Annotated in this window: 239 protein-coding genes, 4 tRNA genes, 4 pseudogenes and 2 CRISPR repeat arrays (2 of these 249 only partly in view); of the genes and pseudogenes, 122 read left to right on the plus strand and 125 right to left on the minus strand. The window is 71.6% G+C overall.

From position 1 onward, the window contains the following. The 3 genes from PSQ21_RS17060 to PSQ21_RS17070 all read left to right on the plus strand — a co-directional run. Positions 1-3,646 carry the 3' portion of an NACHT domain-containing protein gene (locus tag PSQ21_RS17060; RefSeq protein ID WP_274031378.1) on the plus strand. It extends 173 nt beyond the left edge of the window, so the window shows 3,646 of its 3,819 coding nt (coding positions 174-3,819); its start codon lies beyond the left edge, outside the window; the stop codon is at positions 3,644-3,646. Positions 3,647-3,742: 96 nt separating this feature from the next. Continuing rightward, positions 3,743-3,827, plus strand: a tRNA-OTHER gene (locus PSQ21_RS17065). Between the two features lie 118 nt (positions 3,828-3,945). Continuing rightward, positions 3,946-4,332 carry a hypothetical protein gene (locus PSQ21_RS17070; RefSeq protein WP_274031380.1) on the plus strand — a complete coding sequence of 129 codons (387 nt, stop codon included), beginning with the start codon at positions 3,946-3,948 and terminating at the stop codon, positions 4,330-4,332. Between the two features lie 23 nt (positions 4,333-4,355). On the opposite strand, the gene PSQ21_RS17075 is transcribed toward PSQ21_RS17070, so the two are convergent. Both PSQ21_RS17075 and PSQ21_RS17080 read right to left on the minus strand, forming a co-directional pair. Continuing rightward, on the minus strand, positions 4,356-5,351 hold the full coding sequence (locus tag PSQ21_RS17075) for a hypothetical protein (protein ID WP_274031381.1): 996 nt from the start codon (positions 5,349-5,351) through the stop codon (positions 4,356-4,358). A 234-nt stretch (positions 5,352-5,585) separates the two neighbouring features. Further along, on the minus strand, positions 5,586-6,539 hold the full coding sequence (locus PSQ21_RS17080) for a bifunctional DNA primase/polymerase (protein WP_274031382.1): 954 nt from the start codon (positions 6,537-6,539) through the stop codon (positions 5,586-5,588). A gap of 334 nt (positions 6,540-6,873) precedes the next feature. Between PSQ21_RS17080 and PSQ21_RS17085 the strand changes: the two genes are divergently transcribed. From PSQ21_RS17085 to PSQ21_RS17100, 4 genes and pseudogenes are all read left to right on the plus strand, one after another. After that, on the plus strand, positions 6,874-7,188 hold the full coding sequence (locus PSQ21_RS17085) for a hypothetical protein (RefSeq protein WP_274031383.1): 315 nt from the start codon (positions 6,874-6,876) through the stop codon (positions 7,186-7,188). 141 nt (positions 7,189-7,329) lie between these two features. Continuing rightward, positions 7,330-7,615: pseudogene (locus tag PSQ21_RS17090) on the plus strand (thiolase C-terminal domain-containing protein); the annotation flags it as partial. A gap of 169 nt (positions 7,616-7,784) precedes the next feature. Continuing rightward, the gene (locus PSQ21_RS17095; RefSeq protein ID WP_274031384.1) at positions 7,785-8,348 is read left to right on the plus strand and encodes a SigE family RNA polymerase sigma factor; all 564 of its coding nucleotides are present in this window, start codon (positions 7,785-7,787) and stop codon (positions 8,346-8,348) included. 156 nt (positions 8,349-8,504) lie between these two features. Continuing rightward, positions 8,505-9,203, plus strand: a pseudogene (locus tag PSQ21_RS17100) (AMP-binding protein); the annotation flags it as partial. A gap of 224 nt (positions 9,204-9,427) precedes the next feature. Here the strand turns inward: PSQ21_RS17100 and PSQ21_RS17105 are convergent. Genes PSQ21_RS17105 through PSQ21_RS17115 form a run of 3 tightly spaced genes read right to left on the minus strand, consistent with a single transcriptional unit; the run spans position 9,428 to position 10,592 of the window. Next, complete coding sequence (locus PSQ21_RS17105) at positions 9,428-9,691, minus strand: hypothetical protein (protein WP_274031385.1); 264 nt, start codon at positions 9,689-9,691, stop codon at positions 9,428-9,430. Positions 9,692-9,741: 50 nt separating this feature from the next. Continuing rightward, positions 9,742-10,227: a hypothetical protein gene (locus PSQ21_RS17110; protein WP_274031386.1), complete on the minus strand. Its 486-nt coding sequence runs from the start codon at positions 10,225-10,227 to the stop codon at positions 9,742-9,744. Then, a complete protein-coding gene (locus PSQ21_RS17115; protein WP_274031387.1) occupies positions 10,224-10,592 on the minus strand; it encodes an ATP-binding protein in 369 nt (122 codons plus the stop codon). The genes PSQ21_RS17110 and PSQ21_RS17115 overlap by 4 nt, the downstream gene beginning before the upstream one ends. Before the next feature lie 203 nt (positions 10,593-10,795). Between PSQ21_RS17115 and PSQ21_RS17120 the strand changes: the two genes are divergently transcribed. Then, positions 10,796-12,148: a transcriptional regulator gene (locus PSQ21_RS17120; protein WP_274031388.1), complete on the plus strand. Its 1,353-nt coding sequence runs from the start codon at positions 10,796-10,798 to the stop codon at positions 12,146-12,148. Between the two features lie 56 nt (positions 12,149-12,204). Here the strand turns inward: PSQ21_RS17120 and PSQ21_RS17125 are convergent, their stop codons facing one another. The 46 genes from PSQ21_RS17125 to PSQ21_RS17350 form a co-directional block, all read right to left on the minus strand. Then, positions 12,205-12,549, minus strand: coding sequence for a hypothetical protein (locus tag PSQ21_RS17125; RefSeq protein ID WP_274031389.1), 345 nt, complete (start codon positions 12,547-12,549; stop codon positions 12,205-12,207). Then, the gene (locus PSQ21_RS17130; RefSeq protein ID WP_274031391.1) at positions 12,546-12,785 is read right to left on the minus strand and encodes a hypothetical protein; all 240 of its coding nucleotides are present in this window, start codon (positions 12,783-12,785) and stop codon (positions 12,546-12,548) included. The genes PSQ21_RS17125 and PSQ21_RS17130 overlap by 4 nt, the downstream gene beginning before the upstream one ends. 64 nt (positions 12,786-12,849) lie before the next feature. After that, on the minus strand, positions 12,850-13,932 hold the full coding sequence (locus PSQ21_RS17135) for a peptidoglycan-binding protein (protein WP_274031392.1): 1,083 nt from the start codon (positions 13,930-13,932) through the stop codon (positions 12,850-12,852). 77 nt (positions 13,933-14,009) lie between these two features. Further along, entirely contained in the window at positions 14,010-15,614 is a 1,605-nt protein-coding gene (locus tag PSQ21_RS17140) for a collagen-like triple helix repeat-containing protein (RefSeq protein WP_274031393.1), read from the minus strand. Beyond that, positions 15,614-16,438 (minus strand): hypothetical protein, encoded by an 825-nt coding sequence (locus PSQ21_RS17145; protein WP_274031395.1) that lies wholly within the window; start codon positions 16,436-16,438, stop codon positions 15,614-15,616. The genes PSQ21_RS17140 and PSQ21_RS17145 overlap by 1 nt, the downstream gene beginning before the upstream one ends. Next, positions 16,438-17,538, minus strand: coding sequence for a hypothetical protein (locus PSQ21_RS17150; protein WP_274031396.1), 1,101 nt, complete (start codon positions 17,536-17,538; stop codon positions 16,438-16,440). Before PSQ21_RS17150 ends, PSQ21_RS17145 begins: the two co-directional genes overlap by 1 nt. 11 nt (positions 17,539-17,549) lie before the next feature. Further along, positions 17,550-18,551 carry a hypothetical protein gene (locus tag PSQ21_RS17155; RefSeq protein ID WP_274031397.1) on the minus strand — a complete coding sequence of 334 codons (1,002 nt, stop codon included), beginning with the start codon at positions 18,549-18,551 and terminating at the stop codon, positions 17,550-17,552. Positions 18,552-18,564: 13 nt separating this feature from the next. Continuing rightward, the gene (locus PSQ21_RS17160; protein ID WP_274031398.1) at positions 18,565-19,875 is read right to left on the minus strand and encodes a phage distal tail protein; all 1,311 of its coding nucleotides are present in this window, start codon (positions 19,873-19,875) and stop codon (positions 18,565-18,567) included. A gap of 2 nt (positions 19,876-19,877) precedes the next feature. Beyond that, positions 19,878-22,286, minus strand: coding sequence for a phage tail tape measure protein (locus tag PSQ21_RS17165; protein ID WP_274031399.1), 2,409 nt, complete (start codon positions 22,284-22,286; stop codon positions 19,878-19,880). A 256-nt stretch (positions 22,287-22,542) separates the two neighbouring features. After that, positions 22,543-23,058, minus strand: coding sequence for a hypothetical protein (locus tag PSQ21_RS17170; protein ID WP_274031400.1), 516 nt, complete (start codon positions 23,056-23,058; stop codon positions 22,543-22,545). Beyond that, positions 23,019-23,492: a phage tail tube protein gene (locus PSQ21_RS17175; RefSeq protein ID WP_274031401.1), complete on the minus strand. Its 474-nt coding sequence runs from the start codon at positions 23,490-23,492 to the stop codon at positions 23,019-23,021. The genes PSQ21_RS17170 and PSQ21_RS17175 overlap by 40 nt, the downstream gene beginning before the upstream one ends. Before the next feature lie 13 nt (positions 23,493-23,505). Beyond that, positions 23,506-23,919, minus strand: a complete 414-nt coding sequence (locus tag PSQ21_RS17180; protein ID WP_274031402.1) for a minor capsid protein — start codon at positions 23,917-23,919, stop codon at positions 23,506-23,508. Continuing rightward, positions 23,912-24,265 carry a hypothetical protein gene (locus PSQ21_RS17185; RefSeq protein ID WP_274031403.1) on the minus strand — a complete coding sequence of 118 codons (354 nt, stop codon included), beginning with the start codon at positions 24,263-24,265 and terminating at the stop codon, positions 23,912-23,914. Before PSQ21_RS17185 ends, PSQ21_RS17180 begins: the two co-directional genes overlap by 8 nt. Next, entirely contained in the window at positions 24,262-24,582 is a 321-nt protein-coding gene (locus PSQ21_RS17190) for a hypothetical protein (protein ID WP_337961673.1), read from the minus strand. Before PSQ21_RS17190 ends, PSQ21_RS17185 begins: the two co-directional genes overlap by 4 nt. Then, positions 24,579-24,968, minus strand: coding sequence for a hypothetical protein (locus PSQ21_RS17195; RefSeq protein WP_274031405.1), 390 nt, complete (start codon positions 24,966-24,968; stop codon positions 24,579-24,581). Before PSQ21_RS17195 ends, PSQ21_RS17190 begins: the two co-directional genes overlap by 4 nt. 3 nt (positions 24,969-24,971) lie before the next feature. Beyond that, positions 24,972-25,373, minus strand: coding sequence for a hypothetical protein (locus tag PSQ21_RS17200; protein WP_274031406.1), 402 nt, complete (start codon positions 25,371-25,373; stop codon positions 24,972-24,974). A gap of 2 nt (positions 25,374-25,375) precedes the next feature. Continuing rightward, positions 25,376-26,338, minus strand: a complete 963-nt coding sequence (locus PSQ21_RS17205; RefSeq protein ID WP_274031407.1) for a major capsid protein — start codon at positions 26,336-26,338, stop codon at positions 25,376-25,378. Positions 26,339-26,358: 20 nt separating this feature from the next. Next, positions 26,359-27,108, minus strand: a complete 750-nt coding sequence (locus tag PSQ21_RS17210; protein WP_274031408.1) for a hypothetical protein — start codon at positions 27,106-27,108, stop codon at positions 26,359-26,361. Positions 27,109-27,213: 105 nt separating this feature from the next. After that, a complete protein-coding gene (locus PSQ21_RS17215) occupies positions 27,214-27,375 on the minus strand; it encodes an Rmf/CrpP fold protein (protein WP_274031409.1) in 162 nt (53 codons plus the stop codon). A 10-nt stretch (positions 27,376-27,385) separates the two neighbouring features. Then, positions 27,386-29,596 carry a phage minor capsid protein gene (locus PSQ21_RS17220; protein ID WP_274035805.1) on the minus strand — a complete coding sequence of 737 codons (2,211 nt, stop codon included), beginning with the start codon at positions 29,594-29,596 and terminating at the stop codon, positions 27,386-27,388. A 35-nt stretch (positions 29,597-29,631) separates the two neighbouring features. Next, positions 29,632-31,119: a phage portal protein gene (locus PSQ21_RS17225; protein WP_274031410.1), complete on the minus strand. Its 1,488-nt coding sequence runs from the start codon at positions 31,117-31,119 to the stop codon at positions 29,632-29,634. After that, positions 31,106-31,285, minus strand: coding sequence for a hypothetical protein (locus PSQ21_RS17230; RefSeq protein ID WP_274031411.1), 180 nt, complete (start codon positions 31,283-31,285; stop codon positions 31,106-31,108). Before PSQ21_RS17230 ends, PSQ21_RS17225 begins: the two co-directional genes overlap by 14 nt. Next, positions 31,282-32,532 (minus strand): PBSX family phage terminase large subunit, encoded by a 1,251-nt coding sequence (locus tag PSQ21_RS17235; protein WP_274031412.1) that lies wholly within the window; start codon positions 32,530-32,532, stop codon positions 31,282-31,284. Before PSQ21_RS17235 ends, PSQ21_RS17230 begins: the two co-directional genes overlap by 4 nt. Positions 32,533-32,536: 4 nt before the next feature. Further along, complete coding sequence (locus PSQ21_RS17240) at positions 32,537-33,067, minus strand: helix-turn-helix domain-containing protein (protein ID WP_274031413.1); 531 nt, start codon at positions 33,065-33,067, stop codon at positions 32,537-32,539. Positions 33,068-33,215: 148 nt separating this feature from the next. Then, positions 33,216-33,638, minus strand: a complete 423-nt coding sequence (locus PSQ21_RS17245; protein ID WP_274031415.1) for a hypothetical protein — start codon at positions 33,636-33,638, stop codon at positions 33,216-33,218. Positions 33,639-33,695: 57 nt separating this feature from the next. Continuing rightward, on the minus strand, positions 33,696-34,340 hold the full coding sequence (locus PSQ21_RS17250; RefSeq protein ID WP_274031416.1) for a hypothetical protein: 645 nt from the start codon (positions 34,338-34,340) through the stop codon (positions 33,696-33,698). Positions 34,341-34,397: 57 nt separating this feature from the next. Further along, the gene (locus PSQ21_RS17255) at positions 34,398-34,724 is read right to left on the minus strand and encodes a hypothetical protein (protein ID WP_274031417.1); all 327 of its coding nucleotides are present in this window, start codon (positions 34,722-34,724) and stop codon (positions 34,398-34,400) included. 56 nt (positions 34,725-34,780) lie between these two features. After that, positions 34,781-35,134, minus strand: coding sequence for a hypothetical protein (locus tag PSQ21_RS17260; protein WP_274031418.1), 354 nt, complete (start codon positions 35,132-35,134; stop codon positions 34,781-34,783). A 55-nt stretch (positions 35,135-35,189) separates the two neighbouring features. Then, a complete protein-coding gene (locus tag PSQ21_RS17265; protein WP_274031419.1) occupies positions 35,190-36,053 on the minus strand; it encodes a hypothetical protein in 864 nt (287 codons plus the stop codon). 167 nt (positions 36,054-36,220) lie between these two features. Further along, positions 36,221-37,039: a hypothetical protein gene (locus tag PSQ21_RS17270; RefSeq protein WP_274031420.1), complete on the minus strand. Its 819-nt coding sequence runs from the start codon at positions 37,037-37,039 to the stop codon at positions 36,221-36,223. Positions 37,040-37,092: 53 nt separating this feature from the next. After that, entirely contained in the window at positions 37,093-37,896 is an 804-nt protein-coding gene (locus PSQ21_RS17275) for a hypothetical protein (protein WP_274031421.1), read from the minus strand. Then, complete coding sequence (locus PSQ21_RS17280) at positions 37,893-38,105, minus strand: hypothetical protein (protein WP_274031422.1); 213 nt, start codon at positions 38,103-38,105, stop codon at positions 37,893-37,895. Before PSQ21_RS17280 ends, PSQ21_RS17275 begins: the two co-directional genes overlap by 4 nt. Continuing rightward, positions 38,102-38,758 carry a hypothetical protein gene (locus tag PSQ21_RS17285; RefSeq protein WP_274031423.1) on the minus strand — a complete coding sequence of 219 codons (657 nt, stop codon included), beginning with the start codon at positions 38,756-38,758 and terminating at the stop codon, positions 38,102-38,104. Before PSQ21_RS17285 ends, PSQ21_RS17280 begins: the two co-directional genes overlap by 4 nt. Before the next feature lie 95 nt (positions 38,759-38,853). Continuing rightward, positions 38,854-39,351 carry a single-stranded DNA-binding protein gene (locus tag PSQ21_RS17290; protein WP_274031424.1) on the minus strand — a complete coding sequence of 166 codons (498 nt, stop codon included), beginning with the start codon at positions 39,349-39,351 and terminating at the stop codon, positions 38,854-38,856. 2 nt (positions 39,352-39,353) lie between these two features. Continuing rightward, the gene (locus PSQ21_RS17295) at positions 39,354-39,869 is read right to left on the minus strand and encodes an HNH endonuclease signature motif containing protein (protein WP_274031425.1); all 516 of its coding nucleotides are present in this window, start codon (positions 39,867-39,869) and stop codon (positions 39,354-39,356) included. Positions 39,870-39,988: 119 nt separating this feature from the next. Continuing rightward, on the minus strand, positions 39,989-40,159 hold the full coding sequence (locus tag PSQ21_RS17300) for a hypothetical protein (protein WP_274031426.1): 171 nt from the start codon (positions 40,157-40,159) through the stop codon (positions 39,989-39,991). Then, positions 40,156-40,635: a hypothetical protein gene (locus tag PSQ21_RS17305; protein ID WP_274031428.1), complete on the minus strand. Its 480-nt coding sequence runs from the start codon at positions 40,633-40,635 to the stop codon at positions 40,156-40,158. The genes PSQ21_RS17300 and PSQ21_RS17305 overlap by 4 nt, the downstream gene beginning before the upstream one ends. Next, positions 40,632-41,336, minus strand: coding sequence for a zinc finger domain-containing protein (locus tag PSQ21_RS17310; protein WP_274031429.1), 705 nt, complete (start codon positions 41,334-41,336; stop codon positions 40,632-40,634). Before PSQ21_RS17310 ends, PSQ21_RS17305 begins: the two co-directional genes overlap by 4 nt. Next, complete coding sequence (locus PSQ21_RS17315) at positions 41,333-42,283, minus strand: mucin-2 (RefSeq protein ID WP_274031430.1); 951 nt, start codon at positions 42,281-42,283, stop codon at positions 41,333-41,335. Before PSQ21_RS17315 ends, PSQ21_RS17310 begins: the two co-directional genes overlap by 4 nt. A gap of 222 nt (positions 42,284-42,505) precedes the next feature. Further along, a complete protein-coding gene (locus tag PSQ21_RS17320; protein WP_274031431.1) occupies positions 42,506-44,065 on the minus strand; it encodes a DNA cytosine methyltransferase in 1,560 nt (519 codons plus the stop codon). Further along, positions 44,062-44,763, minus strand: a complete 702-nt coding sequence (locus PSQ21_RS17325) for a hypothetical protein (RefSeq protein ID WP_274031432.1) — start codon at positions 44,761-44,763, stop codon at positions 44,062-44,064. The genes PSQ21_RS17320 and PSQ21_RS17325 overlap by 4 nt, the downstream gene beginning before the upstream one ends. Beyond that, complete coding sequence (locus PSQ21_RS17330; RefSeq protein WP_274031433.1) at positions 44,760-45,848, minus strand: ERF family protein; 1,089 nt, start codon at positions 45,846-45,848, stop codon at positions 44,760-44,762. Before PSQ21_RS17330 ends, PSQ21_RS17325 begins: the two co-directional genes overlap by 4 nt. Beyond that, positions 45,845-46,219, minus strand: coding sequence for a hypothetical protein (locus PSQ21_RS17335; protein ID WP_274031434.1), 375 nt, complete (start codon positions 46,217-46,219; stop codon positions 45,845-45,847). The genes PSQ21_RS17330 and PSQ21_RS17335 overlap by 4 nt, the downstream gene beginning before the upstream one ends. Next, entirely contained in the window at positions 46,216-46,590 is a 375-nt protein-coding gene (locus PSQ21_RS17340) for a hypothetical protein (protein WP_274031435.1), read from the minus strand. The genes PSQ21_RS17335 and PSQ21_RS17340 overlap by 4 nt, the downstream gene beginning before the upstream one ends. Before the next feature lie 70 nt (positions 46,591-46,660). Then, entirely contained in the window at positions 46,661-46,864 is a 204-nt protein-coding gene (locus tag PSQ21_RS17345; RefSeq protein WP_274031436.1) for a hypothetical protein, read from the minus strand. Continuing rightward, positions 46,861-46,995: a hypothetical protein gene (locus PSQ21_RS17350; protein ID WP_274031437.1), complete on the minus strand. Its 135-nt coding sequence runs from the start codon at positions 46,993-46,995 to the stop codon at positions 46,861-46,863. The genes PSQ21_RS17345 and PSQ21_RS17350 overlap by 4 nt, the downstream gene beginning before the upstream one ends. 367 nt (positions 46,996-47,362) lie before the next feature. On the opposite strand from PSQ21_RS17350, the gene PSQ21_RS17355 reads away from it, so the two are divergent. The 4 genes and pseudogenes from PSQ21_RS17355 to PSQ21_RS17370 form a co-directional block, all read left to right on the plus strand. Then, a complete protein-coding gene (locus PSQ21_RS17355) occupies positions 47,363-47,809 on the plus strand; it encodes a helix-turn-helix domain-containing protein (RefSeq protein ID WP_274031438.1) in 447 nt (148 codons plus the stop codon). Positions 47,810-47,840: 31 nt separating this feature from the next. Then, positions 47,841-48,242: a hypothetical protein gene (locus PSQ21_RS17360; RefSeq protein ID WP_274031439.1), complete on the plus strand. Its 402-nt coding sequence runs from the start codon at positions 47,841-47,843 to the stop codon at positions 48,240-48,242. After that, complete coding sequence (locus tag PSQ21_RS17365) at positions 48,239-49,951, plus strand: recombinase family protein (protein WP_274031440.1); 1,713 nt, start codon at positions 48,239-48,241, stop codon at positions 49,949-49,951. Before PSQ21_RS17360 ends, PSQ21_RS17365 begins: the two co-directional genes overlap by 4 nt. A 29-nt stretch (positions 49,952-49,980) precedes the next feature. Next, positions 49,981-50,946, plus strand: a pseudogene (locus tag PSQ21_RS17370) (AMP-binding protein); the annotation flags it as partial. A 95-nt stretch (positions 50,947-51,041) separates the two neighbouring features. On the opposite strand, the gene PSQ21_RS17375 reads toward PSQ21_RS17370, so the two are convergent. Together PSQ21_RS17375 and PSQ21_RS17380 are read right to left on the minus strand one after the other, a co-directional pair. Then, positions 51,042-55,271 carry a PAS domain-containing protein gene (locus PSQ21_RS17375; protein WP_274031441.1) on the minus strand — a complete coding sequence of 1,410 codons (4,230 nt, stop codon included), beginning with the start codon at positions 55,269-55,271 and terminating at the stop codon, positions 51,042-51,044. Positions 55,272-55,663: 392 nt separating this feature from the next. After that, a complete protein-coding gene (locus PSQ21_RS17380) occupies positions 55,664-56,248 on the minus strand; it encodes an SSI family serine proteinase inhibitor (protein WP_274031442.1) in 585 nt (194 codons plus the stop codon). 290 nt (positions 56,249-56,538) lie between these two features. Here PSQ21_RS17380 and PSQ21_RS17385 point away from each other — a divergent pair. Both PSQ21_RS17385 and PSQ21_RS17390 read left to right on the plus strand, forming a co-directional pair. Then, positions 56,539-56,629 (plus strand) — tRNA-Ser (locus PSQ21_RS17385). 269 nt (positions 56,630-56,898) lie between these two features. Beyond that, positions 56,899-56,971, plus strand: a tRNA-Arg gene (locus PSQ21_RS17390). Between the two features lie 98 nt (positions 56,972-57,069). Here PSQ21_RS17390 and PSQ21_RS17395 read toward each other — a convergent pair. Then, positions 57,070-58,263, minus strand: coding sequence for a tyrosine-type recombinase/integrase (locus tag PSQ21_RS17395; RefSeq protein ID WP_274031443.1), 1,194 nt, complete (start codon positions 58,261-58,263; stop codon positions 57,070-57,072). Positions 58,264-58,367: 104 nt separating this feature from the next. Next, positions 58,368-58,607: a hypothetical protein gene (locus PSQ21_RS37820; RefSeq protein WP_337961675.1), complete on the minus strand. Its 240-nt coding sequence runs from the start codon at positions 58,605-58,607 to the stop codon at positions 58,368-58,370. Positions 58,608-58,954: 347 nt separating this feature from the next. On the opposite strand from PSQ21_RS37820, the gene PSQ21_RS17405 reads away from it, so the two are divergent. The 21 genes from PSQ21_RS17405 (at position 58,955) to PSQ21_RS17505 (ending at position 68,841) form a co-directional block, all read left to right on the plus strand. Further along, the gene (locus tag PSQ21_RS17405; protein WP_274031445.1) at positions 58,955-59,188 is read left to right on the plus strand and encodes a helix-turn-helix domain-containing protein; all 234 of its coding nucleotides are present in this window, start codon (positions 58,955-58,957) and stop codon (positions 59,186-59,188) included. Continuing rightward, positions 59,185-59,394: a DNA-binding protein gene (locus PSQ21_RS17410; RefSeq protein WP_274031446.1), complete on the plus strand. Its 210-nt coding sequence runs from the start codon at positions 59,185-59,187 to the stop codon at positions 59,392-59,394. Before PSQ21_RS17405 ends, PSQ21_RS17410 begins: the two co-directional genes overlap by 4 nt. Positions 59,395-59,481: 87 nt before the next feature. Next, positions 59,482-60,009: a hypothetical protein gene (locus PSQ21_RS17415; protein WP_274031447.1), complete on the plus strand. Its 528-nt coding sequence runs from the start codon at positions 59,482-59,484 to the stop codon at positions 60,007-60,009. Next, positions 60,006-60,692 carry a hypothetical protein gene (locus PSQ21_RS17420; protein WP_274031448.1) on the plus strand — a complete coding sequence of 229 codons (687 nt, stop codon included), beginning with the start codon at positions 60,006-60,008 and terminating at the stop codon, positions 60,690-60,692. Before PSQ21_RS17415 ends, PSQ21_RS17420 begins: the two co-directional genes overlap by 4 nt. Before the next feature lie 4 nt (positions 60,693-60,696). Further along, positions 60,697-60,840: a hypothetical protein gene (locus PSQ21_RS17425; RefSeq protein ID WP_274031449.1), complete on the plus strand. Its 144-nt coding sequence runs from the start codon at positions 60,697-60,699 to the stop codon at positions 60,838-60,840. Further along, complete coding sequence (locus tag PSQ21_RS17430; RefSeq protein WP_274031450.1) at positions 60,837-61,253, plus strand: hypothetical protein; 417 nt, start codon at positions 60,837-60,839, stop codon at positions 61,251-61,253. The genes PSQ21_RS17425 and PSQ21_RS17430 overlap by 4 nt, the downstream gene beginning before the upstream one ends. Beyond that, a complete protein-coding gene (locus PSQ21_RS17435) occupies positions 61,253-61,594 on the plus strand; it encodes a hypothetical protein (RefSeq protein WP_274031451.1) in 342 nt (113 codons plus the stop codon). The genes PSQ21_RS17430 and PSQ21_RS17435 overlap by 1 nt, the downstream gene beginning before the upstream one ends. Beyond that, positions 61,587-61,820: a hypothetical protein gene (locus PSQ21_RS17440; RefSeq protein ID WP_274031452.1), complete on the plus strand. Its 234-nt coding sequence runs from the start codon at positions 61,587-61,589 to the stop codon at positions 61,818-61,820. Before PSQ21_RS17435 ends, PSQ21_RS17440 begins: the two co-directional genes overlap by 8 nt. Beyond that, entirely contained in the window at positions 61,817-62,032 is a 216-nt protein-coding gene (locus tag PSQ21_RS17445) for a hypothetical protein (protein WP_274031453.1), read from the plus strand. The genes PSQ21_RS17440 and PSQ21_RS17445 overlap by 4 nt, the downstream gene beginning before the upstream one ends. Then, the gene (locus PSQ21_RS17450; RefSeq protein WP_274031454.1) at positions 62,029-62,433 is read left to right on the plus strand and encodes a hypothetical protein; all 405 of its coding nucleotides are present in this window, start codon (positions 62,029-62,031) and stop codon (positions 62,431-62,433) included. The genes PSQ21_RS17445 and PSQ21_RS17450 overlap by 4 nt, the downstream gene beginning before the upstream one ends. A 17-nt stretch (positions 62,434-62,450) precedes the next feature. Then, positions 62,451-62,900 (plus strand): hypothetical protein, encoded by a 450-nt coding sequence (locus tag PSQ21_RS17455; RefSeq protein ID WP_274031456.1) that lies wholly within the window; start codon positions 62,451-62,453, stop codon positions 62,898-62,900. A gap of 141 nt (positions 62,901-63,041) precedes the next feature. Next, a complete protein-coding gene (locus tag PSQ21_RS17460; RefSeq protein WP_274031457.1) occupies positions 63,042-64,496 on the plus strand; it encodes a hypothetical protein in 1,455 nt (484 codons plus the stop codon). After that, positions 64,493-64,810, plus strand: a complete 318-nt coding sequence (locus tag PSQ21_RS17465; protein ID WP_274031458.1) for a hypothetical protein — start codon at positions 64,493-64,495, stop codon at positions 64,808-64,810. The genes PSQ21_RS17460 and PSQ21_RS17465 overlap by 4 nt, the downstream gene beginning before the upstream one ends. Then, positions 64,798-65,010 carry a hypothetical protein gene (locus PSQ21_RS17470; RefSeq protein WP_274031459.1) on the plus strand — a complete coding sequence of 71 codons (213 nt, stop codon included), beginning with the start codon at positions 64,798-64,800 and terminating at the stop codon, positions 65,008-65,010. Before PSQ21_RS17465 ends, PSQ21_RS17470 begins: the two co-directional genes overlap by 13 nt. Continuing rightward, on the plus strand, positions 65,007-65,537 hold the full coding sequence (locus tag PSQ21_RS17475) for a hypothetical protein (RefSeq protein ID WP_274031460.1): 531 nt from the start codon (positions 65,007-65,009) through the stop codon (positions 65,535-65,537). The genes PSQ21_RS17470 and PSQ21_RS17475 overlap by 4 nt, the downstream gene beginning before the upstream one ends. After that, positions 65,534-65,920 (plus strand): hypothetical protein, encoded by a 387-nt coding sequence (locus tag PSQ21_RS17480; RefSeq protein WP_274031461.1) that lies wholly within the window; start codon positions 65,534-65,536, stop codon positions 65,918-65,920. The genes PSQ21_RS17475 and PSQ21_RS17480 overlap by 4 nt, the downstream gene beginning before the upstream one ends. Further along, a complete protein-coding gene (locus PSQ21_RS17485; protein ID WP_274031462.1) occupies positions 65,917-66,144 on the plus strand; it encodes a hypothetical protein in 228 nt (75 codons plus the stop codon). Before PSQ21_RS17480 ends, PSQ21_RS17485 begins: the two co-directional genes overlap by 4 nt. Further along, the gene (locus PSQ21_RS17490; RefSeq protein ID WP_274031463.1) at positions 66,141-67,046 is read left to right on the plus strand and encodes a hypothetical protein; all 906 of its coding nucleotides are present in this window, start codon (positions 66,141-66,143) and stop codon (positions 67,044-67,046) included. The genes PSQ21_RS17485 and PSQ21_RS17490 overlap by 4 nt, the downstream gene beginning before the upstream one ends. Beyond that, positions 67,039-67,230 carry a DUF6011 domain-containing protein gene (locus tag PSQ21_RS17495; RefSeq protein WP_274031464.1) on the plus strand — a complete coding sequence of 64 codons (192 nt, stop codon included), beginning with the start codon at positions 67,039-67,041 and terminating at the stop codon, positions 67,228-67,230. The genes PSQ21_RS17490 and PSQ21_RS17495 overlap by 8 nt, the downstream gene beginning before the upstream one ends. Positions 67,231-67,256: 26 nt before the next feature. Further along, a complete protein-coding gene (locus PSQ21_RS17500) occupies positions 67,257-67,997 on the plus strand; it encodes a hypothetical protein (RefSeq protein ID WP_274031465.1) in 741 nt (246 codons plus the stop codon). A 130-nt stretch (positions 67,998-68,127) separates the two neighbouring features. Further along, positions 68,128-68,841, plus strand: a complete 714-nt coding sequence (locus PSQ21_RS17505) for a DNA-methyltransferase (protein WP_274031466.1) — start codon at positions 68,128-68,130, stop codon at positions 68,839-68,841. A 67-nt stretch (positions 68,842-68,908) separates the two neighbouring features. Here PSQ21_RS17505 and PSQ21_RS17510 read toward each other — a convergent pair whose 3' ends face one another. Further along, a complete protein-coding gene (locus PSQ21_RS17510; protein ID WP_274031467.1) occupies positions 68,909-69,178 on the minus strand; it encodes a hypothetical protein in 270 nt (89 codons plus the stop codon). A gap of 132 nt (positions 69,179-69,310) precedes the next feature. Between PSQ21_RS17510 and PSQ21_RS17515 the strand changes: the two genes are divergently transcribed. The 36 genes from PSQ21_RS17515 (at position 69,311) to PSQ21_RS17690 (ending at position 97,682) form a co-directional block, all read left to right on the plus strand. Then, positions 69,311-69,661: a hypothetical protein gene (locus PSQ21_RS17515; RefSeq protein ID WP_274031468.1), complete on the plus strand. Its 351-nt coding sequence runs from the start codon at positions 69,311-69,313 to the stop codon at positions 69,659-69,661. Next, entirely contained in the window at positions 69,661-69,825 is a 165-nt protein-coding gene (locus tag PSQ21_RS17520; RefSeq protein WP_274031469.1) for a hypothetical protein, read from the plus strand. The genes PSQ21_RS17515 and PSQ21_RS17520 overlap by 1 nt, the downstream gene beginning before the upstream one ends. Before the next feature lie 131 nt (positions 69,826-69,956). After that, positions 69,957-70,823, plus strand: coding sequence for a protein transporter Sec31 (locus PSQ21_RS17525; protein ID WP_274031470.1), 867 nt, complete (start codon positions 69,957-69,959; stop codon positions 70,821-70,823). Continuing rightward, positions 70,820-71,476 (plus strand): hypothetical protein, encoded by a 657-nt coding sequence (locus PSQ21_RS17530; protein ID WP_274031471.1) that lies wholly within the window; start codon positions 70,820-70,822, stop codon positions 71,474-71,476. The genes PSQ21_RS17525 and PSQ21_RS17530 overlap by 4 nt, the downstream gene beginning before the upstream one ends. A 13-nt stretch (positions 71,477-71,489) precedes the next feature. Continuing rightward, positions 71,490-71,939, plus strand: coding sequence for a hypothetical protein (locus tag PSQ21_RS17535; RefSeq protein WP_274031472.1), 450 nt, complete (start codon positions 71,490-71,492; stop codon positions 71,937-71,939). A gap of 1 nt (position 71,940) precedes the next feature. Then, positions 71,941-72,807 carry a hypothetical protein gene (locus PSQ21_RS17540; protein WP_274031473.1) on the plus strand — a complete coding sequence of 289 codons (867 nt, stop codon included), beginning with the start codon at positions 71,941-71,943 and terminating at the stop codon, positions 72,805-72,807. Positions 72,808-72,928: 121 nt separating this feature from the next. After that, positions 72,929-73,297, plus strand: a complete 369-nt coding sequence (locus tag PSQ21_RS17545) for a hypothetical protein (protein WP_274031474.1) — start codon at positions 72,929-72,931, stop codon at positions 73,295-73,297. A gap of 198 nt (positions 73,298-73,495) precedes the next feature. Beyond that, the gene (locus tag PSQ21_RS17550) at positions 73,496-73,762 is read left to right on the plus strand and encodes a MerR family transcriptional regulator (RefSeq protein WP_274031475.1); all 267 of its coding nucleotides are present in this window, start codon (positions 73,496-73,498) and stop codon (positions 73,760-73,762) included. A gap of 37 nt (positions 73,763-73,799) precedes the next feature. Further along, complete coding sequence (locus PSQ21_RS17555) at positions 73,800-74,141, plus strand: hypothetical protein (RefSeq protein WP_274031476.1); 342 nt, start codon at positions 73,800-73,802, stop codon at positions 74,139-74,141. 87 nt (positions 74,142-74,228) lie between these two features. Continuing rightward, positions 74,229-74,777, plus strand: a complete 549-nt coding sequence (locus PSQ21_RS17560) for a hypothetical protein (RefSeq protein WP_274031477.1) — start codon at positions 74,229-74,231, stop codon at positions 74,775-74,777. Beyond that, a complete protein-coding gene (locus tag PSQ21_RS17565) occupies positions 74,774-74,989 on the plus strand; it encodes a hypothetical protein (RefSeq protein ID WP_274031478.1) in 216 nt (71 codons plus the stop codon). Before PSQ21_RS17560 ends, PSQ21_RS17565 begins: the two co-directional genes overlap by 4 nt. Position 74,990: 1 nt before the next feature. After that, positions 74,991-75,275 carry an HNH endonuclease gene (locus PSQ21_RS17570; RefSeq protein ID WP_274031479.1) on the plus strand — a complete coding sequence of 95 codons (285 nt, stop codon included), beginning with the start codon at positions 74,991-74,993 and terminating at the stop codon, positions 75,273-75,275. 361 nt (positions 75,276-75,636) lie between these two features. After that, the gene (locus PSQ21_RS17575) at positions 75,637-76,044 is read left to right on the plus strand and encodes a hypothetical protein (protein WP_274031480.1); all 408 of its coding nucleotides are present in this window, start codon (positions 75,637-75,639) and stop codon (positions 76,042-76,044) included. 186 nt (positions 76,045-76,230) lie between these two features. Beyond that, positions 76,231-76,800 (plus strand): helix-turn-helix domain-containing protein, encoded by a 570-nt coding sequence (locus tag PSQ21_RS17580; RefSeq protein ID WP_274031481.1) that lies wholly within the window; start codon positions 76,231-76,233, stop codon positions 76,798-76,800. Continuing rightward, positions 76,763-78,331, plus strand: coding sequence for a terminase (locus PSQ21_RS17585; protein WP_274031482.1), 1,569 nt, complete (start codon positions 76,763-76,765; stop codon positions 78,329-78,331). The genes PSQ21_RS17580 and PSQ21_RS17585 overlap by 38 nt, the downstream gene beginning before the upstream one ends. A gap of 12 nt (positions 78,332-78,343) precedes the next feature. Beyond that, the gene (locus tag PSQ21_RS17590) at positions 78,344-78,535 is read left to right on the plus strand and encodes a hypothetical protein (RefSeq protein WP_274031483.1); all 192 of its coding nucleotides are present in this window, start codon (positions 78,344-78,346) and stop codon (positions 78,533-78,535) included. Continuing rightward, positions 78,532-79,716: a phage portal protein gene (locus PSQ21_RS17595; RefSeq protein WP_274031484.1), complete on the plus strand. Its 1,185-nt coding sequence runs from the start codon at positions 78,532-78,534 to the stop codon at positions 79,714-79,716. Before PSQ21_RS17590 ends, PSQ21_RS17595 begins: the two co-directional genes overlap by 4 nt. Further along, positions 79,713-80,543 (plus strand): HK97 family phage prohead protease, encoded by an 831-nt coding sequence (locus PSQ21_RS17600; protein WP_274031485.1) that lies wholly within the window; start codon positions 79,713-79,715, stop codon positions 80,541-80,543. The genes PSQ21_RS17595 and PSQ21_RS17600 overlap by 4 nt, the downstream gene beginning before the upstream one ends. A gap of 141 nt (positions 80,544-80,684) precedes the next feature. Next, complete coding sequence (locus PSQ21_RS17605) at positions 80,685-82,106, plus strand: phage major capsid family protein (RefSeq protein ID WP_274031486.1); 1,422 nt, start codon at positions 80,685-80,687, stop codon at positions 82,104-82,106. Positions 82,107-82,190: 84 nt separating this feature from the next. Then, complete coding sequence (locus PSQ21_RS17610; protein WP_274031487.1) at positions 82,191-82,505, plus strand: hypothetical protein; 315 nt, start codon at positions 82,191-82,193, stop codon at positions 82,503-82,505. A gap of 4 nt (positions 82,506-82,509) precedes the next feature. After that, a complete protein-coding gene (locus tag PSQ21_RS17615; RefSeq protein ID WP_274031488.1) occupies positions 82,510-83,109 on the plus strand; it encodes a phage gp6-like head-tail connector protein in 600 nt (199 codons plus the stop codon). Positions 83,110-83,120: 11 nt separating this feature from the next. Next, the gene (locus PSQ21_RS17620; RefSeq protein WP_274031489.1) at positions 83,121-83,564 is read left to right on the plus strand and encodes a hypothetical protein; all 444 of its coding nucleotides are present in this window, start codon (positions 83,121-83,123) and stop codon (positions 83,562-83,564) included. A gap of 3 nt (positions 83,565-83,567) precedes the next feature. Continuing rightward, entirely contained in the window at positions 83,568-84,302 is a 735-nt protein-coding gene (locus tag PSQ21_RS17625) for a hypothetical protein (protein ID WP_274031490.1), read from the plus strand. A 6-nt stretch (positions 84,303-84,308) separates the two neighbouring features. Further along, the gene (locus PSQ21_RS17630; RefSeq protein WP_274031491.1) at positions 84,309-84,719 is read left to right on the plus strand and encodes a hypothetical protein; all 411 of its coding nucleotides are present in this window, start codon (positions 84,309-84,311) and stop codon (positions 84,717-84,719) included. Beyond that, a complete protein-coding gene (locus PSQ21_RS17635; protein WP_274031492.1) occupies positions 84,719-85,228 on the plus strand; it encodes a hypothetical protein in 510 nt (169 codons plus the stop codon). The genes PSQ21_RS17630 and PSQ21_RS17635 overlap by 1 nt, the downstream gene beginning before the upstream one ends. Positions 85,229-85,245: 17 nt before the next feature. Continuing rightward, a complete protein-coding gene (locus PSQ21_RS17640) occupies positions 85,246-85,656 on the plus strand; it encodes a hypothetical protein (RefSeq protein ID WP_274031493.1) in 411 nt (136 codons plus the stop codon). Positions 85,657-85,823: 167 nt separating this feature from the next. Then, complete coding sequence (locus PSQ21_RS17645; protein ID WP_274031494.1) at positions 85,824-88,760, plus strand: hypothetical protein; 2,937 nt, start codon at positions 85,824-85,826, stop codon at positions 88,758-88,760. Further along, entirely contained in the window at positions 88,757-92,104 is a 3,348-nt protein-coding gene (locus PSQ21_RS17650; RefSeq protein ID WP_274031495.1) for a hypothetical protein, read from the plus strand. Before PSQ21_RS17645 ends, PSQ21_RS17650 begins: the two co-directional genes overlap by 4 nt. Positions 92,105-92,114: 10 nt before the next feature. After that, complete coding sequence (locus PSQ21_RS17655; RefSeq protein WP_274031496.1) at positions 92,115-92,558, plus strand: hypothetical protein; 444 nt, start codon at positions 92,115-92,117, stop codon at positions 92,556-92,558. Positions 92,559-92,625: 67 nt separating this feature from the next. Next, on the plus strand, positions 92,626-93,501 hold the full coding sequence (locus PSQ21_RS17660) for a peptidoglycan-binding protein (protein WP_274031497.1): 876 nt from the start codon (positions 92,626-92,628) through the stop codon (positions 93,499-93,501). Between the two features lie 37 nt (positions 93,502-93,538). Next, the gene (locus PSQ21_RS17665) at positions 93,539-93,775 is read left to right on the plus strand and encodes a hypothetical protein (protein WP_274031498.1); all 237 of its coding nucleotides are present in this window, start codon (positions 93,539-93,541) and stop codon (positions 93,773-93,775) included. A gap of 29 nt (positions 93,776-93,804) precedes the next feature. Further along, complete coding sequence (locus tag PSQ21_RS17670; RefSeq protein ID WP_274031499.1) at positions 93,805-94,083, plus strand: hypothetical protein; 279 nt, start codon at positions 93,805-93,807, stop codon at positions 94,081-94,083. Continuing rightward, entirely contained in the window at positions 94,080-94,763 is a 684-nt protein-coding gene (locus tag PSQ21_RS17675) for a collagen-like protein (protein WP_274031500.1), read from the plus strand. Before PSQ21_RS17670 ends, PSQ21_RS17675 begins: the two co-directional genes overlap by 4 nt. A gap of 84 nt (positions 94,764-94,847) precedes the next feature. After that, a complete protein-coding gene (locus tag PSQ21_RS17680) occupies positions 94,848-96,053 on the plus strand; it encodes a helix-turn-helix domain-containing protein (protein WP_274031501.1) in 1,206 nt (401 codons plus the stop codon). Positions 96,054-96,426: 373 nt separating this feature from the next. Further along, positions 96,427-96,585, plus strand: a complete 159-nt coding sequence (locus PSQ21_RS17685; RefSeq protein ID WP_274031502.1) for a hypothetical protein — start codon at positions 96,427-96,429, stop codon at positions 96,583-96,585. Continuing rightward, positions 96,582-97,682, plus strand: coding sequence for a methyltransferase domain-containing protein (locus PSQ21_RS17690; protein ID WP_274031503.1), 1,101 nt, complete (start codon positions 96,582-96,584; stop codon positions 97,680-97,682). The genes PSQ21_RS17685 and PSQ21_RS17690 overlap by 4 nt, the downstream gene beginning before the upstream one ends. Positions 97,683-97,719: 37 nt before the next feature. Here PSQ21_RS17690 and PSQ21_RS17695 read toward each other — a convergent pair whose 3' ends face one another. Beyond that, complete coding sequence (locus PSQ21_RS17695; protein ID WP_274031504.1) at positions 97,720-97,944, minus strand: helix-turn-helix domain-containing protein; 225 nt, start codon at positions 97,942-97,944, stop codon at positions 97,720-97,722. A 321-nt stretch (positions 97,945-98,265) separates the two neighbouring features. Then, complete coding sequence (locus PSQ21_RS17700) at positions 98,266-99,228, minus strand: LuxR C-terminal-related transcriptional regulator (RefSeq protein WP_274031505.1); 963 nt, start codon at positions 99,226-99,228, stop codon at positions 98,266-98,268. Positions 99,229-99,384: 156 nt separating this feature from the next. Between PSQ21_RS17700 and PSQ21_RS17705 the strand changes: the two genes are divergently transcribed. Continuing rightward, positions 99,385-99,573, plus strand: coding sequence for a hypothetical protein (locus tag PSQ21_RS17705; protein WP_274031507.1), 189 nt, complete (start codon positions 99,385-99,387; stop codon positions 99,571-99,573). 126 nt (positions 99,574-99,699) lie between these two features. Next, entirely contained in the window at positions 99,700-99,855 is a 156-nt protein-coding gene (locus tag PSQ21_RS17710; protein WP_274031508.1) for a hypothetical protein, read from the plus strand. 313 nt (positions 99,856-100,168) lie between these two features. On the opposite strand, the gene PSQ21_RS17715 is transcribed toward PSQ21_RS17710, so the two are convergent. After that, entirely contained in the window at positions 100,169-100,741 is a 573-nt protein-coding gene (locus tag PSQ21_RS17715) for a winged helix-turn-helix domain-containing protein (protein WP_274031509.1), read from the minus strand. Positions 100,742-100,818: 77 nt separating this feature from the next. On the opposite strand from PSQ21_RS17715, the gene PSQ21_RS17720 reads away from it, so the two are divergent. Continuing rightward, positions 100,819-101,553: a hypothetical protein gene (locus PSQ21_RS17720; RefSeq protein ID WP_274031510.1), complete on the plus strand. Its 735-nt coding sequence runs from the start codon at positions 100,819-100,821 to the stop codon at positions 101,551-101,553. A gap of 88 nt (positions 101,554-101,641) precedes the next feature. Here the strand turns inward: PSQ21_RS17720 and PSQ21_RS17725 are convergent, their stop codons facing one another. Then, positions 101,642-102,865, minus strand: a complete 1,224-nt coding sequence (locus tag PSQ21_RS17725) for an NAD(P)/FAD-dependent oxidoreductase (RefSeq protein ID WP_274031511.1) — start codon at positions 102,863-102,865, stop codon at positions 101,642-101,644. A gap of 93 nt (positions 102,866-102,958) precedes the next feature. Further along, positions 102,959-103,903 (minus strand): RNA polymerase sigma factor SigJ, encoded by a 945-nt coding sequence (sigJ, locus tag PSQ21_RS17730; protein WP_274031512.1) that lies wholly within the window; start codon positions 103,901-103,903, stop codon positions 102,959-102,961. Positions 103,904-104,008: 105 nt separating this feature from the next. On the opposite strand from sigJ, the gene PSQ21_RS17735 reads away from it, so the two are divergent. The 4 genes from PSQ21_RS17735 to PSQ21_RS17750 all read left to right on the plus strand — a co-directional run bounded on the left by PSQ21_RS17735 (position 104,009) and on the right by PSQ21_RS17750 (position 106,947). Next, on the plus strand, positions 104,009-104,254 hold the full coding sequence (locus PSQ21_RS17735) for a hypothetical protein (RefSeq protein ID WP_274031513.1): 246 nt from the start codon (positions 104,009-104,011) through the stop codon (positions 104,252-104,254). A 59-nt stretch (positions 104,255-104,313) separates the two neighbouring features. After that, complete coding sequence (locus PSQ21_RS17740) at positions 104,314-105,213, plus strand: DUF2797 domain-containing protein (protein WP_274031514.1); 900 nt, start codon at positions 104,314-104,316, stop codon at positions 105,211-105,213. A gap of 23 nt (positions 105,214-105,236) precedes the next feature. Continuing rightward, the gene (locus PSQ21_RS17745; protein WP_274031515.1) at positions 105,237-106,118 is read left to right on the plus strand and encodes an amidohydrolase family protein; all 882 of its coding nucleotides are present in this window, start codon (positions 105,237-105,239) and stop codon (positions 106,116-106,118) included. An 82-nt stretch (positions 106,119-106,200) separates the two neighbouring features. Further along, positions 106,201-106,947 (plus strand): response regulator transcription factor, encoded by a 747-nt coding sequence (locus PSQ21_RS17750; protein WP_274031516.1) that lies wholly within the window; start codon positions 106,201-106,203, stop codon positions 106,945-106,947. A 57-nt stretch (positions 106,948-107,004) separates the two neighbouring features. Here PSQ21_RS17750 and PSQ21_RS17755 read toward each other — a convergent pair whose 3' ends face one another. Next, complete coding sequence (locus tag PSQ21_RS17755; RefSeq protein WP_274031517.1) at positions 107,005-108,168, minus strand: serine hydrolase domain-containing protein; 1,164 nt, start codon at positions 108,166-108,168, stop codon at positions 107,005-107,007. A gap of 205 nt (positions 108,169-108,373) precedes the next feature. Beyond that, entirely contained in the window at positions 108,374-109,261 is an 888-nt protein-coding gene (locus tag PSQ21_RS17760; RefSeq protein WP_274031518.1) for an endonuclease/exonuclease/phosphatase family protein, read from the minus strand. 229 nt (positions 109,262-109,490) lie between these two features. Between PSQ21_RS17760 and PSQ21_RS17765 the strand changes: the two genes are divergently transcribed. Both PSQ21_RS17765 and PSQ21_RS17770 read left to right on the plus strand, forming a co-directional pair. Beyond that, on the plus strand, positions 109,491-110,999 hold the full coding sequence (locus PSQ21_RS17765) for an MFS transporter (RefSeq protein WP_274031519.1): 1,509 nt from the start codon (positions 109,491-109,493) through the stop codon (positions 110,997-110,999). A 322-nt stretch (positions 111,000-111,321) separates the two neighbouring features. After that, positions 111,322-112,212 (plus strand): TetR/AcrR family transcriptional regulator C-terminal domain-containing protein, encoded by an 891-nt coding sequence (locus PSQ21_RS17770; protein WP_274031520.1) that lies wholly within the window; start codon positions 111,322-111,324, stop codon positions 112,210-112,212. Between the two features lie 89 nt (positions 112,213-112,301). Here PSQ21_RS17770 and PSQ21_RS17775 read toward each other — a convergent pair whose 3' ends face one another. The 4 genes from PSQ21_RS17775 to PSQ21_RS17790 form a co-directional block, all read right to left on the minus strand. Next, on the minus strand, positions 112,302-113,285 hold the full coding sequence (locus PSQ21_RS17775) for an NAD(P)-dependent oxidoreductase (protein ID WP_274035806.1): 984 nt from the start codon (positions 113,283-113,285) through the stop codon (positions 112,302-112,304). Between the two features lie 250 nt (positions 113,286-113,535). Further along, positions 113,536-114,354 (minus strand): YceI family protein, encoded by an 819-nt coding sequence (locus tag PSQ21_RS17780; RefSeq protein ID WP_274031521.1) that lies wholly within the window; start codon positions 114,352-114,354, stop codon positions 113,536-113,538. A 289-nt stretch (positions 114,355-114,643) separates the two neighbouring features. After that, positions 114,644-117,253: an MFS transporter gene (locus tag PSQ21_RS17785; protein WP_274031522.1), complete on the minus strand. Its 2,610-nt coding sequence runs from the start codon at positions 117,251-117,253 to the stop codon at positions 114,644-114,646. A 31-nt stretch (positions 117,254-117,284) separates the two neighbouring features. After that, positions 117,285-117,797, minus strand: a complete 513-nt coding sequence (locus tag PSQ21_RS17790; RefSeq protein ID WP_274031523.1) for a MarR family winged helix-turn-helix transcriptional regulator — start codon at positions 117,795-117,797, stop codon at positions 117,285-117,287. A 223-nt stretch (positions 117,798-118,020) separates the two neighbouring features. On the opposite strand from PSQ21_RS17790, the gene PSQ21_RS17795 reads away from it, so the two are divergent. Then, complete coding sequence (locus tag PSQ21_RS17795) at positions 118,021-118,236, plus strand: hypothetical protein (protein ID WP_274031524.1); 216 nt, start codon at positions 118,021-118,023, stop codon at positions 118,234-118,236. Between the two features lie 855 nt (positions 118,237-119,091). Here PSQ21_RS17795 and PSQ21_RS17800 read toward each other — a convergent pair. The 13 genes from PSQ21_RS17800 to PSQ21_RS17860 all read right to left on the minus strand — a co-directional run bounded on the left by PSQ21_RS17800 (position 119,092) and on the right by PSQ21_RS17860 (position 135,879). After that, positions 119,092-119,958, minus strand: coding sequence for an RNA polymerase sigma factor SigF (locus PSQ21_RS17800; RefSeq protein ID WP_018958648.1), 867 nt, complete (start codon positions 119,956-119,958; stop codon positions 119,092-119,094). A 234-nt stretch (positions 119,959-120,192) separates the two neighbouring features. Further along, positions 120,193-121,062: an RNA polymerase sigma factor SigF gene (locus PSQ21_RS17805; protein WP_274031525.1), complete on the minus strand. Its 870-nt coding sequence runs from the start codon at positions 121,060-121,062 to the stop codon at positions 120,193-120,195. Positions 121,063-121,260: 198 nt separating this feature from the next. Continuing rightward, on the minus strand, positions 121,261-121,554 hold the full coding sequence (locus tag PSQ21_RS17810) for a Dabb family protein (protein ID WP_274031526.1): 294 nt from the start codon (positions 121,552-121,554) through the stop codon (positions 121,261-121,263). Between the two features lie 10 nt (positions 121,555-121,564). Beyond that, positions 121,565-121,729 carry a hypothetical protein gene (locus PSQ21_RS17815; RefSeq protein ID WP_274031527.1) on the minus strand — a complete coding sequence of 55 codons (165 nt, stop codon included), beginning with the start codon at positions 121,727-121,729 and terminating at the stop codon, positions 121,565-121,567. 356 nt (positions 121,730-122,085) lie between these two features. Then, positions 122,086-122,643 carry a Uma2 family endonuclease gene (locus PSQ21_RS17820; RefSeq protein ID WP_274031528.1) on the minus strand — a complete coding sequence of 186 codons (558 nt, stop codon included), beginning with the start codon at positions 122,641-122,643 and terminating at the stop codon, positions 122,086-122,088. Between the two features lie 242 nt (positions 122,644-122,885). Then, positions 122,886-123,218: direct repeats of the CRISPR family, unit length 29 nt; unit sequence GGGAACAACCCCGCACGCGCGGGGACGAC. A 123-nt stretch (positions 123,219-123,341) separates the two neighbouring features. Next, on the minus strand, positions 123,342-123,716 hold the full coding sequence (gene cas2e / locus PSQ21_RS17825) for a type I-E CRISPR-associated endoribonuclease Cas2e (RefSeq protein ID WP_274031529.1): 375 nt from the start codon (positions 123,714-123,716) through the stop codon (positions 123,342-123,344). Next, positions 123,713-124,672 (minus strand): type I-E CRISPR-associated endonuclease Cas1e, encoded by a 960-nt coding sequence (gene cas1e, locus PSQ21_RS17830; protein ID WP_274031530.1) that lies wholly within the window; start codon positions 124,670-124,672, stop codon positions 123,713-123,715. Before cas1e ends, cas2e begins: the two co-directional genes overlap by 4 nt. Then, positions 124,669-125,403, minus strand: coding sequence for a type I-E CRISPR-associated protein Cas6/Cse3/CasE (gene cas6e, locus PSQ21_RS17835; protein WP_274031531.1), 735 nt, complete (start codon positions 125,401-125,403; stop codon positions 124,669-124,671). Before cas6e ends, cas1e begins: the two co-directional genes overlap by 4 nt. Beyond that, complete coding sequence (gene cas5e, locus PSQ21_RS17840; RefSeq protein WP_274031532.1) at positions 125,403-126,182, minus strand: type I-E CRISPR-associated protein Cas5/CasD; 780 nt, start codon at positions 126,180-126,182, stop codon at positions 125,403-125,405. Before cas5e ends, cas6e begins: the two co-directional genes overlap by 1 nt. Beyond that, positions 126,179-127,438: a type I-E CRISPR-associated protein Cas7/Cse4/CasC gene (gene cas7e, locus PSQ21_RS17845; RefSeq protein WP_274035807.1), complete on the minus strand. Its 1,260-nt coding sequence runs from the start codon at positions 127,436-127,438 to the stop codon at positions 126,179-126,181. The genes cas5e and cas7e overlap by 4 nt, the downstream gene beginning before the upstream one ends. Positions 127,439-127,521: 83 nt before the next feature. After that, the gene (gene casB, locus PSQ21_RS17850) at positions 127,522-128,292 is read right to left on the minus strand and encodes a type I-E CRISPR-associated protein Cse2/CasB (RefSeq protein ID WP_274031534.1); all 771 of its coding nucleotides are present in this window, start codon (positions 128,290-128,292) and stop codon (positions 127,522-127,524) included. Continuing rightward, on the minus strand, positions 128,289-132,938 hold the full coding sequence (gene casA, locus PSQ21_RS17855) for a type I-E CRISPR-associated protein Cse1/CasA (RefSeq protein WP_274031535.1): 4,650 nt from the start codon (positions 132,936-132,938) through the stop codon (positions 128,289-128,291). Before casA ends, casB begins: the two co-directional genes overlap by 4 nt. Positions 132,939-133,260: 322 nt before the next feature. Next, positions 133,261-134,508: direct repeats of the CRISPR family, unit length 29 nt; unit sequence GGGAACAACCCCGCACGCGCGGGGACCAC. Between the two features lie 264 nt (positions 134,509-134,772). Beyond that, complete coding sequence (locus PSQ21_RS17860) at positions 134,773-135,879, minus strand: MarR family transcriptional regulator (RefSeq protein WP_274031536.1); 1,107 nt, start codon at positions 135,877-135,879, stop codon at positions 134,773-134,775. 425 nt (positions 135,880-136,304) lie between these two features. Between PSQ21_RS17860 and PSQ21_RS17865 the strand changes: the two genes are divergently transcribed. Next, positions 136,305-136,967, plus strand: a complete 663-nt coding sequence (locus PSQ21_RS17865) for an HAD family hydrolase (RefSeq protein ID WP_274031537.1) — start codon at positions 136,305-136,307, stop codon at positions 136,965-136,967. Here PSQ21_RS17865 and PSQ21_RS17870 read toward each other — a convergent pair. Next, a complete protein-coding gene (locus PSQ21_RS17870) occupies positions 136,948-138,174 on the minus strand; it encodes a helix-turn-helix transcriptional regulator (RefSeq protein ID WP_274031538.1) in 1,227 nt (408 codons plus the stop codon). The genes PSQ21_RS17865 and PSQ21_RS17870 overlap by 20 nt on opposite strands. Positions 138,175-138,607: 433 nt before the next feature. Here PSQ21_RS17870 and PSQ21_RS17875 point away from each other — a divergent pair, with 433 nt between their 5' ends. Beyond that, the gene (locus PSQ21_RS17875) at positions 138,608-138,907 is read left to right on the plus strand and encodes a hypothetical protein (protein ID WP_274031540.1); all 300 of its coding nucleotides are present in this window, start codon (positions 138,608-138,610) and stop codon (positions 138,905-138,907) included. 345 nt (positions 138,908-139,252) lie between these two features. Next, a complete protein-coding gene (locus PSQ21_RS17885; RefSeq protein WP_274031542.1) occupies positions 139,253-140,356 on the plus strand; it encodes a methyltransferase domain-containing protein in 1,104 nt (367 codons plus the stop codon). Between the two features lie 87 nt (positions 140,357-140,443). Here PSQ21_RS17885 and PSQ21_RS17890 read toward each other — a convergent pair. The 4 genes from PSQ21_RS17890 to PSQ21_RS17905 form a co-directional block, all read right to left on the minus strand. Beyond that, positions 140,444-140,531 (minus strand) — tRNA-Ser (locus tag PSQ21_RS17890). Between the two features lie 90 nt (positions 140,532-140,621). Next, positions 140,622-141,050, minus strand: coding sequence for a tRNA adenosine(34) deaminase TadA (tadA, locus tag PSQ21_RS17895; protein ID WP_274035809.1), 429 nt, complete (start codon positions 141,048-141,050; stop codon positions 140,622-140,624). Positions 141,051-141,238: 188 nt separating this feature from the next. Beyond that, positions 141,239-141,793 carry a tRNA adenosine deaminase-associated protein gene (locus PSQ21_RS17900; RefSeq protein WP_274035810.1) on the minus strand — a complete coding sequence of 185 codons (555 nt, stop codon included), beginning with the start codon at positions 141,791-141,793 and terminating at the stop codon, positions 141,239-141,241. 216 nt (positions 141,794-142,009) lie between these two features. Continuing rightward, entirely contained in the window at positions 142,010-142,276 is a 267-nt protein-coding gene (locus PSQ21_RS17905; protein ID WP_274031543.1) for a hypothetical protein, read from the minus strand. A 102-nt stretch (positions 142,277-142,378) separates the two neighbouring features. On the opposite strand from PSQ21_RS17905, the gene upp reads away from it, so the two are divergent. Continuing rightward, positions 142,379-143,014 carry a uracil phosphoribosyltransferase gene (gene upp / locus PSQ21_RS17910; RefSeq protein ID WP_030075862.1) on the plus strand — a complete coding sequence of 212 codons (636 nt, stop codon included), beginning with the start codon at positions 142,379-142,381 and terminating at the stop codon, positions 143,012-143,014. A gap of 106 nt (positions 143,015-143,120) precedes the next feature. Here upp and PSQ21_RS17915 read toward each other — a convergent pair whose 3' ends face one another. The 4 genes and pseudogenes from PSQ21_RS17915 to PSQ21_RS17930 form a co-directional block, all read right to left on the minus strand. Further along, positions 143,121-143,723, minus strand: a complete 603-nt coding sequence (locus PSQ21_RS17915) for a LytR C-terminal domain-containing protein (protein ID WP_274035813.1) — start codon at positions 143,721-143,723, stop codon at positions 143,121-143,123. A gap of 228 nt (positions 143,724-143,951) precedes the next feature. Next, entirely contained in the window at positions 143,952-144,248 is a 297-nt protein-coding gene (locus tag PSQ21_RS17920; RefSeq protein WP_003967677.1) for a type II toxin-antitoxin system VapB family antitoxin, read from the minus strand. 220 nt (positions 144,249-144,468) lie between these two features. Further along, positions 144,469-146,001 (minus strand): M28 family metallopeptidase, encoded by a 1,533-nt coding sequence (locus tag PSQ21_RS17925; protein ID WP_274035815.1) that lies wholly within the window; start codon positions 145,999-146,001, stop codon positions 144,469-144,471. 279 nt (positions 146,002-146,280) lie between these two features. Further along, a pseudogene (locus tag PSQ21_RS17930) lies at positions 146,281-146,907 on the minus strand (HhH-GPD-type base excision DNA repair protein); the annotation flags it as partial. Positions 146,908-147,153: 246 nt separating this feature from the next. Here PSQ21_RS17930 and PSQ21_RS17935 point away from each other — a divergent pair. After that, positions 147,154-148,107 (plus strand): eCIS core domain-containing protein, encoded by a 954-nt coding sequence (locus PSQ21_RS17935; RefSeq protein WP_274031545.1) that lies wholly within the window; start codon positions 147,154-147,156, stop codon positions 148,105-148,107. Between the two features lie 117 nt (positions 148,108-148,224). Here PSQ21_RS17935 and PSQ21_RS17940 read toward each other — a convergent pair whose 3' ends face one another. After that, positions 148,225-149,586, minus strand: a complete 1,362-nt coding sequence (locus tag PSQ21_RS17940) for a COG1470 family protein (protein ID WP_274031546.1) — start codon at positions 149,584-149,586, stop codon at positions 148,225-148,227. 212 nt (positions 149,587-149,798) lie between these two features. On the opposite strand from PSQ21_RS17940, the gene PSQ21_RS17945 reads away from it, so the two are divergent. From PSQ21_RS17945 to PSQ21_RS17960, 4 genes are all read left to right on the plus strand, one after another. After that, the gene (locus tag PSQ21_RS17945) at positions 149,799-150,425 is read left to right on the plus strand and encodes a response regulator transcription factor (RefSeq protein WP_274031547.1); all 627 of its coding nucleotides are present in this window, start codon (positions 149,799-149,801) and stop codon (positions 150,423-150,425) included. Positions 150,426-150,630: 205 nt separating this feature from the next. Next, positions 150,631-152,700: a VWA domain-containing protein gene (locus tag PSQ21_RS17950; protein ID WP_443334394.1), complete on the plus strand. Its 2,070-nt coding sequence runs from the start codon at positions 150,631-150,633 to the stop codon at positions 152,698-152,700. 31 nt (positions 152,701-152,731) lie between these two features. Beyond that, complete coding sequence (locus tag PSQ21_RS17955) at positions 152,732-153,529, plus strand: DUF4255 domain-containing protein (RefSeq protein ID WP_274031549.1); 798 nt, start codon at positions 152,732-152,734, stop codon at positions 153,527-153,529. Then, positions 153,526-155,604 (plus strand): AAA family ATPase, encoded by a 2,079-nt coding sequence (locus PSQ21_RS17960; RefSeq protein ID WP_274031551.1) that lies wholly within the window; start codon positions 153,526-153,528, stop codon positions 155,602-155,604. Before PSQ21_RS17955 ends, PSQ21_RS17960 begins: the two co-directional genes overlap by 4 nt. A gap of 29 nt (positions 155,605-155,633) precedes the next feature. Here PSQ21_RS17960 and PSQ21_RS17965 read toward each other — a convergent pair whose 3' ends face one another. The 4 genes from PSQ21_RS17965 to PSQ21_RS17980 form a co-directional block, all read right to left on the minus strand. Further along, entirely contained in the window at positions 155,634-156,032 is a 399-nt protein-coding gene (locus PSQ21_RS17965) for a DNA-binding protein (protein WP_097935685.1), read from the minus strand. Beyond that, on the minus strand, positions 156,032-156,313 hold the full coding sequence (locus tag PSQ21_RS17970) for a hypothetical protein (protein ID WP_274031552.1): 282 nt from the start codon (positions 156,311-156,313) through the stop codon (positions 156,032-156,034). Before PSQ21_RS17970 ends, PSQ21_RS17965 begins: the two co-directional genes overlap by 1 nt. Before the next feature lie 106 nt (positions 156,314-156,419). Continuing rightward, entirely contained in the window at positions 156,420-157,094 is a 675-nt protein-coding gene (locus tag PSQ21_RS17975) for a hypothetical protein (protein ID WP_274031553.1), read from the minus strand. A gap of 5 nt (positions 157,095-157,099) precedes the next feature. Continuing rightward, on the minus strand, positions 157,100-160,897 hold the full coding sequence (locus PSQ21_RS17980) for a phage tail protein (protein WP_274031554.1): 3,798 nt from the start codon (positions 160,895-160,897) through the stop codon (positions 157,100-157,102). Positions 160,898-161,214: 317 nt separating this feature from the next. Here PSQ21_RS17980 and PSQ21_RS17985 point away from each other — a divergent pair, with 317 nt between their 5' ends. From PSQ21_RS17985 to PSQ21_RS18000, 4 genes are all read left to right on the plus strand, one after another. Beyond that, entirely contained in the window at positions 161,215-162,792 is a 1,578-nt protein-coding gene (locus PSQ21_RS17985) for a phage tail sheath family protein (protein ID WP_274031555.1), read from the plus strand. Positions 162,793-162,854: 62 nt separating this feature from the next. Next, the gene (locus PSQ21_RS17990; RefSeq protein ID WP_018960795.1) at positions 162,855-163,298 is read left to right on the plus strand and encodes a phage tail protein; all 444 of its coding nucleotides are present in this window, start codon (positions 162,855-162,857) and stop codon (positions 163,296-163,298) included. Next, positions 163,298-163,759 (plus strand): hypothetical protein, encoded by a 462-nt coding sequence (locus PSQ21_RS17995; protein WP_274031556.1) that lies wholly within the window; start codon positions 163,298-163,300, stop codon positions 163,757-163,759. The genes PSQ21_RS17990 and PSQ21_RS17995 overlap by 1 nt, the downstream gene beginning before the upstream one ends. Then, positions 163,756-163,899, plus strand: a complete 144-nt coding sequence (locus tag PSQ21_RS18000) for a DUF6760 family protein (RefSeq protein WP_274031557.1) — start codon at positions 163,756-163,758, stop codon at positions 163,897-163,899. Before PSQ21_RS17995 ends, PSQ21_RS18000 begins: the two co-directional genes overlap by 4 nt. Positions 163,900-164,315: 416 nt before the next feature. On the opposite strand, the gene PSQ21_RS18005 is transcribed toward PSQ21_RS18000, so the two are convergent. Further along, positions 164,316-164,477, minus strand: coding sequence for a hypothetical protein (locus PSQ21_RS18005; RefSeq protein ID WP_274031558.1), 162 nt, complete (start codon positions 164,475-164,477; stop codon positions 164,316-164,318). Between the two features lie 916 nt (positions 164,478-165,393). Here PSQ21_RS18005 and PSQ21_RS18010 point away from each other — a divergent pair. From PSQ21_RS18010 to PSQ21_RS18050, 9 genes are all read left to right on the plus strand, one after another. Next, the gene (locus PSQ21_RS18010; protein WP_274031559.1) at positions 165,394-165,819 is read left to right on the plus strand and encodes a hypothetical protein; all 426 of its coding nucleotides are present in this window, start codon (positions 165,394-165,396) and stop codon (positions 165,817-165,819) included. Positions 165,820-166,007: 188 nt separating this feature from the next. Beyond that, positions 166,008-166,445: a phage tail protein gene (locus tag PSQ21_RS18015; RefSeq protein ID WP_097868117.1), complete on the plus strand. Its 438-nt coding sequence runs from the start codon at positions 166,008-166,010 to the stop codon at positions 166,443-166,445. Between the two features lie 5 nt (positions 166,446-166,450). Continuing rightward, positions 166,451-167,293, plus strand: coding sequence for a CIS tube protein (locus PSQ21_RS18020; protein ID WP_274031560.1), 843 nt, complete (start codon positions 166,451-166,453; stop codon positions 167,291-167,293). Then, on the plus strand, positions 167,293-169,281 hold the full coding sequence (locus PSQ21_RS18025; protein WP_274031562.1) for a VgrG-related protein: 1,989 nt from the start codon (positions 167,293-167,295) through the stop codon (positions 169,279-169,281). Before PSQ21_RS18020 ends, PSQ21_RS18025 begins: the two co-directional genes overlap by 1 nt. A gap of 38 nt (positions 169,282-169,319) precedes the next feature. Continuing rightward, positions 169,320-169,610, plus strand: coding sequence for a PAAR domain-containing protein (locus PSQ21_RS18030; RefSeq protein WP_274031563.1), 291 nt, complete (start codon positions 169,320-169,322; stop codon positions 169,608-169,610). 9 nt (positions 169,611-169,619) lie between these two features. Beyond that, positions 169,620-170,060, plus strand: a complete 441-nt coding sequence (locus PSQ21_RS18035) for a GPW/gp25 family protein (RefSeq protein WP_274031564.1) — start codon at positions 169,620-169,622, stop codon at positions 170,058-170,060. After that, positions 170,057-172,042 (plus strand): putative baseplate assembly protein, encoded by a 1,986-nt coding sequence (locus tag PSQ21_RS18040; protein ID WP_274031565.1) that lies wholly within the window; start codon positions 170,057-170,059, stop codon positions 172,040-172,042. The genes PSQ21_RS18035 and PSQ21_RS18040 overlap by 4 nt, the downstream gene beginning before the upstream one ends. Before the next feature lie 4 nt (positions 172,043-172,046). Further along, positions 172,047-172,658: a phage tail protein gene (locus PSQ21_RS18045; protein ID WP_274031566.1), complete on the plus strand. Its 612-nt coding sequence runs from the start codon at positions 172,047-172,049 to the stop codon at positions 172,656-172,658. Positions 172,659-173,134: 476 nt separating this feature from the next. After that, positions 173,135-173,869 carry a discoidin domain-containing protein gene (locus tag PSQ21_RS18050; protein WP_274031567.1) on the plus strand — a complete coding sequence of 245 codons (735 nt, stop codon included), beginning with the start codon at positions 173,135-173,137 and terminating at the stop codon, positions 173,867-173,869. Positions 173,870-173,965: 96 nt separating this feature from the next. On the opposite strand, the gene PSQ21_RS18055 is transcribed toward PSQ21_RS18050, so the two are convergent. Further along, complete coding sequence (locus PSQ21_RS18055; RefSeq protein WP_274031569.1) at positions 173,966-175,219, minus strand: RNA polymerase sigma factor; 1,254 nt, start codon at positions 175,217-175,219, stop codon at positions 173,966-173,968. A 20-nt stretch (positions 175,220-175,239) separates the two neighbouring features. Next, entirely contained in the window at positions 175,240-175,650 is a 411-nt protein-coding gene (locus PSQ21_RS18060; RefSeq protein ID WP_274031570.1) for a YciI family protein, read from the minus strand. Between the two features lie 297 nt (positions 175,651-175,947). Between PSQ21_RS18060 and cbiE the strand changes: the two genes are divergently transcribed. Then, positions 175,948-177,246: a precorrin-6y C5,15-methyltransferase (decarboxylating) subunit CbiE gene (gene cbiE, locus PSQ21_RS18065; RefSeq protein WP_274031572.1), complete on the plus strand. Its 1,299-nt coding sequence runs from the start codon at positions 175,948-175,950 to the stop codon at positions 177,244-177,246. Next, positions 177,243-177,992, plus strand: a complete 750-nt coding sequence (gene cobM, locus PSQ21_RS18070) for a precorrin-4 C(11)-methyltransferase (RefSeq protein WP_097868351.1) — start codon at positions 177,243-177,245, stop codon at positions 177,990-177,992. Before cbiE ends, cobM begins: the two co-directional genes overlap by 4 nt. Positions 177,993-178,005: 13 nt before the next feature. Here the strand turns inward: cobM and PSQ21_RS18075 are convergent, their stop codons facing one another. Continuing rightward, entirely contained in the window at positions 178,006-178,569 is a 564-nt protein-coding gene (locus PSQ21_RS18075; RefSeq protein WP_274031573.1) for a YrhB domain-containing protein, read from the minus strand. 242 nt (positions 178,570-178,811) lie between these two features. On the opposite strand from PSQ21_RS18075, the gene PSQ21_RS18080 reads away from it, so the two are divergent. Further along, positions 178,812-179,999 carry a hypothetical protein gene (locus PSQ21_RS18080; protein WP_274031574.1) on the plus strand — a complete coding sequence of 396 codons (1,188 nt, stop codon included), beginning with the start codon at positions 178,812-178,814 and terminating at the stop codon, positions 179,997-179,999. Between the two features lie 86 nt (positions 180,000-180,085). Here the strand turns inward: PSQ21_RS18080 and PSQ21_RS18085 are convergent, their stop codons facing one another. The 3 genes from PSQ21_RS18085 to PSQ21_RS18095 form a co-directional block, all read right to left on the minus strand. Next, positions 180,086-181,543: a flotillin family protein gene (locus PSQ21_RS18085; RefSeq protein ID WP_274031575.1), complete on the minus strand. Its 1,458-nt coding sequence runs from the start codon at positions 181,541-181,543 to the stop codon at positions 180,086-180,088. Between the two features lie 142 nt (positions 181,544-181,685). Further along, a complete protein-coding gene (locus PSQ21_RS18090) occupies positions 181,686-182,195 on the minus strand; it encodes a hypothetical protein (RefSeq protein WP_274031577.1) in 510 nt (169 codons plus the stop codon). 137 nt (positions 182,196-182,332) lie between these two features. Further along, the gene (locus PSQ21_RS18095) at positions 182,333-182,818 is read right to left on the minus strand and encodes a peroxiredoxin (protein WP_274031578.1); all 486 of its coding nucleotides are present in this window, start codon (positions 182,816-182,818) and stop codon (positions 182,333-182,335) included. 195 nt (positions 182,819-183,013) lie between these two features. Here PSQ21_RS18095 and PSQ21_RS18100 point away from each other — a divergent pair, with 195 nt between their 5' ends. Continuing rightward, the gene (locus PSQ21_RS18100) at positions 183,014-183,766 is read left to right on the plus strand and encodes an alpha/beta fold hydrolase (RefSeq protein WP_274031579.1); all 753 of its coding nucleotides are present in this window, start codon (positions 183,014-183,016) and stop codon (positions 183,764-183,766) included. Positions 183,767-183,808: 42 nt separating this feature from the next. Next, positions 183,809-185,578 (plus strand): SpoIIE family protein phosphatase, encoded by a 1,770-nt coding sequence (locus tag PSQ21_RS18105; protein WP_274031580.1) that lies wholly within the window; start codon positions 183,809-183,811, stop codon positions 185,576-185,578. A gap of 33 nt (positions 185,579-185,611) precedes the next feature. On the opposite strand, the gene PSQ21_RS18110 is transcribed toward PSQ21_RS18105, so the two are convergent. The 5 genes from PSQ21_RS18110 to PSQ21_RS18130 form a co-directional block, all read right to left on the minus strand. After that, positions 185,612-185,857, minus strand: coding sequence for a hypothetical protein (locus PSQ21_RS18110; RefSeq protein WP_274031582.1), 246 nt, complete (start codon positions 185,855-185,857; stop codon positions 185,612-185,614). Positions 185,858-185,951: 94 nt separating this feature from the next. Next, complete coding sequence (locus PSQ21_RS18115) at positions 185,952-186,569, minus strand: hypothetical protein (protein WP_274031583.1); 618 nt, start codon at positions 186,567-186,569, stop codon at positions 185,952-185,954. Positions 186,570-186,599: 30 nt separating this feature from the next. Further along, positions 186,600-187,871 (minus strand): MAB_1171c family putative transporter, encoded by a 1,272-nt coding sequence (locus PSQ21_RS18120; RefSeq protein ID WP_274031584.1) that lies wholly within the window; start codon positions 187,869-187,871, stop codon positions 186,600-186,602. A gap of 65 nt (positions 187,872-187,936) precedes the next feature. Then, positions 187,937-188,524 carry a toxin gene (locus tag PSQ21_RS18125; RefSeq protein ID WP_274031585.1) on the minus strand — a complete coding sequence of 196 codons (588 nt, stop codon included), beginning with the start codon at positions 188,522-188,524 and terminating at the stop codon, positions 187,937-187,939. Between the two features lie 10 nt (positions 188,525-188,534). Next, the gene (locus tag PSQ21_RS18130) at positions 188,535-189,065 is read right to left on the minus strand and encodes a hypothetical protein (RefSeq protein ID WP_274031586.1); all 531 of its coding nucleotides are present in this window, start codon (positions 189,063-189,065) and stop codon (positions 188,535-188,537) included. A gap of 438 nt (positions 189,066-189,503) precedes the next feature. Here PSQ21_RS18130 and PSQ21_RS18135 point away from each other — a divergent pair, with 438 nt between their 5' ends. The 5 genes from PSQ21_RS18135 to PSQ21_RS18155 all read left to right on the plus strand — a co-directional run bounded on the left by PSQ21_RS18135 (position 189,504) and on the right by PSQ21_RS18155 (position 192,994). Beyond that, positions 189,504-189,851, plus strand: coding sequence for a MerR family transcriptional regulator (locus PSQ21_RS18135; RefSeq protein WP_097868340.1), 348 nt, complete (start codon positions 189,504-189,506; stop codon positions 189,849-189,851). Positions 189,852-190,188: 337 nt separating this feature from the next. Next, a complete protein-coding gene (locus PSQ21_RS18140) occupies positions 190,189-190,392 on the plus strand; it encodes a cold-shock protein (RefSeq protein ID WP_015609674.1) in 204 nt (67 codons plus the stop codon). A gap of 245 nt (positions 190,393-190,637) precedes the next feature. Continuing rightward, on the plus strand, positions 190,638-192,215 hold the full coding sequence (locus PSQ21_RS18145) for a DEAD/DEAH box helicase (RefSeq protein WP_274031587.1): 1,578 nt from the start codon (positions 190,638-190,640) through the stop codon (positions 192,213-192,215). A 151-nt stretch (positions 192,216-192,366) separates the two neighbouring features. Further along, positions 192,367-192,729 (plus strand): SCO5918 family protein, encoded by a 363-nt coding sequence (locus tag PSQ21_RS18150; protein ID WP_056702005.1) that lies wholly within the window; start codon positions 192,367-192,369, stop codon positions 192,727-192,729. A gap of 64 nt (positions 192,730-192,793) precedes the next feature. Beyond that, on the plus strand, positions 192,794-192,994 hold the full coding sequence (locus tag PSQ21_RS18155) for a hypothetical protein (protein ID WP_274031589.1): 201 nt from the start codon (positions 192,794-192,796) through the stop codon (positions 192,992-192,994). Between the two features lie 58 nt (positions 192,995-193,052). On the opposite strand, the gene PSQ21_RS18160 is transcribed toward PSQ21_RS18155, so the two are convergent. Further along, positions 193,053-194,138: an acyltransferase family protein gene (locus PSQ21_RS18160; protein ID WP_274031590.1), complete on the minus strand. Its 1,086-nt coding sequence runs from the start codon at positions 194,136-194,138 to the stop codon at positions 193,053-193,055. A gap of 183 nt (positions 194,139-194,321) precedes the next feature. On the opposite strand from PSQ21_RS18160, the gene PSQ21_RS18165 reads away from it, so the two are divergent. The 3 genes from PSQ21_RS18165 to PSQ21_RS18175 all read left to right on the plus strand — a co-directional run bounded on the left by PSQ21_RS18165 (position 194,322) and on the right by PSQ21_RS18175 (position 198,056). Then, a complete protein-coding gene (locus tag PSQ21_RS18165) occupies positions 194,322-195,842 on the plus strand; it encodes an alpha/beta hydrolase (protein WP_274031591.1) in 1,521 nt (506 codons plus the stop codon). Between the two features lie 70 nt (positions 195,843-195,912). Next, on the plus strand, positions 195,913-197,139 hold the full coding sequence (locus PSQ21_RS18170) for a cation:proton antiporter (RefSeq protein ID WP_274031594.1): 1,227 nt from the start codon (positions 195,913-195,915) through the stop codon (positions 197,137-197,139). A 146-nt stretch (positions 197,140-197,285) separates the two neighbouring features. Beyond that, on the plus strand, positions 197,286-198,056 hold the full coding sequence (locus PSQ21_RS18175) for a peptidoglycan recognition protein family protein (protein WP_274031595.1): 771 nt from the start codon (positions 197,286-197,288) through the stop codon (positions 198,054-198,056). A 91-nt stretch (positions 198,057-198,147) separates the two neighbouring features. On the opposite strand, the gene PSQ21_RS18180 is transcribed toward PSQ21_RS18175, so the two are convergent. The 15 genes from PSQ21_RS18180 to PSQ21_RS18250 form a co-directional block, all read right to left on the minus strand. Then, positions 198,148-198,513, minus strand: a complete 366-nt coding sequence (locus tag PSQ21_RS18180; RefSeq protein WP_274031596.1) for a PH domain-containing protein — start codon at positions 198,511-198,513, stop codon at positions 198,148-198,150. Between the two features lie 128 nt (positions 198,514-198,641). After that, a complete protein-coding gene (locus tag PSQ21_RS18185) occupies positions 198,642-200,684 on the minus strand; it encodes an ABC transporter permease (protein WP_274031597.1) in 2,043 nt (680 codons plus the stop codon). A 109-nt stretch (positions 200,685-200,793) separates the two neighbouring features. Then, complete coding sequence (gene modA, locus PSQ21_RS18190) at positions 200,794-201,660, minus strand: molybdate ABC transporter substrate-binding protein (protein WP_274031598.1); 867 nt, start codon at positions 201,658-201,660, stop codon at positions 200,794-200,796. Between the two features lie 38 nt (positions 201,661-201,698). Continuing rightward, positions 201,699-202,094 carry a TOBE domain-containing protein gene (locus PSQ21_RS18195; protein WP_073867117.1) on the minus strand — a complete coding sequence of 132 codons (396 nt, stop codon included), beginning with the start codon at positions 202,092-202,094 and terminating at the stop codon, positions 201,699-201,701. 286 nt (positions 202,095-202,380) lie between these two features. Next, positions 202,381-203,181, minus strand: a complete 801-nt coding sequence (locus PSQ21_RS18200) for a VOC family protein (RefSeq protein ID WP_274031599.1) — start codon at positions 203,179-203,181, stop codon at positions 202,381-202,383. 182 nt (positions 203,182-203,363) lie between these two features. Next, positions 203,364-203,567 (minus strand): hypothetical protein, encoded by a 204-nt coding sequence (locus tag PSQ21_RS18205; RefSeq protein WP_274031600.1) that lies wholly within the window; start codon positions 203,565-203,567, stop codon positions 203,364-203,366. A gap of 81 nt (positions 203,568-203,648) precedes the next feature. Then, complete coding sequence (locus PSQ21_RS18210; RefSeq protein WP_274031601.1) at positions 203,649-204,623, minus strand: TerC family protein; 975 nt, start codon at positions 204,621-204,623, stop codon at positions 203,649-203,651. 24 nt (positions 204,624-204,647) lie between these two features. Further along, entirely contained in the window at positions 204,648-205,463 is an 816-nt protein-coding gene (locus tag PSQ21_RS18215) for an enoyl-CoA hydratase/isomerase family protein (protein WP_274031602.1), read from the minus strand. After that, positions 205,460-206,587 carry a cytochrome P450 gene (locus PSQ21_RS18220; protein WP_274035819.1) on the minus strand — a complete coding sequence of 376 codons (1,128 nt, stop codon included), beginning with the start codon at positions 206,585-206,587 and terminating at the stop codon, positions 205,460-205,462. Before PSQ21_RS18220 ends, PSQ21_RS18215 begins: the two co-directional genes overlap by 4 nt. 292 nt (positions 206,588-206,879) lie before the next feature. Then, entirely contained in the window at positions 206,880-208,289 is a 1,410-nt protein-coding gene (locus tag PSQ21_RS18225; protein ID WP_274031603.1) for a cytochrome P450, read from the minus strand. A 65-nt stretch (positions 208,290-208,354) separates the two neighbouring features. Further along, positions 208,355-208,945: a GTP-binding protein gene (locus tag PSQ21_RS18230; RefSeq protein WP_274031605.1), complete on the minus strand. Its 591-nt coding sequence runs from the start codon at positions 208,943-208,945 to the stop codon at positions 208,355-208,357. Further along, positions 208,920-209,294 (minus strand): DUF742 domain-containing protein, encoded by a 375-nt coding sequence (locus tag PSQ21_RS18235; RefSeq protein ID WP_050358393.1) that lies wholly within the window; start codon positions 209,292-209,294, stop codon positions 208,920-208,922. The genes PSQ21_RS18230 and PSQ21_RS18235 overlap by 26 nt, the downstream gene beginning before the upstream one ends. Then, the gene (locus PSQ21_RS18240) at positions 209,291-209,695 is read right to left on the minus strand and encodes a roadblock/LC7 domain-containing protein (RefSeq protein WP_274031606.1); all 405 of its coding nucleotides are present in this window, start codon (positions 209,693-209,695) and stop codon (positions 209,291-209,293) included. Before PSQ21_RS18240 ends, PSQ21_RS18235 begins: the two co-directional genes overlap by 4 nt. Next, entirely contained in the window at positions 209,692-210,939 is a 1,248-nt protein-coding gene (locus PSQ21_RS18245; protein WP_274031607.1) for an ATP-binding protein, read from the minus strand. Before PSQ21_RS18245 ends, PSQ21_RS18240 begins: the two co-directional genes overlap by 4 nt. A 377-nt stretch (positions 210,940-211,316) precedes the next feature. Continuing rightward, on the minus strand, positions 211,317-212,351 hold the full coding sequence (locus PSQ21_RS18250) for a LacI family DNA-binding transcriptional regulator (protein ID WP_274031608.1): 1,035 nt from the start codon (positions 212,349-212,351) through the stop codon (positions 211,317-211,319). A gap of 148 nt (positions 212,352-212,499) precedes the next feature. Here PSQ21_RS18250 and PSQ21_RS18255 point away from each other — a divergent pair, with 148 nt between their 5' ends. The 5 genes from PSQ21_RS18255 to PSQ21_RS18275 all read left to right on the plus strand — a co-directional run bounded on the left by PSQ21_RS18255 (position 212,500) and on the right by PSQ21_RS18275 (position 218,136). Beyond that, positions 212,500-213,444, plus strand: coding sequence for a carbon-nitrogen hydrolase (locus PSQ21_RS18255; protein ID WP_274031609.1), 945 nt, complete (start codon positions 212,500-212,502; stop codon positions 213,442-213,444). A 319-nt stretch (positions 213,445-213,763) separates the two neighbouring features. Continuing rightward, positions 213,764-214,795 (plus strand): endonuclease/exonuclease/phosphatase family protein, encoded by a 1,032-nt coding sequence (locus tag PSQ21_RS18260; protein WP_443334395.1) that lies wholly within the window; start codon positions 213,764-213,766, stop codon positions 214,793-214,795. A gap of 69 nt (positions 214,796-214,864) precedes the next feature. Further along, a complete protein-coding gene (cseB, locus tag PSQ21_RS18265) occupies positions 214,865-215,617 on the plus strand; it encodes a two-component system response regulator CseB (protein WP_274031611.1) in 753 nt (250 codons plus the stop codon). Positions 215,618-215,633: 16 nt separating this feature from the next. Continuing rightward, the gene (locus tag PSQ21_RS18270; protein WP_274031612.1) at positions 215,634-216,887 is read left to right on the plus strand and encodes a sensor histidine kinase; all 1,254 of its coding nucleotides are present in this window, start codon (positions 215,634-215,636) and stop codon (positions 216,885-216,887) included. A gap of 313 nt (positions 216,888-217,200) precedes the next feature. Next, positions 217,201-218,136: a D-alanyl-D-alanine carboxypeptidase family protein gene (locus PSQ21_RS18275; RefSeq protein WP_337961701.1), complete on the plus strand. Its 936-nt coding sequence runs from the start codon at positions 217,201-217,203 to the stop codon at positions 218,134-218,136. A 117-nt stretch (positions 218,137-218,253) separates the two neighbouring features. Here the strand turns inward: PSQ21_RS18275 and PSQ21_RS18280 are convergent, their stop codons facing one another. Beyond that, entirely contained in the window at positions 218,254-219,396 is a 1,143-nt protein-coding gene (locus tag PSQ21_RS18280) for an NADH:flavin oxidoreductase (RefSeq protein ID WP_274035821.1), read from the minus strand. Positions 219,397-219,772: 376 nt separating this feature from the next. On the opposite strand from PSQ21_RS18280, the gene PSQ21_RS18285 reads away from it, so the two are divergent. After that, entirely contained in the window at positions 219,773-220,546 is a 774-nt protein-coding gene (locus PSQ21_RS18285; protein ID WP_274031614.1) for a polysaccharide deacetylase family protein, read from the plus strand. Positions 220,547-220,593: 47 nt separating this feature from the next. On the opposite strand, the gene PSQ21_RS18290 is transcribed toward PSQ21_RS18285, so the two are convergent. Continuing rightward, a complete protein-coding gene (locus PSQ21_RS18290; protein WP_274031615.1) occupies positions 220,594-221,256 on the minus strand; it encodes a hypothetical protein in 663 nt (220 codons plus the stop codon). A gap of 191 nt (positions 221,257-221,447) precedes the next feature. Further along, positions 221,448-222,378, minus strand: the final stretch of a protein-coding gene (locus PSQ21_RS18295; RefSeq protein ID WP_274031617.1) for an AfsR/SARP family transcriptional regulator. The gene runs 2,057 nt beyond the window's last position; only the last 931 of its 2,988 coding nucleotides appear in the window; its start codon lies off the right edge, out of view; its stop codon occupies positions 221,448-221,450.

A 222,378-nucleotide genomic window follows, 5' to 3' on the forward strand; every position in this document is an offset into this window, starting at 1 on the left:
GTCCGGGTTCACGGTATTTCAGGTAAAACACAAGGAAGAGCTCACTCGGCGGACCGCAGATGCCCGGTGGCTGCTTAATGAACTCAAAACGGAAGTTGCCGCCTGGCTAAAGCGAGAAGAAAAACCTCGGCAGCTACTGATCATAACAAACGTGGCACTAACACCGGCCCCAGGGGGCGGCGAGGAGTTGATTAATCAATATCTTGAATCAATCACTCCAATCCTAAATCTTGAGGACTCGGACGTCTGGCACGCCGAAAAGATTTGCCGACTCCTAGATTCGCACACTGCGGTTAGGCAGCGGTTTCTAGGATCAGTAATGGGCGACCTTTTGACTACTTTGACAGAGTCAATTTCTGAGACCGAGACCGATATTAGCGATGCCGTGTCGGGGCACCTAGCAAAGGTCTTCAAGGCCGAAAGATACGCAGAACTCGATCAGGGTGGCGGGGTAGACGACCGAAGAGTCCCCCTAGCACGCGTATTCGTAGACGTGCCCTACACAGGAGATTCTACAGAAGACATATTTTCCTTCGAAGAGGAAACGGGAGAGGAAGAAGCTAGCGCAGCCACGATAGTCGACCTATTGAATCTCCATGCCACTCCGATCGATAGAGCCCAAGCCGCCTCACGAGGCCGAATTCTCGTTATTGGCGGCCCCGGGCAAGGTAAAAGCACACTTGGTCGCTTTATATGTCAAATTTACCGCTGCGAACTATTGGCTCGGCATAAATTCCTTGGAGTTCAAGAAGAAATTTCACTAGAGGTAAATCGCACCAGGCTAATTTGCGAGGAGGAAGGCATCCCATTGCCCACTTCTCTGAGATTCCCCATATTTGTTTCGCTACCCAAGTTCGCGAACTATCTGGCCGAAAACCCGGAAAGATCGCTGATGTCTTTCATTGCAGAAAGAGTGGGGGAGGGGGCAACAGTCGGAACAATGCGACGCTGGATGCGAAAGTATCCTTGGTTGCTCGTCCTTGACGGATTGGATGAGGTGCCCAGCACGGCAAATCGCGGCCCAGTGATGGACGCCATCAGTGCCTTCAATGATGCGGCAGATGCTTGCGGAGCCGACCTGGCGATAATCGGGACGAGTAGACCGCAAGGTTACAAGGATGAATTCACTTCATTCAAAACCATGTTTCTATCTCAGTTGCGCAATGAACAAGTGATCCGCTATTCACGTAGGCTAACAGCCATCCGCCACGGCGATGGGAGCGACAAAGCGAACGAGATTATGGAGCGCGTGGAGCGCGCTGCCGGCCAGGCAGAGACTGCACGTCTGATGACAACCCCGCTCCAAGTGACAATTCTTGTCCTTCTCCTGTCGCGTTCGAGTGTCGCACCCAGCCAGCGATACGTGCTGTTCTCTAACTACTATCAAGTGATCTACTCCCGTGAGCTGGAAAAAGATACGCCCCATGTTGTAACGCTAGACCGGTACAGAACTTTCATCGATCTCCTGCATTGGCGAATTGGCTTTCGCCTGCAATGCGAAGCCGCAATAGCCTCGCATACAGAGTCCTCACTCACTAGGGAGGACATGAAGATAGAGCTAGAGATAATTCTTGGAGGGGAGGGATACGAGGCGGAAGAAAAAACTCAGCTCGTTTCTCAAATAATGAATGCCGCCACAGATCGGCTAGTCTTTCTCGTGGCGAATACAGCAGAGCGTATGGGCTTCGAATTGCGCAGCCTTCAGGAATTTTGCGCCGCAAACGGCGTTCTAGAGGGGAACGACGAAGAGGTTTACGAAAGGCTTGCCTCGATCGTTTGCAGCGATCATTGGAGAAATACCTTTCTGCTTGCGAGTGGAGCAATATTTTCCAGGAATAACGCTCGTCGTGACATGATTACGTCCATTTGTCACGAGCTCAACTCTGGCGATGTCCCAGAATACCCTGGATCTGGCGGATCTCTCATGGGATCGCGTCTTGCAATTGACATTCTGGCCGATAGGGTCGCTGACACGGCGCCTCGTCATCAGAGAATGTTGACCGAAACTGCAATATTCATCATCGGAATGTGCGGCGGGGAATCTCTTTCGAAACTTTCGGAAGTAGATTTTACCGATGCGGCATCGCGGAAAAAGTTTTCAGAGGCGGTTGCTCGCGCGTCCTCTTCGGACAATTTTTTCGACCGTTTGGGGGCCCTACTAGTTGCGTCGTTCGAGGCCGATGCGGACGGCTCAGGAGCGTACGAGCGACTGCGCGATCTGCTAGATGGAAAAGTAGGTGCCGAAAGAAATCGGTTGATGAGCACAGGGCTCGGCATCAACCGTGGGCGCTATTCCATGACGCGCGTACTACTAGAATACCTGCCGTCATTGACGCCTGCTGAGGCAAAGCCACTACTGACACGGGCTCACCAAGCAAGTTGGATGGCACCTGATGAATGGCATAAGGACGCTACACTCCTTACCCGCTTGATAATGGGACTTACGCACTTTATGCGCAATCGGGCGACGCGAGTGGGCACGGCTGGCACTTACCGACCAGCGCTGTTCCAGATCAAGACGCCAACCCTGCAATCCGAATGGCTAGTGAGTGTCGGCAAAATTGCTAATTCTCTAGGTTTTTCCGGAGCGTGGGAGTTCCTTCGGCGTGCGGTTCTGTTCGCTCACGCACCTAGCCGTGAAAGTTGGGACCTTGCTCTGATCGCGCTGAGAACCGCAGATGCAAAAGACGTAAATGCCTGGTGGCAGGCACTGCCATGGCCTCTTGCTCTTTGGTGGGAGCAGGGGCAGCCAGCTTTGGGCGTTACCCCCGAGGCCGTCGGACAGTGGCAAGAGGTACAGGACCGATGGCTTAACGGCGTCGAACCCGAAGAACTTCTATGCGTACACCCTCAACTTATTCCTGAGGTCATCGGTGTACCCGCATATCGCTTGATGGTGTCCCCTCAAGAGTGTCAGTTCGAGCAACTGATGTCTATCTTCACCTCTCTCGCTGCCCTTCCACAGAGTCGTTTCAAAGAAGCGCGAATATCCTGGTTCTGGTCAATGCTGGAGAGCAGCACTCAGGGCTACGCGCTTCTAAGCTCTCTGCCCTTCGAATCCATCGAGCGAATTTCCGCATCATCGGTACCAGTGAGTCTCATAATGAAACTGGTTATGACCGGGGATGATGATCACATTGAGCTAGCGAACACGCTAGGCAAGAACGCCAAGATTTTGACTGTGAAGGCAGCCGCAAAGGCATCTCCGCGAGTCACTAGGTATATCTACGAGATATGGCGCAGGAAGCCGTCACGTTGGGGGCTGGCGAGGATGCTCCTGCGGCTTCCTCATATTGAAACAGGTGAATCATGGATCGAAGTGCGAGACCTTGAAGAGAATATGGAGAACAACTTTAGAAAACTGATTATTGCATGGGGTGGAAGTTGGGATGCAGATGATTGGTACACCATTTCCGAATGCCTATCTGACCTGACGATAGGGCACGACACGGCACCAATTGGATTTTTCAGGAAGTTTACCCAAGGCGGAGGAGGAGCGACTCTCGCAAAAATGCTTAAGAACCTCGAAGACGCACGGTATCTTTCTGTAGTTAATCACCTTCACCACCACTACTCCACGAAGACGATTCCCATAAAGGGAGCAGGGGGAGTCTCTTATGGGACCGAGTGGGGGGTTTCGCCGTAGAATAGGCCCGAGGACCAGCCGCGTCGCCAGGCATGGGCCATGTACGGGCCAGGCCGTAAGTCTGGAGAGCCGCATCGGGGATAAGTGCAGGTCGGCGCGTTGGCAGTTGACTGGGCTGCCCGGTCTTGAAAACCGTCGTGGCAGCGATGTCACCGTGGGTTCAAATCCCACACCCACCGCAGGCGAGAGGTGTAAGGCCCCCGACCAGGGGATTCGGTCGGGGGCCTTACGCATGCGCGCTTCTCGCCGGGGCGCCGGAGGAGGCGGTCTCCCCGGGTGTTTCGCCGTAGCGTGGCCGGATGTTCGATCATCTGGAGGTCGGTGTGCTGCCGCGAGGGCGCCGGTACTCGGCCCGTCTGCGGATCCTGGTCAATGGCGAGGACGTGGTGGCCGGCGCGGTCGGTGAAGGGGGGCGGGGGCCGCTCGTCGCCGACGCGCTGCCGGCCGGTGGCCCCGGTTTGCTGTGGGCCACCGGTGAGGCTCGGCGGGTCATGCTGGGGGAGCCGGAATGCGGGGGAGGCTGCTGCGGGTTTCTGTCGGTGGTCGTTCAGCGTCTCGGGGGCATCGTGCAGTGGTCCGGCTGGAAGGTTCCGTACGGGGAGGACGCCCCGTTGGAGTTCCACTTCGACGCCGAGCGGTACGACGCGGAGCTGGGCCGGTGGGGCGGCGGTCCGGTGAACGCGTAGGGGCGGGGGGAGCGGGCACGGGTCTACTCCGGCGCCGTCCTCGGCTCTAGCGCGCCGAGCACGGCGGGTACGTCCTTCTTCCGCGTGACGACGAGGACCGGTACGCCGTTGTCCTCGCACTCCACGACCACCGCCCGGCCGTCGTAGTCGGGGCGGCCCGCGGGGTCTGTCAGGTAGGGCGGGCGGACACGGAGCGGGGTCAGGGTGCGTGGGGCCGCTTTGCGGTGGAAGGCGCCCGTGGGGTCGGGGGTCGTGACCAGGGCGCCGGGGCCCGCGACCAGGTAGCCGGCGTTGCCCGCGTACGGGACCTCGCCCATGATCAGGCCGGGGAAGCATGTCTCCTCGGTCAGCACGGACGACTTCAGCACGATCGTGTCGTCGCCGCGATGGCGCCGGTGCAGGAACACGGCGGCCAGGACGCATGCCCCCAGGACCACCGCACCGGCCAGGCCCGTCAGTTCCAGCGCGTCGCCGATGTTGTCGCTGTTCCAGGCAGCCATCGCGCCGAACAGGGTCAGGAACGTGCCGCCGGTGACCGTGAGGCCGACCTGCCAGGGGAACGCCCGGGGCGAGCGCCTGCTGCTCCAGGCCGTCGCGGCCGCGGCGGTCAGGAACATGGCCCCGAGGATGCCGAGGAGCAGGCCGACGGCGAGGGGTATGCGGAAGGCCTCGCGCGGGTCCGCGTTCGTGTAGCGGCGGTCCGCTCCGAAGTCGACGTACCGGATCTGGTCCTGCCAGTACGTGACCTCGATGGTCGCTCCCGGACGGGTGGCCGGAAGCCGTTCCAGGTCGCCATCGATCCGGGTGCGCGTGGACGTTCCGTCGGCCTGGTTGAGGTACAGCCAGTACGACGGCGTCTTGCGCATCGTCTCCTCCTCGGCGCGGTCGATCACCGCCGTGACCGTCCGCAGACAGTCGGAATCGCCTTCGCCGGGGGCGGTGCACGCGGTCGCCGCGGTGAAGGCGCGCTCGTCGTCGCGGGCTTGCGGCGTGGTGAGCAGCAGCAGCCAGGCCGCCACGAGGGATAACAGGACGCCCGCTGCCAGGTGGGCGCGTACCGGCCCACGGCGTGCAGGGGCTGCCTCACGGTTCGGTTTCGGTGTCACCTGTGCATTCTGTGCCGGTGGGAACGGAAGCGACATGGGCGATGTCTGCAGGTCCTCAAGGCTGTTCCCTGCCAGGAGTCGGCAGTCGGCAGTCGGCAGTCGCCGGGCGGGAGCAGGAGCAGCCGGCTCTGCACCGTGAGAGCCCCGTCAAGCCGCGCCGTCCTTCTTCCCGCCCTGCCCCGAGGTCAGCCGTGCCGCTGAGGCGATCGCCGCGCGGGCCTCGTGTTCCGGGAGCCCGGTGCGGACGGCGGCGGCGGTGAGCGCGTCCGCCAGGGCGTCGCCGAAACCGTGTTCGTAGGCGCGGCAGGCCGCCCAGAACAGGCGGGTGTTGCGCTGGCCCTCGTGGGCGGCCAGGACGAACTGCACCAGGCCCTCCCCGCGACGGGCCGCGGTGGCCGGTGCGCCGGAGCCCGAACCGGTGGCCGGTCCGGACGCGGTGCCCGAGCCCGACCCCCTGCCCGTGCCGGGGGTGCGGGCCGGCGGCGGGGCCAGGAGGCGGAGCAGGGCGCGGGGGCAGGGGGCCGGGGTGAGGTGGGCGGTGCCGGGGGCCAGGCGGTAGCGGCCGCGGGCGGTGACCGAGCCGGGGCCGACCAGGTAACCGCCGCTGCCACGGATGTCGATGCCGGGGGCCAGGCGGCCGGCGGAGTTGGGGACCGTCGCGTCCGCAGGTCCGGTCAGCCAGAGGTGGCGGCCGCCGCTCGGGGTGAGCACCGTGACCGTCGGCGGGATGGTGAACAGGTGCTGCAGGGCCAGCTGCCGCAGCGCGCCCGCCGCGTCGCTGCCGTACGCGGGGTCGACGTCCAGATCGATGCCGATGAGGCGGTGCGGGGCCCGTCCGCAGGCTATGCCGTAGCCGGTGGCCCGGGGCGCGGCGGCGAAGAGGGCGCGGACGGCCGCGGGGTCGGTCGTGGCGTCGTGCACCCCGTGTCCCGGCAGGCCGCACTCTCCCCGGCAGTGCGGCGGCGCCTGCTCACCCCGGTGCGGCGAGCGCAGCGCGGGGAGCTTGGTGGCGGAGAGCGGGAAGACGGGGAGGCCGCGCCCGGCGGCGGCGAGGGCGTGGGCGAGGGCCAGGGTGGGGGTCTGCCGGTCGATGGTGGCCATGCCATCATTTTCGTACACGAGTTCGAATAAAGGAAGAGGGGGAGGCGAGAGGCGGGGCGGAGGCGTCCGGGAGGGCCGGTGGCGGAACGCTTCTTCCCGGGCGTGTCGACGGGTCGCTGAGGTCACCTCGCTGACCTGGACTTTCGCGCGGCTCAGGAGGTTTATCCGCTCTTCGTCATACGTGAGGGGGAATCGGGGGGTGGTGAGGGGTTCGCCGGGGAGGTGCTGGGCAACTCTGGTCTCGCGACGTTGTGAACAGCACCGGGGTGGTCGGCCAACTCCCCCGGGAACAGTCGAATATGAAGCCGCAATTCCGTTCCCTGGAGGACATGACATGGCACGTATCCGTACCGCTCGCGCTCTCGCCGCTGTCGCTGCTCTGCCCCTGGCCGTCGCCCTCTGCGGAGGGGTCGCCGTGGCGGACAACGGCTCCTTCGCGAACGACGGATCGAACGCGGCTGTGGCGACGGTGGGCGGCAGCGGCGTCGGCGGCAACAACGCCGGAAACTCGTCCACGACCCAGCAGCAGGCGGTCGGGGCGGGAGCGTCGAACCAGAACACGTCCGCCCAGGTGAGCGACTCGGCCTTCGTGCCGATCGACCAGTCGGACCACAGTGTCGCGGTGAACTTCACGCCCTTCTTCTGGTGATCCTCCTCGGGGGGCACGGGCGACGCGGATGACACGGTCGCGGTCGCGGACGTCGGGGCCTCCCGGGGGGCCCCGGCAGACCGAACGGCAGCCCGCGCGAAGGCACTTCGGAGCCTTTGTGCGGGCTGCCGCCGTCTGGACATCCTCTACGACCACTTCACGCCGTTCGTCCTGATGCACCTGGAGGAGTACGGTTTCTGCGGTCCCGGCGGGGCCGGGGAGTTCGCCGCGGCCGGACGCCCTGTCCCTGAACACCCACGGGGGCCAGCTGGGCCAGGCGTGCCTCCACGGGACGAACGGCATCGCGGAGGCCGTCCGGCAGGCCCCGGGGAGTGCGGTGAACCAGGTGGCGGGGGCGGCGAGGGCGCCGGTCACGGCCGGTACGGGCGTCCCGACGTCGGGCCTGGTCATCGGCGCGGACGGCTGAACGGCGACGCCCGGCCCCGGGGGCTCTCGGGGGTGGACCCTTACGGCCGGGCGGCGGCCCGTCCACCTTCAGGAGGTGCGGGGCGCACACCCCCTACAACCTGAGGCGGACGAGGCTTCGGGACCTGGGGGCGATCCCCTCGGCGGTGCTCGCTCCTAGCGTTGGGTACATGACCACGCCAGTCTGCACGGGCGCCTCCAGGGCGGCCTCTGCCACCGCCGCCGGCCACCCCCACGCGCCCTACGCGTCGTTCTCCTCGTACGTACGGGCCCGTGGGCCGGTCCTGCTGCGTACCGCGCGCTCGCTCACCGCGAACCCGTGCGACGCGGAGGACCTGCTGCAGACCGCGCTCGCCAAGACGTACGTCGCGTGGGAGCGGATCGAGGACCACCGTGCGCTCGACGGCTACGTGCGGCGGGCGCTGCTCAACACCCGCACCTCGCAGTGGCGCAAGCGCAAGGTCGACGAGTTCGCCTGCGAGGAACTGCCCGAGCGGGAGGCCCTTCCGGCGCCCGACCCGGCCGAGCAGCAGTCGTTGCACGACGCGATGTGGCGCGCGGTGCTCAAGCTCCCGGACCGTCAGCGCGCGATGGTCGTCCTGCGCTATTACGAGGACCTGAGCGAGGCCCAGACGGCGGAGGTGCTCGGCGTGTCGATCGGTACGGTCAAGAGCGCCGTCTCCCGTGCCCTCGGCAAGCTCCGCGAGGACCCGGAGCTGACGCCGGTCCGCTGACCGGCACCACCACCGGGGGCATCCGCACGGCCCCCGGGCCGGGTGCCCCCCAAGGCCCCGGTCAGGAATTTCTCCCGCGAGTAGTGACATACCGCGTGGTATGTGCGCAGAATCAGCGGAACCTTACTGCCGCGTAGCGCCCACCGGGAGGACGCCGTGCTGAGCACCATGCAGGACGTACCGCTGACTGTCACCCGCATCCTGCACCACGGGATGACGATTCACGGGAAGTCGCAGGTCACGACCTGGACCGGCGAACCCGAGCCGCACCGCCGTACCTTCGCCGAGATCGGCGCCCGCGCCACCCGGCTGGCCAACGCGCTCCGCGACGAGCTGGGCGTCGACGGCGACCAGCGGATCGCCACGCTCATGTGGAACAACGCGGAACATGTCGAGGCCTACCTCGCCATCCCCTCCATGGGCGCCGTGCTCCACACCCTCAACCTCCGGCTGCCGCCCGAGCAGCTCGCCTGGATCGTCAACCACGCGGACGACAAGGCGGTGATCGTCAACGGTTCGCTGCTGCCGCTCCTCGTGCCGCTGCTGCCCCACCTGCCGAGCATCGAGCACATCGTCGTGGCCGGCCCCGGCGACCGCTCCGCCCTCGCCGGGGTGACGCCCCGCGTGCACGAGTACGAGGAGCTGATCGCGGGCCGGCCCACCACGTTCGACTGGCCCGAGCTGGACGAACGCCAGGCCGCCGCCATGTGTTACACCTCCGGCACGACGGGCGACCCCAAGGGCGTCGTCTACTCGCACCGTTCGATCTACCTGCACTCGATGCAGGTCAACATGACCGAGTCGATGGGGCTGACCGACAAGGACACCACCCTCGTCGTCGTGCCTCAGTTCCACAACTGTGAGCCTAAAGGGGCATCCCCACCCTTGGGCGGCGACGACCTCGCCGAGCAGGACGCGGCCCCGGTACCTCGCGGAAGGTACCGGGGCCGTTCCTTATGGCCCACCGCGCCGCACGGGGGATGACGGCAGCGGTGGGCCCTTCCCCCCCCCTACCGGGTGTCGCGGCGGGGGAGGGCGGCGAGGGCGCACGCGTCGGCGCGGGCGCGCACCCCTGTGGTTTACAACAGGCGGGCGACCTCGGGCGGCATGAACAGGTCCCGCGTTCGGTGCTCCGCCCACACCCTGGCCGGGTCGTCGGCATCGTGGCGAGCGTACGACGGGCACAGCTCGCAGTCGGCAGGGTGCGGCGGGGGCACCTCTTCCGGATGCACCTCGGCTATGTGCCGGGCGACCTGTAGTTGTTCCCAGAGACACCCCTCGGGGGCGGCCCACATTTCGGCGAGCCGCCGCAGTCGCATCGTGCAGTCGGAGCATGCCCACATGAACGGTGGGGGGATAGGGCGGTCGCCGACCTCGCCCGGATCGCGGACCGTCATCGGACCCGGCGCGTTGTCGCGCCCATGTACGCGCGGCCTGTGGCGGCGACGCGGCTGAGGTAGGCATCGACGGCATCGGGCCCCGCGCCGGGCGGCAAGGGGTCAAGGCCGATGGTCACGCAGACCGGGCCGCCGGCGACGACGTGTCGACGCCAGTCGTCGCCAGTGGCGGGGAGCCGCAGAACAAACGTGGGATGCCCGTAGTCCAGGGCGGCGAAGCGGTCGCGCAAGAGCAGCCGAGGGCCGACGATCGGCACGCGTTCGGCGGCCGGGCGTAAGCGCATCGAGTCGACCATGCCCATGAGGCCAGCCTCGACCGACTCGGCCGATTCCCCAGGGCGACGCGGGGGCGCGTGGCCAATCAGGATGTAAGCGACTGGCGTCGAGAGGCCGCCGACATCGACCCACGTCGACACGGTGCAGCCAGCGGCGAAGCCAGGGCCGGGCACGGCCCGGAAGGACAAGGCGGGTTCGGTCGTCATCGCTTCACCTCTGCCCACACGGCCTTACCGAGTGGGCGGTCGTTGGTTCCCCATCGTGCCGCGAGTTCGTCAACGATGTGCAGGCCGCGCCCGCGGGCGCGTTCGTCCGACTCGTTCCGCATGCAGGGGCGCGTGCGGCTCGGGTCGTGCACCTCTACGCGCACAAGCTCACGCGTTGTCAGGACGGTAACGAGTACCGAGTCTCCTGGCTCGGTGCCGTACCTGTACGCGTTCGTCACCAGCTCCGAGACGATCAGTAAGACATCGTCGAGGCGGTCGGCGTCGAGCTGGTCGTCGTCGAACGCCAGGAGGTCACGCACGTACACGCGAGCCTGTGCGGGTGCCTCCTTGCTCTTGGGGAACACGGCCTGTGCGGGGGGCCCGGGTGGCGGCGCGCAGCAGGGCGCCGGGGCCTGCCGTCTTTCGTTCATGCCAACCCCTCTGGAGCTGCGGTCACGAGCGGATGAGTTTCGTTGACCAGGCAACACCCGTAACGAAAGTGCGGGTACCGTCGAGAGGGGTGTCGAAGGGTGTCGCTTTCGTTGCCCACAGTCGCGGAGGGTGCGGGATGAAGTCACCGAATGAGCAGCTTGGCTACTGGTTGGGGCGGTCCGGGTTCAGCCGTAAGGAACTCGCCCGGCGCGTGCAATCGAAGGCGCAGGAGTGGGGACAACCGAACGTTGCGCCCAACGCGACGCGCGTTCGGTGCTGGTTGGAAGGTGAGACGCCCCGCGCGCCGATTCCCGACGTGTTGGCTGGCGTCTTCTCCGATCACTTCGGGTGGCGCGTCACAACGTACGACCTCGGCCTCGGAGAGGGCAGTTCGGCCGACGCTGCGCTCATGTACGACCCCTCTTTCGCGGCTACGGTGGAAGTCGTCGCCGACCTGGGGAGAGCTGACGTGGATCGTCGTAAGTTCCTTGCAGCCGCGCCGTTCGCGGCCGTTGCCGGGGTCGGTCCTTCGCGGGACTGGCTGTTGGCCACCCTCGACCAGCAGCCAGAGCCGGGCCCTCGGGTGCACATCGAGGACGTACTCGCCGTGAAGAACATGTTCGCCACGTTTCAGAAGATGGACGTGTTGCAGGGCGGCGGGTCCGGGCGCCTGGTCCTCGCCGAGTACATGAACCACCACGTCTATCCCCTGCTTCGGCGGTCACACGACGACCGCGTACGGCGCGCTCTGTGCGAGGCCGCCGCAGAACAGACGTACCTGCTGGGGTGGATGGCCTACGACAACGGCGAACACAGCACCGCTCAGCGGTACTTGATTCAGTCGCTACGCCTCGCCGAGGAATCGCAGAACGCTCCGCTGGGTGCGCATGTCCTTGCGGGCATGGCGGACCAGGCGACGCTACTCGGCAACCCTGCCGAGGGGCGGCGCCTCGCACAGGCAGGGCGACAGGGGCTGTCGAGGGCGGAGTCGCCGGCGTGCCTCGCCGACCTGTGGTGCCTGGAAGCTCGGGCGCTCGCCCTGCTTGATGACAAGGTCGGTGCGGCCCGCGCGGTCGTTCAGTCGGAACGGGCGTACGAGCGGGTCGACCTCGCGACCGAACCAGACTGGGCGGCGTTTATCGACCCTGCTTACCTGCACGGCGAGCACGCGAACACCATGCGAGACATGGGCGACGCCAAGTCGGCCGAGCAGCACGCGCGCCGGTCCATCGAGCACGCGAAGAAGCAGAAGCGGGCCCGCCGGGGTGCCATGTCACAAGCGGCGCTTGCGGTGTCCCACCTGCAACGGCGCGATCTCGACGGAGCGTACGCGGCCGGTCTGCGGACGCTCAGCCTGTCGGGTCAGGTGAAGTCCTCGCGCGCGGTCGAGGCGGTACAGGACTTGCAGCGGCGCATGCAGACGTTCGGCAGTGACCGTCTGATCGCTGACTTCAACGAACGGGCGCGTGCGCTGGTCGCCGCAGCATAGGCGCAACGACAGAACGCCCCCCGTACGGCCATACGCGGCCGTACGGGGGGCGTTGCTCATGTGCGGGTGGCGATCTGCCACAGGGTGAGTGCGAGGCCGACCAGGGCGACCAGGGCGGCCACAGATGGCAGGGGCCACCGGGACCGTTCGAGGTCTGCGAGGCGGGTGTCGTTGCGCTTCTGGCGCTCGGTCTCGCCGCGTTCGAGGGTGTCGAGGCGGGCGTCGTGGTCGTCGAGGCGGCGCGCGTGTTCCTTGATCGCTTCGTCGGTCTGGTCGTGGCGTTGTACGAGCAGGGCGAGGGCGCCGTCGGTGCGCGTGAACCCGACCTCGATCGTCCGCCTGATCCGCTCCAGTTCAAGGGCGACTGCGGCCGGGTCGGACGGCGAGGGCTGGGTCGTCACGGCGCGGTGTGCTCCTTGTCGTCGTCGACCAGGCCGAGGCCGAACCGGTCGAGCAGGGCCTCGACGCTCGGCAGGGCCATGACGCGCGCGAGGCCGCCGGCTGCGGCGAGACCGGCGGCGACCCACGGCAGGGACTCGGGCACGCCGGACGCGTCCACGATGGCGGGCAGGGCGACGGCGAACCCGACGATGCCCTGTATGACGGTCCGCGCGGTGCGCTTGTTGGCGTCGGTCATGTGGTGGTGCTCCTGTTCCGGGTGGGCCCGCCCCGGTCGGGGCGGGCCGGGTGGGGGGGCGAGGTCACGCGGTGACGGTGAACCCGTGGTGCTTCGCGAGGATGTCGAGCGAGGCGCGGCCGGGCAGTCCGTCGGCGTCGGCGCCGTGGTACCCGCAACGGCGCTGCCACGCGGCGTACGCGGCCTTGGTCTGGGTGCCGAAATGGCCGTCTGCGTACTTCTTGGCGAGCAGTCCCTCGGCGGCGAGGGCGTCCTCGACGATCCGGGCGCCCGCGTACGAGACCGGCGTACCGGACTTGGCGGGGTCGGTCCGGGCGGCGGCGAGTAGCTTGGACAGGTCGACGACCTTCGCCGCCGGCTTCGGCTTGCTGGGCAGGGTGCCGAGCAGCTTCCGGAGAGTTGTTTCCCCCGGCACGCCGTCGGCGTCCGCTCCGGAGTAGCCGAGGCTGCGCTGATAGTCGGCGTAGTTCTCGGTGTCGGCGTCCGACCAAGTCGGGCCGGGGCCCTCGGCGTAGTGCTTGCCGAACCCCTTCGCGACCAGGGCGCGGCCGACCTTGGTCACGTGGTCGCCCTTGGCGCCGTAGCCGTAGGACAGGCCGCCGATCGTGACCCGGTAGCGGGCGACGGTCGGCTCGCTCGGCGAGGTGCTGCCGGTGAGCTTCTTCGCCCGGCGGACGATCTCGGGCAGCTGGGCGACGATCCGGGAGCCGGGGCACGACGTGTGCCCGCCCCACGCGCTACCGCCGAGGCCGTGGTACGCGAGGCCGCGGTCGCTGGTCGACGTGGCGACCTTGAGCGGCACGCCGTAGGTCACGTGGGCCCACGCCAGTACCTCGGCGTTGCGGTCGAGCTGGTCGTCGGTGAGGGTGTCGCCGCCTTCGCCCTCGTTCTCGACGGACAGCCACGACGTGTTGCCCGCGGCCTGAGCCCACGCGCGGTCGGACGTGTCGACCCACTGGTACAGGGCGCCGCCCTTGCCGGTGCCGAAGTGGCTCGACGCGCGGGCCTTGCTGTTGCGGAACCACGAATCGGTCCCGGCGAGGGTTCCGGCCATGATGTGCACGACGACGCCGCGCACTTCGGCCTGTCCGTTGTTGGTGAAGTTGACGGCGATCGGGCGCCACTGGGCGCCGGGCAGACGTGCCACGGTTGGTGTCTCCAGACATGAAGAAACGCCCGGCGCGGTGCGCTCGGGCGTGCGGTGTGGGGCGTGGTGCGGGGGCGTCAGACCATGGCGAGGGCCATAATCGCGGGGTCGAGGCCGACCTCGCCGGTCGCCTGGTTGACGGTCGTCGGTAGCGAGGTCTGTCCGCTCGGAATGCACCAATGGCGCTGAAAGGCGGTCGCGCCGAGGAAGAAGTTTCCAGGGTTGGACGGCGACTCGTTCTGAATGTGCATGTAGTAGAAATCCGTCGCGCCCCCGGCGGACATCAGGAAGGCCGCCCAGTACCGGCCCGGTTGCAGGGTCGCTGTCGCGGTGAGCGGGACGGGGACGGCGCCGATGTGGTTGTTCTTGGCGCCCGGCGCGGTGCCGGTGATCTGGCCGGCCTCGGGGAGGTTGGACACCTGGCCCGACGTGGCGACGCGCGTCCCGGACTCGTTGTAGATACCGGCGTAGAACCGCGCGGCCGGAACGAGCGTCGAGCCTCCCCACCCACGTGCGTGGATCACCACCCGGTTGACCGGCGTCGGCTCCGTGATGTTGATCCCGGACAGGTAGATGCGGCCCACGACCGCGGCTTTCAGAGCCGGGTTCGCGACGCTGGCGGGGTCGACCGACCATGCCTGAAAGCCGAGACTCTGCGGGGTCCATACGTTCTTGGCGACGGCCGTCGGCATCTGCGCAATGGGGAGCCTGGTCGAGGCGTCGAGGGACGCGACGCCGTTCGCTGCTGCTCGCGCGGTTGTGGCGAGGGCACCGACCTGGGCGGCGGTGTGCGTGTGACTGGCGGTCGCCGCGCCCACGTCGCCGGCCGCGAGGACGACGACGCCTGTTTGCCCGTTGACCGAGTCGACGGCGCCCCCGCCGGTCCCCTCGGGCAGCTGCTCGGCGGGGACCTTCCCGGACGCGTCCAGCTGGGCGACACCCCCCGCCGCGCCCGGCGCGGTGGCCGGGACGGCTCCCACGTCGGCGGCATCGAGGACGACCTCGGCGACGGACTGCCCGTTGACGGACTGCACGACGCCCGGCGCTCCGGGTGCGCCGTCCGCTCCGTTGGTGCCGGGCGTGCCAGGTACGCCCTGGTCGCCCTTGACGCCCTGGGGGCCGACCAGGGACGCGAGCCACTGGGCGCGGGTGCCGGTGAACCCGGCGGCGACGGCGACCTCGTACGCGTCGTCGCCCGCGATGCCGGTCGCGCCGGTGTCGCCCTTGACGCCTTGGGGGCCGACCAGGGACGCGAGCCACTGGGCGACGGTGCCCGCGAACCCGTTCTCGACGGCGACCTCGTACGCCGAGTCACCCCGTACGGCGACGTAGTTCGGCGTCGTCGGGTCGGTCGGCGCGATGTCGGCGAGGTCGACCTCGGGTGTCTCGGCCGGTAGCCACACCTGGTAGACGCGGTTCATGGTGACGCCCGCGAGCTGTTCGGCGACCGAGTACGACCAGTCGCTCGGGTTCATGCCGGGTGCGTCGTTGGCCGGTAGGACGACCTCGAACCGGCCTGTGGCGTCGAGCGGCGCGGTTACGGGCCCGCCGAGGATCACGTCGAACTCGCCGAAGGTGACCATGCCGGGGGCGCGGAAGATGACTTGCCCGGTCAGGGGCTTGCCCTCGGGCGTGAGGAACCGGCCGGACAGCCGGACAACGGGGATTCCCTCGGGCAGCATCACGCCTCCTGGTCGTTGTTGGGGTCGCCAGGAATGGCGCGGGCCTCGGCGGTCGCCGAGGCGGTGAGGCTTGCGGGCGGGTCGGGGACTTCGGACGCGCTGAACGTGTTTCGCGTGTAGCTCGCGAATACGCGCGTCTCGATCGCGCCCCCGGAAGCGCTGTTGCGGTGCTCGATCTGAATCGTGACTTCCTCGCCCCAGTCGGCGCCGTCGAGCGGCTGTGTGATCGTCCGGTTGACCCACGTTGAGCCGCTGGGGATCGTCCACGTGCCGAGGGTCTGTGAGTCGCTGCCGCGTACGTAGTTCACGCGGACCTGCCCGCCGTTCGAGCTGATCGTCGAGAAGGTGAGAACTAGTACGGCGTTCTGTGCGGGGCCCCGGCCGACCCACGCGAACCCCCACGCCGTGCCGCCCTCGTAGCCCTGTATCGCGGTGGGGTACATGGGGAACGGCATCCAGGGGCGGCCGAGCATCCAGTCGCACCAGGCGTCGTCCATCATGATCACTTTGCCGGACCGCGACCATGTCCGGATCATCTGACCGGCTCCGCTGCCGTTGTACTCGTCGCCGACGGTGAGCGCGGCCGTGCCCGACACCGACCTCGCCATGCCGACGGCCCAATCGCCTTCGGCATCCTGGCCGGTCATGAACACGCGGTTTCCGTTCGCGGCCTCGGCGATCAGTCGGCCCCCCTCGCCGATCCGCACGTCGCCGTTGAGGATTTGGTTAAGGGCGGGGCGCATCTGCGCGCGCCCGCGCAGCTGCCGTACCTCGCGCTCAAGGGCGGCGATGCGGTCGAGTACGTCCTGTGGGACGAACGGCATTACGGGGCCTCCAAGTACAACTGCGCGGTTTCGGGGCGTCCGCGCTCGGGCGGGCTCACGTTGATGCCGACTACGCGGTATCGGGCGTCGAGCGCGGTCGGGTGCCACAGGTCGCGGATGCGTAGGCGGATGGTCGAGCCGACCAGGCCGGGCGTGATCGCGCCGCCGAGCCGGACCGTGATTTCGGGGATGGTCACCGGGTCGCGGGCGGCGGTGTGGTCGGCGCGGGCGTAGGCGTCGAGGGTGTCCTGTCGCTCAACCGTGGTGTAGTCGCTCGATCCGTCGAGGCGCGGCCACCCGGCGGCGAGGTCGTCGTCGGCGACCAGGACCGGCGAGGTAAGCGGGTAGCTGTCGGCGGCCTGGTTGTCGTTGATGGACGCGCCGCGCGTCTGCCACGTGTTCGCCTTCTTGGTGGCGTCGACCGGCCACGTGTAGGACAGGACCGGCCCCGGGTGGTCGAGGACGACCTCGGACGCGCCCGTACGGATCGTCGGGTGTCCCAGCTGCAACCGCTTGATCCGGCGGCCGTCGCTGTCGCGGAAGCTCGCGATGCGCCACTCGAACCCGTTCTCGACGGCGGCGAGGTCGTCGAGCAGGTCGCCGATGCTCGGGAGGTCGTACCGCAGGAAGGTGCGGTCACGCGGGACGCCGGACGGGTCGGCGTCGTACGTGATGCCGATGTCGCCGCCGGTCGTGCTCTGCGCGTAGTCGACCAGGCCGCGCGCGATGTCGAATTGGTCGACCTGCTGCGCGATCTGCGTGTCGTACAGCAGGCGGCGGTACAGGTAGCTTTCCCACCCGCCGGCCTGAATCTGGGCGCCGAGGAAGCCGCGGGCATCCGAGGCGAGGGCGAGCGTCCACAGGACGCCGCCCCACCACAGGTCGCGTCCGCGCTCGACCCATATCCCCGTACGGCCGGGCAGGATCGCCCGGCGGGCCCGCTCGGCCACGGCGCGGTTGGGGATCGGCACGGTGCCGGTGAACCGGCCGGTTTTGCCGATGTAGTCGTCGAGGGCGACGCCCTGAACGGGCAGGGCGTCGAGCAGCTGGTCGGATCGCAGATCACAGAACAGGACCCGGTACGGGGGCGCGGCGCGCACGGCACCCCCCGTCACGGCAGCAGGAACGTGCACGACGCCCTGATGTTCCGGTCGTTGCGCAGCGCGCCACCCCCGGACCAGGTGCGCAGCGTGAGCACACCGGACGTGGACAGGCGGGCGGACCCCTCGCCGTACCCGTCGGACACGGATATGTCGGCGTCGATGTTCGGGCGCCACCCGCTCGGCAGGGTGCCGATTGTCTCGTCGTTGATGTTGCCCCCTGCGGGCACGTTGAGTTGTGCGCCCTTGCGGCTGACCTCGACGACGAACGAGCACACGCCCGCGTCGGGGTTGCGGCGCGCGGCGAAGGTGTTCAGCGTGTAGTTGGAGGAGACGGCGAACCCGGTCGCGGTCGACTCGGTCCGGCGCGGGGCCCGGTAGGTCTGCCATTCACCGGCCGTCGCGTTCCACCGTTCCAGCACGCTGCCGTTGTCGCGGTACTGGCCGTCGTACGAGCCGTTGAAGCCGAGGCCCCACCCGCGCGGGATGATGCCCCCGGCGGCGGTGGTGTAGCGCCGCCGGTCGGCGAGGGCGGACGCCCAGTTGATGCCGCCCACACCCGCCGAGGTGCCCGCGGGTACGGTCACGTCCCACAGGCGCAGACTCGCCGGCTCCAGGGTCGGCGCGGTTGGGGTCGCGTCGGGCTCGCCCTCGACGATCTCGATACGGGCGAGGTTCTGCCCTTCCCTGTCGAACAGGGCGTCGAGCACGCGCACGGCCACGGTGTCGATGCGGCCGAACTGCGCGTCGCCGTCGGTGAATGTGAGGGTGACCGGCCCGTCGTTGGCGATCGGGTACGCGCCCTGGGCGTCGGTCCCCTGTACGTACGCGCGCCCGGCGCCTATCTGGAGTTGCATTGCGGCGGCGCCGGTCGCGGCGAAGGGGTCGCCGCCCGGCAAGACGCCGTCGCGGACCCTGATCGGGGACTCGTGCGCGACGGGCGACACGGGGGCGAGGCGGGTGTCTTCACGGGTCTGCGCCTTGGGCAGCAGCCATGCGGAACGCACGGTCACGGGGGGTGTCTCCTTACCAGTAGGCCGGGCGGTACCGCACGGTCGCGGTCGCGGCGGGGTCGCCGGACGCTGCGCGGAATTGCAGCTGCGAGGGGCCCGGCGGAAGAGTCCATGTCTGCTCGGGGACCGAGCGCGCGGTCGCGGTGTAGATCCGCGAGGCAGTCGTGTTGAGCGTGACCGTGCCCGCCGCGGTGTCGACGGCGAGCACGTCCTCGGCGGCGAGCGGTAGGTCGTATTCGAGTACGTCGCCCGTGTCCACGTTGGTGATCGAGGGCCGTTCCACCGGGCCCCGGAACTCGATCAGTGGATGGGTCGCGGCGTCCCCGGCGTTGACGACCGACAACGTGCCGGTGCTGCCGGGGGTGCCGAAGTCGAGCGGCCACGACAGGCCGCCGGACGGCGAGCCGATCAGCAGCGACGACGTGCCGATCGGGACCGGCGCGGGGAGAGCGGCGGGCAGCAGTACGACCGGCTGCACCCACGCGGCCCCGGCGGGCGCCGTCGCGGCGAACGTGCCGTCGCCCTGGTCGCCGGTCGAGTCGGCGAGGTACGCGCCGGACGCGTCCCACCACCGGAGGACGATCGTCGCCCCCTGGGCGGCGGCGAGCGCCGACGTGAACGCGACCTCGGCCCCGACGGACACCGGCCACCCGTAGTCGCTCGACTCGGCCGACCAGACCAGTTCACCGCCATCTGTCTGGGGGTGAACGCTCACCGTGCCGACGCCGTCGCCGGCGAGGGCGGGGTCGCCGTCCGTCCACCAGCGCCAGAGTTCGCCGACGCCGGCGGCCTGCTCGCCGTCGAGAACCTGCTCGGGGTCGGTGTCCCACATCAGGCCGCTTTCCGGCGCGGGCAGGGTCGCGGGGGCGACCTGCTCGACCAGGCCGTACCGCCGTGGGTCGGTCGCGACGAACTCGACCGCGCCGCCCACGATGGTGCCGAGCCGGTAGCCGAGGCTCGCGGGTATCGCCCGGCGGGTCGCGCGGGCCCACACGAGCAGGGGCCCGCGTTCGTCGATCCACACGACGAGCGGTAGTTCGTCCTCGACCGGCACCGTGCCCCGGTTGAGGGCCGCCACGACCGCGCCGACGGACGCGCGCGGGGCCCGGATGACCAACCCGTCGAGGCCGATCGTCCGGGCCTGTGCGAGCAGGCCGCCGGGGAACGCGCCGTGCGCGTCGCTGCGCGGGACGGTTCCGGAGTCGAGCCCGGGGAGGTCTTCCCACCCCGTGAGCGTCCGCCACCCGTAGGGGGTGCCGGGGCCGAGCAACAGGTCGCCGTACTGGACGTGTCCGGGCCGGGTGACCTGGTCGCCGACAGCCATCGTCACCCCCTCGCCTTGGCAAGCCAGTTGAGGGCCCGCGCGTTGTCGTCCGGACTGCCGTTCTCAGCGGCGTGCCAGTGCTCGACGTGTACGGTCGGGCCGGACGACGGCGCGGCGGCGAACGGCGAGCCGTAGCCGGGCACGACCGCGCCCGCGAGGGCGGGCACGGCGGGGGGCTCGACCAGGTTTTGCATGGTGCGGGCGACCGCGCCCGCGCCGCTCTGGATTCCCTTGACCAGACCGGCGGGAATCCACCGGCCGACCTGCTTTGCCATGACCCGCGACGGCGAGTGAATTCCCAGAGCCTTTGCGATCGGTCCGGGAATCATGTTTTTCGCAAAGGAAATCAGCTGGTTTTTCAGCCAACTGCCCATCGAGCGAACGCCGTTGTAGAGGCCGCGAATCAAGTCGCGCCCCTTGTCCGACAACAGATCCTTGAGACTGCCGACGGCGGAAACGATCCTGCCGGGCAGGCCGCGCACCCAGTTGACGAGTTCCGTCGCCTTGCGAACGCTTCCATCCTTGATGGACTGCCAATGCTTGATGATCAGGCCGGGCAGCGTCCAGTTAAGAAAGAAGTTGATCAGCTTTTGCGGCAGGCCCTTGACCCAATCCACAATTCCGTTCCAAACCCGAACGGTTCCCGACTTGATCGAATCCCAATGCTTGATGATGATCCCGACAAGCGTGAAATTCAGGAACAGGTCGAGGAGGAACTGACCCACGGACTTGATCTTGTCCCAGATCCAGTCCCACGCCGCAGCAGTGGCGCTCACGATGGTGTCCCAGTTGGCGACGATGAGCGCGACCAGGGCGACCACGGCCGCGATGATGAGCCCCACGGGGCCCATCGAGAGAACCCACGCCGCAGCCATCCGCGCGGCCTGAATCATCGACTGTGTGCCCATGAGGACCCACGCCCCCACCACGCGGGCGGCGGCGGCGACGGCCCCCGCACCCTGGGCGATCCAGCCGGCGAGCATCGACGCGTTCGCGACCAGGAACGCGCCGACCGCGCCCGCCGAGGCGGCGCCCTGGGCGATCCACCCGGCGACGACCGCCGTCGAGGTGGCCCACGCCTGTGCGGCGAGGGCGACCAGCGTCGGGAGCAGAAAGGCCGTGATCAGCCCGGCGGCGACGGTAAAGGCCGTCGAGTGGTCGGAGACGAACCCGGCCGCCGTGGCTACGCCCTTGCCGAACTTGAGCGCGTACTCGGCTCCGGTGACCAGGGCCGGTACGACGTAGTCGCCCATGACGCCGACGAGTGCTTGCATGGCGCCGCGCTTGAATGCCTCGAATTTGGTCGCGGCATTGTCCCGCATCGCGTTTCCGGCCTTGTCGGTCGCGCCCTTGACATCGCCGAGTGCCTTTACTGCGGTGGACGGGTCGAGCTTGAAAAGCGCGCCTTGAAGGTCTTCCGCCTTGGTGCCGAAAAGCGCGACAGCGGTTGCGTTCCTCTTGGCCGGGTCCTCAATGGCCTTGATGCGCTGGAGGACATCGCCGAGCGCCTTACTGGCCTCGGGCCCGCCCTTAGTGAACGTCTTGGCCATGACATCGGCGTTAAGGCCAATATCCTTGAAAGCCGCAACACTTCCCGCAGACATGTCCTTACTGCGGATCGCGAATTCTTTCAGCGCGTCCGCGACGGTGTCCGCATCGCGTGCGCCACCCTGCAACCCCTGTTGCATAAGGCCCATCGCGGTTTGGGCGTCGAGGCCGAGGTCGCGGAACTGCGTCGGATATTCGGTGAAAGTGTCGAGCAAATCCTCGGCGGAATTGACGCCCTTCTGCGTTCCCTTTACGAGAACGTCCATTGCCTCATCCGCAGACGACGCAACGCCGGTCTTGAGCATCGTCCCGACGGCGCGGGACACCTTCCCCACGTCCTCGCCCATCACGGCCGCGGTGTCCGCGACCCGCTTGGACATGGTCTGTATCTGGGCCTGTGTCGCCTCGGGCGGCAGCAGGCCGTTTTGGGCAATGCCCTTGATGACCTCGGCGCCGTCCTCGACCGAGTCGACGATCGCGCCCGCGTACAGGTCGCCGGCGACCTTGCCGTACTTCGCGGCCACCGGCCCCGTGGTGCCGAGTTGGGCCTGTAGCTTGCCCTGCACCTTGCCCTGTTCGAGGGCTTGGCCGACTCCAGCCATGAGGGCCGCGCCGATCGTCGCGCCGACGGCGGCCCAACCGAACGCCGCGAGGGCGCTCGATCCCTGGTCGGCGGCGCTGTCTGCGCCGTCGGCCATGCCGTCGCCGATCGCGTTCCCGGCCTGCTGACCGGCGCGGTTGGCGTCGGCGATCATCGTGTCGCCGGTTGCACGCATACCGGCCTCGGCGCGCCGCATTCCGGCGGCGGCGGGGCCGTCATCGACAACGATCGTGGCGAGGAGTTCGCCGACGGTCAGGGACACGCCGGATCACCTCCTGTCGGGGGTCATCCGGCGCGGTGCCGGTGGTGCGGTTACGCGGCGGGTATGCCGGTGATAGCTGCGATCTCTGCGGGGTCGGTCACCTTGCGGGGGGTGCGCGACCAGGCGCGGGCGAACCGCGCGTCGCCGGACAGGCCAGAGATCAGGGCCAGGAACCGGCGGGTGGACAGGGCGGCGAGGTCATGGGCGGCGAGGCCGTACTCGCGGGCGAGGTCAGCCTCGACGGCGGTCCAGTTGATCAGGACCGAGCGCCAGAACTCCGCCCCTTCTTCCCCTTCTTCTTCGCGGTCGTCCGGCGCGCCGCCCTGTTCGGCGCGGCGGCTTTTCCCGCTTCCTGCTGCTCGTACAGCTCGGCGGCGCGCGCCATGGTGCAGCTGCCGGGCTTGCGGATGTTGGCGGCCGAGTAGATGAGCACGACGCCGAGTTGCCGGTCGGTCATGCCCGCTTCCGCCCACGTGTCGAGGACATCGGCCCCGTACAGGGTGGCGAGCATCCGCCGCACGTCGTTGGGGTCGCTGGACTCCTGCACGCGCTCCATCTGGAGTGTGAACATCAGGGGCAGGGACTCGGGCAGGGTGTACGTGCTCCCGAACAGGGTCAGCCGCTCGCGCGGCCGGGTGGCGGACTCCTCGGCGAAGAACGCGTCAAAGTCGGCCAGACCGGCGGCGTCGAGGTGCTGCTCGTCGTCCTGGTCGAGGGCGAGGTCGAGGTCGGTCACGGGCTCACCACCGAGGCGGTGGTCGGCGTCCCGCATCGCGTGATCGTGGCTGACCAACTGGTCTTGTCGTTGTTGCCCCCGCCCTGCTCGCCGGGCGTGACGGTGGACTCCCACACGACCCACTGAGTCTGTGACTCGTGACGCCACCGGACGCGCCCGCGCGACTCGAATCCGAGGCGGTTCGTCCACACGGTGTCGATGTACGCCTGTCCGGGGTCCTGGGCCTTGGTCGTCTTGTCGATGCGGTACTGACCCTCGATCGAGAGGGACGCGCCGCGCTGCATAACGTCCTGTTCAAACATGCCCTCGGACTCGAACACGGTCGTTTCGGTCGTCTCTTCGTTCTCGCCCGGATTGTGAGTAAACGTGTTGATACCGGCGATCGGGAGCCATGTTTCCGTACCGGCCTCGGCGTCCTCGACCTCGAAAATCCAGCCGCGGGCGTCGATGGGGCGCGAGTTGCCTGCCATCGGGGTGTTCTCCTTATGTGAGTGCGGGGCCGGACACGTCAAGATCGAAATTGACGACGTGCTCGTGTCGGCCGGTGGAATCGGGCCCCATCGGGCCGGGGGTGCCGCGCGCGGCGGCGAGGGTGAGCCACAGGCCACCGGGCAACTCCACACCCGCGAGGCCGTGTACGGCGCGGTACAGGGCCTCACACCGGGCGCGGGACAGACGCGGGTCGGGCCCGCCCCGTACGCGCACCTGTAGGCGCCGCTGTTCGGCGTCGTCGCGCGCCTCGGGCGCGGGCCCGTCGTACAGGGCGAGCGACACGGCGGCATCGGGCGCGGGCGGCATCGCCTCGACGAACAGGTCACCCGTGCGGCCGGTGGGGTCGTAGGTGACCAGGCCGAGGCCGTCGAGGTAGCGGGCGAGGCCGTCGAGCAGGTCAGCCACGGAGCGACCTCCGCACCTGCGCGGCGATGATCGCGGCGACGGCGCCGGCTTCCTCCGTGAGGGGGCCTTCGAGGTACTTCGCGGTCCGGCCCCCGTCGTGCCGGTAGTGCAGGTTCTCGTGTTGCCTGACCGCGTAAGGGGTGTCGTAGGACACGCCGGCGGTGAGCGCGCTCTCGTCGACCGAGGCGACCCCGCTCCGTTCGAGGGTTGCCTCTTCGATCGGCACACGGCGGCGGGAGCGTTCGAGGACGTGCTCGGCGGCGAGCCGTAGGCCGCGTACGGCCCCGGTGCGGGTGCCGCGCAGTGCGGCGGTGCCGTTCCATGTGAGGCGGGCACGGGCGGTCACTCGCAACTCACCTCCGTGCACGCGGGAACGGGGAGCCCCGGCGCGGTGTGCTGGGCGGTCGTGATCGCCGTGGTGGTCCGGCCGTCGGGGAGCGTGATCCGGGAGCCGGGCGGGCTGTCGAGGCCGGGCTCGGCGATCACCTGCGTGGTGCTGACGACCTCGCGGCCGTCGGTGGCCCGGCGTACCTGCCGGACGGCGGCCGAGACCAGGGCGGGCACGTCCTCGACGGCCGGGCCGTACTGCGGTCCGTACGCGCTGTCGCCGAGGTAGGGCTCGACCGTGATCCGGTGGCGCAGCAGGAAGCGGGGGACGTTCACCAGATCACCCCCGGCAGCAGTCCGGCGCGCGTCAGGGCGCGGTGCGCGCGGGGCGCGAGGTCCACGTCGCCCGCCGTGGCGGGCCCGCCCTTGCGCCCGGACAGGGACACGGGGCCGATGCTCACGGCGTCCCACCGGCCCGCCGCGCCCGTGCCGTCGTCGCCCGTGGCGAGCTGGTACTCGCACTGAGCGCAGACGGCGTCGGCGAGGGCCGACACGATGGCGGGGTCGGTCGGCATGCCGAGGTCGTCCGTCCCGTACACGGCGGTGAGTAGGGCGTCGTCGATGTCCTCGGACGCCCGCGCGAGCAGCCGCTCGGCACTCGGCGGGGCCGGGGTGCCGGTCCACGCGGCCAGTTGCTCGGGGGTGGCGTAGACGCGGCCCACCGGTCACCCCCCGTCGGTCGTGCCCTGCTCCGTCTTGCGGCGGGCGGCCGGGCGCGGCTTGCGCTTGGGGGCGTCGACCGGCTCGGTCGCGATGCCCGGGGCGACGGACTCGGGCCCGTGCGGGTTGGCCTCGCCGGCCCCGGACGGTGCGCCCGTGTCGCTCGGGCGCGGGTCGACCGCTGCATCGCGCAGCGCGGTGCCGACCTGCTCGACCTCGACCTCGCGCGGGTCGACCGGCTCGACCGGCTCGGGCGGGGGCGGCGCCGTCTTGTCGACGCCGTACCCCCGGCGGCGCGCGTACGCGATAACCGCCGGGTCGTCCGTGGTGGCCTTGCCGTTGCGGAACCGGAGACCGGCCGGGCCGTCGCCCGTGAACCCCTCAACGGGGCTGTGAAGCGTCGCCATGATCACGCCACCTTCACGCCACGGAGAACGGCGGCGGCCTTGGTCGCCTTGAGCGCGACGCCCACCGGCCCCATCTCGACCTCGCCCGTCTTGACGGCGCCCGCGCTGGTGAAGTCCGGGAGCCACTGACGGACCAGGGCGCCGCCCGTGGTGCTGATGCCGTGGAAACCGTCGAGGCCGAGGCGCACGGCGTAGATGTCCGTGGTGCCCGCCTCGGCGTCGGTCGGGATCACGGGGTCGTTGCTGCCCGCCTTCGCGCCGAGGTCGACCAGCGGCACGCCGCGCCACGTGGTGATCGTGCGGCCGAACGCGTCGAGGGTGCCCAGCTGCGACACGAAGTCGCCGATGGTCTCCAGCGCCGCGAGGGCGTCGGCGTTCATCAGGAGCGCGGTCGGCGCGCCGTCCAGCTTGGCGTACAGCCGGCGCAGGTGCTTGAGCGCGGCAATGCCGGTCACCTGGGAGTTGACGGCCGACCAGTCGTAGCCGGTCGCAGTGCCGAGGTTGAGTTCGGTACTCGACCCGGCGAGGGCCTTGTCGAGGCCGTCGAAGCTGTCGGCGTCGACCGCCGAATCGCCGTTGATCACGGCGTCGGAAAACGTCGCGTTCGCCGCCTTGATCTTCTGCGACATCTGGAGGCTGACTTCACCGGACGCGGCCGGGCCCATGTTGGCGAGGACGCGGTCGATCTGGAACGCGCCGCCCAGAACCTTGAGATCCGTGGTGTACCGCTGGCGCGTGACCTCGGTCTTCTCGTACTCGCTGTTGATCGCACGGAACGCGGCGGTGGGCTGCGTGATCAGCCGGGTGTACCCGTACGTGAGCGTCGCCCCGCCCCCCGCCGGATTGACCACGTCGTCGAACGTCAGGTTGTCGAGCAGCCACGACGACTTGCGGAATTCGTCGATGACCATCAGGTCGATGTCATCCTGTGTGTTGAGCTTCGCCTGAGCGAGGGTCACGGCCATGTGCGGTTACTCCTGGGGTGTCAGCCGCCCAGACGGGCGGCGATTGCGTCGGTGAGGGTGGCGGGCTTCCGGTCGCCGGTCGGTGCGCCCTGGAACTCGGCGCCGCCGCGCGGGGGCCCGGCGGGCGCGGCGCGGTACAGGTCGGGGTCGGTGGCGACCTCGTCCGTGATCGCCTTCTTCAGCTGCTCGGCGAACCCCTCGGCCGTCGGGTCGAGGGCGGCGAGCTTGTCCACGAAGGAACGGGAGTTGAGCAGGCGCGCGGCGTTGGCGCCCTCGGCCCCGGCGGCGCGGTACGCGGCGAGTTCGGAGCGGGCGGCGCGCAGCTGTCCGGAGAGGTCGGCGACCTGCTCGGTCAGCTTCGCCGGGTCCGGCGGGCCGTCGTCCTGGACCAGGCCGAGGGCCTTCCCGATCTGCTGCGCGATCTCGGTCCGGGCGTCGTCGGCGGCCTTCTGCTTCGCCGTGATCCGGCCCTTACCGGCCTCGGCGCGCGCGTCGCTGAGGGCCTTCTGTGCCCACGCGGGGAGGGTCTTTTCGTCACCCTCGGCCGGCTGCTGCTGCGGCGGCTCGGCGGGCTTCTGCTGGGTCGGGTCCTGCCCGCCCGGCTGGCCGTTCGGGTCGCCCTGCTGGCCGGTGCCCTGTCCGCCGTCGCCGCCCTCGCCGGTGCCCTGCCCGCCGTCGGCGTACAGGATCGGAGAGAACGGGTTCACCGCGTAGGGGTGGGCCCAACCGGCGCCGTCGAGGCGGCGGCGGGCGAGGGTGCGCGTGTTCATGGGGTGCACTCCTGGTGCGTCGGGCCCGCTCCTGGCGGGCGCGTTCGGGCATGCAAAAGGGGCCCGCTCCTGGCGGGCCCCTGGGGGTGTCGGTACTTGCTCGGGCTACTCCTGGTCGGCCACCGGCCGGGCGCGGGCGTAACCCTTGATCCACGCGGTGCGGAGCAGGGAATCGGACGGATGCGGGCACGTCCTCACGTCGTCGCCTCGGCGCCCGGCCTCGGCTCCCTGGATGACTGCCCGCGTGATGTCCTCGCGTGTGCCCACGCGTCCCCCTTCACCGCTTGTTCTGGTGGTCCGTCTCGTTCTTGCGGGCCCCGGACGCCCAGCGCTGTTCGCGGCCGGTGACCTGCTCGACGAACTCGGCTTGAGTCAGCCGGCCATGGGCGGCCCACCACTCCTTGAGTTCGTCCGAGGCGCGGGCGTACGCGATGCGCGCGGGCCCGCTGAACAAGGATGCCGGGTTGATTCCCGCCGCGGCTGCCTTCTTGTTGAGCAGGTAGCCGTTACAGGCGTCCTCGGCGGCGAGGTACTGCCGGTACACGTACTCGTCGTACAGCTGCCGGGCCTCGCGGCGGGTGATGAGGTGCCGCTCGTCGTCGACCTCTGCGACCTTGCCGTACAGCTTCTCGGCGGCCTCCCGGATGCCTGCCCAGAACCTGTCCTCGCCGTCCTCGGCGTGCGCCCCCCACGTGTCCGGGGGCGGTGCGGGGTCCATCACTTCGGCGAGGGCGTCGCCGTCGGCGAGCAGGTCGTCGACCGCGTTCCCGGTGACGGCCGGGGGCGGTAGGGCGACGGCGTCGCGGCGGTCCATCTCGGCGGCGATCCTGAGCAGTTCCTCGCTGTCGGCGTATTGCATGCACCAGGCGAGGGCGTCGTCGCCCACGTCCGCGAGGTCTGCGGCGAGGTTCCCGCCGGGGAAGTACCGGCCGAGCAGGTCGCGCCGGTCGGCCTCGGCGGCGAGGGCGGCGAGGTCGTCGCCCTGGGCGACGCGCGCGCGTGCGGCGAGGTCGTGGTCGGACAGGCCGACCAGGTCGGAGCGCACGCCCGGTAGCCGGCTGGCGAGGTCGCGCCGGTTCATCTCCGCCATGACGCGCAGCGTGTCGCCGTCGTCGAGGTGGGGGTATGCCCGCGCGAGGTCGGTGTCGCTGAACGCGAGCAGGTCGTCGGCGAGGCGCCCGCCGGGCCGTACGCGGCCGAGCAGGTCGTCGAGGTCGCGCCGGTCGGCCTCGGCGGCGATCCTCGCGCGGGCGCGGTCGTCGAGCAGGCGTGAGCCTTCGGCGGCGGCGAGCTGGTCGTCGCTCATCTCCCGTACCGACCGGTCGTCGCCCGACCAGACTCGCGCGGCGTCGACCTGCTGCGGGGTCGCTTCGGTGCGCGGTGCGGGGAGGTTCGAGGCTCCCGGCTGCTCGCGGTGCCGCAACCGGCGTAGGTCGGGGTGGGCGGCGAGGTGGTCGCGCATGGCCCCTTGCCACTGGCGGGTTTTCGCGCGGGCGGCGCGCTGCGCCTCGGGGGTGACGGCGGCGGCCTCGCGGTTCTTCCACTTCCTGATGTTCCGCTCGATCGCCCGCTGTCTCTGGCCCGCTTCGTACCCGGCGGGGTCGCTGGTGGCCCGCTCGGCCACTGTCAGACCTGGGGTGTATGCCGACACGCTGTGCCTACAGTTCGGGTGTTGCAGCCCTGCCCGGCGGGCCTGGTCGAGCGATCCGGCGACGTTCACGCGGACCATGCGGCCGTCCTCGACGGCGTGCTCGACCTCGACCGTGCGCTCGCCGTCGGGCCCGCCCACGGTCAGTACCCGGCCTTCCCAGTCCCGGCAGAGCGGGCACTCGCGCGGGGCGTTGGACACGATGACCAGGTCGACGCCGGCCTCGGCGAGGGTGCGCGTGTGCGCCTCGGTCGCGGCGCGGCCGACGGATGTCCGGACGGCCATTTCCGCGTAAGAGGTGAGCTGCCAACGGCGCCCGGAGCGGTCGCGGAACGACGTAACGCCCTGGTCGGCGAACCGGCGCATGGCGTCCTGTGTCGCCTGCCGTCGGGTGCCGGTGCCCAGTAGCGGCGTAGCGGTGACCTCGGCGACGACGCCGCGGTACCCGTCCTCGACGGTCCGCAGAATCGAGCGGTGCCGCTCGGTGAGCAGGTCGACCGTTTCCTGTGCGAGCCGGTCGACGGCCTGTGCGTTCGGTGTCACGTCGTCGACCAGGCGGCGCGCGTCGTCGGACAGGGCGCCCAACTCGGCGACGGCGGCGCGGTGCCCCGTGTTGTACGCGTCGGCGACGGCGTCGAACACGTCGAGGGAAACGGCCTTGCCCAACTCGTCGACCACAGCCTGTGAGGCGCGGCGTACGGCCTGGACGGCGGCGAGCTTCCGCTCGACCCACCCCGGCGCGTCGAGGCCGTCGGCGAGCTGCCGGGCGATGATGCCCAACAGCCGCGCCTCGGCGTCCGCGTACAGGTCGCGCGTACCGGCGGCGAGGTCTTCGACCATGCCCGGATGGATCGGCACGGCTCACCCCCCGTCGGTCACGCGGCCATGGGGAAGTTCCCGACGGGGTCGGGCGCGGCTGCTCCGGTCTCGGCGAGGATCGCGTCGACCTCGGCCCGTACCGCCGTGTCGTCCCAATCGGGGTGCAGGATCTTGACCTTGGTCGAGGTCGACACGGCCCCGGCGCGGTTGAGCAGGTCGAGCGTGGTCGCGGTCGACTGCTCGCTCTCGGCGACCCCGTCGCCGAACTCCACGCGCGGGCGCGCGGGCGTGATGCGGCTCCCGAACAGGGCCGCGTCGAGCTGCAAGAGCACGTGACACATGTCGGCGACACCGTGTCGCCAGTACCCGGCCTTCTTGCGCCGGGTGACCATGCTCCGCTGGTCGCGGCTGTCGACCTCGGTCGCGGTGACCGGCTGTCCCTCGCCGTCCAGTCCGAACGACTGGGGCGAGTAGCCGGCGGCCTGGGCGGCCTGCCTCATGATGGCCTCGGCGCTGCTGCGGTGCTCCTCGACCCGGATATCGAACTGAGCGAGGGTGATCCCCACGCCCTCGTTCGGCGGCATCTTCAAGCTGTGCCAGACCTCGCGGTCGTCGTCGAACGACGCCCCGCGCCCCGGCCCGTCGTTGCGCATGTAGCCATCGGGGATGATCAGCCGCGCGCGGGCGAGCCGGATATCGCGCATCCACGATGTCCACACCTCGTCGAGGCTGTCGAACATGTCGTAGATCGGCGCGGCGTAGTCCGAGCGGCCGAGCGGGGAACCGCGGTGCAGCCGGTTGGGCAGCATGTTGGGGACGTACGCGGCGGTCAGGTCACGGATGCCGGTCGCGATGCTGTCGCCCTCGCCGTCGGCGTCGAGCGAGCCGACCAGGTCGGCCGTGTCGGGGTGCTCGGTGAGCGGCACCCGGCGGCCCACGTTGTCGCCGCTCCCCTGGTACAGGGCGTGGATGATCCGGCCCGACTCGTGCCGCTCGAAATGCCGCCATACGGTCGCCTCGGTCGAGCCGTCCAGCTCGCGCCAGAACGACACGGCGCGCAGCATGCCGAACCGGAACTCGGGGATCGCGCCGTCGGGCTGCATGACGGTCAACAGCGGCCGGTCGGTCAACTCGCGGTCCCACGTCACCCGGAGAAACACCCCGGACAAGGCGGCGGCCTGCTCGGCCGCGCCGAGGAACACCTGTTGCGCGCGGCCCTCGTCGAGCAGCAGGTCGAGGCGGTCCTGTGTCGCCATGTCCTCGACCTTGATCGTCGGCATGTCCGCGAACAACAGGTCGGCGCTGGTGCTCGCGATGTCGCCGGGCAGGGGGACGTGTAGGCGGTTGTCGCGCCGGTCGAGGCGGTGCTCGAACGACTTCCGTCCCCACAGCCGGCGGCGCTCGGTCGGCCGCTTGTGGTTCGTGTAGACGCGCGCGAGGCGCTGCCGGTCGCCGCTGTACCACGCGTCGTCGATGCGCATCGCGTCGTACAGCGGGGCCCACGCCGGGGGCGGCCACGCTGCGCCCTGGTCAGGGAGTGCCATCGTCGCCCCCTTCGTCGGTGCCGTTCTCGATCGCGTCGGCGGCCTCGCGGAACATCGCGGCGAGGGCGGGGCGCAGCTGCTCGCCGGGGGCGAGGGTGAGTTCGCCTACCTCGACGGTGTGCTCGCCGACGGAGAACCGAACGGGCAGGGTGAACGATGCGGTCACGGGGCGGCCTCCCTGGGCGCGGTGAGCAGGTGCCGCCACTCGTGCGCCGTGCTGTGGACGGCGTAGCGCAGTGCGTCGGCTGAGTGGTCGTCCACCTTGAGGGGCGCGTCTTCTCCGCGCTCGGTGGCCTTGGGGTTCCAGCTGTAGCCGGGCAGTTCGTCGAGCAGTCCCTCGCACGACTCGTGTACGAGCAGCCGGTCGGCGGCGAGCAGGCTCGACACGCTGCGGATGCCGTCGGCGACCTCGTTCGAGGCGCGGGCGAGGCCGGGGTGTCCGTCCTGCCACATCTGGGTTGAGAAAGAGGCGGCGCTCGGGTCGATGAACGTCCACTCGGGGACGATGTCGAGGCCGTCGAGCCATGCCCGAATCGCGGTGCTGTACTGCGCGTCGGTCATGCTGCGGTGGGTGGCGCGGGAGTCGTGCCGCCACTCGGCGGCGACGTACAGCCGGTTGTCGACGCCCTCGCCGAGCAGGATCGCGCTTGTGGGGTTCGTGGTGCCGTAGTCGATGCCGCACCAGTACCGGCGCATGTCCGGCAGCTGGGTGACGACGTGGCGCGCCTCGTCCCACATGTCGTAGATGGCGCCCTCGGCGACGACCCACGCGCCGTCGATCATCCGGCGGCGCCACAGTCCGACGTACTCGGCGGCGAGGCTCGCGACGTACTCGGCACTTAGTGAGGGGTTGTCGGACAGCTTGAAGTGCCACGACGCGAGGTCGAGGTCGGCGGCGCGGTCGAGATAGCCGGTCTTGAGCCAGTGCCGGGGCGAGTCGGGGTTCGTGGTCAGGTACAGGCGCGCGCCCGGTACGGACAAGCGGGCGAGCAGCTGCACGAAAAAGCCCTCGGGCAAGAGGGTTCCCTCGTCCACGTACGCCAGTTGTGCCGTCAAGCCACGTAGGCGGCCCTCGGCGCGGGCGTCGGCGGCGCCGATCAGGTGGACGGTGCGGCCGAGGATCGTCGCCGTGGTCGCCCCGCGGGTGTGCACGATGTGCCGGGCGAGGGGACCGAACAAGGCGCGGTCCTGTAGGGGTTCGAGGCAGTTCCGTTCGATGGTCTGGAGCGACCGGCCACAGATGATGATCAGGCCGGACGGGCCCGCCCCGGCGACGGCGATCACGAACGCGAGCAGGCTCGCGATGGTCTTCCCGCTCCGAACGCTGCCGTGCCACACGTTGATACGGCGTGTGGCCTGTCCGATGCTGCGCAGCTGCTTACGGGAGAGGGGCAGACGGTCGAGGTCGAGCACCGGCTCACCCCCCGTCGGCGCCCCCGTCCTCGTCGGCGTCGTCGTCGCCGGCTGCGCGCGTCAAGGCGTCGCCGAGGGCTCCCAACATGCTTTTGACCTGCTCGACGCCCTCGCCGCCCTCGACCGGCGCGAGCTTGAGCGACTTCTCAATCGCCGTGCCGGTCGCCGCGAGGATGGCGCGTTGGTCCTGGAAGGTGGGCCGGTCGAGCCTGGTGTCGTTCCAGACGTTGTCCTTACCGCCGAACGCCCCGATGGTGCACGGCTCCCACAGCTGCGCGCGCAGCTGCTCGGCGTCGGATTGCAGGGTGAGGGCGAGGGCGGTCCGGCGCGACGCGAGGTCGGCCCGGCGTACCTCGGTGGCGACGGCGACCTCGCCCGCGCGGTCGAAGGTGAGCGGGGGCTCGAACCCGGCGGCGATCTTGGACACGGTCGAGGGCGACCGGCGGATCGCCTTCGCGATGTGGTTCCGGCCCTTGCCCTGGGCGTGAAGGGTGCGCACCTGCTCGCGGTCGTCGTCGTCGATGGGTCGAGCCACGCGCGGCCACCTCCTCGCCCGGACATGCGAACGCCCCGCCGCTGGGGTGGGGAGCGGCGGGGCGTTCGGGTGGGGCGTCCGTTTCCGGGCACGCCGAGGTCGGTCCCGACTTTAGGTCACGAACCGATAACGGCGCAACCTGGAACGGTCACGTGCGCGCGGGGCGCTGCGCGTCCGGACGCGCGGGCGGCGGCGTACCGCCGAGCAGCGTCTCGGAGAACACGGGGCGCAGCTGCTCGCTGGGCGGCGGCGGGGGCATCCGCCGGGCGACCGGCGGTGTCCGACGCAGTGTCGCCGGGTTGGTCAGCTGGTAGGCGAGCAGTACCGGCGCGGTGTCCGACGGGCACACGTTGTTCGCCCATGCCGTGCGGTACTGCGTGGCGAGCTGTCCGACGGCCCGTCGGACGGCGTCGGCGAACGTGGGGTGCACGCGCATGATCTCGGCGAGGTCGGCGGCGAGTTCGTCGTCGATGCGCAGTGACGGCCGGTCGCCGGCTGCGGGCGGGCCCGACTTCTTGGCCGGTCGGCGGTCGGTAGAGTTGTTGTTGCCCATGGTGGGGGTCGCTCCCATCGTGTCGGTAGTCGGGCCCGTTCGGCGTGTGAGGCGCCGGCGGGCCCGCGTGGGTTCTTACTGGTCTTCGTCGTCCGGGTCCGGCTCGACGCCGTGCGCCTCGGCGGTCCGGCGGCGGGCGGCCCTGGTCTCGCGCTCGTGCTCCTCGAACGTGCCGAGCATGTCGGCGAGGAACCGCTCAACCGCGGTTGTCGTCCCGTCGGGCTCCTTGCGCAACATGGCGTAGACGTGCGAGTCGGACACCTTGAGCAGCCGCGCGATGTCCGCCGGTTTCATGCCCTCGGCCTTGGCCCGACGGATCATGACCGGCGTCGACTCGATCGCCTTCTCGCCCGCGCTGCGGGTCTCGGCGAGCTGGGCGAGGGCGTGCGCCATGGGGCCCAACTCGGCGGGGAACTCCCGCTCGATCATGGCGGCGCGCTCGGCGAGCATCTGCGACCGGCGGCCCCGGCGGAGCGTGCTCACGATGTCGAGCGAGGACAGGGGGCGGCTGTCGGTGACGACCGCTCCCGACTCGACGGCGGCGGTCAGCAGGTTGAGGGCGAGGGCGGCGAGCTGCGGGCGGCCGTCGAGCAGCCGGTCGAGCAGTTCGCGGGCGTCGGGCGCGGGCCGGGCCTCGATGCCGCGCTCGGCGGCGTAGCGGCGCAGTGCGGCGGCCTGCTGCTCGACGGACGCCTCGGGCTCGGGGTCGTTGGTGCTCATGTGGTGGTGCTCCTGTCGGTGGTCGGGCCCGCCCTCGGGCGAGGGCGGGCGAGGCGGTCAGGCGGCGAACAGGGCGACCTGTTCGGGCTTGTGGGGCAGTCCGTCGAGGGCGAGCTGTACGGGCCGCACGGGGGCCGTGAGGGGCGCGGGGCGCGGCTCGGGCTGCGGGGCCTCGGTGCGCCACTGGGCGGCGACGGCGGCGGCCTCGGCGCGGTCGCGGGCCTCGGCCCGTACGCACCGCTTGCACAGGCGCCACCCGCGCACCACGGCGAAGATCCCGTTACGCCCGCCCGCGAGGCGACCGCAGAACAGGTCTCGGGTTCCGGGGCGGCGGTAGTGGCCCGTGGTCTTGAGGGCGGCGCCGCGCACTGCGTAGGTCTCCACTGGGGGTGTCTCCCTTGGCGGGGCCCGCCCTCGGTGGGCGGGCCCCTTCGGCGGTGTCAGGCGGCGGGGACGATCAGGACCAGGTCGGCGGCGGGCCACGGGTCGCACACGTCCCACGGGTTGTCGTCGCCGAGGTCGACGACGGGCCCCTCGTGGTCGGTCATGGTGGCGCACGACCCACACCCGCACGTCGGGTCGTACGGCTTGGGGCGGGCGGTGTACTGGTCGTTGAAGTAGTCGGCGGCGGGCATCCGCTCGCCGTACGCCACGAACGACGCGAGGACGGTGTCGCCCTCGACAACCTGCTCGGCGCGCACGATGCGGGCGGCGGCGGGGTCGACCAGCAGGGGGGCGTGATCCTCGTCGGCGGGGAGCGCCGTCACGACCACGGGGAAGAACTCGACGAACATCGTGTGTCCCTTCGGGGGTGGGGGCGCCCACGCGGGGCGCCCCCTCGGTGGTCGGTCAGGCGCGGTTGTCGATGACGTGGGCACGGACGGCGGCGGCGGCCTGCTCCCAGAACTTCCACTCGCCGTCGAACTCGGTCCAGCGGCCGTCCTCACCCGTGATGTGCGCCTCGATGGGGCGTCCGGGCCACACGATGCCGCGCTCGGTGCCGTCCTCGAACACGACGACGTATCCGGCGGTCGACCACGCGCAGTACCAGCCATCGCGCTGCACGTGGTCGGGGTACTCGGTCACGTCCTGGTCTTCCTGCGACATGCACACGTCGCGGTAACGCTGCGGCAGGAAGGTGAGGACGCCGTACGGGCGCAGCTTCTCGACGGCGCGCTCGAACGCGCCCTCGCGGGTCTGCTGGCCAACGAACACGTAGTCGCGGCTCGGCAGCTGCGAGCCGTCGGCGGCGACGCGCTCGACGGTCCAGTACCCGTCAAGGGGCTTGCCCGCCGTGTTGAAAACTCGGTACTCGGTGCCGTGCATCTGGAAGGCGGAACGGCCCTGCTCGTCGGGCTCGCCGAGGGCGGGCTCGGGCGCGGCCTCGCGGCTGTGGGTGCCGTTGCACTCGTCGGCGCGGCCCGTCTCGGCGCAGTCGCACGGGCAACCGCAGTCCTCGACGGCGCGCACCCAGAACACGTACGCGTCACAGGTCCACTCGCCGACGATCTCGGCGTCGGGCAGCTGGGCGAGCTTGTCGAGCAGGGCGTCGAACTCGGTGTCGTCCTCGGCGTCCTCGGCCGTGTTCGCGATGTCGGCCTCAAGCCATGCGCGGGCGCCGTCGAGGTCCGGCAGGCACTCGATGCGGTACTCGGGGTCGAGGCCGATCTCGTTCATGCCGACGTGGTATCGGGTCCGGCTGCTGGTGTTCATCGGGGGTCGCTCCCTTGGTCGGTGTGGCGGGTGAGGGCCGCCGTTGTGTTGTTGTGGGAGCACTGTAACCACTTCTGAAGTCACTTCACAAGTCTGTTCAGAAGTTGGTTCACGAAAGGGGGTGCCGAGCAACTGCCCGGCACCCCCGGCGACTTGGGGCCCGGCCCCTACGCGGCGGGTTGCTGCCGGGCCTCGGCGAGGGCGACCCACAGGGCGACCAGGTCGGCCCCCCGCCACTCCCCGGCCTGGCGGCCGTCGGCGGGCGCGGTGCACGCTGCGCCGGTCGAGCAGACGACGACCGGCTCGCCCCCCGGACGGGTCCGGCCGGTCAGGCACCCGGCGCACCACGGGCACGGCTCGGCGAGCGTCGTCGACCGGCCGTCGCGGCCGAGGGCCCGCTCGACCGTGCGGCGTGCCCGGCTCGCGGTCGCGGCGACGTGGTCGAGCAGGCGGACCGGCATCGGCTCGAACAGGTCGCCCGCCGGTTCGTCGAGGGCTCGGCCCTCAAGCCACACGGCGGCCCAGTGCAGACCGAACGCGCGGGAGCCGGGCGAGGTCTGCGCCTGGTAGTGCCATCGGGCCGGGTCGGCGGCGTCGGCCTGGTCCGTGACGGACCGGCCCCGGCTGTCGCGCGCCGGTCGTATGGGGCGCTGCACGTACTCGGCGACGGCGTCGGCGAGGTCGAACAGGTCGCGCTCGACCTCGGTCGCGGCGTCGAGGGCGTCGAGGTTGAGCGGGGCCGGGTGCTCGCGCAGGATCAGGGGGAGCCGGCCGACGGTCGCCGCCGGCTGCTCGTCCTCGACGGTGTCGGCCTGCTCGGCGAGGTGTCCGTCGATGTACGCGCGGGAGTCGCGCGGCGGCCACTCGGCGGCCGGTCGGCGGCCGATCGCGGCGAGCAGGTCGCCCCACTGCTCGCGCACGGCGGCGAGGTCGACGGCGGCGCGGCGGGCGACCGGCGGCGCGGTGTGGTCGAGGGGGGTCGTCATGGGTGCTGCTCCTGTGCTCGGTGCGTACGGCGGGGCGGGGGCGGGGTGGCCGGTCAGGCGGGGGCCTGGTCGAGGACGTGCCGGACGCGCTCGGCGAGGTCGTGGCGGCCGTTGGCGTACGCGAGGTCGGTCGGTAGGCCGAGGCGCGGCCGGGGCTCCTCGGGCAGTGCGGCCCGGACGGCGGCGAGCTGCTGCTCAAGGGACTTGGCGCGCACGTGCTCGGCGCGGGCGTCGGCTGCGTTGTCGCGCGCGTCCTTCTCCAGTCGGCGTATGCGCTGCTCGGCCGTGGCGAGGGCGATGTCGTGGTCGCGCTGCTGCTCGGCGAGGCATGCCCGCGTCGATTCGGCGGCCTCGGCGAACGCTGCGTGCATGGCGGTCTGTCCGGCGTTCATGGCGGCGAGGTCGCCGTCGAGGGCCTGCTCGATGCGCTCGGCGTAGACGGCGGCGGCCCCCATAGGCGAACCGGCGCGCATCCGGTGCGCAAGGTCGCGCACGCGGTCGAGGGCGCGGTCGGCGGCGGCACGGTGGCGCTCGGCCTCATTGCTGCACTGGTGCGCGGCGCGCGCTATCTCCTCGGCCTGCCTGGCGCGCTCCTCGGCCTCGACGATCGCGGCGTCGGCGGCCTCGCGGTGCCGGGCGAGGGCACGCGTCGACCCGGCGTTCGCCTTGCGGGACTCGTCGGCGGTGCGCCGCTCCTCGGCGACGTACTCGCGCAACAGGGCGGCCTCAGTGCGGCTGAGGGTGCCACGGTCGGCACGGGCGAGCAGGATGTCGAGCCCGGCGCGTCGGTCGCTGCGCTCGTGGTCGCGCCCCTTGGTGCGGGAGTGCCGCCGGCGGCGCGGGGCGGTGGTGGTCATCGGTCGTTCTCCTCGGTGCGTTCGGTGAGCACTCGGCATGTGGTGCAGCCGCGGGGGCATCGGCCTTCCCCCTTGGCGAGGCGCAACAGGGCTCGGTCGGCGGTGCGGTCGCGGAGCGGGCCGGGGTCGCGGCGGCGTGCCCACAGGCCGAGGGGCACGCCGGACGCGAGGAACAGGGCGAGGACGATCGCCCACGCTGCGCCGCTCACTCGGTGACCTGGGCTTCGAGGCCGGTCGCGTGCCGGTCGAGCAGCCTCCGCGTGTGCTGCATACCGGTGAGCAGGCCGCGTGTGCCCCGGTTGACCCCGTGCTCGTCGCGGTACTCGTCGGTGTCGCGCTGGGCGAGGGCGGACAGCTCGCGTGTGTGCGCGGCGAGCAGGACCAGGGCGGCGGCGAGGGCCTGCTCGGGGGACCGGCGGGCGTCGTCGAGCAGTACGTCGCGCAGCGTGATGACCACGGGGTGACTGGCCTCGGCGTTGAACGCGAGGGCGCTCCGTACGTCGGCGACCCAATCCGTCGCCGGCTGCTGCGCCTCGGGCTCGGCCATGGCGGCGAGGCCGAGGGCGGCGAGGTCGGGGTCGTCGGCGGGCAGCTGGTCGGCGACGGCGGCGAGCAGGGCGTCGAGACCGGCGGGGCGCGGTACGGGGGCGTCGTGAAGGGGGCACGGCGCGCCGGTCGCGTACGCGGTGTCGCATGCCCCGGCGGGGCTCTCCAGGGAGTTGGCGAGCTGTCGCAGGATGTCGGCGGCCACGGGGCGGGGAAGGTTGCACGCCACGTCGGCCGGTCCTTCGTTCGGCACGGTGACGATCAGGCGGTGAGTGTCGAGCGAGGCGAACGCGACGGCGTCGGGAATGCGGGTCATGGGGTGGTGCTCCTGTCTCGTGTCCGAAGGGGTCGAGGTGGTGCTCACGCGCGCGGGAGGGCCCGCGTCCGGACGCGCGGCCCGGACGGGGCCGGTCAGAACGGGGGCTCGGTGCTTCCCTGGGTCGCCCACGGGTCGCCCTGCTGCTGGCCGTATCCCTGGGCCTGCTGGCCGTACGACTGCTGTCCGTACGCCTGCTGGGCGGGCTGCTGGCCTCGCTGGGCGTTGCCCGTCGCCTTGGTGACAGCCGCGGTTGCGCGGAGCAGCGACGGGGCGACCTCGTCGGCCTGTATCTCGTAGCTGCTGCGCTTGCTGCCGTCGGTGGCTTCGTACTGGCGCTGGGTGAGGCGGCCGACGACGATCACGCGGTCGCCGCGCTTGATGGACTCGGCGACGTGCTCGGCCTGCTGGCGCCATACGGCCACGCCGAGGAACACCGGCTCGCCGTCTTCCCACTCGTTCGTCTGGCGGTTGAACTTGCGGGGGGTGTTGGCCATGCGGAAGTTGGCGACGGCGGCGCCGGACGGGGTGAACCTGAGTTCCGGGTCGGCAACGAGGTTGCCCGTGAATGTGATGACGGTGTCGCCACTCATGGTTATGCGGCCCTTTCGAGGGTGCGGGATGTGCGGGGGCGTAGGGGCGCGACGGGGGCGAGGCGGGCCTCGCGGGCGCGGGCTCGGGCGGCTCGGGCGGCGGCGTTCTTGCACGCCCGGCACTTCCTCGTTCCGTCCTTCGCGCGGATGGTGTTCGGCTGGTCGTAGGCGTGGCCGGCGGGGCAGTGCGTGACTGCGGCTCGCTGCGCGACGTGGTTGGTCGAGCGGAGCACGTTCACGCGGTGCGTGACGGCCTCAAGGTGGCCGGGGGCGACGCACTCGCGGCGGCGGCACCGGTGGTCGACCTCAAGGCCGGCGGGTATCGGGCCGAGGTGCTGTTCGTAGGCGTAGCGGTGGGCCTTGACGGTGCGGCCGGCGACCCAAAAGGTCCCGTAACCCTTCTCGTTCTGGGCGCCGTCCCACAGGTGGCAGGGGCCGGGGCAGTCCCGGCGGAGTGACCAGGGGCCCGCGGGGTTCACCTTGGCGGCGAACCGGGCGGCCGGGGTGGGCCGTTCCATGGATGTACCTCCGTCGGGATGTAGTGGCCTTGCCAGACAGACAGGCTATCTGTCTGGGCAGAAAGCTAGCAGACAGGGGGGCGCGCCGGTCATGGGGAAAGCGCCCCCCTGTTCTGCGGCTATGCGGCGGCCGGTGCGCCGCTCTCGGGCTCGTCGAGGGTGAGCGTCCACCCCACGGCGGTGAGTTCGCCGGCGACGGCCTCGGCCACGTCCTCGGCGTCCTGTAGGCCGTTGCCGTGCGCGACCTCGACGGCGGCCCGGATGGCGGCGAGGGCGGCGTCGGGCATCATCGCTGCGCGCCGGTCACGTGCCGGGCGTCGCGTCGTCCGCACTGCTCGCGGGCGACCGGCGGGCGCACCATCATCCGGGCGAGGGCGTCGAGGTCGCGCTCGGACTTCTCAGCGGCGGCGCGGCGGGCGTCGGCGGCCTGCTCGGCCGCGCGGCGCTGCGCCTCGGCACGGGCGCGGGCCTCGGCCTCGGCGGCGAGGGCGGCGGCGAGCTGGGCGGGCCCGTCGACCTCGAACCACGTCGACCAGCGGCCGTACCCGTGGTGCTCCTCGACGATGACGTACGCGCCCTGGTCGGCCATGCTGCGCGCGATGCGCCGGGCGGCCTTGCGGTCGCTGGTCGGCTTCACGGCGGGCCGGTCGGGACGGTCGTCCCACGATCCGGTGATCCGGTACCCGTTCGTGTTCTTCGTTCGGTCGGTCGCCTTGGCGCGGCGGCGGTGCGCGGCGCGCTCGGGGTGCTTCTTGTTCCGGTTCATGCGGCCGGCTCCCTTGGGGCGTAGTGCTGGGCGGTGGCGAGGTCGAGGCGGGACGGGTGCGGCTTGGTGCGGTCCACGCGGCGCTTCCCGCCCTGCTGGCACGGCTGGCCGGGGCGCGCGCGGCACGTCACGTACGGGCACGTCACGTCGAGCGGGTCGGGCAGTCCGGCGGCGGCGCGGCGCTCGCGCTCGGCGCGCGTCTTGCGGAAGTCGGCGAGGGCATCGCGGACGGTCTTCGGCATGTAGTCGCCGAGGGCGGCGAGGCGGGCGGCGGCGAACTCGTTCCGCTCCTCGCGGGTGCTTCCGCCGGTCAGTTCGCGGTACACCGACGGGGCGGCCTGCCCGGCGGCTATGGCCTGCCTGGTGTCGGCGAGGACGGCGCGGTACGCCTGGTGGTCGTCGGGGTCGACCGGCGGCACGGGGTCGGTGTGGCGGCCGAGTACGTCGGCCTTGAACGCGTGCCAGGGGCGCGAAACGTCGCTCGGCTGGAGCCGGTAGGCGCTGCTCGCGATGTGGTGGCGGACGACGTGACCGGCGTGCCAGTCGCGGCCGTCGGGGTGCGGGGCGGTCGGCGGCACGTCGGCGAGCAGGTCGGCCCACTGGTCGAGGCGTTCGTCGGCCTCGGCCTGGTCGGCGGGGGCGAGGCGGGGGTCGAGGCTCACGGCGTACGCGAGCAGGGCGGCCACTTCTTCGCGCTTCACTGTGCGTTCTCCTGGGGGTTGAGGGCGGCGGCGAACATGTCGGCGGCGCGGGCTACGCGGCCGGGCCGTGCGGCGTCGAGGGGGATCACCTCGGCACCGGGCGAGGTCGGGGCCCCGGCGGGCACCGGGGGGAGCGCGGTCCAGCCGGGCAGGAAGTACCGGACCGAGCGCGGGCGGGAACGGGCCCGGCCCCACTGCCCACGGGCGTGGTCGACCAGGGCGGCGACGGATGTCCTCGCGACGATTGCCTCAAGGCGGAACCAGTCGGCCGTTTCGAGGGACCACTCGACGACGATCCCGGCGGCGGTGAGCGCGTCGCGGAGCGGAACCACGTTCACCGGCACGGCGGGGGTCGAGGCGTAGCTAGCTTGCTGTACCTCCGTAGGAGGTACAGCGGGACGGGACGGGTCGGGACGGGGGGACCGTGACGGTTCCTCGCCGTCACGGTGTGACCCGTGGCCCTGACCTGCGATGTCGTCGGGAAACTCGATCTGATTCGCGAACGGTTCGCGATTTTCGCCCGACGGATCGCCGTCGATTCGCGGACGATTCGCCGACGGATCGCGCGGATTACGCTCCTGGTTCCGCTGCTCTGCGGCCCGTTCGCGGGCGCGTTTCTGGCGCTCGGCGGCGGCGGCGCGGTCGTCCTCGACGCGGGCGCGGGTCGGGTTGTAGGTCAGGAAGTCGTGCATCACGTAGTCGCCGGCGGGCGGCTGCTCGCACCGGGTGCAGTCGTGCCCGTGGGCGTGCCACAGGCCGGACGCGACCAGCTTCCGGGCCTGGGGCGCGGTGCCGTACAGCTGGGCGACGACGCCCGGTATCACGCCCTCGGTGAGGTGCTGGGCCGCGTAGGCGCCCGCGCGGACCCACAGGCCGAGGGCCGCGTTACCGGCCTTGAGCAACTTCGGGTTCGTGTGCGCCGTGTCGTCGACTTTGAACCAGGTCACGGGGGTTGTGCTCCTTGGGATGGGGCGCCCGGGGCGAGGGGCCGGTCGGCTCGTCCTCGCCCCGGGGCGTTCACTGGGCGCGCTGGCGCTGGAAGTACGGGCGGGTCCGCGCGGGCTGGTGCTCCTCGCACCGCCACCCGCACACGTACGGGCGGACCGGCCGCGCGCCGCATCGGGGGTTGCCGTGGTCGCACGCGGGCGGCGGCGGGGGCTCGGCGGCGCTCACGCGGCGAGGCCGAACCGCTCGGCGATACCGGCGCGGTACAGAAGGAACCGGATCGCGTGCTCGGCCTGCTGGGGCACGACGCCGTTCCCCAACGCCTTGAGCTGGGCGGGGCGGGACAGGCCCGGCACGCCGGTCACGTGGCCGTGGGCGAGGCCCATCATCCACTCGACGAACTCGGCGGTCAGGCGGCCTCGATCGTCAGTTGGCCCGGGTGCCGGTCGGCCCGTGATCGCTTCCCAGCGCGCGACTGCGGGGGCGTAGACCCCCCAATCGCGTACGGGGAGAGTTCCGGCAGGGCTCGGACCGCCAACCCGAGAGGAAGGCTCGTATCCGCCTGCTTCCCGTCCTTGCGGGGCTTGGCCCGCCGAGACAGCCACGCCTCGACGGCTCCCTCGCCTTCCTCGTTGTGCGTCGCCCTTGGGGTTGGTAGCAGGTGCTCGACCTCGTCGGCGAGCGTCGGGCCGTGCCCGCCCTGCTTCCTCTTGTCCGGGTGCTGCGACCCCCCGTTCACCGCGAGATTCGAGGTCGGGGTCTTGAGCAGCTGCACGACGGCGGGTAGGCCGTCCTCGAACCCGACTCCCTTGCTGTCCCTCGCTCTGGGCGTCGGCAGGTTCGCGATGCGGGCCCGCAACGTGTCGTTGCGGTTCCCGTCCGGGGCCCCCGGCCCGTTCCACTCGCTCGTTGTCGGGGTCGGCAGCAGGCCACGCGATGATGAAAACGCGCTCACGCTGGTGCGGGGCCCCGACTTCGGATGCGCGCTGCACGTGCCATTCCGCATCGAGCCCGAGGTCGGCCAAGTCGCCGAGAACGGCGCCGACAGCTCGAAGAGTGTCGGCGTCTCCGCCGTCCTCATCCACAGGCGTGCCGTCGAGTCCCAGACTGCGAACGGCCTTGGCGGAGAGGAGTCCGCGAACATTCTCGATCACTACCAATCGGGGTCGGAGGATGGCTATCGCGCGGGCCACGTGGAACCACAGGCCGGACCTGGTGCCCTTGATCACGCGCTCGGCGGGCGGGCCCGCCGGGTCGGCGAGGTCGCGGGCGTTGAGTTCGGAAACCGCGGCGGCGGCGGCCATGCCGGACAGGCGCGAAGGGACGGCCCCGGACGGTGCGGCGGCCTCACACGTGGCGTGGTCGTGGTCGCCCCACCGGCAGTTGCCGCAGAGCAGCGCACCGGCCGGAATGACCATGTCGCCGACCACGCCCGCGCGCTTGCCGGCGAGGCTCACGTCTTGGCACGGGAAACCGGCCGTCAGGATGTCGACCGGCTCGACGCTCGACCAGTCGACGCGGGTCACGTCGCCGTGGTTGGGCACGTCCGGCCAGTGGTGCGCCAGGATGCGCGCGGCGTACTGGTGCTTGTCGTCCGGGTCGTACTGGCAGTGCCACGCCACGGTTGCGCCGAGCAGGCCCATAACGGCCATGTCGAGGCCGCCGTATCCGCTGCACAGGGAACCGATCCGCAACCCGTCCGGCACGTTGAGGGAGAGCTGTCCGGGAACGTCGGTGAACCGCTCGGCGATCAGCTGCTCGGCGCGGTCGAGGGTGCGCGTCATGCGGCCTCGCCCCCCGCCGTGATCGCGGCGAGCTGCTGCGCGAGGGCACCGGACCGCCACGCCTCGGCGGTCGTGTCCTTCCCGCCCTTGCGCCACGTGATCGCGTACGTGCGCGCCCTGGTCGGCTTGATGACGACGCCGGGCACGTCGAGGACTTCGCCCGTGGTCTTGTCGACCAGCTTCGCGGCCTCGGCGGCGTCCATCTCGGCGAGCAGTTCCGCGAGCTTCCACGGCTTGACCTCGCGCACGATGCGGGTCGTGGTCCACTCCTCGTCGGGCCACGTCTGCCGGACCCACCGGGCGAGGGCTTCCTCGTCGGTGACGACCGGCCCCGTCTCGCCCTTGCGCAGTGAGATCGTGGCGACCTGCTCGCCGGTCGGCAGGGACGCGACGACGCGCTCGGTCCCGTCGCGCTTCTCGGCGGCGTCGAGGGCCCGCTGTGTGCGCGCCTTCACGTCCTTCTGCGCGGCGGCCACCCGCTCGGCGAGCAGCTTCAACACGGCGGCCTCGGTGGCGAGGTCGCGCAGCGACTCGGCCGGCTGCGCGACGGCGGGCTCGGCGTCGAGCGGCTGCTCGTCGAACGTCGGCATCGGACCGGCGGCGTCGGCCTCGACCTTGAGCCGCTGCACGCCGAGCGCTTCCGTGATCGTGTCGTAGTGGTGCTGGGCGATCGGGTCGTCGAACGTCGGCTCGCTCATGCGCTCGCCGCCTTCGCGGCGTCGAGCAGGTCGTCGCGCATCTCGCGCAGCTGCTCGACGGTGCCCTCGGCCGACTTGCGCCCGTACTTCGAGCTGAACAGCTGCTCGACCTCGGCGCGGTCGGTCACGCCCGCGCTGCGGGCGGCGTCGTACAACTCCCCGACGGCGGCGGCCTGCTCCTCGTTCGGCTGCGGCTGCTGCGGGCGCTGCTGCTGACCGGCGGGCGGCTGCTGCGACTTCTGGGCGGCCTGCCTCTTCGCGGCGTCGACCTGGTCCAGCTGGGCGACGAACTCGGGCGGGGCCCCGGCGGCGACTGCGGCGGCGCGCACCTTCGCGAACGCCTCGGGCGTCGGTGCCTTCCGGGCCTGTGCGAGGTAGTCGGGGCGCTGCTGGCGCTGCTGCTGGGCCGGGGCCTGCTGCTCCCACGGGCCCGCCTCGGCGCGGTTGCTGCGGCGCGGCTGCTGCTGCCCGCCCTGCTGCCGCTGCTGCTGGCCATTGCGGCGCTGCTGCTGGCGGTGCCCGCCCTGCTGGCGCTGCTGGGGCGCGGTGGGGATCGGCGCGGCGTCCTGGTCGCTGTCGTCGATCGACCGGGAGTCGACCGGGATCATGAACACCCAAAAGAGCATGTACTTGAGGGCCGCGCTCATGGCTTTGTTGGTGCTCTTGTCGCCGCTGTCCATGGCTTCGCCGGGCAGGGACACGAGCAGGCAGTCACCGGCGGGCCCGTAGATGCGGTACAGCATCTTGAGCACGGTGTGGGTGCCCTTCTCGCCGCGCGGGCGCTGCCGGTGCTCGACGACCTCGGGCGCGATGAAACAGCCGTGAGCGCGCATCGGGCCCGCCATGGCCGACATGGCGTCGTCGACACCCCGGAAGCTGTAGTTCTGCTGGGTGTTCTGCTTGTCCTTGCTGACCGGCATTACGTCCTGCATCACGCCGTGAATGACCTGGAACACGCGCGGCGCGTCGGCGGGGGCGCCCGACGGCGCGGGTTCGTACGCCGACTGGATGGGCCCGGCGGACGTGCCGAGCACGGGCGCGGGCGCGGGGGCGGGCTGGTTCGGGTGCAGCTGGGTGACGGTCACGGGCGCGTGCTCCTGGTCTTGCGGTGCCGGATGTGACCGGCGAGGCGGGTAATACGGCCGGCGAGGGTGATCGCCGCGTCGGGGTCGAGCAGGTCGTCGAGGTCGGCGGCGATCGGGGCCTCGGCGGCCAGCGCCTCGCGGCTCCCGTCGGCGGCGGCGGCGCGCATCGCCCGTTCGTACTCGGGCACGTCGTGCCCGTAGATCGCTCGGTCGAGGGCGGCGACGTTCTCGCCGTGGTGGGCGAGCAGGGCGCCGAGGTCGTCGGGGGCCTCGACGTACGCGAGGGCGAGGTCGTCGAGCAGCTGCTCGGCGCGGGCGGCGATCGGCAGGCGGACGGCGAGGCCGTCGGCGGTGAGCTGGGGGCGAATCACTGGTGCAGCTCCTCGGGCATGGCCGGGGCGTCGAGGGCGAGTTCGCCCGTCGCGACGTCGTAGGCGTGCGGGCGGGTCCAGTCGGCGGCGGGGAACGCACGGCGCAGCAGGCCGAGGGCGGCGCGGTGCGCGAGCCGGTCGGCCTTGAGCGGCAGACCGAGGGCGTCGTCGAGGGCGACCCACATCGCGACGCGCTGCTCGCCGTCGCGGTCGGTGTGCACGGGGACGATCCGCACGCGGACGGTGCCGGGGGCGATCTCGTCCAGCTGCCGGGCGAGTACGCCGGTCAGGGCGAGCCGCTTCCGGGCGGCGCGGGCGCCCGCGATGACCTCGGCGGCGCGGCGGCGGGCGGTAATCTGGGGGGTGTTCACGATCGGTGCCTCTTTCGGGGTTCGGTCGGGGAGGGCCGTCCGGGTCGCGACCGGGCGGCCCTTCGCGGTTTCAGGCGGCGGCGCGGTGCGGGGCGTCCTGCTCGGCCTGCTGGGCGCGGTGGGCGCGCTCGATGCGGCGTATGGCGAGTTCGGCCTCGGGCGCGAGGCGACCGGCGGCGCGGTCGCGGGCGATCCGGTCGAGGGCGCGGTCGAGAACACGCCGCGCGTTGGCGAACGCGACCTCGCGCGGGATGACGGTCGAGGGGCCGGTCATGCGGCGGCCTGGGTGCTCGACTCGCGCAGTTTCAGCAGGCGAGAGGCGGGGATGCCGTACTCGTCCTGGACGGCGGCGGCGAGCCGGGCACTCGGCGCGGTCTTGCCGGTCCACAAACGCCAAGCCGTCACGGGGGCAACTTTCAGCCGGGCCGCGAGGTCTGTGTAATGCCGGTCGCCTTTGTCGGTGGCAACTGCCACAAGGTGCGCACGGTCGTACATGGGCCGTTCCTTTCCGGTCAGACAGACAACCTGTCTGGACAGAAAGTAGCACCTATCTTTCAAGCGTGAAAGTTAGGGCAGGGGGTCACGGCCTGTGACGGTGGGTGTTTTGGCGTTGACAGGCCGGTACGCCCGATACAGAATCGGACGCACGTTCGAGGTAAGAGCGCAGGTCACTGCCTGTGTTCGAGCCGAAAAGGGGGTGAACCGGTGCGCCGACGCGCCATGTCTCAAGCGCTATGTTTCGCGCGAGACAGCTACGCGCTATCTTTCACCCATGAAAAACAGAAAGCGCGACGCGACCGGCCGCGCCGAGCAGTTCGCGGGCTGGCTTCACGACCAGCTGACCGCAGCGGGGTACGACCTATCGGGACCGCGCAGCGGGGGGAAAAGCCGGTTCGCCGAAGACTCGGGCCTTAGCGCTTCAACCGTCGGCCGGCTGCTCGACGGCAAGCGGGTCACGGACATGGACGTACTCGCCCGGCTCGCCGATCAACTCGGCATCACCCTGGGCACGGTCCTACTCCGTGCGGGCATCGTCGACCACGACGACTTGATCGCGGTACAGGAACCGGAGACCGGCCCCGACGCGATGACCCCCGAACAGGCCGCGACGCGACTCAACATCACCGATCCCCACAAGCGTGCCGTCTTCGTGTCGATGACGGAAACGCTCCAAGAGCCACCCCCCGACACAGGCGAGGAACGACTCGCAGAGCACTAACCGCACGGAGGCACCGTTGAACGGCCGCAGGATGTTCGCCCCCACTGTCGCCATCCTCGTAGTAGGCATCACGCTGGGCCTGCTCGGGATCTTCCAGGACGGGGGCGACCTGTCGCGCGCCGGAATCCTGATCGCATTCGCCGCCCTCCCCCCACTCTGCTACTGGCAGACGCAGCGAGCCCATGACGCCGTCGAGGACCAGGTCGCCGACGCCCACGAAGCCGGTTACCGCCTCGCCCTCGAACACGTCGCTAAGGGCCTGCTCAGCAGGAAATCCGCACCGCCCGACGGCGGGACACGCGTCGAGCCAGTCGACGACCGCGCGACCCTCGACCCCGACCTCGGCGGCGGAGCCGCGGGCCCCGTTGTCCCCAGCAACGTGCGCCCGCTCCGGCTCATCCGCCACGACCACGACGAACGGAAGATCGTATGACCCTTCCCGACATCCCACCCACGTTCCACGGCTCGGCGCACGCCGGCGAGCCGTGGATCGGCTATATCCGCGTGTCGACGTGGAAAGAGGAGAAGATCAGCCCCGAACTGCAACGGACCGCAATCGAGCAGTGGGCCGCGCGCACCGGGCGCCGCATCGTCGATTGGATTGTCGATCTTGACGAGTCCGGCCGCCACTTCAAACGAAAAATCATGGGCGGCATCGAGCGCATCGAGCGCCGCGAGGTGCGCGGAATCGCGGTGTGGCGGTACAGCAGGTTCGGGCGCAACAGGACCGGGAACGCCGCCAACCTCGCCCGCGTCGAGGCCGCCGGGGGGCTGCTGGAGTCAGCGACCGAGCCGGTCGACGCCTCGACCGCCATCGGCCGATTCGCGCGCGGCATGTACATGGAGTTCGCCGCGTTCGAGAGCGACCGCGCGGGCGAGCAGTGGAAGGAGACCCACGAGCACCGGCTCGCCGCCAAGCTGCCCGCCACCGGGCGCGGCCGGTTCGGGTACATCTGGCACCGCCGGGCCGTCCCCGACGCGACCGCGCCGAACGGCATCCGGCTGCAACAGGAGCGGTACACCCTGCACCCCGATTACGCGAGCGTGGTCGAGGAACTGTACGAGCGGAAGACCGAGGAGTACGAGGGGTTCAACGCCCTGGCGCACTGGCTCAACGAAGAGTTGGTCATCCCGACGCTACGCGGCAAGGCGTGGGGGGTGAGCAGCGTCTCGCGGTACCTCGACTCGGGGTTCGCCGCCGGTCTGCTCCGCACGCACGACAAGACGTGCCCGTGCGGGTACAGCAGCGGCAAGCGGAGCGGGTGCCCCGACAACCGGTTCATCTATCTGCCCGGCGCACAACCGCGCATCATCACGCCCGACCAGTGGGAGGCGTACAAGGAACACCGGAAGACCACCAAGGCCACGCCCCCGCGGGCCCGGAAGGCGACGTACCCCCTTACCGGCCTGCTCCGTCACGGGTACTGCCGCCACCACATGAGCGCAGCGTCGTACACGTACAAGGGCGAGCAGATGCGCGGCCGAAACCTGGTGTGCAGCCGGAACAAGCACACGAGCAAGGTCGAGTGCCCGAAGGGCATCAACACCCGGCGCGACTACGTCGAGCGCGAGGTCAAGAAGTGGCTTGAGCGCGAGGCGGCCCCCGGCATCGACGCGTCACCGCGCCTGCCCGTGCAGCGGACGGAGCCGACCGAGGACCCGCGCGCCCGCGCGCAGCGTGAGCGGGCGCGGCTGCAAGTCGACTTGACCAAGGTCGAGAAAGCCCTCGACCGACTCGTCATGGACAACGCGTTGAACCCGGAGAAGTACCCGGCCGACAGCTTCGCGCGCGTCCGTGACCAGCTGGCCGGACAGCGAGGGTCGATCATGAACGCCATGAACGAACTCGGCGAGGTCGAGGCGACCCCGACGCGCGAGGAGTTCGTACCCTTGATCGCTAACCTGATCGAGGCATGGGACCTCATGGAGCCGATCGAGAAGAACGCACTTCTGCGACAGATCGTGCGGCGCATCGTGTGCCACGACATCCGTACGGAGGGGTCGCGCTGGATCGAGGTGCGGGTCGAGGTGCACCCCGTGTACGAGCCGGACCCGTGGGCCCCGATCGCGGGCGAGGTCGTCGCCCGGAAGGACGAACCGGCCGAGGTCGACGACCGCGCCGACGGGGAAACCCTGTTCTGACCAGGGCTTTTTTATTTGCCCCTTTAGAACCACAGTTCCACGTGAACGCCTGGGGCCTCCCGCACGCCACGTTCATGAGCGGCGTCAACATGCTCATGCCGGACCGCTTCCTCCAGCCCGCCCCGCTCGCCGACATGATCGAGCGCGAGCGCCCGACGCACGCGGCGGCGGTCCCCACCATCTGGCAGGGACTGCTCGCCGAGGTCACCGCCAACCCGCGCGACCTCACCTCCATGGCCAATGTCACCATCGGCGGCGCGGCCTGCCCGCCCTCCCTCATGGAGGCGTACGACAAGCTCGGCGTCCGGCTCTGCCACGCCTGGGGCATGACGGAGACCTCGCCGCTGGGCACCATGGCCCACCCGCCCGCCGGGCTGAGCGACGAGGAGCAGTGGCCCTACCGGGTCACCCAGGGCCGCTTCCCCGCCGGAGTCGAGGCGCGGCTGGTCGGCCCGGGCGGCGAACACCTCCCGTGGGACGGCGCGTCGGCCGGTGAGCTGGAGGTCCGGGGCTCCTGGATCGCCGGTGCCTACTACGGCGGGTCCGACGGCGAGCACCTGCGCCCCGAGGACAAGTTCAGCGAGGACGGCTGGCTGAAGACCGGCGACGTCGGCGTGATCAGCGCCGACGGCTTCCTCACCCTCACCGACCGGGCCAAGGACGTCATCAAGTCCGGCGGCGAATGGATCTCCAGCGTCGAACTGGAGAACGCGCTGATGGCCCACCCGGACGTCGCGGAGGCGGCCGTCGTCGCCGTACCGGACGAGAAGTGGGGCGAGCGGCCGCTTGCGACCGTCGTCCTCAAGGAGGGCTCCGCCGACGTCGACTACGAGGCGCTCAAGGCGTTCCTCGCCGAGTCGGGCATCGCCAAGTGGCAGCTGCCGGAGCGCTGGTCGGTGATCCCCGCGGTACCGAAGACGAGCGTCGGCAAGTTCGACAAGAAGGTGATCCGCAAGCAGTACGCGGAGGGCGAGCTGGACGTCACCCAGCTCTGAGCCTCCGGTTCCGCCTCGGGTTTCACGTGAAACACAGGGCGGGGGCGGTACGGAATCCCGTACCGCCCCCGCCCTGTTCTGCTTCTCGCGTGCGGTCAGTTGGTGCCGATCTTCGCCAGCAGGTCGACGATCCGCGACTGGACCTCGTCGCTGGTCGACCGTTCCGCCAGGAAGAGGACGGTTTCGCCCGATGCGAGCCGTGGCAGCTCCGCGGGGTCCATCCCGGCCGAGGTGTAGACGATCAGCGGGGTGCGGTTCAGCTGCCCGTTGGCCCGCAGCCAGTCGATGATCCCGGCGCGCCTGCGGCGTACCTGCATCAGGTCCATCACCACGAGGTTCGGCCGCATCCGGCCCGCCAGGTCGACGGCCTCGCTGTCCGTCGCCGCACGCGCCACCTGCATCCCGCGCCGCTCCAGGGTCTGCGTCAGCGCCACCGCGATCTCCTCGTGCTCCTCGATCAGGAGCACCCGCGAGGGATGCTGTTCGCTGTCGCGCGGGGCCAGCGCCTTGAGCAGGACGGCCGGGTCGGCGCCGTACGCCGCTTCCCGGGTCGCCTGCCCCAGACCGGCGGTGACCAGCACCGGGACCTCGGCCGCGACAGCCGCCTGGCGCAGTGACTGCAACGCGGTACGGGTGATGGGGCCGGTCAGCGGGTCGACGAAGAGCGCGGCGGGGAACGCGGCGATCTGGGCGTCGACCTCCTCGCGGGAGTTCACGACCACCGGACGGTAGCCCCGGTCGCTGAGCGCCTGCTGGGTCGGCACATCGGGCGCGGGCCAGACCAGCAGCCGACGCGGGTTGTCCAGCGGCTCGGGCGGCAGCTCGTCGTCGACCGGGTGCGGGTGCGGCCGGTTGGCGACCTCGACCGCGCCCCCGGGCCCGTCCAGCGGCTCCGGTCCCTCCGCCCCCTCGTCGGGCGCCCCTATGGCGTACGCGCGCCCCTCCGCGAGGGGTGGCGCGAGCAGTTGCCCCTCGCCGTAGGCGGCGCCGGGCCCGCCCTGTGCCGACTGACCCGGCTGCGCCGGCCGACCGGACTGCTGCGCCGGGTCCGGCCCCTGGTACTGGCCCCGTTCCTGGTCCCGTTCCAGGTCCTGTTCCTGGGGACGGGTGTGGGACGGGTTCTGCCGCGGACCGGGCGCGGACGCTGGTGCGGGTGCGAATGCGCCCGGTCGGTCCTGCTGGGGCGGAGCCTGCCGGCCGCCGGCGGCGGGGGCGGGGGCGCGGTCGTCCTCCGGCGGGGCGGCGAGCTTGCGGCGCCGGCCGGCCCCGCCCAGGCTCTGGTGCGGCTGGTTCTGCTGATGCGCGAGGTGCTGGGCGAACGGCACGCCCTGGCCCAGCGTTCGCACGCTGAAGGCCCTCCCCTGGGTCGAGTCGGGGTTGCTGCTGTCCGGCATCGGCTCCTCGGCGGGCAGCGGCTGCCGCCGCGCGCCCGCGGCACCGCCGCCCGGGTGCGCCCCCGGATCGGCGACGGCCGCGACGCCGGTGGTGTGGGCGGTCTGCCCGGTGCCGGTGGGGACGGCCGGCCCGGTGTCGCCCCACGACGCGAGGCCCGGCGCCGGGTTCGGAGCCTCCGGTACGCCACCGTCGTGCGGGCCGGGCGCGTGTGGTGCCGTCCCGGGGAGGTGGGGCGCGGGGGCCGCTTGGGGCGCGCCCGGGAAGCCCTGCCCGGAGGTCCCGCTCGGCTGCGGGCCGGTGTGCGCCGGGGCGACGGGGTGCGCCTGCGGAGGCGTGTGACCGGCCTCCGGCGCGGTACGCGCGTGGTGCGTGCTCGCCCCGCCGCCGGCGGCCACCGGAGCGTCGGGGGCGGGCGCTGCCCGGTCCGCGTCGGCCGGGGGCAGGGCGAAGGCGGTCCGCGGACCGGCCTCGGCCGCGGCGCGCTCCTGGGCGGCGGCCAGGGCGCGTCGGGCACGCCGCCCTCCGGGCTGCTGGGACTGCTCCGGCCCGGAGTGGCCGCCGTCGCCTTCATTGCCGTGGTTGCCGTGGGTCTCGCTGTTGCCGCCGTTGCCGCCGTTGCCGCCGTTTCCGGAGGCGAGGGCGGGCAGGGCGGCGCGGGCGGGCTCGCCCTCATGACGTGCCCGTCGTCCGGTGGGCGGTACGGGCTGCTGTGGGTCCACCGGGACGCCCTGCGGCGGCACGGTCTGCCCCAGCTGCGGGCGACCGCCGCCCTGGGCGTTCTCGGCCGCGGTGACGACTGCGCCCTCGGAAGGGGCGGCGGGCGCCGGGGACGGGGCGGAGGTCAGGGCCAGCGCCCCCCGCCGCGGTGACTGGGGCTGTTCCCGCGCGGCGTCTGCCGGCACCGTGCCCGGGGCCGCCTCGGCCGGGCTGGGACGGCCGCGCCTCCGCCCGGAACCCTCGCCCTGCCGGTCCGGGACCAGCTCGGGGGCCTGCTCCTCCTCGGGCGCTGCCGGTCCACGGCGCGCCCGCCGCCGTCCGGTCGGCTCGGCGGCCGGACGGTCGTCGGGAGCGGGAGCCACGGCGCCGGCCGTACTGTCGCCGCCGCCCTCCGGCGTACCGCCGGGGCTGTCCAGGAACGCGTCGGTGGAGGACCTGCGTGCCCGGCGCCGGCCGCCGCTGGTGACGCCCGGCGCTCCGAGGCCTTCGGGCGACGGGGGCGCGGCCGGAGCGGCTTCCGGCAGCACGGCGTTCCCGCCCTCTTCCGGGGGCGCGATCGTGCCGGACGCGGCCCCGATGGGCAGGTCGAGCACGTACGCGCTGCCGCTCATGCCCGGCATCTCGTGCGTCTGGAGGACCCCGCCGTGCGCCCGGACGATGCCGCGCACGATCGGCTCGTGCACCGGGTCGCCCCCGGCGAACGGCCCGCGCACCTCGATCCGTACGACGTCACCGCGCTGGGCGGCGGCCACGACCACGGTGGAGTCGACATAGCCGCCCCCGGGCACCGCCCGGGTCTTGCCGGTCGAATCGACCCCGCAGACGTCCGCGACGAGATGGGCGATGGCGGTCGCGAGCCGGGGCGCGTCGACCTCGGCCTCGATCGGCGGGGCGTGCACGGCGAACTGGGCGCGCCCGGGTCCGATCAGCTCGACCGCCCCGTCGATACCGCCCGTGACGATCCCGTCCACCATCGCGGGGGCCTTCCGCAGCCCCTCCATCCCCGCGTCCAGGCGCTGGTATCCCAGCACGCTGTCGACGAGCGTGGTCATCCGGGCGTACCCGGCGGCGAGATGGTGCAGCATCTGGTTGGCCTCGGGCCACAGCTGCCCGGCCGGGTCGGAGGCGAGCGTGGACAGCTCGCCGCGCAGCTCCTCCAGGGGCCCGCGCAGCGAACCGCCGAGGACGGCGGTGAGCTGGGAGTGCTGGGCGCCCAGGGAGGCGAGCAGCTCGGCCTGTCCCTCGATCTCGGCGGCGTACCGCTCGCTGCGGTCGGCGACCTCGGCGGCGTGCGCCTCCTTCAGCGCCTCCAGCTCGGCGGCGTGCGCCTCCTTGAGCGCGGTGACCTCGGCGGAGTGACTCGTGGTCAGCTCGGCGACGACGCTTCTGTGCCGCGTCGACAACTCCTCGTACGGCCGGCGGTCGGTGAACGTCATCACCGCGCCGACGAGCTGGTCCCCGTCCCGTACCGGCGCGGTCGTGAGGTCCACCGGCACCTGCGCGCCGCTCTTGGACCACAGCACCTGCCCGCGCACCCGGTGCTTGCGCCCGGACTTGAGCGTGTCGGCGAGGGGGGAGTCCTCGTACGGGAACGGCTCGCCCTCCGCCCGGGAGTGCAGGATCAGCGGATGCAGCTCCTGGCCGCCGAGGTCGCTGGCCCGGAAGCCGAGGATCTGCGCGGCGGCGGGGTTGACGAGGACGACGCGCCCGTCGGTGTCCGTGCCGACGACGCCCTCGGAGGCGGCCCGCAGGATCATCTCGGTCTGCCGCTGCGAACGGGCCAGCTCCGCCTCGGTGTCGACGGTGCCGGAGAGGTCCCGCACGACGAGCATGAGCAGCTCGTCACCGGTGTAGCTGGAATGGATGTCGTTGTACGCGGCCTGCCCGCTGTCGAGGCTCGCGCTGGTGACCTCGACGGGGTACTCGTTGCCGTCGGTGCGCCGCGCGGTCATCCGCGTCGGCTTGGTCCTGCCCTGCTCGTCCGCAGCCTCGGGCCGGCGCATCGAACCCGGGATCAGCTTGGAGTCGAACTCCGGCAGCAGATCGAGCAGTCCGCGACCGACGAGCGCGGTGCCCGGGGTCTCGAACATTTCGAGGGCGATGGCGTTGGCGTTGACGACCGTGCCGTTGCAATTGACGAGCAGGAGCCCGTCAGGAAGGGCATCGAGTATGGCTGCGAGGCGAGCAGTGCCTCGGGACGGCCTGCTGCTCACGACGACGCTTCCTCCCTGATTACCGCACCTTGCCGACAGCGGGACCCAACATCTTGCCCCTCGGGCCGCGGACTGTCACTGGAGGAGTCTAAGGGCAGGGGAGGCCCCGGGGGCGGCGGATGAGGGGGAGCTCTCACCAAGGTTCTGTGCGCGGCATGTACGCCGCGAGCGCGTGACGTGAGCGTCCACGCGCCCTGTGACGTGCGCGGACGCGCGGCGCGGCCACGCCCTTCAGGGCGCGCCGGGCCCCGGAGCTGTCGGCGTCGGGAACGGGAGGGCGAACGCTTTTACGCCGTCGTCGATGGACTGACCGATGGGCTACCGGACATCCGGGAGCACCGGACTGACCGATGGACTACCGGACATCCGGGAGCACCGGACTGACCGATGGACTACCGGACATCCGGGAGCACCGGCACGAGGCTGTTCCAGCGGGCGATCTCGCATCCGTCGCGGCGGCTCGCGGTGGTGTCCACGGCCCGCCCCTCCCAGGTGCCCACGATGCGCGCGGTGGCGTCACCGCCGTGGATCATCGTGCACATCGTGCCCTCGGGGGTCGGCCGGAACAGCTCCTGCCGCCCGGCCCGGGTGGCGCCGGCCTCCGCCAGCCGGTCACAGGCGGCCTGCCCCCGCGGGTGGTTGCCCCCCGTGGGCCCGCACTCCAGCTCGAAGGTGCCGTCGGCCCCGGCGATCCCGGTGTTCTCGACGGACACGGTGAGCCGCGTCAGCACCTCGTTCGCCTCACCCGCGCCCTTCCCGTTCCCGCCCTCCGGGAACCCGGGCAGCGGGACGGGCATGGGCAGCGGCCCGAGGGAGGGCCGGACGGCGGCGAACGGGCCGGAGGTGGGCTGGGCGGCGGGCACCGGAGCGGAGGAGACGGGGCCGGAGGAGCCGGGGCCGGAGGCGGTCGAGACCGGTACGGCGGTGGCGAGCGCGGCGAGCGAGACGACGGCGGTGAGGGCGAGACGGCGCAGCATGCGGTAGCTCCAGGATCTCCGCAGCACGGCGGCCACGGGCGGCGGTCGCGGACGATCACGGCCCCGCCCCGGAGCCACGGCTGACGGGCGGCTGACGGGCGACGACAACGGACGGAGACCGGGGCCCCCACCCCTCTCTAACGCGCACCGCGCCCGGACGTTGCGCCACCACGCCGAACTGCTTTGCCTGGGCACCCGGGGGCCTAGTAACGTTGACCGCGATTGGTGGCACGACGCTCGACTGTGTCATCATCTGCACGCACCACTCGCGTCCGCGCGAGGCGTGTGGAGGAGGCGTCGCCTAGTCCGGTCTATGGCGCCGCACTGCTAATGCGGTTTGGGTCTTAAAGCCCATCGAGGGTTCAAATCCCTCCGCCTCCGCTCCGTCCCGAAGCCCCGTGCCCCTGGCACGGGGCTTCGGTCGTTGGCACGGGGCTTCGGCCGTTCCGGGGCGAGTGAGGGCGCGGAAGGCGCGCCGGGCTGGTTCGGAGCCGGTTCGGGGCCGGTTCCGGAGGGGGGTCGAGATGAGCCTCGGAGGGCTGTTTCCGCAGGTCGGCAGCGGTGCGGCTAATGGATTTCGCGTCACGGCGCAGGTCATGTAATGTTGTTCTCGCAACGCCGACCGGGGAGAAAAAAGCCCGGAACGCCAAGCACTCGTAGCTTAACGGATAGAGCATCTGACTACGGATCAGAAGGTTGCAGGTTCGAATCCTGCCGAGTGCACAAGAAACACCAGGTCAAGGCCCTGATTCCTCCCCGGAGGATCGGGGCCTTCCTCGTTTCGTCTCACTTTTTCTCACACGCCTGTTGATCTTGGTCGCTCAGCCGAGCAGCTCGTTCAGCTTCTCGGACCCGGCCCGGAGTGACTGCGGGTCAGGGTGCACATAGATCCGCTTCGTGAAGGACAGGTCCGCGTGGCCGGCCCACGCCGACACCACGGTGTCCGGCACGCCGTTGTTCGCCATCCAGGAGAGGATCGCGTGACGGGCCATGTAGAGCGTCACCCGCCGCACTTCAAGCTGGTCCATCAGCTTGTACGCCTCGCGCCGCAGCTTGTCCGTCTTCCACGGGCGCCCCAGCTTGTCGACCATCACGTAGCCAGTGGCCTCGTATGCGTCTCCGGCGGCCAGCCGCTCGGCCACCTGGATCTTGCGGAATGCCTTGAGTCCGAGCCACGTAGGCAGGGGCAGCGGCAGGGCCCGCTCCCCGGCCTCGGACTTGGCGTCCTTCTCGACCACCACGGACCGCTGCCCGCGCGGCCGCTCCGGATCGTAGGCGAGAGTCCGGGTGTTGCCGATCGTGGTGGTGCCGCTCTCCAGGTCGATGTCCTGCGCCCATCGGGCGCCGCAGACTTCGGCCGGCCGCTCGGCGATGAAGGTCAGCATCCACCCGCCGTACTCCCGTACGCCGCGGATGCCCGTGAGGAACTGGCGCACCTCGGTCTCGTCCCACGGCGTCTTCTCGCGCTTCTTCGCGCGGGCTGCCTTGCGGGCCGCCTTCGGGACGGTGACGTACTCGGCGACGTTCCGCGTGAGGATGTTGCGCCGCATCCCGAGGATGAGCACGGCCCGCAGGCGGCCTAGCGTCAGGTCCACCGTCCGCACGCTGAGGCCGGTGCCCGGCGTCCCGCCGATCCGGCGAGCGCTGGTGAGCATCCACGTGACCATCTCGGTCACGTCGTCCTCCGTGAGCTGCTGCACCAGCATCGCGCCCAAGCGGATCTTCACGTACGCCATCGCGTCCACGTACGACCGTGCAGTCTTCACCTCTACGTCCGGCGTCACCGACGCAAGCCAGATGTCGACCAGCTGCTCCACCGTCATCTTCGACGGAGCGACAAGGGTCCCGCTCGCGCGCTGATGCTGAATCCGGGCGAGCTCGTTCTTGACCTCCCCGGACGTGTCCTTCGTCACCGTGAGCTGACGCCGCTTCCCAGTGGCCGGGTTCACTCCGATGTCGATCACGGCCCGGTAGCGGGTCTTTCCTCGCGCCGTGACCTTCTTGATCTCTGGCATGCTGTCCCTCCTGTCGGCCGGGGCGCCCATCGCCCTGGTCCGCCTACGCCAAAGTCCCCGCAGCCGTTACGAACTACCTGCGGCTGCGAGGACTTTGGCGGCCCTTAACTGCCCTCGATCCGCTTCCTGTGCTCCGGGCCGAGCCGACGCAAGGCCTCCTCCCGGACGCGCGGCGGTAGATCCATGAGGATGTCCACCGCCATCTGCACGCGCGGATCCGAGGGTGCGACGGTCGACCGCTCGTCGGCCGCCTCCTGGCGCCGGATCTCCCGCAGGATCTCCGCTGCGTCCTCTCGCCCCGCCCCTTCCAGCTGCTCGGGGTCGACGCCCACGACGTTCGCCATGTGGGCGAGCGTCTTGGCCGGCGCGGTGGTCGGGGTGAACGGGACGCGCCGGGTGTACCCCTGCTCGATGTGCCGCCACCGACCACCCCCCAGGCGGACCGGCGTCCGCTCTGCTGCCGCTTCTGGGCTTAGGCCTCGAGCCAACCGGGCGACCCGGATGACCTCGGCCTCGGGCGGTGGTGCGGGTGGGGGCGCGCTCACCACGGGAGTCCTCTCAGGATGCAGATCATCGAACTTCGTCGAACTTTATGACACCAGCGACGCCAGCGGTAGGCAACAACGATTTAGGGCAACCTAAGACTCATTCTTTCTTGTACTTCTTTGAACTTATGGCTACTGTGTCGGCCATGAAAGCTCACTACCAGGACCCCGCGCAGATCCGGCGGCGTCGGATCGAGGCTGGTCTGACGCAGGAGGCGCTGGCGAAACGGGCCAGGGCGTCCAAGGCGCACATATCCATGGTGGAGCGCGGTGTTGCTGGCGCGTCCGCGCCGCTCCTGTCTCGGCTGGCCGAGTCGCTCGGGTGCGAGGTCGCCGACCTGATGCCCCCGCCTGCAGTCCCGGCACCGGCTACGTCATGAGCAGCAACCCCGGGCCCACGCTCGACGAGGTGAAGGCGTGGCCAGCCACCGTTGGCGTCCCGGCCGCCGCCGAGGCGCTCGGCGTGAGCAGGGCCCACCTCTACGCCCTGGTCAGGTGTGGTGACGCACCCGTACGCATTCTCCGCTTCGGCAAGAGTCACCGCGTCGTCACCGCGTCGCTGGTCCGCCTGCTCGAGGCCGCCTGACCACACACAAACGGGGCCGCCCCGGACCGGGCCTGGTCCATAGGCGACCCCTGCACCAGCACATCTCAACTCAGCTGAGAGGTAACTGTGTCCAACTACCTTACCGAGGACCGGATCGCTGCCGCTCTCGCGACCGCGACCCAGCCCGAGGGCGAGACGCCCTGGCGACTGCTCCTCACCAAGCCCCCGACGACGTACGCCGACGTGCGCTCCGCGCTCACCCTCGCCCGGATGCCCGACGTCTGGCGGTTCTCCGGCAAGGACGAGCGGACGATCCTCGCCGAGGCCTCGCGCGCCGAAGTCGTGCACGGGCTCGCCCGTCGGGACGGCTACCTGCAGGCGCTGGCCGCCGCCGAGCACATGCTCAGCACCGCCCCGGTGCTCCCGACGCACATGGATGTCCGGCTGGCGCCGTGGGACGACGGCCCCTGCCTCGTGTTTTCGTTCCACAAGGAGCCCGCCGCCGTCCACGAGTTCGCGGCCCACTTCGGCACCCAGGTCACCGAACACCCGCACCTCGAGGTCGACATTCGTGTCGAGACGGTCGGCATCACCGAGTCCGGCGTTCGGTTCGAGGCGTACACCCTGGTCGATGGCCCGGCGGTGGCGGAATGAGCCTCCACACCACGATCACCGGCGCGGTCCTCGGCGTCCTGCCCGGTGCCTGCCCGGAGGCTCGGATCACCGTGGAGCAGCCGTTCCAGACCGGCCGGGACACCTGGACCGGCACCGTGTCCGGCCTCGCCCAACGGATCGCCAACGACATCGAGGGGAAGGACACCCGCGAGGGCGAGTCCACCCCGACGATCTCCGCTCGGGACGCCCGTACGACCGTCCTCGTCGCGATCGCCCGCGCCCTGCGCGAGCAACCCACCGGGGCCCGGCTCCTCGACGGCCTGGACGAACTCGGCGAGGCCGTCGTCCAGGCGGACCTCGGCGAGATCGCCGCGTGGGCGGACGCACTTGCCAGCCTGGCGCACGTCGACGACGCCCTCGGCGCCGCCACCGCGCAGCCCGCGGCCGCCCACACGGACTACCGGGCCGAGCACGAGAGCATCCACGTCGGCCACTACACCACCGAGGCCGAGGCCCGCAGGCACTGCGAAGCCCTGATCAGCGACGAACACCCGGCCGACCGGGCCCTCCTCTTCACGTGGGCCGGGCTCGGCGACGACGACGGCGACCCCGACGAGCCGTCCGAGCTCGTCGTCCAGGTCGACGGAGGGCCGCAGCAGTTCACCGGCTACGTCGTCGTCCCGATCGCGGTAGCCGCCGCGCACGACCCCGACGCCGAGTGATCCCGTGCCCGGCCACCTCTGGCTCCTCTGCTCCCTGATCGTTCTCGGCCTGGCCATCGGCGCACTGATCGCCGCCGGCTGGGCCGCCGACCACCGCATCACCACCACCCACAAGCACCGCAGGACCCCTGGGAGGGGCGCGTCATGACGCTCGTACAGCCCGAGAAGACCACCGAGAAGCCCGCGACGAACGTGAACCTGCAGGCGCTGTTGGACGAGTGCACCGCGGTGCACGCCCAGCGGCACGCCGAGATCCGCGAGGCGGAGCGTCAGGACAGCATCGACGCGGTCGAGTACGCGACCGCGGCCGCCGCGAAGACGTTCGGGGAGAAGGCGGCGGCTGCGCTCGGCCGCTGGCTGCCCGCCGAGATGATGGACGAGGGGTGTCTGCAGGCGTCCGTCGTGATCGCCCCCGGCGCCTACCTCACCCACACCACCGGCGAGAACGGATCCTGGTTCACGCTGCTGACGTCGTGCACCCGGTGCAGCACCTCCAGCGAGACCCGCATCTACAACCTGCTCACCCTGGCCGAGGCCCTCCACAAGTCCGGTGTCCGCTGATGGCGGCCGCCGGCTTCAACACCCCGTCGCGGGTGCGCCGCCCGAAGAACGCCAAGTCGGAGGCCGACGCGGCGTACGGGATGCCCCGCCTGATGATCTCGGCCGAGGCCCCCGGCAAGTGCACGACTCCCAAGTGCGGTTCCGTCGCGGACGCGATGGACGAGGCCGACCCGGTGCTGTCCGGGTGGACCCGCGCCGGCGTGTACGGGCCCACGGACCCGGACCGGGTCTGGTGCTCGGGACAGTGCGCGGCTTTCGGAGTCGCGCTCGCCGAGCTCCGCCTCACCCCCGTCGCCCGCGACCAGGCCGACACCGCCCGCAAGGCGGCCGCCGATGCCTGATGTCCTGCCCGTCCTCCTCCTGGCGGTACTCCTCGCCGTCGCCGTGCGCTGCCTCACCGCGGCGCTCCACACCGGTACCCGGGCCCCGGCCCAGGAGCCGTACCGGGACCCGCGCGACCTGGTCGCCTGCCACCGCCCGTCGTGCGGACACATGAGCTGGCCGCACGACGAGACACCCGAGGGCCTGCGCTGCACCCACTGCGGCCAGATCAACCCGGACTCGTGAGCGGCTCAGTCCGGCCGTGCGGCGACGTCGGCCTCCCGCACGGCCTGGTCTACGCCCGCCGGTACGTCACCGGCTGGAAGTGCGACCGGCACACGCCGAACGCCGTGCGCGGCCTGCCCGAGCCCCCGCCGGGGCCGGGCTGGCCGCCCGGCTCCTACCTCAACCACCCCGACCGCACCGAACCGCCCGACGAACTGGAGCCGCCGTCATGACGACCGCCGCCCGCCCCACCCCGGCCCACATGCCACGCCGCCGCCCCACCCCGGCCACCGCCGACACTCCGACCCTGGACAGTCGGCCGGCGCACCGGCAACCGTGGGAACGGGCCATCCTCGCGTCGTCGCTGCCCGGCAACCACCGCTTCGTCGCCATCGCCCTGGCCACCCACGCCGACGGCCGCGGGCACATCGCCCGCCAGCCCCGGGTGATCGGTCTCGTCCACGCCACCGGGCTCCACGTCCGCCAGGTCCACGTTGCCCTCGCCACCCTGATCGACCGCGGCTTCCTCCGCCGCCCCCCGGCCGACAGCCCCATCGACAACGTCGACCTGGTCCTCACCCTGCCCCCGGGCGCGCTCGCCCGCGCCCGCCGCGCCCACCAGGCCGCCCTGTAAAGCCTCTTGGAGTACCCGTGACCAATCTTCCGCACGACCCCTACATCACCGCCGTGATCGACGCCCTGGCCGCCGCCGGGCTGGAGCCGGACACCTGGTGGACGTCCGACGCCGAGATCGACCCTTACACCACCGGCGACGACGCGGGCTGCACCACGATGCTGACCTCCGTCATCGTCTGGGACGACACCAGGGCCGCCGAGGACGACGAGAGCGGCCGGGACGGCCTGTTCCTCTTCTGGGACCACCCGGCAGAGCAGTGGCAGTACGCGCGCCCCCGGCCCGAGGGCGGCAACACCGAGCCCGAGTACCTGCCCAAGCTCGGCCTCTACTCCGACCCGGACGCCGTCGCGAGCGCCGCCCGCGCCCTGCTGGACGGCCAGCCCTTCCCCGACGGTCACGCCCCGTACTGGCACCCGGCTGACACCGTCCGCACCGCCATCGCCGCGTGGGCCACCACTCCGTAACACCAACACCCCACCCTGGAGTACCCGTTGACCGCCGCCGTCGCGTACGCAGCAGCCCCCGCTGCTGCTGTGCCGTGCCCGGAGACGCCCCGCGCGTCGACCGGCGCCCGGCCGCGCACCGGCGGCGGTACGCGTGTGCGTGTGCCCCTGCGCCTGGTTGTAGGCGCTCAGTTCCGGGACTCGGCCCTGAGCGTCTACATCAAGATCGCAGCCCTCGCCATGCGCGCCGAGAACTGCCGCGCGAAGGTCACCACGCTCGCCTCGTACCTCGGCCTGTCCGTGTCCGAGGTCGAGCGCGCCCTGACTCAACTCACCACCGCCGGCAGCGACGGCATCGCCGAGGTCATCACCCGGCGGCACACCTCCCGCGACGGCGAGGGCGAGTCCGCCGAACGCTGGGTCCGCGACATGGAAGCCGACGAGCTGTTTGTCTGGCTGCCTGCCCGCGCCGCAACGGGCCTGCCGCCCCGCCAGCTGCGCCTGTACGCCGTCATCGCCTACGCGCAGATCCGCCGCATGCCGCTGTCCCTCGCCGAACTCCGCGCCGTCGTACGCCACCAGTACGGCGACAGCGCCGGACAGCCGCTCGGCGAGCGACAGGTGATGCGGCTCCTGGACGACCTCGAGTCCACCGGATGGATCAGCATCCACCGCCGCCAGGGACCGCGCGGCCGCCACGCCTACGAGGCCCACCAGCGCCCGCTCCACCCCGTCCTCGACGACGATGCCGACGAGCCGACAGCGCCCCCGGCGCCCGCCGCCCCGGCCACGGCGACCCCTGACATACATGACGGATCGGCTCCCCGCACAGCTGACGGATCCCCCGCGACTGAGGAAGACCGTAAGACTGACCGACCGTCGACGAGCGAGGGTTGTGGGGGGATCCGCCGTAGGCGAGATGCGGGTAGTAGCGCGCGAAGCCACGGCGAAAAGCGCAGCAACAGCAGCGGCGGCACGTACCGCGGGCCGGGACTGCAGCTGTCGCCCCGGGTCTGGCAGGTCCTCGAGCCCGTACGGGCCGAGCTCCCCGCCATCGAACCCTGGGCGCTACGACGGATCGGCCGGGAGATCGGCGAGCAGCTGTCCGCCGGGGTCGGCATGGAACGGCTCACCGCCCGGCTGACAGCCCGGTACTCGCGGCTCACCGCCCGTGGCCCCGCCACCGAGAACGCCCGCCGCGGCGACGTCGGCCGGTGGCTTCTTGGGGCCGGGCTCGTCCGCCACGGGTGCCGCCTGCCGTCCTGTGAGTCCGGCACGACCTGGTCCACCGGGGAGCGCTGCCACCTCTGCGCCAACATCGCCGAGGGCGAGCGCCTGGCCGCGGCCGCCGCCGAGCAGCCACCCGCCCCCGCGCCCCGGCCCGAACCGCCGGCCCCGCCGCGGCCGCCGACGACGTGGCTCCCGATGCCCCCGCCGCCGGACCCCGGCTCCGAGCCCCCGGGCCCCGCCGAGCGCGAGCAGCTGCGCGCGGCCGCGACCCCCGAGACCGTCCGCCAGGCGCTCGCCGACCACGGCGCCCCCGCCGCGATCCGCCTCTACGGCAGAGCTCTTGTCCTGCCCCACCTTGCCCAGCACGACGAAGGGACCACCGCATGAAGCCCGCCAGCCACCACCTCGCGAAGTGCAAGCACTGCCGTGCCCCGATCGTCTGGTGCCTCACCTCGGCCAACGGGAAGCGGCAGCCGGTCAACTACGAGCCGGACGAGACCGGCAACGTCGCCGTCATGCAGGGCGCCGACGGGAAGCTGTACGTCCGCGCCGTCACCGCGGCCCGCTCGGAGATCCGGCCCGGCGAATGGCAGGCCAAGCCGCACCAGGCCACCTGCCCCGCACGGCAGCTCCCCGGGCGCAGCAGCAGCGGTGGGCAGCGGGCGACGTCGGGAGTGAGGCCGGTCCCGTGGCAGCGCTGACGTCCGAGGACGCCGCAGCCCTGGAGCGCGCCGAGGCCGGCCGGGAGGAATGGCCCGACGGCACCTACGCCGGAGCCAGGCCCCCGCGCACGGCCGGCCAGCCCGACCCGGACGCCGCCGAGCACGTCCAGGAGCTCCTCGAAGCCCTGGACGGGTGGCGCCTCGGCGACCGGGCCAAGCACCCCTGGCCCCCGGCATGACGATCGCCGCCCTGATCCGGCTCCTGGACGAGGAGCAGCCCGACGTTGTCCGCCACCCGGCACCCGAGATCCCTCAGATCACCTCCAGAAAGAGGAAGTTCATGCAGCAGCAGCCCCGCCCGGTCCCCGGCCCGCCCGCTTCTCAGGAGACGCCCTCGGCCGGTGCCGCGCCGCTCGCCGTCGGCAAGCTCCTCGCCTGGGCCGAGGCGCACGAGACACGGTTCGTGGCCCGCAAGGGCGAGCAGGCCCGGGCGCTCCTGCGGGACCTCCGCGGCCTGTACGCCGAGGCCGAGGAACTCGCCCAGGCCGACGCCGAAGAGCAGCGCCTGGTCGAGCAGCTCGCCGAGCTCCGCGCCCGCAAGGACAGGCTGCGCCCGGTGCAGAAGCGGAAGTCTCCGGCTCGGGACTACGTGCCGGCCGAGGTCCGAGCCTGGGCAAGGGGAGCCGGTCTCGACGTCCCCACGGTCGGCACCGTGCCGAACACGATCGTCACGGCCTGGCGCGAGGTGACCGGCGGTGCCCAGTGATCTCCGCCCGCCTCCGCTACACCGGCATCCTCTGCGTCGCCGTGGGCTCGTTCGCCGCGTCGATCTACTGCTGTGTGGCCGGCCTATGGACCGGCTGGATCGCGTTCTGGCTGCTGAGCAACGTGTGCGTCGTCGTCTGCGGGCGGATACAGACCACCGCCGCCCGCCTGCAGGAGGCACACCACGCCGCCCAGGTCCTCGCCCGGCAGGCCGAGCTCCTGGACGCCGCGCACTGCGGGGAGCAGAAGCCGCCGTTCAGCGAGCACACCTTGCGCACCGAGTGTGTGCTGCGGCCGGGCCATCCCGGCAGCCACGCGGACGAGCAGGGCACCCGCTGGTGGTGGATCGACGAGGACCTCCCGGCCCGGGCGCAGCAGCGGTGAGCCGCTACCTGGTCATCTGCTGCGAGGCCTCCCAGCCGTACGGCCGCTGCGGGGTGTACCTGCCGACCGGCACCGCCGATGAGGCCGAGGCGAACACCGCCGCCACCCGGGCCGGGTGGAGCACGAACCCGGACCGCTGCCCCGGCCACACCTTCCGCCCCCGCACCACCAGCCGCACTGTCCGCCGGCTCCGCCCCACCACCGAGAGGACCTCGACACCATGACCACTGACCCCACGGAGCTCACCCCGGCCGAGCGGCTTCGTGCCGCGGCCGCGAAGCTGCGCACCCTGCTGACCGAGCTCGGCGACTGCCGAGGCCCCTGGTACGTCGTGAACCGGGAGCAGCGCCCGTACCCGCAGCGCATCGACAACATCGGCGTCCCGTACGTCATCGCCTCCACGACAACCGACCCGAGCACCCCGCCGTACCTTGCGGACTACATCGCTCTGATGCACCCCCGAGTTGGGTACGCCATCACGCAGCTGCTCGAATCGTTGGCCGCGCGCCTGGACGACGCCACTTCCGACGTGGCGCAGCTCCTGGACCCGCACGCACTCATCGCAGCGCGCCTGATCCTCAAAGCGCCCGGCACCCCGGACGTGACCGAGGCTGCAGACCGGGCCGAGGACACGCTCCGGGACCGCATGGCCGCAGCGATCTACGAGACGAACATGTGCAGCCCCTGGGCCGAGGCGCACCCTGATGACGTGCTCGCCTACGGCTGGGACGCGGATGCGGCCCTCCGAGTCCGCGACGACGAGATGACCGAGCTCCGCCGGCAGGCCGCACTGTCCGACGACGTCACCGCCCAGACGAAGGCCCTCCTGGAGCGGCGCACCACGACGCTCCGGGAGCGGGCCGAGCGTGCGGAGGCGGTCATCCTCAAGGCCCTGACCGGCCTCACCGGCGATGGGTTCGCGCGCGGCTTCCGCCTGGTCCAGCGCGACGGTGCTCACCTCGACGGAGCTGTGTTCCCATCGGGCCGGTGCTTCGTCCTGGACGACTCCGAGTACGGACTCTCGACCGTCGCGGTGTCCGTGGCCGAGCTGCTGCGCGGCGGCTACCACGGAGCCCGCATCGAATGGGCCGACGAGCCCCCCGGGGACGAGGCCGGCCGTGGCTGAGTCCCCGCGCTGCACCGTGTGCGGCCGGCCGCTGCGTGACCCGGCGTCCCGGGCGCGCGGCACCGGCCCGGTCTGCCACCGCAAGACCCGCGCCCTGCGGCTGCCCGCGACCCGCCGCCCCGCGCTCCCGCCGTACGTGGGCGGGCGCCCGGTCGACGACGTCCCCGCCAGCCCTCTCTTCTGACCCACCGCACCACCCGGAGCGCCACCATGACCGACACCTGCCTCTCCTGCCGGGGCCTCCTGCCCGACGACTCCCCGCGCACCGGCTGCGAGGCCTGCCAGTACAGCGTCCACACCTGGCTCCGCGAGCTCCCCCGCCACCTGGTGCTCCTCGCCGACATGCTGACGCCGGACACCGGCCCCGCACGCCGCGGCGGCGTCGGCCGCGCCCACGCCCCGCTCCCGATCCGCCTCGACGTCCTGGACCTCACCGGCCCCGGGCAGCCCGTGCTCCTGGCCGACCCGCACGGCGACCAGACCGGCGGCATCCCCATGACGCCGCTCCTCTACGGGTGGGCCCGGTACCTGGCCGCGGACTACCCATCGGTCCGCACCGACGCCCACGGCACCGTCCACATCGAGCGGTGCGACGGTGCTCTCGTCCGGGGAGGGGCCGACGTCCCCGGCCTGTGCCGGTGGCTGGACGCCTACCTCCCGTACGCCGCGACCCGCCCGTGGTGGGACGACCTCCACGAGCAGCTGGAGCAGCTGCTCCACCGGGTCCGCCGGCTCACCCACACTCGGCCCGTCACCCGGGCCAAGGACGCGCCCTGCCCACAGTGCAGCGCCTGGTCGCTGGTGGAACGCGAGGACGAGCTGCACATCACCTGCACGATCTGCCCGGCCCGGCTCACCCCCGACGAGTACGACGCCCACCGCGCCGCCGTCATGCCCGCGCTCGCCAGCCTCGCCCTCCGGATCGCCGCCACCCAGCAGACCGCCGCCTGAACGCCGTACGCCGCTGCGCCCCGCCCATGACCTGGAGCGGGACAGCCGTTCACGGTGAACCGTAAGGACTAGAACGCCCGTTCGGATCATGATCAGGGGGACCCTGCCGTCTGCCTGTTCAGGAGCGACCGTGACCACCTGGACCATCCACGAGGGCGACGCCCTCACCCTGCTGCCGACGCTGACCGAGCCGGTTGACGCGGTGGTCTGCGACCCGCCGTACAACAGCGGCGGCCGCACCACCGCCGAGCGGCGCGCCCAGGGCGCCCGCGACAAGTACGTGTCCGGCGACGCCACGCACTCCCTCGCCGACTTCGACGGCGACACCCGCGACCAGCGCGGCTACACCTACTGGCTCGGTCAGATCCTCGCCGCCGCCTACGCCCGCACCAGACCCGGCGGCAGCCTCCTCGTTTTCACCGACTGGGCGCAGCTCCCCGCGACGTCCGACGCCCTGCAGGCCGGTGGCTACACCTGGCGGGGGATCATCCCGTGGCGCAAGCCGATCAGCCGCCCGGTGAAGGATGGATTCCGCCGCGAGTGCGAGTACGTCCTGTGGGGCAGCCGCGGAGACCCGCTCCGCCACGCCCCCACGATCTACCTGCCCGGCTGGCTGGAGGGCTCCCAGCCGCGCGGCAAGACCCGCGTCCACATCACCCAGAAGCCCGAATCGATCATGCGGCAACTGGTCCAGATCGCCCCCGTCGGCGGCCTGATCCTGGACCCGTTCACCGGGTCCGGGACGACCGGCGCGGCCGCGCTCGCCGAGGGCAGGCGATTCGTCGGCATCGAGCAGGCCCCGGCCTACGCCGCGGCCGCCCGGCAGCGCCTCGCCGCGGCCTGACCCGTACGCTTCCGCCCAGCACTGCGCCCCCTGCCCAACTCCCATGGGCAGGGGGCGCAGCGCTGTATCACGCCTCGGCGGTCGGCGGCTTGAGGTCGGTCCGCTGCCCCTGGCGGGACTTCCGCGCAGCGAAGTACGGCCGCGCGGCCCGGTAGTCGACCGCGTGGGCGCGGCCAATCTGTACGACCGGCGGGAAGTTCGGGTCTTCCCGCGCGAGCTGGGAAATGCGCTGGTTGCTCATCCTCGGGACGACTCCGTCGGCAACCAGCCGTCGCGCGAGTTCACGGAACGACATCATCTCGGGCCCTCCTTCGTCGGCCTCGGGCACGGGCACCATTCTTCCTGACCTACTAGGCATTTGCCTAGGAAGTCGCTACGCTCAATCCGGCAACAACGAAGCGGCCCCGGCCGGCGCTCACAACGCCATTGGTCGGGGCCGGTCAACCCCTGATGCACCCAGGAGCCGACCATGCGTGATCGTAGCCGCGCCACCACCGCACTGGCATTACCGCCCGCCTCCGACGCCGACGAGGCGCTCCAGCGCGCCCGTACCGCGATGACCGCCGAGACCCGCACCCTGATCGAGGACATCGGCCGCGCCCTCTGCGCGATCGAACCCTCCCTCGAGATGCGGGAAGTCACCCGCCTCGCGTACGCCGCCCGCGCCGCCGCCGACGTCCACGGCCTCGGCACCCCGCGCGCCGTCGCCGCCACCGGCCTCCTGCTGCGCCACATGCCGCGCGTCGACTGGCCCGAGCCGCCCTCGCCGCTCACCCGCGCCGAGTACGGGATGCGACTCATCCAGATGGCCGACCGCTGATGGCCGCCGACGACGCCCGGGAGATCAGCCCGGCCGACGCCGCCCGCGCTTACACCGCCGGGCAGACCGCCGCCCTCCAGGGCCCCCGCCCCTCCACCGCCGAGAACCGCACGCAGCTCGGCTCCGCCCGCACGTCGGGCAACTCCGCCGCCTCCACCCGCTGAACCGCCCGGCCGGGCGCGCACCACCGCGCCCGGCCGGCCCACGCCCCGGAGCACCCCATGCGCTTCCTGTACCTGATCACCTTCGTCTGGGTGGTCGCCTTCCCGACCTTCCTGATCGTGAGGGCCCTCGGATGACCCGCACCCGCACCGTCGAGCGCTCCCGCCTCGTCCCGCACACCATCGACGGCACCACCCATCTTGTCCTCGACCGCTACAAGGAGGACGTGCCCCTGCCGCCGCGCGACTGGGACCGCCTCGTCCTCACCGGCGTCACCGCGGCGGCCGCCGTGATCGGCGTTGCCTCGATCGTCTGGTCGACCGCGAGCATCGGCAGCCTCCTCGACCTCGTCGTCCCACTCACCGCCGCCGCGTACGCCGCCGCCCTGGTCTTCGACCTCGTGTGGCTGTCCTGCATGGCCCTGGAGTGGCTCGCCCGCTATGACCAGGAGCGTGCCGTCCTCCCGCGCCGCGCCGGATACGTGGCCCTCGGCATCGCCATGGGTGCGGTCGGCACCCACGGCTGGATCTCCGGAGAGTTCGCGATCGGCTGCGTCGCCGCGACGGTGTCCGGCCTCGCGAAGGTCATGTGGACCGTCGTCCTGCGTCACCACGCGAAGCCGCTGGACGCGTTCACCCAGCAGTGGGTCGACGCCGAGCGCGCGAAGGCCGGCGGCCGCCTCGCGATGGTCTCCGTCCGCCGCGAGCTCACCCGCGCCGAGCAGGCCGTCGCCGCCGAGCGGGCCGCGCTCTCCGGAGCCTCCGGAGAGACTCCGGACACCAACCCGGACTCTCCGGAGGACAAGGCGCAGACTCCGGACGAGGCGGAGCAGCCGTCCGCCACCGGGCCGATGACCATTACGGATGCGATCCGGACGGCCCTCTCCTCCGGGATCTCCGATCCGGATGCGGTGCTCCGCTACGTTCGCAAGGTCGCCGACGCGAACGCCAAGGAGGAGTCCGTTCTCCGGACTCTCCGGAGCCTCCGGAAGACCGCATGAGCGCCCCGGAGAAGGACGCCGAGAGCAGCGTCCGGAGCTGGCTCCGCGCCCGGATCGACGGCCCCGTCGTACCCGAGCCGGAGCAGACCCCGCTCGTCCAGGTCCGCATCGTCCCGACCCCCGACCCGGCAGCCGAGACCGACGACCAGGAGCAGGAGCCCGACGACGCGGCCGCCACCGAGCCGGAGCCGAAGCGCCCGTGGTGGGACGTACGCCCCGGCCCCTTCGGCGGCCGTGACCCGGAGCCCGAGCCGTCGGCCGCGCCGTCGACCGAGTACGCGCCCGGCATCCACGTCACCGTGAACCAGCCCGCCCCGGCCGCGCCCTCGTGGCTCGCCCCGGACCCGGCCGCCGAGCGCGCCGCCGAGCGCCTCCACCGCCTCCGGGTCTGGTTCGCCTACCACCTCTCCGCAGGCTTCGCCGGGTGGGTGTTCGGCCTCGTCGGCGCCATGCACGACGTCCTGGTCGACGCCGGACAGCAGGGGGCCGCCGTCGGCATCGCCATGGGCTTCGTCGCCTGGATCGTCGCCTCGTACCTGCCCGGCCTGCCCTACATGCCCCCGGCGCTGCGCCCCGCCCTCATCTGGGCCGCCCGCATCCCCGTCAGCTCCGCCGCCATCGCCCTGGCCCTCTACGCGCCCGGCACCGTCTAGGAGACCCCTCGTCATGCAGCACCTCGCAGCAGCCGCCAGCGGCGGCACGTTCGACTACGTCGGCGCCGGAGGCCTCGCCCTGGTCGCCACGGCCGTCCTGATCTTCGGCGTCATCGGCAAGGGCTCCCGCAAGCTCAGCATCCTCTGGGCGGGCATCACCGCGTTCGTCGCAGGGTCCGCGTACATCGCCGCCGGGAAGATCTGGGCCAGCCCGCAGCAGGTCGTCGAGCAGGGCTGGACCGGAATCGGTGTCGGAGGCGGGGCCGGACCGTTCGGCGACGTCGGGATCGGCGCAGCCTGCGCCCTCCTCGTCGTCATCATGGTGTTCGCCCCGCTCAACCCCGCACGCTCCGCCGTGCTCTCCCTGATCGCCGCGTTCACCTGGCCCATGGCCGGGACCGGGTCGATCTGGGCCGTCCCCGGGCAGTTCTTCGCCGCCCTGTCGATGATGATCGGGGCCTGACATGGAGGCCTGGATCCGCTTCTGGACCGCCCTGTGGCTCGGCTCCGAGAAGCTCACCCGCCGCACCGTCGACTGGCTGTGCAACGCCAAGCCCAAGCCCCCGAGCGCCCCGACAACGGAGAAACCCGAGGCCGCCCCCGCCAAGGGAGAGCCCGAGGAAGCTTCGGGGGAGCAGCCCCAGCAGCCCAAGAAGGCGCCCGCGAAAGGGCCGGCGGACGGCGAAGGCTCCGCGCTGCTCCGCTGGGTCGGGCTCGGGCTCGTCCTGGCCGTCACGAAGTTCACCCCGTACACCACCGTCGCCGCCGTCATCGCGGCCGCGGCCTGGGTGGTCACCGCGCTCGCACTCGGCTACATCGCGACGATGAAGCCCGAACCCGGGCCCGAGCCGGAGCAGCCCGCCGCCGACAAGAACGACGGCCAGGAGCAGCCCGAGGAAGAGGCCCCGGAGCCCGAGCAGCACCCCTCCGAACTGCTCCCCCTCGGACACGTCGCGGTGCTGCTCTCCGAGGCCTACACAGAGGGCTCCGGGGTGCACCTCGCGGCCCTCGCCGAGCGCCTCACCCGCACCCCCCTTATGGGCCTCCCCGCCACCCCCTGGAAGACCGGCCACGTCCGCGCCCTCCTCACCCGCCACGGGGTGCGCGTACGGCCCGGCGTACGGGTGCCCCCGGTGGGCGGCAGGGAGGGGGTCCACCGGGAGGACTTCCCACCCCTCCCCCCAACCTCTCCTGGCGACCCCGTTGTTGCCGGTGTTGCCCCAGGCCAGCCCAACAACAACAACGCGAGCAACGCCCTCTCCAACCCCTTCCGGATCACTCCCGACCCCGCCAACCCCGTCCGCCACCACGTCCACCACGAAAGGGCCTGACGACCATGGCACTGCCCAACATCAGCATCGGCGACCTGAAGAAGAAGAACGACGCGAGCCAGGCCGCCCGTACGGCTGAGAAGAGCGAATCCGGCTCCAACGGCCAGCAGAAGAAGGGACGATGACGACCATGATGACCGCCCCGCTCCCCGAAACGCTCACCCGCATCCAGATCGCCTCCGAGGACCGCGAACAGCGCGTCCCCCACGTACGCCACCTGATCGAGTTCCGGCACGGCGACGAGGTCCTCGCCGCGCACGAGTCCGAGACCGCGCCGATCTACATCCCGCGCAAGGACGACAAGGTAGACCTATACGGCGTCCCCATCACCGTCACCGGCGTCACCGTCCTCTACGACACCGCGCCCGACGGGCACGGCGTCGTCCTGGCCGTGGTCTACGTCGACCCCGCGAACCGACCGGCGGTCGCCCCGATCGCCGGCATGCCCGCGCGCACCTCCGAGGCATACACCCGGCCTCAGAGCGACTGACACACTGGCCCCTGCACGCCGGGCAGCGCCCGGCCAGACGCCCCCGCCGACCCATACCGGCGGGGGCGCCGCCACGCCCCGGCAGAACGCCGCTGGACAAGATCCACCTTTGGCGCGACACTGATGCCACCACCACACGTGTGTCTACAGAGCCCCTGACCATCGGCCAGGGGCTCCCTTGCGTCCCGAGGGAGACCCATGGACACCGACCTCCTCACCACCGCCCAAGCAGCCGCCCACGCCACCCAGGCCCGCCGCTTCTTCAGCGCCGGCGCGGCCGCCGTCCGCCCCACCACCATCCGCGACTGGGCATCCCGCGGCCACCTCACCCGCACCGGACTCACCGAACACGGACACCCCCTCTACAACCTCGCCGACGTCGCCCGCGCCGAACTCGCCACCCGCGGCCGCGCCCTACGCCTCGTCGGCATCCCCGAAGCCACCACATCGCCTCCACGCGCATGACACGCTTTCCCCTCAACTCGACATCCCTGGGGGGACCATGCGCACCCGCACCACCATCACGCTCGCCTCAGCGACGCTCCTGCTGACCCTCACCGGATGCAACAGCAGCGATCCAGGCCCGGCCGACCCGAAAAAGCTCGACGACGCCGCCAGCCTCGCGTGCGAAGACTTCGCGCGGGGCTTCAAGAGCGCCCTGACCACCTCCGCCCGCGTAGACCTCGTCAACAAGGTCAACAAGTGGGCGCAGGACTCGATCACCACCGGCATCGCCACCGGCGGCAAGCTCCTCGCCAACAGCGCAGAAGCCGACGCCACCACCTGGCAAACAAGCTCAGACCTCTTCGCCCAGTCCTGCCTCGACGCAGGCTGGGGCGCCTGAACCTGCCCCACCCGGCCCGGCCGCGCACACCGCGCCGCCGGGCCGTCGCATACCCCCGTTGACCCGGCGAGAGGACCTGCCCACCCCATGACCGTCATCGTTGGGCTCGTCCACAAAGGGCGCGTCCACCTCGGCGCAGACTCCGCGGGAGTCTCCGGCCTCCAACTCACCGTCCGCCGCGACCCCAAGGTCTTCCGCAACGGCCCGTACATCCTCGGCTTCACCACCAGCTTCCGCATGGGCCAGCTCCTCCGTCACGCCTTCGAGCCCCCGCACCCCACCGGCGACCTCGACCGATTCATGGTCACCACCTGGACCGACGCCCTACGCGCCTGCCTCAAGGACGGTGGCTGGGCCCGCAAGGAGTCCGAACAGGAACAGGCCGGAGACTTCCTCGTCGGCGTCGCCGGACGCCTGTTCACCATCCACAGCGACTACCAGGTAGGCGAACCCGCCGACGACTACGCCGCCGTCGGCTGCGGAGACGAACTCGCCCTCGGCGCCCTCCACGCAACCGCCGGTCTCGACCTCTCGCCGCGCCGCCGCCTCACCGCCGCGCTTGCCGCCGCCAACCACCACAGCGCCGGAGTCACCGGCCCCTACACCTACGCCAGTACCAGGAAGGTCCGCTCGTGAGCACCACCGCCCAGAAGGTCATCGCCTTCCGCCAGGAGCTCCTCGAGGGAGGCCTCCCTCACGACCTGGTCGACGACCTCGTCAAGGACGCCACCAGCACCCTCGTCATGAACGCAGGCCTTGACGTCAGGCGCTCCGGGGACACCCAGCAGCCGAGCAGCGGCAGCCTCACCGACCGATACGCCGACCCCCACCTGACGGGCACCGACTGACGTGGCAGGCCGCGAGGACCTCACCGCCTACGACTACCGCAAGGCGCGCGCCGCGTTCCTCGCCGCCTCTGACGTCTGCCACCTGTGCGGCCACCCCGCCGCCGACGTCGTCGACCACGTCACCCCCGTCGCAGCCGGAGCCGACCCCCGCGACCAGGACAACTGGGCACCCGCACACGGCATCAACCGCTGCCCCACCTGCGGACGCAACTGCAACGGCGAGAAAGGCAGCACCACCGGCGCGCCCCGCCTGCTCACCTCACGCGACTGGTACGCCGGACCCTGACCCAGGCCACCACGGAGGGGCACCTACACCCTGCAGGGGCACCTCTACGTTCTCGTCTTCGCCGAGGACCCAATGGGGATCTTGCACATACACAGCTCCGCCCTGCCCGCCGGGAACAGCGATCTCGTGGCGACCGACGCCGACCGGGACGGCGACGATCGCTCCGGTTAGGCGCATGACCCCGCCCCAGGACCGCAGCGGTGGCAGAACTGCACGTGGGTCCTCCCGCTCGACCTCTACGCGCAGATCCACCTGAACTGTCACCCCGGCGATGTCGGCCGGCCCCTGATAGGTCATCTCGCTCATCCGCCCAGTATGGGTCGGCACCTCCCCCCCCCACCCCCCTACGAGGAGGCACCCCGTGGAACGCCACGCCAGCATCAGCATGTCCGGCACCCAGGGCACGATCCTGCTGGACGGGCAGGACATCAGCAGCTGCGTGCAGCGCCTCACCCTCACCGGGGACGTGCGCACCGGCACAACACACCTCGAGCTGGGCCTGGTCCTGGAGGAGGTCCAGCACGACGGGCAGGCGCAGGTGTACCTGCCAGCGCGTACCGCCGAGCTGCTCACCGCTCTGGGCTGGACGCCGCCCGCCGACTACGACCCGACGGCCGCCGACCTGCATCCCTTGCCCGACCCGCAGGGCGACGACGTGGACACGGCCACCGACACCACAGCCTTCGCGAACGAACTCGGCAAGGCGCTCACGTACGCGGTCGATGAGGGACTGCGGCGGTGGGAGCGACGAACCCAGCGGCGTTGGTAGTTCCCCTGATCAGGGAGGCTCGGCTAAGGGGCGGGTCGGTCTGATCTGCTCGGCTCCGGCTCGGATCGGCTGGGATTTTTAGGAATCGGGGCGTTCCCAGCCCCGCGCCCAGCTTTTATTTTTCTCTCCCCGGGCTGACCAGGGCATATGCGGTTCCTGCGACGCGGCCGCGGAGGGGAGCTCACCGTGGCGTACCAGCCTGGCCCGGCCGGAGAGCACACCGCCCACGCGGTCGCCGCCGAGCGCGAGGCCCGCGGCTGGGAGCAGCGCGAGCTCGCCGAGCGGCTCACCCAGGCGGGGCGGCCGATGTCCCAGCCCATCGTCTCCCGGATCGAGTCCGGCGCCCGCCGGATCGACGTGGACGACCTCGTCGCCCTGGCCGACGCGTTCAGCGTGAGCCCCGCCGCCCTCCTGCCGGCCCCCGAGCCGGACGAGGCCACTCCCCGGCGACGGCGGCGACGCAACGAGCCCGGCCCGGTGGAGCTCGCGCTCGCCGACGACATCGAGAACCTGGGCGACCTGATCGGGATGGAGCCGACGCACGCCGCTGTGGCCCACCGCCTCGCCCGCCAGATGGACGGCCACCACCCCGTCCCCTGCGACGAGTGCGGCGCGTCGGTGTACGTGCCGAACGACGCGAAGATCCTCCCCAACCTGGCCAGGGAGTTGCGGGCCACGGTGGCCGCGCTGGTGGAGGGGCGTGCCGGGGATGACGACGATGACGACGACGACCTCGGCGACCTCGGAGGAATCTGAGACGTGGGCGCCGCCGCCGGAGTTCGCCGCGGACCTGCTGGAGCGGTACGGGCTGACCTGCCCGCCGCGGTGGGGTACGCCGCGGCGGCCGGAGTTCGACTCGCTCGGCCCGGCCGCGTGGCGGGTGATGGAGAAGCTCGGGTTCCCTCCGATGCCGTGGCAGAAGTACGTCCTGGACGTGGCGCTGGAGATCGACCCGGCCACCGGGGTGTTCGCCCACCGCGAGGTGGGGCTGTCGGTGCCGAGGCAGCAGGGCAAGACGCAGCAGATCCTCGGGCTGATGGTCCACCGCATGGCGGCCGGTCAGAGGCAGAACATCGTCTACGCCGCGCAGAACCGGATCATGGCGCGGACCCGGTGGGAGGACGAGTTCCTCGCCACGATCGAGATGTCCCCGCTCGGCAAACGGATCGCCGCCCGCAAGGCCAACGGCTCGGAGGCGATCATCTGGAAGCGCACCCGGTCGCGGCTCGGGATCACGGCGAACACGGAGAAGGCCGGCCACGGGCCGCCCTTGGACCTCGGTGTCATCGACGAAGCCTTCGCCGCCGAGGACGACCGCCTGGAGCAGGCGTTCAGCCCGGCCATGCTGACCCGGCCCAAGGGCCAGCTGTGGTGGGCGTCCGCCGGCGGGACGGAGAAGTCGACGTGGCTGAACGGGAAGCGCAAGACCGGCCGCGCTCTGATCGAGGCGCTGTGGGAGTCCGGGGTGCGGCCGCGTACCGCGTACTTCGAGTGGTTCGCCCCGGACGACATGCCGCGCGACGACCCGGCGACGTGGCGGGCCTGCCTGCCCGCGCTCGGCTACACGGTGAGCGAGGACATCATCGCGGCCGAGCTGGAGAAAATGGCCGCCGACCCCGGAGCGTTCGACCGGGCGTACCTGAACCGGACTCGCAAGGCGGCGCCGCCCGTCGACCCGAACATCCCGAAGAAGGCGTGGCTCGGGCTGGTCGACACCGGGTCGCGGGGCTCCGCCGACATGGCGTTCAGCATCGACGTGTCGCAGGACCGGGCGTACGCGTCCATCGGCATGGCGTCGGTACGGGCGGACGGCCTGGTGCACCTGGAGGTTCTGGACCGCCGGGCCGGAACGGCCTGGGTCGTCCCGGCGATGACACGCCTGGCGAAGCTGTGGAACCCGCTCGTTGTCGCGGTCGCCGGGTCCGGGTCCCCGGCCGCGTCGCTGATCGACGACCTGACGACCGCGGGCATCAAGGTGCCCAAGGACAAGGACAAGCCGCACCGCGGGCACCTCGTCGTCCTGCGTGCCGGTGACACCTCGGAGGCGTGCGGGCAGATCGCCGACGCGATGAACCAGGGCACCGCCCGGCACCTGGACCAGACACCGCTGACCGCGTCGGTCAACGGCGCCCGCTCCCGCCGGGTCGGAGACGCCTGGACCATCGACCGCACCAACTCCCTCACCGACGCCGCCCCGTTCGCCGCTGTGACCTGGGCGAGGTGGGCGCTGCTCGCCAAGGGGCCGGCCGTCCTGGACGACTACAACGTCCTCGATTCGATCTACTGAGAAGGAGCTGTGGTGCGCGAGCAGATGACGACCTGGCTCGACATGCTGGGCCTGGTGCTCATCGCCGCCGGCGTGGCCGCGGGCCTGCACCCACTGATCGGCTGGGCCTCACTCGCCGCCGGCGGTGCGGTCGTCCTGGCCGGTTCGGCATACGCCGTCCGCCAGACCACCGCCGCACGCAAGAGCGGTGGTGGTGAGGCATGAGCCTGTTCTCCCGCAGGGGCGCGACGCAGAGCGCCGACCAGCTGATCCCTTCCCGCCCTGTACAGCGGGCGGGCGGGGTGAGCGTCACCCCGGACACCGCGCTGCGTAACTCGGCAGTGTGGGCGTGCCTGCGCCTGCGCGCCAACCTGATCAGCACTATGCCGGTGGACCTGTACCGGCGGGTCGGCGGCATTCAGGTAGAGGTCCCGAAACCGCCGGTGCTGATCAACCCGGGCGGGGAACGCGTCGACATCGTCGAATGGCTGTACTCCAGCCAGTTCGACCTGGACCGCTCCGGCAACACGGTTGGGATCATCACCGCTGTCGACGGCCTCGGGTTCCCCGCCCGGATCGAGCTGGTCCCGATCGCCGAGGTCACCGTGAAGGTGCGGAAGGGGGAGCTGCACAAGTACCGCATCGGATCCGAAGACTTCGACCCGGCGAAGATCTGGCACGAGAAGCAGTACACGATGAGCGGCCTGCACGTTGGCCTCTCCCCGGTGGCGTTCGCCGCCTGGTCCATCGGCGAGTACCTGTCCATCCAGCAGTTCGCGCTGGACTGGTTCTCCAACGGAGCGGTGCCGTCAGCCCACTTGAAGAACACGGCGAAGACCATCGCCCCGGGCGAGGCCGACGAGACGAAACGCCGGTTCAAGGCGGCGACGGCGAACCAGGACCTGTTCGTCACCGGGCAGGACTGGGACTACAAGATGATCCAGGCCGAGGCCGCCGGGCAGGACTGGATCGAGGGCAAGCGCTTCGGGATCAGCGATGTGGCCCGGTTCTTCGACGTCCCCGGCGACATGATCGACGCCGCCATGTCCGGCAGCTCCGTCACCTACGCCTCGATCACTCAGCGGAACCTGCAGCTGCTCATCATGCACCTGGGCCCGGCGATCATTCGCCGGGAGAACGCCCTGTCCAAGCTGACCAGCCGCCCCCGCTTCGTGAAGCTCAACAGCGATGCGCTGCTGCGCATGGACCCGCTGGCCCGCGCGCAGATGCTGGCCGGCCAGATCACCTCACGCCAGCTCGCCCCCTCCGAGGCCCGCGAGCTCGAGGACCGGGCCCCCTTCACCGAGTCCCAGCTCGCCGAGTTCGACCGGCTGTTCGGCAAGGGCACCAGCCCCACCCCGCAGCCCGCCACCCCCGTACCCGCGACCCCAGGAGCGACCCCATGAGCACGATGACCGCCCTGCGTGCGCAGGCCGCCGCCGCGCGGTCCGCCGCCGCCGGATCCGCCCCCGCCGCCGACCCCGCCACGGCCCTGCCGCGTGACCGGCCCCAGTCCCCCGAGGTGAGGTTCCGCTCCTCGCTCCGCGCGAAGAAGGTCATGCGCGACGAACAGGAGTGGTACGAGATCTCCGGGTACGCCTCGGCATTCGAGCAGGGCTACGAGATGTACGACTTCTACGGCCCGTACACCGAGATCGTCTCGCACGGCGCGGCCGACGCCACCCTGGCCGCCGACCCCGAGGTCGTGTTCCGCTTCAACCACGCGGGCACTCCGATGGCGGGCACGAGGAACAGTCGCCTGCAGCTGTGGGCGGATGACTCCGGCCTCGGCCAGCGGGCGTGGGTGAACCCGAAGCGGGCGGACGTGCAGCTGCTCGTCCAGGCCCTCGAGGACGACGACGTGCGCGAGCAGTCGTTCATGTTCCGCATCACGTCGGGCCAGTGGTCCCCGGACTACACCGAGTACCGGATCAACAGCTTCGACCTGGACCGCGGCGACGTCGGCCCCGTCACGTACGGAGCCAACCCGCACACCTCGGTCTCGGCCCGCGCTGGGGACTTCCTGGAGTCGATCCCGAACCTGCCGCCGCTCATGGCCCGCGAGGCCCTTGCCCGGCTGTCCCAGCGCGCCGACCTCGGCGCGCCCCCGACCATCCTCACCCCGCCCTCGGTCCCGGCCCCCGTGCCGACCCCGGCGGCACCGCCCGCGCAGCAGGGCCGGTCCATCGCGATGCTGCGCACCCAGCTCCTGGTCGACGCCGACGAGGACTGACCTGCCCCACCTGAACCACCTTGACGGCACGCTCTCCGGCAGATCGCCCGGAGGCGGGACCGCACCGTGCCCGGCAGATCGCCCGGGGCCGCTGGTCGCGCCGCACCCACCACCACTCGATCTACCCGGAAGGGCACCACCATGCCTGGAACCATCGACGACCTGATCGCCTCGATCGAGGTTGAGCTCGAGGCCGCGCACAAGCGCGGCAAGAAGTGCGGCGCCGAGATCCAGCTCATCCTGGACAAGGCGCAGCAGGACGGCCGCAGCAACCTGGAGCCGGAGGAGGACCAGCGGATCACTGAGCTGTTCGCCGCCCGCGACCAGTCCAAGAACGACGTGGCCGGCATCGAGAACAAGCTCGCCAACGCCAACAAGATCAAGACGGAGGAGATGGAGCGGGCAGCCGAGGCGAAGAAGCAGAAGCCGACCGAGGCCCGCCGCCCCGCCTACGACCAGGTCGCCCGCGTCGGCCAGGAGGAGCGCACCTACCGCAAGGACCAGGACCCCAACGGCAAGGCATTCCTGATGGACGTCTCCCGCCAGTTCCTGTTCCAGGACGTGGAGGCGTCCTCGCGGCTGTCGCGGCACATGCAGGAGGAGCGCGTCGAGCGCGCCGAGTACTTCCTCCGCGCGACTGGCACGGGGGCGTTCTCCGGGCTGACGGTGCCGCAGTACCTCACCGACATGTACGCGCCGAAGACGGCGAAGCTGCGGCCGTTCGCGGATATCTGCAACCCGCACCAGCTGCCGCCCGACGGCATGTCCGTGAACATCTCCCGCATCACGACCGGGTCGTCCGCGGCGAACCAGGCCTCTGAGAACGCCAACGTGTCCGAGACCGACATGGACAGCGATCTGCTCACCATCCCGGTCAAGACCGCGGCGGGTCAGCAGTCCGTCAGCCGGCAGGCGATCGACCGCGGTACCGGCATCGAGGACGTCACGATGCAGGACTTGTTCAACCGGGTCGCCACGGTCCTGGACAACACCCTCATCAACGAGGCCACGACCGGGCTGTCCGCCGTCGCCCAGGCGACGTCGTACACCGACCTGGACCCGACCGGCGCCGAGCTCTACCCGAAGATCCTCGGGGCGGCCGCCGGGGTGGAGGAGGCGCTCCTGGCGATGGGTCAGCCGACGCACGCGGTGATGAGCTCGCGCCGCTGGTACTGGCTGTCCTCCCAGATGTCGTCGGTCTGGCCGATGATCAACTGGTCGAACCTGCCGGTGCAGGCAGGCGGTACGGCGAACGCCCAGTCGTCGTACGCGTCCGGGCCGCGCGGTGTGCTGCCGTGCGGACTTGAGGTCATCGTCGACAACAACATCGCCACCAACCTCGGGGCCGGCACGAACGAGGACGAGATGTTCGTGGTCCCGCAGGACGAGTGCCACCTGTGGGAGGACGGCGAGGCCCCGCTGTTCATCCGCGCAGAGCAGGCCAAGGCCGCCAGCCTCGGTGTCCTGCTGGTCGCCTACAAGTACTACGCGTACACGTTCTCGAGGTACGCGAACGGCATGCAGAAGATCGGCGGCACCGGTCTGGCTGCACCCACCTTCTGACCCCCGTAGCAGGCAGGTCCGCGCACCACGACTCCGGCGCGCGGGCCTGCCTGCACCTGGCTATCTCCTGAGAGGACAGCACCGATGAGCACGCGCAACGAGAACATGGTGGCCGCGCTGCGGCGCGAGCGCGCCGCATACGTGGCCAAGGGCAAGGACGACCGGGTGGACCAGGTCGACGACCAGCTGCGCCGCCTTGGGGCCGACCCCGAGCCGGACAAGGGCGACGGCCCGCAGGACCGCACCCCGGCCGACCCCGCTCAGCAGACCACCGACCAGAGCCCCGGCCCGAACACGGAGGCCGCGACCGTGGCGGCGGCCGACGACGGCGCGCAGGCCGCGCCCCCGGCGCAGGCGAAGAAGACCGGGACCACGCGCCGCAGCACCGCGAAGGAGTAGGTGCGTGGCCGAGGACTACGCGTCGATCGAGACGCTGCGGCTCATGCTCAAGACGCAGGACACTGATCCCCGGGACGATCTGCTGCAGCGGGCGCTGACCTCGGCCAGCCGGTCCATCGACAAGACGTGCGGGCGCCGGTTCTGGCTGGACCCCGCGCCGGTCACCCGCACCTACCGGGCGGCCGGACGCACCGTGGCGGAAGACGACGGCGATGTCCTCCTGGTCGACGACATCGGCGACCTCACCGGCCTGGTCGTAGAGGTTGGCTCGGGGACGTCCTGGTCGCCGCTCAGCGCCGACCGGGTCGAGGGCATTCCCGAGAACGCGCTCCTGGACGGGCGGCCGGTGACCGGGCTCCTGCGCATCGGTGCCCCGTGGGCCCACGGCCGTACGCGGGTGAGGGTCACCGCCCGGTTCGGGTGGCCGGCCATCCCCGACGACGTGCAACAGGCGACGCTCATCCAAGCCAACCGCCTCTTCAAGCGCAAGGACTCCCCGGAGGGTGTGACCGGGTCGGCCGAGTGGGGTGTCGTGCGGCTGAGCCGCCGTGACCCGGACGTCTGGAACCTCATCGAGCAGTACGTCGCCCCCGGCTTCGGATAGGAGCTCCCCGCATGCAGATGTCCGCCGTACGGGCGGCGGTCGCCGAGGCGGCGTCCGCCGTGGTGCTGCCCGTCGCCGCCAAGTTGACCTGCACCGGATACACCCCGGACGCGGTGACCGAACCGCACTTCTTCACCGGCGAGTACAGCGTGGAGTTTGACCGCACGATGCGCCGCGGCCTCGACTCCGCCGAGCTCACGTGCCGCGTCCTCGTCGGCCTGGCCGACGACGAGGTGGCCCAGCGGATCCTGGACGGGCTGCTCTCCGGAGCCGGACCCGCCTCGCTCAAGGCCGCGATCGAGGCGGCTCGCGGCGCGCCCGGGCAGCCCGCCCTCGGCGGCGCCGCCGACGACCTGCAGGTGATGCGGGTCCAGGGCTACCGCTGGTACGAGCACCAGGGCGCCCAGTACATCGGGGCCGAACTCATCCTCAAGATCATTGGAAAGGGGGACTGACCCGTGCCCAAGTTCGTGCTCATGGACACCCGCCTGTTCGCCCCGGGCGCCGACCTCAGCGGTGCCAGCAACAAGATCGAACTCAGCAGTGAGATCGAGGACAAGGACGTCACCAACTACCGCAGCCAGGGCTGGAAGGAGATCATTGGCGGGCTCGGCTCGGCTGAGATCGCCGGTGAGGGGCAGTGGGAGGCGGGCGACCCGTCGATGGTCGACGACGCGTCCTGGTCCGCGCTCGGCGGCACCGGCCCCTACACGGTCTGCCCCACCGACTCCGTCGTGGGCGCCCTGGCCTACCTCGTGTACGGGCTGCGCACCGACTACAAGGTGGGCGACGCCGTCGGCGAGGTCGCCCCGTGGTCGGGCACCATCAAGAGCAGTTGGCCGCTGGTGCGTGGGCAGATAGCTCACCCGCCCGGAATCGCCCGCACCGCGACCGGCACGGGGACGGCGCTCAACCTCGGCCCGGTGCTTGCGGGGAAAAGGCTGTACGCCGCGCTGCACGTGCTGTCCGCCGCCGGGACCACCCCGTCGATCACGGCCCGCATCGAGTCGGACGACAGCGCCGCATTCGGCACCCCGGTCACCCGCGCCGCTTTCGCCGCGGCCACCGCGCCCGGCGGGCAGATCGCCCGCACCGACGGGCTGGCCATCACGGACACCCACTGGCGCGTCGCCTGGGACATCACCGGCACGACGCCCTCTTTCATGCTCGCCGTCTCTCTCGGAATCAGGTGATCACCCATGGCCAAGATGGTCCTTCTGGCAGCGTTCATCAGCCTCGCCAGCAACGATCTCTCCGACCGCGCCCGCAAGGCGGAGCTCACGGTCGAGGTGGAGGACAAGGACGTCACCACCTACGCCTCGCTCGGCTGGAAGGAAGTCATCGGCGGGCTCAAGTCCGGTGAGCTCGGACTTGAGTTCCTGCAGGACGTTGCCGCAACAGAGATCGACAGCATCATGTGGCCGCTGCTCGGCCAGGTCGTCCCGTTCGTCGCCCGCCTCGACGCGGCCCCCAAGTCCGCGTCCAACCCGGAGTGGGCGGGCAACGTGCTGATCAACGGCTGGAACCCGATCGAGGGGAGCGTCGGCGACGAGGCCTCGGTGTCCGTCAGCTACCCCACGTCGGGAGCCGTCACCCGCACCGTCGCCTGATGGCGACCAGCGGGCCGCCGTTCGAGCTGACGGTCACGCACGAAGGGCTCACTGCACTGGTCCGTGCGATTCGCCGCGAGGAGGACGGCAAGCTCCTGCGCAAGGACCTCGCGAAGAACATGCGGGATGCCCTGCGCCCCGGGGCGGCGACCGCTAAGTCCTCGATCATGGGCATGGCCTCGTCCGGGACCGGCACCGGCCCCGGACTGCGGGCCGGGATCGCCAAGAAGATCAGGCCCGAGGTCAAGCTCGGCGGCCGGTGGACCGGGGCCAGGGTCAAGGCGTTCAAGACGCCCGGCCTGCGCGGCTTCGCCAACGCGCCGAAGCGTACAAACCGCCGCGACGGCGGGTGGCGGACCCTCACCTACGGCCGCGAACCGTGGCGCACCCAGACCGGTAAACGGCAGTGGTTCGACGAGGCGTTCGAGAACGATTCCGACCGCCACCTGGCGGCTGTCCACGAAGCGATGGAAGACATGGCCCGCCGCCTGGCGGACCGGGCCCGATAGAGAAGAGAGACTGACCAATGTTCCTGGTGCTGCACCGTGAGGGCGAAGAAGCCCCGACCCGCTGGCGCTACGAGCCGAAGAAGCTGATGTCCGTGGAGCGGGAGGACCTGGAGCGGCGTACCGGCCGGCACTTCGCCCAGTTCACCCAGGATGTGCTGCAGGGCAACAGCCTCTGCCGCCGCGCGCTGCTATTCACGTACCTGCGGCGCGAGCACCCGAAGACCCGCTTCGAGGACGTCGACTTCGGGTGGGACGAGCTGAAGCTGGAGTACTCCCGGCAGGAGTACGAGTCGATGCGCGAGGGCGTCCTCGGGTCCCTGCACGGCGACGAGCTGGCGGCGGCGCTTCAGCAGATCGACCAGCAGATCGAGGACGCCTACGACGACGCCGAGACCACGGGAAAAGCAGAGCTGCCGATCGCCGGCTGAAGCAGCTCGGCAACGCCGCCCACCTCCTGCACATCCGCCCGTGGGAGTGGGAGGCCATGACGGTCGAGGAGACCGACGCGGCCCTCGACTGGCTGGACCAGTACGAGAAGGCCACCGAAGAGGCCATGAACAAGTGAACAGCTGACCAGTGAGAGGGGGTGCCCTCGGTGGGTGACACCTCTCTCGTGTTCAACCTCGTGGCGCGCGACCAGGCATCCGGTGTTGTCGAGCGGATGGGCGAGCGGATGGGCGCCGCCTCGGCGACGATCGGCGCCGGGATCGGGGCGGCGCTCGGCGTCGGAGTCGCCACGTCCCTGTCGATGGAGGGCGCGAACGCCAAGCTCGCCAACCAGCTCGACCTCAACAAGGCCGAGGCCGCCCGCATCGGGCAGGTCACCGGAGCTGTGTTCGCGTCCGGGTTCACCGCGAACACCGACGAGGCTGCCATGGCGCTGCGCGGTGTGGCGTCCTCCATGGTCGACGTCGGCGACACCTCGTCGGCTGAGCTCCAGAAGCTCACCACGCAGGCCAAGGTGCTGGCCGACACCTTCGAGTACGACCTGAACGAGGCCACCCAGGCGGCCGGCGCCCTGATGAAGTCCGGCATGGCGAAGGACGGCACCGAGGCGTTCGACCTGATCGCCGCCGCCGCGTCGAAGCTTCCCGCGCAGATGGCCGCAGAGGTTCCTGCGCTGGTCACCGAGTACTCCGGGTTCTTTCAGGAGCTCGGCGTCACCGGCCCGCAGATGATGGGTGCGCTGACCGAGTCGGCGAAGAACCCTCTATTCCAGCTCGATCGGCTGGGCGACGCAGTGAAGGAGTTCAACCTCCGCATCGCCGAGACCGACGCGGTCAAGGCACCGCTGAAGGAACTGGGCCTGGACGTCAACCAGATTCAGACCTTGATCAATACCGGCAAGGGCACCCAGGCGTTCGACCAGATCGTCGTCGCCCTGTCGAAGGTGAAGAACCAGACCGACGCCACCAGGCTCAGTGCCGCGCTCATGGGCGGCCCCGGCGAGGACGCCAAGACGTCCCTCATTGCGCTGGGGAAGGCCGGCGGGTTCGCGTCCGTCGGCATGAAGGACGCGGCCGGGTCGACCCAGGAGATGGTTGACCGAGTGGAGGGCAGCTCCACGCACACGCTCCAGAAGTTCAAGAACAGCGCCCTGACGCAGCTGGCAGACGTGGCTGCCGGGTTCATCAACTTCGGGGTGCAGAACCAGGGGGCCGTGGTCCCGCTGCTCTACACCCTCGGCACGCTGGCCGGGATCATCATGGCCGTCGCCGTTGCCCAGAAGGTGTACGCCACCTACGCGGCGATCGCCACGGTGGCGACGAACGTCATGAACTCCGCGACCTGGCGGGCGATCGCCGGGTGGTCGCGGATGATGGCCGTCGGGCTGATGGCCTACGTGCGGATCGCCGGGGCCGCGGTCGTCTCGGCGGCCACCACCGCGGCGGCGTGGGTCGGCAGTGCCCTCGTCTCGATCGGTACGTGGATCGCCGCTGTCGTCCGGGCCGGGATCACCGCCGCGGTGCAGTTCACGATGATGGCGGCCCGGGCGGTGGCGTGGGCGGTCGTGATGGCCGCACAGTGGCTGATCGCGATGGGCCCGATCGGATGGGTCATCGCCGCGGTGATCGGCCTCGTCGTCCTGATCATCGCGAACTGGGACAAGATCAAGCACTACACGGGCGTGGTGTTCTCCTGGCTGTGGTCGAAGATCAAGGGCACCCTTGTGACGATCCTGAGCTGGGTCACCGGCTGGGTCATCGTCAAGTACTTCCTCACCCACTGGGACCGCATCAAGGCGGGCACCGTGGCGAAGGTCGGGGCGCTGATCGCGTACCTGCGGGGCATGCCCGGCCGGATCCTCTCCGCCCTGTCCTCCCTGAACAACCTCTTGTACAACAAGGGCGTCGCCGTCGTTCAGGGCCTGTGGCGGGGCATCCAGTCCATGGGCGGCTGGCTTCGCGGGCAGCTGATGAGCTTCGCGAAGTCGGCGGTCCCCGGCCCGATCGCGAAGGCGCTCGGTATCGCGTCGCCCTCGAAGGTGACGACCGAGCAGGGCAAGTGGATCGCGAAGGGGCTGGCGGTCGGGCTCACCGGGTCGGCGAAGCAGGTGAAGTCGGCGGCCGACAAGGTCGCCGGAATCGTCCGCAAGTCGCTCGCACCCGGCAAGGCCCGGTCCTCCGCGCTGGCGAAGGTGAGCTCCGGCTCGAAGCAGCTGGTAGCGCTGGCCAACCGGGAGGTGAAGCTGGCCTCGAGGATGAAGGCGGCAACGAAGTCGCTTTCCGACCAGATCAAGGCGCGCGACAAGCTGGCCGCCGACGTCCGCAAGGGCGTCCTGGACTCGGCGAACATCACCGCCGGCGCGACCGGAGGGCCGGTCACCGCGCAGACGATCCTGGCTCAGCTCACGCAGAAGATGAACCAGGCCAAGCAGTTCGCCGCCCAGCTAGCCACCCTCCGCAAGAAGGGCATCAGGAGCGACCTCATCGCCCAGATCGCGCAGGCCGGGGTCGAGCAGGGGTCGGGTGCGGCCACCGCTCTGGCCATGGCGAGCAAGAGTCAGATCGGGCAGATCAACTCGACGCAGGCGCAGCTTGTCGGGGCGGCCACCGCCGCCGGGTCGACCGCCGGGACAGCGATGTACGGGGCCGGCATCCAGGCAGCACAGGGCCTGGTGAAGGGGCTCAAGTCCCAGCAGAAGGCGATCGAGAAGCAGATGGCGGGCATCGCCGTCGCCATGACGAAGGCCATCAAGAAGTCCCTGAAGATCAAGAGCCCGTCGCGGCTGATGGCTGACCAGGTCGGGGCGATGGTCCCGGCCGGGATTGTGGCGGGCATCGCCGACGGCCAGGGCGCGCTGGACGCGGCCATGGCCGGGACGGTCCAGGCACCGCCCCCGCCGGGGGCCGGCGGTCCGATGGTGCAGCGGCCTGCAGCACCGCTCCTCACCGCGGGTGGCCAGCAGGTGGTGCGCATCGAACTGGTCGGCCCCGAGGAGGGCAAACGCTGGATCCGCGCGATGGTCCGCAAGGACGGCAGGGGCAGCGTGCAGAAGACGTTCGGCTACGGGAAGGAGGCAACAGCATGACGTTCCCGCAGACGCCGCTGGACGTGCGGGTCGAGCTGCTGATCGGCGTGGTCTGGACGGACATCACGGCCGACACGTACACCCGGTCCCCGATCACTATCACCCGCGGTGCGGCCGACGAGTCGTCCTCGCTGGAGCCCAGCACGTGCGACATGGAGCTCAACAACCGGCTGGGGAAGTACAGCCCCCGCAACCCCATGTCGCCGTACTACGGGCTGATCGGGCGCAACACCCCGGTGCGGGTGTCCGTGCCGGGGCCGGAGTCGTACCTGCAGCTGGACGGCACGACCGCGTCCTATGCCCGCACCCCGGACGCCGCCGCCCTCGACATCACCGGGGACCTCGACCTGCGGGTCGAGGCCACATGCGACTGGTGGGCCGTCCCGGCGCAGACGCTGCTGGGGAAGTGGGTCAGCGCCGGGGGCCAGCGCTCCTACATGCTGCGCCTGGAGAACGGCAGCGCGCACCTGAGCTGGTCCGTGGACGGAACGGTCTGGTACTTCGCGTCGCATCGTCTGCCCGCCCTGCCGAGGCGGGCCGCGCTCCGGGCGACCCTGGACGTGGACAACGGGTCCGGCGGCTTCACCGCCCGCCTCTACTGGGCAGCGTCGCTGGACGGGACGTGGACCCCGCTCGGCGACCCGCTGACCAGCACCCCCGCCACGAGCATCTACGCGGGCACCGCACCGCTGGAAGTCGCACCTGCCGCAGCCACCGGCTGGGCCCCGGTGCGCGGCCGCGTCCACCGCGCCGAGGTCCGGGCGGGCATCAACGGTCCGGTCGTCGCCGACCTCGACGTCCGGGCCCTGGCGGCCGGAACCACCGGGTGGAGCGACAGCGCCGGCCGGGCCTGGACGCTCGGGACGGCCGCGGTCATCGACGACCGGGCGTACCGGTTCATCGGTGAGATCAGCTCGTGGCCGGCCCGGTGGGACGTCTCCGGTGAGGACGTCTGGGTGCCGGTCGAGGCGGCGGGCACGACCCGCCGCCTGGGCCAGGGGCGGAAGGCGCTGGAGTCGACACTCCGCCGCCGTATCCCTTCGGCCCCGTCGCTGCTGGCGTACTGGCCGATGGAGGAGTCCGACACCGCAGACACCCTGGCGTACAGCCCGGTAACCGGGGTTGAGCCGCTGCGCCTGTCCGGTGCGGACTGGGCCGCGGACGACACCCTCGGCGGTTCCGCTCCGCTGCCCACCGTCCAGGCGGGGGCGGCTCTGTTCGCCCGCGTTCCGGCAACCACGGTCACCGGCTGGCAGGTTGAGTGGGTGTACCACTTGCCCGCTCTGCCTGCGGTGCAGACGGAGGTGCTGCGGCTCGGGATCACCGGGGCCACCATGCGCACTGTGATCCTCTACGCCAGCACGTCCGCGATCCGGCTGGAGGTACTCGCCGCCGACGGCACAATCATCGGTGCGTTCAACTCCACGAGCCCAGAGGGGCTGACTGCGTTCGCCGGGAAGTGGAACCGGCTGACCTTGTACAGCGGCGCGGGCGGCCTCGTCACCGCTACCTGGCGGGACGTCACCACGAACTTCCGCTACTACGTCGGCACCGTCCCCGTCACCGGACAGGGCCGCGTCACCTCGGTGTCCGCCACCTGGGACGCCCTCCTGGAGGGCATGGCGATCGGGCACCTGTCGGTCTTCACCACCCCCGGCACGGGGGTGCTGGGCACACCGCCCGCCACCCTGATCTACGACGGCGCGGACGATGGATTCCTCGGCGAGAGCAGCCTCGCGCGCATCGCCCGGCTCGGCTCCGAGGAGATGGCCACCGTCGACCTGGTCGGCCACGGCTCGGACTACCCGGACCGGTCCACACGGCTCGGCCCCCAGCGCCCGGACACCCTCCTGAACCTGCTGGAGCTGGTCCAGGATGCTGACGGTGGAATCCTCTACGAGCGGCGCGACCGTACGGGGCTGGTGTACCGGGACCGGCGGACGCTCTATAACCAGCCCGTCGCCCTGGCCCTCGACTACAGCGCGCGGGGGGAGGTGCCTCCGCCGCTGGAGCCGGTGGAGGATGACCAGCGCCTGCGTAACGACGTCACGATCACGCGGGACGGCGGGACGTCGGCGCGGTCGGTGGTGGCGTCGGGGCCTCTGTCGGTGCAGCCTCCGCCGGCGGGGGTCGGCCCGTATGACGAGGCGCTGACCCTGTCGCTGTACGACGACACCCCGCTCGCCCCGATTGCCCAGTGGCGCACGCACCTCGGCACCTGGGACGAGGCCCGCTACCCCGTGATCAGCGTGTGGCTCCACGCCGCACCCCACCTGGTCGACAAGGTCCTCGCGATGGACATCGGAGACAGGATCCAGATCAGCAACCCCCCGCCGTGGCTACCGCCTGACACCATCGATCAGCACATGCTCGGCTACACCGAGGTCCTCGACCAGCACGCCTGGACCCTCACCATGAACTGCGTTCCCGCCGGGCCGTGGCAGGTGGGTGTGGTGGAGGACCCGGTGCTGGGCCGGGCGGATACGGACGGCACCGAGCTGGCGGTCGCGGTGTCGGACACCGCGGCGATGTGGCCGGTCACGGTGACGGCCGGCCCGGCCTGGATCACCACCGCCACGCACCCGGATCAGTTCCCGTTCGACGTGACGGCCGGCGGGGAGCAGGTGACCGTGACGGCGATTGGTGTCAGCGATAGTTTCAGCCGGTCCGAGTCCGGCGGTTGGGGGGCGGCGGACGTCGGCGGCACCTGGTCCGCGACCGGTGCGGCGTGGGCGGTGGCCACCGGCGCCGGGGCCAGCACAGCCACCCAGCTCAACGTCAGCTACGCGTCAACGCTGCCCGCGGTGCTGGCAGATGCTGATGTGGCGGTGTCCATCACTGTGCCGGTCCTGACGACGGGCGACGGCATCACCGCGGGGCTGATCCTGCGCCAGACCGCCGCCGAGACGTACTACCACGTGCGTCTCCAGTGGCAGCCGGACGGCAGTGCGCTGCTGTGCCTGTCGCCCCGTGTCGCCGGATCCCAGTCCAACGCGCAGGTCGTCGGCGTGGGCACGTACACGGCTGGTCAGCAGTGGCGGATCCGGGCGCAGATCACCGGTACGACCCTGCGGGCGCGGGCGTGGCCCACGAGCAGTGCGGAGCCGACGACGTGGCCCGCGTCCGTGACGACGACCGCGATCACCGGCGCCGGGCAGGTCGGGGTGCGGAGCTACCTCCAGCCCGGCTACACCGGCCCGCTGCCGGTGGCCTTCCGCTACGACGACTTCATGGTCCTCAGCCCGCAGGTCATGACCGTCACCCGGTCCGCCAACAGCATCGTCAAGCCCCACGGCGTCGGGACGCCGCTGTCCCTCACCCACCCGATGCGCGCCGCACTCTGAAAGGAGCCTGATGCCGATCCTCGCAGGCCAGATCGTCACCGCCGGGCAGCTCACCCGGATGCAGCCCAGGGAGTACATTGCCGCGGCGTCCGGACCGCTGACTGCCTCAACGACATACGCCCTGATCCCCGGGTGCACCATCACCGTTACGACCGTGGCGGCCAACGCCACGTGGTCCGCGACGGGGGTGTTCGACTGCAACGTCACCACGGCCCACACCACCAACCTCATGGTCGGCCGGCTGACAGTCGACGGGGTCGCCGAGTCGGGACTGTCCATCCACGCGATGGACACCCTCGACCGCGACACCGTGGCCATGCTCTGGGGCGGCGGCACCCTCTCGGCCGCAGGCAACCACACCTTCAACATGGAAGGAGTCATCAACGGCGCCGGTGGGGCCGGAACGTTCAACGCCTACTCACGGCTCTCCGTGACCATCACCGAAGTCGTCTGACCCCCACCTCCGCCCCCGCACTGCCCCGCGCCGACCGGCCCGGGGCATCGTCATGTCTGGAGACCGCATGGCCACACCACTGTCCGCCGACCGCCTGCTCAAGGCCCTCCGCGACGAGGGCCTCCACGTCGTCGAGCACCGCAGCTGGCGCACCAACAACCGCAACCACAAGGGCCCGTGGGGACCGACTCACGGCGTGATGATCCACCACACCGTCACCTCGGGCACCGCCTCCTCGGTGGAGCTCTGCTACAACGGCCACTCCGCCCTCCCCGGCCCGCTCTGCCACGGCGTCATCGCCAAGGACGGCACAGTCCACCTCGTCGGGAACGGACGGGCCAACCACGCCGGATCCGGCGACGACGACGTCCTCCGGGCCGTCATCGCCGAGCGGGACCTGCCGGCGGACAACGAGGCCAACACCGACGGCAACCGGCACTTCTACGGCTTCGAGGCCGTCAACCTCGGCGACGGGAAGGACCCGTGGCCAGCCGCGCAGCTGGACGCGATCGAGCGCGCGGCCGCCGCCGTCTGCCGGGCGCACGGCTGGGATCAGCGGTCCGTGATCGGTCACCTGGAGTGGCAGCCGGGGAAGGTCGATCCGCGCGGGTTCACGATGGACTCGATGCGCGGTCGGATCGGGAAGCGGCTCGGCGGTGAGCCGACGCCGGCCGCGAAGCCCAAGCCGAAGCCGCTGTCCGCGCCGTTCCCCGGGGCGGCGTTCTTCAAGGTCGGCCGGAACAGCGCGGTCGTCACTGCGATGGGCCAGCGTCTGGTCGCGGAGGGCTGCGGCCGGTACCAGGTCGGCCCGGGCCCGCGGTGGTCGGAGGCGGACCGGAAGTCGTACGCCGCCTGGCAGCGCAAGTGCGGCTACACCGGCAGCGACGCCGACGGTATCCCCGGCAAGACCAGCTGGGACCGCCTCAAGGTCCCCACCGTCTGACCCCGCCAACACACCTTCACCCGACTGGAGATCGACCATGCAGAAACTCGTCTTGGACCTGGCCGAGCGGTCCATGTGGACCGGGGCCGAGGCCGCCCTCGGCCTGGCCGCCGTGGAACTTGCGGACATACCCGTGTGGTGGGCCGCGCCGATCGCGCTGCTCGCCGCCTCGGCGAAGTCGTGGGTGGCGGGCCGTCTCGTCGGCCGCCCAGGCACCGCGTCCACGCTCCCCGCCGCGAAGGACCCGGCCACCCCGTCCGGCCTGGGCGCCTGACCTGACCGCATAGTGCGCTGGAGGACCGTGTGGATGCTGCGATGCTCACCGCGCTGGGTGCACTGCTGGCCTCGCCGGTGGCAGCCGCGGCAGCCATCTACGGGTCCCGGGGCGCCGCGCGTGCGTCCCGGGAGGGCACGTTGATGACCGGCTACGACAGCCTGACCGCGCGGCTTGCTGCCGAGCGAGACAAGGCCGAGGCGGACCAGGCCGCCGCCGAGCTCCGCGCGGAGGCGCGGGAAGCCGAGCTCGTGGCGGAGATCGCCCGTCTGCGGCTGATGGTGACCGAGTTGGGGGGTACGCCGTGACGCGAACGCAGACCCTCCTCTACCGGCGTCGCGCCTTGCTGTGGATCGCGGCGGCGCTCCTGGCCCTCGGCGGCGGCTTGGCGCTGGCCTTCCTGGAGATCGACCGGGCGGAGGGGCGGGCGACCGAGCTGGCGACCGAGGCCGACCGACGAGGGGACGCGGTGTCCACGCTCGCCGGGGACGTACGGACCCTGCGCGCCCAGATTCGGGCGGGCGGGGAGACGCCGGCGGTGCCGGACCCGGCGGACGCGGTCGACGACCTGCCCGCCCGCGCCGAGGTCCCCGTGCCGATCTCCGGCCCGCCGGGGCCGCGCGGGCAGAAGGGCGAGGCCGGCCTACCTGGCGAGGATGGCCAAGACGGGAAGCCTGGGGCGGACGGGTCGCCCGGCCCGGCCGTCACGGGCGCCCCAGGCCGTGACGGCGCGGCCGGGGCTGACGGTCCCCAGGGCGAGCGCGGCGAGAAGGGAGAGAAGGGCGACGTCGGCGCGACCGGCGAACGGGGCCCCGCAGGCCCTGCAGGCCCGTCCTGCCCCGACGGATACACCTTGCAGCCACCCCCCGGAGATCCGGACGCCCTCGTCTGCCGGCGGACGGGCGCACCGCCCGCGCCGGACGACCCGGCCAGCACGCCGAGCCCGCTCGCCCTCGCCCTGGACCCCACCCGCCGCCAGTACCCATGACCGTTACGCCCCCACCGCCACGGCGGTGGGGGCATTTCTGCGTTTCGGAGTACCGTGGATCCAACCTTCTGGCGGGGGTCCAACATGAAGATCAGTATTGGCGACCGCATTCGGGCGCTCAGGGAATTTCGCGACATCACCCAGGATCAACTTGCAGAACGCGCCGAGGTGTCCGTCGACACCATCAGGAAGCTGGAGCAAGGGGTCCGGGAGTCCGCGCGAATCAACACGTTGCGCGCCCTGGCTCGGGCGCTGGACGTCCAGCTCGAGCGCCTCGTAGGACAGCCCACTGTGACCAAGGAACTGACGCCCGACGGTGGCCTCCTGGCCATGCGGGACGCGATCCAGGACCCTGGCTCTCTCCCAGGTGTTCTGGGCTATGTGGATCTGGAGGACCCGCCCAGCCCGGCCGAGTGGGCGTCCCAGGTGCAGGCCGCTACGGACACGTACTGGGCCGGAGGGTACTCCGAGCTGGCCGCGGTCCTTCCCCAGCTGTTGCGGGACGGGCGCGCCACCGCGCGACAGCACGACACCGAGGGAGTGTGGCGGGACCTCGCCCTCACCTATCAGCTGGCTGCATCCCTCTCCACTCAGTCCGGTCATCCCGACTGGGCGTACACGGCCGTTGAACGGCAGCTGGCAGCCGCCGCCCGGGCATCCGATCCCCTGCTGGAGGGCATGGGCGTTTCCACCCTGTCGTGGGTGCTCCTGCGCCAGGGCCGGTGGGAGCAGGCGCGCGACGTCGCCGAGCGGAAAGCCGACCAGCTCGAACCGCCGCGCCGACGTGCGACACCTGACCAGCTCGCCGTCTACGGAAACTTGCTTATCGCTGCCGCGACCCCTGCGGCGCGTGCCGATCAGCACGACGACGCAATGGAGCTGTTGACGCACGCCGAGTCCGCGGCCGTACAGTCTGGCCCGGTGCGCGCTTACGGATCGGCGTTCAGCGTGACCGATGTCCGCACGCAGCGAGTGAACGTGGCCCTCGCCGGGACGGACGGCATGCCCGACGCAGCCCTGGACGCGGCCGCCAACGTGGACCTCAGCAGCATCAGCCGCCCGGTGCATTCTGCCTCGTACCGAGTGGATGTTGCGCAGGCCAAGTATCAGACCGGAGATCAGGCGGGCGCGCTGGAACTGCTCCTGGAGGTGGAGGCCGAACAGCCGCAGTGGATTCGAGTTCAGGCCGGGGCAGCGGCGACGGTGCGGGAGATGCTCGAGGCCGAGCGCCGGCGGAACGGCGCGCTGCGCGGCCTTGCGTCGCGGCTCGGCGTCGACCCGGCCCTGTGAGGTAGGACGTAGCGCCCTACTTCTGCCGGGTGTTGGCCTCTAGAGTGGTGGGGTTCGCCCCTGGGGTGTGATCGCGCGGGCACCTAGCGTGATCTCAGTAGCGGCGGCATCGGTCCCCCCGCCAGGATCGACCGGTGCCGCAACCCATCCCGTAGGGGGCGAACATGAGCGCCGAGACCTTACAGACCGCACCGGGCGACGCGGCGTACAGGGTGTGGCTGTGCCACACCAGGACCTGCGCCGGATGCCGAGCAGGAATGGCATGCCCCACCGCCACCATGCTGGGCCGCCGGTGGCGTGAGGCTCGGCAGAGCATCGCCCCTGCGGACCATCCGGCCGCCGCTCCTGGCGGTCACGGACGAAGGGCAGACCGATGACCATTCCCCAGGCCGGTGTTCCCGGCACCACTCCCCACCAGGCCGACGACGGCAAGCACGGCGGGCAGCCGTCGGACAGGCCCTGGACGCCCGACCCCGCCCCGGAGCCCTCCCCTGACGGCAGCCGTCCCCAGCAGTACGTCCCGCAGCCGTGAGCACGGCGCAGGAGACCCCCACGTACCCGGCCCTGGTCCAGGGCCTCGCCGACCAGGGGCTGCTCGATGCCCGCTGGCGTCAGGTGTTCGAGGCCGTGCCACGCAGCCAGTTCATCCCGCCGGACATCTGGCGTCAGCGCCCCGACCGGTGCGAGCCGGTGGTAGGGACGGATGACTGGCTGGCCCTGGTCAACAGCGACGAACCGGTCGTCACCCAGCTCGATGACGGGGCCGTGGACGGGCCCGGCATTGCGACGTCGTCGAACTCGATGCCGTCGATGGTGGCCCGGATGCTCGGGCTCCTCGATCTCGAGGATGGGCACCGGGTCCTCGAGATCGGCACCGGTACCGGGTACGTCGCCGCGCTGCTGTGCGAGCGGCTCGGCGACGAACAGGTCTACAGCATCGAGGTGGACCCGGTGCTGGCACAGCAGGCCGCGGACGCCATCGCCGGATCCGGATACCGGCCGCACCTCCACGTCGGCGACGGAGCCGAGCGGATCCCCGGTATGGGCCCGGTCGACCGGCTGATCGCCACGTGCGCGTTGCGGTACATCCCCTACATGCTGCTCCGGCAGGTCCGGCCCGGCGGGATCATTGTCGCCCCCCTGGCCCGGGACTTCTGGTCCGGCGCCCTGGTCCAGCTCCACGTGCAAAAGGGCGGGGTGGCGGTCGGGCCGTTCTGCGGGTCGGCGATGTACATGCCGATGCGCTCGCACCGCCCGGACCACCACGAGATCACGGGCACCGGCCGGCCCCGCGCCGCAGGCCTGGACCCCGCGCGGATTCTCGACCTCGGATTCGCCCTGTACGCCGGGGCGCGGCTGCCCGGTGTACGCGTCTCCGGCCACGAGACCACCGACGGCGCCCGCGTCTGGGTGAGCCGCGCGGACGGAGGCGCTGCCACGACTGCCTCGGGTGAGGAGGTGTGGCAGTACGGGCCCGGGTTCCTGTGGGAAGAGATCGAGCAGGCGTGGCGGGAGTACGAGGACGCAGGCAGGCCTGACGCCGAGCAGTTCGGGTTGACTGCGACGGCCCGAGGCCAGCAGGTGTGGCTGCGTGATCCGCACACTGTCGTCCAGCCCAGCAGGACGTAGGCACAGGTAGGCCCCCGGCCGAGCAGTGGCCGGGGGCCTACCTGCGTACGAACTCCTCGAGCTCCACGCCGATCCCGTCCGCGACCCTGATCAGAGTGTCCAGCTGCGGCGAGCTGTGCCCCTGCTCGATCTCGCTCAGGGTCGCAATGCGGATGCCCGTCCGTAGCGAGACGGCCTCCAATGTGAGGCCCGCGCCGACTCGGGCCGCGCGGATCGCGTCGGCGATCTGCAGGCGCCGGGCCCGGACGCGGTCGGGAGGCATCGGCTCGTGGTACACCCGGCAACGCTCACCGGAGCATGATCGTTTTGTCTTTACGGTTTACCGTAAAACGGTTGATCAAGCACGCTGCAGGACCCAGCACGGAGGTACGGCGCAGTGTCCAGCGAGTACGGATGGCGAGCACGCACCAGCCAGCGCGTGATGGTGGACACCAGATCCGGGCGGGTCGGCCGGCTCGTCGGGAGAGACGTCGACGGCGTGGTCCTCGAGCCGCTCACGCCGGGGCCGGAGTGGGCCGTGCCGTCGCGATGCGCGAGAGCCGCCACCCCCGACGAGGTGGCGGCGGCCCTGGCTGGCGAGTGACTACCCCTCTGCCTGGCGACGGCCCCACCAGGCCATCAGCTGGTACACCGTCTGCGCGCCCACCGCCGCGCGCGCGGCCGCCAGCTCCTTCGTCACGGTGCGCTCAGACAGGTTCAGCCGCGGCCCGACGCGGTGCTGCGACTCCCCCTCATCGAGCGCCCGGAGGATTGCTTTCTGGCGCTCGGTCAGCATCCCGCTGGAGGCGTCCCCCTCCTGCCACCGAGTGCCACGGGCCCAGAGCTGCTGATACAGCGTGTGCGCCCATGCGACGGTGGCGCGGTCCGTGACGTGCCACCCCGAGTCCCTGTCCCTCCCGCCCGGCACACAGTTGTCGATGAACAGATGGGCACCGTCGATGATGACTAAACGGGGGAACGTCTCTTCCAGGGTGGCCACCTCGGCCCCGGCCTCCACCACCGCCGCCAGATGCCCGCTGGTCGCTGAGTGATCGCGCACCGCCACGTTGTAGAGCGACCTGACCGACACGCCGCGCTTCCGCAGATCTAGGACGCGATCCATCCCGGTGCGCTGCACCTCCGGGTCGCGGTCGACTGGGGCGCCGGGCTGTGCCGTCCACATCTCCAAGGACGCGGTCCGTAGCGCCTGCTGTATGCGCCGGTTCATCTCGTCTCGCGTCTGGAGCAACTCACTCACAGGCCCGGAGTACCAGCGGTGCTGGTCGTACGCCGGGGCGAGGCCCTCCACTGCCGGCACTTCGGCCATGCATGCGACGGCCTGGGCGATCGTGGCCTGGGCTTGCGCCAGGACCTGCTGTGCTGCAGCCCGAGGGTCATGGGCAATGTACCGGCCGGGCTCGTCGGGGTTGGGTGCGATCAGCCCCAGGCCGACCAGGCGCGCCGTGTCGTGCCCCGGCAGAGGGGCGCCGTCGGACGCGACCGCCCGGTAGGTTTCCCGGTCCTCCGGGGAGAGCGGTAGGTCTGGCAGGTCTGGCAGGTCCGGCACTTGGTTGCCCCTTCAAAGTTGTACTAGATACCGCACGTGCTGTTTCTGGCACACCGTAACCCCTGTTCTTAACAGGAACACCATGCGAACCTACGTTCAGTGACGTTTCGCCCGCACGGGCGTTCGAATCGTAGAGTTTCCATGGAGGGGATTCACATGTCCATCACGCGCACGATCAGACGCGCGGCAGCCGTAGTGCTGCTCGCCGCCCTTCCGGCTCTTGCCGCCCCCGCCGTCAGCGCGGCGCAGCCGGACCGCACGGTCGTCGTGGCGGACCCGGGCTGGGGCGTGAGGGTTGCGGAGCCGCAGCCTGACGTCGCTTTCGCAGACCCGGGCTGGGGCTGATCGCTCCCCGTGCTCGGGGCAGCGAAGCGAGGTAGAACGACCGGCCCTCCATAGGGCTGGGGCGGCCCGGCGGACGATGACGTCCGTCGGGCCGCTGCATCAAACCAACGGGGAAAGGCACCACGGATGATCATGCTGGCACTCGGGCTCCTCATCGTCGCGGGGTTCGTCGCGCTCCTTCTGCTCGCCCGAGGCATCCGGCGGGGGGTCGACTCTCTCCGGGCAGAGGTCGCCGCGGCGCGCGTAGCGGGCGTCCTCGGCAAAGACGACCCGGTGCCCTGACGGGCCCGGATGCTGTCGGTTGTGAGGGCGTCGCTGGCGGCGACGCCCTCACGATTTCTCACACTCGTCTAACAGACTGCGGCGGAGCCCCGGGATTCGGAGCGCCCCACCTGGTCCGCCAGGGGCCTCCCTGGACTGTATGGACGCCATGGACGGCGTTCATACAACTACGGATCAGAAGGTTGCAGGTTCGAATCCTGCCGAGTGCACAACAAGCCAGTGGCCCCCAGGAGAAATCCTGGGGGCCTCTCGCGTTTGTGCGTACCGTTCCGTGCCGTTCTGTACCGCTCGCGTGCCGGGCGGCGGCTGCCGGTCAGTCGGCGGGCAGGCCGAACCAGCGGAGGAGTACGGGGCGGGCGCCGGCCGGGGCGTCCTCGGGGCCACGGGCATAGCGGGCGAGCAGTGCCAGATAGTCGTCGTGAAACGCGTCCAGCTCATCCTGCGTGAGGTGGACGAGGCTGCGTGAGCCCCGCATCCAGCCTTCCGACTCCGCCTGCCCGGCGGTGAACTGCCGCGCCAGCTCGACGTCCTCCTCCATTCTCATCCGGTCCAGCTCGGCGGACATGGCGCGCTCGGCCTCCGTCAGCTCACCCTGCGGCGGTCTGCGGATATCGAGCCCGCGAACCCCGCGCCACCAGCGCTCCCGCCCGGTGGAGCGCTCGGGGATGTCCTCGATGAGGCCACTTCGCTCCAGCATGCGCAGGTGGTAGCTGAGCGTCCCGGTGTTCTCGCCGAGGGCGGCGGCCAGAGTGGTCGAGGTGGCTGGGCCCGCTGTGCCGAGGCGGCGCAGGATGCGCAGGCGCAGGGGGTGCGAGAGGGCCTTGAGTACCTCGGGGCTCTCGACCGTGTGGCGCTCCACGGCTTCGGATCTCCGGTCTTGCGTCATGGCGGCAGTGTAGCCAGAAAGCAGCCAATTCTCTGCAGCGCTTCCTCTGCAGAGGAACCTCTGCAATACTGAGACGCATGACGCCGAACCGAGTGACCTTGAATCGAGCGGTCCGCCGCTTCGTACGTGCGGCTGCGGGGGCCCTGCTTGCCGGACTCTCCCTGGGGGCTGTGCCCGCGCAGGGAGCTGAACGGGCCGCGGATCTGCCCGCGTTCGCCTTCTCCGCCTGCCCGACCGCTGATGAGCTGCCTGCGGGTGCGGACCCCGGGACCTGGCGCTGCGAGGTCATGCACGCGACGGGGCATCTGCGCCTGGGCACCGTCGATGAGCCGCTCACCCGGCCCATGAAGATCACGTTCGCGGAAGGTCGTGTGGACGGCGAGTTCCGTCAGGTCTTCGGTGAGATGTCCGCCGCGCCGATCCGGGTGGGAAGCACCCCGTTGACCCTGACTCCGGAGTACGGCGGTTATGCGGACTTCCTGTCCGACGACACCCGGCGCGGCGAGTTCGACATCAAGTTCGCCATAGGCGCGGCGCACGGGCAGTCGGCCCGGCCGTTGCCGGGCTGCTCGGTGGGCGGCGATGAGGACGCGGTCCACCTGGTGCTCAAGGACACCGAGCCCACCCGGGTGATATCCAGCGATCCGTTGGTCGTCGCGTTCGGCGCCCAGGACGCGACGTTCGCCGCACCGCGCACCAGTGGCTGCGGCCCGCTGGGCCGCGTGCTCGACCGGGCCCTGGGTCTGCCGTCCGCGGCGGAGGCGAACGCTTTCGACATGGATGTCACGGTGGCCATCCGGCCCTACGCGTAGGCGTGTTCGGCGAGGGGGCGCTGCCGAAGCGGGGACGCCCGGGGCCCCGAGGCTGTGGAGCGCCTCGGGGCGGTCCTGGACCGGGGCCTCAAGCCGCTTCGGCGGCAGCGGCTGTGGTGGTCGCCGACGTCCGCTCCGCCGTGACCCGGTGGCGGCGGGTCGGCAGGCCCATCGTCGGGTTCGCCACGCCCCACGCCGCGGCCTTGCAGACCAGTTCCTTGTAGAGGGCGGCCAGGCGGCCGGTCAGTGCGGCGCTGACGGCTCGGTCGTCGGCGGTGACGTACTGGATCAGGCCCTCCTTGCGGCCCAGCGAGACGCACTGGTTGAAGTAGCGGGGTGCGGTGGTCGGGAGCTTGGTGCCGGTGAGGCGGGCCGCGATGGCGTCGGCGGCCTGCCAGGCGGTGGGGACGCCCGAGGCGCACGACATGCGCAGCGGCTTGCCGCCGGGGCCGGCGACCAGGGCCGCGTCGCCGATGGCGTACACGTTCGGGTGCGAGGTCGAGCGCATGGTGCCGTCGACCACGATCTGGCCGTTGTCGCCGGTCCGCAGCGGTGTGGCACGGGCGATCGGGTGGACCGCGAAGCCCGTCGTCCAGACCGTGATCGCGGCCGGGATGTCGCCCTTGGTGGTGGTGACACGGTCGGCGTGCACGGCGGTGACGTCGGCGTGCTCGTGGGCGGTGATCCGCAGGTTGGTGAAGACCTTCCGCAGGTGCCTGGCGCCCTTGGGGGAGAGCCAGTCGCCCAGCGCTCCTCGGGCGACCAGGGAGACGTCCAGGTCCGGGCGGGTCTCGGCCAGCTCCGTCGCGGCCTCCACACCGGTGAGGCCGCCGCCGGCGACGACCACGGGCGTGCCGGGGGCGAGGGCGGCCAGCCGCTCGCGCAGGCGCAGTGCTCCGGGGCGGCCGGCGATGTCGTGGGCGTGTTCGGCGGCGCCGGGGACGGCGTGGGTGTTCCAGGCGCTGCCGAGGGCGTACACGAGGGTGTCGTACTCCAACGCCTCCGGCTCGCCGGTTGCGTCCGGGGCGGTGACGGACACGGTTCGGCGGTCGACGTCGATGCCCGTGACCTTCCCGAGGCGCAGCCGGACGCCCGTGCCGGCGAACATCTCGCTGAAGGGGCGGGGGCGGAGGTCCTGGCCCGCCGCGAGCTGGTGCAGCCGGACGCGCTCGACGAAGTCCGGTTCGGCGTTGACGAGGGTGATGGAGACGTCCTCGCGGTGCAGCCGCCTGGCGAGGCGCCCGGCGGCACTCGCTCCGGTGTAGCCGGCTCCGATGACGATGACGCGGTGCTGCTGGATGTTCTGCTGCATGTCCTGCACTCCTGTCTCGCGCGGTTTCGCCCCTTGAACCGGGCAGCCCGTCGATTTCTGACAGAAGGGTGGTGTGACGTGCGTCACGGAAGGTCAGGTGAGGCGGAGGACCGGTTCTCCGTGGGCCGTCGCCGCCCACTGCCGCGTCGCTCGTTCGAGCTTGTCGGGGTTGGCCTGGTTGCGGAACGCGGCGATGCCGTCCGCCGTGATCTCCAGGCACATGACGCCGATGACCCGGCCGTCGACGGTGACCACGAGTGCGGGCAGCCCGTTGGCGTACGAGACGTGGACCTCCGCGGTGCCTCCGAGGAGTCTGCGAGCGGCCTGGTTGGGGGTGAACAGGCTCCGCATGAACTTCGCGACGGCCACGGCCCCCTCGAACGGCCTGGTGCGGGCCGGCACCTTTCCGCCGCCGTCGCCGATCGCGACGGCGTCCGCGGTGAGCAGCCGGACGAGCGGTTCGGTCCGGCCGCTGGTGGCGGCCGTGAGGAACTCCTCGACGATCCGCCGGGCGGCGGCCTCGTCGATCTCGGTCCGGGCCCTGCCTGCCGCGATGTGCTTCTTGGCGCGGTGGAACAGCTGCTGGCTCGCGGACTCCGTGGTGTCGAGGATCTCGGCGATCCTCCCGTGCGGATACGCGAACGCCTCCCGCAGCACGTACACCACCCGTTCGTTGGGGGACAGGCGCTCCATGAGGGCGAGGACGGCGTACGAGACCGATTCGCGCTGTTCGACGGTGTCGGCGGGGCCGAGCATCGGGTCCCCGGCGAGCAGCGGTTCGGGCAGCCACTGGCCCACATAGGTCTCGCGGCGGGCGCGCGCCGAGGTGAGCTGGTTGAGACAGAGGTTGGTGAGGACCTTCGTCAGCCAGGCTTCGGGGACCTCGATGCGTTCGATGTCGGCGGACTGCCAGCGCAGGAACGTGTCCTGAACGGCGTCCTCGGCGTCGGCCGCGGAGCCGAGGAGGCGGTAGGCGATGGCCTTCAGCCGGGGCATGGAGGCCTCGAACAGATCCACCTGGTTCCCGGTCAGCGCCATGAGCCGGATCATAACGGCCCTCCGCGGCGGTCGTTCGGAGGGCCGGTGGTGGGGTAGCCGACTTTGTACGGGGCGTGACGGGCACGTTCCTCTCGGAGGTCGGCGATGAGGTCGAAGGGGCACGGGCGGGAAGATCGTTGGCGCAACCGGTGGTGGGCCCTGCCCTTCCTCGGGCTGCTCTTCCTCGCCACGCCGTTCCTCTGGTTCGCCGCGGGCCATGTGCAGATCGGGCTGTGGGGCCTCGGCTTCGGCGCGGGGTTCATGGGCTGGATCAACTGGTTCAACCGGCGGTTCGAACGGCGCATGGCCGCGATGCGGCGGCGGATCGAGGGTGTCGGAGGCTACGCGTAGCATCGCCGGGCCGGTTCGGCCGGTGATCTGGTGCCGGTGGAGGAGAGAGCGGGGTCCGGGTGTCCGGTGGGTGGTGGTGCGCCGGGGTGCGGTGGCCCGGGCAGGTGCCCGAGCTGGGGTGGAGCAGGGGCGCTGACCGGCGGGTGAGTGTCCTCGCGTACGGGGCCGGCCTCGGGTTCCGGGCCCTCGGGGAGCGGCACTGCGTGGGGGCCCGGGGGAATGTGTGCCCGTTGGGCGCCGTGGTGCCGGGGCGGTCCACCGGTGGGAGGTGCGCCGAGTGCGCGCGGCTGGACCGGGCGCACTCGGTGGCCGCCGACACGATGGCGGACGACCCACGGACGTACCGCGTGTATCTCGCGTGGTTCGGGCCCGGCCTGGTCAAGGTCGGGATCACCGGGGAGGAGCGCGGCGCCGCGCGGCTGCGGGAGCAGGGCGCCGTGGTTTTCGGCTGGCTGGGGCGCGGGCCCCTCATGGCGGCCCGGCGGACCGAGGAGGTGCTGCGGGCGGCCCTCGGGGTGCCCGACCGGATCCCGTACGCGAGGAAGCGGGCCGTGCGCGGGCGGCTTCCCGGGCGCGAGGAGCGGGCCGCCGAGGTGGCGGAGCTGTACGGGCGGGCCGCGCGGCTCGAAGGGCGCGGCTGGCCCGAGTCGTTGGAGCGGCTGCCCCTCGAAGTCGTCGATCAGTCCGAGGTCTTCGGGATCGACCGGGCGCCCGCCCCCGTGCGGTCGGTGCGGGAGCTGGTCGACGGGGGCGTCGTCGCGGGGCGGCTCGTCGCGGCGGCCGGGCCCGATCTGCACCTGGCGGTGGACGGCATGGGCGTGGTCGTCCTGGACACGCGGCTGATCACCGGGTGGGACCTCGCGGCCGTGCCCGTGGAGGGTGGGCCGGCGGCGGGGGGCGATGTAGGTGTCCCCCTCATCGACATCGGCGGCGGCAGTGTGCAGGGTGGGTTGTTCTGAACGTCGATCAGGGGAGAGCGTCCGTGGAGCCGGAGAGCGATGACGTGGTGCGGTTCTGGGAGCGGCTCGGGCTGCCCGGGATCATCGACGTGCACACCCATTTCATGCCGGAGCAGGTCCTGCGCAAGGTATGGGCCTACTTCGACGCCGCCGGCCCGCTCACCGGCCTGGAGTGGCCGATCACCTACCGGTACGAGGAGGAGCGGCGGCTGGAGCTGCTGCGGTCGTTCGGGGTGCGGCGCTTCACCTCCATGCTCTACCCGCACAAGCCCGGCATGGCCCGCTGGCTGAACGGCTGGGCCGCCGACTTCGCCGCCCGGACCCCCGACTGTCTGCACACCGCGACCCTCTTCCCGGAGGCCGGCGTGGAGGTGTATGTGAAGGAGGCCGTCGAAGCGGGGGCGAGGGTCTTCAAGTCGCACCTCCAGGTCGGCGCCTACGACGCCAACGACCCGCTGCTGGAGCCCGTGTGGGGGCTGCTCGCGGAGGCCGGGATCCCGGTGGTCACGCACTGCGGGTCGGGGCCCGCGCCGGGCGCGTACACCGGGCCGGGGCCGATCGGGCGTCTGCTGGCGCGTCATCCCCGGCTGCGGCTGGTCGTCGCGCACTTGGGGATGCCGGAGTACGCGGAGTTCCTGGCGCTGGCGGAGGCGTATCCGGAGGTCCGGCTCGACACGACGATGGCGTTCACCGACTTCAGCGAGGGGCACAGCCCCTTCCCGGCGGCGGAGCGGGGGCGGCTGGCCGACCTCGGGGACCGCGTCCTGCTGGGGACCGACTTCCCGAACATCCCCTACCCGTACGTCCATCAGCTCCACGCGCTGGAGCGGCTCGGGCTGGGGGACGAGTGGTTGCGGGCGGTCTGTTACGGGAACGCCGCCGCGTTGTTCCCCGCTCGCGCGTGACGAGCCCGCACGGCCCGCTTTCTCAGGGAATTCACAGGAACGGGTCAGGTTTCTCTCACGGGTGGCTCACAGAGTGGTGCCCATGACGACGACGACCTCGCCCCAGGGGCGTACCGAACTGCTCAGGCCGGACCGTACCCCCGTGCGGGTCCTGGTCGTGGACGACGAGGCCCCGCTCGCCGAGCTGCTCTCGATGGCCCTGCGGTACGAGGGGTGGGAGGTGCGCAGCGCCGGGGACGGGGCCGGGGCGGTCCGGGCCGCGCGGGACTTCCGTCCGGACGCGGTGGTCCTGGACGTGATGCTCCCGGACATGGACGGGCTGTCCGCGCTGGGCCGGCTGCGCCGCGAGTACGACGATGTGCCGGTCCTCTTCCTGACCGCCCGGGACGCCGTCGAGGACCGGATCGCGGGACTGACCGCGGGCGGCGACGACTACGTGACCAAGCCGTTCAGCCTGGAGGAGGTCGTGGCCCGGCTGCGCGGGCTCATCCGCCGCTCGGGCTCGGCCGTGGCCGTCGGGCGCGGCGAGTCCACACTGACCGTCGGTGACCTGGTGCTCGACGAGGACAGCCACGAGGTGAGCCGGGGCGGGGACGCGATCCACCTCACGGCCACCGAGTTCGAGCTGCTGCGTTTCCTGATGCGCAATCCGCGCCGGGTGCTCAGCAAGGCGCAGATCCTCGACCGGGTCTGGAACTACGACTTCGGCGGCCAGGCGAACGTCGTCGAGCTCTACATCTCCTATCTCCGTAAGAAGATCGACGCGGGGCGCACGCCGATGATCCACACCCGGCGCGGCGCGGGGTATCTGATCAAGCCCGGTGAGTAGGCGAGGCGGAGCGTCGGCCCCCGGTGACCGCGGGAGTCCGGTCGGCCGCGGCCGGGCTCAGAATCCGGCCGCGTACGTCCAGAAGTCCCGCATCACCCGCGGGGCGGCGGGCCCGGTCAGCTCCATCTGGGTGAGCAGGACGGCGACGGTGCCCGTGGACGGGATGACGTGCGCCGTGGTGCCGGTGCCGCCGACCCAGCCGTAGCGGCCGAGGACGTTCCAGGGGGCCGCGATCTCGATGTCCACCGCACCGCCGAACCCCCAGCCCTGCCCCTCCGTGAACAGGTTGCTCGCGGCGCGCTGCTCCGGGGTGAGGTGGTCGGTGATCATCTGGCGGACCGACTCGGCGGCCAGCACCCGGCGGCCGTCGTCGTCCAGGCCCCCGGCGAGCAGCATCCGGCCGAAGGCGGCCCAGTCGTCGACGGTCGAGACCAGGCCGCCCGCGCCGGACGGGAAGGCCGGCGGGCTGCTCCACTGCCCGTCCGGGGCGTCCACCAGCACCGGGCCGCTTCCGCCGTCGGCCCCGGCCCGGTAGTAGCCGGTGAACCGGTCCAGCGCGGCGGGCTCCACGGCGAACCCGGTGTCCGTCATGCCCAGGGGCTCGAACAGCCGCTCCGCCAGAAACGCGGGCAGCGGGCGGTCGGCGACCCGGGCGATGAGGACGCCGAGGATGTCGGAGCACGTGTTGTAGAGCCAGCCGTCGCCCGGCTGGTGCAGCAACGGGATGCGGGACAGCGCGGCCATCCAGGCGTCCGGCGCGAGGACGGCCTGCGGCTGCGGCGGACCCTGTTTCAGTTCGGCGAACAGGGGGACGACGGCGGGGAGCGAGAAGTCGGACGGGAAGCCGTATCCGGCCCGGAAGGTCAGCAGGTCCAGCAGGGTGATCGGGCGGACCGCCGACACCACGTCGTCGACCGGGCTCTGCGGGGTCCGTACGACCAGCGGCGCGGCCAGCTCGGGCAGCCATGCCGCGACCGGGTCGGCGGGGGCGATCAGGCCGTCCTCGACGAGCGTCATGGCGGCCGCCGCCACGATCGGCTTGGTGATCGAGGCGAGACGGAAGAGCGAGTCCCGCCGCATCGGCGCGGAGCCGGCGAGGCCGGCCGTACCGGCCGACACCACCTCGGTCCGCCCGCCCCGGGAGACCAGGGCCACCGCGCCCGGCATCGACCCCTCGGCGATGTGGGTGTCCAGCAGTGCGTGCAGGGAGGTGGTGGTCATGGGTCGTCCTTCGTCCGGTACCGCGTGTGCTGTCGGAGGCCTGACCCCCGAGGGGAGTCCCGCAGCGTGCGACCGCGGGTGGTGGGCCGGGCGCGGCCCTCGGACAGGAAGACGCGCGCCGGCCGTAAAAGGAGGCTTTCGGGCCGAGAAGGGAGACTCCCGGCCCGCCCGGGACTCATCGGCCCGGCCGCCACCGTCGGCGGGCTCATCGGCCGCTTCCTTTCCGTACCAGCAGGTCCGCCACCACCGGCCGGTGGTCGGAGGCGAGACTCTCCGGTACCCACGCGTTCCGCACCGTGATCCCGGCGCCGGGCCCGCCCTTCGACACCGCCACGTAGTCGATCCGCTTGACCGGGTCCTGCGCCGGGAAGGTGGGCGCCGCCGGGTCCGCGTCCGTCAGCTCCCGCCACAGCGGGGCCAGTTCGGGGGCGGCGGGCTCCGCGTTGAGGTCGCCGAGCAGGATCCGCGGGCCCCGGTCCTCGGCCATGATCCGCCGGGTGTCGGCGACCTGGGCGACGCGGACGGCGGGGTCCGGACGGTAGTCGAGGTGGGTCACGTACACGTGTACGGGCAGCCCTCGCACCCGTACGACGACCTCGCCGAACCCCGGGGCGGGAGCGGGGGTGGGGTTCGGGTCCTGGGTGGAGAGGCGGGTGATCTCGTGGTTCTCGGCGCTCGTGATCCGGTACCGCGACAGCACGGCCACCCCGTACTCCGCCCGGGGGCCGCCCGGTTGGGCCGGGTCCAGGCTGTAGATCGGCGCGAAGGAGACGTGCATGCGCAGCCGCCGCGCCAGTTCTCCCGCGAGGTCCCGCCACTCGCTGCGGTCGCCCCAGTGCCGGTCGACCTCCTGAAGACCGATCAGATCCGCGTCGAGCGACCGTAGTTCGGCCGTCTGGCGGTCCAGGTCGAAGACGCCGTCCACGCCCGCCCCGGCATGGATGTTGTACGTGGCGACCCGCAGGGGCAGACCCTCGCCGGAAGAGGGGCGGGCCGTGGTGACGGCGGCGGCGGGCGGCGTGATGAGTGCACCCAAGAGGGATGCGGTGAGCAGGAGTTGAGGGATGCGAGAGGAGCGGTGACGCAGCGACATGGCTCTCCAACCGGCCGAAAATCGCGCACTTTGTCAGGTCAGCGTCGAGAACCGTACCGCCCGGCCGCCGCACCGGCCCACCGGCGCGGCCGGGCCGGTGGGCCGGGAATCGACTTGTACGCCGTACAGGGCCTGCCTTACGGTGTACATCGATCTCGTCCCATACGCCGTACAGCGACTCCGGAGCCGGCGGTCACCGCCCCGGAGCCCCGGAGTCCAAGGAGCCCGCATGACGGCGCCCGCCGCACAGCGACCAGACCTCGCCCCCCAGGGGCATCCGCAGCGCTGGCTGATCCTCGGTGTCATCTGCCTGGCCCAGCTCACCGTGCTGCTCGACAACACCGTCCTGAACGTCGCGATCCCCTCCCTCACCACGGAGTTGAACGCCTCCACCGCGGACGTGCAGTGGATGATCAACGCCTACTCGCTCGTCCAGTCCGGTCTGCTGCTCACCGCGGGCAGCTCCGCCGACCGCTACGGGCGCAAGAAGATGCTGACCGTGGGCCTCGCCCTGTTCGGTGTCGGCTCGCTCGCGGCCGGGCTCTCCCAGTCCTCGGGCCAGCTCATCGCGGCCCGCGCCGGGATGGGCGTCGGGGGCGCGTTGCTGCTCACCACCACGCTCGCCGTCGTGGTCCAGATCTTCGACGACGCCGAGCGGGTCAAGGCGATCGGGATCTGGTCGACCGTCAGCTCCCTCGGCTTCGCGGCGGGTCCGCTGTTCGGCGGGTTCGTCCTCGACCACTTCTGGTGGGGCGCGATCTTCCTCATCAACATCCCGGTCGCCCTGATCGCCCTGGCCGCCGTCGTCAGGCTCGTACCGGAGTCGAAGAACGGGCAGGGGGAGCGGCCGGACCTGCTGGGCGCGCTGCTCTCCACGATCGGCATGACGGCCGTCGTCTTCGCGATCATCTCCGGGCCCGAGCACGGCTGGACGTCCGGCCGGGTGCTGCTGACGGCGGCTCTCGGGGTCGTGGTGATGGCCGGATTCGTCCTGTGGGAGCTCCGCGTCCCGAACCCGATGCTCGACATGCACTTCTTCCGGAACCAGAAGTTCATCGGCGCCGTGGCGGGCGCGATCCTGGTCGCCTTCGGCATGGGCGGTTCGCTCTTCCTGCTCACCCAGCACCTGCAGCTGGTGCTCGGTTACGGGCCGTTGGAGGCCGGGCTGCGTACGGCCCCGATGGCCCTCACCGTGGTCGCTCTCAACCTGACCGGCCTGGGCGCCCGCCTCGTGGGGAAGATGGGGACGCCGGTCGTCATCGCGGCGGGGATGAGCTGTCTGTCGGCCGGGCTCGCCGCGATCGCGCTGCTCGGGCGGGGCGGATACGGCGGCATGCTGTTCGGCCTGGTCGTGATGGGTGCGGGGATCGCCCTCGCGATGCCCGCGATGGCCAACGCCATCATGAGCGCGATCCCGCCGGAGAAGGCGGGTGTGGGCGCGGGGGTGAACGGCATGCTCGCGGAGTTCGGCAACGGGCTCGGGGTCGCGGTGCTCGGCGCCGTGATGAACGCCCGGTTCGCCGCTCTCGTACCGGCCGCCGTCGGCGCCGCCTCACTTCCCGCGGCCCTGGCCACCGCCGACGGGCCCGCCGCCCGGGAGCAGATCAAGGACGCCTTCGCCTCGGGCCTGGAGGTCAGCCAACTGGTGGGCGCGGTCGCGGTGCTGGCGGGCGGGCTGCTGGCCGCGCTCCTGCTGCGCCGGGCCGAGCGGGCGGAGACGGCGGCGGCCGGGCGGTGAGGACCGAGGCGCCGGGCGGCCGAGGCGGTGAGGACCGGGTGGCGCCGGCGGCCGATGTGGTGAGGGCCGGAGAGCTGTGAAGGCCGAGGTCATGCGGACCGGGGCTACGGGGACCGGGGCGGCGAACGCCGAGGCGGGGTACGCCGGGGGCCGGGCAGGACCGGGCAGACTCGTCGACGGGACCGGCGGCATAGCATCGGACCGGACGCGCGTACCGGATCGTCGCGTCCGGTACGCCGTCCTCCGGCCGGACCCGCCGGGTCCCGCCGTTCCGGCAGGGCGGCTCGGTGGGCCGGTCCGCGCAAGACGAGGAGAGTGCGCCATGGTGTCCGAGTCCGATCGCGGGCCCGAGCCCGAGCCCGATCGCGAGTCCGTGCCCGGCCGTGGACCCGTGCCCGATGGTGGGTCTGTGCCCGGCCGCGAGTCCGAGTCCGAGCCGGAGCCCGGGGCCGACCGCGCGGACAGTGCCGCGCGGACCAGCGTGTGGCTGGGCCGCCGGGCCCCCGCGCGCTCCCGCAGGTCCGAGTCCCCGGCGGGCCTGGACCGCAACCGGATCACCGAGGCGTCGGTGCGGCTGCTGGACGCCGACGGCCTCGCCAAGTTCTCGATGCGGCGGCTCGCCGCCGAGCTGGACGTCACCGCGATGTCCCTCTACTGGTACGTCGAGACCAAGGACGACCTCCTGGAACTGGCGCTCGACTCGGTCTACGCCGAGATCGCACCGCCCCGCGAGGACGCCGACTGGCGGGACCGGCTGCGGGAGCTGGCCCGCAGCTACCGCGAGCTGCTCGTCCGCCACATCTGGATCTCCCCGCTGGCCGGGACCTTCCTCAACATCGGCCCGAACTCCATGCTGTTCTCGTACGCCGTCCAGGATGTCGTCCGGGCCACCGGACTGCCCCTGGAACGGCAGACGGGCGCGCTCTCGGCGGTCTTCCAGTTCGTTTACGGGTTCGGCACCGTCGAGGGCCACTTCAAGGCGCGGTGCGACGCGACCGGGCTGACCCAGGACGAGTACCACCAGCAGGCGATGGGCAGGATCAGGGCGCAGCCGCACATGCGGCAGATCACCGAGGCGTCGGACGAACTGATGGCGGCCCGGGGTGGGAAGACGGTCGAGGAGATGCGCGAACGGGACTTCGTCTTCGCCCTGGACCTGCTGATCGCGGGGATCGAGGCGGTGCGCGACCGGACGGGTACGCCCGCCCAGTAGCCGCGCCCCGTTCCGTAGCCGCGCGTCGTTTCCGTACCCGCGTTCGCCGGCCGCGTACCGCCGTCTTCAGGCCCCGCGCACCGCCGCTTTCAGTACCCGCGTGCCGCGTCCACCGTCAGGTCGGGGCGGCGGCCCGCCGTCACGGCCTCCCAACAGGAGGAGAAGTCGACGGATACGTCCTCGTCGGTGGTGATCCCCGAGGAGTGCGAGGTGATGACCGTACGGGGCAGCTTCCACACCGGGTCGCCGGGCGCGGCCGGTTCCTCCGGCAGTACGTCCAGCACCGCCCGCCGCACCCGGCCGTCCCGCAGCGCGGTCTCCAGCGCCCCCATGTCCACGGTCGCGCCCCGCCCCACGTTGACGAACGTCGCCCCGCGCACCGCGGCGAACCGGGCGGCCCCGAAGAAGCCCTCCGTGGCCCCGGTCAGCGGGAGCGTGGAGATCACCCAGCGGGCCTCGGCCAGCACCCCCGTGTCCTCGGCGGCCCCGATCACGCGGTCGAAGCCCGGCACCACCCGGACGGAGCCCGGCGCGGGCCCGGACCGCGTCGTGCGGGCGACGCCCACGGTGCGTACCCCGCAGGCGCCCAGCAGCCGTCCGACCGCCGCGCCGATGCGGCCGGTCCCGTAGATCAGGGCGGTCTGCCCGGCGACGAGCTCCGAGGGAAGGCGCTCCCAGTGCGCGCGGGCGTGCAGGGCGGTGAACTCCGGTACGGACTGGCACTCGGCGAGCATCCAGGCGAGAACGTACTGGGCCATCCGCTCGCCCATCCGGCCCACGGTCCGGGTCAGGAGTGCCGGGACGGGCCAGGGGCCGCCGGCGAACAGCGAATCCGTCCCCGCGTTGACGCTGTGGAACCAGAGCAGGCGGTGCGTCCGCAGCGCGTCGGGCAGGGTTTCGCCCACGCACAGAAGGGGGCTGTCGGAGGGCGGCGGGACGTCCTCCAAGGGTTCCGCGTCCCGCCCGGTGATCCGCTCCAGTTCCCGTACCAGGCCGCCGCCGAGCGAGGGCGCGACCAGCAGCCGGGCCCGCGCGAGGGCGTCGGGCGCGGGCACCGGGGCCGGGACGGGCAGCCCGCACCCGAGGAGCGAGTGGGGCGGCCCCGGGGCGGGCAGCGGCGGAACGGGCCCGGTGCCTCCGGTCTGTCCGTTCTCTCCGGTCATCTCTCTCCGGTCATCGCGCGGTCGGCCATGTCCATCACCCTACGACCGGGTCCGGCCCCTGCTCCCAGCTACCTGTTCCCGGCCCCTGCTCCCTGGCCCGGCCCCCCTGCGGCCGAGGCCCGCCGCTGCGACCGGAGCCGGTCAGTGCGGCCGGAGCCGGTCACTGCCCGGGCAGCGCCTCGCCCTGTACCGCCTGGATGTCCAGCTCCACGCGCAGGGTCGTGCCGATCGCCGAGATGCCCGCCTGGACGACCTGGTTGTAGTTCATCGCGAAGTCGGCGCGGCGCAGTTCGGCGGTGGCGTGGAAGGCCGCCCGCACCCCGCCCCACGGGTCGGGCCCGGTACCGAGGTAGCTGAGGTCCAGGTCGACGGGGCGCGAGACGCCGTGCATGGTCAGCTCGCCGTGCACGGTCCAGCGGTCGGGGCCCGCCGGGTCCAGCGCGGTGGAGCGGTAGGCGATCTCCGGGTACCGGTCCACGTCCAGGAAGTCGGCCGAACGCAGATGCCTGTCCCGCATCTCGTTGCCGGTGTCGATGCCGGCCGCCCTGATCACCGCCTCGACCCGGGAGCGGGAGACGTCCTCGGCGATCTCGATCCGGCCGCCGAAGTCCGTGAAGCGGCCGTGCACGCTGGAGATCCCCAGGTGCTGGGCGACCGCACCGACCGAGGAGTGCGCGGGGTCCAGCGACCAGACGCCCGGCGGTGGCAGCTCCACCCCGCCCTGCCGGGCCAGCACGATCTGGCCTCCCTCGATCCGGCCGCTCGCGGTGACGAGGGCGGTGGAGGCGGCGGGCGCGTACCCGACCGCCGTGACGATCACCGTGTACGCGCCGGCCGCCAGGGAACCGTCCGTGCGGACGGCCCCGTCCTCGTCGGCCGCGGCGCGCAGCACCTGGGCGCCGGTCATGTCGGTGACGGTGACGACGGCGTGCTGGACCGCCCAGCCGTCCCGCGTCCGTACCTGTGCGCGAAGTCCCATCCCGTATCTCTCTCCTAGAGGGCCTGTCGTCCGGATCATGCCGGGCCCGAAAGCCCGGGGCGACCCCGGCCGGCCCGTCGTGCACATGAGTGGGGCCCCGGGGCGGTCACGGCAGGCCGTCCCCTGCTCGCCGTACCCGCCACCGGGGCCCACTTCCACCCGGTCGCGACAGCCTCTCCGCTGGAAGTGCTGTCCGACCAGGGGTCTTCGCGATCCCTTCACGTGCGCGTGCGCATCCCTATAGGTGCGCGCGCCAGGCGCGGGCACGCGCCCGCGCCGCGGGGACCGATCACTCGCCCGGGTGGGCGAGTTCGATGTCGTGCCCGTCGACTCCCGGGCCGCTCACGGTCAGCGATCCGGCCACCGGCGGGTAGCCGGTCGCGATGACCGCGTACTCGCCCGCGTCCAGGTCGGTGAAGGCGTACGCCCCGTCCTCGCCGGTCGTCGCGGTGGCGACCACGTTGCCCGCCGCGTCGATCAGCGTGACCCGCGCGTCGGCCAGCGGGCTCCGGGCGGACCCGGCCCGCACGACGCCCCGGACCAGCGCACCGGACCGCAGCGCGGCCTCGACGCGGGTGACGCCCTGGCCGCCGATCTCCACCGGCAGCGCCAGCGGGCGGAAGCCGGCCGCGTTGACCGCGACGGTCACGGAGCCCGGGATCAGCTCGCCGAAGGCGAACTCACCGGCCGGGCCGGACGCGCCGGTGGCCAGCACGTCGCCCCGGACGTCGGTCACGATGACCATCGCGCCGTCGACGGGGGTGCCGGATTCGGCGGCCTTGACCGTTCCGGCCAGTCCGCTCGTACCGGACAGCAGGATGTCGAAGGCCAGCGGCTCCTCGCCGACGACCACCGTGGACGCCTGCGGCTGGAAGCCGTCGGCGGAGGCGATCAGGACGTAGCTGCCGGAGCCGGGGGCGTCCAGGGCGTAACCGCCGTCGGGCCGGGCCACGGAGCGCCCGAGCTGCCGGCCGCCCAGCGAGATCAGGGTGACGGCGGCGCGGGCGACCGGAGCGCCCTCCGCCCCGCGCACCACACCGTGCACGGAGGTGCCGTGAACGCTGTCGGTGCGGTCGGTGGGCTCGATCCCGGTGTCGGTGTCGGTGTCGGTGTCGTTGTGCGGGGCGAGGGTGGTGAGGGCCGCCGCGTGGGCGGGGGCGGGTGTGTCGGCCCCGCCGGCCGGGGTGGTGACACCCGCCGCGCCCTCGGAGGCCGCGGCCCCGGTGGCACCGACGGTCGCGGGCACAGGGGCCCCTGCCGTCCCGACGGCGGCCGAGGGCTCGACGGGGGCGTCGTTCGCAGCACTGCTCTTCAACGCGACCTCCTTGATGAAGATCGTCACGATGAAGGCGACGAGCGCGGCCGGAGCGGCGTACAGGAAGACGTCGCCGACGCCGTGCCCGTACGCGGTCTCCATGACCAGGCGCAGGGGCTCGGGCAGCTTGTCCAGGTCGGGGATGCCCCCGCCGCCGGTGCCGCCGTGGCCGAACGCCGCACCCTCCGGGCCGAGGTCGGCGATGCCGTCCTTGACGTAGTGGGTGACCCGGTTGCCCAGGACCGCGCCGAGCGCCGAGACGCCGATCGCGCCGCCCAGGGAGCGGAAGAAGGTGACGACGGAGCTGGCGGAACCGAGGTCCTCGGGAGCGACCTGGTTCTGCGTGGCGAGGACCAGGTTCTGCATCATCATGCCGATGCCGAGGCCCATGACGAACATGAAGACCGCGACGTGCCAGTACGCGGTGTCGTGCCGGATCGTGCCGAGCATCCCGAGCCCGGCCGTGACCAGGAAGCCGCCGCTGACCAGCCACGCCTTCCAGCGCCCTGTCTTGGTGATGATCTGGCCGGAGATGGTCGAGGAGAGGAAGAGCCCCGCGATCATCGGGATGGTCATCACGCCGGACATCGTCGGCGACTTGCCGCGCGCCAGCTGGAAGTACTGGCTGAAGAAGACCGTGCCCGCGAACATCGCGACGCCGACGAACAGCGAGGCGACCGAGGCGAGGGTGATGGTGCGGTTACGGAAGAGGCGCAGCGGGATGATCGGCTCGGCGGCCCGCGACTCGGTGAGGACGAAGGCCAGGCCGAGCAGGACCGAGCCCGCGACCATCACGTATGTCTGCCACGACAGCCAGTCGTACTTGTCGCCCGCGAAGGTCACCCAGACCAGCAACAGGGAGACGGCGGCGCTGATGAAGAACGCGCCGGTCCAGTCGACCTTGACGCCCTCGCGCTTGACGACCGGGAGCTTGAGGGTCTTCTGGAGCACGATCAGCGCGATGACCGCGAACGGCACGCCCACGTAGAAGCACCAGCGCCAGCCCATCCAGCTGGTGTCGGTGATGACGCCGCCGAGCAGCGGGCCGCCGACGGTGGCGACCGCGAAGACCGCGCCCAGGTAGCCGCTGTAGCGCCCGCGCTCGCGCGGGGCGATCATCGCGGCCATGACGATCTGTGCGAGGGCGGAGAGGCCGCCGACGCCGATGCCCTGGACGACGCGGCAGGCGATGAGCATGCCGCTGCTGGTCGACAGACCGGCGACGACCGAGCCGAGGACGTAGATGATCAGGGCTATCTGGACCAGCAGCTTCTTGCTGAAGAGGTCCGAGAGCTTGCCCCAGAGCGGGGTGGTGGCGGTCATGGCCAGCAGCGAGGCCGTCACGACCCAGGTGTAGGCGCTCTGGCCGCCGCCGAGGTCGGAGATGATCTCGGGCAGGGCGTTGGAGACGACCGTCGACGACAGGATCGCGACGAACATGCCGAGCAGCAGCCCGGTCAGCGCCTCCATGATCTGCCGGTGTGTCATCGGCGTGCCGTCGGGGGCACCGGAGGCGGTGACGCTCCCGTGCCCTCCGTGCTTGGCGTGGCCGCCCCGCACACCGGTGGGTGTGGTCGTAGCCATTGAGTTCCTTATCCGTGCGTATTTGCTTCTGTTACACAGGTGTACGGGTGTGAGCCTCGTCGTCGAGGCGGGTCCTGCACTCGCCGGTGTGGCTTCCGGGGGCGCAGCCGCCGGATCCGCGACAGGCGAAGCTGTCGCGCAGCCGGGACAGCAGCGCGATGAGACGGCCGACGTCGTCGTCGGACCAGTCCTGGAGGTTGTGGGCGAACACCTCGGTGGTCCGCCGGGTCAGGTCGTCGAGCTGCTCGTGCCCGCCGGGGGTCAGCCGCAGGATGCGGGACCGCTTGTCCGCCGGGTCCGGAGACCGTTCGATCCAGCCGCGGTCGGCCACATGGGCCACATGGCGACTGGTCACCGACATGTCGACGGAGAGCAGTTCGGCGAGCCGGCTGATCCGCATCTCGCCGTGCCGGTCCAGGAGGGTCAGCACGGCGGCGGAGCCCGCGGGACACTCCAGGGGCAGCGCGCGGGCGAGCCCCCTTTTGACGGCCCCGATGGCGCTGAGCTGCCGGGCCAGTTCCTCGTAACTACTCCGTGCGGCCACGGGAACCCCCAGAACACTCGCGACATGTTGTTGCTTAGGGCAACGATAGAAGCCGTTGGTTGCTACAGGCAAACGAAAACTGGCTTGCAGGAGTAAAGGAACGCAAAAGCCTCTGTAGGGTCCCGGTCAAGCCCGTCGCCCGGCCGCGTCGACGCGCGTCGGACGGGCCGCCGGGTGGCCCGGGGGTTGGGCCGTGGGTCCGAGTTCGCTAGGGTCCTGCCCCATGGCACACAACCCCCACGCCCCTCAGCCGGGCCCCGAGGGCACCAACGATCCGGCGGGCAGCACGCAGATGTTCCGCGCCTTCGTCGACGAGGGCGAGCCGCAGCGCCGGCAGCAGCCCGCGGCGACCTCTTCCGGGCCGAAGGCCGGGGTGATCGCGGCGGTGATCGCGGTCGTCGTCGTCCTCGGCGCGGTGGCCTGGCTCGCTCTGGGCTGACCCGCGACGGTACGGGCCCGGCTCCCGCCCGCACGGGGACCGACCCCGTGGCCGGTGCGGGGGCGACCCGCGACGGCACGAGACCACAGCACGACCGTACGATCCGGCCGCACGGGGGACGGGGAGCGGAGCCGCACGAAGCCGGCCGCCGCTCCACCCCCCGGGCGGCCTTCGTGCGTGGCGGCACCCAGCCGCAGCGGTACCCGCCAGGACTCCACGCACACGGTGTACGTCTCCGAGCGCGCCGAGCCGGCACCGACCGGGGCGGGCAGGGGCTGGGACGAGGTGATGGTCGCCCGGCCGACGCGGAGGGCGCCGATGATGTGCGTGGCGAAGGTGGCGGTCCGCCGCTGCCGCCCCCGTACCCGTCCAGCGGGACCAGCGTCACCTTGCCCGAGGGCTTCCCGTCGCCGCCCGCGGCCCGGCCCCCGCTGTCGGCGGCGGCGCCCACGGCCCCGTACCCGTCGTCGCCCGGCCCGCTTTCGCAGGCGGCCGGGAAGCCGCCGCCCGGACACAGCGCGGCCGCCGAGGCAGAGGTGGCGGTGCCCCGGCGGCCGGTCGAGCCGTATGTCTGACGTCGCATCGCGCCAGAGTGGCTGGCGCACCGTCACATCTGGGCCCTGACGCAGAGGTCGAGGGGGGCCACGGAGGTCAACCGGAATCGGCGGAGACGAGCAGGAATCAGCGGAACCGATCCGGGACCGGTGGAGACGATCCGGGAACACCGGAGAGGGTCCGGGACCGGCGGAGATGATCCGGGACCGGTGGAGACGATCTGGGAACACCGGAGACGATCCGGGGCCGGCGGAGATGATCCGGGGTCGGCGGAGATCAGCAGAACTCCGCCGACCGGTCTCAGTCCGCGATGAGCCCTTCCCTGAGCTGCGCGAGCGTGCGGGTCAGCAGCCGGGAGACGTGCATCTGGGAGATGCCGACCTCCTCGCCGATCTGCGACTGCGTCATGTTCGCGAAGAACCGCAGCATGATGATCTGACGCTCGCGCGGCGCGAGCTTGGCCAGCAGCGGCTTCAGCGACTCGCGGTACTCGACGCCTTCCAGCGCCGAGTCCTCGTACCCGAGGCGGTCGGCCAGGGAGCCCTCGCCGCCGTCGTCCTCGGGGGAGGGGGAGTCCAGGGAGGAGGCCGTGTAGGCGTTGCCGACGGCGAGACCGTCGACCACGTCCTCCTCGGAGACCCCGAGCGCTCGGGCCAGCTCGGGCACGGTCGGCGAGCGGTCGAGCTTCTGCGCGAGCTCGTCGCTGGTCTTGGTCAGGGCGAGCCGCAGCTCCTGGAGGCGGCGGGGGACCCGCACGGACCAGGAGGTGTCGCGGAAGAAGCGTTTGATCTCGCCGACGACGGTGGGCATCGCGAACGTGGGGAACTCGACGCCCCGTTCGCAGTCGAACCGGTCGATCGCCTTGATCAGGCCGATCGTGCCGACCTGGACGATGTCCTCCATCGGTTCGTTGCGGCTACGGAACCGCGCCGCGGCGTACCGCACCAGCGGGAGGTTCAGTTCGATCAGTGTGTCCCGCACATAGGTCCGCTCCGGACTGTCCGTTCCCTCGGGGCCCGAGGCGGGGCCGAGCGCGGCGAGCCGCAGGAACAGGGAGCGGGACAGCGTGCGGGTGTCGATGGCTTCCGGCGAGCTGGTGAGCACGGCGGGTGCCGGCACGCTCTTCGTGAGCGTGAGCACCTTCGAGCTGCCCTGTTCTTCGGACATGCCACCCCCTTGAGGTCGCGGACGGTCGCGGTGGCCGCGACCATCGGAGGAACGCAGCCTCCACCTGAATACCGGAGGCGGGGCTGCGGCAAACGCGCTTCGAGCAGAATGTCACATGTCGGCAACACGCTGTAGTGACATGTCGACAAGTCAGCGCCGAATCCGCCCTGGAAACAGGGGGTGTAGGCCTTTTATGCCGTCAGAACTGCTCTGTGGACGGTCTACCCGTTCCGGTTACGCCTCGATCCTGTTTGCGGATCTCAGTCGGGCGAAACTTCTGGCGAGAAGCCTTGACACATGCATCTGGGAGACGCCCAGTTCCGCGCTGATCTGAGACTGGGTCAAGTTGCTGTAGTACCGCAGGAGGAGGATGCGCTGCTCGCGCTCGGGGAGCTGGACGAGGAGGTGCCGGACGAGATCGCGGTGTTCGACGCCCGCGAGCGCGGGGTCCTCGTAGCCGAGCCGGTCGAGGAGGCCGGGCAGCCCGTCGCCCTCCTGGGCGGCTTCCAGCGAGGTCGCGTGGTACGAGCGGCCGGCCTCGATACAGGCCAGTACCTCGTCCTCGGAGATCTTCAGCCGCTCGGCGATCTCGGCGGTGGTCGGGGACCGGCCGTGGGCGGTCGTCAGGTCCTCGGTGGCGCCGGTGACCTGGACCCACAGCTCGTGCAGCCGGCGCGGGACGTGGACGGTGCGCACGTTGTCGCGGAAGTACCGCTTGATCTCGCCGACGACGGTGGGCATCGCGAACGTGGGGAACTGGACCCCGCGGTCCGGGTCGAACCGGTCGATGGCGTTGATCAGACCGATGGTGCCGACCTGGACGACGTCCTCCATCGGCTCGTTGCGGCTGCGGAACCGCGCCGCGGCGTACCGCACGAGGGGGAGATTCGCCTCGATGAGGGCGGCCCGGACCCGGCGGTGCTCCGGAGTGCCCGGCTCCAGGTTCTTGAGCTGACCGAAGAGGACCTGGGTGAGCGCCCTGGTGTCGGCTCCGCGGGCCCTGGCGGGCCTGGCCGACGGGTCCGGGGTCTCGGTCTGGATGTCCTCGGCCCGGACGGTCTGGACGGTCTGGGGAGGCACTTGAGGCGCTGTACTGGCCGGCACGGTGACGCCACCCCTTTGCGGTCAACTACGGTCAACTCATCCGTCAAAAGCGGTCATAGCATCACAAGACATGTCCACTGTGTGCAAGCACCTCATAGTGCCGTGTTGGCCGCATAAGGGTTTAAACGGAACAGGGAAACCCCCCGCCTGGACGGCGAGGGGTCGCTGGAACCGGGGCGAACCGGTGCCGGGGAAGCGTCAGAAGGGGTAGTCGGCGATCACCCAAGTGGCGAATTCGCGCCACTGTCCGGCGGCGGCCTGGTGGGCCGGGTGCTCGATGTACCGCTTGAGCGCGTCCTCGTCGGCGACGGCGGAGTTGATGGCGTAGTCGTACGCGATCGGCCGGTCGGTGATGTTCCAGGCGCACTCCCAGAACTCCAGCTCCGGGACCTGCCCCTCCAGCTCCCGGAAGGCGCGGTCCCCGGCGACGACCCGTGGGTCGTCCCGCTCGATGCCCTCGTTCAGCTTGAAGAGGACCAGGTGGCGGATCATCGCGCTTCTCCTACTTCACAAGTTCTGACATGAAGTCACCGACGCTCTGCGCGGCGGTGGAAATGCCTTCGAACCCTACCTGGACCAGCTCGGCGGCCCGCTGGGGAGACATGATGATCGTGTACAGCACGAAGACCACCACTATGTAGGTGATGATCGTCTTTGCCTTGGCCACAATCCTGCCTCCCCGTCGACCCCATGTGCGATCGGGCGATTGTATCCGCACGGATGGCCGTATCCGGTGGCCGTTTCTGATCACTGATGCGCTCTTTAAGGACCTACGACCCCGCCATCAAGGTCTTTCGCCCGACCTCACGGCGCCTGCCGCCCGGCATGATGGATACCGAGCCCAACGGGACCTGGCAGGACCCGGAGGGCCGGAACGGGGCCTCTCTGTGGGGTCACCGCCGCGCGATTCCCCCCTGACCGCGGCGGAGGACCAGCAGGCCCTGTTCTCACCGGGGGAAGCGGCTTGTCCCCCCGATGCCGCTTCCCCCGACCTGACTCCCTCGACGTTCTCACCGCCACCGATCAGGCGAGCCCGCTCGTATCGATGGCGAGGTCGAACGGCAACGGAAGCCGCACGACGGCCCCGAACGGGTAGGGGCCCTCCACGTGGGTGTACCCCAGCTTCTGCGGCTCCGAGAAGAGCGTGGTGCTGCGCTCGACACGGTCGACGAGCAGGTACAAGGGTGCCCCGTACTCTGCGTACCTGCGTTGCTTGACGACCCGGTCCGTCTCCGCGTTCGACTCGGATGTCACTTCCACGATCAGCAGCGTCTGGTCGGGAAGAAGGGCGCTGCCTCCTTTGGCCAGATCCTCCGGCACAACAGCAATGTCCGGGACGTACCAGTTTGAGGATCCGGGCAGGTCCAGATTCCCGGACCCCTCCACGCACCCGAGCTCGTCAACTCGCCTCTCGATCTGGCGGCGTACGAGCTTGGCAGCGCGCTCGGGGTCCCACGTCGGTGACACCGGTTCGATGATCCCCTCAATGATCTGGAAACGGTCCCCGCGGATGTGCTGCACGGCGAACTTAAGGGCGCGCTCGGTGTCGATGCCTTGGCTGTAGTCCGGCGCACTGGTCATTACATCCTGCTTCCGTCAAGGTCCGAGACAGGGTTGCGAGGCACCCCGTCGTGTCGGCATCCAGCCGCCGGGCGGTCGGGGACCACGCCGCCCATCCGTTTGAAGGCTCTGCGAGCTGTTGTGGTCCCCGGACGCGTGGGGAAACCACAACAGCCAGGAACCGGTCGCGAGGTAACGGGCTGGGATTGTCCCCGCACGCGCGGGGAACACTGACCACCTTGCAGTACGTACTGCAAGGTTAGGGAAACATCCCCGCACGCGCGGGGACGACCGGCGGACCACTCGGGGTGCGCGAACTCGCTGGGGAACAACCCCGCACGCGCGGGGACGACCCGGAACACTCACAGAAAGGGGGTCCGAACGTGGGAACAACCCCGCACGCGCGGGGACGACGCCTGCTCGCGGTTCCGGTACGTCTTGCCGTTGGGAACAACCCCGCACGCGCGGGGACGACCGCCGGGCAATGAGCGCCCTGGCTCAAGCCGGGGAACAACCCCGCACGCGCGGGGACGACTCGGCCGGCGGTGGCGTGAGGCCCGGCAGCGTGGGAACAACCCCGCACGCGCGGGGACGACAGTCACTGACCTGGTGTTCTATGCGGGCAGGAGCCTGTTCTTACCCACTTCTTTGAATTCAGACATAAGGGATCCTTTTGTCCTGCGGTGTACGCCGACCTGCCCCCGCCCTCGAAGCCGCACCTACTTCCCGCCCCCAAACCTCCGTCGCTTCGAAGCCTTGCTCCAGCCCTGGCGGGGGACATCGGCCGCCGCGCTCCCCGGACTCCCCGCCCGCGGGGCGCGGATGCTTGGGCGGTGGATCAGCGTGAGGCCCTCGTGGTCGGTCGGGTGCCAGGTGTGGTCGTGGGTTTCGAAGGCGTAGCCCTGCTCGTTGTCCTTCTGGTAGGCGAGCAGGGCGCGGCCCTGGCCGGCGTACTCGCGGACTTCGGCCCACAGGAGGTCGCGGATGCGGGTGGACGGAGAGCCGAGGAAGACGCCCGGGGAGATTTCCAGCAGCCAGCGGGTGAGGAAGCCCCTGAGGCCGACCGGGCAGTTGGTGAGGACGATGACGGTCACCAGATGACCTCGTCTCCGTAGTTGCGCCCGCCCTCGACCATGACGTCTCCGTCGGACTGGAGCGTGACCCGGTCCGACGACGTGTCATCCGCCTGGGCCGTGTCGCGGGTGCCGTCGTAGCCGAGCAGGTCCTTGATGTCCTGGACACAGCGGTCGAGCAGGCCCGTCCGATTGATGCGGTCGCGGAGCATGCGGCGGGTCCGGGCCGCGATGTCGTCCACTCCCTCGGCTGCCGCGTCGAAGGCTGCGGGAATGGCGATGTCCGTCTTGTAGAAGTCCGCGACGTCCATGACGAACGAGCGTTCGTGGCCGGAGTGGACGAACCCCAGGCCGGGCGAGCAGCCAAGGGCCGCGACGACGGAGTGGGATACGCCGTACATGCACTGCGCGGCGGCTGTGACGGCCTGGTTGGGGGCATCGCCCGCCGAGAAGTCGGCACGGTGGTACTCCCGCTTGCGCCAGGGGACGCCCGTACGCAGGGACTCCCGTTTGTAGCACTCCCGCAGCCGTGTGCCCTCCTTGCCGAGGAGTTCCTTTCGGGTGCGGCCCGTGGTGTCCTCGCCGGGGAACCGCAGCCGGTACATGGCGCGTGCCACGTCCAGTCGGGTGCGCTTGTTCGCCCAGGCCGTGGCCTGGGCCTCGATGAGTCCCGAGGAACGGGTGAGCGCCCGGCCGCCCGCGTAATACCGGACTCCGTGCTCGCCGACCCAGGCGACACCAGCGCCGCTGTCACCGAGGAGCGCCATCGCCTGGTGGGTGACGCGGGTGCCCGGGCCGAGCAGGAGCGTGCCGATGGTGGCAGACGGAATGTGCGTGACGCCGTCCGCGTCCTCGGCGGTGATCGCGTTGGACTCCCGGTGTACCGTGCACCGTTCCAGGTAGACGAACGAAAGCCGGTCGCCGACCCGGGTGAGCTCGCGAGGAGTGGAGGCCCCCCTACGGCCGACCGTGCTCACCCTTCCGTCCTCCCGCCTACCGGGGCCAGCGTCATCAAGCCGCAGCCGTACGCCTTGGCTTTGCCCAGGCCATGGGTGAGCGTGCGGCGGAACAGGTCCGGATCCGTGACGCGCAGGCGCCCGTCGAAGGTGACCTTGGTGATCTGTACGTCGCTGTTTCCGCGCGTCGCCTCCGCCGTGCGTCGGAATTGCAGCGGGACCCGGTCGCGGACGATCAGCTCGTACGTGTCGCCCTCGGGCAACAGGCGTCGTTCCGCCGGCTTACGGACGACCTCGAAGCCGGACTTCTCCTGCCGCTTCAGCAGCCAGTTCATCTGGTGGCGGGGGGTTTGGTGTGCGGCGCGCTTGGTCCGCTCCCCCTCCTTCACGTACGCGTACCGCACGTTGTGCACCGGGTTCGCAGTGAGCCTGAATCCCCAGGTGTCGTTCGGCTGGAGCGCGGCGAGGAAATCGGCGTACGCGAACGTCGTCCACCCGGGTTCGTCCGAGGCGGGCCAGCCCGCCTGCTCGACCAGGTGGGTCAGGTCGGGCCGGCTGGGGCTGACGATGTAGAGCAGCGTCTCGGAGGTCCCGTTGTGGTCCACCCGCCACAGCACCCGGGGGCCGGATCCGTCGCGGGAGGGCGGGGTGGGGAAGGAGGCGTTCACCGCGCCGTGTACGCGGTGCGGTGAACCGAGCAGTCGGCGTCCCTCTGACCGGCCGGTGTTCACGCGGAAACGGGTGAGGTACATCAGTCGGTCCTCGTTGCGGCGGGCGTGACGGGCGTGACGGGCGTGAGCAGGGCTGTGGGTTCATGCGGAGGTTGTGTCGATCGGGCCCCGGCCGTTGTGGGCACGCGGGTCTCGGTCGTCCGTACGCCTCGCAGCCCGTACCGGCGGTGACGCGGATCAAAGCTCACCGGGCGATCCCGCAGGGTGATGTCCGGCAACCGGCCGGGGCCGGACGTGTCGTCCAGCAGGAGGTCCAGCCGTACTTCGGTGGGAGGCGACTGGCCCCGGCGCCGGAAAGTGGCATCACGGTGGCTCCGGTACCAGCCGGACGCCTCCCACGGTGCTCCCCTGAGGGTCTGCTCCAGCTCCCCGTCCAGCGGCTCCGTGATCGTCAGCGGCTGCGATGGCGGGCAGGAGCGACGGCCCAAGTAGGGCAGGAACACCGGCTCCAGCAGTGCCTCGTACAGCCGCTGTACGAGCCCGGCCCCACCACTCACACCGGCCACGAACACCGCGTCGGCGAGGTAGAAGCGCTCCGACAGCGGCATCGCCTTGAGGGTGTCGCTGTGGTGCGCCGTCTGGAAGTCGCGTAGCCGGGTGCCCGGTTGATCGATGCGGACACCGAACTCCAGCGCCGCGAGGTCGGAGAGGTCGGCGTCCCGCCTGCGCCCCTGTGCCGCGGCGAGGAGGCCGATGACGCCGCTCTTGGTCGGCGCGTTCTCCGTGGTGCGGCGAGTGAAGCGGGACGCCGATCCCCAGGACTGGAGAGGGCCCGCGAGCCGCAGCAGCAGCACGCTCATGCGCCGGGCTCCGGCACGAGGCCCGTGGCACCCCTCGCACCGGGGACGCCGGTGGTACGCCCGGTGGCCTCCGGCGCTACCCGGGCGACCACAGCGTCCCCCACGGAGACCAGCAGCTCGGGCAGGCTCACGGACTTGCCCAGCGCTTCCAGAGCCTTCGTCTCCTTGCCCACCCGGACGACCCAGCCCTCCGGGCCGTCGGAGAGGCCGAAGCTCGCCTCCAGATCCGGCACGAAGCCGGCCAGTTTCTCGCAGCTCCCCGTGAGGAAGCCACCTTCCCCGCCCATGGCCACGGGCTCCTCGAATGCGGCAACGTAGCTGACCGGACGCCGGGAGCGCAGCTTCACGATCACCGCGGCTGGCAGGGTCTGGTTGCCGAAGGAGTTGATCTTTCCTGTGGGGAGGGACGTGATGAAACCTTCGAGGAAGGCCGTGACAGCTCGCCGAGTGGGCTCCGCCGGCCGGGCATCGTCGTGCCCGACACCCAGATTCTCCTGGAGGCGGTTCACATCGAGTGCGGCATAGCGGTAAAGAGTGGCGGAGTTGAAGTCGACTGTGCCGATCATCCCGGCACCGGTTTCAGCGTTTGTGTTCTTGTCATCGACCGCTGTGTAGTAGTCCGATTCGACCTCCACCGTGTGCACGCTCAGCGCATGGGCGACCTGGGCCGCCGCGTCCACATTCAGATCGGTCGAATCCGCGACCATGCGGCCGAACAGGGCGATGTCCACCGAGTGCTCGGTGAGTACGAGCTGTTTGGCGCGCGCCTTGTTCTCCTTCTCCCCGAAGAAGTCCTTGAGCGCTTTGACGTCACCGCCTTTCCCGCCTTCGAGCGTCATCGCGGCAAGGGCGTCGTACTGCCGACCGCTCAGGAACATCAGGTAGGTGGACTCGGCGGCGGGGTCCTCCACCTCCTGCTTGCTTTTGCGGGTGGGGACGGCGACCTTGGAGCCGGTCGCCGTGGTGATGGTCACCGCCGCCAGGCTCTGAGCGGCGGCTTGCGACAGCGACGGGTCCAGATCCAGGACCCTGTCGGCCAGGACTTCCACGACCTTTTTGGTGCGGATACCGAGTTCGGATGGGTCGAGCAACTCCGCGAACGCCGTACGGGTCGCTCGCTTCCACGCCTGGCTGGACACGCGGGAGCGCCGCACGCCCCCGTACGTCGCCGATTTCGGGCTCCCCGTGTCGTCGCGATTCAGATTGCTCGGTGGAACGGTCTGGAGAATGTGGATGTCGAGAATCGTCCGGGTCAGGGTCACGCCTGCTCAATTCCTTTGTTCGTCATGCGCGAGAGATGTTCCCCGAAGGGGATAGGTCAGGGGCTGAGCGCTGAGCGTCATTCCCCTGCCGCGTAACCGCCGTATTCCTCGTCCGGGGCCAATGTGCGGTCGATCGCGTCGCCGGTCTCGCTGTCGGAGGTCGACTTCCCTTTCCTCGTGGCCGAGGCGGCGGCCAGGTGGAACTCTCGCCCCCATTCCCGCTGAACCCCGGCCCGGTCGGGCCGGTGCTGCCAGCGGTAGAGCTGCCCGGCCAGGCGCGCGTAGTCGAGAGGCTCCCGCGCGCCGCGCAGGAGCAGAACGATCTCTCTCAGCCGTACGGCGACAGAGTCGAGGGATTCGGCCGTTCCGACCCGCACAAGGCGCTTGCGCAGCGGGGAGTCCTCCTCGTCCTCGCTCGAGGTCCCCTTCAGCCGGATCAGCGTGCGGACAGCTCCGCCGAGGTTCTGCCTCCGGTCGTGCATGCCTTTGTCGCGGCCGGACTGCTGGTGCAGGGCCCACATGGTGGAGGCGAGGAAGACGGCTTCCTCGGCGTGTTCGAGGCGGATGAAGTCGTTACGGCCATCGAGCTGCCGTGCCAGTTCCTCCGTCCCTCCGATGCCCCACAGGTTCTGGACCTGGTGAACCCGCTTTCCCGCGCCGCGCCGCAGCCGGGCGAGCTCAGCCACGGCGGACGAGGTGTCGGACAGATACTGAGGCTGAATCCGTGCGATGTACGTGCCCGTCGCGCGGGCGACCAGCCGATGGCCGGGCAGCCGCTCGGCCGCCGGTGCGCTGTCCCGGGGAGGCGGTGAAGTGTCCGCCCCGGTCGCTGTGGGGGTGGTGGTCATGAGGTTTCCTCCGGGGGAGCCGAGTCGGCGCGGCCGGTATCGGCCCCGACGCGCATTTCGGGCGGCGGCTTGGGCAGCACCTTGTTGATCCGGGTCCGGAACCACAGGTCCGCCCGAGAACTGTCGACCCAGCGCTTGCCCACGCCCGGCAACTCGATCACCCGCCCCTCGGCCGCCCCCCGGCCGGCCGAGTCGAGGAGCTCACGGCCGATGCCGAGCACGATGCGCCGGACGGTGGCCCGCCACACGGCACGTGCCCGCTCCAGGTCCGTGTCCTCTTCGAGGTCCACCAGCCAGCGCCGGTACGGTCCGTCCAACGCGCCGAAGCCCTGGTCCCGGGCGGTGGCTGTGGCCGGCCCGGCCTCCGAACCGGACGCACGCGCCAGATTCCCGGCCAGGTGCCCCAGCGCGGACACGGCCCGCTCGGCGTCGGCGACCGCGTCGACCGCGACCGCCCCGTGCAGGCGACGGTCCTGGTGGAGCAGCACGACCGGCAGCGCGATGGAGTCGTCCACGACTTCGTCCACCACGGACTGCTGCGTTCCGTAGACCGCGCCGACCAACCGCGTACGGATCAGTGACCCCTTCGGCAGCACGCCTTCGGTACTGAGCAGGGCCAGCCATCTCACGACCCCGGCCGGCCGACTCCGGTCCGTGCCCCTCCCGGTCGTGTCGCCGTCCTGTTGCTGGGCGTACAGCAGGCTCGCCAGACCACGCCACGCCGCCCGGGAAGGGTCATGCTGACGCGGCAGGTAGATCAGCTGACGGCCGAGCTTCTTCTCCTGCGCGGGGCTGCGGCGCCAGCCCGTCATCGGCTCCGCCTTCTGCCGGTTGGCGGGGGCGAGCGGGTCTCCGTAACCGAGGACGACGCCGGTGACGTCGGGGCCCTCCGTGTGGAGGAGAAGCCGCCGGGACTGCCAGGTGTAGAGATCCCGGGGCCCCGCCGGGCGAGGTACGGCAGGGTCGCCTTCCACCTCACCGGGCCCTGGGGGTGTCTCGCGGCGCCATACGGGGAGATCGGCTTTCGGCTCCGACGTCAGGATGCCCTCATCGGTCGGAATCAGATTCAGCAGAAGGGTCTCGCGCAGGGACACGCCCTCCGCGAAGACACCGCCGAGGCCACCGACCCAGCCGACACCCTGCGGGTAGACCTTTCCGCCCTTGACCCGTGCGTCGCCCTCCATACCGGACTTGATCCCGGACGAGTCGTACGCATGGGTGTGGACGAGCCAGCGGGCGGCCTCGGCGAGACCGAGTCGATCGACACCGGGCCGGCGCATGGAGAAGAACGCCTCGCCGTTCGGTACGTCGGCCACGATGCGGTTCAGCGAGGCGACTTCGTGCTTCTGCGTGTGCAAGCCCGCCACCTGGAAGAACGGACGCTCCGGGTGGAGAAGGTCGAAACGGTCCCGGTACCGGTCGAGATAGCCGGCGACGGCCTCGAAGGAGTCCGCGTCCCGCAGCGCCACCCAGTGCTCCAACTGCGCCGGTGCGCCGCCAGCTCGGCCGTCGGCCTCGTCGAACGCGTCGTACAGGATCGCCAGCAACAGCCGCAGCAGGGCCAGTTCCTGCGTCGGGAGATCGCCCACCAGCCGACGCACCTCGCCCGCCCGCGCGAAGACGTCGTGCAGCGATAGCTCGCCGGTGGAGCCGTCCTCGTACTGGACGGGCAGCCACGGCCGGGAGATCAGGTCAAAGGAACGCACGGTGGACACCACCCCTTCGAGCCCTTTTGCTCTGTTTGCGCTGAGCGCGCCGACAGGACCCACTCGGAGCCCGTCACCGGTGCTGTAGTGGACGTCCCACCCTGAAAGGTTGGCCTGACAGTTCTCGTCCAGAACGAGTAGCAACTCTCCCGCCAGCCAGGGGCACTCCTTCACCTGCCAGGCCGGTACGACGAAGCGCTCCAGCTCAGCGATGGTCCGGTCGATCACCCCCGGATGGGTGAGTGCCCGAGGCAGCGTCAACGCGCACGCGGCGACGATCTCGGCGGCCCGGTAGGGCGGAGGCGCGTGCTCCGGCAGATCCAGCCCGCCGCGGCCGTCGTCGAGCCAGCTCACGGTGGTCAGCCGGCCGTCCGCGCGGCGCTGGACGACCAGTACTTCAAGGCTCTCCTCACTGTCCCGCACCTGCGCGCGCCCGCTGCGGCTGTCGTCCGCGTCCCCGGCGTTGCCGTCGAGCCAGCCGAACAGAGGCCGGCCCGCCCGCCGTACCGGCCCCAGCCGGAACACATCGGCGCGCTCCCGCTTCTCGGCCAGCCGGGTCAGATACCGTCGCCGGGCTTCGGCCAGCGCGGGAGCCCAATGCGCGGGCCCGACCGGCCGTTCGCCATAAGCGGCCTGCACCAACGGACTGATGTGGTCCGGCAGCACCAGCGGTACGCCATCGAGATGCGGACCCAGCACGGCGAGCGCCCGCAGCAAAGTGTGAGGCCCCTGGTACACGGCGAGCGAACCGCGTACGGGCACGGGCTGGTCGGCGTTCCAGTCCTCCACCCCGGTAAGCAGGCAGCGGGCCCGCGCGAGGCGGGGCGGCCTGGTCCGCGGATGACGGTGCAGCCGTCCCATGCGCTGGAGCACCAGGTCGACGGGGGCGAGATCGGTGACCAGCAGGTCGAAGTCGATGTCCAGGGACTGTTCGACGACCTGGCTGGCCACGACGATGTGGGGTCCGGCGGGACGGTCGCCACCCGGCCCGAACCGTTCGCGCAGGTCGGTGTCGTTGCGTGCCCGGTCGGCTGCGATGAACCGGGAATGCGCCACGGTGACCGCTTCCGCCCCGAAGTGAGCGCGGAGGTACTCGGCGGCTTCCAGGACCCGGTCGACGGTGTTGCGTACGACGAGGGCGCAGCCGCCGTCCCGGAGCTCTGCCTCCAGTCGCTGGACGAGCAGGGGCAATTCGTCGCCCAGCCGCTCCAGCGCCACTTCCGTACGCCGCCCGGAGGCAGGCCCGGGCCGGGCCGTCAGGGTGATGTCTCCGGGTGCGACGGCGGTGATCAACGGGTAGGCGTCGTCGGGCAGATCCAGGGCATCGGCGAGTTCGGGAGTCTCCTCCCCGGCATACGCGGCGGCCAGCTCGCGTCGGCGCCGCGCGGGCAGCGTGGCGGAGAGCATGACGACGGGCACCCGGTAGGCGGCCAGCCATTCCAGCACGCGGTCGAGGTAGGCGTTCATGTACGCGTCGTAGGCGTGAACTTCGTCGATGATGACGACTTTGCCCGCGACGGCGAGATGCCGCAGGGCCAGGTGCCGGCTCTTGAGCCCGGCGAAGAGCACCTGGTCGATGGTGCCGACGGCGAAGGAGGAGAGCAGCGCTTTCTTGCGGCCGCGGAGCCACTGGTGGGCGTGGAGGGAAGCGGGATTGACACGGCGCGAGCCCCCCGCACGGGAGACGTCCGCCACCGGGCCGTCGAGGTCGACGGCCGCGATCGTCCGCCGACCGGCCTTCGCCATCCCGGCCCACACCTCGTTGAGGGCGGCCTTGGCATGGGCGAGGACCACGGAGTGGGGCCCGTCCGCAGGCAGCCGCTCCAGCCAGCGGAGCAGTCGGGGAAACATGGCGTCCCCGGTGGCACGGGTCGGCAGCGCCACGAGACACCCTCCGGCACCCGACCGGGAAGCCAGGATCTCCGCCGCCGCGAAGGCGGCCTCGGTCTTGCCCTCGCCCATGGGCGCCTCGATGATCAGGAGTCCCGGCCCCGGGAGCTCGCGGGCGACCCGGACGGCGTCTTCCTGGACGGGCCTGATCTCGGCACCTTCCGGAAGGTCGAACCGCTCCCGGAACAACTCGGCGGCGCTTACGGTCGGTTGCACGGCGCGCCATGGCCCCGGGAGATCGAGCCCGGCCCAGGCGGCCGCGAGGCGACGGCCTTCCCCGTCCTGTCCCACGGGCGACCAGGAGGCGGGATCGTACGGAAACAGTTCGGAGGAGCTGGCGATCCAGTCGGAGACGATGACGATCGCGGTGAGCACGACCTGGACGGGCTGCGGCAATCGGACGGACCGCCACTCGGCGAACCGCCCCCGCACACCGGCCCGCACGGCGCAGGCGTCCATCAACTCGTACTGGACGTTCTGCCAGACGGTCTCGCTCTCCCCACCCGTACGCAACAGCTGGGGCCGAAGCCCGAGATCGTGGATCTGCTGGTGATCCGGCGGCGTTCCGTGATGCCCGCCCGCGACGACGGCGAACTGCCCGGAGACCCGCTCACTCCACCCGAACCGCTCTCCCAGCCATTCCTGAAGGAGCAGTTGCCCGGCCAGCCCGTGCGGAGCCATCCTGCGGTCCAGCCCGAACTGCTTCTGATACGGCATGGAGAGCCCGGCCGCCCGCATCCGGTCGGCGAGCCCGTCCACCTGACAGGCGAAGGCGGGGGTGGCCTTGCCGATGTCGTGGACGCAGGCGAGGTAGACGGCCACTTGCCGTGCGTCCCGGCCGCCTTGGGGGAACGCGTCCGCGACGAGCGCTTTGACGTTGTCGGGCACCCACTCGTCCCAGAGCCGGCCTGCTACTGCGGCGCTGTCCGCCATGTGACGCCAGAGGGGGAGCCACTGTTCGGTCAGCCGGTCGTGCTTGCCCCAGGCGGTGCGGGAGGCGGGGGACAGGCGGGTGTAGGCCGACAGGCTTTCCGGATGGTCGCGGCTCATGGGCGTATTGGACATCGTCGAGGTCGCCGGTGGTTGCGATGGTCGAGAGTGAACGCAATTGCACTCATTTGATCGAGTGTGGCTGTGGGGAGATCGATCCGCTGATGTATGTCGCGCTCGGTGCAGCCTGGAGCTTGCGGTGTGCCTGGTCGCCGGGCTCCGTCGGTCGGTTCGCGGAGTGTGGGGTGATGGCGTGAGCCGTGGGAGAACGGGTGCCATTGCGCGCGATACAGCCCTCGCTGAGGCGGGACGGCCTGACTTTCACGTGTCCCCGCACGCGCGGGGACCACTGTCCTTGAGGTTGCGGAGGCCATGGAGGACCGGGAACAACCCCGCACGCGCGGGGACCACTAGGCCCTGCCCAGAGCGGGCGCCCCGGCGTAGGGAACAACCCCGCACGCGCGGGGACCACATCCGGGCGGCGGCATCAGGCGACAACTTCGAGGGAACAACCCCGCACGCGCGGGGACCACACCCCAGGAGTCCCACTCCTGCCAGGCGTGCCGGAACAACCCCGCACGCGCGGGGACCACTTCGATACCGAGCACCCCTGGATATACGTGCGGGGAACAACCCCGCACGCGCGGGGACCACAAGCGACCCCGCCCCCGCTTTCCGCACGGATCGGGAAAAACCCCGCACGCGCGGGGACCACCGGGATCATCTCCGGGACTTTTGCCGGGCTCGGGGAACAACCCCGCACGCGCGAGGACCACCCGCACCCGACACGGCAGGTCACGCGCACCTTGGGAACAACCCCGCACGCGCGGGGACCACCGCTTGCCGATTCTGGCATGTCCCGCACCTTGGGGAACAACCCCGCACGCGCGGGGACCACGGGGTGAAGGAGGCGAAACGCGACTTCGAGGCGGGAACAACCCCGCACGCGCGGGGACCACCGTAGAGAACGCCGTTTCTCGGAACCCGCCGTGGGAACAACCCCGCACGCGCGGGGACCACCACGCCGATCGCCGCGCCCCACTGCTCGACCAGGGAACAACCCCGCACGCGCGGGGACCACCGAATTCCACATTGGTGGTCATCCCCGGGAGGGGGAACAACCCCGCACGCGCGGGGACCACACCGGCGCCTCGCGGGAGCTTGCGGCGGAGCGGGGAACAACCCCGCACGCGCGGGGACCACCCAGTGGTGTTGCCTCTGCTCACTGCCGCCCAGGGAACAACCCCGCACGCGCGGGGACCACGTGACGCTCCCGGATCAGGCCGCGGATCGTCAGGGAACAACCCCGCACGCGCGGGGACCACGTCTGAGAGGGCGGCCCAGTCGCCGACACCACGGGAACAACCCCGCACGCGCGGGGACCACCCTTCCAGGAACGTCTCGAAGCCCTCGGCCACGGGAACAACCCCGCACGCGCGGGGACCACTGGCGTCGGCGTCTTGTCCCCAGGTGGCCCAGGGGAACAACCCCGCACGCGCGGGGACCACTGGCGTCGGCGTCTTGTCCCCAGGTGGCCCAGGGGAACAACCCCGCACGCGCGGGGACCACACCTGGGTTCAGCCGGGATCGGCGCACCGTCCGGGAACAACCCCGCACGCGCGGGGACCACTGTTCGTGACCTGCGGTTCTATGCAGGCGAGCGGTGCTTTTCGGCAACCTTCAGAGAAAAGGACATATCGCCCCCTGGTTTGTGAGCGGCTCTGCTCGTAGCTCTAAACGTTGGGATTAATTCTGCCAGTTGCGGGCTGCCAGAGGCGGTCTTCAGGAGGCAAGGGTCGTCATCGTCCCGTACTGAGGGGCATTCTTTTCGCTGGGTACACCTGTGTTGATGGCTTCTGTATGCCGTGCCGTGAAGGGTGCCGCACTATCGCACTCAGACGGGTTTGAGCAGGTCGCGGAGGTTGCTCATGCGGGCCTTGACGTCGGCGATCCCGGCGGGGTGGGGCGAGTTCTCTCCGTCCACGGAGCCGGAGTGGGCTTCGCGGCAGGGGCGGCAGAGGCCGTCGGGGAGGGCCTGCGGGGGCCCGGGGCGGCCGCAGTCCGTGCATTCCACAAGAAGGCGGCGGGCGGGGGCCGGGGCTCCGGGCGAGGGGTTTCCGGCCGTGGGCAGCCGGGGCGGCACCTTGTCGTTGAGGCGGCGGCGGAGGAGGCCGACGGGGGAGTCGACCTTGGCGGGGAGTCCCGCCGTCAGCGCACTTGTCAGGTAGTCGACGCTCACGCCCCTGGCGAGCCACTCCGCTGCTTGTGGTTCCAGGGTGGCGCAGTCGTTGGCGGAGAGGGTGAGGCGGTGGTCGTCGCGGCCGAGGCGGGCCAGGGCGAGGTAGGCGGGGGAAGGGCCGGCCTCGGAAGTGCGGGGTGTCGCGAGAACCGTGTCCCTGGCGGCGGGCACATGGTCGGCGTCCGGGGCCTGGGCCGGGGTGCGCTGGTGCGGTACGGGAGTGGGCTCGGGGGCTCGTTCCGTACGGGGGCGCTCCGAGGCGGGCGGCGGTGGCGGTTCCTCGGCCGGGGCCGACGGTGGCGGCGGTGCCGCTTCGACTGCGGACGCCTCCGGCGCGGGGGCTGCGACCAGGGCGGCCTTCTCGGTGGCGAGGTAAGCGTTCCACCACTCGTTGTCGCGGGCCGTGCGGGACCAGAAGGTGCGGAAGACCCAGCGGGTCTCGTCGCCCGCGCCGACGACCGGGCACCGTACGCGCCGCAGATGCCCGGCGACCGACAGGGAGTTCAGCGCGGTGGAGATGGCCTGCTGGCCGTAGAGCGGGAGCTGCTTCGCCAGCGTCTTGACACTCATCGCCGCGCCCTCGGGGAGGTGGTCGACGAACCCGGCGACATACCGCTCACGGGTCGGTAAGAGGGCGAAGTCGTTCCGTGTACGGGCCTGTTGGTCCGGTGCCGAGCGTTTGCCGTAGCCGGGCTTGGCCATCGGGTACGCGGTGGAGCGTGCGGGGGCGTGCAGGGCGGAGCTAGGGTGCTGGGTAGCCAAGGGATCGGCTTTCTAGGGTATCGATCTTGCGGTGAGGCCCCGGCCTGGTGTGGCAACACCGGTCGGGGTCGTTTGGTCCTCGCACCGTAAGCAGTCGTGACGCTGTGCCGCAAGCTGTCACGATTAGTCATACTTGCTGACCGTTACGGAGGTGGGGAGGTAGGGAGGTTTTCCCAAACCCCTTCCTCTACCTACCGGTTAAAGAAGGCGCTCGAACCTCGGGTCCCGCATCCCGACGCCCGAGTCCCGACGCCCGAGCTTCGGGCTGGAGCCCCATCCACGTACCCCGCAGGAGTGACCCGACCATCCCGAAGCCCGAAGCTCAGGGCTCAGGACCCGAGCTTCGGGGGAGGTCGGGTGGCCCGGCCTGCGAATACAAGGGCCTTCCATCTCACGATCATCCGGCCGCCGCCTACGATCGCAGCATGATTCGTGCAGTCGTGTTCGATGTCGGTGAGTGCCTGGTCGACGAGACCCGTGAGTACGGCACTTGGGCTGACTGGCTCGGGGTTCCTCGCCATACCTTTGCCGCGCAGTTCGGAGCTGTGATTGCTCAGGGCAGGGATTACCGCGAGACGTTTCAGGTCTTCCGTCCCGGGTTCGATCTCTACGCCGAGCGGGAGGCCCGGGCAGCAGCCGGGCAGCCTGAGCACTTCGACGAGTCGGATCTGTACCCCGATGTTCGCGGCTCCCTGGCGGCCTTGCGTGCGGACGGCCTGTGGCTCGGTATCGCCGGCAATCAGACGGTCCGGGCGGGCGGCATCCTGCGCGGTCTGTTCGCTCAGGACGTCGACCTGGTCGGTACGTCTGACGACTGGGGTGCGTCGAAGCCTGACCCCGAGTTCTTCGTTCGCGTCGCCGAAGTCGTCCCCGCCGAGCCCGACGAGATCCTCTACGTCGGTGACCGCGTCGACAACGACCTGCGGCCGGCCATTACGGCGGGCATGCGTACCGCGCTGGTGCACCGCGGGCCGTGGGGGACGATCCAGTGGGAGACGGAAGAAGCGAGGAGGCTCCCCACCTTCCGAGTGGAGAGCCTCGCCGAACTGTCGCCGCTGATCAAACAGCTCAACGCGCGAGAGCACTGACGGTCGTCGACCAGTCGTAGAGCCGCTCGTCCAGATCCCGCACGCACTGTTCGTGTTGGTGGGCGACCAGGGCTTGGCGAACATCGCGTACCCGGTCCATGCCGGTCGCGTACCAGGTGCGCTTCAACTGATCGAGTGCGCGGACTGCGTACTGGCACGCCGCATCGACGTCGCCCGCTGCGGCCTCGACGGCGGCGAGATCACCCAGTACGACGGACCGCTGCTTCTCCTCCGCCTCGGGTAGTTGGTCGAGGGCAGCGGACAAGGTGGCCCTGGCCTGCGGCAGGTGCCCCGCCCGTAGCTGCGTGTTGCCTTTGAACGCGGCCAGACGCGGAGCGCTGAACCAGTCGAACCATTCGGGCACGGGGTGTTCGGTGTCCGCTGCGAGCACGTCTTCCCCGTGGCTGATGAGGTGAAGAGCGGTGCGGGTGTTACTCGCCCGGGTCTCGCATTCGGCTTCGACGGCATCGAGCCATGCGAGGAGCAGCGCCGGGGGGTCACCGCGACGAGCATAGGTTCGCGCCGCGACAATCCGCCGTGCGGCCTCATCCCGGTGCCCTTCCCATCCCGGTACGAAGGCCATGTGCGCAAGTGTCGCCGCTCCAAGAAGATGATCCTCGGCCTCCCGGGCAGCCTGCAGGCCGCGCAGCCATGTCTCATCCGCTTCGGCGGACTCCCTGAGGTCGAAGAACTGAATGCGCCCCGCCAGCAGCCACGTTTCCGACAAGGAGGAAGCCACTGACTGGCGGGTACGGCCGACCGTTTCCGTGAGCAGGACACACCCGAGTTCTGCGTGCCCGATCACAGTCGGGTAGAGGGCTGTCGGCGCGACGGACCAGTAGAGGTTCCGATGGGCGCGGGTAACAGCGGCGAAGTCACCGCCGACCGAGGCCGGTTGGATTGTCGCTGTCGACTGGATGGGTACAGCAGCCAGGCCCCTCCCGGCGGCGTTCAATGCGGAGTGCGGTCGCTGCCCGTCACTCTCCCTTCCCGGCGGAGTGGTGAACCCAAGCTCCTCCATGCTCTGGCCCAACAAGTGGACGAGCGCCGACTGCAGATCCGGGTGGGGCCACGGCGGTGCCGAAGACTCCCAGCGCCTCACCTGCCGTACTCCTACGCCGAGGGCTTCTGCGAGCGCCTGTTGTGAGTGATATCCGGCGGCTACGCGCGCCGACCGTAGACGGGTGTTGATTCGTGGTTGGGGCACCGGGCACCTCCGTAGCGGTTGTACTGATGGTGACAGTCGGCCCTCTCTGATCCGAGCGATCCCTCAAATGGTTGCATATAAGTCCTCTTTGGTGCCTCGAAGAGTCCTATGAAAGTCCTCGAAAGTGGTCACTGATAGGGCCAGTCTGGGCTTTCGTCAGACACCACGCAGCGAGGAAAATCATGATCGGTGCTCGGGCATCACAGCAACGCCACGGGAAGCCACCGGCGGACGAGGAGGTTCGACCACCTTCTCCCCGCACTCCAGAACGGAAGGTCTTTGCCCTGATTGCCTTGTCCAAGCGCTCAGTCGCCCCGGATGCCGCGTACCGCACATTGCTTGGTCACACTGCGACCTGCGCCGCGTGCCGCGCGGGAGTCTCCTGCCCGACGGCCGTGCGCTTGGGTCGGGCATGGCGGAAGGCCCGACGCGAATGAGGTGCTACGCGGGCAGGGAGGCACACGAGTTGCTGTTTGAGGGTGAGTCGGGGGCTCACTGCCCGGAGCATGAGGTGACGTTGCTCTGGCGTGGTGATCCGATCACGGCCGCCGATGCGACCGGGGGTGCGGACGCTGACCTGGACGGGTTGTCGGCGGGGGCGGATGGTCCGTACGGCGTGGTCTGTCGCAGTGCGTTGGTGACGGGTCCGGCCGATGTGCACGCCCTGTGCCTGCGGCCGGATTGTGCCTGTCCGTGTCATGCGTCGATCACCGCTCTTCAGGAAGCCGGATGAGCATCAACTTCTCGGCAACGGGTGTCCGGACGTGTGAAGCGTGTTGGCGCGCCCCGGTCACTGCCGCACGGCGTACCGAGGGCGGTCGGGATCTGTTGTGCCGGACGTGTGCCGAGGGTGGTTGTCCGCGCCGGGTCGATCTCTTTCCGCCGTACGGGATCTACCGGCTGCACCGTCCTGCCCATCGAACCGTTTCACCGATCAGAGGAGATGCATGATGACTACTGCCTCCGTACGTGCCGATGCCGGTAAGCATGGCGGGCCTCCGTCGGACAAGCCGTGGACGCCGCCTTCGGAGCCGAAGCCGTCTCCTGACGGCAGCCGGCCGCAGTGCTTCCCGCAGTCGTGAGCACCGCACACCCGGCATCCACCTACCCCGCCCTGGTCCAGGAGTTGGCCGATTGTGGGCTGATCGATGCGCGGTGGCGGCGGGTGTTCGAGGCTGTGCCGCGTAGCCGGTTCGTTCCGGAGGCTGTGTGGCGGCAGCTGCCCGACCGGTGTGAGCCGGTGGTGGGGATGGATGCGTGGCTGGCGTTGGTCAACAGCGACGAGCCGGTCGTCACCCAGCTCGACGACGGAGCCGAGGGCGGGCCCGGTGTGGCCACGTCGTCGAACTCGATGCCCTCAATGGTCGCCCGGATGCTGGGCCTGCTCGAAGTCGATGACGGTCAGCGGGTGTTGGAGATCGGCACCGGCACCGGGTACGTTTCCGCGTTGCTCTGCGAGCGGCTCGGTGACGATCTCGTCCACAGTGTGGAGCTGGACCCGGTCGTGGCCCGGCAGGCGGCCGACGCCCTCGCGCAGGCCGGCTACCGGCCGCACCTGCGCGTCGGGGACGGCGAACAGCCCTGGCCCGGCCTGGGGCTCGTGGACCGGCTGATCGCCACCTGCGCGCTGCGGTACGTCCCGTACGCGCTGCTCCGGCAGGTTCGGCCCGGTGGAGTCGTCGTGGCCCCGCTCGCCCGGGAGTTCTGGTCCGGCGCGCTGGTCCAGCTCCGTGTCCAGGGCGACGGTACGGCGGTGGGGCCGTTCTGCGGCGGGGCCACGTACATGCCGATGCGCGCCCATCGCGTCCCCGATCTCCACGAGGTGCGGGGCCAGGGAAGGCCCCGCGCCGCCGGCCTGGACCCCGCCCGCCTCCTCGATCTCGGGTTCGCCCTGTACGCGGGTGCCCGGCTTCCCGGCGTACGGCTCATCCACCGGAGCACTGCCGAGGGCGTTCAGGTGTGGGTGACCCGGGAGGACGGTGGTGCTGCCACGGCCGTCTCCGGGGAGGCGGTGTGGCAGTACGGGCCCGGGTTCCTGTGGGAGGAGATCGAGCAGGCCTGGTGGGAGTACGAAGCGGTGGGGCGACCCGACGCCGAGCAGTTCGGGCTGACCGTGACCGATCGAGGGCAGCAGGTATGGCTCCGGGACCCCGAGGAGGTCATCCGGTCCAGCCGGGTGTGAAGGTGGCCCCGGACCGGCGGAACGGAAGCCGGGGCCAATACCAGAAGGGGCGTCCGACTGAGATCAGTCGGACGCCCCTTCCACAAGCGGTAGCGGTGGGATTTGAACCCACGGTGACGGGTTACGCCACACTCGCTTTCGAGGCGAGCTCCTTCGGCCGCTCGGACACGCTACCGAGAGAGAGCTTAGACCATTCCGGGGCGTGGACAGAAATCGGTTCCCGGGAGTGGGGCCGTACCTGGTCGGGTGGCAGGGCCGTACCTGGTCAGAGGGTGCGGAAGAAGGCCGTCAGCTGCTCGGCGCACTCGTCCTCCAGCACGCCGCCGATCACCTCCGGGCGGTGGTTCAGGCGGCGGTCGCGGACCACGTCCCAGAGGGAGCCGGCCGCGCCGGCCTTCTCGTCGCGGGCTCCGTAGACGACCCGGTCGACGCGGGACTGCACCAGGGCCCCCGCGCACATCGTGCAGGGCTCCAGGGTGACCACCAGCGTGCAGCCGGTCAGGCGCCACTCGCCGTGGGCCTCGGCCGCCCGGCGCAGGGCCAGGATCTCGGCGTGCGCGGTCGGGTCGCCGGTGGCCTCGCGCTCGTTGTGGCCGACGGCCAGCTCCGCGCCGTCGGGGCCGAGGACGACGGCGCCGACCGGCACATCGCCGGCCGACGCCGCCCGTCCGGCCTCGGCCAGGGCGCGGCGCATCGGTGCCTGCCAGGGGTCGCGTACGGGGTCCCGTACAGGGGCGTGCTCGGGTACGCGTACGGGATCCGGGGCGGGCTCGGGTGAGGGGTCCGGCGGTCGTGCGATCACCTGCGGGACCCTAACGGACGGGACAGGAGGGAAGGGATGGGGAAGGGGGGTGGTGGTGGAGGGGAGGCGTACGGGTCCGGTCAGCGGACCGACTCCAGGACCTCCGCCGCTCCCACGGCCTCCGCGATCTCGGAGAGTGCGTCGGTCTGCAGGGTGAGCAGCTCCTTCTCGGACATCCCGAGGTCGGCGAGGACCCCGAGTTCGCCGATCGGGCCCGCCGGCACGGCGTCCGGGTTGGTGTCGTCCTCGTCCGGGTCGGCGGTCGCCGGGGCGGACCGTTCGGGCTCGCCGTCCTCGGTGCCGTCGAGGTCGACGAGCTCCTCCAGGGCGGCGATCTCGTCCTCGGCCCCTGGTTCGCGGCCGAGCATTTCGTCGGTGAGCAGGATCTCCCCGTACGAGGAGCGGGCGGCGGCGGACGCGTCCGAGACGTAGATTCGGGGGTCCTCCTCACCGTCCACCCGGACGACGCCGAACCAGGCGTCCTCCTGCTCGATGTAGACCAGGACCGTGTCCTCGTCCACCGAGGCCTCCCGGGCCAGATCCGTCAGATCGGACAGGGTCTCCACATCGTCGAGCTCTGTATCGCTCGCTTCCCACCCGTCTTCGGTGCGCGCGAGCAGTGCGGCGAAGTACACCGTGACTCTCCCACTGGTCATAGGCGAATCGGTCCGGCGGGAGGGCGAACGGTGATCCGTCCGTCCTGCGCCCCGCCCAACCGGCATCGTGGCAGAAACAAGCGCCGTGCGAGACCTCTTCGACCGTTGCGTCGGCCATCAGTTCCAGGAGTGCCTGGTCGGCCCTCGCCCTGACGAGCCGATCGGCGGGGGAGTGCGCCGGTGGTACAGGGAGGTTCACCAGCGGAACGTGCGCATCCGCATCTGCTGTCGCATACGGGCCGCACGGGCCCGGCGCGGCTGGACGCGGTCGCGCAGCTGCTTGGCCTCGTGGAGCTCACGGAGGAACTGGACGCGTCGTCGGCGGCGGGCGGCGTCACTCTCCTGCGCGTCCTCGACCTCATCCGCCGCGCCCTCGGCGTCGCGCCCGTCGCGCGGCCCTCGCGAGGCCGGGTCGCGCCGGTCGCGCGAGGCCGGGTCGCGCCGCAGTTCCCCGTCAGCCATCGACACACCACCCCAGTGCTGGGTCCGTATGCCCCCACCTTCCCCCCGAACAGGTGGTTGATGCCAGCGCAGAGTGCCGGGAGGCGCGGTTACTGTTGACACATGCGGATCCACGTCGTCGACCACCCGCTGGTGGCGCACAAACTCACCACGCTGCGCGACAAGCGCACCGACTCCCCGACCTTCCGGCGGCTCGCCGACGAGCTGGTCACCCTTCTCGCGTACGAGGCCACCAGGGATGTGCGTACCGAGCAGGTCGACATCGAGACCCCGGTGACGCCCACGACCGGGGTGAAGCTCTCGCACCCCCGGCCCCTGGTCGTCCCGATCCTGCGCGCCGGTCTGGGCATGCTGGACGGCATGGTGCGGCTGCTGCCGACCGCCGAAGTGGGCTTCCTCGGCATGATCCGCAACGAGGAGACGCTCCAGGCGGAGACGTACGCGACCCGGATGCCCGAGGACCTCTCCGGTCGCCAGGTCTACGTCCTGGACCCGATGCTGGCCACCGGCGGCACCCTGGTCGCGGCCATCCGCGAGCTGATCAAGCGCGGGGCCGACGATGTCACCGCCGTCGTTCTCCTCGCGGCGCCCGAGGGCGTCGAGGTGATGGAGCGCGAGCTGGCCGGGACCCCGGTCACCGTCGTCACCGCCTCCGTCGACGAGCGGCTCAACGAGAACGGCTACATCGTGCCCGGCCTCGGGGACGCGGGCGACCGGATGTACGGCACGGCCGAATAGCCGTTCCGCGATGTGACGCCCCGTTCCGGTGTCGTACCGTTCCGTACGGTGCCGGGGCGGGGCGCTTTCGTGTGTGTGGCAGCGCAAGCGGGAGCGTGTGCGGGGTTCAGCAGGAGGGGGACGGGGCCGGGGCCGGCTTCGTCAGGGCCGCCATCGCGGCGGTGGCCTCCTGCGGGGTGCTGAACGCCTTGAACTTCGCCCCGAGGATCAGATCGACCTCGCCCGTCTTGCGGGTGTCGGTCTTCTGCACGGTGCCCGCCAGCTGGGTGCCGAGCACCGTGAAGCTGCCGTTCGTCGCGGTCGGTGCACCGAGCAGCACGCCCGTGCCCGGCACCTTCTTGTCGTACGCCTTCGTCGCGTTGCCCACCTCGCCGATGGCGAAACCGCGCTTCTTGAGCTCCTCGGCGGCGGACTTGGCCAGCCCGCTGCGCGTCGTCGCGTTGTAGACGTTGACCTTGATGGCGGCGGGCTTCGGCAGTGCCTTGGCCGTGGCCGCCGACGGCTTCGGGGTGGGGCAGTCCCGCTTGTGGTCGGCCGCGCCGACGCTCTTGTCGCCGCCGGTGAAGACGTCGATGAGCTGCAGCGTGCCCCAGCCGGCCAGGCTGAGGGCGACGACGGCTCCGATGCCCGCGAGGACCAGCCTGCGGCGGTGCCGGGGGCGGCGCATACGGGGGTAGGCGTCGCCCGTGATGCGGTACTTTCCGCCCATGCCGGGGGGAGTGAGCATGCTCATGGACGCAGCGTAGTGCGACCCGGTGATGATGCGTACAAAATGATCAGCGTATGGGGCCCGGATGGGCGGGAAAACACCCGAAAGGCCCGAAATGGGGCACTCGGTGGGGTGGGGGCCCGGGTGGGAACCCGGGTGGGGTGCGCCGGTGCCACGCGGCCGTGCTGTGCGCGGGCGGCCGACCGAGGGCGGTCGGGCGGGGCGGCGTCAGCCCAGGTCGAGGACGCGGGCGTGCAGCACCTGGCGCTGCTGGAGCGCGGCCCGGACCGCCCGGTGCAGGCCGTCCTCCAGGTAGAGGTCGCCCTGCCACTTCACGACGTGGGCGAACAGGTCACCGTAGAACGTGGAGTCCTCGGCGAGGAGGGTCTCCAGGTCCAGTTGGCCCTTGGTGGTCACGAGCTGGTCCAGGCGAACCGGACGCGGCGCGACATCCGCCCACTGTCGGGTGCTTTCCCGGCCGTGGTCGGGGTAGGGCTTCCCATTTCCGATGCGCTTGAAGATCACACGGAAAGCCTACCGGGCAAGGGCCACCGGGCGCAGCCGGGGAAGCGCACCGCGATGCCGGTGCAAAGGGCGTATAGCGCGGGATAGGGCTGGATACGGGGCAGGGGCCGCCGGAGTGGGCCCGGTCCGGAATCCGTACGGATTCCGGACCGGGCCCACTGTCGGGTTCACCGTGCTTGCGGGGGTCCGCCGCCCGCGGGCCCGTTCCGGGCTGCCGCTCCTACTCCGCGACCCGGCCGTGACCCTCGCGCAGGCCGCCGCCGCTGCCGCCGCTGCCGGGCGTGCCCGTGCCGGTGTCGGGGGTGACCGGGCGCGTCAGGGAGCGCAGGTCGTGGGCGTACGTCCCGACGGCGTTGGCGATCACGTCGATGTTGGTGTCGAAGTGACCCATGTCGATGTTGTCCAGGTCGTCGCAGGCCGCGTGGTAGCAGGGGTCGTACGCGATCCCCGCCTCGCCGCCGAAGACCTCGGCCTGGGCCGCCGTCTTGATGCCCTCCGCCCCGGTGTCCGTACCGCCGGACGGGATGCCGACCTCGATGAACGGCCCGTAGTCCGAGCGGCCGGTGAAGTCGGTGCCCTCGTGCGGCTTGCCCTTGCCGTCGAGGAACTCGTTGATGTCGCGCTCCAGTTGGGCCGAGCCCTCCGGGCCCGGGCCCTCGCCGACCTGGTCGGAGTTGTCGCCGTCGAAGACGAACTGCACACCGTTGGGCGAGGCGATCATGTCGAAGTTCAGGTAGAGCGCGATCTGTTCGCGCTGCTTCTCGGAGAGCGCCGCGACGTACTTCTCCGAGCCGATCAGACCGTTCTCCTCGGCCGACCACCAGGCGAACCGCACCTTGTTGGTGGGGTTGCTCTTCGACTTCGCCAGCTTCAGGGCGACATCGAGCAGGCCGGCGGAGCCGGAGCCGTTGTCGTTGATGCCGGGGCCCTCGGTCACCGAGTCGAGGTGGGCGCCGAGCATCACCGTCCGGGCGGAGTTGCCGCCGGGCGTCTCGGCGATGACGTTGCGGGTGGGGCGGTCCTCCTGGAGCTCGCGGATCTCGAAGGAGACCGTGACTTCGCCGCCCGCGAGATCGGCGGCGAGCTTCTCGCCCTCCGCCTGGGTGAGGCCGCCGGTCGGGATCCTGCCGGCCGCGACCTCGCCGAGCGTGCCGGACAGGACGCCCTCGACGTTGTTGTAGATGACCGCCCCGGCAGCGCCCGCGTCGGCGGCCGCCGCCTGCTTCTCGGCGAAGGAGCAGCCGCCGCGCTTGATCAGCGCGATCTTGCCGGTGAAGGTCGTGGACGCGTAGTCGGCCGCCTCGCAGCCCGTCGTCGCGTCGACCGGCACCGCGACGAGCGCCGCCGTCAGGCCGCCCACCTCGGTCGACGGCGTGTACGTCATGGCCTTGATCGTGACGTCGCGGGGCGTCGGCGTGACCACGGCGAGCTTCTCGGCCAGCGTCTCCGTGTAGGTGAAGCGGAAGTTCTCGTACGAGACCTTGTACCCGGCCCGCTGGAGCTGACGGTAGACGTACGCCGCCGAGGCGTCGTGGCCCAGTGAGCCGGCGGCGCGGTGACCGTCGGCCGAGTCGGCTATCGCCTGGAACTGCTGGAGGTGGCGGTGGGCGTCGCGTGCGGACGCCTTCCTCACCAACTCCTTCGACAGCTTGGCCGCTTCCTTGCCGGGGTCGTGCGGCGCGGGGCGTCCGGGGTGCGGGGACGCGGCCAGGAGGAGCGGTGTGGCCAGGGCGGTGGCGGCCACGACAGCCATGGCTCTGCGACGTGTTGCGTGCACAGGAGTCCTTCCGGTCTGAACGGCTGACGGCTTAACGGCTGAACGAATGTGCTGCGAAAGCTAGCGAGTGGGGTGGCGTCTGTGAACAGATGTGGCCGGATTTGATCGGAGGGAGGGAGGTGTCGGCCTGATTCGGCGCTTGACCGCGTCACTTCTCGGACGATGACCCGCCGCCCGGCTTCTTCGCCGCCTTGGCCGCCGGATTGCCCCCTTGGCGGCTGTCTTGGCCGCCGGATTGTCCGCCTTGGCAGTTGCCTTGGCCGCTGCCTTCGCCTCCTGCTTCGCCTCCTGCTTCGCCTCCTGTTTGGCCTTCTGCTTGTACGCGCGCACTTCGACGAGCGAATCCGGGCCCGTGATGTCGGCGACCGACCGGCGCGATCCGGCCTCCCCGTACGGGCCCGCCGCCTCCCGCCACCCCTTCGGCCGCACGCCGAACTGCTTGCCGAGCAGCGCCAAGAAGATCCGGGCCTTCTGGGTGCCGAAGCCGGGCAGCGCGTTGAGACGTTTCAGCAGCTCGCTACCGGTCGTCGCGTCCCGCCACACCGCGCTCGCGTCGCCGTCGTACTCCGCCACCAGGAACCGGCACAGCTGCTGCACCCGCTGGGCCATGGAGCCGGGGTAGCGGTGCAGGGCGGGTTTGGTGGTGAACAGTTCGGTGAAGGCGTCCGGGTCGTAGGCGGCGATCCGCCCCGCGTCCAGGTCGTCGGAGCCCATCCGTTCCGCGAGGGTGTACGGGCCCGTGAACGCCCACTCCATCGGAACCTGCTGGTCCAGCAGCATGCCGACCAGGGCGGCCAGCGGGCTGCGGCCGAGAAGCGCGTCGGCCTCCGGATTCTGGGCGATCCGCAGGGTGATGTCCTTGCCGCTGTCGCTCGTGGTCATGCAGCCGATCATCGCGAGCACGGTGGGTGACGGCGACCGGGACTGCGCCGATGGCCTCTCCCCTGTCGGCCGAAGGGAGTAGGGAGGCCACGGGGGCGGCCGTGGTGTGCGGGCCTGTCCGTGCCACCGCGCTGCCCGATGAGGCAGTTCCGGATGCCCCGGCCGGGCCGGGGCGCGGGCTGGACGGCCCGGGGGCCGCGCCGTGATCGTGGAATGCCGAGGACGGTGCGGTCAGGGGAGATGAGGATGGACGCGCACGACATCGAGCAGGAACACCACGAGCACGACGGACACCACGGACACCACGGGCGCCACGGACACGGTGGACACGGCGGGTGGGAACAGGCCCACGAGCGCGATGAGCAGCGCGGCGAAACCCCTGTGGAGGCGCCCGGCGAGCGGGCCCACCACGTCTTCCGGGCCGCGGCGGCGGGCCGGGCCGATGTGGTCGGGGCGGCCGGGATGGGGCTGCTCCAGCGGACGGCCGGCAACGGGGCGATCGGGGCGATGGTCCAGCGGGCCCGGTCCGGTACGGCCACGGAACCCGCCGCCGAACAGGCCGAGCAGGCCGACGAGACCGGGCAGGCCGAGCGGCCGGGGCAGGCCGAGGAGCAGCGGTCGCCGGTGCACGACGTGGTCTCCTCCGGCGGTGCGCCCCTGGACACCGACACCCGTACGGACATGGAGAGCCGGATGGGCGCGGACTTCTCCGACGTGCGCGTCCACCACGACTCCGCCGCCCACGAGTCGGCGAAGGGAGTCGGGGCGCACGCGTACACCGTGGGCAACAACGTGGTGTTCCAGCGTGACGCCTACGATCCCGGGTCACCGCAGGGCCGCACCACGCTGGCCCATGAGCTGACCCATGTGATCCAGCAGCGCAACGGCCCGGTGGAGGGAACCGAGGCGCCGGGCGGCATCCGGGTCAGCGACCCCTCGGACCGGTTCGAGCGCGAGGCCGTCGCCAACGCCGACCGGGTGCTGTCCGATCCCGCGCCGGAGGCCGCGCCTGCCCCGGCCGCCCCCGTGTCCGCCCCTGCGGCCGGCACCGCCGCCACCGCCCCCTCCACCTCCGCCGTGCAGCGGGCGGCCACGGAGGACGAGGACGAGCAACCCGCAGACGTACAGGGGTCGTTCGTGCAGCGTGCGGCGGAGAAGAAGCCGGGGGAGGAGGAAGAGGAGGAGAAGCCTCCGGCATGAAGGGGCCCGCTGCGGCCGGTCGGTCGGCCAGCGGGCCGGTCGGCCAATGGGCCGGTCGGTCAGGCGGACGGTTGGATGGTGGCGCGGTGGGGTGGCGGGGCGGTTCCCGGCGCGGGCTCAGCCTGCCGGGGTGTCCGGGCGCATCGTCCCGCCCAGGAACATCGAGGACGAGCACCGCGCGGGGGCCGGGGCGCCCACCGGCTTGCCGACCCGCCTGCAGTCGATCGTCATCGTGACCTTGCTGCCCGCGGGCACCAGGATCGGGGTCACGAAGTGGTAGTCGGAGTCGCGGAAGTTCTCCAGCCCGAGGCTCAGGACGCGGGTGTCCTCGCCGGCCGTGACGGTGACCGTGCCCGCGTCGCCCTGCGGGTTCTGCACCACGATGTCGGTGAGCTGGAAGGTGTGGCCGGCCGGTACCTCCAGGGCCGTCCCGGTGTTCGAGCCGCCGCCCACCGCGTCCCGCACCCGGACCTGCGCGCTGGTCGGGGCGCCCGACGCCGCGTCACCGCCACCGCTGCCGCCCGTGGCGGAGGGGCCCGGGGACGGAGTGGGTGTGGCCGAGCCGCCGCCCGTGCCCGCGCCGGCGGAGTCGCCGCCGCCGGAGTCCGCGCCGCCGGAGTCCGCACCGCCCGGTTCGCCCTCGTCCGGGGCCTTGCTCTTGTCGGCCGCGGCGGCCGACCGTACCGCCTCGGGCGTGACCGCCTCCCGGGCCGCGGACTTCACCGCCGGGCGCAGCAGCGCGTACCAGAGCCCCACCAGGACGAGGAGCAGCAGAGCGGCGGTGAGCAGGGCCCGGGGCAGCCAGCGCGGCAGGATCGGTTCCTGCTGGTAGGAGCCGTCCACCAGCACCGGGGCCGGAGCCTCCTCGCCCTCGGGCGGCTGCGGCGCGGCGAACACCTGGAAGGCGTGCGTCACCGGCGTACCGCGCCACATCCGCTTCGCCGGCCGGACCCGCAGCTTCGCGAACTCCGCGTGCCCCGGCTCGATCCGCAGCTCGGACACGGCGAACACCACCCGCGCCTGCTCCGTACCGGGCTGGGCCCCGAGCCGTACGGTCACCGGGGTGTTGCCCCGGTTGTCCACGGCGAACTGGTGCCGTCCGCTCCGCGAGCCGTTCGAGCCGCGCGGGACCAGTTCGGCGGTCGTCTCGGTGAACGGCAGAACGGTCACCCGGCCCTCGGGCACCACGGTGTCGCTCCGGTCGCCGGTCGGCATCACCCGGATCCCGAACGTGCTCTCGCCCGCGAGGACCGTCGCGTCGCGCGGCGGGCGCATGACCAGGGAGACGGTTCCGGAGTCGCCGGGGTACAGGGAGAGGACCGCGGGCTCCATCGCCGACCAGGCGGCACAGGTGCCGACCACCTCGAAGTGGTATTCCTCGACGGTCCGGCCGGAGTTGAGGATCTGGAGGGGAAGGGTCGTCTCCTCGCCCGGTGCGACGGTGACGGACGACGCGTCGAGGCTTGCGGTAAGGCTCATACGCGGACCGTAGGACCGGGCCGGAGGGCGGGCACCGGTCACGGAGGAACACTTTCGGGCAGATGTGATGCCCGACACAACCTTTCAGTTTCCTCGCGAGTAGGAACGGGAATCCTCTGACCGCCTCACACCTGATGGGGCGGACGAGTACAGCTGTGGAGCTTGTGCCTGCAGTGTGATGCTTCCGGCTGGTGCCCAGGGGGAGCATTCGCATGGAGCGCATCACTGTCGTTTTACGCGCGCAGGACCCGATCTCCCAGGCGGGAGTGGCCAGTCAGCTACGGGCCCGCCCCGAGGTCACCGTGGTCGACCGGGACGACGGCGAGCCGACGCCCCAGGTCGTGGTCATGGTGGTGGACGCGGTGGACGACGAGGTTCTGCGCGTCCTGCGCAACATCCAGCGCACCAGCACCTGCCGCACGGTGCTGGTGACCACGGACATCGACGAACAGAAGCTGGTCAGCGCGGCGGAGTGCGGCGTCGCGGGGGTCGTCAGGCGGTCCGAATCGACCCCGGACCATCTGGTTCAGGTCATCGGCACGGTGGCCCGGGGCGAGGGGCATCTCCCCTCCGACCTGCTCGGACGCCTCCTCGAAGAGGTCGGCAGGCTCCAGGGTCAGGTGCTCGGCCCGCGCGGCCTGCACTTCACCGGCCTGGCCGCGCGTGAGGTGGACGTGCTGCGGCTGGTCGCCGAGGGGTACGACACCGCGGACATCGCGACGAAGCTGGCGTACTCCGAGCGCACGATCAAGAACGTGCTGCACTCGGTGATGACCCGTCTGCAACTGCGTAACCGCTCCCACGCGGTGGCGTACGCGATGCGCCAGGGCCTCATCTGAGGGGCGGGGCGGGGCGGGGAGGGGCGGGGCGGCTTGCGGGCCGCTTCGCGAACGCCGAGCGGTCTGCGGGCCGCGTAGCGAACCCTGCTGCACCTTCGGGCACTTCGGTCTTCCCGTGGAAGTGACTCGTCTCTCTCCGTACGCGGACGGCCGGCACGCGACGGTGGCTCCGGGTATCCGGGCAGGGCGCGGGGAGGGGAACGCTGTGCGGTGGTTTCAGCCAGGAACAACGGGGCCGCGAAGGCGAGCGGCCGGGCTCGTACTCCTGCTGCTGGCCGCCGGTCTCGCCCCCGCCTCGGGCGTGAGCGGTGTGGCGTCCGCCGTGCCCGTGCCGCCGGAGCCGTGGGTCACTCCGGCGACGCTGGAGGAGAGGCTCGACCCGGGCGGTTCGACGGGCACGGACAAGCGGGTGCGGACCCCCGCGATCCCGCCCCGGCCGGACGTGGTCCTGCTGGTGGACGGTACGGCGAGCATGGCCGACGCGATCGCCAGCGTCCGGAAGAACCTGCCCGACATCACCGGCAAGATCCTGGCCGGGCAGCCCGCATCACGGTTCGCGGTGGCCACGTTCGGAGACCAGGAGGTCGACCCCGGGGCGGGGTTCCGGGTGCTCACGGAGTTGACGGACGATCTGACGAAGGTGCAGACCGGTGTCGACGGGCTGAAAACCGATCTCGGCAACGGCAGTCGCGGCCCCTCGGAGGACTGGATCAACGGGCTGTGGCAGATAGCCGACGGTGCGGGCGGCTCGACGGTGTTCCGCGACGGCGCGAGCCCGGTCGTGGTGCTCGTCGGCGACGCCTCCAGCCACGCGCCCAGCAACGGCCACACCATCGACGACACGATCTTCGCCCTCCAGGACAAGGGGGTCCGGGTGATCGGTGTCGATGTGGCGACCACGATCGGCGACGGCCTCAACGGCAACGGTGACGCCGGGGACCCGAACTACGTCGAGGACCCGCCCACCACGCCGGGCCAGGCCACTCGCATCATCGAGGCCACCGGCGGCCGGCTGCTCGAAAGCATCGACGGGGACCGGGTCGCCGATGCCATCATCGAGGGCTTCGACAACCTCCCCACCTCCGTCGGCTACCGCCTCGACGCCTGCGACCCGCACCTGACCGTCGTCCTCGACCCGCCCACCCGGCAGCTCACCAGCGGCGAGACCGCGCACTTCGTGGAGACCGTCGATGTGTCGGAGGACGCCCCGCAGGGCACGACGCTGACCTGCACCGTGCAGTTCCTGCTCGGCACCCAGATCCCGGGGACGGACACGGTCGGGCCGGCGGCGGTGCCCGATCCGGAGTTCCAGCAGCAGATCAGCATCGCCGTGAACGACGTCGACGTGCCCGTCGTCACCGTGGACGACCGTACGGCCAGGGCGCCCGACGACGACGGCACCCGCATCGACTACACGGCCACGGCGACGGACCCGCAGGACGGGGCGCTGCCCGTGACCTGCACCCCGCCGTCCGGGTCGCTCTTCCCGGTCGGAACGACGACGGTCACCTGTTCGGCCACGGACTCGGCGGGCAACACGGGGGCGGACACGGCACGGTTCGAGGTGCTGGAACCCGTCGTCCCGCCGGACCCGCCCGCTCCGCCGCCGCCTCCCCCGCCGCCGGCCTCCGACCTCGCGGTACGCGCCGATGTCAGCCCGGACCGTACGTACGTGGGGCGGCCCGCGACAGCCCGGTTCACGATCACGAACGCGGGCCCGGACACGGCGACCGGCGTCGTCCTCGGGACGGCCTGGCCGAGGACGGACGCGTCGAAGGACCGGAGCGTGCCCGGCCTGAGCCGGTGTACGGCGGCGAGGCCCTGCACGGTCCCCGCCGGGGGCCGGGTCGAGGTGACGCAGAGGGCGACGTACCGGGCGGCGGTCACCGGTGACGTACGGGCCACCGTGCGCGGCACCCTGCCCGACGGGCGGACGGCGAACAACCGGGACGTGGACCGGTTGAGGGTCCTCAAGCCCTCGCTGACGGTCACCCCACAGGTGGCGAAACCGGGGCAGCCGGTACTGGCCCGGGGCAAGGACTACCCGCCGGGCGAGACCGTACGTTTCACGTGGAACATCGGCATCACCGCGGACCGGTCCGGCGTACGGGTCGGTCGGGAAGGCACCTTCGAGGTGCAGGTGCTGGTCCTGCGCAAGGACACGCTGGGCCCGCGCTTCCTGCGGGTGGAGGCCCGCGACCTGCCGCGCCTGCGGAAACCGGTCCTGGTCGTGCAGCACAACCTGCAACCACCGGACTTCGCGGGTCGCTCATGAGTTCACTCTTCGCGTCGGAGGCGGTCAGCGGATGATCCATGAGGTGGACGACGTCCTGCGGGCCCTGATCCGGGCGGAGGTGCTGGAGGGCCGCCAGATCGCGGTGGTCTTCGACGCCCCGACCCGGGAGTGGGCGGCCAAGGTCAACGCCCCGATGGTCAACCTCTACCTCTACGACATCCGCGAGGACATGCGGCGGCGGGAGCGCGGCCTGCACAACGAGTACGACGAGCGCGGGGCGATCGTCGCGCGGCGCCGCCCGCCACGCTTCTTCAAGCTGTCGTACCTGATCACGGCGTGGACGAAGCGCCCGGAGGACGAACACCGGCTGCTCTCCTCGCTGCTGGCGTGCCTGCTGCGGTACGAGGCGCTGCCGCCGGAGCGGCTGGCGGGCTCGCTGGCCGAGGTCGGGGCCGCCGTCCCGATGTCGATCGCGCTGCCGCCGCCGGAGGACCGGTCGTTCGCCGATGTGTGGAGTGCGCTCGGGGGCGAGCTGAAGCCCTCGCTGGATCTGGTGATCAGCGTTCCGGTGACGGCCTCGCCGGTCTACGAGGCGGGCCCGCCGGTGGGCGACGAGGGGCTGCGGGCCGAGTTCGGGGACGTACCCGCGCCGGTGCTCGGGGAGGGCGCGGGCGCCGGCGGGACGGAGGCGCAGCCGGGCCGGCCGGGTCTGCCGGTGTACGGGTCGCGTCCCGGGCGGCCGGCCCGGGAGCCTTCCTCCGCACCCTCGGGCGGGGCGCACGGACGGGCGGTGTCGTTACGGATCACCGAGCGGCGGGGTGCGCGCTCGGAAAGACGGGGTACGCCGCCTGAGCAAGGGGACGTATGACGGCGGGGGGCGCCGGCGGCCCGGACCTCCGCGACCTGCTCGCCCGGGCGGCGGCCGTGGAGCGGCGCATCCGGCACGCGGTGGAGCTGAGACGGAGCACCGATCCGGACCCGGACGACGACTTCCGGGGGCTGTACCTCACGGACGACAGCATCGTGCGGCTGCTGGATGGGGAGCGGGCCAGGGCCTTTCCGGAGCTGGACGAACCCTCGGCCGAGGGTTCGCCGACCGGGGAGGGGGCCGCCGAGGCGGAGAACGATTCCCGACTGGCCCGCCTTGCCCGGGAGTTCGGCCTCACCGCGCTCGATACGGAGATCCTGCTCATCGCGCTCGTACCGGATCTGGACGACCGCTTCGAGGCGTTCTACGGCTACCTGAACGACGACGTGTCCCGTCGCCGCCCGTCCGTCGGACTGGCCCTGGGCCTGTCCGGCGCGGCCCTCTCCGACCCGGCGGCCCGTGCCCGGCTGGCCGCGGGGGCGCCGCTGCGGGCCGGCGGGCTGCTCCTGGCGGAGGACCTGAACCGCCCGTTCCTGAGCCGTGCGCTGCGGGTGCCGGACCGGGTGGCCGCGCATCTGCTGGGCGACGACACCCCGGACCCGAGGCTGGCGGACCTGCTGGCCCCGTGGCAGGCCGTGCCCGGGGTGGGTGACCCGGCCCCGCTGGCCGGGGTCCTCGCCGACGGCGTCCGGCTGGCCTACCTGAGCGAGGACCAGGGCGGCGCGGGCACGGCGCTGGCCGCGTCGGCGCTGACGCGGGCGGGCCGGGGCGTCCTGGGCCTGGACCTGGCCCGGCTGGCGGAGGACCCGTCGCCCGCCGAGGCGGTGAACGCCCTGGTCCGGGAGGCGCGCCTGACCGGGGCGGGCCTGGTCTGCGCGCCGCTGGACGCGGTGTCCCGGGAGCGCCCGGGGCTGCTCAGGCTCCTCACGGCGACCCCGGTCCCGACGGTCCTGGTGGGGCGGGCGCCCTGGGACGCGTCCTGGTCGGTCGCCCCGCCCCTGCTGCTGCACGCGCCCCGGGTGGAGCCGTCGGCGCGGGGGGCGCTGTGGCGGGACGCGTACCGGCTCCGGGAGGACAAGCCGCTCCCGCCCGCCATCGCCCCGGACCAGCTGCTGGCCCCGTTCCTCCTCACCCCGGAACAGATCACCGGAGCCGCCCGTTCCGCCGCCCAGGCGGCCCGTCTGGCGGGCGGCGAGCTCACCGCGGACCACGTACGGCGGGGGGCCCGCGCCCAGAACGCGGCGGGCCTGGACCGCCTGGCCCGCCGCATCGAACCCACGGTGACCTGGGACGACCTGGTCCTCCCGCCCGACACCCACACCCAGCTCCGCGAACTCACGGCCCGCGCCCGGCACCGCGACCGGGTGCTGGGGGAGTGGGGGATGCGGCCGGGCGGGGGCCGGGGCCGGGGGGTGTCGGCGCTGTTCGCGGGCGACTCCGGCACGGGCAAGACGATGTCGGCGGAGGTGATCGCCGCCGATCTGGGGCTGGACCTGTACACGGTCGACCTGGCGACGGTGATCGACAAGTACGTGGGCGAGACGGAGAAGAACCTGGAGCGGATCTTCACGGAGGCTGCGGGCGTGAACGGCGTGCTCCTCTTCGACGAGGCGGACGCGATCTTCGGCAAACGCTCGGACGTGAAGGACGCGCACGACCGCTACGCCAACGTGGAGAGCGCGTACCTCCTGCAACGCATGGAGTCCTTCGACGGCCTGGCCATCCTCGCCACCAACCTCCGCGCCAACCTGGACGACGCCTTCACCCGCCGCCTGGACCTGGTCATCGACTTCCCGGTCCCGGACCCCGAGCAGCGCCTGCTCCTGTGGGACCGCTGCCTGGGCCCGACCCTCCCGCGCGGCACGGACCTGGACCTGCCCTTCTGCGCCGAGAACTTCGAGCTGGCGGGCGGCAACATCCGCTCGATCGCGGTGACTTCGGCGTACCTGGCGGCGGAGGCGGGGGGCGCGGTGACGATGGAGACGGTGATCCACGCGATCCAGCGGGAGTACCAGAAGCTGGGGCGGCTGACGTTGGCTTCGGAGTTCGGGCCGTATCTGGGGCTGGTGACCTGAGGGCGGGAGTGGGTGGTTGAGGGCTGGGGTCAGACCTTGACGATGCGCACGCGGTCGCCGCAGAGCATGGTCAGGTCCTCGGGATCGGAGGTCAGGACCACGGCCGGCTTGGGAGCGTGGAGCGCGGTGGCGGCGACCACGGAGTCGATGGCGTACTTGTGCCCGTGAAGGCCCGCGTCGACGAGCAGCGCCATCGCCGTACGCCCGATCTCCTCGGTGACCGGCTCCACGTTCAGCCGGGACACGGCCCAGTTGAAGCGGGCTGAGTTCACCCGCGCGTGGTGTGCCTCGATGAGGGTGAGGATGCTGGTCACGACCCGCATGTCCTCCTGCTCGGCCCCGCGTACCAGAGCCATGACCCGGCGGTCGTCGGCGACCACCTTCGACAGCCCTTCGCTGTCCAGGACGAGGGTGCCCGGCCGGTTCATCAAGCCGCGCTCCCCACGCCGCCGTCGGCGTCTCCGCGCAGCAGGGCGCGGGCGGCGTCGATCTCTGCCTGGCTGAACTCACCGTGCTCAGCTTCGTGGGCGGCGGTCAGCTCGGCGAGGTTGTCGCGCTCGATCTGGCGCTGCACGGCGGCGTCGACGTAGGCGGAGAACCCGCGCTTCCCGACGCGCGCGCGGACGGCGGCGATGTTGCCGGAGTGCAGGCTGACGGAGACGTTGGCGGTGGGGCCTTCACCGGGCCTGTAGGTGACGTCGTCGCTCATGTATGCATTCTAATACAGTCTCTAATAGAAGAGAGTCGGTGCCATACCGGCCACGACCCGGAGCTCGATGGCAGGGGGAAGGAGCGGCACCCGACCCGCCAACTGATCAAGCGGCGGCGAGGCGAGCCGCTCGGTAAATGATCGGTTCGGTGTCCAGTTCCTTCAGCGCGTCCCGGAACTGTTCGGTCGGCTCGGCGCCAGGATTTTCGACGGCCCTCACCAGCCACCCATCCCCGAGCGTCTGGGACGCGTACCCAGGCAGGGCCGACAGCCGAACGCGAACCTGTTCGGTGAGCCCTTCACCGGAGACATAGGTCCACGGTCCGAACTCCTCCGGCAGGTTGGAGCCGGGCCGAAGGCGGGTGGAAGGGTAGATCTGCCCGTGTCCGTCGAGGTGCCATGCCGTCAGATGCGCCATGATCGGACTGAGGCCCGCCACGAGATGTGCTGTCAGGGAAACAGCCATCTCCCATTCCCGCTGGAGAACGTCCCCCGGCTCGTCCAGGTGGATCGTCATGAAGACGGTGCCGACGCCATCCGGCTCGAAGTCGCCGAGACTGACATGAACCCATGAGTTGAGCGCGGGGTGAGCGGGATGCGTGAGGGCGACCGTCATAGCCTCTCCCTCCCCGTTGAGGAAGCGCGTACTGCGGGCACCTTTTGGCTCGAAGCCTTCGCCGGCGAACTGGCCCAGCGCGGCAACGGCTCTGCGCAGCACCGTGCTCTCGGATACCTTTGTCTGAAGGACCAGTTCGCTGCCTGCCGCGTACGAATCACCCATGGCCGTCACCCGCTCCATCTCACGTCGACGCCTATCCGCCTACCCAAGCTCTGTGCGTCCTCGATGACCTCACGGAACGCCGCTTGTGAGCGTTCGTCGAGGCCGCTGAACTCAGGCCACTCGATGATGTGCGTGGTGTATTTTCCGCGACCGCCTTCTATCTGACCGGTGAGCTGGGCTGCCAGCTTAGCCGTCAACTCGGCCCGGCGTTCGCTGCTGAGCTTGCCCGTCACATGCTTGTACTCGATCATGACGTGCCTTGCCTTGTCGTCGATGCGCATCCTTGCCGTGTAGTCGATGCGCTTCTGCCCGACCTTAACCTCGATGCCGGTAAGATCTTCACCTTTCCGGAGGAAGTTCACGATGGCTTCCATCTGCTTACGGATGCCCATGTTGAATGGCCGTTTCTTGTTGGCGCCATTCTCGAGTTGGTTTGCGAGGCCATCGGGATTTCCCTCGAGATCCGGTGCTCCGTCGTGCTTCAGCTTGTCCTGGTGTGTGGCGATCTCGGCGCGATAGGCCTTGATGACCTCCATGTCCGCCCGCAGGATGCCCGCTCCTTTCTGTACATTTTCGTCCGGGTCCACGTGTGTCTTCGGGAAGCTAAGTTTGTCGGCCGACCCGAACCCGCCCGCGCGTTGAATCTGTAGGAACGAGTAGCTCCCGCCGTACAGGAACGTCCCGCTGTCCGGCCGCACGTCGTAGCCGAGCAGTCCCTTCGGTACGTCGGCGACGGGTTTGCCGAGCCAAGGTTCGATGGAGTTCTTCTGCTCGAATATCTGTTTGAGTAAGTCGGCAAGCTTCTTCTGGTCACCGGAGAGCTCCGCCTGCTCCTTGGACATCTTCTGCCTGGACGCCGCTTCCTTCTTCTCAGGGACGTGCACTGCAAGCTTCGCGATCTCGTTCGCCTGACCACCGGCGGCTGTCGCCAACTGCAGCGCTTCCTGAGCCGTCTGCTTGGTCTCGGGCCTGGTCTCCTCGTCGGTGATGACGCGATTGAGGTAGCTCGCAACCGGCTGTTCCGTGCTGGCGACCATCAGCGTGGCCTTGCCGCCGCCCGCCACGACGAAGAGCCGATGCCCGTGCTCGCCCGCAGAGAAACTGACGGTTTCCCAGTCTGGTTTCAGGGTGCGGCCTTCACCCGGCTGCCCTTTCTCCGGCCCTGTCTTGCTCTTATCGCCCTTGCGTTTGGTCCAGAGCGCTTTGCCCTTCTTGGCGATGAAGTCGACGATCTTGTCGATGGCTCGGGTGACCGGTCGTGACACCGACTGGAAGACCGACTTGACCTTGTTGGCCAGGCCGCCGATGCCCAGCAGGGCGGCGAGGAAGCCGATCAGGAGGGGGACGCTGGTGGCGAGGGCGGCTTCGATGAGTTTGGGGACGCCGGCCTGGCCGCCGTTGGCGATGGCGATGACCGCGTCCAGGACCGCGTTGACGAAGTCCGCGATCTGTGCGCCCTGGGTCACGATGAACGTGACGATGTCGATGATTCCCTTGACCGCGCGGACGAATGCGGAGGCGGGGTTGAGGAGGGAGATGATCCAGGTGATGCCTGCGATGAGGACCGTGGGGATCAGGTAGGTCGTGAGTTTGCCGAGGATGGTGGCCTTGAGGTCGCCGGCTTCGGCCTGGATTTCCTTCACCGCGCCGGCCGGGCCTTCGGCGGCGAGTTTCTTTGCGACCGGGACCGAGGTTTCGACCGCGCTCATCGCTTCGTCGGGGACGCCCTTGCGGGTGACGCGGGTGCGGATGTTGTCCCAGGTCAGGCCGAGCATCGAGCCGATGAGCTGGATGATTCCCTTGAGGTCGAATTTCTGCGGGAGGTCCAGGCCCGCCTTCACCGCTGTGCCCAGAAGCCAGGAGACGACACCGGTCTTCAGGTGGTCGGCGATGTTCGTGATGAAGAGGTTCAGGCCCGCGCCGACCGCTTTCACCAGGTTGCCCAGGAAACCGATCGGGTCCTTGATGATCTTCATGATCGCGGAGGCGGCCTTGGCGAGGATGCCCAGGAGCAGGTTCTTCAGCTCGTTGATTGTCTTGATGGCGCCGACGATGGCGTCCTTCGCCTTGTCGATCAGGCCCTTGTTGGCCTCCTGGAGTTTCTTGATCTCCTCGTCGATCTTGTTGAGGGCGGCGGTGTACTTCTGGGCCAGGTCCTGGACCAGTTGCTCCGATTTCTCGTTGACCGTGGCTTCCAGGTCGTCGAACTTCCCCGCGAAGTCCTTCGCCGCCTCCTCGCCGAACTGACGGAGGTCGGACGGGAGTTTGTCGACTTCCGCCTTCAGCTCCGTGCGGCCCTTGGCTATGCGGGCCTTCGCCTTGCCGAGTTCGGCGCCGATGATGTCCGCCACCGATGAGATGACCGTCTGCATGCGGGAGACGTAGAGCTTGCGGGACTCCTGGTAGAGGTCGTTCGCCGCCTTCGGCAGGCCGGCGAACTTGTCCTTGATCCAGCGGCCCTTGCCCATGAGGCCCGAGTACCGCTTGTCCTTGTACTTCTTCATCCGGCTCTTGTGGTCGGCCGTGAACGCGTCCCGCGCTGACTTCTCGCCCGACGTGAACGCCGTGTCCACCTTCTTGTCCAGGCCGGACAGGGTGTCCTCGACGTCCTTCTTCGTGCCGTCGTAGACCTTCTGGAGTTTCGCCGTGACCTCGGCGCGCTTCTTCTCGTCCTTCGACTTCGTGTCGTTCTTCCCGCCGTCGACCTGTTTGCCGGCGGTGGCGCGGGTGGAGGTGAGGCCCGCCATCGCCTGGGCCCCGGAGGCCGCCGCGTTCTGTTTGGCGGTGGAGAGCTGCTGGTCCTCCGCCGCCTTTCCCTTCGCGGGGGCCTTCGCCGCGTCCGCCTCGGAGGTCTTCTTGGCCGACAGGGCCTCGTTGAACTCCGGTTCGTTGCCCTTGGCGAGCTGTTCCTCGGTGACCTCGGCGTCCGCCATCGCCTTGTCGTTCTCGGCCGGCCCCTCGGAGAAGTCCGTGACGGCCGCGGGCTGCTTCTCGGGGACCGCGTCCGTCGCGGAGGGGGCGCCGGGGTTGGCGGGGGCCTGGTCGGGGGTGAGCGGGGTGACCTCCTTGTCCTTGGCGGCGGAGGTGTCGGGCGGGGCCTTCGTCGCCGTGTCGATGTCCTTGGCGGAGGACTCCTTGCCGTCGGTGACCTTGCCGTCGACCTCCGCCTTGACCTGGTCCGCCTTGCCGGACTTGGCGAACTTGTCGGCCTCGTCGAGGTTCTTGGGGGCCTGGGAGTCGATGGCCTTGTTCACCGCGTCGATGAACGCCTTCTTGTCGAACTCCCCCGGCTTCGCCGCGTTCATCTTCTCGGCGTTCGCCGCCTTGCCCTGGGCCTCCTTGTCGTCCGGCGGGGCCACCGCCGCGTCCTGCGAGGCCTTCGACTCCGCCGCCGCCGGGGCGTGCGCGGCGAGCCGGGTCTTCTTCGCCGCCACATCCGCCTTCATGGTGCGGAAGCGGGCCGACTGCGCCGGCGGCGTCTTCACCGGCGCGGTGTACCGCTGGGCGACCAGTCGCGACACCGCCCCGTTCCCCGCCATGCGCTGCAACCGTTGGATGGAGCGGCGGTCGGGGGGCGGGGCCGCGGTCGCCCGTTCCGCGCGCGGCGCTTCCGAGCGGGAGAGTCCGAGGACCGCCCCGTGGTCCGGTGCGTGTACGGCGTCGGGGCTCGGGATGCGTACGGCGTCGGAGCTTGGGGTGTGTACGGCGTCAAGGTCCGGGGTGCGTACGGCGTCGAGGTCCTGGGCGCGTGCCGCGTCGTGGCGGGGCGGCGTGGCGGAAGGCTTCTCCGGAACCGCCTTCATCCGCCCCTCCCGCCCTCCCGCCCCTCCCGCCCCCGACGGCCAGGAGGCCGCCCGGATGGCCCGGACGGTCCGGATGTGGTGCATGCGTGGTGGCTGTCACTGTGCCGGGGAACCCGGGGACGTACGCAGCGCGCGCGGACCGCGTACGGGGCAGGGCGGGGCGGCACCCACGGCGCGGTCGCGTTGCCTCATCGGGCAGCTCTCGATGCGCGGCGGGGCGGCCGACCGTCCGTTCCCGGTGATCGCCGCAGTGGCGAGAATGGCCCGCGTCCCACGGTCGAGCAGTGCGTCCAGGAGTGTGTCGAGGAGAGGCCCTTATGCCGTCGTACCTGTCCCCCGGCGTCTACGTCGAAGAGGTCGAGTCCGGATCCCGGCCGATCGAAGGGGTGGGCACCTCGGTCGCCGCCTTCGTCGGCTTCGCGCAGAAGGGCCCGTTCGACGAGCCGACGCTGATCACCAACTGGAGCCAGTTCGTCGCCACGTTCGGTGACTTCGTCGACGGGGCCTACCTCGCTACCTCCGTCTACGGGTTCTTCGCCAACGGTGGCGGCGTCTGTTACGTCGTCCGCGTCGACGACGGCACGACAGCGGCTCACGTCGGGGCCGGCGCGGGTGACGAGGGCGACACCGGGGCAGCCGGTGCGAGCGGCGAGCTGCCCGTCGGCGCGGAGGTCCCGGTCGGGCCCTACGCCGTACGGCCCCGGCCGGGTGTGAGCGGCGAGATCAGTGTGGAGGTCGCCCCGGTGGAGGGCGACGACCCGCCCGCCGACGTCTTCCGGTTCCTGGTCATGCGGGACGGCCAGGTCGTGGAGACGTACCCCTCCGTCACCACCAAGCGCAGCAAGGACAACGTCGCCACCCGCGTCAACGCCACGTCCGAGCTGATCGAGGTACGGGAGTCGGGGCGCGGCGCCGCCCCCGCCCCGCCCGCGCCGCAGACGGTGGTCCTCGCCCCGGCCGCCCCCGTCGCCGGCAGCTCCGGTGCGCTGGCCCCCGAGGTGTACGTCGGCGACGCCGACCGCCGTACGGGGCTCGGCGGCCTCGAAGCGGTCGACGAGGTCACCATGATCGCCTTGCCCGACCTGATGAGCGCCTACGAACGCGGGCTGCTGGACCTGGAGTCGGTCATCGCCGTGCAGCAGGGGCTGATCTCCCACTGCGAGCTGATGGGCGACCGGGTGGCCATCCTCGACCCCCCGCCCGGCCTCACCCCGCAGCAGATCCGCGGCTGGCGCACCGGGCAGGCCAACTTCGACTCCAAGTACGCCACGCTCTACTACCCGTGGATCAGCGTGGCCGACCCCGCGTCCGGCCGCGCCACCCTCGTACCGCCCAGCGGGCACATCGCCGGGGTCTGGGCGCGCAACGACGACACGCGCGGCGTGCACAAGGCCCCGGCGAACGAGGTCGTCCGGGGAGCCGTGGCGCTGGCGACCCAGCTCACCAAGGGCGAGCACGACCTCCTCAACCCGATCGGGCTGAACTGCATCCGCGCCTTTCCCGGCCGGGGCATCCGGGTGTGGGGCGCGCGGACGCTGGCCTCCGACCCGGCCTGGCGGTATCTGAACGTCCGGCGGCTCTTCAACTACCTGGAGGAGTCGATCCTCGCCGGTACGCAGTGGGTCGTCTTCGAGCCGAACGACGACGCCCTGTGGGCCCGTGTCCGGCGCACCGTCTCGGCGTTCCTCGTCAACGAGTGGCGCAAGGGGTCGCTGTTCGGGCTGACCCCCGAGGAGGCGTTCTACGTGAAGTGCGACCGCGAGACGAACCCGCCGGAGAGCATCGACGCCGGGCAGGTCATCTGCGAGATCGGGGTCGCGCCTGTCAAACCGGCCGAGTTCGTGGTGTTCCGGCTCTCCCAGCTGACCGGCGGCAGCGGTGGTGTCGACGAATGACCGCCCGCCGCCCCCGTTGACCGCTGACAGCCCGTTCCTGAGCCTGGCGTTAGGAGTCTGCTGTGCCACTTCCCGATCTCGACAGTTCCGTCGGGCATTCCTTCGGCCTCGAATTCGACAGCGTCATCATCAAGCAGATCACCGAGGTCAGCGGTCTGAAGATGGAACAGGACGTCATCGAGCTGAAGCAGAACACCTTCGACGGCAAGTACGCCATCAAGAAGCTGCCCGGCCGCCCCAAAGCGGGCGAGGTCACCGTGACGCGCGGGCTCACCGAGGACAACAGCTTCGAGCGGTGGATCAAGGATTCGCGGTTCGGCCGCATGACGAACGCCCGCCGCAACGGAGCGGTCATCGTCTACGACTACGAGGGCCTGCCGATCAAGCGCTACAAGCTCATCAACGCCTGGCCGAAGTCCCTGGAGATCGGCACCCTCAAGGCCGGTGACACCTCGGTGCTGACCGAGAAGCTGGCGATCACCTACGAGGCGATGGAACTCGACTGATGCGCCGCTCGGTCCAGTTCCAGAGCCCGGAGCAGGTCGAGGCCGGGGCGGCAGCCGGGGGCCGGAGCGGCTCCGCGCGTCAACAGGAGACGCTGCGCACGGAGTTCGGCTTCGAGCTGCCGCGCGGTTACGTCGACGAGTCGGGGACCGTCCACCGTACGGGCGTGATGCGCCTCGCCACCGCACGCGACGAACTCGTCCCCCTGCGGGACGACCGGGTCAGGGAGAACTCGGCCTATCTGTCGGTGGTCCTCATCTCCCGGGTGGTGACGCGCATCGGCACGGTCGAGGACATCCACCCCGGCGTCATCGAGGATCTGTTCGCCTCCGACCTGGCCTTCCTCCAGGACTTCTACCGCCGGATCAACGCCGAGGGGCACACCCGTGCCGCCGTCACCTGCCCGTCCTGCGACGAGGAGTTCGCGGTGAATCTCGCCGGTGGCCGCCTGGGGGAATCGTGACGTACGCGGCCGACCTGCTCTACGAGGAGGTCGCGTACCTCGCCTACCACTTCCACTGGCCGCTGGACGACCTGCTGGACCTGGAACATCCGGAACGCCTGGAGTTCGTCGCTCAGGTCGCCCGTCTCAACGGGCACTGAGGCCCTGGCCGACGACCGGGCTGGGCACACCGCGCAGGGGAGGACGAGGAGCTCATGGGGTTGATGTCCTGGCTGTGGGGCGGCCGCGGCGGCGCCGCCGCCCGCTCCGGCGATGCGCCCGCCCCCGCCCCCGTTCCCGGGCCCGCGCGCGCGGCTGATCGTGGCGAACGGGTCGACGTGAACCGGTTGGAGCCGCTCCAGCGGATGGTTTCCGGGCAGCAACTGACGGTGGGGCCGGCGGAGTTCGAGGCGTCGCTCGCCACCCGCCAGGACACCGCGCTCGGGACCCCGCTCGGGCATCTGGTGAGCCCTGACGCTCCGGCCGGACTTCTGCGCGGGGTCGGCGTCGCGGAATCGGCCCCGTCGCCGCCGTCCCCGTCCCCGTCCCCGTCCCCGTCGCCGTCGTCGGTCGCGGCTCAGCGGTCCGTGGACATGCCGTTGCGGGGGTCGGTGACCCACTTCGGCCGGCCGGGCGGGCCCGAGGCCGTACCGGGGATGGTGCCCGCGCCACCCGCGCCCGCGCCCGCGCCCGTACCCGTACCCGTACAGCGTCTGTACGGCGGTGAGAACTCGGCCATGACGTCCTCCGCCGGGGAGGAGCTGCCCGTGCGGCGTCTGCTGGGGGAGCGGCCCGTCGTGGCGGAGCCCACGCCTCCGGCCCTGTCGTCCGACCCTCCGGCCGCCCCGGCCTCCGGCAGCGTCGGCGTTCAGCGGGCGGCGATGCCTCCGGCGGGGGAGCGGCCCCGGCGGGTTCCGGGGCTCGGTGCGCCGCTGCCCGGTCTGCCGCCGACCGCTCAGCGTCGGGCCGCCTCCGCCCCGGATGACTCCGGGAGCCGGGTGCCGCCTGCCGTCCCCGCCGCTCCTGCCGCCCCGGTCGCCCAAGGCCTTTCCGCTGACGGACGGGCAGGGGATGCCGACGGGCCCGTCGCCCCCTTGCTCGGTGACGATCGGTTGGTGGGGGAGGCGGCCCCGAGCCGGCCTGATGACCTGGGAGTGGGCGCGCCTGTTCCTGGGGGCGGTGGGGGCGGTGGGGGCGATGTGGGTGGCGTCGGGGGCACCGGGGGCATCGGAAGCTTCGTCCAGCGGTCGGCCGGCCCGCCAGCCCCCTCCGGCCCGCCCGCCGCCCCGCCCGCCCCTGCTGACGGCGGGCCCGTCGCCCCCCTCCTGGGCGGCCGGCCCCTGGTCCCGCGGAACGTCGACGTACAGCGTGCCGTGGAGCCGCGTTCCGGGCCCGCCGGGATGTCCGCGCCGGATCCGGGCGGCTCCGCCTCGCCCCCCGAGGGTGTACCGGTCCGGTGGGCCGGGGCCGGGGCCGGGGTAGGGGACGGGGGTCCGACGAGCGGCCCCGGTGTCTCCGTGGGGCCCGCGCCCCCGCCCCTTGCCCCGGCCGGTCCGCCCTCCGTGGGCTCCGTGGGCTCCGTGGGCTCCGCATCCTCCGCACCCTCCGCGTCCCTTCAGCGGCGGGCAGCCGGAGGGCCTCCGGTTCCGGCCTCGGTGGCGCGTTCCCTGCCGGGTTCCGGCAGTGCGCGTCGGCTGCCCTCGGCCGGTGCCGTGGCGGTGGCGGCCGGGGTGGCCCAGCGGATGGCCGACGGCAGCGTCGTCTTCGGGGGCGCGCCGGTCTCCGGCACCTCGCGGCCGGTCGTCCAGCGGGACTCCGAGGCCGACGAGGTCGTCGAGGAACCGCCGCCGCCCGAGCCCGACCCCGTAACGGAACCGGAGGAGGACAGCGCGGAGCCCGAGTCCGGCCCCGTAACGGAGGCGGGGGGCGGAGCCGGGGCTGCCCCGAAGGACGGCAAGGGCGCTCCCGCCGTCACGGACGAGCTGGTCCGGGCCCTGTACGCCCCGCTGAGCCGGCTCCTGAAGAACGACCTCCGGCTGGAACGTGAACGCGCCGGTCATCTCATCAACACCCGCCACTGACCGCCCCGCCTGACAGCGCCACACCTCGACCGCTCCAGCTCCCCGACCGCTCCAGCTCCCCGACCGCTCCGGCTTCCCGACCGCTCGACCGCCCAGCTGCTCCGCTCCCCACCGCTCCGCTCCCCAGCCGCTCCGCTCCCCGACCGCTCGACTGCCCGATCGCTCGACCGAACTGAGAGGTACGTGCCATGGCCACCGCCCAGGACAGCGACCCCGCCGTCAGCGTCTGCTTTGTCGTGACCATCGACGACATCGAACTCGGGTCGTTCAACACGTGCGAGGGCCTCGGCTGCGAAGTGGTCCTCGAAACGCGCGAGGAGGGCGGCAACAACGGGCATCTGTGGCAGCTGCCGACCCGGCTGAAGTACAGCAACGTGAAATTGTCGCGGCCGCTCACCCGGGAGACGGAGAAGGTGGCGCGCTGGTTCGCCACGATGACCACCGGGTTCAGCCGCAAGACCGCGCACATCGAGGCGCGGACCGGGGACGGTCAGAAGGTCGCCCAGTGGGGCCTGTTGGAGGTCGTGCCGGTGCGCTGGACCGGGCCGAGGTTCACGCCCGAGTCGCCGAAGGTCGCGATGGAGACCATCGAGATCGCCCACCACGGTTACGTGATGGAGGGCTGAGGACGATGAGCGGTGCGGGTCCCATCGCGTTCAGCGCGGCCGGTACGTCGGGGGTGGCCTCGGCGGCGAAGGGCGGTTCGGCGCGGCCCAAGCTGGAGCACGCCTATCTGGAACTGCGGACCCCGCCGACCGGGGGCGGGCTGACGCCCGGCGGGCCGTGCGGGCGGATCGACTTCCAGTTCAACCCCAAGGAGCTGAGCCTGACCAAGGCGGCCTCCTGGAAGCGGAGTCCGGCGAAGGGGGCGAAGAGTTCGGGCCCGCCGGAGTACCAGGGCTCCCAGCCCAGCAAGCTCACCGTCGAGATGTTCTTCGACGCCAGCGACACCCAGGACACCCGGGTCGTCACCTCGGTGGAGCAGCTCTTCGCGTGCTGCGTGCCGACGGACGAGACCCGGCAGCAGCAGCGGTCGTCCCCGCCGTGGGTCGTCTTCCACTGGGGCGGGCTGACGGGCTTTCCCGGTTACGTGAGCCAAGTCGCGGCCAAATACACGCTGTTCACGACCTCGGGCGTGCCGATCCGGGCGGTCTGCCAGGTCACCATGGAGGAGATCAGCGGCGAGACGCCCGGCCAGAACCCGACCTCGGGCGCGCTCGCCGCCCGGCGCGTCCACCGCGTCGGCTCGGGCGACTCGCTGCCCTCGCTCGCCCACCGGGAGTACGGGGACCCCGGGGCCTGGCGGGTGATCGCCGAGGCGAACGGGATCGACGACCCGATGCGGCTGGCCCCCGGCACCCAGCTCCTGCTGCCCGCCCTGGACGAGCTGGCCCGGCTGAGGGACAAGGGCAGGGGCAGGGACGCCTCGGACCGGGGCGCTGCCCAGACCGCCCGGGGCAGGGGGCGGGGCTGATGGCGGGGCAGGGGGTTTCCACGGCGTTGACGGTGGAGTTCGGCGGCACGCCGCTGCCCGCGAAGTTCGTGAACACGCTGGTCGAGGGCTATGTCGACGACAGCCGTACGCTCCCCGACCTGTTCCTGCTGCGGTTCCGGGACCCCGACCGGGTGCTGCTGGAGCAGGCCGGGCTGAAGATCGGCACCGAGGCCCGGCTGCTGGCCCGCGCGGGCGGCGACACCGAGCCGAAACCGCTGCTGGAGGGGGTCGTCACCGCACTGGAGGTGGAGCTCGACGAGTCCGGCACGTTCACCGTCGTCCGGGGGCTCGACGAGTCGCACCGGCTGTTCCGGGGCCGCCGGGTGGCCAGCTACCAGAACATGACGCTCACCGACATCTGCGGCCAGGTCGCCCAGCGCGCCGGGCTGAAGCCGGGCCCGGTCGACGTCGCCGGTCCCGTACTGGAGCACATCGCCCAACCCAACATCACCGACTGGGAGTTCGTGCGGGGCCTCGCGGAGGAGGCGGGCGCGCAGGCGTACGTACGGGAGGGGCAGCTCCACATCACGAAGCCGGCGGAGGCGGTCGGCGCGCCCGACGCCTCGGTGCGCGCCGACCGCGACCCGCTCGTCCTGGAGCTGGGCAGCAACCTGCTGCGCTGCCGGGCCGGGGTGTCGGCCGCCGAGCAGGTCTCCGAGGTGGAGGTGCGCGGCTGGGACGTCCGGGCGAAGCAGCCGCTGGTGGGCCGGGCCCCGGCGGGCTCGTCCCCGACGCTGGAGCTGGGGGTGACGGCGGCGGAGGTGTCGGCCCCGTTCGGCGAGGCCCGGTTCGTGGTGACCGACGCGGCGTACGGGGCGCAGGCCCAGGTCGACCAGGCGGCGAAGGCGCTGGCGGAGCGGATCGCCGGGTCGTTCGCGGAGCTGGAGGCGGTGATCCGTGGGAACCCGGAGGTCCGGGCGGGCAGCGCGGTGGCGCTGAACGCGGTGGGCGCGCCGTTCGAGGGCCGGTACACGGTGACGACCTCGCGCCATGTCTTCGACGCCGTACGCGGGTACGAGACCTGGATCACCGTGTCGGGGCAGCAGGAGCGGTCGGTGTACGGGCTGACGGGCGGCTCCCCGGCGGCGGCGGGCGGTTCGCGGTGCGCGGGGCTGGTCAGCGGGACGGTGACGGACACCCAGGATCCGGAGGGGTCCGGGCGGGTGAAGGTGCGGTTCCCGTGGCTCTCCGACGAGTACGCGAGCGACTGGGCGCGCACGGCGCAGTCCGGCGGTACGGGGGGTGGCGAGGCGTTCATCCCGGAGGTGGGCGACGAGGTGCTGGTCGGTTTCGAGCACGGGCATCTGGACCGGCCGTACGTCCTGGCGGGGCTGTACAACGGGCAGGACCGGCCGGGGGGTGGGGGCCCGCCCGGCGGTGCTCCTGGCGCCCCCGGCGCGGCTGGTGCTCCGGGCGCTTCTGGCGCCCCCGGGGCCCCCGGCTCGGCTGGCGCCCCTGGTGCCCCCGGTGCTTCAGGCGCTGCGGGAAGTGCGGGAGGCGGGGATGAACTCGTCGATCCCACCACCGGTGCGGTGAACCGTCGCGCCTTCGCGTCGAAGAGCGGAAACCAGCTGGAGCTGCTGGACGCCGCCAACGGTCCGCAGGGCGTCCGGCTCCGTACCGGTGACGGCAAGCTCACCATCGACCTCGACCGCAAGGGCACCGCCATCGTCATCGGCAGTGACGGCAGCGTGACCATCGAGGCCAAGGAGCAGGTCTCCATCCGGGCGGCCGACGGTGTCGCCCTGGAAGCGGGGCGCGGGGCGCTCGAACTGACTGGTGAGAGCGTCACGTTGACCGCCCGCAAAGGCGTGTCCGTGGACGGCGGCACCGGGAAGGTCGGCATCGCGGCACAGGGCCCGGTGGAGGTGCGGGGCGGCGAGGTCACGGTGGACGGAAGCCGCCGGACGGAGATCAAGAGCGGGGGTTCGGTGAGCGTCAACGCGCCCATGGTGAAGCTCAACTGACGCCACGACAGTCCGTACGCACGGGAGGAGAGCACAGCATGTCCGACGCAACAGCCGCTCCGGCGGCCCGGGTCGGCGACCCCACCGGCCACCCCGGCACGGTAGGGCCGCCCGGAGTCCTGTCCGTGCTCATCGGCGGTAAGCCCGCCGCCACCGTCGGGACCGCCCACCTGTGCTCCTCGCCCGCCGCTCATCCGCCGACCGTCCTCGCGCCGCCCGGCAGTTCGACGGTGTTCATCGGCGGGCAGCCGGCCGCCCGCGTCGGGGTTCTGGCGGGCTGCGGTTCCCCGGTGCTCTCCGGCTGCCCGACCGTACTGATCGGCGGGTGAACGGGACCCATGGGGCAGCAGTTCATCGGCGCGGGCTGGGCGTTCCCGCCGCGCACGGACGCCACCGGGTCCATCGCGCTGGTGCACGGCGAACACGAGCTGGAGGAGTCGATCCGGCTGATCCTGGCCACCTCGCCGGGGGAGCGGCCCATGCGGCCGGAGTTCGGCTGCGCGGTCAACGACTACGTGTTCGCCCCGGCGGACGCGGGGACCGCCGGGCAGCTCGCGTACGAGGTGCGGCTCGCGCTGGAGCGGTGGGAGCCCCGGATCGAGGTGACCGAGGTCGTCGTCCGGTTCGACGAGGCGGACAACGGCGTCCTCTACATCGACATCGGCTACACCGTGCGCGGCGCGAACGACCCCCGCAACCTCGTCTTCCCGTTCTACGTGATCCCGCAGCACGCCGAGTCCACCGAGGCATCGGCCGACGACGAGGAGGCGGGCGCGTGACCCTGCCCAGCCCGCATCTGGACGACCGCACCTTCCAGGGCCTGGTCGACGAGGCGAAACGCCTGGTGCAGCAGCGCTGCCCGGAGTGGACCGACCACAATGTCTCCGACCCCGGCGTGACGCTGATCGAGGCGTTCGCGACCATGGTCGACCAGCTCGTCTACCGGGTGAACCGGGTCCCGGAGAAGAGCTATCTGACCTTCCTCGACCTCATCGGGGTCCAGCTCCACCCGCCGACCGCCGCCCACACCGAGGTGACGTTCCGGCTCTCCGCCCCCCGGCCCGAACCGGTGCTGGTGCGGGCCGGCACGGAGGTCGCCACCGTCCGTACGGAGACGGAGGAGGCGGTCGTCTTCACCACCACCGAGCCGCTCTCCATCGTGCCGTGCGCCTTCGCCCACCTGGCCACCTGGCCCTCGCCCGGGGAAGCCGTCGACCGGACCGAGGAGCTGACGCTCGGCCGGGACGTGCCCGTCTTCGGTGCGACGCCCGCCCCCGGCGACTGCCTGTACGTCGGCCTGTCGGCCGCGGTGCCCGCAGGCGTGCTGGCGCTCCGGCTGGACTGCACGGTGGACGGCGTCGGGGTCGACCCGGACCGGCCGCCGATCCTCTGGGAGGCCTGGGACGGGTCGAGTTGGGCGACCTGCGAGGTGGAGAAGGACGACACCGGCGGCTTCAACCGGTCCGGCGAGCTGATCCTCCACCTGCCGCGCACCCATGTCCCGGCGGCCGTCGTCCGCCGCACCGGCGGCTGGCTGCGCTGCCGGCTGATCGAGGCGGAGCCGGGCCGGCCGACGTACATGGCCCCACCCGTCGTACGCGGCATCACCGCCTTCACCATCGGCGCGACCGTCGCCGCCGAACACGCCGAGACCGTCACCGACGAGGTGCTGGGCCAGGCGGAGGGCGTCCCCGGGCAGGTGTTCCGGCTGGCCAGGCCGCCGGTGGTGCCGGGAGAGTTCGTGGTCGAGGTGACGGACCCGGCCGCCGCCGACACCGCGAGCGGAGGCTCGGACGTCACCCGCTGGACCCGGGTCGACGACTTCGCGCACTCCGGCCCCGAGGACCGGCACGTCACGCTCGACCCGAACGCGGGACGCGTCGAGTTCGGCCCCGCCGTACGCGAACGGGACGGCTCCGTACGCCACTACGGCCGCGTCCCGGTCAAGGGCGCCACGGTCCGGGTCCGTTCCTACCGCAGGGGCGGCGGGCTGCGCGGCAACGTCGCCCGCTCCACGCTCCGGGTCCTGCGCAGCGCGATCCCGTACGTCGCCCGGGTCGAGAACCGCCGGCCGGCGCTCGGGGGCGTGGACGGCGAGAGCGTCGACAGCGCCCGGGTGCGCGGGCCCATGACGCTGCGCACCCTGCACCGGGCCGTCGTCCCGCACGACTACGAACTCCTCGCCCGGGAGATCGCCCCGGACGCGGCCCGGGTCCACTGCATCCGGGCCGGTACGCAGGACAGTGCGGAGGCTTCCGACGCGGGCGGGGTGCGGCTGCTCGTCGTCCCCGCCGGGAGCGGCGACGAGCAGGGCCGGATCGCGTTCGACGAGCTGATCCCGCCCGCGAACACGCTCGCCCTGATCGCCGGACACTTGGACGCCCGGCGGCCCATCGGGGCCCGGCTGGTCGTCGAGCCGCCGTTCTACCAGGGCGTCACCGTCGTCGCCCTGGTCCAGGCGGAGCGCGGGGCGGTCGCGGAGAAGGTCCGGATAAGCGCACTGGCCGCGCTGTACGGGTACTTCAACCCGCTCACCGGCGGGCCGGCCGGGGAGGGCTGGCCGTTCGGCAGGCCCGTCCAGTCGGGGGAGGCGTTCGCCGTGCTCCAGCGCGTGCCGGGGGTCGACCTGGTGGAGGACGTCCGCCTGTACCGGGCGGACCCGGTCACCGGCGAACGCACCGACGCCACCGCGAAGATCGCGCTGGACCCGCACGCGCTGGTCTTCAGCTACGAGCACCAGCTCCGGGTGAGGGGGGCCTGAACCGATGCGCGGTGGAATACCGGGGCTGCCGACCCCGCACCCCCTGATCGACCGGCTCCCGGCCGTCTACCTGGAACAGGACTTCCTCCAGCGCTTCCTGGCCGCCCTGGACGACGTCCTGGCCCCCGTCCTCCTCTCCATCGACAACCTGCCCGCCCACCTGGACCCGCGCAGTGCCCCCGACGACTTCCTCGACTGGCTGGCCCAGTGGGTGGCCGCCGACCTCCACGAGGGCAGCCCGCCGGAGCTGCGCCGGGCGGCGGTGCGCGGCGCGGTCGCCCGGCACGCCCGGCGCGGCACGGCGGGCGGCCTGGCGGAGGCGCTCCGGCTGGAGACCGGTACGGAACCGGAGATCATCGAGAGCGGCGGCACCGCTTGGTCGACCGGGCCCGGCACTCCGCTGCCGGGCCAGGCCCGCCCCTGGGTGACCATCCGGATCCGGACGATGGCCGATGGCGGCGGGGACGGGGACGGGGACGGAAATAGGGATGGGGACGGAGATGGGGATGGGGATGGGCGCCCGGCCGGCATCCGGCAGCCGGACCGGGTGCGGCTGGAGGAGCTGATCGGCGCGGAGGTCCCGGCGCACGTCGGATTCACCCTGGAGCTGCTGTGATCTGCGACGAGTGCGGACACCGGAACCCACCGGGGCGGGAGTTCTGCGTGGCGTGCGAGGCGTTTCTGGGGTGGGAGGCAGGGGAGGACCCGCCTGCCCCGAACGCGCCTGCCCCGAACGCGCCCGCCTCGAACCCGCCTGCCCCGAACGCGCCCGCCCCGGGTACTCCACCGGCTCCGCGGACACCCCCCGCTCCCCCTCACACCGCACCGCCCGCGAGGTCTGCACCGCCCGCACCGCCCGCTCCGCCCTTCGTGACGCCGCCGGCGCCCGCCCCCGTGGCGTCACCCGCGCCCATGCCCGTAACAGCACCGCTGCCGCCGGCGTCCGCGACGCGCCCCGTGCCGCCGGCGCCCCCGGAGGCAGCGGCCCCCCGGCGGCCGGGCGAGGGCCCGCCCGGTCCGGCTCCCGGGCCCGACGCGTGGCCGGACGCCGGGCCAGGGCCTGCCGAGCCGTCCCGCCCGGAACCCGTCGGTGTGCCGGTCGTCTGCCCCAACTGCCGTACGGAGAACGCCCCGGGCCGCACGCTGTGCGTCCGCTGCGCCCTGCTGCTGGACCCGGGGCCCGCTCCCGAGGGCCGGCTGCCGTGGTGGCGGCGGATCCTGCGCCGCAGGCCCCGGCAGACGCGCGTGGCGGGGGCGCGACCCCGGCGCGGATGGCGGCGGCCGAGGGTCGGGCTGCCCATCGTGCTGATCCTGCTGGCGGTGGGGGTGTGGTTCGCGCTGCCGCATCTCTCGGGCCTGTTCGGCTTCGCCAAGGAGGAGACCGGGACCCCGGAGTCCGTGCCGCCCGCCGTCTGCCGGGGCTCCAGCGAGGCGGGCGGCCACCCGGCGGCTGCGGCGTTCGACGGGTTCAACAACCGTTACTGGGCACCGGAGAAGCCCGGCGAGGGGGTCGGGGAGTACCTGGAGTGCGACTTCGCGCAGCCGGTGCGGATGATGAAGATCGTGGTGTTCTCCGGGACGTCGGCGCGCCAGAACGAGTTCCTGACGCAGGGCCGCCCGGCGCGGCTCACGGTGGAGCTGACGTCGAAGGACGGGGAGAGGACCGAGCGGACGATCCGGCTGCGCGACCAGGCGGGCCAGCAGACTTTCGACGTACGGGGTTCGGACACGGTCAAGGCCCGGCTCACCGTCGGGTCGGCGTACGGCTCGGGGAAGGACCGGCGGACGGCGGTCGCGGAGATCGAGTTCTTCGGGCGGCGGGAGTGAACAGTCCTACGGCGGCGGGAGCGAACGGTGCTACGGAGGAGGGACTGAACGGCCCTACGGTGGCGGGGGTGAACGGTCCTACGGGGGTGGCGCTCGTCACGGCTTCAGCCGGTCCGCGCGCATGCGCAGATAGCGGGCCTCGGGTTCGCTGAGCGTGCCGTCGGCGGCCGCGCGGTAGGCGGCGCGGGCGGCGTCCGGTTCCCCGGCCCGCTCCAGGAGATGCCCGCGTACGGCGTCCAGGCGGAAGCGCGGCTCCACCGCCCCCGCCAGGGCGTCGACCGCCGCCAGCCCCGCCCGGGGGCCGTGCACCATGGCCACGGCGACCGCCCGGCCCAACGCGGCGGCGGGGTCGGGGGTGCGCCGCACGAGGAGGTCGTAGAGGGCGAGGATCTGCGGCCAGTCGGTGTCCTCCGCGCGCTCCGCCTCGTCGTGGAGGGCGGCGATGGCGGCCTGGAGCTGGTAGTCCCCGGCCGGGCCCTGGGTGAGTGCCTCCTCGGCCAGTGCGGTGCCTTCCGCGATGGCCGTACGGTCCCAGAGCGCCCGGTCCTGTGCGTCGAGCGGGATCAGGCCGCCGTCGGGCCCGGTGCGCGCCGGGGTGCGCGCCTCGGTGAGGACCATCAGCGCCAGCAGCCCGGTCACGCGCCCCTCGTGCGGCAGCAGCCGGCGGACGGCCCGGGTCAGCCGGATCGCCTCGCGCGCCAGGTCCGTGCGGGTGAGGTCGGGACCGGCGGTGGCGGTGTAACCCTCGTTGAAGATCAGGTAGAGGACCTGGAGCGCGGCGCCGAGCCGCTGGTCGAGGTCCTGGGCGTCCGGCCGCCGGAACCTCGTACCGCGCACCGTCCGCTTTGCCCGGCTGATCCGCTGCGCCATCGTCGCCTCCGGCACCAGATGGGCGCGGGCGATCTCCGCCGTGGTGAGACCGCCGACCGCGCGGAGGGTGAGCGCGATCTGGGCGGCGGGGGAGAGCGCGGGGTGGCAGCAGAGGAAGAGCAGGGTGAGGGTGTCGTCCTCGGAGGGGGCCCGGCCCGGGCCGGAGGGGTCTTCCCCGGGCGGCGGCGCGACGAACGCGTCCGCGGGGGTGAGGGCCGCCGACGTCTCCTCCCGCCTGCGACGGGCCTCGTCGCTGCGGAGCCGGTCGGTGAGGCGGCGGGAGGCGACCCGGATCAGCCAGCCGCGCGGGTTGTCGGGGACCCCGTCCCGGGGCCACTGTTCGGCGGCCGCGATGAGGGCCTCCTGTACGGAGTCCTCGGCGGGGTCGAAGTGCCCGTACCGGCGCACGAGCGCGCCGAGGACCTGCGGCGCGTGGCGGCGCAGCAGGTCCTCGATGATGACGTCGGCCCTACGGTCCATCCGTGTCCCAGGGTGTCGTGTCAGTCGTCGATCCCGCCGTCGACGGGCCGGATGAGCACCGGGTAGTCGGGCGCCCCGGCCGGCTGCGGACAGCGTGCCACGCGGGTCGCGATCTCGGTCACCCGTTCCAGGCTCTCGCAGTCGAGCACCCAGAACCCGGCGAGCAGCTCCTTGGTCTCGCTGTACGGCCCGTCCGAGATCACCGGGCGGCCTTCGGCGTCGAGGCTGACGGCCCGGCCCGAGGCGGGCTCCCGCAGCCCGTAGCCGGTGACCAGCTCGCCCGACTCGGCGAGGTCGTCGTTGATGCTGCCCATGTAGGCGAACATCTCCCGCATGGCCTTCTCGTCCCAGGCCGGACTGTCCGCGTTCCCCTTGCCGGTCTGCGCGTCGTAGTCCGCCTGGCTGCCCTGGACCATCACCAGATACTTCATGACCGTCGCCTCCTGGTCGCTCGATCGATCGTGGTCGTTCTTCCTCCTACACAGGGGACGTCGGGGCCGGTGCGGGGTTCTCGACACCACGCGCGAAGTTTCTTCCGGATTCACCCGCTGGAGGGGGCGGGCGGCGAGGTTCAGTAAAGTTCGGCAGCGTTGCCCCACGCCTCACCCTCCGTCCCCTACGCCCACCTCGTCCTCTTCCTCACCCCTTCCCCACGCCCCTCCCCACGCCCCTCCCCACGCCCCTCCTCCCTCCTCCTCCTCCCTCCTCCTCCGAACGAGGTCCCGACCGTGTCTGCCGCCCCTGCCCCTGCCGCTCCCCCGCACCCCGCCGTCTGCGTCGTGGGGATCGGCGCGGACGGCTGGCACGGGCTGTCCGGTACGGCGCGGGAGGCGCTGTGCGCGGCGGAGGTGCTGATCGGCGGGGCGCGCCAGCTGGACCTGCTGCCGCCGGAGTGCGCCGGTGCCCGGGTGAGCTGGCCGTCCCCGCTGAGGCCGGCCGTCCCCCGGCTGCTCGCGGAGCACCGGGAGCGCCGGATCGCGGTGCTGGCCAGCGGAGACCCGATGTTCTACGGCATCGGGCGCGCGCTGGCGGAGGAGCTGGGCCCGGAGGGGCTGCACGTGCTGCCGCACCCGTCGTCCGTCTCGTACGCCTGCGCGCGCCTCGGCTGGCCGCTGGAGGACACCGAGGTCGTGACGCTGGTGGGCCGGCCGGCGGCACGCCTGGCGGCGTCGCTGTACGAGGGTCGTCGGCTGCTGGTCCTGAGCGCGGACGCGAGCACGCCCGCCACGGTCGCCACGCTGCTCACGGCCCACGGCTTCGGCCCCAGCCGGCTGCGGGTGCTGGAGCAGCTGGGCGCCGAGGACGAGGCGTACGTGGACGGCTTGGCCGAGACGTGGGAGCAGCCCCCGGGGGACCGTCTGAACGTCATCGCGATCGACTGCCGGGCGGCGGCGGACGCGCTGCGGCTCGGCACGGTCCCGGGCCTCCCGGACGAGGCGTACGAGCACGACGGCCAGCTCACCAAGCGCCACGTCCGGGCCGCGACGCTGGGAGCGCTGGCGCCCGCGCCGGGAGAGCTGCTCTGGGACGTGGGCGGCGGCTCCGGCTCGATCGCGATCGAGTGGCTGCGGGCGCACCCGTCCTGCCGGGCGGTGAGCGTGGAGCGGGGCCCGGCACGGGCCGAGCGGATCGCCCGCAACGCGGAACGCCTGGGCGTCCCGGCCCTGGAGGTCGTCACCGGCCCGGCACCGGCAGCGCTGGCCGGACTGGAGGCGCCGGACGCGGTGTTCATCGGCGGCGGCCTGACCGCGCCGGGCCTGCTCGACGCGTGCTGGGAGGCGTTGCGGCCGGGGGGCCGGCTGGTCGCGAACACGGTGACGCTGGAGTCGGAGGCGCTGCTGGCCGGGTGGCACAAGGCGCACGGCGGCGAGCTGGTGCGCCTGGCGGTGGCCCACGCCGTCCCGGTCGGCGGCTTCACCGGCTGGCGCCAGGCCATGCCCGTAACGCAGTGGTCGGTTGTCAAGCCCCGGCCGGTCATCAAGCCCTCGGGCTCCGGGGCACGTTCGTACAAGGGAGATCGATCATGACGGTGTACTTCATCGGCGCGGGCCCCGGCGCGGCCGACCTGATCACGGTGCGCGGCGCGCGGATCCTCGCCGCCAGCCCGGTCTGCCTGTACGCGGGCAGCCTGGTCCCGGTGGAGCTGCTGGCCGAGTGCCCGGAGGGCGCCCGCCTGGTCGACACGGCGAACCTGGACATCGAGCAGATCACCGCCGAGCTGGTCCGGGCCCATACGGACGGCCACGACGTGGCGAGGCTGCACTCGGGCGACCCGTCGGTGTTCAGCGCGGTGAACGAACAGATGAAGCGCCTGGACGAGGCGGGGGTCCCGTACGAAGTGGTCCCCGGCGTCCCCGCGTTCGCGGCGGCGGCAGCGGCGTTGAAGCGCGAGCTGACGGTCCCGACGGTCGGCCAGACGGTGATCCTGACCCGTATCGCGCAGCGCGCCACGGCGATGCCGGAGGGCGAGGACCTGGCGACGCTGGGCCGCAGCGGCGCACTGATCGTGCTGCATCTGGCGGCGCGGTACGTGGACCGGGTGGTGGCAGAACTGCTGCCGCACTACGGGGCGGACTGCCCGACGGCGGTGGTGGCGATGGCGTCCCGCCCGGACGAGATCATTCTGCGCGGCCCGCTGGACTCGATCGCCGAGCAGGTGAAGGCGGCGGGGGTGATCCGGACGGCGGTCATCATGGTGGGCCGGACGCTGGGCGCGGAGCAGTTCCGGGACAGCCACCTGTACGCCGTTGGGCGGGACCGGGGGGAGTGCTGACGACGACGGCCCGCTATGGACCGTGCTCGGCTCCGCGGATCGTCGTGACGGACAGGAACGGGTCGGTCGGCGGCACCAGTTCTCCGGTCGCGACTTCTGCGAGGTGCGCCGGAGCGTCTCCGCGTTGCAAGGCGGTCACGTACTCGACGGTCTGGGCGAGGGAGAGCGCCGGCACGCTGCGGCGCAGGGTGTGCATGGCGTGGATCCTTCCCCGCGCCTCGGCCACCGCCCGGACCTCGTCGTGCAGTTCGTCCACCGCCGTCCGCGTGGCCTGTCCGCGAATCCGGGACCGGTAGTCCGCCTCCCACGCGTCGGTCACTGAGGCGACGACCCCGATCCAGTGCAGGCTTCCGTCGACGCGGTCGACGAGGTACGGCCCGTTCCCGGCCAGCATGAGGTTCGGATCCCGGGTGCGCAGATACTCCTCGGAGGTCCAGAAGACGATCCACACCAGCTCGTGCCGCTCCACGTCCGACACGGCCATGCGCATCGGGTTCAGCCCAGCCGACAACTGCCGTTGGTAGTCGCGTTCCAGCTCTTCCTCAACGGTCCGAACCGCGGCATCTCGCTCGATCACCCGGTCAGCATCCCGTAGGGACTTCGACGTCGGCCACCAGGTTTTCCGCCCGCTTCGACGGGCGGCCGTATCCCCGTTCGGGTGGATCTTGAGCCGATGGTCCACCGCGAACTGCGCCCTGCGGTAGCGTGATTGCGTTATCACGCTCTGTGTGCACCCGCGCATGGGGCGGCCCCCGGTGGTGTTCGTCGCACCGAGCCGAGGGCCTTCACCCAACGAGTGGAACCAGGAGTCCACGCAGGATGCTTTGGCATGCTATCGCGCCGTCTCGGCGCTACACGAAGGCTTCGCACGATGTCGTGCGTCATCCGCGTCTGTGCAGTGACGCGAAGGTTCTGATTCTCTACGTTCAGGGGTTGCCGGACGGCGGCACGGATCTGGCGTTGTCCGAGCATGCCCGGAATCTGGGTATCAAGGGGCGGGCGTTCCAGCGGGCCAAGGAGCAGTTGGTCCTGTGCGGGTTCGTGCATGAGCGGCGGGTCTGCGGGGACCGGGGGCGTTGGGTCACTCAGCAGGTGTTCGCCAACGTGCCGATGGCCGAGGGGGACGTCCTGGCGCTGTGGTGCGACGCGGGTATCGGCGTCGGTGTCGGTGTCGCCTCGTCTCCGAGTACGCGGTTTCCGACCGTCGGTCAGCCGGGGCCCCGGACGGCCGGTCATCAACTACCGGTGGACGAAGAACGGGAGAAGAACTTTCCCCACCCACCCACCGAAACCCCGGACGCGGACGCGGAAGTGCCTGTGGCACCGCTGACGGCTGAAGAGGCGGAGGCCGAGCGGGTGTTGTTGTCGCTGCGGCACGTGAGCCGTGGTCTCCGCCTCGGTGTCGCCGAGGCTCGTTCGCTCATCGCGCAGACGGTGGAGTGGCTGCGGCGCGGGGTCTCCGGCGGCGAACTGCGACAGGTGCTGAGCAGCAACCTGCCGCACGACGGAGTCCGGTGCGCCGTGGGGTTCCTGCGGCACCGGCTGGAGCAGAAACTGCCCGAAGCCGCCATCCCCGCACGCCCCGACGCCGAGCCGCAGCGTCCGCCCTCGGACCCACCGCCCCCGCCCCCGCCCGCCGTACCCCGGTACGTCGCGCCCCTCGTCACCTGCGCCGGGCCCGGGGCCGAACACGTCTTCCGTTCCATGGCCGGGGAAACCGAGTGCCCCGACTGCCAGCAGGCCGCCGCCTGGGCCCGCTGGGCCGAGCACCGTATCGCCGACCTCGGGGGCGACGCCGATGACTGGCAGGCGCAGGAGCGGCTCGGCGGGTGGCGGGGGCGGTTGGCCGCGGCCACTGCCGCTGCCGCCGCCCGGCAGGCGAAGGCGCAGGCAGATGCGGACGCCGATGCGGGCACGGACATGGACGCGGACGCGGACACCGATGCGGACGCGGACGCGGACGTGACCGTGCCCGGCGGCGAACCAGTCGCTGCCGGGCACGGATAACAGGCCCTGATGCGGCCTCGGATAACAGGCACTGATGCGGCCTCGGATAACAGGCACTGATGCGGCCTCGGCAGAGGCCTCGCGCGTCAGCCCTTGATCTCGATCTCACCGTTCTTCGAGGTCGAGGAGCCCGTCTCCTGGGCGTCCGGCGTGGCGGGAGCGGGCACCGTGCTCCCGACGCGGTCCTTCAGGTTCTGGAGGAGGGACGTCATGTCCACCCCCGTCGTCGAGGTCAGCAACTCCATGCCCTGCGCGACGTTGTCGGTCACCGTGCGGGCCAGCTGGCTCGCGCCGTCCGTGGAGATGACCGTCATCTTGTCGATGGCGCTCAGCGGCTCGGAGGCCTTCGCCACGACGTTCGGGAGGACCTCGACCAGCATCTGGAGGACGGCCGCGTCGCCGTACTGCGCGAACGCGTCGGCCTTCTTCTGCATGGCCTCCGCCTCGGCCGCACCCTTGGCGGCGATCGCCGCGGCGTCCGCCTCACCCTCGATGCGGACCGCGTCGGCCAGCGCCGAACGGTGCAGCTTCTCGCCCTGACCGGTCAGACGCGAACGCTCCGCGTCGGCCTCGGCCTCCTTGACCTGGGCGATGCGGCGGGCCTCCGCCTCCTGCTCGGCCTGGTAGCGGGCGGCGTCCGCGGGCTTACGGACCTTCGTGTCCAGCTCGCGGTCGGTCAGCGCGGCCTGGCGCTCGGCGACCTTCTCCTGCTCCTGGAGGACTTCCTGCTGCCGTGCGGCCTCGGCGAGCGGACCGGCGGCGTTGGCCTTGGCGGCGGCGGCTTCCGTCTCGGCCTTGATCTCGGCCTGCTTCAGGTAGTACGTCCGCTCGGCGATGGCGATCTCCTCGGCCGCCTTCAGCCGGGCCTGCTCCGAGGCGCGCTTCGCGATGGCCTCGGCGATGTCCGCCTCCTGCTTGGCGCGGGCGGCCTCCGGGCGGCCGAGGTCCTCCAGGTAGGAGCCCTCGGTGGTGATGTCCTGGATCTGGAAGGCGTCCAGGATCAGGCCCTGGCCGGAGAGGCTGGCCTCGGCCTCCTCCGCGACCTGCCCGGCGAACGCGGCCCGGTCCCGGATGATGTCCTCGACCGACATACGGCCGACGATCGCGCGGAGCGCGCCGGAGAGCACCTCCTGGGTGAAGCCGACGATGCCTTCCTGCTGCTGGAGGAAGCGCTGGGCCGCGGCGCGGATCGCGTCCTCGCTGCCGCCGACCTTGACGATCGCGACGCCTTCGAGGTTCGACTTGACGCCGCGCAGCGTCACCGCGCCGCGCACGGCGATCGGGATGTGCCGGCTGGACAGGTCCAGGGTGAACTTCTGCTGGACGAACGGCACGACGAAGACGCCGCCGCCCACGACGACCTTCTGGCCGCTGTTGTCGATGCTGGTCTGTCCGGTGACCGGATCCGTCGACTTCTTGCCGCGGCGGCCGGTGATGATGAACGCCTCGCTGGGTCCGGCCACCTTGTAGCGCGTGATGACGACGAGGCCGAGCAGAACGAGGAGTACGACGATGCCGATGACGGCGATGACTACTGGACTCATGGGATGTGTCCCCCCTGCCTCCCGTGGGGGACGGCAGATTGTTGTGTAACTGGGCGGTGCGGTGGAGTTGTCGGTTGCGGTGGATGCGTGACGGGCGGGTGCGTGAGGGTGGGTACGGGGGAGAGGCCCGGTGGCCGCGTGGTCAGCGCTCCACCGGGCGGACCGCGACCGACGTGGTCGACAGCGCCTCTTCCACCCAGATCTCGGTTCCGCGCGCGACGGGCGTGGCCGACTTGGCCGCGTACTTCACGGGCTGGCCTCCCAGCCGCAGCAGCACCTCGCCGTAACCGTCGGCCGGGATGGCCGTCACGACGGACCCCGAGGTGCCGATCAGGTCGGTTCCACGCGGGGTGGTGTGCGTCTGGTCGCGCATCAGGGCCTTGCTGAGCTTCCAGGTGAGCCATCCCGCCACGAGGCCGGCGGCGACGCCGACGACGGTGGCCAGAAACGTTCCCGCGCCCGTCGAGCCGAGCACGACGGCCCCGCCGAAGCCGAACATCGAGATGAAGCCGGCGATCACCGGAAGCGAGAGCAGCCCGTCGAAGAGGCCGTCGAGAACACCGTCGAGGAGTCCTTCGAGGACCCCGCCGAAGATCAGGGAGAGCGCGAGCAGCACGATCCCCGCAATGCCGAGACCGAGAAAGATGGTCACGCGATCACTCCCCTGCCGCTGCTGCCCCTGTGGCCCCTGTGGCTCCTGTGGTCGACTTCCCCCGAGCGTTTTCCGTCGATCTGGCTGGATGATCCCATACAGCACCTCCTTCGGTCACTGCCGGGTTCCGGCAATCTTTATGCGTCTTTGATGCCGGACAGCCGGTCCGTGAGCGTGCTGAGCGACTGGAACGTCGCACCGAGCAGGGCCACGTGCTTCCAGCGCAGGACCCCGTCCGGGCCGATGAGGAAGACCGCCCGCCGCACCCCGATGCCCGGCGCGGAGACCCCGTACGCCCTGGCGGCCTCCCGGCCCTCGTCGGCCAGCAGCGGCATGCGCAGACCGAAGGAGCGGGCGAACGACTCGTGGCTGTCCACACCCTGTGGACTGATTCCCCAGACATCGGCGTCGAAGCCCTCGAAGGCCTCCATGCCCGAGGAGTACGAGCACAACTGCTTCGTGCAGACGCTGGTGTTGTCCCCGGGGTAGAACGCCAGCACCACGGACCGGCCGCGGGCGGACGACAGCCGGTAGTCGGCGCGCTCGAAGGCGTCGCCCGACAGGACTCCGCCCGGGAGAGTGAAGTCCGGTGCGGCGCTGCCGAGTTGAGGGCCTGGTGCCATGGGAGGCTCCTTCGCTGTCGTATACGGGGATGGCGCTGAGGGCACGGTTGGTTCCGCGACCGTGACCGTACAGTGGACGCACTCCGCCTCCGTCGCGCCGTCGGCCCGGCGGTCCGTACGCCCATCCGCAGCGGCCCCGGCACCGAATACGGGGCGAGGGGGCAGCCCGCTCCGCACCCGGACCTGGAGGTACGCGTGGCCCAACGACCGCCGTCGGCAGCGGTTCTCGTCCTGCACGGGGGCCGCGAGACCGGTACGGAACCCCCGCCGTCGGGTCTGCTGAATCTGCCCGGCACCCGGATGCGCCCCTTCGTCCGGGCCCTCGCGCGGGCCACCCGCGCGGCCGGCGAGGACGTCCTCGTGACACAGGTGCGGTACGCCCACCGGGGCTGGAACGGCAGTCGCGCGGACCCCTTCCACGACGCCGTGGGCGCCCTCGACGCGCTGCGGGAGGAAGCGGGCGATGAGCTGCCGGTGGTGCTCCTGGGCCACTCCATGGGCGCGCGCGCCGCCCTCCGCGCCGCCGGGCACCCCTTGGTGCGGGGCGTCGTCGGGCTCGCCCCCTGGTGTCCCCCGGGAGACCCGGTCACCCAGCTCGCGGGCCGTGACGTCGTCCTCGTCCACAGCAACCGGGACCGGATGACCAGCCCCCAGGCCACCCAGTCCCTCACCGCCCGGGCCCGTCGCGCCGGAGCCCGTAGCTGCATGGTCACCGTCCGGGGCGGCGACCACGCCATGATCCGCCGGGCCGCCGCCTGGCACCGGCTCACCACCGCGCTGGTCACCGGACTTCTCGGTTCCGGCAGTCTGCCGGGCCGGGTCGGCGAGGCCCTCGGCCTGCCGCCCACCGCCGAGGCCACCGAGGGCACCCTCGACCTGGACGCCGATCTCGTCGGCCCCGGCCCCGGCCCCGGCCCGTATCCGGACCGGACGGGCGCCCCGCGCTGACCGGCCGCGCTGCGGATGCGGTACGGGAGCGGGCGGCCGACGATGGAGAACCGGGAGCCCGACCCGACGACGGGAGGCACGTCCTTGCAGGCCGACACGTGTGACGACGGCATGCCGTCGTTCTTCGACCCGAAGACCGTCGCGGCCCTGTTCGACGGGCATCCGGCCGCCGTCGCCATCCTCGACCACGATCTCCGCTACACCTACGTCAACCCGTCCCTCGAACGGATCAACGGCCTCCCCGCCGACTCCCACATCGGGCGGACGATCTCCCAGACGCTGCCAGGGCTGCGCGGCCAGGCCTCCCTCCTGCGTGCCGTCCTGGCCGACGGGAAGCCTCGCGAGGAGACGATTCAGGGGCAGACCTGGGCGGTGGACGAGACGGCCGACGAGCGGTTCTGGCGCGCCACGTACAGCCGTCTGGACTGGGGCGGGGCGGCCTGCGGCCTGATGGCGATCGTCGTCGAGATCACCGACGTCACCCGTCAGCGCGAGGAGCTGGAGGAGGCGCGCGGCCATGTCACCCTGCTGAGCACCGCCGCCGTCCGCATCGGCACGACGCTCGACATGGACACCACCTGTCGCGAACTCACCGCGTTCGTGGTGCCCGACTTCGCCGACGTCGCGGCGGTCGACGTGTTCCCGGCAGAGGTGGGGCACGCCGTACGCCGCCCGGAGCCCGGCGTCGTACGGCTCCGGCGGGCAGCCCTGCGGGGCGACGGCGACCTCGACGAGCAGGTGCAGCGGTTCGGCCACCCCGGGGAGTACGTCGACTTCGCGGCGGACTCCGCGGTGACCCGCTGCCTGGCGGAGAACGAGCCGGTCCTCGACCACTGGGAGGACCGCGGCACGGGGCGCAGCGCCGTCACCGCTGACCGGATCACCGCCTCCCGGGCGCTCGGGCTGCGCGAGGCGCTCGTCGTCCCGCTCACCGCCCGCAGCCGGCCGCTCGGGACCCTCACCCTCGTCCGGGCGGACGGCTCACCCCCCTTCAGCGACCGGGACGTGGCGGTCGCCCGCGAGATCGCCGTCCGCGCGGGCGTCGACCTCGACCACGCCCGTCGCTACGACCACGAGCACAGCATCGCCCGCGAACTCCAGCGCTCCCTGCTCTCCGAGCCCCGGGGACCCCACCCGCACGTCGAGATCGCCACCCGGTACCGCCCCGCCGACGAGGGCGTCCTCGTCGGCGGCGACTGGTTCGACGTCGTGCCGCTCCAGGACGGCCGGCACCTCAAGGCGATGGGCGACGTGATGGGCCACGGGGTGGAGGCGGCCGTCGCGATGAGCCAGTACCGCTCCCTGCTGCGGCTGCTGGCGGGGGAGGACCTGCCGCCCCACCAGATCCTGGAGCAGCTCGACACCATGGTGGAGCGGTCGGGCGTGGACCGGGCGGCGACCTGTCTGCTCGCCGTCGTCGACCGGTTCGGCGGGGTGTGCGAGGTGGCCAGCGCGGGCCATCTGCCCCCGGTCTTCATCGACCCGGGGGCCGCCGGGGCCCGGGTCGTGCCCGTGCCGGTGGGGCCGCCGCTCGGCACCGGGTTCGGCGGCTACCGGACCGCGTCCGTGCCCTGCGGCCCCGGGACCGTGCTGTTCATGTACACCGACGGCCTGGTGGAGCGCCGGGGTGAGGACATCGACGTGTCCGTGGGGCGGCTGGCGTCGCTGACCCTTCCGAGCGGCGGGCATCTGGAGGACCTGTTGGACCAGGTGCTGGACCGGTTCGGCGAGGACGCGGAGGACGACATCGCCGTACTGGCCTCCCGGATCCGCGAGGGCCCGCCGGTGGTGCGGCCGACCCCGCCGGAGTGACGGAGGGGCGGCCCCCCGCGCGGGGGCCGCCGCTCACGCCGCTTCCGGTTTCTCCTGCCGCCGGCCGCGCAGCTGCCGCAGTACGAGGGCGGCCGAGGTGATCAGCGGGAGCAGCCCCGCCACCGCGTCCGCGGTGTTCAGCTTGTCGTGCGCGCCCTTGGCCCGGCGGACCTGCTTGGACGCCCTGATGACCGCGAGCACGCTGCTGCCCAGGCTCAGCACGAGCCCGGCCTTGCCGCCGCGCGGGCCCTTGGCGGGCGCGGACCGGTTCTTCGCCATCGGAGGTACCTCCAGCCTGCGGACCGCCCCGTTCTCGGGGCGCCCTCCCCGTACACGTAACCGGGTGTCCGCCGCCCCCGCAAACCGGCCGCCCTCAGACGAACGCGTACGCCACCGTCGTCGCCGCGCCCAGGCCCGCGCCCGCCACGGTCTGGGTGACGGTGTGGTAGCCGAGGGCGACCCGGGACCAGCAGACCGCGCAGGTCAGCGCGTACGCGGCGAGCCACCAGGGGGAGTGCGTGACGGCGAGGAGGGAGACGGACGCCGAGGCCACCGCCGAGTCGACCGAGATCTTCCACACCGTGTTGACGGCCAGCAGGCCGACCGTCATCACCCACAGCGCGAGCATCGCGACGAGAATGCCGCGGGGCGCGTCGCCCAGCACCATCACCAGCGAGCCGGCGCCGATCGAGCCCAGGATCACGAAGAAGATCGGGGCCCGCTTGGTGCGGTCCACCACATGGCGGTCGCCCCAGGTGCCGCGCCCGCGCTCCCACTCGATGTACCCCGCCGGGATCAGCCCGGCGCAGAGCGCCCCGAGGAAGCCCCAGAGCAGCCCCGTCCAGTCGCCGCCCGCCGCCGCGAGGCCGATGGCGAGCATGCCCGCCAGCAGGACGTTGCGCGGCTGGAGGACGTCGGTGACGGTGCGCGCCACGGAGGTCGTGCGGGCGGAGGCGGTGGGGATCCCCTCGCCGGTCGTGGTGCCGGTCATGCGTTCGTCTCCGTCATGCGCTTGTCTCCGTCATGCGTTCGTCTCCGTCGTGCGGGTGGTTTCGGCCGTCGCGGCCGCGAGGACCGCGCGGGCGCGCTCCTCGCCGACCGTCCGGTACGCGGCGGCGACCCGGACCAGCCGGGCCACCTCGCCGTCCTGGTCCGCCGCGTGCTGGGCGGCGACCGTCGCGGCTCCCCCGGCGGGCGCGCCGGAGGCCTTGGCGAGCAGGGCGGCGCGGATCCAGTAGGCGTCCGTGAGGGACTCGGCCCGGCGCGGGTCGTCCGTGTCGCGGGCGGCGGCCCGTCCGGCGGCGGCGAGGAGCGCGTCGGGCACGTAGTGGCGCAGCTTCTCGGCCGCGTCCGCGATGTCGGCGGCCCAGCGGTCCACCCGCAGGTCGGCCGGGACGTTGAACCGGGTCAGCTCGCGGGTCAGGGAGGCGGGCGGGTCGAACGGCTGGTCCGGGAACGCGGCCATCAGCTCGTACCAGAGGGCGTGCAGCCGGACCTGGGCACGCCACAGCCGGGCGCGGCGGGCGCCGGCCGCGAAGGCGGGGACGGACGCGCCGAGGGCGAAGAAGGCGAACAGCACCAGCTGCGCGGCCTCGGTGACCTGGTCGAACCGGAGGGCGAACGCCTCGCTCGGCTCGTCCACCACACTGATCCAGAGGAACAGGGTGCGGCTGACGGTGTAGCCGACGCCGATGATCATCGCGAACGTCATCATCCCGAGCCCGATGCGCAGATGGCGCCGCCGGGCGTCGAGGGTGGCCAGCGCCCACTGGAAGGCGCACACGGCGGACGCGGCCCCGAGGTAGAGGTAGAAGACGCTCATGTAGAGCGTGGCGCCCCCCTCCCCGGCGTGGTCGGAGACGAAGCGGTCCGAGGGCTCGGAGCGGTCGACGACGGTGAAGAAGAGGACGGTCAGCAGGATCAGCGTGGCGACGGAGGCCTTGGCCGCCAGCTTCTGCACGAGCCGCGCGAACCGTACGTGGCGGGGGACGGCGCCCGCTTCGGGGTAGCTGCCGTAGATGGCCACGATGTAGCTGAGGATGGCCAGAATTGCCACCGTGGCGGTGTAGTGCTTGATGAGGACGGCGAGATCGGTGACGGCACTGTTGTTGAGACCGATGCGCACCGCCTCGGTCTTGGTCCACAGCGCGACGGCGAATCCGGCGTAGCAGCCCCACAGGGCGCGCCGTCTGCGGTCCTCCTCGTCGCCCCACAGGGCAGCGGGCATACGCCACAGGGCAACGGCCGTCATCAGGCCGGCTATCAGGTAGCCGGCGAGATCGAGGGGGGTCACGGCGGTGTTCGTCCTCGGGGTCGGGAGCGCGGGGCGGGGGCCCGCGAGTGGGCCGGTGGCACGTGTCAGGCGTCGCCGGACCGTCGTCCGGGAAAGAGGCCGCGCCGTCGGTGGGCCACCGGGCGGGACAGGGAGTTGTCCAGCCGCCCCACCATGTCATCGGTGGTGAGGTCCCGCGCCATCCGGGGGATCAGGGAGGCACCGAATTCGGCCATGCGTTCGTCGTGGGTCGCGTACTGCGCACGGGCCTGGACGGTGCCGCCGCCGGAGGCGAAGGCCGCGGCGGCGGCCGGGGAGATCATCCGGGCGATCAGCGAGGTGTCGAAGACCGGGAGGAGCGCGCGGAGCTGTTCCGCGTCGAGCGTCGTCCCGTGGTCGAACCACTCGTGGCACAGCTCGTGCAGGATCACGTGCTGGGTCTGGTAGGCGGTCGGCCTGCGGCGGTAGAGGACGAGGCTGGTGCCGCCCGACTTCAGGCGCAGCCCGCAGGCGGCGTTGACGCGGGCGAGGCGGTCCGGCATCTCGTGCAGCCGGATCGTGCGCCCGCTCGCCTCCTCCATGTTCGCGACGAGCTTGTCCAGCGTGAAGGGAACCGGGATGGGCAGGTCGGCGAGCCCGGCCTCGCACTCTTTCCGCAGTTTCCGCAGGGACATGGCCAAGACGCTACGCTGCCGGGCCCGCCGGGTGGTGGTGCACGGCGGAATCGTTGCCACCGCTTTGCCCTTCCGGGCCGTCCTTCTCCCGGGCCGCGTCCTCCAGCAGGGACAGGGCGAACCGCAGCAGCTCCGGCGGGAGCCCGTCGTCGTCCAGGCCCCGGCCGGCCAGGCCGCTGATCTCCCCGGTGCGCCGCTTGGCCAGGAACTGGAGTCCGGCGACGACGTCGTCGACGACCTCGGACTCCTCCTTGAAGAAGCGCCAGTCGACGCCGAACCCCAGGCCGAGGGCTTTGAGGATGTCCTCGGACGGCTGGGTGACCTTGCCGGCCAGGATGTTGGAGAAGTAGCTGTGCGACAGCGAGCCGCCGCGGTCGCGGACCAGCTCGGCGAAGACCCGGCCCGAGATCTTCTGTCCGGGGAAGGTCTTCTCGACCATGTACTCGACCTTTTCCCGCAGCGAGCCGAAGCGGGGAAGCTCGTCCGGACCGGGGGGTTCGACGGTTTCGGGACCGCGTTCGCCGCCGTCGTCCATGGCCATCCGGGCCTCCACGATCACCTCGGAGTCGGAACTGAGCTTGCGTAAACACTCTACGTCACTGTTAACTCGAAAAAACACGGGCAGGGGACCACGAGGGGAGTCCCCTGCCCGTGAATGACCGTGTGCCCCGCGGCGCCCGGAGCGGCCTCCGGACAGGGGTGTAGCCCTTCACGACGGGGGATGCGTGAAGGGCTACGCGTGCATTATGGCCCCGCGGTCCTCCCGACGACAACTGACCGGTCGGTCAGTGATCTGCGGCGGCGGATCCGCCGTGCCCTTCCCGGCGGCCCAAAACTGTTCCGGCCGCGATAGACATGGCCTGCCCGGGCGTTTAGGGTTTCTTGTGCAGTCACGTGAACCAGTGGTACGCAGCGGAGGCGCACCCCGCAGGCGTACGGCGCCCGGCTCCTCCGGTCGCGCGTGACGGAAGAGGTGCAGATGCCCCCGGAGACCCCCTCGCACGCCATCGACCGGCTCGACGACGACGATTACCCCGCCTACACGATGGGGCGAGCCGCCGAGATGATCGGTGCGACGCCGGGGTTCCTCCGGGCCATCGGCGAGGCCCGGCTGATCACCCCGCTGCGGTCCGAGGGCGGACACCGCCGCTACTCCCGCTACCAGTTGCGCATCGCCGCCCGCGCCCGGGACCTGGTCGACGCCGGCACGCCCATCGAGGCCGCCTGCCGCATCGTCATCCTGGAGGACCAGCTGGAGGAGGCGCTGCGCCTCAACGAGGAGCTGCGCGACCGGTCCGCCCGCACCGGCGGTCCCGCCGGGCGCTGACGGCCGCCGGGCGTGGGATGCGCCGGCTCCGCGCGGCCCCGGAAAATATCTGCATTCGTCAGCACAGAATTTCGCGCAATGCGCGATGAGGCTTTTCTCTTCCCGATCTGTTCCGACACGGCCGGTGATATTAGGCACCTGCCTCTCCCGGTCCCCTCGTGCTAGTGTTGATCTCAGTTGCAGTTGTGGTTCCCAAAAACTTCAAGTGTTCTTGCCGGTCGGATGTCGGCGAGCACGCTTTTGTATTTCCGGTGTTCTTCCGGACGGGGTAATCATCGCGGCGACGTGGGGCCCGCACAGTGTGGGCCCGCGGGCTCTGCCCCTAAGGAGATATGACATGGCTACTGGCACCGTGAAGTGGTTCAACGCGGAAAAGGGCTTCGGCTTCATCGAGCAGGACGGCGGCGGCGCCGACGTCTTCGCCCACTACAGCAACATCGCCGCCTCCGGCTTCCGTGAGCTGCAGGAGGGCCAGAAGGTGAACTTCGACGTCACGCAGGGCCAGAAGGGCCCGCAGGCCGAGAACATCACCCCCGCCTGATCACTCAGGCAGTACTGCGCAGCTGGGGCCCGCACCTTGGGGTGCGGGCCCCGGCTCGTTGTCGTTTCCGGGGCCCGCTCTGCGCGCCCCTCGACGAAGCCGCGTCCGGTGCATTGTTTCCCGGCGGCCGGGCTTCGTTTTCTTTTGTCATTTCATCGGCTCGTTCTTGCGATTCTGGGTGCCGTTCACGGTCGCTTCCCGAAAAAGAATCCCTCGATACGTGCCCCATCGAGGAAAGGTTCCAGATGAACCGCGAACGCACGCCCCGCTCGAACGACCGTTTTTCCCGCACCCGCTCCGGCGGCGGTGCCCCCCGTTTCTCCGGTGGTGGCGGCGAGCGCCGCGCCGCGGGCTTCGGCGGCGGACCCAAGCGCTCCGGTGGTTCCGGCGGCTCCGGCCGGTCCGGTGGATACGGCCGCCGCTCCGCCTCCGGCGTCAAGGGCGAGTTCGCCCTGCCGGTGACCGTCACCCCCGCCCTCCCCGCCGCCGAGACCTTCGGCGAGCTGGAGATGCCCGCACCGCTGAAGGCGGCGCTGGTCGCCGAGGGCATGACCGTGCCCTTCCCGATCCAGGCGGCCACCCTGCCGAACTCGCTGGCCGGCCGGGACGTCCTGGGCCGGGGCCGCACCGGCTCGGGCAAGACGCTCGCCTTCGGCCTCGCGCTGCTGGCCCGCACCGCCGGCCGCCGCGCCGACGCCAAGCGCCCGCTCGCGCTGGTCCTCGTCCCCACCCGGGAGCTGGCCCAGCAGGTCACCGACGCGCTCACCCCGTACGCCCGGTCGCTGAAGCTGCGCATCGCCACCGTGGTCGGCGGCATGTCCATCGGCCGCCAGGCCAGCGCGCTGCGCGGCGGCTCCGAGGTCGTCGTCGCGACGCCGGGCCGTCTCAAGGACCTGATCGAGCGCGGCGACTGCCGGCTGGACCGCGTCACCATCACGGTCCTCGACGAGGCCGACCAGATGGCCGACATGGGCTTCATGCCGCAGGTCACCGAGCTGCTGGACCAGGTGACCCCGGACGGGCAGCGGATGCTCTTCTCGGCCACCCTGGACCGCAACGTCGACCTGCTGGTGCGGACCTACCTGAAGGACCCGGTCGTGCACTCCGTCGACCCGTCCGCCGGCGCCGTCACGACGATGGAGCACCACGTCCTGTATGTCCAGGGCGCGGACAAGTACGCCACCACGACGGAGATCGCGGCCCGCGACGGCCGCGTGATCATGTTCCTGGACACCAAGCACGCGGTGGACAAGCTCACCGACCACCTGCTGCACAGCGGGGTCCGGGCGGCGGCGCTGCACGGGGGCAAGTCCCAGCCGCAGCGCACCCGTACCCTGGAGCGCTTCAAGACCGGGCACGTCACGGTGCTGGTCGCCACCAACGTCGCGGCGCGCGGCATCCACGTCGACAACCTCGACCTGGTCGTCAACGTGGACCCGCCGAGCGACCACAAGGACTACCTGCACCGCGGCGGCCGTACCGCCCGCGCCGGTGAGTCCGGCAGCGTCGTCACGCTGGTGCTGCCGAACCAGCGCCGCGAGATGACCCGGCTGATGGCGGACGCCGGGATCACCCCGCAGATCGCCCAGGTCCGCTCCGGCGAGGCCGAGCTGAGCCGGATCACCGGTGCGCAGGCCCCCTCCGGCGTCCCGGTCGTCATCTCCGCCCCGGCCAAGGAGCGCGGCAGCAGCCGAGGCGGCGCGTTCATGGGCCGCGGCACCAAGCGCGGCGGCGGGGCTCCGGCCCGGGGCCGTCGTCCCGGCGTGCCGACGCCCGAGGCCCGTGCCGCCGCGGCGCAGCGCCGGAACAACCGCGCCGCGTGACCGATCGGTGAGGCCGGCTGTGCGCCGCCGGCCTCACCGCACGCCCGGCGATCCCTCCCGGCGCGTGCACCGGGCCCCGTGTCCGGGCTCCGGTACGTCCCCTCCGTGCACTCGACACGTCCTCCGTGCACTCGACCCCTGTTGAGGAACCATGCGCTGTGTCATCGCCCGCTTCCCGTTCGATCTGTTCAAGAACGAGGTGGAGGACTCGATGAAGGGCATCAAGCCCGAACCCGTCACGGGCGACGCGGTGGTCATCAGCCGCCGGGTCTACCCCGTCAAGCAGGTGGGTGAGGTCATCACCCGGCAGGACCGCCGGGACTTCAGCTCCGCCGAGGTGGTCCGGGCGCTGTCCAAGCTGGGCTTCACCTGCCGTACCGCCGAGTCGGCCGTGCCCGCGCCGGCCCCCGCCCGTACCCCGCTGGAGACGGCCTCCGCCCTCCTGGGCACCCCGGCGGAGGCGCGGAGCGAGGCTCCCGGAGCGGTGTCCGCGCCCCGGGCCGACGGGGTCTGAGACCCGCTCGCCGGCCCCGCGACGCCGTCTTCGGGGGTCGCGGGGGCGTGCGATGATCCCCGCCATGATGAGGAAGCTGACCGTGCTGGGCGTGACCGTGGTGGCGTCCCTGCTGCCCGCCACCGCCGCGTACGCCGACGAGACGCACACCGACGCTCACAACGGCCCGCAGGTGGCCCTGATCTCGACGGGCCAGATCGACGATCCGCTGGAGGACGTGCTGGAGCACGTCGCGGTCCTCGGCCACAACATCATCGTGGACTGACCTCCTCCGGACCCACCAGGAACCTCCAGCCCCCGCGTGCCCCCGGCCGCTCGGCGTCTCAGGACGCGCGGGCGGCCGGTGGTTTCTGCCGGGCCCACTCCATGCGCGGCTCCAGCAGCGGACGCAGCAGCCACCGGACCGGGGGCGTGCACAGGAGCGTCATGATGACGACCGCGCCCAGGGTGACGGCGACCGTGCCCATCGTGGTGTCGAAGAACGGGTCGTCGTAGAAGCCGCCGTACTTCAGGCCCCGGACGACGAAGCCGTGGAGCAGATACCCGTACAGCGTGCAGGTGCCGAGCGTGGTCATCCAGCTGAGCCCCCGGGGCACCCAGGCGAGGAAGCACACGCCCAGCACGATCGCGGCCACGAACAGCAGGACCGTGGTGGTCGGGCCGGTCCACTCGGAGACGCTCAGCACCTCGGTGCTGTTCTTCCGGAAGAACCACGACGTCGAGGTCCGGGGCACCAGCCAGTACGCCAGCAGCATCCCGGCCACGAACACCGGCACCGAGGCGACCCGCACCCAGGTGGAGCGGAGAGCCACGAAGTGCTCCGGGCGCAGCCGCAGGCCGAGGACGTAGAACGGCAGGAACTGCAGGATGCGCTGGATCTGGAGACTTCCGTCGGCGGCCGGTGACACCGTCGCCAGGGCGGCGATGGCGAGGGAGACCAGCACCGGGAAGCGCACGGTCTGCCACAGCGGGGTGGACAGCCGCCAGAGGAACAGGGCGGGCAGGAACCACAGCAGCCAGTAGGGCTCCAGCGGGGAGAGGGCGTAGTCCGGCTCGCGTGCCGCCCGCTCGAAGAGCGTGTACAGGCCTTCGAGCAGGACGTAGGGCACCAGCAGGCTGGTGACCAGCTTCCACACCCGGTCCGGCCGCAGCTCGAAGTTCCGCGAGAAGTAGCCCGCTATCAGGATGAACACCGGCATGTGGAACGTGTAGACGAAGGTGTACGCGGCCTCCACGAGGCGGCCGGGGGGCAGGGGCTCCCACGCGTGTCCGATCGCCACGAGCACGATCGCCAGGTACTTCGCGTTGTCGAAGAACGGGTCGCGGCCGACGGAGGGTGGCTTTCCGGTCGCCGGGGCGCCGGCAGCGGCGGTGGGGCGCGGCTGCTCGGAGGTGAGGGGGGAAGGCATCCTGACACCCTAGAACGCGGAGGCGTTCCCTCCAGTCGTTGTGCCCTTCGTCACTCCGCGCCGGGCCGGTGCGGGTGCGGAGGGTGATCAGGGGGCTTCCGGGAGTGATCCGGGGGGTGTCCCCACCCCGGTCCACCGGGCTCCCGTATGGGCAGCGCGCTCCGGCCCGACAAGGCTGTGTCCATGACTACGTGGAGCCGAAAGGCCTTACTTCTCACCGTCTCCGCCGCCGCGGCGGCCGGCACGCTGACCGCTGTCGGCGCGCCCGTGGCGCACAGCCGCCCGGCGGGCGCCGCCGCACCCCCGCTCAGCTGGAGGGCCTGCGACCCGATCCCGGGGACGCCCGTCCCCGACGGGCAGCAGTGCGCGACGCTCCGCGTTCCCCTCGACTACCGCGCTCCCGGCGGGCGCACCGTCGACCTGGCGGTCACCCGGCTGCGCACCGACCGGCCCGAGGCGCGGCGCGGGGCCCTGCTGGTGCTCGCCGGCGGCCCCGGCGGTTCGGGGGTGCAGCGCCTCGCGCAGAAGGGCGAGGCGCTGCGGGCCGCCACCGAGGGGGCCTACGACCTGGTCAGCCTGGACCCGCGCGGGGTCGGCGGCTCCACCCGGGCCGGCTGCGGGATTCCCGAGGCCGACCGGCACCTGGTGACGCTGCGCGCCTGGCCCGCGGCGGACGGGTCGATCGCGGAGAACGCCGAACGCGCCCGCCGCACCGCCGCGTCGTGCGCCCGCGACGGCGGCCCGGTGGTGCGGTCCTTCAGCACGCGGAACCAGGCCCGCGACATGGACCGGCTGCGCGCCGCGCTGGGCGAGCGGAAGCTGTCGGTCTGGGCGCACTCGTACGGCAGTTACGCCGGGGCCGTGTACGCGCAGGAGCACCCGGACCGCGTCGACCGGCTGGTCCTGGACAGCGTCGGCGACCCGGACCCGGCGCGGGTGGCGTACGGCTGGATGGCGAACGTGGGACCGGCCGTCGCCCTCCGCTTCCCCGACTTCGCGGCCTGGGCGGCGGACCCCGCCCGCGAGGCGGAGGGGCTCCGGCTGGCCCGCCGCGCCGAGGACGTGGAGCCGCTGTTCCTGGCCCTGGCCCGGGAGCTGGACCACCACCCGAAGGAGTCGGCGACCCCCGGCGTACCGCTGACCGGGAACCGGCTGCGGCAGGCGCTCCAGAACGCTCTGATGAGCGACAGGACGTTCGCCCCGCTGGCCCGGCTGATCCGGTCGGCGCGGGACCCGGAGGCCCGCCCGGTGCTGCCGCCGGAGCTGGCGGGCGCGATGCCGGACGAGGACGCGTCCCTGACGATGGCCGTGGTCTGCAACGACGTGCGCTGGCCGGGGCCGGATTCCGGGTACGCCCGCCAGGTCGCCGCCGACCGGGCGCGGTACCCGCTGACGGCCGGGATGCCCAGGAACATCTCCCCGTGCGCCTACTGGAAGTACGAGGAGGAGCCGAGGCCCACCCGGATGACCGACGAGGGCCCCTCGAACGTCCTGATGATCCAGAGCCTGCGCGACCCGGCGACCCCGTTGGCCGGGGCCCTGAAGATGCGGGCGGCGCTCGGCGAGCGGGCCAGGATGGTCACCGTCGAGCGGGGCGGGCACGGCATGTACCTGGGCAACGGCAACGCCTGCGGCGACCGGGTGGTCAGCGACTTCCTGGTGACGGGGAAGCGCCCCGCCAGGGATGCCCACTGCCCGGACTGAACCGGCGCCCGAAGGGGACAGAGGGTGTCATAGCGGCTGATTCCGGGGTGTTCCTTGCTATACACGAGCGATGGAGCACCCCGGGACCCTCGTCCTGATCATGGCCCTGGCGGTTCTCGCCCCGCTGCTCGGTTACGCGACCGGGCGGTGGCTGCCGGTCCCCGTCGTCATCTTCGAGATCGTGCTGGGCGTCCTGGCCGGGCCGGACGTGCTCGGCTGGGCCCATCACGACCGCGTCATCGACACCCTGGCCGATCTCGGACTCTCGATGCTGATCTTCCTGGCGGGTTACGAGATCCGGTTCGCCGAGGTCCGCGGCTCCACCCTGCGCCGGGCCGGCGGGGCGTGGGTCCTCTCGTTCGCCGCGGGCCTCGGCATCGCGCTGCTGATCAGCGGGGCGGACCTGGCGAAGAGCCTGGTCATCGGCACCGCGCTGACCAGTACGGCGCTGGGCGCGGTCCTGCCGATCCTGCGGGACTCGGGGCGGCTGGAGGGGCGGTTCGGGTCGGTGGTGATGGCGTTCGGGTCGGTCGGGGAGTTCGGCCCGATCATCGCGATGGCCCTGCTGTTCAGCGGCCGGAGCCCCGGTGCGGCGGGCGCGGTGCTGGCCGCGTTCGCCGTCGTCACGGCGGGCGCGGTGTTCTGGGCGGTGCGGCCCCGGCCGCCGTGGTTCGCCCGGCTCATCGCCGTGACCCTGCACTCCAGCGGCCAGTTCGCGGTCCGCTTCGTGATGCTGCTGCTGGCCGGGATGCTGGGTCTCGCCCACGTGTTCGGCCTGGACACCCTGCTCGGCGCGTTCGCCGCGGGGATGCTGACCCGGCTCGTCCTCCAGGGGGCGGTGCCCGAGCGCAGCGGGCAGATCCTGGAGCGGATCGAGGCGATCGGCTTCGGCTTCCTCGTACCGTTCTTCTACATCGTGACGGGCATCGACTTCGACCTCGCGGCGCTCCTGGACGGCGGGCGTCCGCTGCTGCTCCTGCCGGTCTTCCTGCTGCTGTTCCTGCTGGTGCGCGGGGTTCCGGCGTATCTGCTGGCCCCGCGCGACCTGACCGGGCGCGGCCCACGGACCGCGCTCGGGCTGTTCTCCTCCACCTGTCTGCCCCTGGTGGTCGCGATCACCGCGATCGGCCTGGACGAGAAGGTGATCGGGGCGGGCGAGGCCGCCGCGCTGGTCGCCGCCGCGATGCTGTCGGTGCTGGTGTTCCCCCTGCTGGCGTTCCGGCTGCTGCGCAGGGAGGAGGGCGGCGGGGGCAGAACCGTCCCGGGCCGGGCGGCGGAGACCGGTGAGGCGTGGTGAGGCTTGGTGTGGCGTGGCGTGGTGGGGCGTGGTGGGGCGACACGTGGCGTGGTGGGGCGGGCCGATGAGGGCGGCCGGCGCGGGGCGTGTCACTCGAACGGCCCGCTCCTCTGCGGAGCCGGAGGCCAGACCGCAGGGTGGAGTGCATGTGGTCCCGCCGACTCGTTCTGGGCGCTCTGGTCCTGCCCCTGGCCCTCCTGGTGTTCGGGGACGGCCCGGCGTTCCACGCGCCCGGGCCGGAGCTGGCCTCCGGGCCCCGCCCGCCGCGCGGACTGCCGCAGCCGGCCGTCGTCAGCCGCCGGGAATGGCACGCGGACGAGGACCTGGTCCGGGAGGGGCCGCACTACACGGGCGCGGCGCGGGCGGTGTTCGTCCACCACACCGGCAACCCCAACGACTACGACTGCGCGGACGCCCCCGACCTGATCCGGGCCGTCCAGAGCGACCACATCCGGCAGGACGGCTGGGACGACATCGGCTACAACTTCCTCGTCGACCGCTGCGGCACCATCTACGAGGGCCGCGCCGGCGGGGTCGGCCGCTCCGTGCTCGGCGCGCACACCAAGGGGTTCAACACCGACACGGTCGGCATCGCGGCGATCGGGAACTTCGGCGCGGGGGCGGAGGTGCCCGGGCCGATGATGGACGCACTGGTGGAGCTGGCCGCCTGGAAACTGCGGCCCGGGGCCGACCCGCTGGGCACGGTCGATCTGGTCTCGACGAACGACGAGAGCCGCTTCGACCGGGGCCAGGTGGCCCGGCTGCACGTCATCTCCGGCCACCGCGACAGCTTCGAGACCCGCTGCCCCGGCGACGCGCTCTACGGCCTGCTGCCCGAACTGCGGGAGCGCGCCGCCAAGCTGCGTGCCGCCGCCCCCGGACACGCGGCGACGGCCCGGCTGCGCCCGTACGTCTGAGGCTCGCGGGCGTGGGCGCGCCCGTATGTCTGAGGCTCGCGGGCGTGGGCGCGCCCGTACGTCTGAGGCTTGCGGGGCGTGGGGTGCGGGCCTACCGGGAGACGAACTGCGCGAGTATCGCCTGGACCTCGTAGATGTCGACGCCCTTGGTGAACGTCTTCTGGAGCGGCACCGGGTTGCCCGAGACCCAGATGCTCAGCTCGGCGTCGAGGTCGAACGTCCCGGCCGTCTCCACGGCGAACTGCGTGATGCTGCGGTACGGGACGGAGCGGTACTCCACCTTCTTGCCGGTGATGCCCTGCTTGTCGACGAGGATCAGCCGCCGGTCCGTGAACAGGATGCTGTCGCGGATCAGCAGATACGCGGCGTGGATCTGCTCGCCCTGCCCGAGCAGCCGTGCGTAGTCCTTATGGGCGGTGGCCGGGTCGATCGTGTGGGCGTTGCCGAACAGTGCCATGGGTCCCCGTCTCTGGTGGTGCCGTGCGAGAAGTGCGTGCGGAAGCCGGTCGTACGTACAGAAGTACGTGCGGGGCGGGATCTTGGTTCCCCCGCCCCCGGGAGCCCGTGGCGGACCGGCCGCCGCCCCTACAGCGGGACGACCGTCGCCTCGGTGGCCTTCACGCTGGTCCAGACGGTGCTCCCGTCGGCGATGCCCAGGTCGACGGCGGCCCCCGGGGTGATCTCCGCGATCAGATCCGGGGCCTCGGCGGAGGTGATCAGCAGCCGCAGCCGGCTGCCGCCCGAGGTGATCTCACGGACCGTGCCGGGCCAGACGTTGCGCGGGCTGCCGGTGGGCCGCTCCCGGTGTACGGAGACGGCTTCCGGCGCGATGACCGCGAGGGCGTCCGTGCCCGCCGGGAGGGGTTCGGCGACCACGAGGTGGCCGCCGCCCTCCAGGGCCAGGCCGTCCGCGGTGGCGGTGCCGGACCAGGCGTTGCGGCCCAGCATCCGGGCCACCCACGGCGAGCGCGGGTGCCGGGTGACCTCGGCGGGCGGCTCGTCCTGGACGACCCGGCCGTCCTCCAGCACCAGGACCCGGTCGGCCAGCGAGACGGCCTCGACCGGGTCGTGGGTGACGATCAGGCAGACCCCGCCGAAGTCCGCGAGGTGCCCGCGCAGGGTGTGCCGCACCCGGGCCCGGGTGGTCTGGTCGAGGGCGGCGAGCGGTTCGTCCAGCAGCAGCAGGCGGGGGCGGGCCGCCAGCGCGCGGGCCAGGGCGACCCGCTGGGCCTGGCCGCCGGAGAGCCGGCCGGGCTTCCGGTGGGCGAGGTGGCCCACCCCGAGCCGGTCCAGCCAGCGCTGGGCCTCGCGCCGGGCCTCGGCGCGGGGCACGCCGTGGGCGCGGAGCCCGTACGCCGTGTTGGCCAGGGCGCTCAGGTGCGGGAAGAGCGCCCCGTCCTGGGGCACCCAGGCGACGCCCCGGCGGTGCGGGGGGAGTGCGGTGACGTCGCTGTCGCCGAGGCGCAGGGCGGCGTGCGCGCGGGGCGTGAGGCCGAGGAGGGCCCGCAGGAGCGTGGTCTTGCCCGCGCCGTTGGGGCCGACCACCGCGATGGTGGTGGAGCCCGGGGCGTCCAGGGTGAGGTGGGTGAAGCCGGTGACGTCGGCGTGCAGCGGCCAGGGTTCGGACGGCGCGGGCGTCGTCGTCGTACGGGGAGGCCCGTCGGCCCCTCCGGTTCCGCCGGTCCCGGTCCCGTGAGCGCCGGTTCTGTACGCTCCGGTCCCGTCGGTCCCGGTCCCGTACGTGCCGGTCGCCCCGTCCGTACCGGCGGAGCGGCCGGGAACGGACCGGCGGCCGGAGTCCCGGTGGTCGCCCGGGGTGCCGGTCCAGCGGCCCCGCAGCGCGATCAGGACGGTCATCGCGATGGCCAGGAGCAGCAGCGACACCGAGGTGGCGGCCTCCGGCGAGTCCTGGAGCAGCAGATAGACCTGGAGCGGCAGGGTCTGCGTGGTGCCGGGGAGGTTCCCGGCGAAGGTGATGGTCGCGCCGAACTCGCCGAGCGCCCGCGCCCAGGTCAGGGCGGCCCCGGCGATCAGCCCGGGGGCGACCATGGGCAGCGTCACGGTGAGGAACACCCGGACCGGCGAGGCCCCGAGGGAGGCCGCGGTCTCCTCGTACCGGGGGCGCAGCCCGCCGAGCGCGCCCTCCAGCGAGATGACCAGGAACGGCATGGCGACGAACGTCGCCGCGAGGACGGCCCCCGAGGTGTGGAAGGGGAGCGTGATGCCGAAGGTGCCCTCCAGCCAGGGGCCGAGGAGCCCGCGCCGCCCGAACGCCAGCAGGAGGGCGACGCCGCCGACCGTGGGCGGCAGGACCATCGGCAGCAGGACCAGCGAGCGGACGAACGCTTTGCCGGGGAACGGCACCCGGGCCAGCAGCCAGGCCAGCGGCACCCCGAGCAGCAGGGAGAGCCCGAGCGCCCACAGGGAGACCAGCAGCGAGAGCCGCAGCGCCTCGGTGGTGGCCTCGGCGGTGAGATGGGCGCCGAGTTCACCCCAGGAGGTGCGGACCAGGATCCCGGCGAGCGGCAGCATCAGGAACGCCACGGCCAGCACGGCGGGCACCGTCAGCAGCAGGGGGGCGCCGGCCCCGGGGGCGCGGCGGCCGGGCCGTTTCGTCGGGGACCTCATCGGTGACCTCGTCGGGCTCGGGGGGCGGGCCCCGGGTGCCGTGCCCGGGGTGCGGTGTCCGGCAGGCCTGTCGGACCGTTCGCCACGGGCCCGCCGGGGGCCGGCGCGGTCACGGCTGCTGGAAGCCCGCGCCCCGGAGGATCTCCTGCGCGACGGGTGTGGAGAGCCAGGCGACGAACGCGGCGGCGGCCTCGCGGTGCTGCGACGTCTTCAGCGTGGCGGCCGGGTAGGAGGCGATGGCGTTCTGCTCGTCCGGGATCTCGACCGCGTCGACCTTGCCGGTGGCGGTCGCGGCGTCGGTCCGGTAGACGAGCCCGGCGTCCGCCTCGCCGAGCGAGACCTTGGACAGGACCGCGCGGACGTTGGGCTCCTGGGAGACCGGCTTCACGTCGATCTTCCGCGCTCGGAGGATCTGCTCGCCGTAGCGGCCCACCGGCACCTCGGGGGCGGCCAGGACCACCTTCAGCTTCGGATCGGCGAGGTCCTCCAGGCTCCCGACCTTCCGCGGGTTGCCCTCGCCGGTGGCGATGACCAGCCGGTTCCTGGCGATGACGGTCGGCTTCCCGGTGTCGTCGGCGAGGCCGGCCATCGTCCTGGCGTCGGCGGTGACCAGCGCGTCGGCGGGGGCGCCCTGCTTGACCTGTGCGGCCAGTTCCTGGGAGCCGGCGAAGGAGAACGTCACCTCGGTGCCGGGGTTCTCCTTCTCGTAAGCGGCCCCCGCCGCCTTGAAGACGTCCGTCAGGGAGGAGGCGGCCAGCACGGTCAGGTCGGCCGCGGGGGCGCCCGTCGCCGACCCCGGGCCGCTGCCCCCGCCCGTGTCCTCGGCCGGGCCGGAGCCGTTGCCGCAGGCGGCGAGCGGGATCAGGAGGGCGCAGGCCAGGGCGGCGGCGGCCGCACGGCGGCGATCGGTCGCGGGGCGGTGGCCGGTCACGCGGCGGTGGCCGGTCACGCTGCGGTGGCTGATCAGCGGGGGCATGAGGGCCGGGCTCCTTGGGTCTCGTCGTCGGCCGGTCTTCAGACGCGGTCGATGTGCACGCTGGTCGACTTCACCCGGGCGGTCGCCCGCATGCCGACCTCAAGGCCCAGTTCCTCCACCGCCTCCCGGGTCAGGAGCGAGACGAGCCGGTGCGGACCGGCCTGGATCTCGACCTGGGCCGCGATGTCGCCGAGTTTCACCGCGGTGACGATGCCCGGGAACGCGTTGCGGGCCGAGGTGTACACGGCCTCGTCCTCGCCGCCCGCGCCCTGGCCGACCTCGATCGAGAAGGCGGCCAGCGCGCGGCCGTCGATCAGCCGCCGGCCGGCCTCGTCGCGATGGGTCGCGACCCGGCCGGCATCCGCCCAGCGGCGTGCGGTGTCGGGGCTGACCCCGAGGAGTCGTGCTGCCTGGCCGATTGTGTAGGACTGCATGTGCGGCACGCTAGACCCATCGGGCTGGCATCTGCCAATCTCTGGACGATGATCCATCGCAGGTACGGAGGATCTCGGAGGAACGTACGGGGTGCGCGCACCGGACGGTACGGGCCGCGCGGACCGGCCGCGCCGGGTGCCGTGCCGGGTGCCGAGCCGGATACGTGCCCCGGGCCGCGCCCGGCACGTGCCCCGCACGTGCCCCGGGCCGCGCCGGGCAGGGGAACGGGCCGCACCGGGGGTCCGGTCGCGGCCCGCACCTCGACGGTCCTGTGACGGTCCCGGATCAGGTCGCCGGGCTCATCGACGGCATCTCCCCCTGGGTGGTGGTCACGTCGATCACGGTGAACGGGGCGCCCTGCGGGTCGCTGAGCCCCGCGAACCGGCCGAACGGGCTGTCCACCGGCCCGTCCCGCAGCACCCCGCCGCGCTCGGTCGCCTTCGCCACGGCGGCGTCGCAGTCCGCCACGGCGAAGTGCACGTTCAGATACGCGGGCGCCTCCGACGGGAAGTCGTCGCCCATCGCCATCCGGCCCAGGACCGCCTCCCCCCGGACGTCGTACACGGAGAAGTCCAGCGACTCTTCGTCGAGCTTCCGCACGGTGTAGGGGAAGACCGATGCGTAGAACGCGTCCACCTTCTCCGGCTCCCGGGTGAGGACCTCGCCCCAGCAGTACCCGCCGGGCGTGCCCATCTCCGTCTCGAATCCCTCGTGGCTGCCGGCCTGCCAGATGCCGAAGACGGCTCCGCCCGGGTCGCGGGCCAGAGCCATCGTGCCGAACTCGTCGACCCGCATCGGCTCCATCAGCACCTCGCCGCCGCTCGCGCGGACCTTCTCCGCGGTCGCGGCCGCGTCCGCGGACGCGAGGTACAGGCACCACGCCGACTGGCCCTCCGCGCCCGGCATCGGCGGGACCACGGCCGCCGCCGCCCTGCCGTCCGCGTACGCCTGCGTGTAGTTGCCGAACTCCGACGAACTCTCGCCGAACGTCCAGCCGAGCACGTCACCGTAGAAGCTCTTGGCGCCCTCGACGTCGGCGAACATGGCGTCCGCCCAGCACGGGGTTCCCTCGGGTTGTACAGCCATGGTGCCGGTCCTTCCCTGCCCTGGAGTCCCTGATTCTCGGCCCCGCCCGTACGGGTCCCCACCCGCACCGGCAACGCTAGTCAGCACGGGGCCGGTACGCGCGTCGGGAGGAGTCCGGGAGAGGCCCGGGAGGGGGCCGGGGGAAGCCCCGGAGGGGAGGCGCCCAGGGCTTCCGGCAGCTCTCAGGAGGAGCCGGTCCGGTGCCGGGCGGGTCGCTCCTGCGCGGCGTAATCCGGGCAGTCGGGGTTCTCGCAGGGGCCCGCGCGCCAGACCGGGACGAAGATCCCGAGGGACTTGTGGCGGTGGATCTCGGAAGGGACGGGCTGTTTGCAGGTCGGGCACATGAAAGCGGCCCGCTGTCGGGTGTCACGCTCTTTGCTGGCCATTTATTCACGATAGGCGGGGCGGGAGATTTTGGAAAGTCTTTCCCTTTGCGTTGCCGGGAAATGGCGTCGCTTTCCGTGACCCTACTCTTCCGTATCGGTGTCGGGCGCGTTCGTGGAGCCCGGACTTCTCGCCGGACGGCGCAGGCTCAGGGTCACCGAAATCGCCAGGATGACGACGATCACCGCGAGGCTCACCGGCGACGGAATCTCCGGGATGGAGGTGCTGATCATCTTGTGGGAGGCCTGGAGGAGGAGCTTGACCGCGATGAAGGCGAGGATGACCGCCAAGCCGTGGCTCAGGTAGTGGAACCGGTCCAGCAGGCCCGCCAGCAGGAAGTACAGGGCCCGCAGCCCCAGGATCGCGAAGGCGTTGCTGGTGTAGACGATGAACAGCTCGTCGCTGACCGCGAGCACCGCGGGCACGCTGTCGACCGCGAAGATCAGGTCGGCCGCCTCGATCGCGGCGACCACCGCCAGCAGCGGGGTGGCCACCCGCCGCCCCTCTTCCCGGACGACGAAGTGCGTGCCGGAATAATGGTCCTGGACCGGCATCACTTTCCGCAGCAGCCGCACCGCGAAGCTCTTGCCCGGGTCGAAATTCTCCTCCTGGCCGCTGAGGATTTTATAGCTGCTGTAGAAAAGGACCGCGGCGAAGAGGAACAGCACGAAGGTGAAGCGGTTGACCACCGCGACGCCGAGGGTCAGGAACACCGCACGGAACACCAGTGCGCCGATGACGCCGAAGAAAAGCACCCGGTGCTGGTACTCCCGGGGCACCTTGAAATACGCGAAGATCAGCGCGAAGACGAAGAGGTTGTCGACCGAGAGGCTCTTCTCCAGCAGCCAGGCGGTGGTGTACTCCGTACCGGCGGTGGTGCCGAGGGTCAGGAAGACCACCGCGCCGAAGAGCAGCGCGAGGCTCACCCACAGCGCGCTCCACAGCCCGGCCTCCTTGAAGCCGATCACATGCGCCTTGCGGTGCGCCAGGAGGTCGACCGTCAGCGAGACGACGACGGTCACGGCGAACACGATCCAGAGCCACACCGGTACGTCCACGCCGGAGTCCTCCCACTCGGGTCCTTACGAGTGTGACCCGGCCGATCCGCCACCGCCCGCCGGGGACCGCCGGGTGGCGGCCGCGACCGAGGCCATCAGCTCCGCGTCGAGGAACGAGGGGTCGGCCAGCCGGGTGGCGGCGGCGTAGGAGTTCAGCAGGGCCTTGGTGACCCGCAGGGCGGCCTCCGGGCGGCGGACCACCGGCTTCGCCCAGGCGGCGACCGCGGCGTCCAGCTCCGCCTCGGGCACCACCCGCTGGAGCACCGACAGCTCGCGGGCCTCGGCGGCGTCGAAGGACCGCCCGGTGAGGATCAGCTCGCGGACCCGGGCCGCGCCCACCTCGTGGATCAGCCGGGGCAGCAGCCCGCCCCAGGCGGTCGGCAGCCCGAGCGCCAGCTCCGGCAGCCGGAAGGCGGCGGTGTCCGCGCCGACCCGCAGATCGCAGGCGAGGGCCAGCGCGAACCCCGCGCCGACCGCCTTGCCCTGCACCCGGGCGATGGTCACCGCCCGGCTGCCGGAGATCGCCTCGCAGACCCGGCGGGCCTTCTCCCCGGCGATCCGGATGCCCCGGCCGGCGGGGTCCTCCTCCAGCCACTGACCGAACTCGGTACGGTCGCCGCCCAGGCAGAAGTCGTCCCCCGCGCCGCTGAGGACCAGCACCCGCACCTCGGGGTCCGGGGCGGCGAGGACGTCCAGCAGCTCGTCGAGCATCGCCTCGGTCACCGCGTTGCCGCTCGTGGGCGCGTGCAGCTCCACATGCAGGACGGCCCCCTCGCGCCTGCTGCGTACCGTCGCCGACTGGTCGCCCGCGGTCAGGAAGCCGGGGAGCGAGAGCTTCACAGGGCCACGCCCAGGGAGGTGATCCGTCTGAAGACCATCCGGGGGGCGTACACCGGCCGCGACACGGTGTGCAGGGTGGGGAAACGATCCAGCATCCGTGCCAGCAGCGTCCGCGCCTCCAGCTTGGCCAGCGCCGCGCCCAGGCAGTAGTGCACCCCGCCGCCGAAGGTGAGGTGGCTGCCGCCGCGCAGGATGTCGAAGGCGTCCGGATCCGGGTTCCGCCGCGGATCGTGGTTGGCCGCGCCGTACAGGACGTGGATCATGCTGTCCTTCTTGATCGGGACCCCGGCCAGGACGGTGTCCTCGGCGGCGATCCGGGTGTTGATGTGGATGGGCGGATCGTGGCGCAGCACCTCGTCGACGGCCGCGTCGATGTGTTCCGGGTACTTCCGCAGCCACGCCCACCGGCCGGGCTCGGTCAGCAGGGAGGTCATCGAGGAGAGCAGCGTCGCGGTGGTCTCCAGCGAGGCGATGGTGACGAACATCGTGAGCCGGTAGAGGATCTCGTCCGCCCGCTCCCGGTCCGGCTCCATGGCGTCCCAGGTGTGGATCCAGCCGGTCAGCACGTCGTGGCGGGGCTCCGCCCGGCGGCGGGCGACCAGATCGGTGAAGTAGGCCCGCAACCGCAGGGTCGCCGCCGCGGAGACGGTGAGCTGCGACCTGGTGGGGAGCAGTTCCTGGGCGAAGACCTGGTTGTGCGTGATCTCCAGGATGTCCGGGTAGTCCTCGGGCGGTATCCCCAGCCAGCCGCCGACGGTGGTGATCGGCAGCTGCTCGCTGACGGTGGAGACGAAGTCCGCCTCGCCCCAGCGGAGCTTCTCCGCCAGCTCGTCCAGCAGCCGGTCGGCGTCGCGCTCGACGTCGGGGGTGAGGCGTTCGATGGTGGAACGGTCGAAGAGATTGCCCAGCGAGCGGCGCTGGCAGGTGTGCTCGGGGGCGTTGAGCCGGGAGAGGGTGGTGGTCATCTCCCGGGTCGCGATCGCGTCCCACTGCTTGGAGTCGTCCTGCCGCTCCTGCCAGGCGAGGTCCGGGACGAGCCAGTTGCGGCCCCGGAGCACCTGGCTGCAGGCGTCGAAGCCGGTGACGAAATAGCCGTTCCACGGAGCGCGGACGACGTCACCCATCGTCCGCAGCTCCGCGAGTATTCCGTACGGCTCGGCCTGTCCTTCCGGCGAATTGAGTCTGCGGAGCAGACCGATGACCGCACGCCGTCCGTCGGGCGCCCTGGATGTACCGCCAGTGATGCTCACACAGAGTTCCTCGACCTAGGCCCGTGGTTACCGCACTGAACCTACCCCTCCGGATATCGGCGCCAAGCATCGTTCTTTGTTGCCCCCGTCACATGCAATCGTCACTAAATGCCCGTTGTTATCGGTGCATTGTCGGCGTCCGGCCTGCGTATGGCCCGCGCGCGGGTCATACGCGGAACACGTCGAGGAACGAACTCCACCAGCCCTTCTGCTTCTTGGCGGGCTCCTGGGCGTGACGGGGCGTCACCGGCGGTGCGGCGGGCGCGTTGCGGAACGGGTCGGGCAGCTGGGCCGAGGTCGGGGCCGGGGGCTGCGCCCCGGTCCCCGCACGCCGCGCGGCCGTCGGGGTGAACCGTACGGGCAGCGCGACCAGCGCCCGGTGGAACGGGCCCGGCCGCCAGGCCACACCCGAGGCGGGTACGGCCAGCGCGAGGTCCGGGACGGTGTTGAGGATCTTCTCGATCGCGGTGAGCGCGATCAGCGTCGCGGGCGACTTGGCCGGGCACACGTGCGGACCCGCGCCCCAGGCCAGGTGGGCGCCCTTGCTCAGGGTCTGGCGCGCGTCGGTGAGCCCCGGGTCGCTGTTCGCGGCGGCGAAGCTGATCAGCACGGGGGTCTCCGCCTTCAGCGTCACCCCGTCCAGCTCGATGTCCCGCACCGGGTAGTGCGTCGCGTAGTTGGCGATCGGCGGGTTGTTCCACAGGACGTCGTCCAGCGCGTCCTCGACGAGCAGCCCCGAACCGCGCCGGTCGGGCGTGCCCGGCTGGTCGCCCGCGAGCATCAGCAGCAGCGCGTTGCCGATCAGATTGCGCTCCGGCTCCACGCCCGCGCCCATCAGCATCACCAGCTGGTCCTTCAGCTCCTCGTCCCGCAGCCCCGCCGGGTGCTGGATCAGCCAGGAGGTGATGTCCTCGCCGGGCTGGCGGCGCTTGATCGCGACCAGCTCCATCAGGCACTCGGTCAGCTCGGCGTTGGCGCGGAGCACGTCCTCGCCGTCGAAGATGGCGGACATCGAGCGGGTCAGCCGGTCGCCGATATCGCCGGGGCAGCCGAAGAGCTGGTTGAACAGCAGCAGCGGCAGGAGCTTGGCGTACTCGTTGAGCAGGTCGGCGGTGCCGCGCTCGATGAACTGGTCGATCAGGTAGTCGGCGATCCGCTCGACGTCCCTGCTCAGCCTGGAGCTGTTGAGCCGGGACAGCGACTCGGTGACCGCCTTGCGCAGCCGCAGGTGCTCCGCGCCGTCGGTGAACAGGCAGTTGGGCCGGTACACCATCATCGGCAGCACGGGGCTGTCCATGGGGACGGCGCCCTCGCGCAGCGCGGCCCAGTGCCGCGAGTCCCGCGCGAACAGCGCCGGGTTCTGCAGCACCCGCAGCGCCGCCTCGTGCTGCACGATCAGGGTGGCCTCCACCCCCGGGGCCAGCTCGATGGGCGCGGCGGGGCCGTGCGTCCTGGCCGCGTCGTAGAAGCGGTGCGGGTCGGCGGCGAACTCCGGCCCGTACAGCGACGTCTGCTGCTGGTGCATGGGGCACCCGGCGGGGGCGCTGTACGGGTTGGCTCCCGGCTGCGGGTCCATGGCGGCTTCCTCGGTGTGATCGCGGGGCCCGGTCGGCCCCGGCTCGGGATACGTGTGGGGGTGCGTCAGGCCGTGTGCGCCAGAAGGTGGCGGACCAGGGTGATCAGGGCCTGCGCGGAGGAGTTCTGGTCGCGGGCGTCGCAGTAGACGACCGGGGTGTCGGGCAGCAGGTCGAGCGCCTCGCGCAGTTCGTTCTCGGCGTGCTGCGAGTACGGGTCGAAGCTGTTGACGGCGACCGCGTACTCCAGCCCGTACGTCTCGACCAGGTCGATGACGGGGAACGTGTCGGCGAGCCGCGCCGGGTCGACCAGGAGCAGCGCGCCCAGCGAACCGCGCGCCATGTCCTCCCACAGCTCCACGAACCGCTGCTGGCCCGGCGTGCCGAACAGGTACAGCACCAGTTCGTCGCTGAGCGTGAGGCGGCCGAAGTCCAGAGCGACCGTCGTCGTCGTCTTGTCGGGGGCGCCGCGCAGATCGTCGACCTGGGCCGCGGCCTGGGTCATCCGCTCCTCGGTGCGCAGCGGGGTGATCTCGGACAGCGTGCCGATCAGCGTCGTCTTGCCCACCGCGAAGTGCCCGACGACGAGGATCTTCGCCGCGTGCCGCACCGCGTCCGGCACATAGATGCTCTCAGCCGAACCGGACTTGGAGTCCATGCAACACCTCTTCGAGGATCTTTCTGTCAACGAGCTGGGCCGGCGGCGGCGCCTTCCGGCGCAGCAGGTGTCCCTGCTGGTTTAAATCCTGGAGCAGGAGACGGGCCACCCCGACCGGCAGGCCGAGGTGACCGGCGACCTCGGCCACCGACAGGTAGCCGCCGGAGCACAGCTCCCAGATCGCCTTGACCTCGGGGCTCGGGTTCGGCGGCGGCTGGCGGTCGGGGGCGAGGGTGACCAGGGTGACGAGGGAGAGGTCCTCCGCGTCGGGGAGCCCCCGCCCGCCGGTGATGACATAGGACCGGACGAACCCGCTGCTGACCTGCTGCTCCTCGCCCGGCGCGGTCATATGTCGCTGCCCGCGTTCTGGCGGGGCGGCGTGGTCATCGCCTTCCCCAGCGCGGTGACCTGCTGCTGCATCCGGAACGACATCGCCTCCATGTCCACGTCGGCGGCGGCGGTGGCGGCCAGATAGGCGCCGCTGCCGGCGGCGATCAGGAAGATCCAGCCGTCCTCGTACTCCAGGAGCGTCTGCCGCCAGCGGCCCGGCTCACGGGTTCCGATGAAGGGGGCGACGGCCCGGCTGAGGGACTGCATGGAGCTCATCGCCGCGGCGACGGTCTCCGCGTCGTCGCGGCCGATCTCGCTGGAGTTGGCGAGCAGCAGGCCGTCGGCGGACACCAGGATCGCGTGCCGGGCGCCGGGTACCTGGAGCAGGTCGTTGAGCACCCAGGACAGATCGGGATTCACTGGAACTCGGGTCCTTCCGTCGTCGTCGTGTCGCGTCCGGACCGGGTGCCGCGCTGGAACGCGCCGAGTCGGGAGGCGGTCTCCTCGTTGCTGCGCACGGGCTCCGGTACCGCCGAGGGCACGGCGGAGACCGGGCTCTTACGACGACGCTTCGGCAGCCCCCCGGCGGTGGTGGTGATCTGGGCCAGCGGCTGGGTGGCGGTGTCGGGCTGCGGGGTGGGCGGGAAGAGCGGGGTGGGCGCCGGGGCCGGGGCGGCCTGCCACTGGTCGGCCTGCCGCACCTGCGGCGCCTGGGAAGCTGCCGCTTCGGGTGCTTCCACGGGCGCCACGGCCGGCGGCGCCTCGGTGGTGAGCAGTTCGTCGGGGATGAGGACCACCGCGCGTACGCCTCCATAGGGGGAAACGGAGTCCACCGAGACCCGGAAGCCGTAGCGGGCGGCGAGCATCCCGGAGACGGCGAACCCGAACTGCGGCGGGATGCCCAGGCTGGAGACGCTGATCGCGGCCTGGGGGGAGAGGAGAGCCGCCGCGCGGTCCTTCTCCTCCTGGCCCATGCCGAGACCGGCGTCGTCGACGATGAGGCAGACACCCGTCGGCACGGCCTGGATGTTGATCTCGACCGGGGTGCCGGGGGCGGAGTAGTTCGTGGCGTTGGCGAGCAGCTCGGCGAGGACCACGGCGACGGGTTCGACCGCCCGGCTGACGACGGAGAAGTTCACCTGGCCGTTGACCCGGACCCGGTCGAAGTGCCGGATACGGCCCTGGGCGCTGCGGGCCACGTCGAAGACGGAGGCCACGGTCTCGCGCCGGCCGAGCCAGCCGCCGCAGAGCACGGCGATGCCCTGGGCGCGCCGGCCGAACTGGCTGTTGGCGTGGTCCATGGCCATCAGGTCGGCGAGGATCCCGGGGTCGTCGCCGTACTTGCGCTGGGCCTTCTCGATCACGACCTGCTGTTCGTCCGCGAGGCCCTGGAGGGTGCGGACGGCGGCCTTGAGGACCGCCTTGGTCTCCTCCTCGGCGTCCTTGCGGACCTCCGCGAGTTCGGTGGACTGACGCTGGAGCAGACCGTTGTGGACGACGTGGAGCTCGTCCCGTTGGTGCAGGAGCGCGTCACGCTCCTGGCGCAGCTCGGCATGGTGTCTGCGGAGCTTGACGTTGGTCGCGCGAGCCCGCAGAACGGCTCCCACGGCGACCAGTGCGACGACAACCAGCGCCCAGATGACGGGGCCCTGCGGAAATGTCATGAGACTCACTTCAAGTGCCATGGCGGAAACGGCTTGACACCCCGTCATGCGGCACGCAGTCACGGCTCGTTCGCCACGACCGTGCGCCGCTTCGGGAGGTGCCCCTCCGAAGGTGGGGCCGAGGATTTCATCCCTCCCGGAATGCCCCCACACGCCATCAGCCCACTGGAAGTAAGATGATCTTATCACTGGCCGCGCGCTGAAATGTCAAGGCCGCCACGCCAGTTGCCAGTCGACGCACAACGTTCACATTGCGGAGGCTTGGAGGACGGCAACCGGCTCCGGAGCCCCGGGGATTGGGTTGCGGGCCGGGCCGCCCGGGTCCTCCGGTGCCCGGCTGGGGGTGGCTGGGATCGGCTGCCCGGTCCGGGTGCGGATCAGCCCGGCGCACCGGTCGAGGTACGGGTCTCCAGGGACCAGGCGTGGCGGCGGACGGTGTCGGGGGCCGCGCGGCCCGCGAGGATGTCGCAGAGCAGGTCGGCGCAGGCGCGCCCGTACGCGGCGGGGCGCAGGTCGACCGCGGTGACGGGCGGTTCGGCGCCCCGGGTCGCCGGGCCGTCGACGCAGGACGCGACGAGGAGGGCCGCGCCCGCACGCGGGTCCGCCTCCCCGGCCGCCCTGCCGGCCTTCCGGCCGAGGGCCGCCGCCGCGCGCAGGACGCCCGGGGCGGAGCCGTCGGGGGCGCAGATCACGGCGTCCACGGCGGGGTCGTCGGCGAGCAGTGCCCGGGTGGCCGCCTCTGCCTCGGCCGGGGTCGCCGCGAACGGCACGGTGCGCAGGGTCACCGCCACCCCGTGGGCCCGCCCCCAGGATCCGGCCGTCGCGCGCAGGGCGGTCGCCCAGGCGGAGGAGCCGGACGGGGCCAGGAGCGCGGGGCGGCGGGCGCCGCGCTCGGTGACATGGTCGAGGAGGGCGGTCAGCGAGGCGGCGTTGTCGCAGACCACGGCACCGCTGGGGCTGTTGGCCGGGCCGAGGTAGCGCTCGCCGGTCACCACCGGGACGCCCGCGTCGAGCAGCCCCGGCACCGCGCTGTCGCCGGCCTCGGGGTCGATCACCAGCAGGCCGTCGACGCGCGAGGCGATCCGCCCGCCCGACGCCCCCGAGGGGGCGAGCAGCACCATGTCGAGCCCGTCCTCCTGGGCGCGCTCCACCGCCCCGAAGGCGAGGTTCATGTAGTAGTCCAGCCGGGTCGCGGTCGCCGGCAGGTGCAGCCCGACGGCTCCCGTGCTGGCGCGGCGCAGATGCCGGGCGGCGCTGTTGGGGCGGTAGCCGAGCTCCTCCGCGACCGTGCGGACCCGGTCCCGGGTGGCTTCCGCGACCCGCCCCGAACCCTGGAGCGCGTCGGAGACGGTGCTCTTGGAGACCCCGGCGGCGCGGGCGACATCGAGCAGGGTCACGGTCCGGGAGGTCACGGGGATGAAGTCTAGACGTTCGCCCAGAGCGGGCCGGAGGGTTGCCGGAACGTTCCGGCACGGTTAGGTTCGGGGAGTGCCGGAACGTTCCGGCACTGTTGTTCGTGGCCCCCGGCCGCCCGCCGCCCCGCCTCCCCAGGAACCCGCCATGCGTCTGATCACCGCGTACGACCCGCCCGCGTCCCCGACCCGGACCCGCCCCGCCGAGCGCGCCCCCCTGCGCGTGGCGGCGGTCCAGCAGCGCTGGCACCACGACCCCGCCGAGCACCGGGCCGCCCTGCTGGAAGGCGTCCGGCTCGCCGCCGCCGAGGGTGCCCGTGTGGTCTGCCTCCAGGAGCTGACGCTGTCGCCGTACTTCGCCGTCGCGCGCAGGGCCGGCCACCCCGGGCCCGCCGCGCCGGAGGAGCTGCTGACCGGCCCCACCTTCACGTTCGCGGCCGGGGCCGCCCGGGAGCACGGCGTGTACGTGCACGCGTCGCTGTACGAGAAGGCCCCGGCGCCCGGCGGCGAGGACGACGGCCTCGGCTACAACACCGCGATCCTCGTGGCCCCCGACGGCACCCTCGCCCAGCGGACCCGTAAGACCCACATCCCGGTCACCGAGGGGTATTACGAGGACGACTGGTTCCGCCCCGGCCCGGCGGGCGACGACGCCTTCCCGCTGGTCACGGTCGACGAGGCCCGTTTCGGCCTGCCGACCTGCTGGGACCAGTGGTTCCCGGAACTTGCGCGCGCCTACTCGCTCGCCGGGGCCGACGTCCTCGTCTACCCGACCGCCATCGGCTCCGAGCCGGGCTTCCCCGGCTTCGACTCCCAGCCGCTCTGGCAGAAGGTGATCACCGGGAACGCCATCGCCAACGCCACCTTCATGATCGTGCCGAACCGTATCGGCGCCGAGAACGGCCTCGTCTTCTACGGCAGTTCCTTCATCGTGGACCCGTACGGCCGCGTCCTGGCCCAGGCCCCCCGCGACGAGCCCGCCGTGCTGGTCGCCGATCTCGATCTCGACGCCCGGCGCGACTGGCTGGAGCTGTTCCCGTTCCTGACCACCCGCCGCCCGGACGCGTACGGCCCGCTCACCGAGACCCGCTGAGCCGGGCAGGGGCAGGGGGAGCTGCAGGGGCGTCGGCAGGGGCGTCGGCGTCGGCAGGGGTAGCGGCGTCGGTGTCGGCGTGGGCTCCCCTCCGGCACCCCCGCGCCGGTGCACCGGCCGGTCGCGGCCAGGGCAGCGGTCCGTGCTTCGTGCCCCGTGCCCGTCCCCTGTGCCCCGTCCCCGTGCTCCGTACCGATACCTACCCGATACAGAGCCGTGCGGTGCTCGAAGCGCGCCCCTGACCAGCCGGAAGCGGCGTTCCCGGAGGCTGTCGGCGTACCCGATCCCCGGTGTACGCCGACGTCAGGAGACCAGTGCCGTGCTGAGCCCACCGGAGGCCGCAGCGCCCCCCACGGACGCGGCGCCCGCCCCCGGGCCCGCCCCCACCGGGTCCACCGGGTCCACCGGGTCCACCGGGTCCACCGCGCGGCCCGCCCGCCGCCCCGGCCGGTGGCTCGCCGCCGCGGCGGTCGTCTGGGCCGCGGCGATGGCACTCCACGCGTGGATCCCGAACGCGGGCGTCAACGCGGGCAGCCTCTTCCAGACGCTGCTGCCCTGGACGGGCCTCGGCGTGCCGGTCCTGCTCGGGCTCGCCGCCGTACGCCGGTCCCGTACCGCCGCCGTGGCGGTGCTCGCGCCCGCCGTCGTCTGGGTCGCGCTCTTCGGCGGCGCGCTCACCGACAAGCGCTCGGGCGGCGGGGAAGGCGACCTGACGGTGGTCAGCCACAACGTGGGCGAGGGGAACCCCGACCCGGCCGGCACCGCGCGCGTGCTCGCCGGGGCGGGCGCGGACGTGCTGGCGCTCGAAGAGCTGTCCGACGCGTCGGCGGCCGTCTACTCCCGCGAACTGGCCGACGCCTATCCGCACCACGCGGTGCTCGGCGGGGTCGGCATCTGGAGCAGATACCCGCTGGCGGACGTGAAGGCGGTGCCGATCATGCCGTGGACCCGCGCGCTGCGCGCCACGGCCCGGACCCCGGACGGGCCCGTCGCCGTGTACGCGGTCCATCTGGCGTCGGTACGGGTCTCGGCGGCCGGATTCACGACGGGCCGGCGCAACGAGGCGGCCCGCGAGCTGGCCGCCGCGCTCCGGGCGGAGCCCGCGCCCCGGGTCGTGGTGCTGGGTGACTTCAACGGGACGTACCAGGACGGGGCGCTGGCCCCGGTGACCTCGCAGCTGCGTTCGGCGCAACGGGAGGCGGGCGACGGCCTCGGGTTCACCTGGCCCGCCGCGTTCCCGGTGGTCCGCATCGACGACGTGCTGGTGCGGGGGATGACCCCGCGCGCCGCCTGGACGCTGCCCGCCACCGGCAGCGACCACCTTCCGGTGGCGGCCACGCTGAGCCGGTGACCTCGGCGCGGCGGCCCGGGTGGCCGGGCCCGCCACCCTCCCCTTCCCCGACTACGATGCGAGCGACCGATGACCTCGAACGCCCAGGTAGGCAGCGTGTCCGATCCCCGGGGCCCGGCCCCCGTCAGCGTGCTCGTGGTCGAGGATGACGCCACGATCCGCCGCGCCGTCCAACTGGCCCTGGAACGCTACGGCTACCGGGTCGACGTGGCCGTCGACGGACTCAGCGGCCTGGAGGCCTTCCGCGCGGGCGCGCACGACCTGCTGATCCTCGATGTGATGCTGCCCGAACTGGACGGCATCGGCCTGTGCCACCGGATCCGCGAGGAGAGCCCCGTCCCGGTCCTGATGATGTCCGCGCGCGGCGACGCCCTCGACGTGGTCGCGGGCCTGGAGGCGGGGGCCGACGACTACGTGATCAAGCCCGTCGACACCGCCGTCATGGTCGCCCGGATCCGCGCCCTGCTGCGCCGCGCCACCTTCCGCCCGGAGGCGGAGGGCCCCGCGGCCCGGAAGTCCGGCCGAGCCGCCGATCACCTCCTGGTCTTCGGGGATCTCAGCGTGGACACCCTCGGCATGGAGGTGCGCCGGGCCGGTGAGACCGTGTCACTGACCCCCACCGAACTCCGGCTGCTGCTGGAGTTCGCCGCCGCGCCCGGTTCGGTGCTCGACCGCCGCCGGCTGCTGCGCGACGTGTGGGACTACGGCTGGGAGGGCGACACCCGGGTGGTGGACCTGTGCGTCCTCCGGCTGCGCAAGAAGATCGGCAGCGGCCGGATCGAGACCGTCCGCGGCTTCGGCTACAAGCTCGTACGCGGCTGAGCGGCCGGCGGACGCCGTGGACTTCCTCAACCCCCGGGCCCTGCGCTGGAAGATCGCCGCACTGGCCGCCGTCGCGTGCTGCGCGGTCGCGACCGTGATCGGGTTCCTGGTGCACGACGCGACCCGGGAGCGCGGGCTGGACGTCGGCACCGACCGGGCCCTCACCCGGCTGACCGCCGCCGACCGGGAGTTCTCCCGTACGGGGAAGGCGCCGGCCGACATCGACGTACGGTCCACGGCGGAGCTGCCCGAGGCGCTGGCGCGCGAGTTCGCCGCCCTGCCGGACCGGGAGGGCGGGTACGCCACCTGGTACGACGCGAAGCCGCCCAACTGGTACTGGATGTGGGGCGCCGCCGCCGTGGGCGACGATCAGTTCCTCGTCGTCCGGGACGACATGAGCGCCGAGGTCCGCAGCCTTCAGCTGCTGGACCGCAGCATCGTGAAATCCGTCCTCGTCGCCCTCCTGTTCGTCGTCCCGCTCGCCGCCGCCGCGACCGAACCGATCAACCGGCGGCTGCGCCACGGAGCCCGTACCGCCCGCCGTATCGCCGACGGCGACCTGGACGCCCGCATCGGCCCCGCCGGGCGGGCCCGCGACGAGATCACCGAGATGGCGGCGGCCGTCGACGACATGGCCGCCGCCCTCCAGCGCAAGCTGGAGAACGAGCGGCGCTTCACCGCCGACGTCGCGCACGAACTGCGCACCCCGCTCATGGGCCTGGTCACCGCCGCCGGGCTGCTGCCCGACGACGACGAGGCGACCGGTCTCGTACGGGACCGGCTACGGGCTCTGAACGCGCTGGTCGAGGACCTGCTGGAGATCTCCCGTCTCGACGCGGGCGCCGAACGCTCCCGCCCCGACCCGGTGCCGCTGGGCGACCTGGTCGCCGACGTGGTGCGGCGTACGGGCACGGACACCCGGGTCACCGTCGGGGCCGCCGAGGTGGTGGAGACCGATCCGCGCCGGGTGGAGCGGATCGTGGTCAACCTCGTCACCAACGCCCACCGGCACGGCGCGGCCCCCGTCGAGGTGACCGTGACCGGGGCACGGATCGCCGTACGCGACCACGGGCCGGGCTTCCCGCCCGATCTGCTGGAGCGGGGCCCGCAGCGCTTCCGCACCGGCGCGAGCGAACGCGGCCGGGGGCACGGTCTCGGCCTGACCGTCGCCCAGGGCCAGTCCGAGGTGCTCGGAGCCCGGCTGACCTTCGCGAACGCCCCGGACGGCGGAGCGCTGGCCACCCTCGACCTGGCCCCGCGTCCGGCCTGATACGGAACGGAAACGCACTCTCGCGGGGGCGGAAACGGCGCTGAGCGGGTGCGGAAGAACGACTCCCCGAAGGTGACAGAGGTACGGGAAACCGCGCTGCCACCTGGAGGAGCCCATGCCCGAGACCCCCGAGACCCCCGACGCCCCTGCCGTTCCCTCTGATCCCCTTATTACCCCCGTTCCCGCTCCCGCTCCCGGCCTCGCCCCTGTCTCTGTCTCTGTCTCTGCTCCTGCCCCCGCCACCGGGAGCGGTTTCCGCGTGCGTTCCCGCTTCCGATTCCGCCGCTCGGTCCTCGTACCCCTGACGGCGGCCGTGGTGCTCGTGGCGGGTACGGCCGGGTGGTACGCGGTCGGCGGTGACAGGTCCACGGTCGGACCGGCCGCCGGGGGCGCGGGGGAGGAGGTGGTGCCGCTCGCGAGGTCGATGCACCTGCCCTGGCCGCGCGAGGGCCAGGCGAGCGTGGCGGTCGAAGGCGTCGGCAGCCTCGGCACCCGGGGCGAGCAGAAGCCGGTCCCGATCGCCAGCGTCACCAAGGTCATGACGGCCTACGTGATCCTCAAGGGTCACCCGATGCGGGCCGGCGCTCCCGGCGCGACCGTGGTCGCCGACCAGCGGGCGGCCGACGAGTCGTACTCCTCCGTCGAGACGACCGCCCCCGTGCTCGCCGGGCGGGAGTACACCCAACGCCGGCTGCTGGAGCTGATGATGGTGCCGTCGGGCAACAACGTGGCGCGTCTGCTGGCCCGCTGGGACGCGGGCGACGAGAAGGCGTTCGTCGCGAAGATGAACCGGGCCGCCGCCGGGCTCGGCATGCGCGCCACCACGTACACCGGGGTGAGCGGCATGGAGGCGAGTACGAGGAGCACGGCGGCGGACCAACTGCGGCTGGCCCGCGCCGCCATGGAGGACCCGGCCTTCCGGCAGATCGTGGCGACCGACTCCGTCACGGCCCCCGGCGCCGGGGTGACCTTCCGCAACACCAACAAGCTGCTCGGGCACGACGGGGTGATCGGCCTGAAGACCGGCTCCTCCACCCCGGCGGGCGGCAACCTCGTCTGGGCCACCCGGCAGGAGGTCGCCGGCGTCTCCCGTCTGGTCCTCGGGGTCGTGCTGCACCAGCGCCCCGGCACCACCCCCGCCGAGGGCAGCGCCGCCGCCCACGAGGCCAGTCGCGCCCTGATCACCGCGATCCGAGCGGGCCTCCCGGCGGCGGCGGACAGAGCCTGGGGCGCGGACCGCAGGGCGTAGACCGCAGGGCGTAGACCGCTGGGTGTTGACCGCAGGGTGTTGACCGCAGGGTGTAGACCAGAGAGCGCAGAGCGCAAGGCACAGGCCCGGGGGCCGGCGGCCGGGGGGACGCGCGGGTCAGTGCAGGGTCGTCAGCATGTCCGCGGTGAACGGGGTGATGTCCGCGGTACGCCCGCGCAGGGTCTTCGCCGCCCACTCGGGATCGGAGATCAGCGCCCGCCCGACGGCGACCATGTCGAACTCGTCGCGCTCCATCCGGTCCAGCAGCTGCTCGATCCCGGTGACCGGGGAGTCGTTGCCCTGGAAGGCGCCGAAGAAGTCGCCGTCCAGGCCGACCGAGCCGACGGTGAGGGTCGGCCGGCCGCTGATCTTCTTCACCCAGCCGGCCAGGTTCAGGTCGGATCCCTCGAACTCCGGCAGCCAGTAGCGGCGCGTGGACGCGTGGAAGACATCGACACCGGCCTCGGCCAACGGTGTGAGCAGGGCGTCCAGCTCCTCCGGCGTCTCGGCGAGCTTCGCCTCGTAGGCGTCCGACTTCCACTGGGACATCCGGAAGAAGAGCGGGAAGGCGTCGGACACGGCGGCGCGGCAGGCCGCCACGATCTCGGCCGCGAAACGGGTCCGGGCGACCAGGTCGCCGCCGTAGGCGTCGGTACGCCGGTTGCTGCCGGACCACAGGAACTGGTCGATCAGGTAGCCGTGGGCGCCGTGCAGTTCGGCGCCGTCGAAACCGAGGCGCTCGGCCGCCGCCGCCGCGTCGGCGAAGGCGGCGATGACGTCGTCGAGGTCCTGCTGCGTCATGGCGCGCCCCTTGGGCTCGCCGCTCAGGGACAGGCCCGAGGGGCCGACCGGCTCGGCGTCCGGCACGGGCCCGGTGCCTTCGGTGCGGGTCACGCCCACGTGCCACAGCTGAGGGATGATCGCGCCGCCCGCGCGGTGCACGGACTCCGCGACGTGCGCCCAGCCCGCGAGCGCCGCCTCGCCGTGGAAGCGCGGGACCCGGTCGCTGGTCCCCGCGGACGCGTGGTCGACGTAGGTGCCTTCGGTGATGATCAGCCCGACGTCACCGGCGGCCCGGCGGGTGTAGTAGTCCGCCACGTCCTGTCCCGGAACGCCGTCCGGGGAGAACTGCCGGGTCATGGGCGCCATCGCGATCCGGTTCCGGGCGGTGAGCCCGCGGACGGTGAACGGGCGGGAGAGGGTGGCCGCCGCGCGGGCGGCGGCCACCTCGCCGCCTGCCGGGGCTGCGGTGCCTGTCACGTCGGTCGTCACGTCGGTCGGCGCGTGTGCCGTCACGTCTGTCACGTCTGTCACGTCTGTCACGTCTGTCACGTCGGATTCCTGTCCATAGCCGGGGTGGTCCACCCGGCCTGAACGCGCTCGCGCCGCCTCGCCATCCCGGCATCGGCCCCGATCCCGGTAAAGAGTGGGCAAAGAACGGAGTGTGCCTCCGGTGCTCTCCGGCGGCGGCCTCCCCGGGGACCGCGCCCACTGCCCCGATCGCTCGGCGGTCCCGATGGTCGCCGGCCGCCCGCAGATATGTCCGGGATCGGTAACCGAGGCATCCCGCCGAGACGTTCGCCCGTCTGGAGGGGTGCACGGGATCGGCGGAGACGGCAAAAAGGGGCGGGCGGACATGGGCAAGCACAAGGGAAGGGCATGGCACGGCCGGCTCCTCGCGGCGGCGCTCGGCGTGACGGCCCTGGCCGCCGCCACCTCGGTGTGGACCGCGCAGGCCGGCCCGGCCGGGGGGCGGCCGTCGGCGGCCGTCGCGTCGCCGGACGCGCGGGAGCGGCCCGCGGCCAACGTGGCGGCGGGCATCGCGCACGCCTCGGACCGGGGGGCCCGGGGCGTCAACATCACCATCGACGACGGACCGGACCCGGTCTGGACGCCGCAGGTGCTGCGCCTGCTGAAGGACCGCGGTGTGAAGGCCACGTTCTGCATGGTGGGCACCCAGGCCCAGGCCTACCCCGACCTGGTCAAGGCGGTCGTGGCGGACGGCCACCGGCTGTGCAACCACACCGTCTCGCACGACACCACCATGGACACCAAGTCCGAGGCCTACCAGTCCCAGCAGATCCTGGACGCCGAACGGATGATCACCAAGGCGTCCGGAGGCGTCCGGTCGCAGTACTACCGGGCCCCGGGCGGCGCCTTCACCCCGTACAGCCGTCAGCTCGCCGCGTCCCACGGGATGCGACCGCTGGGCTGGAACGTCGACACCAAGGACTTCGAGCACCCCGGCGCGGACACCATGGTCGCCACCGTCAAGCGTGAGATCTCCAACGGGCCGACCATCCTCTTCCACGACGCGGGAGGGGAACGGTCCCAGACGCTGGCCGCTCTGCGCGAGGTCCTGCCCTGGCTGGAGGAGCAGGGCCGCTCCTTCGGATTCCCCGTGCGCTGAGCGAGGCCCGACCCCTCCCGCAGGCGTCAAGTCCGCTGAGACGAAACTCAGTTGGACCAGACGACCGGACTGTCGCTGTACGCGTCACCCTCGTCGAACTTGGCGGCCGTGACCGGCGCGCCCTTCGTGGCGGTGAGCGAGCAGGTCTCGTACGACGCGCCCTTGGTGGTGAACTCGCGAGGCGCGGTCTCCCTGTCGCACTTGCCCGGGATGTCGCCGATCAGCACGACGCCCGTGCCGGTGCCCCCTTCCAGCACACCGTCCAGCTTCAGCGACGCGTACGACAGGTCGGTGCCGCCGACGTTCTCCACCTTCATCTTGATGAAGTAGGGCGTCATCCCCTTCGCCTTGTCACCGAAGGCGGCCATATCGGCCTCGGCGCCCTTCTCGATCGCCGTGACGGTCACGGCGATGGTGCCCTTCTTGGCGCTCGTGTACGCGAACGGCAGAGTGGCCTTGTCGCCGACCTTGAGCTTCGTGCCCGGGGCGGTCGCGTCCCCCTCGCCCCCGGCCGGAGCGTCGGTGTCGGCGCCGCCGTCGGCGGCGGGGCTCTCGCTCGCCTCGCTCGGCTCGCCCGGCTCGGACGGGGCGGGGGCCGACGCCGGAGGGGAATCCTTCGCCGCGGGGTCGCTGTCGTCGCCGTTGCAGGCCGAGAGCCCGAGACTCAGGGCGACCACAGCGGCCGCGGACACGATACGTCGCTTGTGCACTACTACTACCTCACTGGTTACGAGAGCCGTCCGATACGGCGGCTTCGAACGTTCGATGGTGGCGAGAGGGACCGCCACCGGGCTGAACACGCCGGAGCGGTCCCCCGACGGCGTTCCGTCGTCGACGCGCACGATGTCACATCCCGGAATACGGCGGGTACACGCCAGGAACACGAGCCGGGCGGTGCGGCTCAGCGGACCCGGTCCCGCGCGACGGCCGCCTCGTCGGCGAGTCGTCGTGCGGCGGCGGCGTCCCCCGCGGCGGCCCGCAGGCGGGCGAGCTTCTCCAGCACGCCCGCGAGCAGGTACGGATAGTCGATTCCGCGGGCCACCTCGACCGCGCGGTCCCCCCGGCCGATCGCGGCCGGCAGATCGTGGGGTCCGTACAGGCGGGCATCGAGCAGGTCGATGAGGACACGGGTCTCGAACATGGGGTCGTGGAGTGCGCGCGCGATCCCGACGCCTTCGAGGAGACGGTGGCGCGCCTCGGTGTACTCGCCCCGGGCCAGGTGGAGACAGCCCCAGGCGTGGGCGGTGTAGAACGTCCCGGACGACCCGATGCTCCGGGCGCACTCGTTCAGCTCGGTGAACGACTCCTCGGCCTCCGCCGGCCGGCCGAGCGCGAGCTGCGCCTGGCCGAGCCAGTAGGTGTCGCGCGCGATCAGGGCCCGGATGCCCTGCTTCCTCGCCCCGTCGATGATCTCCGTGAGGACCGCCACCGCGCGTTCCGGTCTGCCCGCCTGCAGATGGGCGAGGCCGACCTGTGAGTACGCGTGCAGAGCGGCCGCCGGCTGCCCGCCCGCGTCGAGGCGCTCAAAAGCCTCCCGGCCGGCGGTGATCGCCTCGGTCAGCCGGCCGTTGGGCACGAGGAAGAACGGCGCGTTGCTCAGGGCCTCCAGATAGCCCCGCCGGTCCCCGATCCGCTCGAACAGCTCCATGGCCTCGGTGTTGGACTCCTCGGCCGGCCCGTACCGGCGCCGGGTGTAGAGCAGTCCGGCCATCGAGATGAGCAGTCTGGCCCGGCCCCGCAGGTTGCCCGCGGTCCTGGCCAGACCCATCGCCGTCCCGTAGCACTCCTGCCAGTCGTCGAAGTACCGCTCCGTCTCGAACAGTGCGTGCCCG

The sequence above is a fragment of the Streptomyces sp. MMBL 11-1 genome (assembly GCF_028622875.1).
Classification (GTDB): domain Bacteria; phylum Actinomycetota; class Actinomycetes; order Streptomycetales; family Streptomycetaceae; genus Streptomyces.

Coding starts and splice junctions, on each gene's coding strand:
- PSQ21_RS17995 (WP_274031556.1), top strand. CDS start 163,298: ATGCGCCGCTCGGTCCAGTTCCAGAGCCCGGAGCAGGTCGAGGCCGGG.
- PSQ21_RS17490 (WP_274031463.1), top strand. CDS start 66,141: ATGACCACTGACCCCACGGAGCTCACCCCGGCCGAGCGGCTTCGTGCC.
- PSQ21_RS17285 (WP_274031423.1), bottom strand. CDS start 38,758: ATGACCCGCATTCCCGACGCCGTCGCGTTCGCCTCGCTCGACACTCAC.
- PSQ21_RS17665 (WP_274031498.1), top strand. CDS start 93,539: ATGCAGAAACTCGTCTTGGACCTGGCCGAGCGGTCCATGTGGACCGGG.
- PSQ21_RS17175 (WP_274031401.1), bottom strand. CDS start 23,492: ATGGCAGGCAACTCGCGCCCCATCGACGCCCGCGGCTGGATTTTCGAG.
- PSQ21_RS17595 (WP_274031484.1), top strand. CDS start 78,532: ATGAGCCTGTTCTCCCGCAGGGGCGCGACGCAGAGCGCCGACCAGCTG.
- PSQ21_RS17605 (WP_274031486.1), top strand. CDS start 80,685: ATGCCTGGAACCATCGACGACCTGATCGCCTCGATCGAGGTTGAGCTC.
- PSQ21_RS18105 (WP_274031580.1), top strand. CDS start 183,809: ATGGAGAACCGGGAGCCCGACCCGACGACGGGAGGCACGTCCTTGCAG.
- PSQ21_RS17555 (WP_274031476.1), top strand. CDS start 73,800: ATGCGCACCCGCACCACCATCACGCTCGCCTCAGCGACGCTCCTGCTG.
- PSQ21_RS17935 (WP_274031545.1), top strand. CDS start 147,154: ATGGACGCGCACGACATCGAGCAGGAACACCACGAGCACGACGGACAC.
- PSQ21_RS17875 (WP_274031540.1), top strand. CDS start 138,608: ATGAGGTGCTACGCGGGCAGGGAGGCACACGAGTTGCTGTTTGAGGGT.
- PSQ21_RS18125 (WP_274031585.1), bottom strand. CDS start 188,524: ATGTCCCTGCGGAAACTGCGGAAAGAGTGCGAGGCCGGGCTCGCCGAC.
- PSQ21_RS17295 (WP_274031425.1), bottom strand. CDS start 39,869: ATGGAACGGCCCACCCCGGCCGCCCGGTTCGCCGCCAAGGTGAACCCC.
- PSQ21_RS17705 (WP_274031507.1), top strand. CDS start 99,385: ATGTCCATCACGCGCACGATCAGACGCGCGGCAGCCGTAGTGCTGCTC.
- sigJ (WP_274031512.1), bottom strand. CDS start 103,903: ATGGCGCTGACCGGGAACCAGGTGGATCTGTTCGAGGCCTCCATGCCC.
- PSQ21_RS17450 (WP_274031454.1), top strand. CDS start 62,029: ATGACGACCGCCGCCCGCCCCACCCCGGCCCACATGCCACGCCGCCGC.
- PSQ21_RS18140 (WP_015609674.1), top strand. CDS start 190,189: ATGGCTACTGGCACCGTGAAGTGGTTCAACGCGGAAAAGGGCTTCGGC.
- PSQ21_RS17265 (WP_274031419.1), bottom strand. CDS start 36,053: ATGAACACCAGCAGCCGGACCCGATACCACGTCGGCATGAACGAGATC.
- PSQ21_RS18020 (WP_274031560.1), top strand. CDS start 166,451: ATGAGCGGTGCGGGTCCCATCGCGTTCAGCGCGGCCGGTACGTCGGGG.
- cseB (WP_274031611.1), top strand. CDS start 214,865: ATGACCTCGAACGCCCAGGTAGGCAGCGTGTCCGATCCCCGGGGCCCG.
- PSQ21_RS17105 (WP_274031385.1), bottom strand. CDS start 9,691: ATGTGGGCATGCTCCGACTGCACGATGCGACTGCGGCGGCTCGCCGAA.
- PSQ21_RS18230 (WP_274031605.1), bottom strand. CDS start 208,945: ATGGACTCCAAGTCCGGTTCGGCTGAGAGCATCTATGTGCCGGACGCG.
- PSQ21_RS18130 (WP_274031586.1), bottom strand. CDS start 189,065: ATGGCCATGGACGACGGCGGCGAACGCGGTCCCGAAACCGTCGAACCC.
- PSQ21_RS17345 (WP_274031436.1), bottom strand. CDS start 46,864: ATGACCGGCCCCTCGACCGTCATCCCGCGCGAGGTCGCGTTCGCCAAC.
- PSQ21_RS17955 (WP_274031549.1), top strand. CDS start 152,732: ATGATCCATGAGGTGGACGACGTCCTGCGGGCCCTGATCCGGGCGGAG.
- PSQ21_RS17205 (WP_274031407.1), bottom strand. CDS start 26,338: ATGGCCGTGACCCTCGCTCAGGCGAAGCTCAACACACAGGATGACATC.
- PSQ21_RS17760 (WP_274031518.1), bottom strand. CDS start 109,261: ATGTCGCTGCGTCACCGCTCCTCTCGCATCCCTCAACTCCTGCTCACC.
- PSQ21_RS17720 (WP_274031510.1), top strand. CDS start 100,819: ATGACGCCGAACCGAGTGACCTTGAATCGAGCGGTCCGCCGCTTCGTA.
- PSQ21_RS18220 (WP_274035819.1), bottom strand. CDS start 206,587: ATGGGTGACGTCGTCCGCGCTCCGTGGAACGGCTATTTCGTCACCGGC.
- PSQ21_RS17420 (WP_274031448.1), top strand. CDS start 60,006: ATGAGCCTCCACACCACGATCACCGGCGCGGTCCTCGGCGTCCTGCCC.
- PSQ21_RS17630 (WP_274031491.1), top strand. CDS start 84,309: ATGGCCAAGATGGTCCTTCTGGCAGCGTTCATCAGCCTCGCCAGCAAC.
- PSQ21_RS17925 (WP_274035815.1), bottom strand. CDS start 146,001: ATGGCTGTCGTGGCCGCCACCGCCCTGGCCACACCGCTCCTCCTGGCC.
- PSQ21_RS17715 (WP_274031509.1), bottom strand. CDS start 100,741: ATGACGCAAGACCGGAGATCCGAAGCCGTGGAGCGCCACACGGTCGAG.
- PSQ21_RS17145 (WP_274031395.1), bottom strand. CDS start 16,438: ATGCCGTTCGTCCCACAGGACGTACTCGACCGCATCGCCGCCCTTGAG.
- PSQ21_RS17545 (WP_274031474.1), top strand. CDS start 72,929: ATGACGACCATGATGACCGCCCCGCTCCCCGAAACGCTCACCCGCATC.
- PSQ21_RS17395 (WP_274031443.1), bottom strand. CDS start 58,263: ATGCCAGAGATCAAGAAGGTCACGGCGCGAGGAAAGACCCGCTACCGG.
- PSQ21_RS17635 (WP_274031492.1), top strand. CDS start 84,719: ATGGCGACCAGCGGGCCGCCGTTCGAGCTGACGGTCACGCACGAAGGG.
- PSQ21_RS17980 (WP_274031554.1), bottom strand. CDS start 160,897: ATGAAGGCGGTTCCGGAGAAGCCTTCCGCCACGCCGCCCCGCCACGAC.
- PSQ21_RS17500 (WP_274031465.1), top strand. CDS start 67,257: ATGACCGACACCTGCCTCTCCTGCCGGGGCCTCCTGCCCGACGACTCC.
- PSQ21_RS17865 (WP_274031537.1), top strand. CDS start 136,305: ATGATTCGTGCAGTCGTGTTCGATGTCGGTGAGTGCCTGGTCGACGAG.
- casA (WP_274031535.1), bottom strand. CDS start 132,938: ATGAGCCGCGACCATCCGGAAAGCCTGTCGGCCTACACCCGCCTGTCC.
- PSQ21_RS17355 (WP_274031438.1), top strand. CDS start 47,363: ATGAAAAACAGAAAGCGCGACGCGACCGGCCGCGCCGAGCAGTTCGCG.
- cobM (WP_097868351.1), top strand. CDS start 177,243: ATGACGGTGTACTTCATCGGCGCGGGCCCCGGCGCGGCCGACCTGATC.
- PSQ21_RS18155 (WP_274031589.1), top strand. CDS start 192,794: ATGATGAGGAAGCTGACCGTGCTGGGCGTGACCGTGGTGGCGTCCCTG.
- tadA (WP_274035809.1), bottom strand. CDS start 141,050: ATGCGCCGCGCCCTGGCCGAGGCCGGACGGGCGGCGTCGGCCGGCGAT.
- PSQ21_RS18025 (WP_274031562.1), top strand. CDS start 167,293: ATGGCGGGGCAGGGGGTTTCCACGGCGTTGACGGTGGAGTTCGGCGGC.
- PSQ21_RS17380 (WP_274031442.1), bottom strand. CDS start 56,248: ATGCTGCGCCGTCTCGCCCTCACCGCCGTCGTCTCGCTCGCCGCGCTC.
- PSQ21_RS17515 (WP_274031468.1), top strand. CDS start 69,311: ATGCGTGATCGTAGCCGCGCCACCACCGCACTGGCATTACCGCCCGCC.
- PSQ21_RS18035 (WP_274031564.1), top strand. CDS start 169,620: ATGGGGCAGCAGTTCATCGGCGCGGGCTGGGCGTTCCCGCCGCGCACG.
- PSQ21_RS18045 (WP_274031566.1), top strand. CDS start 172,047: ATGCGCGGTGGAATACCGGGGCTGCCGACCCCGCACCCCCTGATCGAC.
- PSQ21_RS17440 (WP_274031452.1), top strand. CDS start 61,587: ATGCCTGATGTCCTGCCCGTCCTCCTCCTGGCGGTACTCCTCGCCGTC.
- PSQ21_RS17560 (WP_274031477.1), top strand. CDS start 74,229: ATGACCGTCATCGTTGGGCTCGTCCACAAAGGGCGCGTCCACCTCGGC.
- PSQ21_RS17410 (WP_274031446.1), top strand. CDS start 59,185: ATGAGCAGCAACCCCGGGCCCACGCTCGACGAGGTGAAGGCGTGGCCA.
- PSQ21_RS18245 (WP_274031607.1), bottom strand. CDS start 210,939: ATGACATTTCCGCAGGGCCCCGTCATCTGGGCGCTGGTTGTCGTCGCA.
- PSQ21_RS18235 (WP_050358393.1), bottom strand. CDS start 209,294: ATGACCGCGCCGGGCGAGGAGCAGCAGGTCAGCAGCGGGTTCGTCCGG.
- PSQ21_RS18205 (WP_274031600.1), bottom strand. CDS start 203,567: ATGGCCAGCAAAGAGCGTGACACCCGACAGCGGGCCGCTTTCATGTGC.
- PSQ21_RS17120 (WP_274031388.1), top strand. CDS start 10,796: ATGAAGTCACCGAATGAGCAGCTTGGCTACTGGTTGGGGCGGTCCGGG.
- PSQ21_RS17540 (WP_274031473.1), top strand. CDS start 71,941: ATGGAGGCCTGGATCCGCTTCTGGACCGCCCTGTGGCTCGGCTCCGAG.
- PSQ21_RS17795 (WP_274031524.1), top strand. CDS start 118,021: ATGGCACACAACCCCCACGCCCCTCAGCCGGGCCCCGAGGGCACCAAC.
- PSQ21_RS17160 (WP_274031398.1), bottom strand. CDS start 19,875: ATGGCTGTCGGCGACCAGGTCACCCGGCCCGGACACGTCCAGTACGGC.
- PSQ21_RS17290 (WP_274031424.1), bottom strand. CDS start 39,351: ATGAGTGGCGACACCGTCATCACATTCACGGGCAACCTCGTTGCCGAC.
- PSQ21_RS18115 (WP_274031583.1), bottom strand. CDS start 186,569: ATGACCGGCACCACGACCGGCGAGGGGATCCCCACCGCCTCCGCCCGC.
- PSQ21_RS17095 (WP_274031384.1), top strand. CDS start 7,785: ATGACCACGCCAGTCTGCACGGGCGCCTCCAGGGCGGCCTCTGCCACC.
- PSQ21_RS17655 (WP_274031496.1), top strand. CDS start 92,115: ATGCCGATCCTCGCAGGCCAGATCGTCACCGCCGGGCAGCTCACCCGG.
- PSQ21_RS17210 (WP_274031408.1), bottom strand. CDS start 27,108: ATGAACACGCGCACCCTCGCCCGCCGCCGCCTCGACGGCGCCGGTTGG.
- PSQ21_RS17725 (WP_274031511.1), bottom strand. CDS start 102,865: ATGCAGCAGAACATCCAGCAGCACCGCGTCATCGTCATCGGAGCCGGC.
- PSQ21_RS17245 (WP_274031415.1), bottom strand. CDS start 33,638: ATGGGAGCGACCCCCACCATGGGCAACAACAACTCTACCGACCGCCGA.
- PSQ21_RS18015 (WP_097868117.1), top strand. CDS start 166,008: ATGGCCACCGCCCAGGACAGCGACCCCGCCGTCAGCGTCTGCTTTGTC.
- PSQ21_RS17430 (WP_274031450.1), top strand. CDS start 60,837: ATGACGCTCGTACAGCCCGAGAAGACCACCGAGAAGCCCGCGACGAAC.
- PSQ21_RS17220 (WP_274035805.1), bottom strand. CDS start 29,596: ATGGTCGAAGACCTCGCCGCCGGTACGCGCGACCTGTACGCGGACGCC.
- PSQ21_RS18170 (WP_274031594.1), top strand. CDS start 195,913: ATGGAGCACCCCGGGACCCTCGTCCTGATCATGGCCCTGGCGGTTCTC.
- PSQ21_RS17710 (WP_274031508.1), top strand. CDS start 99,700: ATGATCATGCTGGCACTCGGGCTCCTCATCGTCGCGGGGTTCGTCGCG.
- PSQ21_RS18145 (WP_274031587.1), top strand. CDS start 190,638: ATGAACCGCGAACGCACGCCCCGCTCGAACGACCGTTTTTCCCGCACC.
- PSQ21_RS18185 (WP_274031597.1), bottom strand. CDS start 200,684: ATGAGGTCCCCGACGAAACGGCCCGGCCGCCGCGCCCCCGGGGCCGGC.
- PSQ21_RS17305 (WP_274031428.1), bottom strand. CDS start 40,635: ATGAACCGGAACAAGAAGCACCCCGAGCGCGCCGCGCACCGCCGCCGC.
- PSQ21_RS17070 (WP_274031380.1), top strand. CDS start 3,946: ATGTTCGATCATCTGGAGGTCGGTGTGCTGCCGCGAGGGCGCCGGTAC.
- PSQ21_RS18160 (WP_274031590.1), bottom strand. CDS start 194,138: ATGCCTTCCCCCCTCACCTCCGAGCAGCCGCGCCCCACCGCCGCTGCC.
- PSQ21_RS17200 (WP_274031406.1), bottom strand. CDS start 25,373: ATGGCGACGCTTCACAGCCCCGTTGAGGGGTTCACGGGCGACGGCCCG.
- cas5e (WP_274031532.1), bottom strand. CDS start 126,182: ATGAGCGTGCTGCTGCTGCGGCTCGCGGGCCCTCTCCAGTCCTGGGGA.
- PSQ21_RS17465 (WP_274031458.1), top strand. CDS start 64,493: ATGAAGCCCGCCAGCCACCACCTCGCGAAGTGCAAGCACTGCCGTGCC.
- PSQ21_RS17770 (WP_274031520.1), top strand. CDS start 111,322: ATGGTGTCCGAGTCCGATCGCGGGCCCGAGCCCGAGCCCGATCGCGAG.
- PSQ21_RS17650 (WP_274031495.1), top strand. CDS start 88,757: ATGACGTTCCCGCAGACGCCGCTGGACGTGCGGGTCGAGCTGCTGATC.
- PSQ21_RS17535 (WP_274031472.1), top strand. CDS start 71,490: ATGCAGCACCTCGCAGCAGCCGCCAGCGGCGGCACGTTCGACTACGTC.
- PSQ21_RS17435 (WP_274031451.1), top strand. CDS start 61,253: ATGGCGGCCGCCGGCTTCAACACCCCGTCGCGGGTGCGCCGCCCGAAG.
- PSQ21_RS17905 (WP_274031543.1), bottom strand. CDS start 142,276: ATGGCTGACGGGGAACTGCGGCGCGACCCGGCCTCGCGCGACCGGCGC.
- PSQ21_RS17525 (WP_274031470.1), top strand. CDS start 69,957: ATGACCCGCACCCGCACCGTCGAGCGCTCCCGCCTCGTCCCGCACACC.
- PSQ21_RS18095 (WP_274031578.1), bottom strand. CDS start 182,818: ATGGCACCAGGCCCTCAACTCGGCAGCGCCGCACCGGACTTCACTCTC.
- PSQ21_RS18110 (WP_274031582.1), bottom strand. CDS start 185,857: ATGGCGAAGAACCGGTCCGCGCCCGCCAAGGGCCCGCGCGGCGGCAAG.
- PSQ21_RS17365 (WP_274031440.1), top strand. CDS start 48,239: ATGACCCTTCCCGACATCCCACCCACGTTCCACGGCTCGGCGCACGCC.
- PSQ21_RS17600 (WP_274031485.1), top strand. CDS start 79,713: ATGAGCACGATGACCGCCCTGCGTGCGCAGGCCGCCGCCGCGCGGTCC.
- PSQ21_RS18135 (WP_097868340.1), top strand. CDS start 189,504: ATGCCCCCGGAGACCCCCTCGCACGCCATCGACCGGCTCGACGACGAC.
- PSQ21_RS17405 (WP_274031445.1), top strand. CDS start 58,955: ATGAAAGCTCACTACCAGGACCCCGCGCAGATCCGGCGGCGTCGGATC.
- PSQ21_RS17640 (WP_274031493.1), top strand. CDS start 85,246: ATGTTCCTGGTGCTGCACCGTGAGGGCGAAGAAGCCCCGACCCGCTGG.
- PSQ21_RS17800 (WP_018958648.1), bottom strand. CDS start 119,958: ATGTCCGAAGAACAGGGCAGCTCGAAGGTGCTCACGCTCACGAAGAGC.
- PSQ21_RS18195 (WP_073867117.1), bottom strand. CDS start 202,094: ATGCAGTCCTACACAATCGGCCAGGCAGCACGACTCCTCGGGGTCAGC.
- PSQ21_RS18060 (WP_274031570.1), bottom strand. CDS start 175,650: ATGAAGTATCTGGTGATGGTCCAGGGCAGCCAGGCGGACTACGACGCG.
- PSQ21_RS17695 (WP_274031504.1), bottom strand. CDS start 97,944: ATGCCTCCCGACCGCGTCCGGGCCCGGCGCCTGCAGATCGCCGACGCG.
- upp (WP_030075862.1), top strand. CDS start 142,379: ATGCGGATCCACGTCGTCGACCACCCGCTGGTGGCGCACAAACTCACC.
- PSQ21_RS17110 (WP_274031386.1), bottom strand. CDS start 10,227: ATGACGACCGAACCCGCCTTGTCCTTCCGGGCCGTGCCCGGCCCTGGC.
- PSQ21_RS17260 (WP_274031418.1), bottom strand. CDS start 35,134: ATGTTCGTCGAGTTCTTCCCCGTGGTCGTGACGGCGCTCCCCGCCGAC.
- PSQ21_RS17130 (WP_274031391.1), bottom strand. CDS start 12,785: ATGACCGACGCCAACAAGCGCACCGCGCGGACCGTCATACAGGGCATC.
- modA (WP_274031598.1), bottom strand. CDS start 201,660: ATGCCCCCGCTGATCAGCCACCGCAGCGTGACCGGCCACCGCCGCGTG.
- PSQ21_RS17270 (WP_274031420.1), bottom strand. CDS start 37,039: ATGACGACCCCCCTCGACCACACCGCGCCGCCGGTCGCCCGCCGCGCC.
- PSQ21_RS18085 (WP_274031575.1), bottom strand. CDS start 181,543: ATGAGTCCAGTAGTCATCGCCGTCATCGGCATCGTCGTACTCCTCGTT.
- PSQ21_RS17520 (WP_274031469.1), top strand. CDS start 69,661: ATGGCCGCCGACGACGCCCGGGAGATCAGCCCGGCCGACGCCGCCCGC.
- PSQ21_RS17585 (WP_274031482.1), top strand. CDS start 76,763: ATGACGACGACGACCTCGGCGACCTCGGAGGAATCTGAGACGTGGGCG.
- PSQ21_RS18165 (WP_274031591.1), top strand. CDS start 194,322: ATGACTACGTGGAGCCGAAAGGCCTTACTTCTCACCGTCTCCGCCGCC.
- PSQ21_RS18030 (WP_274031563.1), top strand. CDS start 169,320: ATGTCCGACGCAACAGCCGCTCCGGCGGCCCGGGTCGGCGACCCCACC.
- PSQ21_RS18150 (WP_056702005.1), top strand. CDS start 192,367: ATGCGCTGTGTCATCGCCCGCTTCCCGTTCGATCTGTTCAAGAACGAG.
- PSQ21_RS18080 (WP_274031574.1), top strand. CDS start 178,812: ATGCTTTGGCATGCTATCGCGCCGTCTCGGCGCTACACGAAGGCTTCG.
- PSQ21_RS17940 (WP_274031546.1), bottom strand. CDS start 149,586: ATGAGCCTTACCGCAAGCCTCGACGCGTCGTCCGTCACCGTCGCACCG.
- PSQ21_RS17945 (WP_274031547.1), top strand. CDS start 149,799: ATGGAGCGCATCACTGTCGTTTTACGCGCGCAGGACCCGATCTCCCAG.
- PSQ21_RS17765 (WP_274031519.1), top strand. CDS start 109,491: ATGACGGCGCCCGCCGCACAGCGACCAGACCTCGCCCCCCAGGGGCAT.
- PSQ21_RS17960 (WP_274031551.1), top strand. CDS start 153,526: ATGACGGCGGGGGGCGCCGGCGGCCCGGACCTCCGCGACCTGCTCGCC.
- PSQ21_RS17170 (WP_274031400.1), bottom strand. CDS start 23,058: ATGCGGGACGCCGACCACCGCCTCGGTGGTGAGCCCGTGACCGACCTC.
- PSQ21_RS17680 (WP_274031501.1), top strand. CDS start 94,848: ATGAAGATCAGTATTGGCGACCGCATTCGGGCGCTCAGGGAATTTCGC.
- PSQ21_RS17785 (WP_274031522.1), bottom strand. CDS start 117,253: ATGGCTACGACCACACCCACCGGTGTGCGGGGCGGCCACGCCAAGCAC.
- PSQ21_RS17080 (WP_274031382.1), bottom strand. CDS start 6,539: ATGGCCACCATCGACCGGCAGACCCCCACCCTGGCCCTCGCCCACGCC.
- PSQ21_RS18200 (WP_274031599.1), bottom strand. CDS start 203,181: ATGGCTGTACAACCCGAGGGAACCCCGTGCTGGGCGGACGCCATGTTC.
- PSQ21_RS18180 (WP_274031596.1), bottom strand. CDS start 198,513: ATGGCACTGTTCGGCAACGCCCACACGATCGACCCGGCCACCGCCCAT.
- PSQ21_RS17085 (WP_274031383.1), top strand. CDS start 6,874: ATGGCACGTATCCGTACCGCTCGCGCTCTCGCCGCTGTCGCTGCTCTG.
- PSQ21_RS18055 (WP_274031569.1), bottom strand. CDS start 175,219: ATGGACCGTAGGGCCGACGTCATCATCGAGGACCTGCTGCGCCGCCAC.
- PSQ21_RS17530 (WP_274031471.1), top strand. CDS start 70,820: ATGAGCGCCCCGGAGAAGGACGCCGAGAGCAGCGTCCGGAGCTGGCTC.
- PSQ21_RS18285 (WP_274031614.1), top strand. CDS start 219,773: ATGGGCAAGCACAAGGGAAGGGCATGGCACGGCCGGCTCCTCGCGGCG.
- PSQ21_RS17360 (WP_274031439.1), top strand. CDS start 47,841: ATGTTCGCCCCCACTGTCGCCATCCTCGTAGTAGGCATCACGCTGGGC.
- PSQ21_RS17225 (WP_274031410.1), bottom strand. CDS start 31,119: ATGGCACTCCCTGACCAGGGCGCAGCGTGGCCGCCCCCGGCGTGGGCC.
- PSQ21_RS17320 (WP_274031431.1), bottom strand. CDS start 44,065: ATGACGCGCACCCTCGACCGCGCCGAGCAGCTGATCGCCGAGCGGTTC.
- PSQ21_RS17475 (WP_274031460.1), top strand. CDS start 65,007: ATGACGATCGCCGCCCTGATCCGGCTCCTGGACGAGGAGCAGCCCGAC.
- cas6e (WP_274031531.1), bottom strand. CDS start 125,403: ATGTACCTCACCCGTTTCCGCGTGAACACCGGCCGGTCAGAGGGACGC.
- PSQ21_RS18175 (WP_274031595.1), top strand. CDS start 197,286: ATGTGGTCCCGCCGACTCGTTCTGGGCGCTCTGGTCCTGCCCCTGGCC.
- PSQ21_RS17510 (WP_274031467.1), bottom strand. CDS start 69,178: ATGGTGCCCGTGCCCGAGGCCGACGAAGGAGGGCCCGAGATGATGTCG.
- PSQ21_RS17970 (WP_274031552.1), bottom strand. CDS start 156,313: ATGAGCGACGACGTCACCTACAGGCCCGGTGAAGGCCCCACCGCCAAC.
- PSQ21_RS17275 (WP_274031421.1), bottom strand. CDS start 37,896: ATGACCACCACCGCCCCGCGCCGCCGGCGGCACTCCCGCACCAAGGGG.
- PSQ21_RS17685 (WP_274031502.1), top strand. CDS start 96,427: ATGACCATTCCCCAGGCCGGTGTTCCCGGCACCACTCCCCACCAGGCC.
- PSQ21_RS17820 (WP_274031528.1), bottom strand. CDS start 122,643: ATGACCAGTGCGCCGGACTACAGCCAAGGCATCGACACCGAGCGCGCC.
- PSQ21_RS18255 (WP_274031609.1), top strand. CDS start 212,500: ATGCGTCTGATCACCGCGTACGACCCGCCCGCGTCCCCGACCCGGACC.
- PSQ21_RS17735 (WP_274031513.1), top strand. CDS start 104,009: ATGAGGTCGAAGGGGCACGGGCGGGAAGATCGTTGGCGCAACCGGTGG.
- PSQ21_RS17810 (WP_274031526.1), bottom strand. CDS start 121,554: ATGATCCGCCACCTGGTCCTCTTCAAGCTGAACGAGGGCATCGAGCGG.
- PSQ21_RS17325 (WP_274031432.1), bottom strand. CDS start 44,763: ATGAGCGAGCCGACGTTCGACGACCCGATCGCCCAGCACCACTACGAC.
- PSQ21_RS17250 (WP_274031416.1), bottom strand. CDS start 34,340: ATGAGCACCAACGACCCCGAGCCCGAGGCGTCCGTCGAGCAGCAGGCC.
- PSQ21_RS17965 (WP_097935685.1), bottom strand. CDS start 156,032: ATGAACCGGCCGGGCACCCTCGTCCTGGACAGCGAAGGGCTGTCGAAG.
- casB (WP_274031534.1), bottom strand. CDS start 128,292: ATGACCACCACCCCCACAGCGACCGGGGCGGACACTTCACCGCCTCCC.
- PSQ21_RS17300 (WP_274031426.1), bottom strand. CDS start 40,159: ATGATGCCCGACGCCGCCCTCGCCGCCATCCGGGCCGCCGTCGAGGTC.
- PSQ21_RS17140 (WP_274031393.1), bottom strand. CDS start 15,614: ATGCTGCCCGAGGGAATCCCCGTTGTCCGGCTGTCCGGCCGGTTCCTC.
- PSQ21_RS17985 (WP_274031555.1), top strand. CDS start 161,215: ATGCCGTCGTACCTGTCCCCCGGCGTCTACGTCGAAGAGGTCGAGTCC.
- PSQ21_RS37820 (WP_337961675.1), bottom strand. CDS start 58,607: ATGGCGAACGTCGTGGGCGTCGACCCCGAGCAGCTGGAAGGGGCGGGG.
- PSQ21_RS17620 (WP_274031489.1), top strand. CDS start 83,121: ATGCAGATGTCCGCCGTACGGGCGGCGGTCGCCGAGGCGGCGTCCGCC.
- PSQ21_RS18225 (WP_274031603.1), bottom strand. CDS start 208,289: ATGGACCCGCAGCCGGGAGCCAACCCGTACAGCGCCCCCGCCGGGTGC.
- PSQ21_RS17610 (WP_274031487.1), top strand. CDS start 82,191: ATGAGCACGCGCAACGAGAACATGGTGGCCGCGCTGCGGCGCGAGCGC.
- PSQ21_RS18005 (WP_274031558.1), bottom strand. CDS start 164,477: ATGGCCGAGTTCTCACCGCCGTACAGACGCTGTACGGGTACGGGTACG.
- PSQ21_RS17755 (WP_274031517.1), bottom strand. CDS start 108,168: ATGACCACCACCTCCCTGCACGCACTGCTGGACACCCACATCGCCGAG.
- PSQ21_RS17750 (WP_274031516.1), top strand. CDS start 106,201: ATGACGACGACGACCTCGCCCCAGGGGCGTACCGAACTGCTCAGGCCG.
- PSQ21_RS17660 (WP_274031497.1), top strand. CDS start 92,626: ATGGCCACACCACTGTCCGCCGACCGCCTGCTCAAGGCCCTCCGCGAC.
- PSQ21_RS17780 (WP_274031521.1), bottom strand. CDS start 114,354: ATGGGACTTCGCGCACAGGTACGGACGCGGGACGGCTGGGCGGTCCAG.
- PSQ21_RS17915 (WP_274035813.1), bottom strand. CDS start 143,723: ATGGGCGGAAAGTACCGCATCACGGGCGACGCCTACCCCCGTATGCGC.
- PSQ21_RS17550 (WP_274031475.1), top strand. CDS start 73,496: ATGGACACCGACCTCCTCACCACCGCCCAAGCAGCCGCCCACGCCACC.
- PSQ21_RS17975 (WP_274031553.1), bottom strand. CDS start 157,094: ATGGGTGATTCGTACGCGGCAGGCAGCGAACTGGTCCTTCAGACAAAG.